The organism is Pedobacter arcticus A12, from assembly GCF_000302595.1.
GTDB lineage: Bacteria > Bacteroidota > Bacteroidia > Sphingobacteriales > Sphingobacteriaceae > Pseudopedobacter > Pseudopedobacter arcticus.
On record NZ_JH947125.1, the window covers coordinates 1 to 230,686 of the forward strand.

The 230,686-nt window shown below is 37.2% G+C and carries 182 protein-coding genes and 2 pseudogenes (1 of these 184 cut by a window edge); 115 read left to right on the forward strand and 69 right to left on the reverse strand.

The window, feature by feature from the left end; genetic code table 11:
• Positions 1–62: 62 nt before the first annotated feature.
• The 3 genes from B176_RS0101410 to rsfS form a co-directional block, all read right to left on the reverse strand.
• Entirely contained in the window at positions 63–707 is a 645-nt protein-coding gene (locus B176_RS0101410) for a LutC/YkgG family protein (RefSeq protein ID WP_017256980.1), read from the reverse strand.
• Between the two features lie 68 nt (positions 708–775).
• Entirely contained in the window at positions 776–2,863 is a 2,088-nt protein-coding gene (gene ftsH / locus B176_RS0101415) for an ATP-dependent zinc metalloprotease FtsH (protein WP_040539886.1), read from the reverse strand.
• 28 nt (positions 2,864–2,891) lie between these two features.
• Positions 2,892–3,266, reverse strand: coding sequence for a ribosome silencing factor (gene rsfS / locus B176_RS0101420; protein ID WP_017256982.1), 375 nt, complete (start codon positions 3,264–3,266; stop codon positions 2,892–2,894).
• Between the two features lie 47 nt (positions 3,267–3,313).
• Here rsfS and B176_RS0101425 point away from each other — a divergent pair, with 47 nt between their 5' ends.
• From B176_RS0101425 to B176_RS0101515, 19 genes are all read left to right on the forward strand, one after another.
• Positions 3,314–4,090, forward strand: a complete 777-nt coding sequence (locus B176_RS0101425) for a biotin--[acetyl-CoA-carboxylase] ligase (RefSeq protein ID WP_017256983.1) — start codon at positions 3,314–3,316, stop codon at positions 4,088–4,090.
• Between the two features lie 12 nt (positions 4,091–4,102).
• Positions 4,103–6,184 carry a protein-disulfide reductase DsbD family protein gene (locus B176_RS0101430; RefSeq protein ID WP_017256984.1) on the forward strand — a complete coding sequence of 694 codons (2,082 nt, stop codon included), beginning with the start codon at positions 4,103–4,105 and terminating at the stop codon, positions 6,182–6,184.
• Entirely contained in the window at positions 6,184–7,164 is a 981-nt protein-coding gene (gene pfkA, locus B176_RS0101435) for a 6-phosphofructokinase (protein ID WP_017256985.1), read from the forward strand. Before B176_RS0101430 ends, pfkA begins: the two co-directional genes overlap by 1 nt.
• A 423-nt stretch (positions 7,165–7,587) precedes the next feature.
• A complete protein-coding gene (locus tag B176_RS0101440) occupies positions 7,588–9,645 on the forward strand; it encodes a tetratricopeptide repeat-containing sensor histidine kinase (RefSeq protein WP_017256986.1) in 2,058 nt (685 codons plus the stop codon).
• A 39-nt stretch (positions 9,646–9,684) separates the two neighbouring features.
• Complete coding sequence (locus B176_RS0101445; protein WP_017256987.1) at positions 9,685–10,356, forward strand: response regulator transcription factor; 672 nt, start codon at positions 9,685–9,687, stop codon at positions 10,354–10,356.
• A gap of 126 nt (positions 10,357–10,482) precedes the next feature.
• Positions 10,483–11,856: a sensor histidine kinase gene (locus tag B176_RS0101450; RefSeq protein WP_083852669.1), complete on the forward strand. Its 1,374-nt coding sequence runs from the start codon at positions 10,483–10,485 to the stop codon at positions 11,854–11,856.
• 53 nt (positions 11,857–11,909) lie between these two features.
• Positions 11,910–12,563 carry a response regulator transcription factor gene (locus B176_RS0101455; RefSeq protein ID WP_169314444.1) on the forward strand — a complete coding sequence of 218 codons (654 nt, stop codon included), beginning with the start codon at positions 11,910–11,912 and terminating at the stop codon, positions 12,561–12,563.
• 243 nt (positions 12,564–12,806) lie between these two features.
• Complete coding sequence (locus B176_RS0101460) at positions 12,807–14,555, forward strand: hypothetical protein (protein ID WP_017256990.1); 1,749 nt, start codon at positions 12,807–12,809, stop codon at positions 14,553–14,555.
• A 184-nt stretch (positions 14,556–14,739) separates the two neighbouring features.
• Positions 14,740–15,720 (forward strand): hypothetical protein, encoded by a 981-nt coding sequence (locus tag B176_RS0101465; protein ID WP_017256991.1) that lies wholly within the window; start codon positions 14,740–14,742, stop codon positions 15,718–15,720.
• A gap of 429 nt (positions 15,721–16,149) precedes the next feature.
• The gene (locus tag B176_RS0101470) at positions 16,150–16,638 is read left to right on the forward strand and encodes an outer membrane beta-barrel protein (RefSeq protein ID WP_017256992.1); all 489 of its coding nucleotides are present in this window, start codon (positions 16,150–16,152) and stop codon (positions 16,636–16,638) included.
• Positions 16,639–16,936: 298 nt separating this feature from the next.
• Positions 16,937–18,061, forward strand: coding sequence for a helix-turn-helix domain-containing protein (locus tag B176_RS0101475; protein WP_017256993.1), 1,125 nt, complete (start codon positions 16,937–16,939; stop codon positions 18,059–18,061).
• A gap of 444 nt (positions 18,062–18,505) precedes the next feature.
• Positions 18,506–23,563 (forward strand): T9SS type A sorting domain-containing protein, encoded by a 5,058-nt coding sequence (locus B176_RS0101480; RefSeq protein WP_017256994.1) that lies wholly within the window; start codon positions 18,506–18,508, stop codon positions 23,561–23,563.
• Positions 23,564–24,002: 439 nt separating this feature from the next.
• Entirely contained in the window at positions 24,003–24,329 is a 327-nt protein-coding gene (locus B176_RS0101485) for a hypothetical protein (protein WP_017256995.1), read from the forward strand.
• 21 nt (positions 24,330–24,350) lie between these two features.
• A complete protein-coding gene (locus B176_RS0101490) occupies positions 24,351–24,878 on the forward strand; it encodes a DUF6252 family protein (RefSeq protein ID WP_017256996.1) in 528 nt (175 codons plus the stop codon).
• Positions 24,879–24,890: 12 nt separating this feature from the next.
• Positions 24,891–25,388 carry a DUF6252 family protein gene (locus B176_RS0101495; protein ID WP_017256997.1) on the forward strand — a complete coding sequence of 166 codons (498 nt, stop codon included), beginning with the start codon at positions 24,891–24,893 and terminating at the stop codon, positions 25,386–25,388.
• 11 nt (positions 25,389–25,399) lie between these two features.
• Positions 25,400–25,909 carry a DUF6252 family protein gene (locus B176_RS0101500; protein ID WP_017256998.1) on the forward strand — a complete coding sequence of 170 codons (510 nt, stop codon included), beginning with the start codon at positions 25,400–25,402 and terminating at the stop codon, positions 25,907–25,909.
• A gap of 11 nt (positions 25,910–25,920) precedes the next feature.
• Positions 25,921–26,418 carry a DUF6252 family protein gene (locus B176_RS0101505; protein WP_017256999.1) on the forward strand — a complete coding sequence of 166 codons (498 nt, stop codon included), beginning with the start codon at positions 25,921–25,923 and terminating at the stop codon, positions 26,416–26,418.
• Between the two features lie 9 nt (positions 26,419–26,427).
• A complete protein-coding gene (locus B176_RS0101510) occupies positions 26,428–30,198 on the forward strand; it encodes a T9SS type A sorting domain-containing protein (protein ID WP_017257000.1) in 3,771 nt (1,256 codons plus the stop codon).
• Between the two features lie 243 nt (positions 30,199–30,441).
• The gene (locus B176_RS0101515) at positions 30,442–31,653 is read left to right on the forward strand and encodes an MFS transporter (RefSeq protein ID WP_017257001.1); all 1,212 of its coding nucleotides are present in this window, start codon (positions 30,442–30,444) and stop codon (positions 31,651–31,653) included.
• Between the two features lie 75 nt (positions 31,654–31,728).
• Here B176_RS0101515 and B176_RS0101525 read toward each other — a convergent pair whose 3' ends face one another.
• Positions 31,729–32,502 (reverse strand): CDP-alcohol phosphatidyltransferase family protein, encoded by a 774-nt coding sequence (locus B176_RS0101525; protein WP_017257003.1) that lies wholly within the window; start codon positions 32,500–32,502, stop codon positions 31,729–31,731.
• Between the two features lie 287 nt (positions 32,503–32,789).
• Positions 32,790–34,556: a tetratricopeptide repeat-containing sensor histidine kinase gene (locus B176_RS0101530; protein WP_017257004.1), complete on the reverse strand. Its 1,767-nt coding sequence runs from the start codon at positions 34,554–34,556 to the stop codon at positions 32,790–32,792.
• Positions 34,557–34,840: 284 nt separating this feature from the next.
• On the opposite strand from B176_RS0101530, the gene B176_RS0101535 reads away from it, so the two are divergent.
• The 4 genes from B176_RS0101535 to pdeM all read left to right on the forward strand — a co-directional run bounded on the left by B176_RS0101535 (position 34,841) and on the right by pdeM (position 41,126).
• Positions 34,841–35,896 (forward strand): ligase-associated DNA damage response exonuclease, encoded by a 1,056-nt coding sequence (locus tag B176_RS0101535; RefSeq protein ID WP_017257005.1) that lies wholly within the window; start codon positions 34,841–34,843, stop codon positions 35,894–35,896.
• Complete coding sequence (locus B176_RS0101540; protein WP_017257006.1) at positions 35,893–37,482, forward strand: ATP-dependent DNA ligase; 1,590 nt, start codon at positions 35,893–35,895, stop codon at positions 37,480–37,482. Before B176_RS0101535 ends, B176_RS0101540 begins: the two co-directional genes overlap by 4 nt.
• Before the next feature lie 333 nt (positions 37,483–37,815).
• Positions 37,816–40,305, forward strand: a complete 2,490-nt coding sequence (locus B176_RS0101545) for a ligase-associated DNA damage response DEXH box helicase (RefSeq protein ID WP_017257007.1) — start codon at positions 37,816–37,818, stop codon at positions 40,303–40,305.
• Between the two features lie 182 nt (positions 40,306–40,487).
• A complete protein-coding gene (gene pdeM, locus B176_RS0101550; RefSeq protein ID WP_017257008.1) occupies positions 40,488–41,126 on the forward strand; it encodes a ligase-associated DNA damage response endonuclease PdeM in 639 nt (212 codons plus the stop codon).
• 132 nt (positions 41,127–41,258) lie between these two features.
• Here pdeM and B176_RS18810 read toward each other — a convergent pair.
• Both B176_RS18810 and B176_RS0101565 read right to left on the reverse strand, forming a co-directional pair.
• A pseudogene (locus B176_RS18810) lies at positions 41,259–41,492 on the reverse strand (nucleotidyltransferase family protein); the annotation flags it as partial.
• 140 nt (positions 41,493–41,632) lie between these two features.
• Positions 41,633–42,502 carry a UbiA family prenyltransferase gene (locus B176_RS0101565; protein WP_017257010.1) on the reverse strand — a complete coding sequence of 290 codons (870 nt, stop codon included), beginning with the start codon at positions 42,500–42,502 and terminating at the stop codon, positions 41,633–41,635.
• Positions 42,503–42,541: 39 nt separating this feature from the next.
• On the opposite strand from B176_RS0101565, the gene B176_RS0101570 reads away from it, so the two are divergent.
• From B176_RS0101570 to B176_RS0101595, 6 genes are all read left to right on the forward strand, one after another.
• Positions 42,542–43,648: a type III polyketide synthase gene (locus B176_RS0101570; RefSeq protein WP_017257011.1), complete on the forward strand. Its 1,107-nt coding sequence runs from the start codon at positions 42,542–42,544 to the stop codon at positions 43,646–43,648.
• The gene (locus tag B176_RS0101575) at positions 43,641–44,336 is read left to right on the forward strand and encodes a methyltransferase domain-containing protein (protein WP_017257012.1); all 696 of its coding nucleotides are present in this window, start codon (positions 43,641–43,643) and stop codon (positions 44,334–44,336) included. The genes B176_RS0101570 and B176_RS0101575 overlap by 8 nt, the downstream gene beginning before the upstream one ends.
• A gap of 51 nt (positions 44,337–44,387) precedes the next feature.
• Complete coding sequence (locus B176_RS0101580) at positions 44,388–45,518, forward strand: NAD(P)/FAD-dependent oxidoreductase (RefSeq protein ID WP_017257013.1); 1,131 nt, start codon at positions 44,388–44,390, stop codon at positions 45,516–45,518.
• A 21-nt stretch (positions 45,519–45,539) separates the two neighbouring features.
• Complete coding sequence (locus tag B176_RS0101585) at positions 45,540–46,604, forward strand: sensor histidine kinase (RefSeq protein ID WP_017257014.1); 1,065 nt, start codon at positions 45,540–45,542, stop codon at positions 46,602–46,604.
• 63 nt (positions 46,605–46,667) lie between these two features.
• Complete coding sequence (locus B176_RS0101590; protein ID WP_017257015.1) at positions 46,668–47,309, forward strand: DUF47 domain-containing protein; 642 nt, start codon at positions 46,668–46,670, stop codon at positions 47,307–47,309.
• Between the two features lie 23 nt (positions 47,310–47,332).
• Positions 47,333–48,343, forward strand: a complete 1,011-nt coding sequence (locus B176_RS0101595) for an inorganic phosphate transporter (protein ID WP_017257016.1) — start codon at positions 47,333–47,335, stop codon at positions 48,341–48,343.
• A 131-nt stretch (positions 48,344–48,474) separates the two neighbouring features.
• Here B176_RS0101595 and B176_RS0101600 read toward each other — a convergent pair whose 3' ends face one another.
• The 4 genes from B176_RS0101600 to B176_RS0101615 all read right to left on the reverse strand — a co-directional run bounded on the left by B176_RS0101600 (position 48,475) and on the right by B176_RS0101615 (position 51,823).
• Positions 48,475–49,005 (reverse strand): DinB family protein, encoded by a 531-nt coding sequence (locus tag B176_RS0101600; RefSeq protein ID WP_017257017.1) that lies wholly within the window; start codon positions 49,003–49,005, stop codon positions 48,475–48,477.
• Positions 49,002–49,697 carry a YjjG family noncanonical pyrimidine nucleotidase gene (locus B176_RS0101605; protein WP_017257018.1) on the reverse strand — a complete coding sequence of 232 codons (696 nt, stop codon included), beginning with the start codon at positions 49,695–49,697 and terminating at the stop codon, positions 49,002–49,004. Before B176_RS0101605 ends, B176_RS0101600 begins: the two co-directional genes overlap by 4 nt.
• Positions 49,698–49,871: 174 nt before the next feature.
• Positions 49,872–50,513 (reverse strand): uracil phosphoribosyltransferase, encoded by a 642-nt coding sequence (gene upp / locus B176_RS0101610; protein ID WP_017257019.1) that lies wholly within the window; start codon positions 50,511–50,513, stop codon positions 49,872–49,874.
• A 53-nt stretch (positions 50,514–50,566) separates the two neighbouring features.
• Positions 50,567–51,823, reverse strand: a complete 1,257-nt coding sequence (locus B176_RS0101615) for a polysaccharide deacetylase family protein (RefSeq protein WP_017257020.1) — start codon at positions 51,821–51,823, stop codon at positions 50,567–50,569.
• A gap of 161 nt (positions 51,824–51,984) precedes the next feature.
• Between B176_RS0101615 and uvrB the strand changes: the two genes are divergently transcribed.
• From uvrB to B176_RS0101630, 3 genes are all read left to right on the forward strand, one after another.
• On the forward strand, positions 51,985–54,018 hold the full coding sequence (gene uvrB / locus B176_RS0101620) for an excinuclease ABC subunit UvrB (RefSeq protein ID WP_017257021.1): 2,034 nt from the start codon (positions 51,985–51,987) through the stop codon (positions 54,016–54,018).
• Between the two features lie 53 nt (positions 54,019–54,071).
• A complete protein-coding gene (locus tag B176_RS0101625; protein ID WP_017257022.1) occupies positions 54,072–54,350 on the forward strand; it encodes a DUF4834 family protein in 279 nt (92 codons plus the stop codon).
• A 136-nt stretch (positions 54,351–54,486) separates the two neighbouring features.
• Positions 54,487–55,659 (forward strand): aminotransferase class V-fold PLP-dependent enzyme, encoded by a 1,173-nt coding sequence (locus B176_RS0101630; protein WP_017257023.1) that lies wholly within the window; start codon positions 54,487–54,489, stop codon positions 55,657–55,659.
• A 165-nt stretch (positions 55,660–55,824) separates the two neighbouring features.
• Here the strand turns inward: B176_RS0101630 and B176_RS0101635 are convergent, their stop codons facing one another.
• From B176_RS0101635 to B176_RS0101670, 7 genes are all read right to left on the reverse strand, one after another.
• Positions 55,825–59,226, reverse strand: coding sequence for a glycosyltransferase (locus tag B176_RS0101635; protein WP_017257024.1), 3,402 nt, complete (start codon positions 59,224–59,226; stop codon positions 55,825–55,827).
• 300 nt (positions 59,227–59,526) lie between these two features.
• Entirely contained in the window at positions 59,527–61,590 is a 2,064-nt protein-coding gene (locus B176_RS0101640) for a carboxy terminal-processing peptidase (RefSeq protein WP_017257025.1), read from the reverse strand.
• A 224-nt stretch (positions 61,591–61,814) separates the two neighbouring features.
• Entirely contained in the window at positions 61,815–62,630 is an 816-nt protein-coding gene (locus B176_RS0101645; protein WP_017257026.1) for an N-acetylmuramoyl-L-alanine amidase, read from the reverse strand.
• A 330-nt stretch (positions 62,631–62,960) separates the two neighbouring features.
• Positions 62,961–63,368, reverse strand: coding sequence for a hypothetical protein (locus B176_RS0101655; protein ID WP_017257028.1), 408 nt, complete (start codon positions 63,366–63,368; stop codon positions 62,961–62,963).
• A 63-nt stretch (positions 63,369–63,431) separates the two neighbouring features.
• On the reverse strand, positions 63,432–64,031 hold the full coding sequence (locus B176_RS0101660; protein ID WP_017257029.1) for a YceI family protein: 600 nt from the start codon (positions 64,029–64,031) through the stop codon (positions 63,432–63,434).
• 69 nt (positions 64,032–64,100) lie between these two features.
• Complete coding sequence (locus B176_RS0101665; protein ID WP_017257030.1) at positions 64,101–65,402, reverse strand: porin family protein; 1,302 nt, start codon at positions 65,400–65,402, stop codon at positions 64,101–64,103.
• A gap of 37 nt (positions 65,403–65,439) precedes the next feature.
• Positions 65,440–66,042 carry a YceI family protein gene (locus B176_RS0101670; RefSeq protein ID WP_083852689.1) on the reverse strand — a complete coding sequence of 201 codons (603 nt, stop codon included), beginning with the start codon at positions 66,040–66,042 and terminating at the stop codon, positions 65,440–65,442.
• Between the two features lie 358 nt (positions 66,043–66,400).
• Between B176_RS0101670 and B176_RS0101675 the strand changes: the two genes are divergently transcribed.
• Positions 66,401–67,720 carry a DEAD/DEAH box helicase gene (locus tag B176_RS0101675; protein WP_017257032.1) on the forward strand — a complete coding sequence of 440 codons (1,320 nt, stop codon included), beginning with the start codon at positions 66,401–66,403 and terminating at the stop codon, positions 67,718–67,720.
• A gap of 120 nt (positions 67,721–67,840) precedes the next feature.
• On the opposite strand, the gene B176_RS0101680 is transcribed toward B176_RS0101675, so the two are convergent.
• A complete protein-coding gene (locus tag B176_RS0101680; RefSeq protein WP_017257033.1) occupies positions 67,841–68,194 on the reverse strand; it encodes a septal ring lytic transglycosylase RlpA family protein in 354 nt (117 codons plus the stop codon).
• Between the two features lie 236 nt (positions 68,195–68,430).
• On the opposite strand from B176_RS0101680, the gene B176_RS0101685 reads away from it, so the two are divergent.
• The 32 genes from B176_RS0101685 to B176_RS0101840 all read left to right on the forward strand — a co-directional run bounded on the left by B176_RS0101685 (position 68,431) and on the right by B176_RS0101840 (position 102,067).
• On the forward strand, positions 68,431–68,883 hold the full coding sequence (locus B176_RS0101685) for a hypothetical protein (protein ID WP_017257034.1): 453 nt from the start codon (positions 68,431–68,433) through the stop codon (positions 68,881–68,883).
• A 248-nt stretch (positions 68,884–69,131) separates the two neighbouring features.
• Positions 69,132–71,630 carry an outer membrane beta-barrel family protein gene (locus B176_RS0101690; RefSeq protein ID WP_017257035.1) on the forward strand — a complete coding sequence of 833 codons (2,499 nt, stop codon included), beginning with the start codon at positions 69,132–69,134 and terminating at the stop codon, positions 71,628–71,630.
• A gap of 374 nt (positions 71,631–72,004) precedes the next feature.
• Entirely contained in the window at positions 72,005–73,336 is a 1,332-nt protein-coding gene (argH, locus tag B176_RS0101695) for an argininosuccinate lyase (RefSeq protein WP_017257036.1), read from the forward strand.
• A gap of 291 nt (positions 73,337–73,627) precedes the next feature.
• Complete coding sequence (locus tag B176_RS0101700) at positions 73,628–74,971, forward strand: cytochrome c3 family protein (protein WP_017257037.1); 1,344 nt, start codon at positions 73,628–73,630, stop codon at positions 74,969–74,971.
• A 38-nt stretch (positions 74,972–75,009) separates the two neighbouring features.
• Entirely contained in the window at positions 75,010–78,027 is a 3,018-nt protein-coding gene (locus B176_RS0101705; RefSeq protein ID WP_017257038.1) for a TAT-variant-translocated molybdopterin oxidoreductase, read from the forward strand.
• 23 nt (positions 78,028–78,050) lie between these two features.
• Entirely contained in the window at positions 78,051–79,523 is a 1,473-nt protein-coding gene (gene nrfD, locus B176_RS0101710; protein ID WP_017257039.1) for an NrfD/PsrC family molybdoenzyme membrane anchor subunit, read from the forward strand.
• 2 nt (positions 79,524–79,525) lie between these two features.
• On the forward strand, positions 79,526–80,062 hold the full coding sequence (locus B176_RS0101715) for a DUF3341 domain-containing protein (RefSeq protein ID WP_017257040.1): 537 nt from the start codon (positions 79,526–79,528) through the stop codon (positions 80,060–80,062).
• On the forward strand, positions 80,055–80,639 hold the full coding sequence (locus tag B176_RS0101720; RefSeq protein ID WP_017257041.1) for a c-type cytochrome: 585 nt from the start codon (positions 80,055–80,057) through the stop codon (positions 80,637–80,639). The genes B176_RS0101715 and B176_RS0101720 overlap by 8 nt, the downstream gene beginning before the upstream one ends.
• Positions 80,640–80,654: 15 nt before the next feature.
• Positions 80,655–81,863, forward strand: a complete 1,209-nt coding sequence (locus B176_RS0101725; protein ID WP_017257042.1) for a hypothetical protein — start codon at positions 80,655–80,657, stop codon at positions 81,861–81,863.
• A 22-nt stretch (positions 81,864–81,885) separates the two neighbouring features.
• A complete protein-coding gene (locus B176_RS0101730; protein ID WP_040539892.1) occupies positions 81,886–83,082 on the forward strand; it encodes a cytochrome c oxidase subunit II in 1,197 nt (398 codons plus the stop codon).
• 23 nt (positions 83,083–83,105) lie between these two features.
• Entirely contained in the window at positions 83,106–84,995 is a 1,890-nt protein-coding gene (locus B176_RS0101735) for a cytochrome c oxidase subunit I (protein WP_026063089.1), read from the forward strand.
• A 72-nt stretch (positions 84,996–85,067) separates the two neighbouring features.
• The gene (locus B176_RS0101740; RefSeq protein ID WP_017257045.1) at positions 85,068–86,129 is read left to right on the forward strand and encodes a COX15/CtaA family protein; all 1,062 of its coding nucleotides are present in this window, start codon (positions 85,068–85,070) and stop codon (positions 86,127–86,129) included.
• Positions 86,129–86,986 (forward strand): heme o synthase, encoded by an 858-nt coding sequence (gene cyoE, locus B176_RS0101745; protein ID WP_017257046.1) that lies wholly within the window; start codon positions 86,129–86,131, stop codon positions 86,984–86,986. The genes B176_RS0101740 and cyoE overlap by 1 nt, the downstream gene beginning before the upstream one ends.
• Before the next feature lie 5 nt (positions 86,987–86,991).
• Positions 86,992–87,567: a cytochrome c oxidase subunit 3 gene (locus tag B176_RS0101750; protein WP_017257047.1), complete on the forward strand. Its 576-nt coding sequence runs from the start codon at positions 86,992–86,994 to the stop codon at positions 87,565–87,567.
• Between the two features lie 33 nt (positions 87,568–87,600).
• Complete coding sequence (locus tag B176_RS0101755) at positions 87,601–88,299, forward strand: cytochrome c oxidase subunit 3 (protein WP_017257048.1); 699 nt, start codon at positions 87,601–87,603, stop codon at positions 88,297–88,299.
• Between the two features lie 18 nt (positions 88,300–88,317).
• On the forward strand, positions 88,318–88,659 hold the full coding sequence (locus B176_RS0101760; RefSeq protein ID WP_017257049.1) for a cytochrome C oxidase subunit IV family protein: 342 nt from the start codon (positions 88,318–88,320) through the stop codon (positions 88,657–88,659).
• Positions 88,656–89,357: an SCO family protein gene (locus tag B176_RS0101765; protein WP_017257050.1), complete on the forward strand. Its 702-nt coding sequence runs from the start codon at positions 88,656–88,658 to the stop codon at positions 89,355–89,357. The genes B176_RS0101760 and B176_RS0101765 overlap by 4 nt, the downstream gene beginning before the upstream one ends.
• 23 nt (positions 89,358–89,380) lie before the next feature.
• On the forward strand, positions 89,381–89,953 hold the full coding sequence (locus B176_RS0101770; RefSeq protein WP_017257051.1) for a DUF420 domain-containing protein: 573 nt from the start codon (positions 89,381–89,383) through the stop codon (positions 89,951–89,953).
• 10 nt (positions 89,954–89,963) lie between these two features.
• Complete coding sequence (locus B176_RS0101775; RefSeq protein ID WP_017257052.1) at positions 89,964–90,239, forward strand: hypothetical protein; 276 nt, start codon at positions 89,964–89,966, stop codon at positions 90,237–90,239.
• Positions 90,240–90,268: 29 nt separating this feature from the next.
• The gene (locus B176_RS0101780; protein WP_017257053.1) at positions 90,269–90,658 is read left to right on the forward strand and encodes a DUF983 domain-containing protein; all 390 of its coding nucleotides are present in this window, start codon (positions 90,269–90,271) and stop codon (positions 90,656–90,658) included.
• A complete protein-coding gene (locus tag B176_RS0101785) occupies positions 90,645–91,322 on the forward strand; it encodes a DUF2461 domain-containing protein (RefSeq protein WP_017257054.1) in 678 nt (225 codons plus the stop codon). The genes B176_RS0101780 and B176_RS0101785 overlap by 14 nt, the downstream gene beginning before the upstream one ends.
• 39 nt (positions 91,323–91,361) lie before the next feature.
• A complete protein-coding gene (locus B176_RS0101790) occupies positions 91,362–92,198 on the forward strand; it encodes an OmpA family protein (RefSeq protein ID WP_026063091.1) in 837 nt (278 codons plus the stop codon).
• Positions 92,199–92,389: 191 nt separating this feature from the next.
• A complete protein-coding gene (gene hemA, locus B176_RS0101795) occupies positions 92,390–93,619 on the forward strand; it encodes a glutamyl-tRNA reductase (RefSeq protein ID WP_017257056.1) in 1,230 nt (409 codons plus the stop codon).
• Between the two features lie 87 nt (positions 93,620–93,706).
• On the forward strand, positions 93,707–95,296 hold the full coding sequence (gene hemC, locus B176_RS0101800) for a hydroxymethylbilane synthase (protein ID WP_017257057.1): 1,590 nt from the start codon (positions 93,707–93,709) through the stop codon (positions 95,294–95,296).
• Between the two features lie 71 nt (positions 95,297–95,367).
• Positions 95,368–95,724, forward strand: a complete 357-nt coding sequence (locus B176_RS0101805; RefSeq protein WP_154647859.1) for a hypothetical protein — start codon at positions 95,368–95,370, stop codon at positions 95,722–95,724.
• Between the two features lie 132 nt (positions 95,725–95,856).
• Positions 95,857–96,828 (forward strand): porphobilinogen synthase, encoded by a 972-nt coding sequence (gene hemB / locus B176_RS0101810; RefSeq protein WP_017257059.1) that lies wholly within the window; start codon positions 95,857–95,859, stop codon positions 96,826–96,828.
• A 42-nt stretch (positions 96,829–96,870) separates the two neighbouring features.
• Complete coding sequence (gene hemL / locus B176_RS0101815) at positions 96,871–98,244, forward strand: glutamate-1-semialdehyde 2,1-aminomutase (protein WP_026063092.1); 1,374 nt, start codon at positions 96,871–96,873, stop codon at positions 98,242–98,244.
• A gap of 2 nt (positions 98,245–98,246) precedes the next feature.
• Positions 98,247–99,116, forward strand: a complete 870-nt coding sequence (locus B176_RS0101820; protein ID WP_017257061.1) for a sensor histidine kinase — start codon at positions 98,247–98,249, stop codon at positions 99,114–99,116.
• Positions 99,117–99,128: 12 nt separating this feature from the next.
• Positions 99,129–99,836 carry a response regulator transcription factor gene (locus B176_RS0101825; protein WP_017257062.1) on the forward strand — a complete coding sequence of 236 codons (708 nt, stop codon included), beginning with the start codon at positions 99,129–99,131 and terminating at the stop codon, positions 99,834–99,836.
• Positions 99,837–99,838: 2 nt separating this feature from the next.
• Entirely contained in the window at positions 99,839–100,354 is a 516-nt protein-coding gene (locus B176_RS0101830; RefSeq protein ID WP_017257063.1) for a hypothetical protein, read from the forward strand.
• Positions 100,351–101,376: a uroporphyrinogen decarboxylase gene (hemE, locus tag B176_RS0101835; protein ID WP_017257064.1), complete on the forward strand. Its 1,026-nt coding sequence runs from the start codon at positions 100,351–100,353 to the stop codon at positions 101,374–101,376. The genes B176_RS0101830 and hemE overlap by 4 nt, the downstream gene beginning before the upstream one ends.
• Before the next feature lie 151 nt (positions 101,377–101,527).
• Positions 101,528–102,067, forward strand: a complete 540-nt coding sequence (locus B176_RS0101840) for a CopD family protein (RefSeq protein WP_026063093.1) — start codon at positions 101,528–101,530, stop codon at positions 102,065–102,067.
• A 113-nt stretch (positions 102,068–102,180) separates the two neighbouring features.
• On the opposite strand, the gene B176_RS0101845 is transcribed toward B176_RS0101840, so the two are convergent.
• Genes B176_RS0101845 through pheS form a run of 3 tightly spaced genes read right to left on the reverse strand, consistent with a single transcriptional unit; the run spans position 102,181 to position 104,233 of the window.
• Positions 102,181–102,756, reverse strand: coding sequence for a TetR/AcrR family transcriptional regulator (locus B176_RS0101845; RefSeq protein WP_017257066.1), 576 nt, complete (start codon positions 102,754–102,756; stop codon positions 102,181–102,183).
• 3 nt (positions 102,757–102,759) lie between these two features.
• Positions 102,760–103,176, reverse strand: coding sequence for a Rieske (2Fe-2S) protein (locus B176_RS0101850; RefSeq protein ID WP_017257067.1), 417 nt, complete (start codon positions 103,174–103,176; stop codon positions 102,760–102,762).
• Position 103,177: 1 nt separating this feature from the next.
• Positions 103,178–104,233, reverse strand: a complete 1,056-nt coding sequence (gene pheS, locus B176_RS0101855; protein WP_017257068.1) for a phenylalanine--tRNA ligase subunit alpha — start codon at positions 104,231–104,233, stop codon at positions 103,178–103,180.
• A gap of 167 nt (positions 104,234–104,400) precedes the next feature.
• Between pheS and B176_RS0101860 the strand changes: the two genes are divergently transcribed.
• Positions 104,401–104,700: a nucleotidyltransferase family protein gene (locus B176_RS0101860; RefSeq protein ID WP_017257069.1), complete on the forward strand. Its 300-nt coding sequence runs from the start codon at positions 104,401–104,403 to the stop codon at positions 104,698–104,700.
• An 81-nt stretch (positions 104,701–104,781) separates the two neighbouring features.
• The gene (locus B176_RS0101870; protein WP_394330185.1) at positions 104,782–105,042 is read left to right on the forward strand and encodes a HepT-like ribonuclease domain-containing protein; all 261 of its coding nucleotides are present in this window, start codon (positions 104,782–104,784) and stop codon (positions 105,040–105,042) included.
• A gap of 4 nt (positions 105,043–105,046) precedes the next feature.
• Here B176_RS0101870 and B176_RS0101875 read toward each other — a convergent pair whose 3' ends face one another.
• The 5 genes from B176_RS0101875 to B176_RS0101895 all read right to left on the reverse strand — a co-directional run bounded on the left by B176_RS0101875 (position 105,047) and on the right by B176_RS0101895 (position 110,528).
• Positions 105,047–107,635 carry an MGH1-like glycoside hydrolase domain-containing protein gene (locus B176_RS0101875; RefSeq protein WP_017257072.1) on the reverse strand — a complete coding sequence of 863 codons (2,589 nt, stop codon included), beginning with the start codon at positions 107,633–107,635 and terminating at the stop codon, positions 105,047–105,049.
• Between the two features lie 105 nt (positions 107,636–107,740).
• Positions 107,741–108,349 (reverse strand): RDD family protein, encoded by a 609-nt coding sequence (locus B176_RS0101880; RefSeq protein WP_017257073.1) that lies wholly within the window; start codon positions 108,347–108,349, stop codon positions 107,741–107,743.
• 2 nt (positions 108,350–108,351) lie between these two features.
• Positions 108,352–109,299, reverse strand: a complete 948-nt coding sequence (locus B176_RS0101885) for a LiaF transmembrane domain-containing protein (protein ID WP_017257074.1) — start codon at positions 109,297–109,299, stop codon at positions 108,352–108,354.
• 3 nt (positions 109,300–109,302) lie between these two features.
• Positions 109,303–109,815 (reverse strand): PspC domain-containing protein, encoded by a 513-nt coding sequence (locus B176_RS18815; protein WP_017257075.1) that lies wholly within the window; start codon positions 109,813–109,815, stop codon positions 109,303–109,305.
• Positions 109,816–109,826: 11 nt separating this feature from the next.
• Complete coding sequence (locus B176_RS0101895) at positions 109,827–110,528, reverse strand: SDR family oxidoreductase (RefSeq protein ID WP_026063095.1); 702 nt, start codon at positions 110,526–110,528, stop codon at positions 109,827–109,829.
• Positions 110,529–110,606: 78 nt separating this feature from the next.
• Here B176_RS0101895 and B176_RS0101900 point away from each other — a divergent pair, with 78 nt between their 5' ends.
• The 4 genes from B176_RS0101900 to B176_RS0101915 all read left to right on the forward strand — a co-directional run bounded on the left by B176_RS0101900 (position 110,607) and on the right by B176_RS0101915 (position 114,316).
• Positions 110,607–111,341: an MlaE family ABC transporter permease gene (locus B176_RS0101900; protein ID WP_017257077.1), complete on the forward strand. Its 735-nt coding sequence runs from the start codon at positions 110,607–110,609 to the stop codon at positions 111,339–111,341.
• Entirely contained in the window at positions 111,338–112,090 is a 753-nt protein-coding gene (locus B176_RS0101905) for an ABC transporter ATP-binding protein (RefSeq protein WP_017257078.1), read from the forward strand. Before B176_RS0101900 ends, B176_RS0101905 begins: the two co-directional genes overlap by 4 nt.
• 215 nt (positions 112,091–112,305) lie before the next feature.
• Positions 112,306–113,202 carry a class I SAM-dependent methyltransferase gene (locus B176_RS0101910; protein ID WP_017257079.1) on the forward strand — a complete coding sequence of 299 codons (897 nt, stop codon included), beginning with the start codon at positions 112,306–112,308 and terminating at the stop codon, positions 113,200–113,202.
• Between the two features lie 58 nt (positions 113,203–113,260).
• Positions 113,261–114,316 carry a hypothetical protein gene (locus B176_RS0101915; RefSeq protein WP_017257080.1) on the forward strand — a complete coding sequence of 352 codons (1,056 nt, stop codon included), beginning with the start codon at positions 113,261–113,263 and terminating at the stop codon, positions 114,314–114,316.
• Positions 114,317–114,395: 79 nt separating this feature from the next.
• On the opposite strand, the gene aat is transcribed toward B176_RS0101915, so the two are convergent.
• The 3 genes from aat to murQ all read right to left on the reverse strand — a co-directional run bounded on the left by aat (position 114,396) and on the right by murQ (position 116,582).
• Positions 114,396–115,022 carry a leucyl/phenylalanyl-tRNA--protein transferase gene (aat, locus tag B176_RS0101920; RefSeq protein ID WP_017257081.1) on the reverse strand — a complete coding sequence of 209 codons (627 nt, stop codon included), beginning with the start codon at positions 115,020–115,022 and terminating at the stop codon, positions 114,396–114,398.
• 163 nt (positions 115,023–115,185) lie between these two features.
• Entirely contained in the window at positions 115,186–115,752 is a 567-nt protein-coding gene (locus B176_RS0101925; protein WP_017257082.1) for a hypothetical protein, read from the reverse strand.
• Positions 115,753–115,763: 11 nt separating this feature from the next.
• The gene (gene murQ / locus B176_RS0101930) at positions 115,764–116,582 is read right to left on the reverse strand and encodes an N-acetylmuramic acid 6-phosphate etherase (RefSeq protein ID WP_017257083.1); all 819 of its coding nucleotides are present in this window, start codon (positions 116,580–116,582) and stop codon (positions 115,764–115,766) included.
• Between the two features lie 339 nt (positions 116,583–116,921).
• Between murQ and B176_RS0101940 the strand changes: the two genes are divergently transcribed.
• Positions 116,922–118,541 (forward strand): S41 family peptidase, encoded by a 1,620-nt coding sequence (locus B176_RS0101940; protein WP_017257085.1) that lies wholly within the window; start codon positions 116,922–116,924, stop codon positions 118,539–118,541.
• A 46-nt stretch (positions 118,542–118,587) separates the two neighbouring features.
• On the opposite strand, the gene B176_RS0101945 is transcribed toward B176_RS0101940, so the two are convergent.
• The 3 genes from B176_RS0101945 to B176_RS0101955 all read right to left on the reverse strand — a co-directional run bounded on the left by B176_RS0101945 (position 118,588) and on the right by B176_RS0101955 (position 120,989).
• Complete coding sequence (locus B176_RS0101945) at positions 118,588–118,797, reverse strand: hypothetical protein (RefSeq protein WP_017257086.1); 210 nt, start codon at positions 118,795–118,797, stop codon at positions 118,588–118,590.
• 57 nt (positions 118,798–118,854) lie between these two features.
• Positions 118,855–120,156, reverse strand: coding sequence for a ribosome biogenesis GTPase Der (der, locus tag B176_RS0101950; RefSeq protein WP_017257087.1), 1,302 nt, complete (start codon positions 120,154–120,156; stop codon positions 118,855–118,857).
• Between the two features lie 407 nt (positions 120,157–120,563).
• Entirely contained in the window at positions 120,564–120,989 is a 426-nt protein-coding gene (locus B176_RS0101955; RefSeq protein WP_017257088.1) for an ORF6N domain-containing protein, read from the reverse strand.
• Between the two features lie 80 nt (positions 120,990–121,069).
• Between B176_RS0101955 and B176_RS0101960 the strand changes: the two genes are divergently transcribed.
• A complete protein-coding gene (locus B176_RS0101960) occupies positions 121,070–121,825 on the forward strand; it encodes a hypothetical protein (protein ID WP_017257089.1) in 756 nt (251 codons plus the stop codon).
• Positions 121,826–121,908: 83 nt separating this feature from the next.
• On the opposite strand, the gene pgi is transcribed toward B176_RS0101960, so the two are convergent.
• The 3 genes from pgi to mutY all read right to left on the reverse strand — a co-directional run bounded on the left by pgi (position 121,909) and on the right by mutY (position 125,267).
• A complete protein-coding gene (gene pgi, locus B176_RS0101965) occupies positions 121,909–123,549 on the reverse strand; it encodes a glucose-6-phosphate isomerase (RefSeq protein ID WP_017257090.1) in 1,641 nt (546 codons plus the stop codon).
• A gap of 190 nt (positions 123,550–123,739) precedes the next feature.
• Positions 123,740–124,198, reverse strand: a complete 459-nt coding sequence (locus B176_RS0101970) for a single-stranded DNA-binding protein (RefSeq protein WP_017257091.1) — start codon at positions 124,196–124,198, stop codon at positions 123,740–123,742.
• A 22-nt stretch (positions 124,199–124,220) separates the two neighbouring features.
• Positions 124,221–125,267, reverse strand: coding sequence for an A/G-specific adenine glycosylase (gene mutY / locus B176_RS0101975; protein ID WP_017257092.1), 1,047 nt, complete (start codon positions 125,265–125,267; stop codon positions 124,221–124,223).
• 167 nt (positions 125,268–125,434) lie between these two features.
• On the opposite strand from mutY, the gene B176_RS0101980 reads away from it, so the two are divergent.
• The 5 genes from B176_RS0101980 to B176_RS0102000 all read left to right on the forward strand — a co-directional run bounded on the left by B176_RS0101980 (position 125,435) and on the right by B176_RS0102000 (position 129,958).
• Positions 125,435–125,734, forward strand: coding sequence for an HU family DNA-binding protein (locus tag B176_RS0101980; protein WP_017257093.1), 300 nt, complete (start codon positions 125,435–125,437; stop codon positions 125,732–125,734).
• A 4-nt stretch (positions 125,735–125,738) separates the two neighbouring features.
• On the forward strand, positions 125,739–126,596 hold the full coding sequence (locus tag B176_RS0101985; protein WP_026063097.1) for a tetratricopeptide repeat protein: 858 nt from the start codon (positions 125,739–125,741) through the stop codon (positions 126,594–126,596).
• Positions 126,597–126,850: 254 nt separating this feature from the next.
• Positions 126,851–128,401, forward strand: a complete 1,551-nt coding sequence (locus tag B176_RS0101990) for an Rne/Rng family ribonuclease (protein ID WP_017257095.1) — start codon at positions 126,851–126,853, stop codon at positions 128,399–128,401.
• Positions 128,402–128,654: 253 nt separating this feature from the next.
• Positions 128,655–129,434, forward strand: a complete 780-nt coding sequence (locus tag B176_RS0101995) for a helix-hairpin-helix domain-containing protein (protein ID WP_017257096.1) — start codon at positions 128,655–128,657, stop codon at positions 129,432–129,434.
• Positions 129,431–129,958 (forward strand): adenine phosphoribosyltransferase, encoded by a 528-nt coding sequence (locus B176_RS0102000; protein ID WP_017257097.1) that lies wholly within the window; start codon positions 129,431–129,433, stop codon positions 129,956–129,958. Before B176_RS0101995 ends, B176_RS0102000 begins: the two co-directional genes overlap by 4 nt.
• 21 nt (positions 129,959–129,979) lie before the next feature.
• Here B176_RS0102000 and bshC read toward each other — a convergent pair whose 3' ends face one another.
• The 7 genes from bshC to rpmB form a co-directional block, all read right to left on the reverse strand.
• Complete coding sequence (gene bshC / locus B176_RS18820) at positions 129,980–131,599, reverse strand: bacillithiol biosynthesis cysteine-adding enzyme BshC (protein ID WP_040539760.1); 1,620 nt, start codon at positions 131,597–131,599, stop codon at positions 129,980–129,982.
• 50 nt (positions 131,600–131,649) lie between these two features.
• Positions 131,650–132,978: a 30S ribosomal protein S12 methylthiotransferase RimO gene (gene rimO, locus B176_RS0102010; RefSeq protein WP_017257099.1), complete on the reverse strand. Its 1,329-nt coding sequence runs from the start codon at positions 132,976–132,978 to the stop codon at positions 131,650–131,652.
• Positions 132,979–133,123: 145 nt separating this feature from the next.
• Positions 133,124–133,507, reverse strand: a complete 384-nt coding sequence (locus tag B176_RS0102015) for a GxxExxY protein (protein WP_017257100.1) — start codon at positions 133,505–133,507, stop codon at positions 133,124–133,126.
• A 138-nt stretch (positions 133,508–133,645) separates the two neighbouring features.
• On the reverse strand, positions 133,646–134,611 hold the full coding sequence (gene ftsY, locus B176_RS0102020) for a signal recognition particle-docking protein FtsY (RefSeq protein ID WP_017257101.1): 966 nt from the start codon (positions 134,609–134,611) through the stop codon (positions 133,646–133,648).
• Between the two features lie 74 nt (positions 134,612–134,685).
• Complete coding sequence (locus tag B176_RS20520; RefSeq protein WP_017257102.1) at positions 134,686–134,853, reverse strand: DUF4295 domain-containing protein; 168 nt, start codon at positions 134,851–134,853, stop codon at positions 134,686–134,688.
• A 34-nt stretch (positions 134,854–134,887) separates the two neighbouring features.
• Positions 134,888–135,070, reverse strand: coding sequence for a 50S ribosomal protein L33 (rpmG, locus tag B176_RS0102030; RefSeq protein ID WP_017257103.1), 183 nt, complete (start codon positions 135,068–135,070; stop codon positions 134,888–134,890).
• 26 nt (positions 135,071–135,096) lie between these two features.
• A complete protein-coding gene (gene rpmB / locus B176_RS0102035; protein WP_017257104.1) occupies positions 135,097–135,330 on the reverse strand; it encodes a 50S ribosomal protein L28 in 234 nt (77 codons plus the stop codon).
• Positions 135,331–135,720: 390 nt separating this feature from the next.
• Here rpmB and acs point away from each other — a divergent pair, with 390 nt between their 5' ends.
• The 3 genes from acs (at position 135,721) to tnpA (ending at position 138,754) form a co-directional block, all read left to right on the forward strand.
• Positions 135,721–137,628 carry an acetate--CoA ligase gene (gene acs / locus B176_RS0102045; RefSeq protein WP_017257106.1) on the forward strand — a complete coding sequence of 636 codons (1,908 nt, stop codon included), beginning with the start codon at positions 135,721–135,723 and terminating at the stop codon, positions 137,626–137,628.
• A 152-nt stretch (positions 137,629–137,780) separates the two neighbouring features.
• On the forward strand, positions 137,781–137,966 hold the full coding sequence (locus tag B176_RS0102050; protein ID WP_017257107.1) for a CsbD family protein: 186 nt from the start codon (positions 137,781–137,783) through the stop codon (positions 137,964–137,966).
• A 341-nt stretch (positions 137,967–138,307) separates the two neighbouring features.
• Positions 138,308–138,754, forward strand: coding sequence for an IS200/IS605 family transposase (gene tnpA, locus B176_RS0102055; protein WP_017258097.1), 447 nt, complete (start codon positions 138,308–138,310; stop codon positions 138,752–138,754).
• Positions 138,755–138,920: 166 nt separating this feature from the next.
• Here the strand turns inward: tnpA and B176_RS0102060 are convergent, their stop codons facing one another.
• Positions 138,921–140,711, reverse strand: coding sequence for a chloride channel protein (locus B176_RS0102060; protein ID WP_017257109.1), 1,791 nt, complete (start codon positions 140,709–140,711; stop codon positions 138,921–138,923).
• Between the two features lie 27 nt (positions 140,712–140,738).
• On the opposite strand from B176_RS0102060, the gene surE reads away from it, so the two are divergent.
• From surE to B176_RS0102080, 4 genes are all read left to right on the forward strand, one after another.
• Positions 140,739–141,512 (forward strand): 5'/3'-nucleotidase SurE, encoded by a 774-nt coding sequence (gene surE, locus B176_RS0102065; RefSeq protein ID WP_017257110.1) that lies wholly within the window; start codon positions 140,739–140,741, stop codon positions 141,510–141,512.
• The gene (locus B176_RS0102070; protein ID WP_017257111.1) at positions 141,505–141,765 is read left to right on the forward strand and encodes a hypothetical protein; all 261 of its coding nucleotides are present in this window, start codon (positions 141,505–141,507) and stop codon (positions 141,763–141,765) included. The genes surE and B176_RS0102070 overlap by 8 nt, the downstream gene beginning before the upstream one ends.
• A gap of 401 nt (positions 141,766–142,166) precedes the next feature.
• Complete coding sequence (gene lpxB, locus B176_RS0102075) at positions 142,167–143,279, forward strand: lipid-A-disaccharide synthase (protein WP_017257112.1); 1,113 nt, start codon at positions 142,167–142,169, stop codon at positions 143,277–143,279.
• 109 nt (positions 143,280–143,388) lie between these two features.
• The gene (locus B176_RS0102080) at positions 143,389–143,910 is read left to right on the forward strand and encodes a mechanosensitive ion channel domain-containing protein (protein WP_040539903.1); all 522 of its coding nucleotides are present in this window, start codon (positions 143,389–143,391) and stop codon (positions 143,908–143,910) included.
• Between the two features lie 104 nt (positions 143,911–144,014).
• Here B176_RS0102080 and B176_RS0102085 read toward each other — a convergent pair whose 3' ends face one another.
• Positions 144,015–145,673 carry an SUMF1/EgtB/PvdO family nonheme iron enzyme gene (locus B176_RS0102085; RefSeq protein WP_017257114.1) on the reverse strand — a complete coding sequence of 553 codons (1,659 nt, stop codon included), beginning with the start codon at positions 145,671–145,673 and terminating at the stop codon, positions 144,015–144,017.
• Between the two features lie 243 nt (positions 145,674–145,916).
• Between B176_RS0102085 and porU the strand changes: the two genes are divergently transcribed.
• From porU to ispF, 3 genes are read left to right on the forward strand one after another with little or no spacing between them, the layout of a single operon-like run.
• Positions 145,917–149,663, forward strand: a complete 3,747-nt coding sequence (porU, locus tag B176_RS0102090) for a type IX secretion system sortase PorU (protein ID WP_017257115.1) — start codon at positions 145,917–145,919, stop codon at positions 149,661–149,663.
• A 40-nt stretch (positions 149,664–149,703) separates the two neighbouring features.
• A complete protein-coding gene (porV, locus tag B176_RS0102095) occupies positions 149,704–150,849 on the forward strand; it encodes a type IX secretion system outer membrane channel protein PorV (RefSeq protein ID WP_017257116.1) in 1,146 nt (381 codons plus the stop codon).
• Positions 150,849–151,325, forward strand: coding sequence for a 2-C-methyl-D-erythritol 2,4-cyclodiphosphate synthase (ispF, locus tag B176_RS0102100; protein ID WP_017257117.1), 477 nt, complete (start codon positions 150,849–150,851; stop codon positions 151,323–151,325). The genes porV and ispF overlap by 1 nt, the downstream gene beginning before the upstream one ends.
• Before the next feature lie 96 nt (positions 151,326–151,421).
• On the opposite strand, the gene B176_RS0102105 is transcribed toward ispF, so the two are convergent.
• Positions 151,422–152,117: a metal-dependent hydrolase gene (locus B176_RS0102105; protein WP_237739787.1), complete on the reverse strand. Its 696-nt coding sequence runs from the start codon at positions 152,115–152,117 to the stop codon at positions 151,422–151,424.
• Positions 152,118–152,122: 5 nt separating this feature from the next.
• On the reverse strand, positions 152,123–152,440 hold the full coding sequence (locus B176_RS0102110) for a YbaB/EbfC family nucleoid-associated protein (RefSeq protein ID WP_017257119.1): 318 nt from the start codon (positions 152,438–152,440) through the stop codon (positions 152,123–152,125).
• Between the two features lie 167 nt (positions 152,441–152,607).
• Here B176_RS0102110 and B176_RS0102115 point away from each other — a divergent pair, with 167 nt between their 5' ends.
• Positions 152,608–153,135: a hypothetical protein gene (locus tag B176_RS0102115; protein ID WP_017257120.1), complete on the forward strand. Its 528-nt coding sequence runs from the start codon at positions 152,608–152,610 to the stop codon at positions 153,133–153,135.
• A gap of 55 nt (positions 153,136–153,190) precedes the next feature.
• Here B176_RS0102115 and B176_RS0102120 read toward each other — a convergent pair whose 3' ends face one another.
• Positions 153,191–153,532: a hypothetical protein gene (locus B176_RS0102120; protein ID WP_017257121.1), complete on the reverse strand. Its 342-nt coding sequence runs from the start codon at positions 153,530–153,532 to the stop codon at positions 153,191–153,193.
• 107 nt (positions 153,533–153,639) lie between these two features.
• On the opposite strand from B176_RS0102120, the gene B176_RS0102125 reads away from it, so the two are divergent.
• The 5 genes from B176_RS0102125 (at position 153,640) to pgl (ending at position 159,790) form a co-directional block, all read left to right on the forward strand.
• Positions 153,640–153,963: a hypothetical protein gene (locus B176_RS0102125; protein WP_154647860.1), complete on the forward strand. Its 324-nt coding sequence runs from the start codon at positions 153,640–153,642 to the stop codon at positions 153,961–153,963.
• Between the two features lie 114 nt (positions 153,964–154,077).
• Positions 154,078–156,393 carry a TonB-dependent receptor gene (locus tag B176_RS0102130; protein ID WP_017257123.1) on the forward strand — a complete coding sequence of 772 codons (2,316 nt, stop codon included), beginning with the start codon at positions 154,078–154,080 and terminating at the stop codon, positions 156,391–156,393.
• Positions 156,394–156,566: 173 nt separating this feature from the next.
• On the forward strand, positions 156,567–157,304 hold the full coding sequence (locus B176_RS0102135; protein WP_017257124.1) for an ROK family protein: 738 nt from the start codon (positions 156,567–156,569) through the stop codon (positions 157,302–157,304).
• A 243-nt stretch (positions 157,305–157,547) separates the two neighbouring features.
• On the forward strand, positions 157,548–159,071 hold the full coding sequence (zwf, locus tag B176_RS0102140) for a glucose-6-phosphate dehydrogenase (protein WP_017257125.1): 1,524 nt from the start codon (positions 157,548–157,550) through the stop codon (positions 159,069–159,071).
• Positions 159,068–159,790, forward strand: coding sequence for a 6-phosphogluconolactonase (pgl, locus tag B176_RS0102145; RefSeq protein WP_017257126.1), 723 nt, complete (start codon positions 159,068–159,070; stop codon positions 159,788–159,790). Before zwf ends, pgl begins: the two co-directional genes overlap by 4 nt.
• A gap of 118 nt (positions 159,791–159,908) precedes the next feature.
• On the opposite strand, the gene B176_RS0102150 is transcribed toward pgl, so the two are convergent.
• Positions 159,909–161,036, reverse strand: a complete 1,128-nt coding sequence (locus tag B176_RS0102150; RefSeq protein WP_017257127.1) for an acyltransferase family protein — start codon at positions 161,034–161,036, stop codon at positions 159,909–159,911.
• A 300-nt stretch (positions 161,037–161,336) separates the two neighbouring features.
• Between B176_RS0102150 and B176_RS0102155 the strand changes: the two genes are divergently transcribed.
• The 16 genes from B176_RS0102155 to B176_RS0102230 all read left to right on the forward strand — a co-directional run bounded on the left by B176_RS0102155 (position 161,337) and on the right by B176_RS0102230 (position 188,215).
• Entirely contained in the window at positions 161,337–164,165 is a 2,829-nt protein-coding gene (locus tag B176_RS0102155; RefSeq protein WP_017257128.1) for an FAD-binding and (Fe-S)-binding domain-containing protein, read from the forward strand.
• Between the two features lie 752 nt (positions 164,166–164,917).
• Positions 164,918–166,474: a sodium:solute symporter gene (locus tag B176_RS0102160; protein WP_017257129.1), complete on the forward strand. Its 1,557-nt coding sequence runs from the start codon at positions 164,918–164,920 to the stop codon at positions 166,472–166,474.
• A 53-nt stretch (positions 166,475–166,527) separates the two neighbouring features.
• Complete coding sequence (locus tag B176_RS0102165) at positions 166,528–167,457, forward strand: dihydrodipicolinate synthase family protein (protein WP_017257130.1); 930 nt, start codon at positions 166,528–166,530, stop codon at positions 167,455–167,457.
• A gap of 405 nt (positions 167,458–167,862) precedes the next feature.
• Positions 167,863–168,432 carry an RNA polymerase sigma factor gene (locus B176_RS0102170; protein WP_017257131.1) on the forward strand — a complete coding sequence of 190 codons (570 nt, stop codon included), beginning with the start codon at positions 167,863–167,865 and terminating at the stop codon, positions 168,430–168,432.
• 208 nt (positions 168,433–168,640) lie between these two features.
• Positions 168,641–169,834: a FecR family protein gene (locus B176_RS18825; RefSeq protein WP_017257132.1), complete on the forward strand. Its 1,194-nt coding sequence runs from the start codon at positions 168,641–168,643 to the stop codon at positions 169,832–169,834.
• A 184-nt stretch (positions 169,835–170,018) separates the two neighbouring features.
• The gene (locus B176_RS0102180; RefSeq protein ID WP_237739788.1) at positions 170,019–173,396 is read left to right on the forward strand and encodes a TonB-dependent receptor; all 3,378 of its coding nucleotides are present in this window, start codon (positions 170,019–170,021) and stop codon (positions 173,394–173,396) included.
• A gap of 4 nt (positions 173,397–173,400) precedes the next feature.
• A complete protein-coding gene (locus B176_RS0102185; RefSeq protein WP_083852672.1) occupies positions 173,401–174,987 on the forward strand; it encodes a RagB/SusD family nutrient uptake outer membrane protein in 1,587 nt (528 codons plus the stop codon).
• A 17-nt stretch (positions 174,988–175,004) separates the two neighbouring features.
• Complete coding sequence (locus B176_RS0102190) at positions 175,005–175,970, forward strand: DUF5017 domain-containing protein (RefSeq protein ID WP_017257135.1); 966 nt, start codon at positions 175,005–175,007, stop codon at positions 175,968–175,970.
• A 38-nt stretch (positions 175,971–176,008) separates the two neighbouring features.
• Positions 176,009–177,175, forward strand: a complete 1,167-nt coding sequence (locus B176_RS0102195) for a sialidase family protein (protein WP_017257136.1) — start codon at positions 176,009–176,011, stop codon at positions 177,173–177,175.
• A 9-nt stretch (positions 177,176–177,184) separates the two neighbouring features.
• Entirely contained in the window at positions 177,185–179,593 is a 2,409-nt protein-coding gene (locus B176_RS20070; RefSeq protein WP_154647861.1) for a T9SS type A sorting domain-containing protein, read from the forward strand.
• 7 nt (positions 179,594–179,600) lie between these two features.
• Positions 179,601–181,667 carry a beta-N-acetylhexosaminidase gene (locus tag B176_RS0102205; protein WP_154647862.1) on the forward strand — a complete coding sequence of 689 codons (2,067 nt, stop codon included), beginning with the start codon at positions 179,601–179,603 and terminating at the stop codon, positions 181,665–181,667.
• An 8-nt stretch (positions 181,668–181,675) separates the two neighbouring features.
• On the forward strand, positions 181,676–182,908 hold the full coding sequence (locus B176_RS0102210) for a sialidase family protein (RefSeq protein ID WP_017257139.1): 1,233 nt from the start codon (positions 181,676–181,678) through the stop codon (positions 182,906–182,908).
• 1 nt (position 182,909) lies between these two features.
• Entirely contained in the window at positions 182,910–183,710 is an 801-nt protein-coding gene (locus tag B176_RS0102215) for a fibrobacter succinogenes major paralogous domain-containing protein (protein ID WP_017257140.1), read from the forward strand.
• 92 nt (positions 183,711–183,802) lie between these two features.
• The gene (locus B176_RS0102220) at positions 183,803–185,200 is read left to right on the forward strand and encodes a sialate O-acetylesterase (protein ID WP_026063104.1); all 1,398 of its coding nucleotides are present in this window, start codon (positions 183,803–183,805) and stop codon (positions 185,198–185,200) included.
• Positions 185,201–185,262: 62 nt separating this feature from the next.
• Positions 185,263–186,567 carry a T9SS type A sorting domain-containing protein gene (locus tag B176_RS0102225; RefSeq protein ID WP_017257142.1) on the forward strand — a complete coding sequence of 435 codons (1,305 nt, stop codon included), beginning with the start codon at positions 185,263–185,265 and terminating at the stop codon, positions 186,565–186,567.
• A gap of 262 nt (positions 186,568–186,829) precedes the next feature.
• Positions 186,830–188,215, forward strand: a complete 1,386-nt coding sequence (locus B176_RS0102230) for a DUF3748 domain-containing protein (RefSeq protein ID WP_154647863.1) — start codon at positions 186,830–186,832, stop codon at positions 188,213–188,215.
• Between the two features lie 139 nt (positions 188,216–188,354).
• Here the strand turns inward: B176_RS0102230 and B176_RS0102235 are convergent, their stop codons facing one another.
• The 10 genes from B176_RS0102235 to B176_RS0102280 all read right to left on the reverse strand — a co-directional run bounded on the left by B176_RS0102235 (position 188,355) and on the right by B176_RS0102280 (position 203,343).
• Positions 188,355–189,530 carry a glycoside hydrolase family 27 protein gene (locus B176_RS0102235; protein WP_017257144.1) on the reverse strand — a complete coding sequence of 392 codons (1,176 nt, stop codon included), beginning with the start codon at positions 189,528–189,530 and terminating at the stop codon, positions 188,355–188,357.
• Between the two features lie 92 nt (positions 189,531–189,622).
• Positions 189,623–191,167: a sulfatase gene (locus B176_RS0102240; RefSeq protein ID WP_017257145.1), complete on the reverse strand. Its 1,545-nt coding sequence runs from the start codon at positions 191,165–191,167 to the stop codon at positions 189,623–189,625.
• The gene (locus B176_RS0102245) at positions 191,164–192,600 is read right to left on the reverse strand and encodes an alpha-L-fucosidase (RefSeq protein WP_017257146.1); all 1,437 of its coding nucleotides are present in this window, start codon (positions 192,598–192,600) and stop codon (positions 191,164–191,166) included. The genes B176_RS0102240 and B176_RS0102245 overlap by 4 nt, the downstream gene beginning before the upstream one ends.
• 167 nt (positions 192,601–192,767) lie before the next feature.
• On the reverse strand, positions 192,768–194,792 hold the full coding sequence (locus B176_RS0102250) for a glycoside hydrolase family 2 protein (RefSeq protein ID WP_154647864.1): 2,025 nt from the start codon (positions 194,790–194,792) through the stop codon (positions 192,768–192,770).
• A gap of 43 nt (positions 194,793–194,835) precedes the next feature.
• Positions 194,836–196,494 (reverse strand): beta-N-acetylhexosaminidase, encoded by a 1,659-nt coding sequence (locus tag B176_RS0102255; protein WP_154647865.1) that lies wholly within the window; start codon positions 196,492–196,494, stop codon positions 194,836–194,838.
• Positions 196,495–196,521: 27 nt separating this feature from the next.
• Positions 196,522–197,928 (reverse strand): arylsulfatase, encoded by a 1,407-nt coding sequence (locus B176_RS0102260; RefSeq protein ID WP_051129989.1) that lies wholly within the window; start codon positions 197,926–197,928, stop codon positions 196,522–196,524.
• A complete protein-coding gene (locus B176_RS0102265; RefSeq protein WP_017257150.1) occupies positions 197,925–199,472 on the reverse strand; it encodes a sulfatase family protein in 1,548 nt (515 codons plus the stop codon). The genes B176_RS0102260 and B176_RS0102265 overlap by 4 nt, the downstream gene beginning before the upstream one ends.
• Before the next feature lie 195 nt (positions 199,473–199,667).
• Complete coding sequence (locus tag B176_RS0102270; RefSeq protein ID WP_017257151.1) at positions 199,668–201,287, reverse strand: beta-N-acetylhexosaminidase; 1,620 nt, start codon at positions 201,285–201,287, stop codon at positions 199,668–199,670.
• An 18-nt stretch (positions 201,288–201,305) separates the two neighbouring features.
• Entirely contained in the window at positions 201,306–201,692 is a 387-nt protein-coding gene (locus B176_RS0102275; RefSeq protein WP_017257152.1) for a hypothetical protein, read from the reverse strand.
• Positions 201,693–201,810: 118 nt separating this feature from the next.
• Positions 201,811–203,343 carry a sulfatase gene (locus B176_RS0102280; RefSeq protein ID WP_017257153.1) on the reverse strand — a complete coding sequence of 511 codons (1,533 nt, stop codon included), beginning with the start codon at positions 203,341–203,343 and terminating at the stop codon, positions 201,811–201,813.
• A 459-nt stretch (positions 203,344–203,802) separates the two neighbouring features.
• Between B176_RS0102280 and B176_RS0102285 the strand changes: the two genes are divergently transcribed.
• A complete protein-coding gene (locus B176_RS0102285) occupies positions 203,803–207,837 on the forward strand; it encodes a hybrid sensor histidine kinase/response regulator transcription factor (protein WP_154647866.1) in 4,035 nt (1,344 codons plus the stop codon).
• Positions 207,838–207,919: 82 nt separating this feature from the next.
• On the opposite strand, the gene B176_RS18835 is transcribed toward B176_RS0102285, so the two are convergent.
• The 3 genes from B176_RS18835 to B176_RS0102300 all read right to left on the reverse strand — a co-directional run bounded on the left by B176_RS18835 (position 207,920) and on the right by B176_RS0102300 (position 210,405).
• A complete protein-coding gene (locus tag B176_RS18835) occupies positions 207,920–208,402 on the reverse strand; it encodes a CAP domain-containing protein (protein ID WP_017257155.1) in 483 nt (160 codons plus the stop codon).
• A 62-nt stretch (positions 208,403–208,464) separates the two neighbouring features.
• Positions 208,465–209,289, reverse strand: a complete 825-nt coding sequence (locus B176_RS0102295) for a LamG domain-containing protein (RefSeq protein ID WP_017257156.1) — start codon at positions 209,287–209,289, stop codon at positions 208,465–208,467.
• A 135-nt stretch (positions 209,290–209,424) separates the two neighbouring features.
• Positions 209,425–210,405 (reverse strand): glycoside hydrolase family 43 protein, encoded by a 981-nt coding sequence (locus B176_RS0102300; protein WP_026063108.1) that lies wholly within the window; start codon positions 210,403–210,405, stop codon positions 209,425–209,427.
• 196 nt (positions 210,406–210,601) lie between these two features.
• Here B176_RS0102300 and B176_RS0102305 point away from each other — a divergent pair, with 196 nt between their 5' ends.
• The 4 genes from B176_RS0102305 (at position 210,602) to B176_RS20075 (ending at position 220,555) form a co-directional block, all read left to right on the forward strand.
• Positions 210,602–214,624 (forward strand): hybrid sensor histidine kinase/response regulator transcription factor, encoded by a 4,023-nt coding sequence (locus tag B176_RS0102305; RefSeq protein ID WP_017257158.1) that lies wholly within the window; start codon positions 210,602–210,604, stop codon positions 214,622–214,624.
• 142 nt (positions 214,625–214,766) lie between these two features.
• Positions 214,767–217,745, forward strand: coding sequence for a SusC/RagA family TonB-linked outer membrane protein (locus B176_RS18840; RefSeq protein ID WP_161603006.1), 2,979 nt, complete (start codon positions 214,767–214,769; stop codon positions 217,743–217,745).
• A 24-nt stretch (positions 217,746–217,769) separates the two neighbouring features.
• Positions 217,770–219,263, forward strand: a complete 1,494-nt coding sequence (locus B176_RS0102315; protein ID WP_017257160.1) for a RagB/SusD family nutrient uptake outer membrane protein — start codon at positions 217,770–217,772, stop codon at positions 219,261–219,263.
• A 29-nt stretch (positions 219,264–219,292) separates the two neighbouring features.
• Positions 219,293–220,555, forward strand: coding sequence for a family 16 glycosylhydrolase (locus B176_RS20075; RefSeq protein WP_017257161.1), 1,263 nt, complete (start codon positions 219,293–219,295; stop codon positions 220,553–220,555).
• 174 nt (positions 220,556–220,729) lie between these two features.
• Here B176_RS20075 and B176_RS21520 read toward each other — a convergent pair whose 3' ends face one another.
• The 7 genes and pseudogenes from B176_RS21520 to B176_RS20080 form a co-directional block, all read right to left on the reverse strand.
• Entirely contained in the window at positions 220,730–220,792 is a 63-nt protein-coding gene (locus tag B176_RS21520) for a hypothetical protein (protein ID WP_316928463.1), read from the reverse strand.
• A 32-nt stretch (positions 220,793–220,824) separates the two neighbouring features.
• Positions 220,825–221,888, reverse strand: a pseudogene (locus B176_RS18850) (glycoside hydrolase family 27 protein).
• A gap of 112 nt (positions 221,889–222,000) precedes the next feature.
• Positions 222,001–223,743, reverse strand: coding sequence for a RagB/SusD family nutrient uptake outer membrane protein (locus B176_RS0102330; protein WP_017257162.1), 1,743 nt, complete (start codon positions 223,741–223,743; stop codon positions 222,001–222,003).
• Between the two features lie 10 nt (positions 223,744–223,753).
• Positions 223,754–227,140: a TonB-dependent receptor gene (locus tag B176_RS0102335; protein WP_154647867.1), complete on the reverse strand. Its 3,387-nt coding sequence runs from the start codon at positions 227,138–227,140 to the stop codon at positions 223,754–223,756.
• 190 nt (positions 227,141–227,330) lie between these two features.
• Positions 227,331–228,479 carry a FecR family protein gene (locus tag B176_RS0102340; RefSeq protein ID WP_017257164.1) on the reverse strand — a complete coding sequence of 383 codons (1,149 nt, stop codon included), beginning with the start codon at positions 228,477–228,479 and terminating at the stop codon, positions 227,331–227,333.
• A gap of 77 nt (positions 228,480–228,556) precedes the next feature.
• Entirely contained in the window at positions 228,557–229,153 is a 597-nt protein-coding gene (locus B176_RS0102345; RefSeq protein WP_017257165.1) for an RNA polymerase sigma-70 factor, read from the reverse strand.
• Positions 229,154–229,330: 177 nt separating this feature from the next.
• Positions 229,331–230,686, reverse strand: the end of a protein-coding gene (locus B176_RS20080; protein WP_017257166.1) for a LamG-like jellyroll fold domain-containing protein. 1,488 nt of this gene lie beyond the right edge of the window; 1,356 of the gene's 2,844 nt are visible here — the last part of the coding sequence; its start codon lies beyond the right edge, outside the window — the gene reads right to left on this strand; its stop codon occupies positions 229,331–229,333.

Consider the following 230,686-nt stretch of genomic DNA (forward strand, 5'->3'; position numbering starts at 1 on the left):
AATATGGACAATAAAAAAAGCCAGTATAGTGATTACTGGCTTTGAAATTTGACTTTATAGCTCTAATTCAAATCATCTAAAAGGAAGACAAATAGTTCTTTCGGTCCGTGAGCGCCGAGAACTAAAGTTTTTTCAATGTCTGCAGTTCGGCTAGGCCCTGTTGTTACAGAAAGCATGGTTGGAAGGTTATTCCCGTATTTTAATTTAATTAGTTTGAATGCATCTTTTATGTCTAACACCAATTGTGAAGCGTAGGCTACGACAATATGCTGGTGTGGGTAGATGCTTAATCTTCTTCCGGCTGCGTTTGCATTGCTGAGTAAAATAGAGCCGTTTCTTGCAATTAAAGCTTCACACAATGTTAGTCCTACTTCAGCTAATTCAAAGTCTTTATCTGTAGCGTAAAATGGGTATTCGTAGGTGTTTAATAATTCTTGCAACTTAGGTTCCCAGCAATAAATTTTCCTCCATTTTTTTTCTTCTGCCAGTTGCAGGATATTTTCGATAAAATGGATTTCATTTTCGCAGTAAACGAATGAGCCACTCACTTTGGTTAGCTCTTCGGCGAAGATAACCTCTAACATTTCATCTGTTGCGGGGTACAGTGGCAAATCTTCTAAATTTGGATAGGGATTATCGTGTTTCTCTAATAATGCCTTTCTGATTTTTTTAAGAAGTTGCTCTTTGGGAGTGGTGGTGTCCTTCATTATATTAAAGGATTTGTGTTAAAAAGCCAAGCGCCGACTTTGTGAAATCAGCGCTTGGTTTAAATAATTTATAATTCGGTTGATTCAACCTTTAGCGGTTCTGTAGAATCTCCTACCGGTTCTGGATGGATGTTTTCTGCGATGATTGTTTGATCGCCTCCTTCTTTACCGTTTACGAATTCGTCATAGGTTGTGCGGTTGTCGAATGGCCGCTTACCTAATATTTCTTCTAAATCACTTTGGAAAAGAATTTCTTTTTCTAAAAGTTTTACTGCTAGAGCTTCCAAACCATCTCGTTTCTCAATCAACAAATCTTTGGTTTTTTGATAAACACCACTGATTAGTTCTCTAACTTCAGAATCAATCAATTCAGCAGTTTTATCAGAGTATGGTTTGCTGAAATTATATTCACCACCTTGATCATTAAAAGACACGTTACCCACTTTTTCGCTCATCCCGTACAAGGTTACCATGGCGTAAGCTAATTTGGTGATACGTTCTAAATCGTTTTGTGCACCGGTTGATATTTTACCAAAGGTGATGTCTTCTGCAACTCGCCCTCCCATTGTCATACACATTCCGTCAGAAAGTTGTTCTGTAGTATATAAAAATTGCTCTTTAGGGAGATACTGTGCATATCCTAAGGCTGCAACACCACGTGGAACGATGGAAACTTTTACCAATGGATCTGCGTGTTCTAGGAACCAGCCTGCAATAGCGTGACCAGCTTCGTGATAAGCAACGATTTTCTTTTCTTCTGGAGAGATAATTTTGTTTTTCTTTTCTAAACCACCAATTACCCTGTCCACAGCGTCTTGGAAATCTTGCATATCAACTGCTTCTTTATTTCTACGGGCTGCAATTAAAGCTGCTTCGTTACAAACGTTAGCAATTTCTGCACCTGCAAAACCTGGTGTTTGAGCAGATAGTTTTTTAGGATCAACACCTTCTGCTAACTTTAGCGGTTGCAAATGAACTTTAAAAATCTGCTCACGACCAACTAAATCTGGTTTATCGATAGAAATTTGTCTATCAAAACGACCTGGTCTCAGTAATGCTGAATCTAATACATCTGGGCGGTTAGTTGCCGCCATAATGATGATCCCTGAATCGGTACCAAAGCCGTCCATTTCAACAAGCAGTTGGTTCAAGGTATTTTCACGCTCATCGTTTCCGCCAACCATGCTGTTTTTACCTCTGGCTCTACCAATAGCATCAATCTCATCAATAAAGATGATACATGGTGCTTTTTCTTTGGCTTGTTTAAACAAATCTCTTACACGAGAAGCTCCAACACCTACGAACATTTCCACAAAATCGGATCCTGATAAAGAGAAAAATGGTACTTGTGCTTCACCTGCAACAGCTTTTGCCATTAAAGTTTTACCTGTACCTGGCGAACCTACCAATAATGCACCCTTCGGGATTTTACCTCCTAGGTTGGTGTATTTCTTTGGATTTTTTAGGAAATCGACAATTTCCATTACTTCTTGTTTGGCTTCTTCTAAACCGGCAACGTCACTAAAAGTAATGCTAACTTGAGATTCTTTATCAAATAAAGTGGCTTTAGATTTACCGATATTGAAGATTTGACCTCCGCCACCTCCACCTGCACCACCGCCCATACGACGCATGATAAATATCCAAATCAAAGCAAAAATTACGATTGGAACAATGAAAGACCAAAACAGTGACGAAAAAGGATTTGACCTAGACTCATAACTTAAAGATACCCTAGACTGCTCGGGAGTTTCCTCTTGTGATTTGTTTAACCTCGCTTGTAAAGATTCGAAAGAACCATCAGTAAAATAATACTGTGGCGTAGTACCGGTCATTGAAAAGTTGTTACGGTCTTTTAAATCTTTGTATTTTGCTTCGTTAAGCTTGTCTTTTTTAATATAGATTTCGGCAATAACTAAATCCTCTTGCTTGTAAGCAACTACTTTGTCTACATCGCCAGGTTTTAACATTTCCGTTTCAAACTTTTGATAAGTTATCAAACGGGCGTTGTTACTGCTCATGAAAAACTGAACACCAAGTATGGCCAATATGATAACGCCATAAACCCACATAATGTTAAACTTGGGTGGTTTAGGCAACATTTTTTTTGTTGGAATCTTTTTTAAAGGCTTCTTATTATCTTTATTTTCTATCATCGCTGTTTTTGTAAAAATTATGCTTTGGTTAAGCACTTTTATAGGATTCCAATTCGGCATCACCCCACAAATCCTCTATTCTGTAAAACTCTCTTTTGTCTGTTTTGAATACGTGAACCACCACATCTAGGTAATCTAAAAGAACCCATTCGGCGTTCTGAAGCCCTTCTTTTCTAAAAGGATTTTGACCGGTGGAATTAAAAACTTCTTTTTCAACGCTATCTGCAATGGCTTTAACTTGTGTAGATGAATCTGCATGGCATACCACAAAAAAATCAGCAACGGAACTATGTATGTTTCTAAGATCTAGTCTTACTATTTCATTTCCTTTTTTTTCTTGTATTCCATGCACTATAGCTTCGGATAAGCTTGTAGATTGATTAGCAATTTTGTTTTTTACCATCAAAAAAAATTAGTTTTGGGTATTATTATAATGAAACATATTAAACATTGCAAAATAACACATTTTTAACACTATTTGTTGGACAAAGTTTGGTAAAATTATCTGAGATTGACTCTACCAACGATTATCTAAAGAAAGGGCTTTCAAATACTAAGCCATTGCCAGAAGGTACTGTTATTATGGCAGACCATCAGTTTGCTGGCAGAGGACAGCAAAGTAATGTTTGGAAATCCGAAAAAGGAAAAAACCTGACCATCAGTATTTTATTTAAGCCATCGTTTCTGAGCCTTGGTCAGCAGTTTTACCTTAATAAAGCTATTTCTTTGGGTATTAACGATTGCTTACGGGCAATTATTGGCGACGACTGTAAAATTAAATGGCCCAATGATATTTACCATAAAAGCCATAAACTTGGCGGGGTGCTAATTGAGAACACCAGCGCTGGACAGTATTTGAAAACGAGTGTTGTTGGTATAGGTCTTAATGTAAATCAACAGCATTTTGGAGAAGGCGTTGAGAGAGCTACCTCTTTATCGAAAATCTTACATGAGGATTATGAGCTTAACGATTTATTAGCGCAACTTTGTAAAAGTATTGAAAACAGGTATTTACAGTTAAAAGCAGGTCTGTATTTTTGTTTGGATGAAGATTATCTGGGTAGGGTGTATCGTTTAAACGAAGTTTTCCGTTACCAAATAGGAGACGAAAAAGTTAGTGGAATTATTAAGGGAGTTAGCGAAAAAGGCTACCTTATGTTGCAAATTGATGATGAGGTAAAACAGCTTGATTTAAAGCAAGTGACGTTTATTTTCGATTCGGAATAAAATAAAAATTTGATGAAGAGAATTATTGCCATTTCGGCACTTATGATTTTGAATATTTGTGCTTTTGCACAGATTTTAAAACCGGTAACCTGGAGCTATTCTTCGGAAGCAATTGGTGAAAAGGAAGCAAATATTGTGATTACCGCAAAAATTGATAAGGGCTGGCATGTTTACTCACAATATATTGAAGAAGGTGGACCAATTCCCACTTCTTTCACATTTGTAAAAAGTGCTGATTATGAGCTGTTAGGGAAGCCATTAGAAAGTCCTAAAGCAGTATCTGCTTACGATAGTAATTTTGCCATGCAAATCTCCTGGCATGAGCATATTGCTGTTTTTAAGCAAAAAATCAAACTCAAAAAGCCAGAGGTTACTGTTAAAGGAACACTGGAATTTATGGTTTGTAACGATAAACAGTGTTTACCTCCAGAAGAAGTGGAGTTTGATGTAAAAATAGTAGGCGGGAGTGTGGCGAAAGCTACTCAAAGTCATGCTCCAACAATAACAAACGTTAAGGAGCCAATAATATCGGAAAATAATGCTCATGCCGATTCCTCAGTTACGGATATCGCCGCAATAGCTTCTAACACAGTTCTTACGGCAAGTGGAGATTCTACAGATACTGTTTTGAGCACAGTTGATCATGATGCAAAACAACAATCTTTATGGGCGATTTTTATAGCAGGCTTTATTGGTGGAATTCTGGCGCTGTTGATGCCCTGTATTTTCCCGATGTTGCCACTTACCGTAAGTTTTTTTACTAAAAAGGCGACCAGTAGAGCCGTAGCTATCCGTAAAGCAAGTTTGTATGGCTTTTTTATCATTGTGATTTATGTGCTTTTAGGGATGGGTATTACCTTGCTTTTTGGGTCGGATGCGCTAAATGAAATGGCTAGTAATGGCTTTTTCAACTTTATATTTTTTGTGCTGTTGGTGGTTTTTGCAATATCATTCTTTGGTGCTTTTGAAATTACTTTGCCAAATTCATGGGCAAACAAAATAGACCAGAAGTCTGACAGTAAGGGAACTGTAGGGCTGTTTTTTATGGCATTTGCACTTGCTTTGGTGTCTTTCTCTTGCACAGGACCAATTATAGGCACTTTGTTAGTTCAGGCAGCAACCATGGGGCAATACATGGGGCCAGCAATAGGAATGTTTGGGTTCTCTTTAGCTTTGGCAATCCCTTTTGCATTATTTGCAGCGTTTCCGTCGCTACTTAAATCCTTGCCCAAATCTGGAGGCTGGTTAAATAGCGTGAAAGTTTCTTTAGGTTTTATAGAGCTGGCCTTAGCGCTCAAGTTTTTGTCGAACGTTGATTTGGCTTACCATTGGGAGCTGTTTGACCGTGAACTGTTTTTAGTGTTGTGGATTGTGATTTTTGCGATGCTAGGTTTTTACTTGATCGGGAAAATTAAATTTTCACATGATAGCGACCTCAAGTTTGTAAGTGTTCCACGCTTGTTTTTGGCGATTGTAACATTTTCTTTTACCATTTATATGGTTCCAGGCTTATGGGGAGCACCTTTGAAAGGGATAAGTGCCTGGTTGCCTCCGCAAACTACCCAAGATTTTGATTTATATTCTAATAGCTTATCTTCGCCAGTAATAGAGCAAAATGCTGTTGAAAAAAAATACGGGGGCTTATTTAAAGCACCTTATAATTTAAACGCTTTTTTTGATTATGAGCAAGGTTTAGCTTATGCAAAACAACAAAGCAAACCTGTGTTGGTTGATTTTACCGGGCATAGTTGCGTAAACTGTCGTAAAATGGAAGCTTCTGTATGGAGCGATAGGGAGGTTTTAAAAAGGCTACAAAACGATTACGTGTTGATCTCTTTGTATGTGGACGATAAAACAGAACTACCTTTTAACGAGCAGTATGTATCTTCTTTTTCTGGTAAAAACATCAAAACAATTGGCAACAAGTGGAGCGATTTGCAAGCATCAACTTTTAAAACTAATTCGCAACCTTATTATGTGTTGTTAAATAGTGATGAAAAGGTTTTGGTAGCGCCTGAGGCTTTTAATCTGGATGTTAAAAATTATATTGAATTTTTGGACAATGGGCTTGCTAGGTTTCAAAAAATGAAATAATGAGCGGAATAAAAAAAATTGGAGTCTTTACGTCCGGAGGTGACTCTCCCGGGATGAATGCAGCAATTAGAGCTGTGGTTAGATCAGCACTGTACTATAACTTAGAAGTTGTTGGGATAAAACGTGGCTACGAAGGAATGATATTGGGAGAATTTGAGGATATGGACAGAAAATCTGTAGCCAATATTATCCAACGAGGAGGAACCATATTACGGACTGCCAGAAGTGCAGACTTTAAAACCAAAGCAGGTAGGGAGCAGGCATATCAACAGCTTAAATCTAGAAATGTTGATGCATTGGTGGCTATTGGTGGCGATGGAACTTTTACAGGGGCCAAAGTTTTTGGTGAAGAATTCGATTTTCCGATTTTGGGTTTACCCGGAACAATTGATAACGACCTTTTCGGAACCGATTTTACCATAGGTTATGATACCGCAATAAATAATGTTGTGGACGCAGTTGATAGAATTAGAGATACCGCCGAATCGCACTCTCGTCTGTTTATTGTGGAGGTTATGGGGCGTGATTGTGGTTTAATTGCGTTAAGAAGTGGTATTGGTGTTGGTGCGGAATCTATTTTTATTCCAGAAACAAAAACCGATATGGAAGCGATGATGCATCGTTTGGAAATCAGTAGAAAAGACAAAATGTCGAAAATACTGATTGTTGCTGAAGGTGAAGGAGATTCTGGCGGGGCAGTTGAGTTAGCCGAAAGGGTTAAACAGCGCTTTCCTCAGTATGATACGCGAGTTTCGATACTTGGGCATATCCAAAGAGGTGGGAAACCAACTTGTATGGATCGGGTTTTAGCGAGTAGATTAGGCGTGGCGGCAGTTGAGAACTTGATAACGGGCAGACGCAACGAAATGGTGGGTTTGTTAAACGGAAAAATAGCTTTTACATCTTTTGATCATGCCATCAAACACAACGTAGAGATTAACAAAGATTTGTTTAAGATTGTTGATATACTTTCTTTGTAGAAAAAGAAATTTTCTGAATTCCGTTGCTTTAAACGGGTAATTTGTAAAAGAGCTCGATATTTTATCGGGCTCTTTTGTTTTAATGTTTTTTTATAAAGTTTTTTTTTGCGAAGAAGAATAATACCCTGATGGCAAAAACTTACAATGAGATTGGAAATGTTGTGGCAGATTTAGGTGAAAATGCAGAAGGTTTTGATTTAGCTTAGCAATTTGTGGACTATGGGTTAAAAAAATATGGCTTCGCGTATGAATAATATCAAAGGAACGCATCAATTGTTTTCTAAACCAAGAGAAGGCATACAAATAAAAATTCAAATCTCTATTTAGGATAATTTCTTAAAAATTAATATCTCTACTCAGAATTTACATTCTTCTTAAAAAAACCAGAAAATAGAATATCTTTAATGCGCTAAACCAAAATTTATGAGCTTAAAATTTTCTGGTTGCTTGTGGCTACTTTTTCTCTTAGCCACAGCAAATTTATATTCCCAAAATTTCAGAAAAGACAGTCTTTTAAAAGTTGTTAAGTCAAATCTGTTAGACTCGGGAACGGTTAGCGCTTATTTAAACTTGGGCAGTCTTTATAAGAGTGAAAGAGACTCGTCCCAATCCGCCGACAATTATTTTAAAGCCCTCAATCTATCTAAAAAAATAGATTTTAAAAGAGGCATTATAGTGAGTTTAACAGAAATAGGATATTTGGCGGAGGTTACTCAAGATCTTCCAAAAGCAAAATTTTTTTACCATCAAGCAGTACAATTTGGAAAGAAGAATAATTTAAGGAAACAGTTGGCTTTGGCATATTCATATATGTATTTTATTTATTCGGCCAAAAGTGAATTTTCTACCGCAATTACTTACGCAGATTCTGCTTATACCATATTTGTACAATTGAACCGCAAGGCAGACATGGCAAATCAGCTCAATAATATTGGAACTTGTTATTGGAAACTGAATAAAAATTTAGAGGCCATAAAATATTACCAAAAAACTTTATCAATTATTGATGAGTTGGGAGACGATGCAGAACCCAAAAAGCTAAATACATTTTTGAATATAGGTTTGGTGTTTGAGGATTTAAAAAGCCATGACCAAGCAACCAAGTATTTTAAAAAAGTTATTCCGTTAGCTAAAAAATACCAGTTAACAAAGAGTTTGCGAGATGCCTACAACAATTTAGGAAACGTTTATCTGAATACCAAGCAGTATCAAAAAGCGCTGTATTATTACAAACTGAGTTTGCCTTTAGCGCTAAAATCCGACGATGCAGAGGCAAAAGGTATTGCATACGGAAACATTGCAACTTCATTAATCAATCTAAAGCGTTACGAGGAAGCAGAGGAAAGTATTAAGCTGTCTGATAAGGAATACCAATCCATAGGTAATAAGGAAGGTATAGCGTCGAATTTGGTAAATTACGCACAGCTATTGGCTGAGACAAAAAAAATAAATGAAGCCGACATAGCTTTAAAAAAGGCGATGCAGATTGCCAATAAAAACAACTTTGTGGATATAAAACAAAGTGTTTTTGAATCAATGGCGGAGGTAAGTAAACTAAAAGGTGAGTTTACCGATGCTTACATAAAACAAGATTCTGCCTATCAGTTACAGAACAAGAATTATAATGTGGAGAGCAATAGGCAAATTGCGGATTTGGAAGTTAAATATCGAACTGCAGAAAAAGAGCGAGAAATCTTAAAAAACCGTACGCAATTATTGGTAGCAGATGCAAAGATCGAAAAGCGCAATTATTGGCTGATTATCGCTTCTGTAAGCGTTTTGCTATTAGCTTTTGGAGCCTTTTTAATCTATAGGAACTCAATTTTAAAGCAACAGAAATTAAAAGAGGAAGCTGTATATAAGGTTACTATCGCTCAGGAACAAACTAAAAATCAGATTCAAGAAGAAAAACTCCGTATCTCGAGAGAGCTACACGATAATATCGGTGCACAGCTCAGTTTTATCAACGGATCTATTCAAAGTTTAGCATCCGCAGATAGCGAAAATCAACAGTTGCAACAAACCCAACAGGTTACACGAAATACCATTAAAGAACTGCGGAGCACCGTTTGGTTAATTAACCAGCAAGAGTTTGATTTAGATACGTTTGTGGTTAAATTAAGGGAATATTTAAAGCCTTACTATGGTAGCAAACCTCTGATTGACATTCAGAACCAAAGCGATAAAGACTATATTCTTGAACCCATTATGGCAACTAATTTATTTAGAATTATGCAAGAATTGGTAAATAATGCCCTAAAGTATTCGGAAGCAAATGAGTTGCTGGTGAATGTTAATGCAGAACAAAATATGCTAAACGTTACTGTGCAGGATGACGGAATCGGTTATGATTCAAATGCCAAACCCACGGGTTACGGCTTAAAAAATATTGAAACAAGAGTAAAGGCTATAAGTGGGAATTATAAGGTAGACACTTCAATTGGCTCCGGAACAAAATTTCACTTAAGCATCCCGATTTAAAAATATACGCAGATTGTCGTATTTAAGACGAAAGAAAAAATGGAGAGGTTTGATGAAAAAATAAAATTGCCAATCACTATTGCCATAGCTGAGGACAATAGCTTTGCTTTAAAAGCTTGTACGGATAAACTTGCGCAACATCGGGAGTTTAAAGTAGTAATGAGTGCATTCAATGGGCATGAACTTATAGAGAATATAAACAAACACCAAGTGGATTTAGTGCTAATGGATATACAAATGCCAGGAATGAACGGGATTGAAGCCACAGAGCTGATCAAAAAGCAACATCCAGAATTGAAAGTACTGATGCTTACTACTTTTGATGATGATGAGAATATTTTTAGGGCTATTATGGCAGGAGCCAACGGTTATCTTTTAAAAGAAGAAAATTCGGAAAATCTACGTCAGTCTATTATAGAAACTTTATCTGGAGGTGCGCCCATGTCGGCAGGGGTAGCGTTGAGGGTTTTAAATTTGATAAGAAACCCTTTGCCCGTTAAAGCTGATGAAATGCAGGATTACGGACTAACAAAACGCGAGGTTGAGCTACTTACCCAATTGAAAAACGGCTTGAGTTATGAGCAGATTGCTACCAACCTTTTTATCAGTTATGGTACCGTACGTAAGCACATCGAAAATATTTACCGTAAACTACAAGTAAACAACAAGGTAAGTGCTGTTGATGTAGCCAATAAAAACAGAATTATATGAATTTAAAATAGCTGGAGTTATTGCTTATTCAATAAGGGAAGCATAAATCAGTTTTAAAAACGGCCTATTCCAATTTGAAATATAGAAAGATAATGTTATTCAATATGGTTAAAATTATACACTCCAATGCTTTATAAAGAATCCTTTGTTTTATACCTTAATGTATCTGTTTGCCTTATTCTGTTTCTTTTAGCGCTACCTACGCTACTGAATAAAAGAGAGAAATTGAAAGTTAGGCTAGCATATTTCACCATTTTCTTTGTTGTAATTCTTACCTGTATCATCAACCTTTTTGTTATCCACGCAGATAATTACAAACTGGTTTCCTGGCTTTTTATAATCTTTTTTATTCCGCTATTGTTTGGCCCTGCCATTTGGTATTACGTGAAAAGCCTTTTAGGTTATCCGGTAAAAAAGTCGATTGTTTTCAGCTTAATACCGGGTATTATATCATTTGGTTATGGTATATATCTCTTATTCGTGAGTGATTCGAAAGCACAAAAAGTTTTTGCTGAGGTATCAGCAGGTACTCACTTATTTTATGAAATCACTAACTTATTAACGGTTGTTTTAACAATTATTTACTGCATTAAAGCATGGCTTTTTGTAGGAAGTTTAAAAACAAATGAGTCGGACAGGTTACACGTTCAAACCCAACTTAAAAAAGCTTGGGCAAAGGAGTTTGTGTTCTACATTTTTGCCAACGTATTTGTTTTTATAGTTCTGATGTTGGTATTAATAAAGCTGTTCGACGTAGCACCAATGAATATGGATCTTATAGCAATGCCGATATTTATGCTTTTTGTATATCTGTTAATTGCAGTTAGAACAATGATGATGCACACAGAGTTTGAAGTTCAGTACGTGGTTGGCATCACAGAGAATGCAAAAAGAATACAAGAGCAACGGTTAGAGATATCCAGAGACGTACATGATAATATAGGTGCCCAGCTCACCTTCATCCGTTCTATTTTAGATGAGCTTACCACTTCCGTGGATCCTTTAGGGAAAACGGTAGATCATAAAATTGAAGATCTTTCTAATTGTTGTAATGATTCAATTTCGGAACTGCGAAATACTTTATGGGTGCTAAATTCAGAAGTGATTTACCTGGAAGACTTAAAAGTGAAAGTCCTAAATTTTATTAACAAAGCCGCGTCGGTTAAGAAGGATTTAATTTTTAATTCGGCTTTTGATATCAGTGATCCCATTATTTTAAGCTCTAAGCAAGCAGTCAATATATTTCGGATTGTGCAGGAAATACTTAACAATGCGATGAAATATGCATCAGCTTCAAAGATTATAATTGATGTTAAACAGCAGGGAAACGGTTTGTTTGTTTTTATAAGTGATGATGGTGTTGGCTTTAATTCAGATGCTCAGTCTGAAGGTTATGGATTAAAAAATATCAAAGCCAGGGTGGCCGATATTAATGGGAGTTTAGAGATCAACACAAAGATTGGCGAAGGTTCTCAGTTTGATCTCAAGTTCAGCTTATAAATACGTAAATATTCGTATTTCCGAATCAGTTAAATTTCTGGATGTTTGGTGAGATGCATAAAACACCAATTACTATCGCCATAGCTGAAGATAACCGCTTTGCACTAAAAGCCTGTTTGAGTAAGCTGTCTTTTTATAGTGATTTAGTGATCAGCATGACCGCTTTTAACGGACAAGAGTTATTGGCTCAAATCTCGAAAAAACAGATTGATTTAATTTTAATGGATATCCAAATGCCAGGAATGAACGGAATTGAAACAACGGTGCTCATTAAACGGCAACATCCACAGATCAAAGTGCTTATGCTGACCAATTTTGATGACGATGAGAATATTTTTAAGGCAATTATGGCGGGTGCAGACGGCTATTTGCTGAAAGAAGAGACTGCAGAAAACCTTAGGAATTCTATAGTAGAAACGCTTGCTGGCGGAGCATCTATGTCGGCGGGGATAGCGACAAGGGTTTTAGATTTATTAAGGAATCCTCTGCAACCTAAAGCCGATGACATGCAGAATTACGGATTAACCAAACGCGAGGTTGAACTGCTTGCACTAATGAAAAATGGCTTAAGTTATGATCAGATTGCAACGAGTTTGTTTATTAGCTACGGAACTGTTCGTAAGCACATAGAGAATATATACCGCAAACTAAAAGTGAACAGTAAAATGAGTGCTGTTGATATTGCCAGTAAAAATAAACTAATTTAAGAAGACGTATAAACGGTAATAATCGGTGGTTTTTTGCACAGGTTATAGTACCTAAGCCGGATAGTAGCGATATCCTTTTTTTGTAGCCTGCGTTTGGGGTCAAAAAAGATTTAGCGGATAGCCGGCACTGCTATTCTTAATTTGCACTTTCCTAAATTCTTCCAGCAAAATATACGCATTTCGTCGTATGTTTTTTAACATTCCATTTCTTTCAATTTGATACTTCAATCAAACAGAAAAAATATGAAAAAGAAAATTATTGTTTTGGCACTAGCTGTTATCGGCTTTAGCTTAAACTCATCTGCTCAATTTGGCAAATTGAAAGGAATGTTGCCTAAAAAAGATACCACAAAAACAGAATCTCCGAAAGAAAGTGGTGGCAAAACCAGCGGTGGTTTTATGAATAAAGTGGTAGGTAAAATGGCTAAGGTAGCCGGAGCCGTAGGTGGAGGAATGATGGGGATGATTAAGACCATCCCAGATTTTAATGGGATAGCGCTAACTGCCGGGTATCTAACGAATTTACACCCTGCAGAAGTTAATAGCATTGACCAGACTTTTTTTGAAGGCTACGAACCAGGCGGAAACGTTTTGTTTCTGATGTTCTCTTCAAAAGAGGATTTAAAATTCACTAAAGTTGGTGGTACGGTAACTGTTGATGGTAAACCGGCAAACTACGTTTCCATGGGGATTTATTCGGCGTATTTTAAAGACAATGATAAACCAAGGTTAGTGGAAGCTAAAACTTCGTCAGGCCAATACACGTCATTCACGGTTAATCCGCCAAAGCAAAAAGTGAAAGTTCTGGCAATTAACGGGCAAAAAGACAATATTTCGGTTGATCTTACAAAAGATATGACTATTGACTTAGGTGATTTGGATAAAAACGATAAATCGATGATATCGGTTCAACTTACGGGAAGTACACTTGGAATTAAAACCTTTTACACGGTGGGCTACTTTCAACCTTCATCCAAGATCACTATCCCAGCAGCATTTTTTAGAAATATGGATGGTTCAAATGCCAATTTCACAGACAACCCTTACATTCAAGTAAGCAGAATGGCTGAAGAGTCAGTTAGTGATTTAAAAGGCGATTTGTCCGAAGTCATTTATTCTCCAGGAACTACAGATGGCAGGTTTATTAAGGTGACCAATAAGCCTGTTTTTAATAAGGAGATAGAGATTGTTGGAAAGGGTAAAGGTGGTATTGAGCTTCCTTTTACTATTCAAAAACCGTTAGCATTAACAAGCCCGAATACTTCGAGGCTGAAAAAAGTTGCTATAACCTCGTTATCTATACAAGGAAAAACAACGTTCTATAATTCTAAAACTACGGATAATATGGACGGTAGCAGAACTATATCCACGGTATCAATAAAATTTCCGGTTTTTCCGGAAGAGGTTTGGGCTTCAGTGTTAAGCAACATGTACGAGGGTTTAACAAAAATTATTAAGGAAGAACTTAATGTAGAGATTGTACCAATAGACAAGGTTACTAGCTCTAATGGATATAAAATAATTGCCCCCTTCTCAAAAGAAGAGCAAAATTCAAAAACGGAGTATGTACAAACTTACAAAAACACCAAGTTACTTTCCGGCATAAGACCACTTACATTAATGATGGGAAAAAGAAGTGGCGAATACAAAATTATGGAAGAAACTGGTGCGAACGCCACCATGCGGTTAAACCTTGGCTTAACCATGGTTCCGGATGGCAAAATGAACGCTGTAATGGTGCCAAGCTTAAGTTTTGATTTAAGCGGAGAAATTTTGGCAGATATTGTTAATACAAAATATTTTGGTGGCGTTATTACGGGTAGTGGAACAGGGCTTAGCAATAAAAAAGGAGTTAATCAGCAAATTCTAGAAGACACTTACCTACAAAAAGCAGCCATGTTAAATTCGTTTAGGAAAGCGATTCAAGAACTACAGGCGAAAGAGGCGCAAACATCAGATTATGAAATTGAGTGGAAAGCGATGACCAAGTAGCTTGATAAAGCATACCATAAAGTTAATAGAGAAAAATAGGAAGGATGGCCAACACGGCTATCCTTTGCTTGCTTTAAACGGTGCCATAATAAAATTGAAGAGGGTGCAAAATACGCAGTTATACGTATGGTATGGCCTTATTCATTGCTGCAATTTTACAGCAACAATTTAAATTATAGATATTATGAAAAAAGCATTATTCTACTTGGCTATTGCCAGTCTCTCATTTTTAGCATGCTCTAAAAGTGATGATAACGGTCCATCATCATCAACAGATGTAAGTACTACCGTATTTTATACCGATACATTTAATATTTACAGCACCGATTTAAAAGGTGGAAATAGGAAGTTGGTTGTGAGCGAAGGTCCATATACTGGAAACAATTATTTTAGGGGAACAGCCTATGTAGCCAAGTCTAAAAAAATGGCTTACCTATACACCGAAGCTTATAACAAACCATTTTTTTTGCGTACCTGCAATTTAGACGGAACAGATAAAAAGACAATAAAAACATTTGCGGCTTATACAAATGTGGGTATCATAAAAGCCACCGCTGAAGGTAAAATCATTTATACTTTACCCGGCCAGGCTTATCCGAACCAAACGGCATCTAAAGTTTTTTCAATGAATGTTGATGGCACTGGAGAAACCGAGGTCATTGTACCGTTTTATGCCGGCATTTCCAATCCTGAGCTGATAAGTGCGGACGGAAAAGGTGTTTTAAGCGAACAAGGATATTTTGCATTAATGGTTAATGGTGTTTTTGATGAGCGAAACAGCTTTAACCTATTGCTTAATGAAGATAAAGACCAAACTAAAATAAGAAATTTAACCATGGCAAGAGACGCTAGCAAAGCGGCGTTTATTCAAACTACTGGTGTGGATAGAAAGTATGAGGTTAGGATTAAAGATGTTAAAAAGGACGCACCAGTGGCAACAGTTTTATATACGGTAAACATTAATACGGAAGCTAACGACGGAACGCCTGGGCTCACTTTCGTTAATGGCTCTAAAAATATTTTGGTGAGTTACGGAAAGTTTACCTCGCCTAAAGGCTCGGCAAATGATTATACGTATTGCGAGTTGATAGATACTAGCAATGGAAAGGTAGTACAGAGCTGGAAATTTATGGGCGATGATATTTATAGACCTTTTACAGACTAAATAACGCGGTTAAAAAACGTTTTACATTAAGCGGTGTAAATTATTAGTGTTAATAAATTTTTTAGTGAGGATAGCCATTGCGGGTATCCTCTTTTTTGTTTACCAGTGTTTTTTTTGATTCAAGACAAGTTTCAAAGCCAGTATTTCCTCTAGTTTTTCAGACGGTAAGTTAAAAAATACGTATTTATACGTATTTTTTTATTGTTTTTAAAGCCACAATTTTAACCCAGAAATTAAAAAAGCAATAATTATGAAACTGGAGTGTCTGTATTTTGATGTTTGTTTATTGAATAGATACGGTATTCAATTTGGCAGAAATGTCTGTAGTGCAAACTTTTTTTAGATTTCGTTGAATACAATATTGAATTAAGAACCTCAATCCTTTACAAATAAATTTCTTAAAAATTAATCAAACTAAAACAAAGACAAATGAAAAAATTTACACAAAAATTCTTTTTAGCGATGTTCGCCATTGCAACGCTGGGCTTAACCTCAGCTTCAGCGCAAGTTTACCAAAAAGGGGATAACCTTCTAAATGTAGGAATTGGACTAGGCGGTGGTTTTGGTACCCCAATCGGTGCATCTTTTGAACACGGTTTTACCGACAAAATTAGTGGTGGTGTTATGGCTACTTACTCTAGCCAAGATATTGGTGGTTATAAATTAAAGTACATCATTGCTGGAGTAAGAGCTTCGTATCATTTTGATTTTGGAGTTGAAAAATTAGACCCCTATTTAGGTGCAATGTTAGGGTACAATAAAGTGAGTTACGACAGCGGTTATACCGGATCTGCAAGTGGTGTTGCGTACAGCGGACACGCAGGTGCTCGCTACTACTTTACTGAAAAAATTGGAGGTTTTGCCGAGGTAGGTTACGGTGTAGCCAACTTAACAATTGGAGCAGCTTTTAAATTTTAAAAACTACTATAGATCTATAAATCCCTGTCATATAAATTGTTCCTTTTGAGGGTTAGGACGTTTTAAATTATATGATAAGGTTTGATTGAAAGTCGTGGGTGTAATGCTCACGGCTTTTTTTGTGCAGATTTAAATCGCAATTATTAGGTAAGAATAATTAACTAACCAAATTTAATCAGGAACAACTTCATAATATTGAAATTTGATTAAAAATCCTAATATTAGCTTTCGCAAATAATGGAACCGGAAGCTAACTGAAGACGTCTATTATATATAGACAATTTTATACTGAAGAAACATGGTTGAGTTAAATATTATCATTGCTATTAATTTAATCATATTCTTCAGTTTATTGTTTTTCAGGAAAAAAAATGTGCTGCCCAACAAAGTTTTAGCACTCATCCTATTAAATCCAGCCATTAATTTTATAAGTAATATAAGTACGCTTACCGGTCATCTTCCAGATTATCCGTATTTGTATTTTACAGCTCAGGCGATGGGCTTTGCGTTTTCTCCACTAGTTTATATTTATGTGTTATTAATGACAGGCCAGCGCCTACCACGCTGGCATCCTGCATATTTATTAACGGCTGCCTGTGTAATATTCGGATTGTATCTAGGGTATGATTTCTATAATCTCACCACTCAGCAACAAGCAATTTATCTTTCAGGCGTTTTAAATGGCCCCTATCCAGAAGGAATGTTAGTTTTAAGCGCCTTTTTTGTTGGAATGCAACAAATTTATTTTACCCTGGCTGCTATTCAAGTTTATCGCTATCGTAATAACATTACTGCAACTTTTTCTAATTTGGAACAAACCCGGTTCCGTTTTATCACTATACTCATCACACTGCTTTGGGCATTAAATTTGGCGGCGATAGTGATGTATGGTTTATTACCAACCACTGATGTGGAATATGTTTATTTGCCCTTAATTGTTACTATAATCTACTCTCTTATTCTATATTTTAGTTTCCATTATAATTCAGTTTTTACGACCGTATCTTACAGTGTTTTACAAGAGGTTAACACCAATGTTGAGCAAACAACCAAATTTAATAGCCCTAACGTTTTAGAAGTGCAAGATGCTTCTGGCTTACAAGAAGTTTTGGAATTACTTGAAGAAAGTTTAAAACAAAATGAACTGTTTTTGGATCCTAACTTAACGCTTTCATCGCTTGCGAGCAATCTAAAAATTCCTGTAAAGAAACTTTCACTAAGCATTAATAAACTTCTTGACAAAAACTTTTACGATTACATAAACGGAAAAAGGATAGATAAATCTATTCTACTATTAAAAGAGCGTAGCAATTACACCATCGAAGCTATAGCAATCGAATCTGGATTCAATAGTCGTTCAGCATTTTATCGAGCGTTTAAAAAAGTAACTGGCAAAACCCCCGCGGAATACCTAGAAAAGTAATAAAGAAGTCTACGAATTTCCCATGGTTGCTAAGTGGACCAGTCATATTGTCTTAAAAATCTCCCGTCACGTTGAGGTACGAAACGTCTCACTCGCAAAGTCAGCTCATAAATTTTAATAACTATTTGTGGGATGTTTCACTATCGTTCAACATCATGAACGTTTAACTTAACGACATTGCTTTTCGGGATAATCCCTACTGCGAAACCTTTATGACTCTAAAAATAAACGCTATCAATAGTAAAAACACTCATTAATAATCGAACTCAGATTATTTATTTTTTTAATGTCCTACTACCTTTCAACAGGACAACGTTTAATTGACTCCACTAAAATTTAATCCGATTTTCGCCCTCTAAGGGGTCATTTGTGTAAATACGCAGTTCGTCGTATGGTTTCAAATTAATCTTTAACCGAATTTCACCAATCATCTAAACAGAGATCATGAAAAAATTATTACTCTTTCTATTGTTGCTTATTGGTACGTTAGCAACACAAGCACAATACAATGCCGGCTGGGATAAAGCCATGAATTTTGGCGGTGCTGGTGCAGACATTGAAGAAATGCGTTATGTAAACGGCGATTTGTACTTCGTTGCCAGAATGATGGGCAAGTATCAGTTTGCTGGTGTTAATTATGATTCAGGTGCTTTGGGAAATTATCCAAGCTTAGACGTTTTATTTGGAAAAATAACAGCATCGGGTACTCAGGTCCTTATTCAAAGATTCAAATCTGTGGATTTATCTGCAGTGACTTTCTCCTCGAGAATTAGTATTGATGGAAGTCTATATATTTTCAGACTGGGGTTTGGTGCTGAAAAAACTTTTGGAAGTTTAACCGCTCCAGCCTACGGTTTACAACTGCTTAAAGTAAGCGCAAGCGGGCAATTTGAGTTCGTTAAAAAAGTAACGACTTTTTCCGACACCGAATTTGGGACAACAGGTGTAGCAAATCCTAATTTTTATGGCATGCAAGTAAAAGATAACGGTGATATCTACGCCATATTTAAATCCAATACGCTTAGAGGTTCAGTTTATCCAACACGGGTTATTAAATTGGATGCTACTGGAAATGAAATTTGGCATTATGAGATGACCAGTGCTTTTGCGGGTACTTCTTTGGCAGGTATCATTTCTAATAGTATGCCTCGTCAATTTGTTGATGATAATGGAAATGTAACGTTTAAAGCTTCATCTGGTAGCGATATTTTATTTAATGGCGAAACTTTGCCTTACGAGGTACCATATACCTATGGTGGGCAAAGTACGCTGAGAACTTGGGTAGTTTCGTTAGATAATACAGGGCAAAAAAAATGGAGTACTAGTACTTACGTAGATCCAACGTTTTTTGGAGTAAATCCAACAAATGGAGAAATTTATATTAATTATTCTTATGGTCGGCAAAACCCTGCGGTTGCAGCTTCTATAGCTCCATTTTCATCCTTACCAAATTTAGCTCCGCCACCACCTTTTGATTACATTCCAGCAATGTACTCTTGGAGTGGAATTATCACACTAAATACTTCGGGTGGTATTGTAAAAACGAAAAGTAATTATGCAAATGCGACGGCTGCTTTCCCTACGCAAATGCAAATGGCAGATAACGGTAGAATTTTGTTGTACACGGCTACTGCAAACGGGAATGTTTTTAAGGCTGGTAATAACTTTATCACCTTTGACGGAAGCGGATACGCTGCCATGGAAGTTGACGCCGATTTTAATCCCCTAACGGTTTTTAAATTGCCGGCAGGTTCAGCTGTAGCGCTTGACAATAATAAATTTGCTTTTGGAGGGTCTTTTAAAACTGCGGTAACTGTAGGCAATACAACGCTTACCCCATACTTTATTGATACCGATTTTAATACGCGTTTTCCCAATTGGGCGAGTATAAAAGCAGATGTATTAATTGCTGAAGGAAATCTCGACAATATCCCTACAGAGTTAGTGAGTACAAAATGGTTAGGAAGTTCCACAAATTGGAATGACGTAGCAAATTGGTCTAACGGTGTACCAACAGCAGAATCAAAAATAGTGTTTGATGCCAATGTTGCTAACATGCCAATTGTTGCTACAACGCCGAAAGCGGGAGTAGTTGTGATAAATGCTGGAGTTACGGCTAGTTTGCCAACTGCTTTGGTAATAACAGAGAAAATAATAAATAACGGAATTTTATCGGTAAACAACGCTTTAAGTTATTACAGTTTTACTGCGTACGGAGCGAAAGCAGTAGAGGGAGATGGAGATATTTTCTTTAATGGTACCGCTGCTGGTGCAATTACTTACGCCTCTTTAGCATTTCCAACTACAAACAATAGTATTTCTTTAAACCATAATATTCAGTTTGGTGGCAAAGTAAAAAATCTTAACTTTTTAGGAACGGCAGCACTGCTTACGGGGATTGTAGAAGTTACTAGTACTGATCCAAATGCAATAACTGGCTACGGACCAACTAAACATGTTCGAGGGAAAATCACACGGGCAGTTAGTCCGAATGGCGTGTATACTTTCCCAACGGATAACTATTCTCCTTATGAGCCAACAACTATAACGCTTAACAATTTAACAGGAACTAGTAAAATAACGGTAGGAAATGACTACAAATCGACGGCCCCTGATGTAAGTTTTGCCTCAGGTAAAACTACTGCACAATTAGGGGATTACAATTGGAGTATTACTCCAGACGTTGCACCAACTAGCGGTACTTACGATGTGAGTTTCCAAAAATCAGAATTTACAAACGGCGTAACCGATGCGGAAAGGTATGTGGTGTTAAAGCGAAAAGATAAGGATAGTCCGTGGAGTTTTGAAGGGACAAAGACGGCTTCCACACAAACTGGTGGTACAACTAGCGGACAAAACATAAGCGATGCAACAGTAACTGCGGGTTTAACAGGTTTAACTTCTTTTTCGGATTTTACAATTGGGGTAAACTCGACTGCGGTACCCAACAATACATCTTTAACAGCTTCAACATGGACTGGCAGTACCAATACCGAATGGAACAACGCAGCCAATTGGAACAACGGCGTTCCAACCGGAACTATTGATGCTACCATTCCCGCAGGATTAGCAAATTATCCAGCAATTTATACCGCAGAAAGTAATGCTCGATTGTTAACTATTAATACCGGAGTTACTGGATTAAAACTCCATGCTGGACTGAAGTTAACAAACGGATTAATCAACAATAGCAGTATAGAAATTGCGAGATTGATTGGCTCAGAAACTCAGTTCTCAGGTTATGGAGGCGGTATCAGCGGAAGCGGAAAAATAAGATTTGAAGCAAACAGTAGTCTTATAAAGGTTGTAGCAGGGGTGGTAAACAATGATGTTGAGGTTAATATCGGAAACGCCAACTCCATTAATATTTTAGGTAAACTAGGTGGAAACATTAATATAATTTCGGGCTTGGTAAATGCCTGGAAATTCGGTTCTAACTATTTAGAACAAACTAACCCTAATTCAACTATACAAATTACAGCACCTATTAACGCTATTGCTGCCGAAAAGCTATCAAAAAGTGTCGGTACAAGCGGTACTTATACTTTACCGTTAGGAGATTTTCAATATCATAGAATAGGCGTTAGAAAATATGGAGAAGTAAGTATCACAAATAATAGCATCGCTGCTCCGTCTGTTTACAATGTTAAATTTGATTCTCATGGTGTTGTTCCTGTATCTTTTACCAGTGGTTCTGATGTGTATACATCCTTTATCAATTCTGGGCAATGGTTTATTGAACCCACTGTTTTTTCTACAAAAGGAACAATCGATCTTACTTTAAAAACATCAAACTATACCAATGGAAGAGCAAGCACAAATGATTATGTATTGTTAAGAAGGGCATCAACAACTACTGGTGTCACTGAAGCTTGGGTTATTGTAAGTGGTGCAATAATTACAGAAACTACCGGGGTAATTACAGTTAATGCAACTTCTATTGCACCTTTCTCTATAAATACCATGTTTTGTATTGGTATAAAAGCCGGCACCACAACTTGGACCAGTGGAGCTGGAACAACAGATTGGAATACGGCTGGCAACTGGAGTAACGGCATACCAAGCGCAACAGTAAAAGCGGTAATTGGTAATGCGTTAAAATATCCCAATAATGCACCGACAAGTGGAAGCGCAGCGGCCGCGATAGAAATTGCTTCTGGATCTGTCTTAACTTTGCCGTCGTCTTTTTACACACCAAATGGTATTGTTAATAATGGAACAATTAACGTAACTGGAAGCGGAACATTTTTTGGATTTGGTACTGGTGAACCATTTAGCACTTTATCAGGAACTGGTAAATTAATTTTTGGAGATAGCGCTCCAGCAACTTTTGATTCGGGCTACATGTCTTCAACACTAAATAACAGTGTAGAATTTAATAGAACCGGCGGAGTTGCTTTGTACAGAACCACTGCTTTCACCGGCGATGTAAATTTGGTTAAAGGAAAGATTACTGTAGGTGCTGGTCAAACTTTTAACATGACCAATCCAAATGCAACCATTACCTCATCTACAACAAGTTATATCGATGGGAAATTACAACGTAGCGTAAACCCAACTGGCACTTACAATTTCCCGGTAGGTTTAGCAAGCGTTTATGCGCCAACCTCACTAGAGTTAAACGGCTTAACTGGCACAAGCTACATCACTGCAAATTTTTCAACAGCAGCAATTAGCGGTCAGCCAAATTTAACCATTGGTACACAAACAGTAACTAATGTGCTAGCGACTGGCAGCTGGTTTATCACACCAAACGCACAACCAACTGGCGGTACTTACTCGGCAACTTTATCTGCGCCAATAGGTTCATCAACAGCTACTAATTTTTATTTATTAAAGAGAGAAGATAATTATAGTTTTTATGACTGGACAAATGTTGGAACGAACGTAGGCTCTTCTATAACGGCAGGCATAGTTACAGCGTTCGCATCTGGCTTAACTAGCTTCTCGCAATTTGGAATTGGTGAAGGTGTTGGAGTTTTGCCAGTTAAAATGGTTAAATTTTTAGCTTCCGCGGATGCTAAATTTGCTAAACTGTATTGGGAAACAGTAAGTGAACTTAACAATGATAAGTTTGAAATTGAACGCAGCACCAACGGAATCGGTTTTATTAAAATTGGAGAAGTAAAAGGAAACGGAACGTCTCAAAAGCTGAACGTTTATAATTTTAAAGATTTAGCTCCTTCAAACGGGGTTAATTATTACAGATTGAAGCAAGTAGATTTAAACGGCAGTTTTGAATATAGTGAAACCAGAGCAGTGAAATTTGATTTAAAAGAGGTCGTTTTTAGTATTTATCCGAACCCTGCTACGGAAGTAATCAACTTTAGCGAAGCGATTAAATCGGTAGAGATTTACAGCATAAGCGGAGCAAAGGTTTACGAGCAAAAAACTACGGTTTCTACTCTTAAAATCCCGTCAAAGATTAAGCAGGGAATTTATATTATAAACGCGATTCTTTTGGACGGATCGTTAGTTTCCAAACAAGTTATCATTAATTGATGAGTCGGCGTTTGATTGAGAAGTCGTGGGTGTAATGCTCACGGCTTTTTTTGGTTAAGGAGGATTTTTTTAATAGAAATTCCATTCTATGTTCTTCATATATCCGCGATTGTGTTTTTAACCAATCTGCACCAGAATATAGCCTTAATATATCGCTGATATGGTAAATTTTAAGCAAAAGTTGAAATGTTTACTTACAATCTATTGTAATATCCATCTCCTTAAAAAAATAGGATCTTTATAGATAAAAAATTTCTGAATCACTACATTTAGTGAAATATTTGAACATTATTTAACTTAAAGTTTTTTATTTGAAATATGAATGTACTAATAAGATATTTAATTGTATAAATAGAGATGAAAAATTTATTTTTTATAAATAATTAGATAACTGTAAATCAAGTGCTTAAATTTAATAAATAGACCTAAACCCAGAAAAATGAAAAAGATTTTAATCACTACATTAACAATTATGCTAACCGGCTTATTTGCCAAAGCGCAAACTGAAGGCCCCAAGCAATCTCAAAAACTCGAGCTAAGCAAACAGCTCAATATTACTAATGCGGTTGCCATACAGGTAGAAGCCATTATGGCGGATTATAAGACCAACGCTAGCAAAGTAGCGGAAAGTAAAAAGTTGGCTCCTCAAGAAATGAGAACAAAAATTGATGTGCTGATAGAGGAAAAAAACAACAAACTGAAAAAATTGCTAACTCAAGAGCAATTAAATAAGCTATTGCCAACCACAGAAAGAACAAAGCAGTAATTTTTACTAATCCTAAAAACTATGAAAACATTAAAAAAAATAATCCTGGCTTCAATTATTCTATTACTAGCTACCTCCTGTAAAAAAGATGATTTACCAAAAGCCACCCAAACTGGCTCTAATAATATGGCGGCGAAAATTAATGGAAAGGTTTGGCAGAGAAAAGGCTGTTTTGGTTGTATAGGTGGGGGTAGCGGTATTAGCATTAATTATGACGACCGAACTTTTTTTGGAATTTCAGCACAAAATAGAGACTTAAAGTACACACTAACGTTAATAATAGAAAATTTAAAAAATAAAACCACATATACTCTAGGCAATGGAAGCGGAAATAATAAGGCTCCAAATTACGCTAAAGTTTCTTCAGATCTCTCTAATCATATTAACTATTACACTACGGAGAATCTTAAAGGAAAAATCACAATCACAAAATTGGACACCACTAATAAGATAATTGCAGGAACTTTTGAATTTAAAGCAGAAAACGAAAATAATCCCTCTGATATCATAACTGTAACTAATGGATGGTTCGATATTAAATATAATTAAACTTAAATTAATATGGAAACATTAACAAAAATAATATATGGAGCAGTTATTCTGCTTACGGTTTCTTGTAAAAAAGATGATTTACCAAAAGCCACGCAAGAAGGGAAAAATATCATGGCGGCGAAGGTTAATGGTAAAACATGGGTAAAAACTGCTTGTTGGAGCTGTATTGAAGGAGGTAGTGGATTAAGAGCAAATTATGCTAACAATATTTTAAATATTGTTGCACAGCAAGAAAAAGATAGTGCAAAAAGCTCCATTGAGTTTCTGTTTTCAGTCGATAGCCCAGGTAGATATTTATCTACAAGCGGCTTTAATGAAATAAATTATTTGTCAAAAGCGGGGTACTATGAGACAACTGCTAACACAATCGGTGAGATCAATATAACCAAAATAGATAAAACTAATAAAATAATAAGTGGAACATTCAGTTTCACAGCAGAAAACAAAGACAACCCTAATGATATAATTACGGTAACCGATGGTAGGTTTGATGTAACCTATAACTAAAACTTAAAATCATGAAAACATTCAAAAAAATAATCCTCGCTTCAATTATTCTTTTACTAACTACCTCTTGCAAAAAAGACGATTTACCCAAAGCCACGCAAGAAGGGAAAAATATCATGGCGGCTATGGTTAATGGAAAGGTTTGGGTAAAGACGGCATGTTGGAGTTGTATAGGTGGTGGAGGCGGGATTAATGCATTGTATGAAAACGGTCTTTTCAGAGTGAGTGGTCAGCAATTCAATAATAAATCTGACAATACTGTAATTGTAATATTAATAAAAAACCTAAAATTGGGAGAGAATTCAATAAACGGGATAACAATATCGCCAGAATTTAATGATTACGGTAATAATAATTATTTCAAAACTAATTCTAGCTCTACTGGAATGGTAAACATAACTAAAATTGATACAGTCAGAAAAATAATTAGTGGAACATTTAGCTTTAAAGCAGAGAACGAAGACGACCCAAATGATATAATTACCGTAACCGATGGAAGATTTGATATAACCTATAAATAACCTATAAAATCATGAAAACATTCAAAAAAATAATCCTTGCTTCAATTATTTTATTACTAACTGCCTCCTGTAAAAAAGATGATTTGCCAAAAGCCACACAGGAGGGCAAAAATATTATGGCAGCCAAAGTAAATGGCAAAACTTGGATACAAACGGCTTGCTGGAGTTGTATTAACGGTGGTAGCGGGTTAAGAGCAAATTATTCAAACAATATTTTAAATATTGTGGGGCAGGGAAGTTCAAATAGTACTATTGAATTACTTCTTTTTGTTGACAGGCCTTCCCAATATCAATCGAATAGTGGGTTTAACTCTTTCGAGTTTAGAGACTACAATACCGACGAATACTACAAAACTACTCCGAAGACGAACGGCATCGTTAATATTACTAAAATAGACAGAAGTAAAAAAATAATAAGTGGCACATTCAGCTTTAAAGCAGAGAATGAAGACGACCCAAATGATATAATTACCGTAGCCGATGGAAGATTTGATGTAATATATAACTAAAAAAACAGTATGAAAACTAAAAAAAGTTTGAGGATTTACGTAATCCTCTTGTTACTGCTATGCCTTAAATTTAAAAGCTATGCACAGCCGGTTGGTTCAAATATGTATAATCCTGTCAACGTTGGGGTACTCAATGTAGGTAACACTTATACCAATACCAAAAACAATTCAACTGCCAATGGTTTCGGCAATGATATAGGGCAAGCATCTGACGATATTTTTTATAAATTCACTATTCCTGTAGCCTCAAAAGTAAATTTGTCACTTTGTGCTTCCAGCTTTGATACCTATATGCACCTGTTGGATGTTAACGGAAATACCATAGTATCTAATGATGATAACGGCCCGCTATGTAGCGGACTAAAATCTTCCATATCCATTTCCCTTGCTGCCGGGACCTATTTTGTGGTATCAGAAGGATATGGTACAAATTCAGGTAATATTACTACCGCTATCAATGTGCTGCTGGCCGGTACAGATATCAACAATCCAATCAACATTGGTGTTTTGAGTAGTAGCAATAGTACTTTTAACGATACTAAAAATAATGGGACTTCTTATGGTTTTGGTAATAATTATGGGCAACCGAGTGATGATATTTTTTATAAATTTTCGGTCACCACCCCTACTCAGATTAACATTTCACATTGTTCTTCCAGTATTGATACCTATGTACATTTACTGGATGCTAATGGAAATTTGATAACTTCTAACGATGACAATGGCCCCTTATGTGCCGGGCTACAGTCTTCGATTTCCATATCATTGCAAGCCGGAACTTATTATGTGGTTTCAGAAGGCTATGGCTATAACTCGGGGAATATTACCACTAGCATAGCAATACCTATACAAAACAATTCTAATTTAAGTTACACAGAAATGGCAGATAGTCTTTTTCAACATTTGGACAAAACCGAAGCTGGTACTGGGGTACTTTATGATCGAGTCTTTCCAATTGCGAGCCTGCAAGATTTCAATTTTTCTACTCCTGATACCAGTTCTCATTGGCATTTTATACAATCTTACAGCGAAATCATCAGAGCAGCTTATACGCCATCCAGCACATGGCTAACAGTTAATGATTTAAAAGATTTAGCACTATCTGCAAAAATTGAAGGAAAAATTCCGGTTGGTTTAGGTAATTATCAATTTAATGTGATAGATTCAAATGCAATCTCAAATGGATTAATCCAAATGGTTGACAGTATGTATTATGATGTGCCGGGAAGACCCACTCATCCGTTTCTCACTATCCATTCTTTTGTTGCAAGTCCATTGGTAGACAGTGTTACAACACTAAGTGTCAAGTATGATTTTTCTTCTATTTATGCTATTAATATAGGAAATATCACTCTAACTTCTCTACAGGTAGATTTTGGCGATGGAAATGGAGCAGTGAATGTTGGATTAAATGATAGTGTTTCCGTCAATTATACTTCATCTGGATACAAATATTTGAAATTTACTGCAGGTTTTAGTGATAATTCTTCTATAGTAACTTATGGGAGAGTTAAAATAATAGGAGAAACGTCTGAATATCTTAAATCCAATAGCGTACCTACAACCTTATGTAGTAGCCCAAATACTCAGCTAAAATTTTGGAGCGATTTAACTTTTCAAGGATACGATGAAACTACGCCAACAAAAGGATATGGTGAAGCTACCATCTTTTATGCAAAAAATGGTAGCTGCGATAGTGTCATTAGAAAACCAATTATTGTGGTTGATGGCTTTGATCCAGGTGATAAACAAAGTGCTGAAGTTTTGTATGACGATTATTTAAATAATGCAAATAGAGGAACACTAGGAGAGAATTTAAGAAGTCAAGGTTATGACATCATAGTATTAAATTTTCCAGGATATAAGATTGGAACAAGGAATTTTTTTGGTGCGCAATTACCCATTATGCGTGATGGCGGTGCAGATTATATTGAAAGAAATGCAAGAGTATTGATGACATTAATTGATAAAATTAATACTTTGAAGGAGGGGGACGAAAAGTTGGTTATTATTGGTCCAAGTATGGGAGGCTTAATTAGTAGATATGCTTTAACGTATATGGAACAGCATAATATGCCTCATAAAACCCGTCTTTGGGTTTCTTTTGATTCTCCTCATAATGGGGCAAATATTCCAATTGGAGATCAATGGTTTTTAGATTATTATGCAAGAAAAACGGACAGCGAGAAATTAATAGCAAATCGTGACAATAAAATTAGTTCTATCGCTGCAAAGCAAATGTTGGTTCATCACTTTCTTTCGAATTCAGAAATACCCAGTGGTGCTCCAAATTTTAGGGACAACTTTTTAACTGTTTTAAATAATTTAGGGTTTCCTCAAGGTGACCCCGGCTCTCCCTTTAGAAAAATAGCTTTGATAGATGGAAGTTTAGGTGGAACAGAAACAAATTCGCCAGAACAAAAGGCCTTTACTTTTGATATACGAAGGCGGAAATCAATAGGCTTCTTAGGTATAAGATGGAGAACTTGGACTGCGGGTTCTGCCAAGATGTATTTTACTCCAAGTTATGGGAATACGAGTAAAACTGTTTTGGAATCATCATTTATGGGTTCATCTAGTAATTACAAAGCTTCTAATCCTATTAATTCATCAGGTTATGATGTAGCTCCCGGTGGTACTTATGATACTCAAGGCATTTTGTATGATGAGGGCAATAGGTCTGTTTCCAGTCTTGCTTTGAATTTTATACTCGATTTTGAAGCAAGATTTTACTCGGTTGTAAGAGATCATAGCTTTATCAATACCAAAAGTGCATTGGCTTTTTCAGGTACCAATCAAAATCTATCAGAAAATGTAAGCACAAGAAACTTAGTTTGTTCCGGTGAAACGCCTTTTGATAGTTACTTTGGTTCATTCAGCAAAAATAGTGAGCATGTGGAGCTATGGTCAGGAGCTGTAGATTGGATAACGGCAGAAATCAATGGGAATCCTCAGCCACCATCTGTTAATTATCTGGCAGCTTATGTTATTGATGGTTCCTCTTCTGTATGTAATCAAGAAAGTTATAGTTTAATTGGCTTGCCAACTAATGCAAGCATAAACTGGAGTATAAGCCCCACAAGTGGTATTGCCACTATTACTTCTAATAACAATATAGTAACACTAACTCGAGTAGGTGATGGCGAAGTGACGCTAACAGCAACCATAAATAATCCTTCCTGCCCAATACCTACACCTATATCTAAGGTCATTAGTATTGGTTTGCCACAATGGGATGCTGTTATATCAGGAGATGACATCGTTGCGCAAGGCGAAACTTTCTATGCCTTCCTCACGCTAGAAAATCAATATCGGGATGCATCTATTTATGCATGGCATATTAGTACACCTAATGCAACTATTTTTTATGATAATGTACCAAATACATCTGGAGAAATTTTTGATCAACCGGGTGATTATACCCTTTGGGTAGATGCTATTAGTAATTGTGGTACCAGAACATTATATAAGACCATTACCGTATACGCATATCCCAATTATCGTATTACAGTTTATCCCAATCCTTCCAATACTGAAACAACAGTTGAATATGTGTTAAATGATGATGTACAAGCTAAAGGAATTAAAACTGACGCCTTTAATAAGAAGTTTAATGTGAAGTTTTTTAACCACAAAGGAGAAGTTTTAATGGAGAGGAATAACCAAAATAAGGAAAAAAAGCTAACTATTAATACCACACGCTTCCCTAATGGCATTTATTACCTTCATATTACTGAAGGTAAAGAAACCATCAAAAAACAAATAGTAATAAAACATTAATACGATTGAGTCATTTGTTTAACCCCTAATATCTTAGCAAGATATAGGGGTTTTTTATTTCATGAAAAAAATGCTCACGGCTTTTTTTGTTTAAAATTAAGCTTTCCAAATAACCCCAGCTCACTTTATCCCATCCTCGTTAAGCATAGCACACTTTATTTTCAGCTAAAAGTTGGTAGCTATAGAAAGTCGTTTTAAATTTGCCACTCACTTAATCAATATCGCTAAACACGGCAATTATAAATGGCAACAACAGAAGCGGCAACAACTAAACAAGTAAATAATACTGTTTATTCTATTTTATTTGCAATCAGCATCACACATTTATTAAATGATATGATGCAGTCGGTAATTCCTTCGATTTACCCGATGATAAAAACCAACTTCGATTTATCTTTTACCCAAATTGGATTAATAACATTTACTTTTCAACTAACCGCATCATTGCTTCAACCTTTTATTGGTTTATATACCGATAAAAATCCACGTCCGTATTCCTTAGCAATAGGGATGATGTTTACGCTGTGCGGACTGGTTATGCTTTCTTTTGCAACAAGTTTTGTTTGGTTATTGGTTTCTGTAAGTTTAATTGGAATGGGTTCTTCTATTTTTCATCCAGAATCTTCACGTGTTGCCCATATGGCCTCGGGCGGAAAAAAAGGCTTGGCACAATCTATATTTCAAGTAGGCGGAAACGCCGGTAGTGCTATTGGTCCCTTACTTGCGGCGTTAATTATAGTTCCTTATGGGCAGCTCTATATTATCTGCTTTGCTTTGGCAGCGGTAATAGGTGCTGTTATTTTGATAGGAATTGGGAAATGGTACAAAAACCACCTTTACTTAAAACAAGCAAAACCGGTAAACGTTGCCGTGAGAGAAATTCCAGCTTTATCACGGAAAAGAATTATGATATCCTTAGGTATTTTGTTGGTACTTATCTTCTCCAAATACTTTTACATGGCCAGTATGACCAGTTATTTCACTTTCTTTATGATTGATAAGTTTCAGGTAACGGTACAGCAATCGCAATTATACCTGTTTGCGTTTTTGGCCGCTGTTGCCGCAGGAACAATTATTGGTGGGCCATTAGGTGATCGATTTGGACGAAAGTATATTATTTGGATATCCATTTTAGGGGTAGCGCCTTTTACTTTAATGTTGCCTTATGCAAACCTATTTTGGACAGGTGCGCTCGCTGTAATTATTGGCTTAATTTTGTCCTCGGCCTTTTCGGCGATTTTGGTTTACGCTACTGACTTAGTTCCAGGAAAGGTTGGAATGATTGCAGGCCTGTTTTTTGGTTTCGCATTTGGGATGGGGGGCATCGGCTCTGCATTTTTAGGTTGGCTGGCCGATCGTACTACTATTGAATATGTGTTTAAAATCTGCGCTTTTTTACCATTGATTGGTGTGATCACAAGCTTTTTGCCAAATATTGAACACAAAAAACAGTAAAGCTAAGGTGATTTCTTGGGTAGATAATTTTTTGGCTGATGTAGCTTTTAAGGCACAACAGGTGATTGTTTAAGCTCACTTGTTTCCCAAATAATATTTCCTTATTCCGATGAAAACAAAAATAAACACCGAGTAAAAGATGAAAAATGGGATGATGTACACCTGTAATCCGAAAACCAACATCGCTGCCATAATAAGCAACTGAAAGCCCAAGCCGTACATAGAAAGCATAGTCATAAACCACTTTGGGAAAGGTTTGCTGTGTACGGCGTCTTTATCCAATAGATACACAACCTTGTCAAAGGTGCCGTATAAAAAATAATAAATCTTGTAAAATAGGTTTACCGTAGTTTGTTTTTCTCCTTTTAAAGCTATGGGTGCCTCAATTTCAAAGATACGACTGGTGGAATCGCCCTCTACACTATGTCTCAAAATAACATAATAGTAGTTGTAAATTGTACCCTGTAGTTGAATGCCAACAAATGCCAAAAATGTATATAAAAACGATGCGTTTGTGAGATACATAAATGTAAGCAGAAATAAAAAATTCAAAATGATATCTGCAATAGAATCGTAATACCTACCGGTATAAGAAGGCGTATTTTTTAAACGAGAAAGTTCTCCGTCAGCCGCATCAATGGTTGATTTTAAAATCAATAAAAACGCTGCTAATGCTAGATAACCAAACATTATCGCAACGATTGCCAACAGACCAGTAATGATAAATAGTGTGGTAACGCCAACAGGTGTAAAACTTGTGTTTTTTAAAGATATAGCAAGCCATCGTCCAGGTATACGACCATAATCTGATAAATCGATAAATTGATACTGCTTTGGTAATTTTGACATTCCTTTTTTTTCCGAACTTTTTATTTATTCTGCCTTGCCGTTTACACTGATAAGCTAAAGACGAATTAACTCAAAATGTTTGGATACAAACCTAAGAAAAACAATAGAATCAGTTTCTTATTCTTAATAAATGACTACTGGTCCTCTGCCGTAATTAACCGAAAAAAAAAATAGTCTCATCATCAAAAGTGGTCAACATCAAACCTCGTAATTGGTTATTAGTAATTTTATTTTCTGATAAGACCGCTCAATTTTTTTGCTTTAAGTACTATAATCCGAGTAGATTTTTAAATCGGGATATTTAGAACAAATCTTGTTCCGTCGCCAAGTGAAGTAGTTACTTTATGATTTCCGCCTATCGTCTTTATCCTTTCCTCAATATTTCTTAACCCATAACCCGAAGATTTAGTGCTTGAATCATAACCAATTCCATCATCCACAACCGTTACTTTTAGGCTCCCTTCTACCGCATTAAAATTTACCACTAGCTCGTTTGCTTCAGAATACTTAAGGGCATTATTTACCAATTCTTGTATAATCCTAAACAGATTAGTAGCGATAATCGGCTCAAGAACATAATCTTTATCGCTTTGATTGTCAATTTTAATTTCAGGTTTGCTACCGTAATAAGGTTTTAAATATTCCCTGAGTTTAACAACAAACGCATCTAAATCAAACTCTTGCTGGTTAATTAACCAAACGGTGCTCCGCAATTCTTTGATGGTGTTTTGCGTAACTTGTTGGGTTTGTTGCAGTTGTTGATTTCCAATATCCGCGGATGCTAAACTTTGGATAGAACCGTTGATAAAACTAAGCTGTGCGCCAATATTATCATGCAATTCTCTGGAGATACGAAGTTTTTCCTCTTGAACTTGACTCTTTGCATCAGCGGTTGCTAATTTAATTTTACTCTCATGTCGTAGTTTATACCTGCTAAATGCAAGAAAACTTATAAAACCTATTGCTAAAAAGGCACCGCTGATCAACAAAATTGTAGTGTTTTTCTTACTCAACGTAAGCTGGTGGATTTTGCTCTCTTTACTTAACAACTCTATTTTCTTTTGGCGATTGACCGCGTCAAATTCTTCCTGTAACTGTGTCAATTCTTTGGTGTTTTCTAAGTTGATAAACTTGCTTTTCTCTGCCGCAGTGAGTTTCATGTATTCAAAAGCTTTTTTGAAATTTCCGCGACGTTTCTCGTTATCAGCGATGTTCTCTAAAGTTTCGGGAATCAATTCGCCTGCTTTGATCTCATTTTCAAGTTTCAATGCATTGTTTAGCTCAATGTCGGCTCGTTCGTATTCCCCCGTTTCGCTTAGTAAATTCCCTAAGTTATTACCAATTGCCGCGGTTAGCCATTTGTTATCCGCTTTAGTTGCAAAAGTAACGGCGAGCACATAGTAATCAGTCGCAAGTTTAAACTGTTTCTGAACCTTTGCTAGAATTGCGAGGTTATTGTAAGTGAGGCAGATCCTATCATTTATTTTCTCTTTTAAATAGAATCGTAAAGCTTTTTGATAGTTGTTCTGCGCTTTATCAAACTGCTGTTTTTGCTCATAAACAGCACCTTTATTATTAGCTAAATCGGCTACTGTGCGCTCGTCTTTTCCTTTAATCGCAAAGTATTCGGCTATATTGTCATATTTTAAAGCGTCATCGAGCTTTTTCCAGCTCAAGTATAGTGCTCCTATATTTTTGTTAATGTCAGCCTTTAACGAAAAATCATTTTCTGATGTAAATTTTAATCCGCTTTGGTAAGCTTTTAAAGCCTCGGCGTTTCTACCTAAATCTGCCTCAACACTTCCAATCCCATTATAAGTTTTTGCTAGTAAAGCCCTATTTCTTTTTGCCAAAAAAACAACTTTGCCATACGCTTCAATTGCCTCTTTACCTCTTCCTTGTTGCGCATAAACGGTTGCCAGTTTATTTAAAAGCGTAATTTTTGCTGTATCAGTAGTTACTTGTTGTATTTGCTTTTTTAAGCTGTCAGCATTTTGCGCAAAGCCGCTTACGTATAAAATCAACAACAGACAAAATAATAACTTAAATTTCATTCGGCTTTACGTGGTTTGTTATTGACTCCAATTTTTAAACTCCTTTTATTAACCGCAACATAACGACATAGAGTTTCTTAGATGTAAGAGTTTGCGCCAGCTAAAATAGTAACAAAAATGTTATATAAAATAAGAAAGACAAGAAAGCAGATTCTACTTTTTGCTTTTGATGGTTTGCTTTCAGCGAGTTTATCAGTAGTTTCATCGAGATTGGTTGCTATAACTGAACATCCTCGGCATAGTTTTTATTCAACAAAATACAGTTTCATCTGTTATTCAAAAACATGGCGCTCATCACATTTACCAAAAGAGGAATTTATTGCAAGCAAGGCGACTTTTACGTTGATCCATGGTGGCCCGTGGATTATGCGGTAACTACTCACGGCCATGCCGACCATGTTCGTTTCGGGAATAAACATTACTTGTGTCATACCTTAACAAGTCCCATTATCAAAAGGAGAATTAGTCCGGATTTGGATGTGCAGACTTTGGGCTACGGAGAAAGTTTGGTTAGAAACGGTGTGAATATTTCCTTTTTTCCTGCTGGCCATATCATTGGTTCTGCTCAGGTTCGGTTGGAGTATAAAGGAGAAATTTGCGTAATTTCTGGAGATTATAAAATTGAGGATGATGGTATTAGTACGCCTTTTGAACCTGTAAGATGCCATTCTTTCGTGTCTGAAAGTACATTTGGTTTGCCGATTTACAAATGGCAGAAACAACAGGCAGTTTTTGATGGGATTAAAAGCTGGATCAATAACAACATCGAATATCAAAAAACAAGTATTTTAATTGCATACAGCCTAGGCAAAGCGCAAAGGCTAATAAAAAACCTTGCTGGCGATGTGCCAATTTACGTTCATAGCAGCATCGCTAATTTAAATGAAGTCATTATTGAAGCCGGCGTTCCACTTCCAGAAACTACCAGAATAACGCAGGAAATCACAAAAGACCAATTGCAAAAAGGAATTGTAATTGTTCCGCCCGCCATGCGGGATAGCAAGTGGATGAAAAGTTTGAATCATCCCGTTACAGGAATTTGTTCTGGCTGGATGCAAGTTCGTTCACATCGAAGATGGCAAAGTGCTGATGCAGGTTTTGCCTTGAGCGACCATGCCGATTTCACAGGTTTAATGGAAGCCATTAAAGCAACGGAGGCCGAAAAAGTTTATGTCACGCATGGATTTACTTCGGCTTTTTCTAGGTATTTAAATGAAAACGGCATTTCTTCTGATGTGGTAACTACGCATTTCGGACAAGAAGACGATGAGGAAAACAAAGCTGATTTAGCCGAAACCGTTGAGAAAAAAACTGAAGCTAAAACGGAGGTTGTCAAATGAAACGTTTCGCCCAACTCATCCAACAGCTGGAACTTAGCAATAAAACCAACGATAAAATTAGCGCTTTAGTCGACTACTTTAACGAAGCCGATGACAAAGATAAAATTTGGGTAATCGCTTTGTTTACTGGTAAAAAGCCAAAGCGCCCTATTAAATCTTCCTTGTTAAAATATTGGGCTATTGATATTGCAGATATACCTGAGTGGCTTTTTACAGAAAGCTATTCGAACGTTGGCGATTTAAGCGAAACCATCGCTCTGCTTTTACCTCCAGCGGAACATCAATCTGATTTGCATTTGTACGAGTGGATTGAAAATCTCCAAAATTTAGAAGGCAAAGATGATGAAACTAAAAAAGATTTTATTTTAACGGCGTGGAACAGTTTAGAAACCAACGAGCGGTTCATTTTTAATAAGCTTATTTCTGGCAATTTTAGAATCGGAATCTCCTCGAAAAATCTGGTTAATGCGTTGGCGAAGCAGAGTGGTTTGGAAAGCGTTCAAATTACCCACAGCATTATGGGGAAATGGGATCCATATGTCATGACTTTCTCCGATTTAATCAACGGCGAACATGTGAATACCGATAATTCCTGGCCTTATCCCTTTTGCTTGGCTTATGCTTTAGACACGGAACCAGAAAATTTGGGAGAAATCTCTAATTGGCAGGCAGAATGGAAATGGGATGGTATCCGCGGACAAATTGTGAAACGCAACGGCGAGTTGTTTATTTGGAGCAGGGGCGAAGAATTAGTGACCGAACAGTTTCCGGAACTTCATTTTTTAGTGGATGTTTTGCCAGATGGTGTAGTCATCGATGGAGAGATTTTGGCAGTTAAAGACAAAGCGGTATTGTCTTTCAGTACTTTGCAACAGCGGTTAAACCGTAAAAATATAACAAAGAAAGAGTTGGAAAGCGCACCCATTGGTTTCTTCGTTTACGATTTGTTGGAGTTTGAAGGCATTGATTTCCGCGAACATCCTTTAAGCGAACGGAGGAAAATTTTAGAAAACATCATCGGGAAATTAGATGCAGATAATGTACTACTATCCGAGGTGGTAGAATGTGATTCTTGGGAACAACTGGCGACAGAAAGACAAAAATCACGGGAGTTAAACAGCGAAGGCATCATGCTGAAAAAGCGTGATTCGCATTACCACGCTGGTCGTAAACGTGGCGACTGGTGGAAGTGGAAAGTGAATCCGTACACTGTTGATGCCGTGATGATTTATGCGCAAAAAGGAAGCGGTCGGCGGGCAAATTTTTTCACGGATTATACTTTTGCCGTTCGTGATGGAGAAAATTTAGTAACGATTGCTAAGGCTTATTCTGGTTTAACCGATAAAGAAATTAAGGAAGTCAACTCATTTGTCAACAAAAACGCAATCGAAAAATTTGGTCCTGTGCGTACCGTAAAACCCGAATTAGTTTTCGAAATCGCTTTTGAAGGCATCGCGGAAAGCAAGCGACATAAAGCTGGCTTAGCTTTACGATTTCCTCGTATTTTACGTTGGCGTAAAGACAAAAACGCTTCGGAAATTAATACGTTGCAAGATTTACAACAGCTTTTACAATCAACGTTATAGTAAAGAGATTCTTTAACCACATAGGTTTTTATGGACGAGATGCAAAGCTTTTTTAATATGAAACGGGAAGAAAATAGATTTATTTAGTCCCAGCAGGGTTTCTCGATAGAGAACCCTGCGTTAAAAATAAAGCAGAGTCCCTGAAAAAGGAGACTCTGCTTGGACAAAGGCGTTCGTCATTTCGACGCTAGGAGAAATCTCACAAGTTGAGTCTGCATACAGCATGTAATACCTATTTGTGAGATGTTTCACTATCGTTCAACATGACGAAATGTAAATGAAATCTCCTAACTTAATGACATTGCCCTATTTAATTCAAGTTTTAAATAATCTATGGAGCTAACAAAAACCAAAGGCTATAAAAAAGTGAAGGCTTGGCTTAAAGCCGATAAAAAAAAGCCATTCAAGTTTCAAGAAGATGCCTGGCAACATTATGCAGATGGATACAGCGGTTTGGTTAATGCGCCAACAGGATTCGGTAAAACCTATTCGCTGTTTTTGGCGGTGGTTATTGATGCTTTAAATCAGCCCAAAGCGAAAGGAAAAAAAGAAAAAGACCGATTGCAGTTGATTTGGATTACACCGCTTCGTTCTTTAGCTAAGGATTTGGCTAGGGCCATGCGACAAACCTTGCTGGAATTAGAGTTGGATTGGATGGTGGGCGTTAGAAACGGCGATACATCGCAGGCAGAAAAGCTCCAGCAAAAAAAATCAATGCCCGAAATTTTGCTGATTACTCCAGAAAGTATTCATTTATTGTTGGCGCAAAAAAACTCTTCCACACTTTTTAAAAATCTGAAATGCATAGTTGCCGATGAATGGCATGAGCTTTTGGGCAGCAAACGTGGCGTTTTGGTTGAGCTCGCTTTATCGCGGATTAAAGGTTTACAAAAGCAGGCAAATAATGAGGTTTTGCGGGTCTGGGGAATTTCAGCAACTATCGGGAATATTGAAGAAGCCATGCAGGTTTTAACTCCAAATGCAGAAAGTAAACGCATCATCATTAAAGCAGATTTAGAAAAGAAAATTGAGATTAAATCTATCCTTCCGGATGATATTGAAACTTTGCCTTGGTCGGGGCACCTCGGCTTAAAGCTGGCTTACAAACTCTTGCCCATTATCGAAAAAAGTAAAACCACTTTAATTTTTATCAATACCCGTGGGCAAACGGAAATGTGGTATCAGCATTTACTGAATCTGGAACCAGAATTGGCAGGTCAACTCGCTATTCATCATGGCTCTATCGATTTTGAGTTGAGGAACTGGATTGAAGACGCTTTGCACACTGGTCAGCTGAAAGCGGTAATCGCCACTTCCTCTTTGGATTTGGGGGTGGATTTTAAACCCGTAGACACGGTGGTGCAAGTCGGTTCGCCAAAAGGCGTTGCCCGATTTTTACAACGAGCGGGTCGGTCCGGACATTCGCCATACGAAACCTCCAAAATCTATTTTTTACCTACTCACGCTTTAGAATTAGTGGAAGCTGCGGCGATAAAAGAAGCGGCGAAAAACCTGGATATTGAAAGTAGAGAACCAGTAATTATGGTTTTTGATACGTTGATTCAATACTTGGTTACTTTGGCCATAGGCGATGGTTTCGACGATAAAATCATTTACGAAGAAATCAAAAACACCCACGCTTTCAACATGATTTTACCCGAAGAGTGGGATTGGGTTATGCGATTTATTACTTACGGCGGAGAAAGTTTGACTGCATACCCCGAGTTTAAAAAAGTAGAAAAAGACGAAGAAGATGGTTTGTGGAAAGTTAAAAGCCGGCAACTGGCCATGCGTCACCGTTTGCATATTGGAACTATTGTGAGCGATGCCATGTTAAAGGTCAAATTTTTATCTGGCGGATACATTGGCATGGTTGAAGAATATTTTTTAAGTCGGTTAAAACCCGGAGATAATTTCCGTTTGGCGGGAAGGGTTTTGGAGTTTGTGCAGGTAAAAGACATGACCGTAATTGTTCGATTGAGCAAAAAGAAGAATGCCATTTCGCCAAGTTGGTTAGGCGGGCGTTTGCCGTTATCATCAAACCTTGGAGCGGTTTTACGTAAAAAATATAACGAAGCGTTAGACGAAAATCAGCAAGATGAAGAATTAAAAATCATGCGTCCATTGTTTCAATTGCAAGAAAAACGTTCTCACGTCCCAAAAAACGACGAACTTTTGATTGAGCTCATCAATAACCGAGAAGGATTTCATTTGTTCGCTTATCCATTTGAAGGGCGTTTGGTTCACGAGGTTCTGGCGGCGTTGGTCGCTTACCGCTTAAGTAAATTATTACCGATTACTTTTTCCATTGCGATGAATGATTATGGTTTTGAGCTTTTGAGTGATATCGAAATCCCGATGGATGATTCGATTGCTTACGACGTTTTTTCTCCAAAAAATTTAACGCAGGATATCACTTTAAGTATAAATTCTACGGAAATGGCGAGGCGTAAATTTAGAGATATCGCTTGCATTTCGGGATTGGTTTTTCAAGGCTACCCCGGGAAATACGTCGCGAATAAACATTTGCAGTCATCTGCAGGTTTGTTTTTCAATGTTTTTAGCGATTTCGACAAACATAATTTACTTTTACGGCAGGCTTATGACGAGGTGTTTTACCAACAATTGGAAGAACCTAGACTGGTTGCGGCATTAGAGCGAATTCAGAAATCAAACATCATCATTACACATCCAAACAGTTTTACACCGCTATCTTTTCCGATTAAAGTGGATAGTTTAAGAGAAAGCATGAGCTCCGAAGCTTTGGAAGAGCGCATCGCTAGGATGAAAGCAGATTCGGATAGGAAGTTAGAGGGGAGTTAAAAGTGTAAAGTTAAGCGTTAAAAGTCCTGAACGGCTGATTGAAGTGCCAAATTACGAAGTGACACTTTAAACATCGGCACAACCTAATGAAATCCTACATAATTTTAGCGCACTAATAAAACTCATAAGTAAACCAGAAAAGCAATTTAAACTTTCTACTTTAAACTTTCCACTTTTTAAGAATGACCATCAACAGCCACGGAGAAGAATTGATTTTAGATCAGGAACGAGCAATCTATTTACCAAAAAACAAGCTCTTGGCGATCTCTGATTTGCATTTAGGAAAGTCGGCACATTTTAGGCAGGCGGGTGTTCCCGTTCCTGCAACGGTTGCTCAACAAGATTTAAGCAGGTTGGATGCAATTCTACAAAAATATAAACCCAACACTTTGCTAATTAACGGCGATATGTTCCATCATGGCTTAAACACGGATATCGATGAATTTCATCAGTGGCGAAGGAAGTATCAACAAACTAATTTTTTATTGGTTAAGGGAAATCACGACAGATTAGCAAACGCAGATTATGCTTCCATGGATATTGAAATTCACGAACCCAGCTTTTGTGTAGGTCCGTTCTGTTTTATCCACGATGCACCAAAATGCACCGAAGAAGAACTGTATCCCATCAGCGGACATATTCATCCTGGCGTAACGATTGTTGGCAGGGCCAAGCAACGGTTAAAATTCCCTTGTTTTTATTTCGGAAAAGATTATGCAGTAATGCCGGCATTTAGCGTTTTCACAGGCTTGTATAACATCAAACCTAAAAAAGAAGAGCAGGCTTATGCGGTTACAAAGGAAAGTGTGGTGAAGATATAGGTGATACGGAGATTAAACACCTATAGCATATTTAATCTTTTAAAAGCTCTTGAATCTCAGCTTTTAAAGAAACTTTCTACTTCTAAAATAGCATCTAGGATATCGAAAAGCCAAATCTGTATATTATTATTATTATCCATATACCAATTGCTTCTGCTGATTTACTGATTTTTTAAAATATGGGTTTTTAATAGCTTTCTCTTCCAATAAATCGATTGGCTTTTTAAGTAGTTCTTGAAGAGAAAATTTGAAGTCAAAATAATTGTCAGCATAATCTTCAACTGGAATGTTGGCAAAATCAACAATCAAATCAATATCGCTTTCCGAATTGTAGTTTTCGGTTAACACAGAACCAAATGCATGTAATGTCTTAACTTGTGTAACTTACAAAGTTTATAAATATCAGGAATAAATACCTTTAGCCTTTCCATTTGTGCTTTATTTATCAGCTACTTTACAATTTTTTGAGGATAGTAACTCGATAACTAATAACGAGTATTATAAATCTAGGTCCCCAAAAACACCAACCATCCAAAATAAACCAACATCATCACGCCACTAATCAACGTCATCCGCATTGCGTTGACAAAATTTGCATTTTTCGTATCCTTCAAAACTTGTAAAAACCACCAAATAAAGTAAGCCAGAATAGGCAAGGAACAAATTGCAAAAACGTAAAAATTCAATAATTTACCGGCTAACATCCAATAATAAAACATCAAGCTTAAGCCGATGAAAAATACCGTGGCAGAAAAAATAAAAGAGCCTTTATAACCCAACAATAAACTCAAAGTATGGTCGCCTCTTTTGCCGTCCTCCTCATGCTGATAAATTTGTGTTAGCGGATACGATGCACCAATTAAGCAGGAAGAAATCAAACAGGCTATAAAATCTTCCGAATAAAAACCTACAATTGGCGAGGTGATTGCGGTAAAACACATATAATAAACAAAGCCCCCCTGGAAAATAAATACCACTAAAAAGCTAACAATAGGATATTTTTTCAACCGCACAGACGGATGACTGTAAGCTTTTGATAGAAGATTATAAATCAAAATACAAACACAGAATTTTATATTTACCAGCAAAGCAAGCAACACCGCAATCCATTCCAAGCAAATTGACGTAATATATAATGTACGGTTTACTTTTGGAGGTGTTTTTATAAGAGCTATACTTCCTTCGTCTTTATCAAAATAGCTATTATAACCATTACTTGCTGGGTAAACTAAAAAATGAAGAATAAAAAAAACCAGTACGGCATTAGTATTGTTAACAATGGGTACGGTAGCCAATGCAAACAAAAAAACGGGGAGTAATAGTAAAGAAAAGGGTAAGCGTAGGTGTAATAAAACGCTCCTAAAATTTTTATTCATCAAAAATTAATATTTAATAAAATTAGAAAAATAGATTAGATGAGGAGCATTATTTCGGCAATTGGCACCAGTAACCCTTCCAATAAATTTTCTCAAGAACAGATTTTTGAGTTCATGAAAGAAGCGCATCAACTGGACGGCGAAAATGCTCGCAGACTGCATAAACTGTATCAGGTTTCTGGAATTGAGCATCGTTATTCTGTTTTAAATGATTTTGGCGCTGGTAAAGGGAATTACGAATTTTTTGGAAACGAAGCTGGTCTGGAGCCTTTCCCAACCACAGCCCAACGTGGTGATATTTTCCAAAAAACAGCATTAAATTTATGCCTTTCGGCGATTGATCATTGCTTTGCCAAAATAAAAAGCTTTGATGTTAAACAAATTACCCACCTTATCACGGTAAGTTGTACTGGAATGTACGCCCCGGGTTTAGATATTGAAATAGTAGAAAATTTAGGCTTAAAGCCGAATGTTGAACGTACCTGCATTAACTTTATGGGATGTTATGGCGCTTTTAATGCGCTGAAAGTTGCAGATTATATTTGCAAAGCAGAACCGAAAGCGAAGGTTTTAATTGTAGATGTGGAGCTTTGTACTTTGCATTTCCAAAAAGAAAACACTTTGGATAATTGGTTGGCAAATTCGCTTTTTGCCGATGGCGCATCTGCTATGTTAGTACAAAATGAAACCTATGCTGAGGAAAAATTGTTTGAAATCGATACCTTTTATACCGAAGTAGTCACTGAAGCCAGAAACGAAATGGCCTGGAAAATTGGGAACCATGGTTACCAAATGCAACTGACTAATAAGGTTTCTAAACAGATAAAATCGGGCATTAAAGGTGTTGCCGAAAAATTGCTAGAAAAAGCGCAATTGACATTTGATGATATTGAGGCCTACGCCATTCACCCTGGCGGGAGAAAAATTTTGGAAGTTTGTGATGAAGTTTTTGATTTGGATGCAAATCAAAGTGAAGCGAGTTATGAGGTGCTCAAAAACTACGGCAACATGTCGTCCACCACCATTATATTCGTATTGGAGGAGCTGAGCAGAAAGGCATCGCCACAAGAATCCGGTAAAAATATTTTAAGTTTTGCATTTGGTCCGGGATTAACGTTTGAAAGTATGATTTTAAAATATGCCTGATTTTAGCCACAGAAGTACCGAGGAAGAAATAATGGACAATTTCGCACTGCCATCAGCGGAGATTGACCCTGTTTTGGCAGAGTTAGAGACCATCAATAAACTGTTAGGCGGTTTTTCTGTTTTTTACGATGCTTTTAAAAAGCTCAATATCAGAAACGGAGACGTGATTTGTGACTGGGGCTGTGGTGGTGGCGATAGCCTTAAAGTATTGGATAAATATTTTAGAGAACAAAATATAAAACTCAATTTTGTAGGCGTAGATGCAACCGAATCCGCAGTACAATATGCAGTTCGAGCAAGTAAAAATTACCCGGGTTTAAGTTTTCGTTTGGCTGATGTTTTAAAAGAACCATTTAAAGAAAATGAGTTTGATGTAGTCATCAGCTCTCTTTTTACACATCATTTTGACGATGAAGCATGGGTAGCTCTGGTTAAAAAAATGCTACATGCTTCAAAAAAAGCAGTGATTATTAATGATTTGCACCGCCATCCGCTGGCTTATCATTCTATTGGCTGGTTAACGCAATTGTTTTCCAAATCGCCAATGGTAAAGCATGACAGTAAGTTATCTGTTTTACGAAGTTTTAAAAGACAGGAATTAAAAACGCTTTTACAAAAAGTTGGCGCAAAAGATTACAGCATTAAATGGATGTGGGCTTTTAGGTGGCAGGTTGTTATCCATAAATAGGATTTTTAGGGCTTAAAGCTTAAAGCTGATGTGACGAATTAATAAATACAGATGACTTTAAAAAAACCAACAGTTATTGTTATCGGCGGTGGATTGGCGGGTTTAACCAGTTCCATTCTACTCGCAAAAAATGGCTTTGAAGTTACGCTCATCGAAAGAAAAAAATATCCTTTTAACCGAGTTTGTGGAGAATATGTAAGCAATGAAGTTTTACCGTTTTTGCAAAGCATCGGCTTTAAGCCTGATGATTATGGTGCCTCCCGAATCGGTAAATTAATCGTGACCTCGCCGAAAGGAAATGCACTAAAAGCTGATCTAGATTTGGGGGCTTTTGGAATTAGCCGTTTTACCTTGGATAATGCTTTGTTTGAAATCGCTAAAAAAGCAGGAGTTGATTTTTTATTGCAAACCAAAGTAAACGACGTTCAATTTGCCGACGAAAAGTTTACTGTACAAACAGGTGGAAAAACGCTAACAGCAGACTTGGTCATTGGTGCTTTTGGTAAACGCTCCAACCTCGACCAAAAGCTAAATCGTAGTTCTTTTTACCACCGCAGTCCGTACATTGGTGTTAAATATCACATCAAAACAGATTTTGCGAAAGACACCATTCAGCTGGATAATTTTAAAGGTGGATATTGTGGTATCAGCAAAATAGAAAGTGATTTATACTGTCTATGCTATTTGGTAGAAAACAGATACCTCAAAAAATTTGGTGGTATCGCAGAAATGGAGGAAAACATCCTACACCAAAATCCACATTTAAAAAACCTTTTTGGCAATTCTGAATTTGTCTGGCAACAGCCGGAAACCATTAACGAGATTTCTTTCCGTAAAAAATCATTGGTAGAAAACCACATTTTAATGTGTGGCGATACCGCCGGAATGATTGCGCCACTTTGCGGAAACGGAATGGCTATTGCCATACACTCCGGAAAAATATTGGCTGAACAAATTGTGGTTAAATGCTCAACGGGGCTAAATTCAAAAAAGCGACTTCAACTTGAATGGTCATATTTGGACACTTGGAACAACAAATTTGCCTTACGATTAAAAATCGGCAGAGGGATTCAACGGCTTTTCGGGAATAATTTACTGACAGAATTGGCTGTGTCCGCTCTAAAAAATTCTCCTTCGCTTACCAAAAAAATAGTGGGACAAACGCATGGTAAATCGTTCTGAAATATTAGCTATATTAGTTTTATGAAGTTACGGACGCTTGTTTTCTTAAATGCCTTTGCAGTGGGCATTTCTATTGCTGCAGTAAACCTTTATTTCCAACATAAATGGTTTTATTTCGCTATCTCTTTAGTTATTGCCACCATTGTGAGCTATTTTGTTTTTTACTATCTAATAGAGAAATACGTTTACTCAAAAATTAAGGTTATTTATAAAATGATCCATAGCCTTAAACTGGGTAAAGATTTAAAGGATGCTTTGGGTGAGTACGTAAGTCCAGACCCGATTAACGATGTAGAACAAGAAGTGAAAGAATGGGCCAGGGATAAAAAGCTTGAAATTGACGATTTAAAAAAGCAGGAACAGTTCCGTCGCGAGTTTCTTTCTAACATCTCCCACGAATTTAAAACCCCGATTTTTGCAATAGAGGGATATGTTGAGGCTTTGCAGGACGGTGCCATAAACGAGCCTGAATTGGCTCAAAGCTTTTTAAACAAAGTTTCTTCTAACGTTGATCGTTTAAGTGTGCTTATTAAAGATTTAAATGAAATATCAAGGTTGGAAACAGGCGAAATCCCTATTAATTACCAAAAATTTGAGATTACTGCTTTAATCAAAGAGGTAATGGAATCTTTAGAGCTAAAAGCCGAGAAGTATAAAATAAAGCTGATTTTTAAAGAAAAGTACGATATACCAACTTGGGTAAAAGCCGATAAAGAGAAAATAAGGCAGGTTCTAGTAAATCTGATTGATAATTCCTTTAAATATGGTAAAGAGAACGGTTCTACTTTTGTAACAATTTTCCCCCTACATGACCAATATCTTATCGAAATTACCGATGATGGAATGGGTGTAAATGAAGAGCACCTGCCTCGTTTATTCGAGCGTTTTTACCGTACAGATAGCAGCAGATCCAGACAGATTGGTGGCTCGGGCTTAGGATTGGCCATTGTAAAGCATATTGTAGAGGCTCATCACCAAACTATTAATGTAAGAAGCACACAAAAGTTAGGCTCTACTTTTGGCTTTACAATAGAGAAGTTCAAAGATAATGTGATCAATATCCCTATGATTAATACAGATGAATAGTAAAGCTTAACATTATCTTAACATTGAGATGGTAAATTTGTAGCCTAAATATAAAGCTTAACAATGAATAATATTTTTTCTTATTTCATTCCAAAAGACAAAAAGTTTTTTCCGCTTTTCGAAAGTGCAAGTGCAAACTTAGTGAACATGTCTGTACTGATTAAAAAATTAGTAAACACAGATGATCTAAAGGTAAGAGAACCTCTTCATAAAGAGATTGAGGAGCTTGAACACTTAGGTGATAGCATTACGCATCAGATTTACCTAGAGTTAAGCAAAACCTTTATTACTCCTTTTGATAGGGAAGATATCCATACTTTAGCGACTGCTTTAGATGATGTAGCTGATTATATCCACGGAAGTTCTAACCGGATTTTACTATATAACGTACATGAGTCAACCGAGCCTATTAAAAAATTGGCAGAGCTAGTCGGCCAAGCTTGTGTAGATGTCGATAAGGCCATTAAGGAGTTGAAAAATCTGAAAAATATAAGGCTGATTGCTGATTCATGCATAAGAATCAATAGCATAGAAAACCAGGCAGATTACGTTTTTGATAAGGCAGTTGGTGATTTGTTTGATTTTGAAGATGATGCCAAGGTAATTATGAAATATAAAGAAGTTCTTAACGGATTAGAAACCGCAACAGACAGATGTGAAGATGTTGCTAATGTATTGGAAACCATTTTGGTTAAAAATGCTTAATTCTAAATCCTAAAAAAACAAAAATGATTACTACCCTTCTTGTTATTGTTATCATTCTAGCTATCGTTTTTGACTTTATCAATGGTTTTCATGATGCGGCAAATTCTATAGCAACCATTGTTTCTACAAAAGTTTTAACGCCTTTCCAAGCAGTGTTATGGGCTGCCACTTTTAACTTTGCTGCGTACTTTTATTTTACAGATCATAAAGTTGCAGATACTGTTGCCAAAACTGTGTTTGCACAATATGTTACTTTAGAAGTTGTGCTTTCTGGTTTGGTTGCGGCTATTCTTTGGAACTTACTAACTTGGTATTATGGCATTCCATCTAGTTCATCACATACCTTAATTGGTGGTTTTGCCGGTGCAGGTATGGCAAAAGCCCTGTCTTTAGGCGAAAATGCTTTGGTTGCTGTAAACTTTGATCCAATTATAAAAGTAGTTGCCTTCATTGTGCTAGCACCAATCATAGGTATGGTGATCGCAATTATAATCAACCTCATCATTATAAATATTTCCAAAAATGCTCGGCCATCAACTGCAGAAAAGTGGTTTAAAAGATTACAATTAGTTTCTTCTGCCGCTTTAAGTTTTACCCACGGAGGTAATGATGCACAGAAGGTAATGGGAATTATTTTTGCAGCTTTATTGGCTAATAATTTAGTAGAGCCCGGGCAGCCTATGCCAGAGTGGATTCCGCTGAGCTGTTATGCAGCAATTGCACTAGGTACCATGAGTGGCGGCTGGAAAATTGTTAAAACGATGGGCACAAAAATCACCAAAGTAACTTCTTTGGAAGGTGTAAGTGCGGAAGCAGCCGGTGCGGTAACTTTAGGAATTACCGAACATTTTGGTATCCCAGTTTCCACTACGCATACCATTACTGGTTCCATTATCGGAGTTGGCTTAACAAAAAGAATTTCTGCAGTAAAGTGGGGAGTTACCTACAGCTTAATATGGGCTTGGGTATTAACCATCCCGGTTTCTGCTACTTTAGCTGCCATAGCGTTTTTTATAACGCACTACGTTTTTTAGTAAAATTTAAATAATTTACAGCTCAATGGAGAAATTCATTGGGCTTTTTTTTGTTTTTTTCTTAGTTAAATAGGCGGACAAAGTCTTTTTTTTGTTCTTTACCTTATGACAAAAGGGCTGTTACTACAGTATTAGTTTATGGAATTACTCAGCATCTCCCCAATCCTTTTGATTTGCTTTTGATGGTGTTTACTATGTACATAGATAAAGCGCAACCAAGATTTGGCATCTAAATAACCTAACCGTGGGTGTTTGACTTTGTAATTAGGATTGAATTTAGAAAAACCTTTTTCTAGCTCTGTAATCTTCTTTACTAAGCGTATAAGTTCATTTGATGCTTCCTCTTTGCTTATTTTCTTAACACTCGCTTCTAAAACCTGCGGAACTTTAAATTTTCCAGGCGGAAAACGGCCAAAGAATAAAATTAGTCCGGCTCGCCAGTCTGGTTTACGAGTTTTTATTTCAGCACTTCTATTTAAACACTTTTCAATAGCAATCACCGATAACAAATTGGCGCTTAAAATATGCGCATAAACTTCAGAGAAAGACCAACCACCTTGTTGAGGAGTAGTTAGAAAGATATCGTTGTTTAAAGTTTTTAAAAATTCCCCGTAGAACTTCAGGCTTTCTAAAACTTTTGCACTTTCCGATTTTACACTCATAATAAATCAATAAGTTCTTTTAAATGGTTGATTTGCCAATTGATGTCATGCGGTTTTTCTGCGTGGTGCGGATTAAAATAGATTGCATCCATTCCGAAATTCAAAGCGCCCCGTATATCTGCTTCCAAACTGTCTCCAATCATTAAACTGGTTAAAGTTTCGGCATTTGCAGTATCAATAGCATGTTGGAAAATAGCTTTATCGGGCTTGTTGATGCCGATAACTTCGGATATAAAAACGTTTTTGAAATAAGGCGTTAAACCCGTGTTTTTTACTTTGTGTTGGGTGGCTTCTTTAAATCCGTTAGAAATCAAATGTAAATGATACTTTTCTTGTAGGTAGCTCAAAGTTTCATGCGTATGCGGAAAAAGATTCATTTTGGTGGGGCAGATATTGATATAATCGTCCTCAAACTGAGCTGGAATTACTTCCTCACTTAAGCCTAAATCTATAAAAGTCTTTTTAAATCGGGTTTCCCGTAAAACAGTTTTACTGATTTTTCCTAAATGATAATCTGCCCAAAGTTGGTGGTTGTTTGCGGTATAAGTTTCAATAAAAATATCGCAGGAATTTAAACCTAAATTACAAAGTTTATAGCGGTGGTATAACTCGTTTAACGTTTCCTCTGCGTTCTTGTCGAAATCCCAAAGTGTATGGTCTAAATCAAAAAAAATGTGTTGGTATTGTTTCAATTTTATTCAGTTGTTAAAAAATGCTGTTGGGTAAATTTATCAATAAATGTTTTGATATAAATAGTAAGATTTCTATTCCGTAATGACCGTAATATTAGGAGAGAACTATCGCTCGATATGAAGAATGAGGTCTTGCTTTTTGATATAGCTCTGTGATCTCCGTGTTCTCTGTGGTTAAACCTTTTGTCCAAAAGCTAAATCGCCAGCATCACCTAAACCCGGAACAATATAAGCTTTGGTCGTCATCTCCTCGTCTATAGCGCCTAACCAGAATCTCGCGTTTGGAACGTTTGCTTTAACGTGTGCAATCCCTTCTTGGCTGGCAATTACCGAAACAATATGTAATTCCTTGATTTTGTAGTTCGCTAAAATCTCTTTACAGCACAAAACCATACTTCTGCCTGTAGCCAACATCGGGTCACAGATAATTACCGTTTTACCGTTTAGGTCTGGTGTAGAGACATATTCCATTTGAATTATAAAGTCTCCCGACTTTTTGTGTTTTCGATAGGCGGAAATAAAGGCCGAGTCCGCATGATCAAAAATATTTAACATACCTTGGTGTAGTGGTAAACCAGCTCTTAAAATAGTAACCAAAACAGGTAGCTCTTTAATCATTTTTACATTAGACAAGCCCAATGGCGTTTGTACCTCAAATTCCTCGTAAGGCAGTACTTTGCTAATTTCGTAAGCAAAAACTTCACCCAGTCGCTCCATATTTCTACGGAAACGCATCGAATCTTTTTGTACATCCGCATCACGGATTTCTGCCATAAAATGGTTGGCAATCGTATTATGGTTGCTGAGTATAAACATGGTACTTAAAGATAGGGCTTTTTAACTAAGAAATTTATTTGTTGCACAAAGATTTACCGCTCCCTGCTCAAAGCCAACATTTGTTCATAAACGGTTTTCCAGCCTTTCCAAACTCCAAAATCGTTTACAGATTCATTATGCCATAAACTTATAAAGGTGCCGTTTACAGTTTTTACATTTCGCACCAACTCTGTAATAAACGCCAAAGCATCATCGGGTGTTAAGTTCATATACCTACGTAGGGTTTGGTCCATCACCGCAGTTGGGTAAAGTGTTAATGTTGTGCATTGTTCTGCCTTTAAATCATACCAAAAAAATGGCGTACAGGTGCTTGCTCTAAATCCTGCAACATCGGCGAAAGCCAAAGTATAATCTGCTTTTATTCCAGCATCAACTAAAGCTCGGTAGGTTTCGGGAAAGCGTAACATGAGGTAATGCTGCCTGCTGATTGTGATTTCCGAATCTGAAGCTTTTTCCAGCTGTCGTTTTTCTTCTTTTACCTCATCGGGATTTAAAGCTGCGAAATAAGATGGATGAATTCCGATTTGATGTGTTTTTACTGCTTGCTGAATTACGGATTGGTATAACTTATTTGCCGAACCCGGTGAACCATCATTCGCGTGTTTTGTACCGACTAAGAAAAAGTAAATGGTATTTAGGTTAAAACGTTTATCCCAATTAGCTACCTGTTGGTAAACATCAAAAGGGTCTTTTTTAAATCTGCCTAAAGTAAATTTTGCTAATCGTTTAACAAATCCATCGTTTTTAAAATAGAATGGACGGTCAATATCTAAGGTTGGGATGTATTTAAATTCTCGTTTCTTAACTTCAAATTTAGGAAAAGCTTTTGTAATGATATTCGCAATTTCATAAGCCCATTCATCTATTAATGGTCGTTTTAAAAAGCCGTTTTTATAAGCTACGGAAGCTTTTCCTTCGAATCGTTGGTGTTCATCTTTTTCTAAAAATGTGTACTCCTCATATCTGGATAAAAGAAAAAAAGTAGCTGCAAATACATCAAAGCCAAATGCAGAATTGTTTACAGCAAAAGGTATTTTTAATCCGTTATAATCGGCGAAAGCTAAATTTTGTTCTGTTATTGCTGTTTCGTCAGTAAATGAATTTTTTTTAAAATTTAAACAACCTGTAATTAGCCTTTTGCTGTAGATAATTTTCGGACCGTTGTAACTTTTGAAGTAGTTCAAATCGTGACAAAAAGAAAAATCTACACCTAATATATTTCCAAAAATATGCTGAAAAACATAGCTAATCCTTGGGTTTATTTTCTCAGTACAAATGAGTAAAGCCATAAGAAAGTAAAAATGCGATTATAAACTGAACAACTGCAAACCAAAACGCATAAAAATTAGTTTATATACATGAACAGTCGATGTTCTTATAAGGTTTGATGATGAGGGATTTATCTGAAAAGGTAAATCCCTTTTTACGTGTTAATATTTATCTTTGAAAAATGGATTTTAAAATCAACTCCCACTATAAGCCAGCCGGCGATCAACCTACAGCTATTAAACAGTTAGTTTCTGGGGTTGACTCTGGGGAAAATTATCAGACTTTATTGGGTGTTACGGGTTCGGGCAAAACCTTTACCGTTGCTAACGTAATTCAGCAAACGCAAAAGCCCACCCTTATTTTAAGCCATAACAAAACCTTGGCTGCACAGCTTTACGGGGAGTTTAAACAGTTTTTTCCCGATAATGCGGTCAACTATTTTGTTTCTTATTACGACTATTACCAGCCAGAGGCATTTTTGCCAACCACCAACACTTACATAGAAAAAGATCTTCAGATTAACGAAGAGATAGAAAAATTACGTTTGCGCACAACGTCGTCCTTGATGAGTGGCAGGCGAGATGTGATTGTTGTTTCGTCCATTTCCTGTATTTATGGTATGGGGAATCCCGAAGACTTTTCTGCTTCGGTTTTTAGGTTTGGTGTGGGAACCCGTATCAGCAGAAATGCTTTTTTGCACCGTTTAGTCGAGATTTTATATTCGCGTACCACTGCAGATTTTAAACGCGGAACGTTTAGGGTAAAAGGCGATACGGTTGATATTTACCCAGCATATCTGGACTTGGCTTACCGTATTTCTTTTTTTGGTGATGATATTGAAGAGATGACGGTAATTGATCCAGGCAGTGGAAAGACCATTGAAAAAATGGATCAGGTGGCGATATTTCCGGCCAATCTTTTTGTTACACCACGCGATAGATTTACCAGTGTTTTACATCAAATTGGTGAAGATATGGTAGACCGAAAGGCTCAACTGGAAAGAGACGGACGTTTTTTAGAAGCTAAACGTTTGGAAGAGCGTACCAATTACGATATGGAAATGATGCGGGAATTGGGTTATTGTTCTGGAATTGAAAACTATTCGCGTTATTTTGATAACCGCCAACCGGGTGCAAGGCCTTTCTGTTTGTTAGATTATTTTCCGGATGATTATCTTATGGTGATTGACGAAAGCCATGTGACGGTTCCGCAGATTAGAGCGATGTACGGCGGAGACAGATCTCGTAAACTTTCCTTGGTTGAATATGGTTTCCGTTTACCTGCCGCTTTGGACAATCGGCCTTTAAACTTTCAGGAGTTTGAAAATTTAGCGCCACAAACTATTTATGTAAGTGCCACACCTGGAGATTATGAGTTAGAGAAAACCGAAGGTGTTTTTATTGAGCAGGTAATTCGCCCAACTGGTTTGTTGGATCCATTAATTGAAATTAGGCCAGTGGGCAACCAAGTGGATGATTTGTTGGATGAGATTGACAAAACCATAAAAATGGGCGACCGTATTTTGGTTACTACGCTTACCAAAAGGATGGCGGAAGAGTTGGCAAAATACATGGACAGGCTCAACATCAAAGCCCGGTACATCCACTCTGAGGTTAAAACCTTAGAACGTGTAGAGATTTTACGTGGGTTACGTTTGGGCGAGTTTGATGTGTTGATTGGGATTAACCTTTTACGTGAAGGGTTGGATTTACCAGAGGTTTCTTTGGTGGCTATTTTAGATGCTGATAAAGAAGGTTTTTTACGCTCAGAGCGATCATTGATTCAAACCATTGGTAGAGCAGCAAGGAATGATCGAGGTCGGGTAATTATGTATGCGGATAAAATTACAGATTCCATGCGGGTAACAATGGAGGAGACAGACCGCCGCAGAGAAAAACAGATTCTTTATAATGAGAAACATGGTATTGTACCAAAAACTGTGGGCAAATCCAGAGAAGCTATTATTGAGCAAACTTCTGTAATGGATTTTAAAGGTGGCGTACAGCAAATTTACACTGAAGACAATGCTGAGGTTACCTTGGCAGCAGATCCAATTGTGCAATACATGACTAAACCTCAGTTAAAGAAATCTCTGGAGAATACTAAAAAAGATATGCAGACTGCAGCAAAAGAACTCAACTTTTTATTGGCGGCAAAGCTACGTGATGAGATGTATGCGTTAGAAAAAATGATGTTAGAGAAATTTGGAGCGTAACATTACGCAAGAATTGTAGTCAAATTGCGTTAAAGAATTATATTTGCAAAACCATGGGCTTACTAAAGTTTTTATTCATAGCAATCTGTGTACTTTATCTGATTAGGATTCTGGCTCGTATATTTTTACCGTTTTTATTTAAAAAGGTAGTGAATAATATGCACCAGAAGATGAATAACCAGCAAGAAGCATATCAAAAATATCAAGGGACTTATCAAAAGCCAGAAGGCACTGTTTCTGTAGATTACGTTCCGCCTGTAAAACCTCACAAACAAGTTAAACTGGATGATGCTGGTGAGTTTGTGGATTATGAAGAGGTAAAAGAAAAATAAAGTTTCTTGTTTTTCGAGTTCACCTTTTGTATGTTTTAAATCGCTGTTTTACTGGGGTTTAATTATAGTGATTGATTGCGCACAAAAGTACTCAAACAGCCGGTATTGAGATTAACCATCCAAACGTTTAAAATTTATGAATGACCAGGAAAAGCTGAAAGAACTGTTTTTATTGGATAAAAACATCTGCTTTTTAAATTTCGGATCTTTTGGCGCTTGCCCTAAACCTATTTTCGAAGAATATTTGCGATGGGCTTACGAGCTGGAAAAAGAACCTGTACAGTTTCTGGTGAACAATGCTCCAAAGCTTATTGAAACCGCTCGAATAGCTTTATCTGAGTATGTTAACTGTCATCATGATGATTTGGTCATTGTTACCAATCCTAGTTATGCAATTAACATGGTTGTTAAAAGTTTAGCTTTAAAAGCTGGCGATGAAATTTTAGCTACAAATTTAGAATACGGCGCCTGTGACCGGGTTTGGGAGTATTATACCCAAAAAGTGGGTGCAAAATACGTTAGGCAACAAATTACCTTACCTTTTTACAGCAAAGCAGATTTTGTAGAAAACTTTTTTGAGGGTCTCACGGATAAAACCAAGTTTGTTTACCTTTCTCATATCACCAGCGCCACTGCTTTAATACTACCAATAAAAGAAATTTGTGCCATTGCAAGAAGCAAAGGGTTAATAACCATTATTGATGGCGCCCACGCACCGGGGCATATTCCTTTAGATCTTATAGATTTACAAGCGGATATTTATACTGGAGCCTGCCATAAATGGATGATGACCGCAAAAGGGAGCTCTTTTTTGTATGTAAGAAAGGATTTACAGCATTTATTTGATCCCTTGGTGATTAGCTGGGGCTATAAAAGTACGACGCCTTCTCATTCTCAGTTTATTGATTATCATCAGTTACAGGGTACAAGAGATTTTTCCGCATTTCTCACCATTCCAAAAGCGATTGAATTTATGCAAGAAAATAAATGGACTCAGGTGGCAAAAAACTGTCGCGAGATTACACATGCCAATGCCAGTCGTTTTTGCGAATTGTTTGATACAAAACCACTAGCGCCTATAAATGATGAATTTATGGGGCAAATGTTCAGTACCAAAATAAAGTGTAGCCAGCCAGATGTTTTGCAACAACATTTATTTCAAAAATATAATATCGAAGTTCTTATTTCAAAAAATGAAAGCGACCTATTTGTTCGTTATTCGATAAATGCTTTTAACTCGCAGGCTGATTTAGATAAGCTATTTGTTGCGTTGAGCGAGATTAAAGAAAAGGGAGTATTGCTGAGTTAAGCATGATGGAAATTCTTTTCTGTGGAAAGTGTTTTGGTTAAACATGTATAAATTTAGGCTGTTCGGGATGTTAACGCAGCGCATCTCGAACTTCGAATAATGCGGATTTGCAATCCGCTTCTTTACAGAATAACTAGCAATCATAAAGAAACACGCTAACTGCGATTAACCACTTGTTTTTACATTTCCAGTCCTTGTTAAAACGCCCCATCCACTCATTTCACCTTTTAGCGCTTTCCTAATTGCTTTAAACAATACATAGTACATCAATTGTCGCCATACAAAACGTTGGGGTATAATATAAAGCAGTTTCTTAAGTGGTTCTTTTTCTATTTTAAACGCAAAGCAGGCAAAAATCAGGTCAACTACCACAAAAATTGCATAGTAAAACACCATCAGTCCAAAGCTGGTTTTTAAAGAGAAAGTACTTTCTATCGCCGCAAGGTTAAACGCACCTAAATCAATTAAATTCCAAATTCCGCTGATTAAAGCGCCAAACATAAATAAATCGGCAAGCGGTGCAAACAAGGGCAATATAATCTGGAAAATGAGGATATTAGGCATACCGATCATCCCGAAATAACGGTATTTTTTATTAAATAAAGCATCCCTGTTTTTCCAAAAGCTTTGCATTACGCCATAACTCCACCTAAAACGTTGTTTTAAAAACATATCAAATGTTTCTGGGGCTTCGGTATAAGCTATTGCATTGGTGCAGTTTTTAACAATGTAACCGGCTTTTAAAATACGCATGGTTAAGTCGCAATCTTCTGCCAAAGTATCGCTGGTAAAGCCTCCAACACTTTTAACCACGTCTTTTCTAAAAGCACCAATTGCACCCGGAATTACGGTAATGCTATTCAATACCTCAAAAGCTCTGCGGTCCATGTTTTGGCTGGTGATGTATTCTATAGACTGCCATTTGGTTAAAAAATTGTTTTCATTCCCTACTTTAACAGTTCCGGCTATTGCTGCAATATCTTTATGCTCGAAACCCTGCATTAGGTTTTTAATGGCGTCTTTATTCAGTTGCGTATCTGCATCAATACAAACAATAAACTCGTAATTACTTAAAGAAATACCATAATTTAATGCAGAGGCTTTTCCGCCGTTAGGTTTGGTGATAATTTTTACCTTATCGTTGCCTTTAAAGGCTTCGGTTACTAATGCTAAAGTATTGTCTTTTGATCCATCATCTATAAAAAGCAGTTCTAAGGTTGAGTAATCTAATGCGAGTAAGCTTTCTATTGTTTTTACTACCGTAATTTCTTCATTGTAAGCAGGTATTAAAATGCTTACCGGCGGATAGTGCAATTGTATGGAACAGACTATTTTCTTCTCTATGTGCCGTTTTTTTAACGCTAATACGGTAATGATAAACAGCCGGACTAATGCTAAAACTATGGATAAAATAAATACATAATAAAGAAATTTATTGGTGTAGAAGAACGAGCTTACAAATAGCTTGTCGGCTTGCCCAATTAAGCCACTATCTGCATCATCTGCTATGAGCGGCATTACCTCGGCTTTTGTTTTACCTAAAATATCGGCAACCGTAGTAAATTTGTAACCCAGCTTACGGTAGTAATCTATAATGCGAGGCAATGCATTTATGGTTTGGGTACGGTCGCCGCCTGCATCGTGTAATAAAATCACACTGCCTTTATCGTGTTGCGCAATTACGCCTTTAACAATTTCATCGGCGGTAACCCCCGGTTTCCAATCTTGTGGATCAATAGATTCGCCAACGTTGATATAGTTTTCTGCCCGGCTTTGCGCAACTGGTAAAACTTCTGCTCTTACCTGCGGTTCTGCATCGGCATTGTAAGGGGCTCTAAATAAAATGGTGCTTCTGCCGGTAATGCATTCAATTAATTTGCGGGTGGCGTTTAATTCAAAAACCACCCTTGCTTGGCTAACTTTTGAAAGATCGGGATGAAAAAAAGTATGGTTCCCAATTTCGTAACCAGCGTCATAAACATCTTTAACCAGAGGGATATTGTTTTCGGCCATTATGCCCACCATAAAAAAGGTGGCAGGCACTTTCTCTCTTTTTAAAATTGCTAATATCTGTGGAGTGTAAGTTGGATCTGGACCATCGTCAAATGTTAAAATCACCTTTTTATCAGCTTTCCCAAATTTGTTAATTACGTATTTTGTGGGTAAAGAAACGTACTGCTGATCAATAATGGTTTTGCTTGCCGAGTCTACTTTTAGCGTAAGCTTTCCTTCTTTTGGTGTGGTAACTAAATCTAATATTTCCCCGTCTCCCGTATAATTTATACGATCGTTAAGTTCAACTTTTGTAAGTTCCTTACCTTTATAGTTCTGTTTATTTAATGCCTCAATGGTTAAATCTCGCCTAAAAAATTTCCAAAGGCGAGGGTCTTCAGAACCTAAGCGCCACAGCGCAATACCACCAATACCCCAATCGTCGGCTTTGCGCATGATGTTGAAATTTGTAGCTGCATCGGTAAAATAAACTTGGTGTTTTACCTTACGGTTATCGGTATAGTTATAATGGAGGTTTCCCGATTTTGGATCGAATAAAACTTTTGCATTGTATTGCTGTGCGTTGGAAATAGCGGTTTGGTAGGTCATGTTTATGCCTACACTGTTCTCTGGCCAGTCAAATCCGTAGCCTGCAATTGCCAAAATTACTTTAGCGCTTGGAATTTCATTGCATATTTTGTCTAACTTTTCCTCTACCCAATCTTGGTGAGATATGTCTCCAGGATTGCTCAGTTCGGTATGCTGATCATAAGCCATTAAAAAGATATAATCGTTGTACTTTACCAGCTCTTTTACGTTATAATCGTCGTTATCCGGAGAAATATCTTGCGTAACCAATAGCCCGTTTTTATGCATGGTTTCATAAAGTTGCTTTTGGAAAGCAATTAGGTATTCATCAGTAGATTCGTTCAACTCTTCAAAATCGATGTTTATACCGTCTAATCTGTATTTCTTTAACTGATAGACCAGATTATTGATGAAATGTGTAGTGTGCGTAGAGGAGTGGATTATTCTACGGACTGCGGCACCGTCCCAATCGCCATCGATGAAGTTTTTGACAGAGGCAACCACCTTTTTATGATGCTTTTTTACAATTTTAATAACATCATAATCAATTTTAGTAGTGAGTTGGTCGGAGTCTTTTTTTACGAAGAAAAATTCGGGGATAACCCAATCGATTTTATTGATATGGTCATTTAGCGAGGTGTAAGACTGCGCATCCCAGTCAACAAAAAAGCCAACATTTATCCTGTTGGCGTTGTTTGGATGTAGTTTTTTGTAAAGTTCGCGGTCTTTTTTGAGTTGGATAAGTTTGCTTTTGGCAATGCTAAACTCTTTGTATTTTGTTGATTTTTTTAGCTGTGCTACATTTTTTATACTGTAAGAATTGTAGGCTTTGCTTAAATCGGGGAGGGCGGGATATTTTTTAGAGGCTATGGTGATGATTACACATATTATGGAGATGAAGATGCTAAAGAACAACAACCTGCTTATCCATTTAAACCGCTTCCATCTGTTACTTGATGGGGTTTGAAAAATCTGTTTCGAGTGCATTTTCTTTGTATAAAAGAACTAAGCAAATGACGTTAAATGATTGGAAAAATGGTTGTTAATTAATGTTAATATTTTCGGTTGAGATTTTGCTTTTTCCGATGCCGAATTGGGTTTATAAAAAGATGTTATGAGGAAAGGCTGCCGTTTTTGATGTGTTGTAATTGTATTTTACCAAACATCTTATAGTCAATACAACTCACCGAATCGCTAGTATGCTCCATTGTTTTAATGGAGTTGTTTAAAACAAAAAATGGCTTACAGTTTTTATCCGTAAGCCATTTTTAAACCTTTTTGAGGCTATTATCTTTTGTCCGATTTGGTATCTAAGATATAATCGGTAGTGATTTTAAGCGTTTCGTCTTGTACAAAATCAAAGTTATCTTCTTTTACTTTTTCACTTTTGTTGGTGATTGGTGCTAAACCACGGCTTACCCTGCGTTCGTTTTCGCGTTTTAAGTTTTTGGCCTCTAAGTCGTCGCGTTGTTTTTTAAGTGCCACTTCGTTCAACGGTAAAGAAACGTCTTTATCTCTCTTTTTAAACTCAGAAATATCCTGTAAAAGGTAAGCGTATTCTTTGCTGGTTTTCATACGAGCATCGTGTTGTGCCTTTAACTCGCTAATGGTTTTTCCTAATTCAGCTACTTTTACATATTTACTGCTCGGAATCTCATCCCACGGAAGTGCAGATTTTTTAGCGCTTTCCCCATAAACATCTGCAGGGAAAACCGTTGGAAACTCAACGTCGGGCGTAACACCTTTATGTTGCGTAGAGCTACCGGTAATACGGTAAAACTTGGCCATAGTTAGGTTAATTTGGTCTTCCTTGTCTGCAAAAGAAGAGTCAATCCGTTTCATCGCAATAGCGGATTGTACGGTTCCTTTTCCGTAAGTGGTGTTCCCCACAATTACGCCTCTGCCATAATCTTGGATGGCTCCAGCAAAAATCTCTGAGGCTGATGCACTAAAACGATCAATCATTACTGTTAAAGGACCATCCCAGAAAATAGTCGGGTCTTCATCTTTGTCTATATCAACTTTTCCTCTGTAATTTTTAGTTTGTACAACAGGCCCAGTTTTAATAAACAAGCCAGTTAAATCAATAGCCTCGCTTAAAGAACCGCCACCGTTTCCGCGTAAATCAATTATTATTCCATCAACTTTTTCTTGTTTTAAAGAGTCCAATACTATTTTAACATCTCTGGTGGTTGATTTATAATTTGGATTCCCTTTTTGCATTTCTGCCCAATCAGCATAAAATGCTGGGATTTCTATGATACCGTATTTATAGGTTTTGCCGTTTTTTATGTAGGTTTTTACTTTCTTTTGTACCGACTGATCTTCTAAAATAATTTTTTCACGCACCAAGCTTATGATCTTTGGTTGTGCAGATAAATCCTGGTCTTTAGAAAGTATTTTTAAACGTACTGTTGTGCCTTTCTTCCCTCTAATTAACTCAATTGCATTGTCTAAGCGCCAGCCAACAACATCTACAAATTCTTCGTTTCCTTGTGCTACACCTATAATTTTGTCGTCTATTTTAAACTGCTTGCTTTTGTCTGCGGGACCACCTGTAACTACGCTTTTAATCGTCACAAATTCATTTTCTGAAGACAATGTGGCACCAATACCTTCTAAAGACCTTGCCATATCAATATTGAAATTGGCGGCATTTGCAGGGTTAAAATAGCTGGTATGTGGGTCTACGGCATCGGTAAACGCAGTCATAAATACCTGAAAAGCATCCTGATTGTTGATTTTGTTGGATTGTGATAATAAGTTATCATATCTTTTCTTTAAAGATGCTTTAATTGCGGAGTCTTTTTGGGCCGTAAGCTTTAGGTTCAGATAATCATACTTTACCTTGTTGCTCCAAGATTCGTCACTTTCTTTTTGGTTTGTAAACCATGGTAATTTCTCCCTGTCATAAACGTAAGCGTCGTTTTTTGTGAAATCGAATTTGTTATCTAGCTGTTTGATAGAGAAGGTGATTTTTTCGTTATAGCGCTTTTGGTAAGTATTAAACATAAAAAAAGCGGCACTTAAGTCTCCGTTTTTTAAATCGTTATCAAAAGTGTATCGGTATTGCTCAAAATTTTTAATGTCTGAGGTTAAAAAGTAACTACGGTTGCCGTCCATCTCTTTTAGATAATTCTCAAAAATCACACTGCTTATAGAATCATTAAGTACAATTTTTTTATAGCTGAGCGTAGTTACCAGTTCGGCAATTTCTTTGGCAACTTTTTGTTGACGGGGATCTGGTTTTAAGTTGTTTGAACCTGGAACATCAATGTCAATAATTCGTGGTGCTGCAGTACAAGCAACGGTGGCGGCAATAAATAAACCTAAAAAAACTCTTTTCAACATGCGTTTTACTTTTTCGAACTCTATATTCACAGGTAATATTAACGTAATTGTGTGGACAATGTGTATTTAATCTATAAAAAAAAGACAGAATCTATCTGTCTTTACGAAAGCAAGTTTACGTATAAATTTTTTTAAATAGATAGCTGTTTGAATTTTAGAGATTTATGTCTGGAAATTTGTTGTTTTATGACGATTCGCTAACGAAGCTTAGATACGATATAGCTTTAGTACTTCCAGTAAAGGTTATAGAGTACGCATTTATCCCAATCGTTCATCACTGGGTTTAAATCTAATTGTACAAAATGCCTTTTAAAAGCAACAATGGCTGCGGGTAAATCGCGGGTATCATAACCAATTCTGCGTAAAGCATTTTCTATATCGAAATTTGCTGGAGGCATTAAGTTGGGCACATTGTACCATAAGCCAAAACCGGCATCTGCTAGTTTTTTCCATGGGAAAAGAATGCTGGGATCTACTTTTCTTTTTGGCGCAACATCCCCATGTCCAATAAAGTTTGCATTGGGGATATTGTAGGTTGTTTTTAGTTTTTGCAACAAAATCAATAAGCTGTTGATCTGACTTTCGCTAAAAGGTTCTACTCCGTTATTGTCTAATTCGATACCAATAGAGCAGGAATTCATGTCATAATTATTTCCCCATTTACTGGCTCCAGCATGCCATGCCCGCAAATCGTCGCTTAGCATTTGTACCACCTCCCCGTTTCTGCCCACAATATAATGTGCACTCGCTTGGGTGTGTTCTAGGGTAAAGGTTTTGATTGTTTGTTGGATAGAATCTTGTGCGGTATGGTGAATGATTACGAAATCGGGTTTTCTGCTTCCGAAATTTACCGTAGGTATAAATGATGTTTTTAGCGCAGTTCCTGAGGTGTCAAATAGCTCAGGAGCTTGGTGCATGTCAATTTTTGTGATGACCTCTTTAACTTTCTCTTCCTGAATTTTTCGGGCTTTGTCATAAGGTTTAGGCGAGCAGCTTGCCAAAAAGGCGATAACTACAAGAAAGAGAGAGCGTAATAACATTTGATCGTTGTGATTTGATTCTCTACAAAGTAATGGAAAATCATAATCATAGGCGAATATTTTAATCAGAATTACCCTAAAAAGGATTAAAAATTTAACAAAAGTTCGATGAGTTTTAAATCTTGTCTCGATTATGAATAACGAATGGTATAGAAACGAGTTTTTTAGTTAAGAAAGCTTTTGCGGTTAGGGATTGTAGTGAAAATCCTTTTTGGGCTTCTGAGCGGAGTCGAAGAACAAGCCAAAAAGATTGCAACAAAAAGCCCGCTCGAACGCCCAGGTAGTAGTGTTGATAAGCAATTTTTCAAAACAGAAAAGAGTTTCCTGTAATTAAGGATTAATCTTTGCAAAAATAAGTCCAGCAAGAATAGCCTGCATCAAGCCGTAAAAGAACCAGCTTAATACGATGGTGATGGTGATGTCCAAAGAGCTAAAAGTGATCCACATTACGGGTAATAAAGCTACCAGGGCGTACACAAAGCCAAACTCTAAACCTCTAAACAGCATGTGCCCTTTAAATACACTTTTACAGCGGGCCCAAAACCAGGATAGCGCAAAGCTGATGATGAATGGGTGCATGTAAAACATGAGGTCTCTGCTGCCATCAGAATTAAACAGCGGGCTGTTGTATTCTATAAACAAGTTTGGGAAAAACCTTACCGCAAGGTAAAGGCCACCGTAGCTGATTGCAAAGAGGATAAGACCAGCGATTAGTCCGGAGATTGCTATTTTTTTCATCTTTTTATTATTTGGCGGTTTGTGTGTGCGCTAATTTTTGTTGGCTTGGTATAGTTTAAAATGCTAATTCATCATTTTTAAATTGAGATTGAACTCAATATCCAGCTCATCATTGGTTTCAATCATTCCACCTAATTTCCTTGGTGGGATGATTTTAAAATCGGAGAAATTAACGCGTCTTGTGCCTACCAAAATTAATGTATTTGTGCCGTTTACGATAAACTTATAGTTTACATCAAAAGTTTTTGTTACGCCGGCCAGTTCTATATTCACCTTTCCTTTTACTTCGCCATTTTTCTCCTTAAAATCCGGATACTTATCTAAATTTATAAAGTTAATGGTGAGCTTGGGATATGCTTTGGCTTTTAAGGTTTTTCTTAAATCGGCGGTCATTACTGGGTTGTGGCAATCGAAATTGTTGACATCCAATTCCATTTTTCCAGTTATTTTTACGTTTTCGTTATGTGTGTTTTTATAAAAAGTTAAGGTATCGGGCTTGTAATAGTTCGCAATGGCACAATTAAACTTGTTGATATTGGTGCTGCCAGCAACTTTTAACGAACAGCTTTTGCTGATTACCCATTTTGTGGGTTTAGGCGGTTGAAAGCTATAACCAAAATAGGCAACAAAGCAAAGTAATAAAAGAGTTGATCTCGCACTCATGCTTATTTTTGATTAAATAAAAAATCGGGATGAGGGTTTATACTCATCCCGATTTTAAGGTTTTTTTATTTAGAATCCTACTACTGCTTGAATTACGTAGCCTTTAAATTCACCTCCAGCTCTGTAATCTGCGTTAGGGAAATCTTTGTATTGTTGATTAACGTACTCACCTTTTAGCAAGATGCTTTTAGTTAAAAACCAACCTGCACCAACTGCTACTCTGTTTACTTCTACTTCGTTAGCAATGCCAGCTAATTCTGCTTTTACAACGTTGTAACGAGCGCCAATGAATACCTTTTCTGCTTTTCCTATTCTGTATACACCATCAATTGCGTATTGGTTAACATCTCTTTCTGTAGTTTCAGCTTTACTTCTACCGCTAGCTGTTTCGTAAGTTCCAAAGAACTCTAAGCCTTGGTATTTTGCGAAAGCATTCAATTGGATTGCTTCAACTTTTTTACTGAAACCTGGGTTTAAACGTCCAGAGAATGCATTAGCCGCATAAGTAACTCCGGCTCCTGCTTTTTCCATTGCCATAAAGTAATTAGATCCTGTACGGTCACCTCCGTAAAGTGTTTGTCCACCAGAGCTGTTGTTCATATAGTAAGATGCAGCTACTCTCAATCTCAAATCTGTATTCACTTGTTTATCTACACCTGCTTTAAAGTAAATAGAAGGACTTTTGTGGATGTTGTCATCCTGGGGAGTTGGGACTAATTCGTCAATGTTACCTTTGATCATACCATTAGATGCACCAATTACACCAAAGAACATGTCTTTTCTAAGTAACAGCTCTCCACCAATTTCTGTGCTAAAGGCATCTAAAATATAGTTTTCTGCAAATGGATTGTATATGGTATTTCCACCATCTGATCTTCTAAAGTGTTGATCACCGTAGTTGATTTCCATGTGTCCTACTTTTAAAGTAGCATACTTCATAATATTGTCCCAAACTTCACCTTTGAACGGTAGTTTGTCAAATTGGATGTAACCACCTTTTACCCAAGTTTCGTTATGGTGACGAGAAGAAAGGTAGCTGGTTAAGTTTAACAAAATACCATCAGCCAATTGTACGTCCATAAAAAGGTTGGCGTTGGCTGTGTTAAAACCAGGAGTCATTTTATAAAGCGGGCTAGCTGGGTTACTTGTATTTGAATGCTTTAACCCTTGGAAAGACTGGGTAAAGCCAGCACCAAACTTAACTTTGATTTTATCAAACGGTTTATCTGACTCTTTTGGAGCTTCAAAAACGTTTATACCGTCTTGATCGTATGGTCTAACATTTGCAACTTCTGTTTGTGCGTTTGCTAGCTGTGCACCGAATCCTATCATCAGGAATGCTACTGTGCTTAGAATGTGTTTAGTTTTCATGTTCTTGTGTATTATGTGATTATATAAGGTTTCTTAATTATTTTTTTAGTTTTAGCACAATGTTGATGGTTAAATCATCACCAGTTTTAAGTGCGCCCATCATAAAAGAAGGAGCTTTGATGTTAAAATCACTCATTTTAATTGCTCTTGAGCCTTTAAAACTTACGCTTTCGTCGGCATTAACCACGTAGTTTGATTGTATCGTTATGGTTTTGGTAACACCAGAAATGGTAAGGTTTCCGGTTACTTTTACTAACTTTTGTGCTTCTACAACGGTTGCATCTGTTAGCTTAAAAGTCATTTTGTCATGAGAGTCTGCATTTAATGCCTTGTAAGCTCTGGTATCCATTAGGCTTTCTTTGCTTTTTAAGTTTTTTACAGGTAAAGTAAAAACTAAAGAAGTGATGTCTTTTAATTGTCCGCTGGTAACAACCATTTTAGCGTCACAAGAAAACTTGCTGGCATCCATTGTCCAATCGTGTAGGTTTGATGTTCCAGCTACCATAATTTGAGAACCAGCTGCAAGCGTATATTGCGCTTTAACTTGCTGGGCACTTAAGCCTACCATAATAAAAAGTACAATGGCACTGATGCGAGTGAATGCTGTTTTGAATGTGCTGATCTTATTTAAAGTTTTCATAACTTTTCTTTTTAATGTTTTACTGACTGTTTGTACTGTCAAAGGTATATCGCCGTATTGCACTAAAGAGTGATGATACGACCTTATAAAAGTGACATTCGATACTATTTTGTTCTAATGTTAGTTTCTTAATAGTTGGCGAGCGGGGTTCGGCACCATTTAAACCAAAAGGAATAGTTAAAACAGATTATAGTGATTGATTTTTTTATTAATAAGGTTCTGAACGCTATTGGAGAGAACTTGAAATAGCCCAGCTATAGCGTTTAACATATTTTCCGATTATTAGCCGTAACTTCGCAAAAAAATAAGGTTTGCCTTTTCAAAATGTTGATATGTGCTTTTCCTTAAAAAAAGATATATGACATTTTCAGAATTAGAATTAATTGAGCCTATTCAAAAAGCGCTCGCAACACAGGGATACACTAATCCTACACCAATCCAAGCACAAGCAATCCCATTACTTTTACAAGAGAGAGATTTACTAGGTTGCGCACAAACAGGTACTGGTAAAACAGCAGCTTTTGCTATTCCTATTTTACAGTTATTGCATAAACAAGGACCACAACAGAAAGGTTCAAGAAAGATAAAAGCTTTAATTGTTACGCCTACGCGTGAATTGGCTATACAAATTGGCGAAAGCTTTGCCGATTATGGTAAAAACCTACACCTTAACCAAACTGTAGTTTTTGGTGGCGTTGGTCAAAAAGCACAAACTGATATATTACAGCGAGGCGTTGATATTTTAATAGCAACTCCGGGACGTTTATTGGATCTAATCAACCAACGTTTCATCAGCTTACGCGATATTAACTTTTTTGTGTTAGACGAAGCCGATAGGATGCTAGACATGGGTTTTATCCATGATGTAAAAAAACTGATTGCATTATTACCGGCTAAAAGACAATCATTGTTTTTCTCGGCAACAATGCCACCTGCGATTACCAAATTAGCCAATACCATTTTAAATAATCCGGTAAGGGTAGAGGTTACACCAGTTTCTTCAACTGCTGATACCATCAATCAGTTTTTATATTATGTAGATAAAGGAAATAAGAATGCGCTTTTACTACATATTTTAGAGGATAAGAACATAAAAACGGCTTTAGTTTTTACGCGTACCAAGCATGGTGCAGATAAGGTTGTTAAAGTATTGAATGCAAAAGGTATTAAAGCAGCGGCAATTCACGGAAACAAATCCCAAAATGCTAGGCAAAATGCATTGTCGCAGTTTAAAGATCAAACTTTACGTGTTTTAGTTGCTACTGATATTGCTGCCCGCGGAATTGATATTGATGAGCTTGCTTATGTAATCAATTACGAGATTCCTAATATTGCAGAAACCTATGTACACCGAATTGGCCGTACAGGTAGGGCAGGTGCAAATGGAACAGCACTTTCATTTTGCGAGGCCGAAGAAAAAGCATACTTAAAAGACATCCACAAGCTGATCAATAAAAACATTCCAGTTATTGAGGATCATCCTTTCCCATTTACTGGAGCTAGACCAGAAAAATCGGATGATGATCGTCCGCGTGGTGGAAGAGGTTTTTCGCAAGGAGGAAACAGATCTGGCGCCAACAAACCGTCGTCAGGAAATTCAAGAAGAGCAGATTCGAAAGAGAAGCCAGCCGGCGGGAGCGGAAAATCGCACACTTACTTTAAACCAAAAGCAAAGTAAATATATATGAAACCGGCCAAGCGCCGGTTTTTTTATGGAATTGTGTTTAGGCTGTTTTTCTTGCTATTTAATTAATTTGAAAAATCAGTTTATGGTATCGCTTGAACTGATTTTTCGAAACTACTTCGCTTTTTTATAACGGATTTCTACATTTCCTACGCCTTCATCTTTGATCCCAATTCGTCTAGCGGCTTTTTTGCTAAGGTCAATGATTCTGCCTGCAACAAAAGGTCCGCGGTCATTAATCCGGACTTTAACCGATTCTCCAGTTCGTAAATTGGTAACTTTTACTTTAGTGCCAAAAGGCAAAGTTTTGTGTGCGGCGGTTAATTTAGAGTTTCTAAATCTTTCGCCCGAAGCTGTTTTTCGTCCGTTGAATTTATCGGCATAGTAAGAAGCTTTTCCCTTCTGGGTGATTTTTGGTGCGCAAGAGACAAAAGCAAGGGATAAAAAAAGGATTAGCGCTTTGTACATCTCCAAATTTGTAAAATTTGAAGGTGAAAAACAAGTTGAGCGTGGGATTTAGTGGTTTATGATTTTTATTAGAGCTTTATAGCGAATAATATTTTTATCCAAATTCTAGAATTCGTCACAGAATACTTAATTTCAACATGTTATAACTACTTATTGATTTTTTAGAGGAAATGAAAAGCTACTTTACATTAATACTACTGGTTGTTTTTTGCAAAACGAATAGTGCCCAAACCTTGATGGACAAATATAATGTAGACGGGTTTACAGTCAGTTTGCCCTTTTATATGAGTAAAACTGGAGGTTTAAATAACGATGCCGCAATACAGTTCAGAAACATGGTGAAGGATGTTTCTGGTTATGTAATTAAAGAGGAAAAGAGTGTGAAAGCAATGGACGATTCTACAAACCCAGATATCAATCAGGTTTATTACCAGTGTCTTAAAAACTTTTTAACTGATAAAAAGGAAAGGAAAATAGCTTCTCCAAACCAGAGCACTAACGGAACTGCGAAGTTTATGAACGTAGATTTTACCTATCTAGACGATGAAACAATGATTTATTACTATTATTTTATAGGGATTGTAGAAACTAAGAATTGCTTTTACAAAGTAATTTGTTCTAGTTCTTTGGACGATAAAAAGCTGTTCAAAAGCGATTTTCAGAAAATATTTCTAAGTATCAAAGATTAGGTTGATAACCGAAAGCCCTCTGGCCGAAAGCTTACCGATAATTAGTTTTTTAATTGCTTTCTCTGTAATAGTAAATACCGCTAAAATAAACTAAGAGTTTGTCTTTTCAGAAGCTGTGCCCCACAAAATGAATCCCCTCCAACCTAATTTCAGCTAAATTGAACTACAACAGTTAACAAAAACCAAATAAAAAACTAGCGTTTTACGTAACATTGTACCCAATTACCCGTCAGAATAAAAAATAACACATGAAATACCTATACATTTTTATCATTAGCCTTATTTTCAATGCTAATCTTTTTGCACAGTTTCCGGGAGCCAACTCGCAGAATACACTTGTCGGAAAAATCACGGCAACGGTAATTGATTCGGTAACCAAAAAACCAGTAGAATATGCTACGATAGCTTTGGGAAAAACTGGCCAAACAAAATCCACAAATGGATCTTTAGCCGATGGAAAAGGATTTTTTAAAATCGAAAATGTTAAAGCTGGGAAATATCGTTTAACGGTTTCCTTTATTGGTTATAATACTAAAATTATTGATCCAGTAGAAACAACGTTATCTAAGCCAGATTTAAATTTAGGAGAGATTATTTTATCACCAAGCAACAAAATGCTGAACGAAGTTACGGTAACTGGACAGGCGAATCTCATCGAAAACAAGATTGACAAAATAGTTTATAATGCCGAAAAAGACGTGGCAATAGCCGGAGGGAACTCTACAGACGTGTTGCGCAAAGTTCCTTTGCTTTCGGTTGATTATGATGGTAACCTTTCATTAAGAGGAAGCAATAATGTAAAGGTTTTAATCAACGGAAAACCATCAGGTACCATGGCTGGCAACATGGCAGATGCTTTAAAAGCTATTCCTGCAGATCAGATTAAAAGTGTAGAAGTTATCACTTCTCCCTCTGCCAAGTATGACGCTGAAGGAACATCAGGAATTGTTAACATCATCACAAAAAAAACAAATTTAGAAGGGATCAGTGGGTCTGTAAACGCCGGAGTGGGCACCAGACAGAACAGTGGAAACGCCAATCTGAATGTTAAAAAGGGACGTTTAACCTTGTCGGGGAATGCAGGTGGGTACTATTCTTGGCCACAAACATCAAAACTCGATTTTAATAAAACCAGCACAGATCAGTCTGTTATTTTAACACAAAAAGGTGAAAGCACTACAGAACGGCTTGCTACAAATGGTTCTTTAGGTGCCGATTATGACATTAACAACTATAACTCTATCAGCTCTAGCTTAAAGCTGAATTGGTTCGAGTTTTCTATAGACGGGACTAATTTTAACAGTAATAAATTTGCAAACATCCTTTCTCAGTTTAATAGAAATACGGATAATAAAACTAAAGTTATTGGTTATGACTGGAATAACGATTATACCCACAAGTTTAAAAAGGAGGGTCAAGAAATTTCTTTTGCCTTTCAGTTTACCAACAGTAACCTAGATAATAATTATAATTCTGATTTTCTTTTTCCAAGCGGTAGCGGTGTACGGGATTCTACGGAATTAGGCGTCAGCGACGCGGTAAACAAAGAGAAAACGTTTCAGATTGATTATACCCATCCATTTAAAAAGGTTATTTGGGAAGTGGGTGTGAAATCTATATTAAGAGATATCACCAATGATTCTGGCGTAGATGTTTACTACCCGTCAACCAATACCACCACCAGTAATCCCAACAGGAATTATATTTATAACTATAATCAGGATGTATATGCCGGTTACTCCACTTTTGGATTCACGTTGGCGAAAAAGTATGGCGTTAAGGCTGGTGTAAGGTTTGAAGGTACAAGTATCAACGGAAGTGCAAACAGCGCAAGTGTTATTCAGCCAATTGATAATGATTACCATAATGTTACGCCAAGTTTTGTGGTTTCCAGAAGTTTTAAAAACTTTCAAACTGTAAAGTTTAGCTATAACCAACGTATTCAAAGACCAAGTTTGTTCTATTTGAATCCTTTTAGAAATAGCTCTGACCCATTAAACGCAACCGAAGGTAACCCACAATTGTCGCCAGAAATTTCTGATAATTTTGAACTGAATTATTCTACGTTTATTAAAACTACCATTATTAATGCTTCGGTTTACTACCGTAAAACTAACGATGTTATTGAGAGTGTGGTGAGTAACTATACCACAGAAAGCGGAAAACCAGGCTCATTAACTACTTACCAAAACGTGGGTGCAAATAACTCATTTGGTTTTAACTTTTTTGGTTCCGTTAATCCGGTAAAACCACTTACTTTAAGAGCCAATTTAAATGTTAACTCGTATGATATTAAGTTGAATAGTCAGAATGCAGGTATTGCCGGGCAGAGCGATAAAACTTATTTCATGTACAACGCTTTCGCTAGCGCCACGTATTTATTCCCCAAAGGATTTACCTTAGAAACCTTTTTGATTACCAATTCACCACGCCGTACTTTTCAGGGGAAAAACCCGTCATTCAATATGTGGAGTTTAGGCGTTAAAAAAGAACTATTCAACAAAAAAGGCAGCGTGGGTATCAGTATCATCGATCCATTTAATGAACGTAAAAACTTTAAAACAGAGATTAACACAGCAGATTTTACCCAACGTAGCAACTTCTCTATTCCCTTCCGTTCTGTAGGGGTTAATTTTAGCTGGAGGTTTGGATCATTGAAAGTAAGCAATAAGCCAAAAAGAGGTGTTAAAAATGATGACTTAAAGCAAGGCGAAAGTGGTGGGCAAGGTGGCAATATGGGTAATTAAAAGCTTTTGCTAATTACCATTCCAAATTATTGAGCGACAGGTTTTCTTTACATGGAGAGCCTGTTGTTTTGTTTTTAGGTAGTTTAAGAATAATAACTTGGGCGTTCGAGCGGGCTTTTCGTTGCAATCTTTTTGTGAAAAACAAAAAGGATTTTCACTGCAATCCCTAACCGCAAAATCTTTGTAGATTCAAAAGCACTGGCGCAGTAACGATTTTTTAGTTTCAATAAAACTTAGTTTTAAACTTCAAATTCTCCTTGAAAAAGAAGCCGCAAGCAGAAAATCTTTGGTGACACCACAAATCAATAATTCAATTATACCAAGCTTTATAAAAAGTTATATTTGCAGGCAAATCTTAAAAAGCAAATAGCAATATGAAACTTTGGCAAAAAGAAACATCCACAAATCAACAAGTAGATACTTTTACGGTAGGACAAGATAGAGAGATGGACTTGTTTTTAGCAGGCTTTGATGTTTTGGGCTCTTTGGCACATACGCAAATGTTAGAAAGTATAGGTTTAATGAGTGCCGATGATTTAAAGGAAATTCAAAAGGAACTAAAGAATATCTACAAACAGATTCAGGACGGTGACTTTAAGATTGAGGATGGTGTAGAAGATGTGCACTCGCAAGTGGAAATGCTGCTTACTCAAAAACTTGGAGAAGCTGGTAAAAAAATTCACAGTGGCCGTTCCCGTAACGATCAGGTTTTAGTAGATCTAAAGCTGTTTTTCCGTAGTCAGATTCAAGAAATGGTGGTTTCTGTACAAGAACTTTTTAGCCTCTTAAAGGAACTAGCAGAACAACATAAAGAGAAATTGATGCCTGGTTATACGCATTTGCAAATCGCCATGCCTTCATCTTTTGGGTTATGGTTTGGTGCTTACGCCGAAAGTTTGGTAGATGATTTAGAACTGATGCTTGCAACCTATAAAATCTGCAATAAAAACCCATTGGGTTCGGCTGCGGGTTACGGTTCGTCCTTCCCTTTAAACCGCACCATGACTACCGAATTATTAGGTTTTAAAACCTTAAACTATAATGTAGTATACGCACAAATGGGACGCGGGAAAACAGAGCGGATTCTATCGCAGGCCATGTCTTCTATAGCAGCAACGCTTAACAAAATGGCTATGGATGCTTGCTTATTCATGAATCAAAACTTCGGTTTTATCTCCTTTCCGGATGAGCTAACTACAGGCAGTAGCATTATGCCACATAAAAAGAACCCAGATGTTTGGGAGCTAATCCGCGGGCGTACCAATCAATTGCAAGCCTTGCCAAATCAGATTATGTTGCTAACTACCAATTTGCCATCGGGCTATCACCGCGATATGCAATTGCAAAAAGAGACATTGTTTCCTGCTTTTCAAAGCTTAATGGCATGTTTAGATATGACTAAGCTGATGCTGAGAAACATTCGTATTAAAGACAATATTCTTGACGATCCTAAATATCAATACCTGTTTTCTGTAGAAGAAGTTAATAAACTGGTTTTGGCGGGATCTCCGTTTAGAGAGGCTTACAAAAAGGTAGGTATGGATATAGAAGCCGGTAATTTTGGAGGGCATTACGAGATCAACCATACCCATGAAGGAAGTATTGGTAGCTTAAATTTAGAAGAAGTTAGCCAAATGATGGAAAAAGTGATCAGCGAGTTTGGTTTTAACGAGGTAGAAAAGGCAATAAAAGACCTATTGGCATAAGATATTTTGGAGCTATAGTCAATAAAATTATTTTACACAATGATGAATAGCCTCGGTTTTATATGACTGATTTCATGTAACTCATTTGTACACTGCAAATATGGTCTTAAACATACTGAGGCAGTACATCGTCAATTATTTAGAATATTTCTAAATTAGTAAAAACAGTCATCAAATTGTCAGCCACACGGTAAATAATTATACTTTTGTGATTCCAAAATGGGACGGTTGTGTTTAATCGTCAACATTTGAACAGTATTAATAATTTAATTTTTGTATAACAAACTCAATATGAGAAACTTCTCATCTCATTTTAGAAGCTTTTTAAAGCCTTTAGCCCTGGCGACTGTCATCGCAATAAGTGCTATTAATTTAACTTTTGCTCAGGAAGCTCCTGCAGATTCTGCTGCAACTGCTGCTCCGGCTGGTGCAGCTGGTGGAGGTCCGTCGGGAGATGCCACTGCGGGTGAAGCATTGTTTAAGTCAAATTGTGGTGCTTGTCACGCAATAGACAAACGTGTTTTAGGTCCAGCTTTAGCAGGAATTAACGAAAAGCAAAGTAACGAATGGTTGCACAAGTGGATTAAAAACTCTTCAGATCTAATCGCTTCTGGTGATAAGGACGCTGTTGCGATTTTTGAAGAGTACAACAAGGTAGCGATGCCAGGTTTTCCTCAGCTTAGCGATACAGACGTTGACGATATTTTAACCTACATCAAAGATGCTGGTGCTAAAAAAGCGGCGCCTGTTGCAGGTGTGGCAGAAGGAGCAGCTCCAGCAGATACCGGCGTAAGTAGTTTCATGATTATCGGGCTGATTGCCGTTGTTTTAATCGCATTCTTAGTGATTGTGGTTTTAAACAGAGTGATTGGTACGTTAGAGCGTCTGTTGGTTAAAAAAGAAGACGAAATTGATGCAAATGACGATGAAGAAGGTGAAGGGAAAGACAGATTAGCCGTTGTTAAGAAACTCGCTAAAAACAAGAAATTTGTTTTCTTCGTTGTACTAGCATTGCTGATTACCTTAGGTTCTTTTGGTTACATGGATTTATGGAATACCGGTGTTCAAACAGGTTACCAGCCAGTACAGCCAATTAAATTCTCTCACCAGTTACACGCAGGTACAAATCAGATTGAATGTCAGTACTGCCACTCGGGTGCTTGGAAGTCTAAAAACGCAACAATTCCGTCTTTAAACGTTTGTATGAACTGTCATAAGTATGTACAGGCAACAGATAAATATAACGGTGAAATTTCTCCAGAAATCCAAAAGATTTATACTGCTTTAGATTACAATCCAGAGACTCAGAAATACGGAACAAATACGCGTCCTATTGAATGGGTTAGAATTCATAACCTTCCAGATTTGGCTTATTTCAACCACTCGCAACACGTAAAAGTTGCAGGTATTGACTGTCAAAAATGTCACGGCCCTATTCAGGAAATGGCAGAAGTTTATCAATATTCTCCTTTAACCATGAAGTGGTGTATCAACTGCCATAAAGAAACAGAGGTTAATTCAAAAGGTAACGCTTATTACGATAAAGTAATTGCGGCACACGATCAGATCAAAAAAGGAGAAAAAGTGACAGCAGCGGTGTTGGGTGGTTTAGAGTGCGGAAAGTGTCATTATTAATAATTAGCAATAAACAATTACAGTCTTATATAGCTTAAATGGAAAGCACAAAGAAATATTGGAAAGGTTTAGAGGAAGTAAATAATACTCCTGAATTCGCTGAACACAGTAAAAACGAATTTGCCGAGCCGATTCCTGTAGAAGAACTATTAGAAGGTAGCGGATTAAATTCTGTGGCTCCTCGTAGAGATTTTTTAAAGGCCATGGGTTTTGGATTAGGAGCGGTAAGTTTAGCAGCGTGTAATGTTGCACCAGTTCAAAAATCTATCCCTTACTTAATTAAGCCAGAAGAAGTAACTCCAGGTATTCCTAACTACTATTCTTCGAGTTATAAAGGTGGTAGCATCTTGGTAAAGACCAGAGAAGGTCGCCCAATCAAAATAGAAGGAAACCCATCTTGCTTAATTAATCAAGGTGGTTTAAATGGCCAGGCGCAAGCGGCGGTTTTAGACCTTTATGATATATCTAAATTAAAAGGACCTTTAAAAGGCGGTGCGGAATATTCTTGGGATGATGTTGATACATATGTAAAACGTCAGCTTTCAAAAGTACAGGCTTCTGGTAAAGTAATCGCTCTGGTTTCTTCAACAGTTAACAGCCCGTCAACTAAAGCAGTAATTGCCGAATTCTCTTCACAATATCCAGCTACTAAGCAGGTAACAGTTGATGCGGTATCTTACTCAGGTATCATCAAAGCAAACGAAGCAAATTTTGGTAAAGCAGTTTTGCCACAATATCGTTTTGATAAAGCAAGTGTAATTGTAAGTTTCGGTGCAGATTTCTTAGGAACTTGGATTTCTCCAACACAGTTCACTAAACAATACGTAAGTAACCGTAGCATGGCATCTCTTAACCAAAAGAAAATGTCCAGACATATCCAGTTTGAAACTGGATTAAGCATGACGGGAACAAATGCAGATTCAAGAATTGCTATTAAGCCATCAGAAGAGGGCGCTGCAATTTTAAGTTTATATGCAGAATTAACTGGAACAGCGGTAAATGGTGCAAGTTTAAGCAACAATAATCCTGCTTCAGCAGCCATCAAATTAACAGCAAAGGAATTACTAGCAGCAAAAGGTTCGGCTTTAGTAATCTCTGGTTCAAACAGTATAGCTACACAAAGTGTAGTAAATGCAATCAACAGTTTCTTAGGAAGCTACGGAACAACAATCGATTTAGATAACCCATCTTATCAGTTTGCTGGTAAAGACGAAGACCTAACGATGCTTTTAGCAGATATGAAAGCTGGAAGAGTAGGAGCGGTTCTATTTTTAGATGCAAACCCAGTTTACAATCATCCGTCAGCTAAAGATTTTGCAGAGGCACTTAAGAAAGTTGATTTAACTGTTTCTTTCGCTGATAGGGCAGATGAAACAGCTTCTTTATGTAACGTAATTGCACCAAACCATAATTTCTTAGAAGCTTGGGGCGATGAAAACGCAATAGAAGGTTACTACACTTTAGTACAGCCAACTATTAACCCAATTTACAATACCCGCCAGGCGGAGTTAAGCTTATTAGTTTGGGCTAACTATCCAAACCAAGATTACTACGCTTTTGTTAGAAGCAACTGGGAAAAGTCAGTTTTAGGATTGACAGGTAAAAAGTGGGATGATGTTTTACAGGCTGGCTTTGTAGCTTTACCCGCTAAAGCAGCCGGAACTTATTCTTTCAACGGCGCAATTGATGCTAACGAAGTATTAAAACAAGGTAAAGCATTAGCTAAAGATATTGAATTACATATTTATGAGTCGGTTGCAGTAGGTTCTGGAGCGCAAGCTAATAACCCATTGTTACAAGAAATGCCAGATCCGGTATCTAAAGTAACTTGGGACAATTACGCAGCCATTAACCCAAAATTTGCTGAGTCTTTAGGAATTAGACAATTTGATATTGTAACTGTAAAAACAGATAAATACAGTGTTGACTTACCAGTAATTCACCAACCAGGACAAGCGCAAGGAACAGTTTCTGTTGCGGTTGGTTATGGTAGAACAAAAGCCGGTAAAGTAGGTGATGGTGTTGGACAAAACGTTTATCCATTTATTACTTATAACCAAGGTACTGCGAATTTTGTAAGTACAGTAACGGTTAGTAACACCGGTAGAAGAGATGAGTTAGCTTTAACGCAAACCCACCAAACAATCGAAGGTAGAAACATCATCCGCGAAGCAACTTTTGCAGAATACAAAAAGGATCCTGCACACGGAAGCGGTAATAACGACGAGAAACATCCAACTTACGATCTTTGGGGTAAATACGATCAGCCAGGACACAACTGGGTAATGGCGATTGACCTTAACGCTTGTACAGGTTGTGGTGCCTGTATCGTTGCTTGTAACACAGAGAATAATGTTCCTGTTGTAGGTAAAGATGAAGTTCGCCGTCGTAGAGAGATGCATTGGATCCGTATCGATAGGTATTATACTTTCCAAGAAGACGGAAAGAATTTGACCGAAGAACACGAGATTGTTGATATGCAGGGAAGCATGGAAAATGTTTCTGTTGTTCACCAACCAATGATGTGCCAGCACTGTGAGCATGCACCTTGCGAAACAGTTTGTCCGGTTTTAGCAACTGTACACTCAAACGAAGGCTTAAACCACATGGCTTATAACCGTTGTGTAGGTACAAGATATTGTGCAAATAACTGTCCATACAAAGTACGTCGTTTCAACTGGTTCAATTACTGGAATGATTCACGTTTCGATAATTACTTAAATAATGAGTTTACACAGTTGGTATTAAATCCAGACGTTACTACACGTTCTCGTGGTGTAATGGAGAAGTGCTCAATGTGTATACAACGTATTCAAGCAGGTAAGTTAGAAGCTAAGATGGATAAGCGAGTATTAGCAGACGGAGATGTAAAAGTTGCCTGTCAGCAAACTTGTCCAGCTAATGCAATCGTATTCGGAGATGCAAATGATCCTAATTCTGAGGTGTCAAAAGCGTTAAAGAACGAAAGAACTTACTACGTATTAGAAGAATTAAACGTACAGCCAGGAGTTGGTTATATGACTAAAATTACTAATACAGGATCTCAAGAAGCTTAATATTTAAAAATATAATTTAAGATATGTCATCTCATAACGAATCAATATTAAGAGAACCCTTAATTACCGGTAAAGACATTACGTATAGAAGAATTACGGATGAAGTTTTAAGACCAGTAGAAAACAAAGCCAATAAGGCTTGGTGGATAGGGTTTATCGTTTCCGCTCTTGGCGCCTGCCTTTGGGTATTTGCGGTTAGTTATACATTCTGGAACGGAATTGGAGCTTGGGGATTAAACAAGACCGTTGGTTGGGCTTGGGATATCACCGGTTTCGTTTGGTGGGTAGGTATTGGTCACGCCGGAACGTTGATTTCTGCGGTATTATTGCTCTTCCGTCAAAACTGGAGAAACTCCATTAACAGATCAGCCGAGGCGATGACAATTTTCGCGGTAATCTGTGCGGCAACTTATGTGGTTTCTCACATGGGCCGTCCTTGGTTAGCTTATTGGCCATTACCATTACCAAATCAATTCGGTTCTTTATGGGTTAACTTTAACTCTCCATTGGTTTGGGACGTTTTTGCAATCTCTACATACTTTACCGTTTCATTGGTGTTCTGGTACGTAGGTCTATTGCCAGATATTGCCTCTATTAGAGATAGAGCAACGGGAACAACCAGAAGAATTTACTCTATCCTTTCTTTCGGGTGGACAGGTTCTGTTAAGAGCTGGCAACGTTTTGAAACTGTATGTTTAATCTTAGCAGGTATTGCAACGCCATTAGTACTTTCTGTACATACAATTGTATCCATGGACTTTGCAACATCCTTGATTCCAGGATGGCACACTACTATTTTTCCTCCATACTTCGTTGCAGGAGCAATTTTCTCTGGATTTGCAATGGTACAAACCTTATTGTTGGTAACCAGAAAAGTATTGGGTTTAGAGAATTACATAACCATGTTCCACATTGAGTCAATGAATAAAATCATTGTACTTACAGGCTCTATTGTAGGTGTAGCTTATTTATCAGAATTCTTCATCGCTTGGTACTCTGGCGTTGAGTACGAACAATACACTTTCATCAGTCGTTTTATTGGTCCATATTGGTGGGCAGGTTGTATGATGTACGGGTGTAACGTATTGATGCCTCAGTTGCTTTGGTTCAAAAAAATCAGAACTAACATTGCAATTTCTTGGTGTTTATCAATTGTGGTAAACATCGGTATGTGGTTTGAGCGTTTTGTAATTATTGTAAACTCATTACACAGAGATTATTTACCATCAAGTTGGGCAATGTTTTATCCAACATGGATTGATATTTCAGTATTCATTGGTTCTATCGGACTGTTTTTTACATTATTCTTATTGTTCATCAGGGTATTACCTTCGGTAGCCATGGCAGAAGTAAGGTTATTGGTTAAAACCTCTTCTGAACAAGCGAAGAAGAAATTAATTGAAGAAGGTAAAGTGAAGAAAGAAGAAGCAGATTACTACGTTGATTCTTTAAGCGCATACGATAGTGTTGAACAAGCTGACTACGTAAAACTTTAAACATGAGCAAAATAAAATATATTTTAGGTTTATTTGACGATCCCGATCAGATGATGCATGGGATTGATAAGCTGCAGGAAAATAAAATTGGCATATACGATGTTTACACACCGATGCCAATACACGGAATCGACGATAAATTAGGCATTAAAAGAAGTAGACTTGGGTTTGTAGCATTCTGTTGCGGAATTACCGGTACAGCTACCGCTTTAGGTTTAATGTATTTCACGATGTCTTATGACTGGCCAATGAATATTGGAGGAAAGCCAAATTTTGCAGTGGCTAACTTTATTCCAATTACTTTTGAGTTAACAGTACTTTTTTGTGCACTTGGGATGGTTGCAGCATTTTTTTATGCAACTCATTTATTTCCAGGAAGAGCACCAAGAGTAATGGAATTAAGAGCATCTGATGATCGATTTGTTATCGCAATTGATGCGAGCACAGTTACTGATAGCACACAAGTAGATAGTTTATTAAAAGAAGCTGGTGCGGTAGAAATTAAGCACAACGATAGAAAATATATAAGTTATGAATAAGACAAGTATTTTTGGATTAGCACTTATAGCAATCTCCGTTGCTACGATATTCAGCTCATGCCATGATAAAAGGAGTAGAGGCTTGGAGTATGCACCAAACATGTATTACCCAATAGCTTATAACCCAGATCAAAAGAATAAAAACTTTGAAAACGGCATTACAGCTCAGGTACCACCGGCGGGTACAACGCCAATAGGCTTCACTAGGTTTGATGAATTCCCAAATACAACTGAAGGTTATGAAGCAGCAAGTGCATCGGTAATAAATCCACTTCCGGTTAATAAAGAAAACCTTGCAGAAGGTAAGCAACTTTATGTTGCGATGTGCGGACCTTGCCATGGACCAAATGGTGCAGGCGATGGACACATCGTTGAATTAGGTAAGTACCCAGCGCCACCAGCTTATGCTACTGGTAACTCTTCAAGAGGTGGAACCATGAAAGATTTGACCGATGGGAAAATTTATCATACCATCCAATACGGCTTAAACTTAATGGGATCTTATGCATCACAGCTTTCTCCAGAAGAGAGATGGAAAGTTGTAATGTATGTTCACGAATTACAAAAAGGACAATAATCGATTAATAAAAATATGGGAGCTCATCATCATTCATATAATTTTTCAGAGCAATTTAGTTTTGGTGGCAAAGCCAAAACAATTAGCTTAATAGGCATCGTTTTAGGCGTATTGGCCATAGCTTATGGCTTTTTAACAGGGCATGCAGAGCGTACTTTCCTTAACTTGTTATTAATGAGTTATTATTTTACGTGTGTATGTGCAGCTGGTTTGTTCTTTTGTGCTATTCAATTTGTAGCACAAGCAGGTTGGTCGGCAAGTTTACTAAGAGTACCGCAGGCGTTTTCAAAAGTTTTACCTTTTGCAAGCGTAGTGTTGGTAATTGTGGTAGCTGCTGGTTTGTTTTCACACAATTTATACGGTAGTTGGAACCATGCGCCGGGCGAAGGTGCAGGACATCACTTTAGCGATAGTAAAGCATTTTATTTAAGCCCTTTATTCTTCATCGGAAGATTGATCCTTTTCTTAGGCGCTTATAGTATTTTCGGATTGTTGTTGTCAAAGCTTTCTGTAAACGAGGATGTACATGGCGGCTTGAAAAGCTACGAAAAAAGTATTAAATATTCGACCATCTTCTTAGTGATTTTTGGTTTTACAACGCCACTTTGGGCTTTTGATACCATTATGTCTTTAGAAGCTCATTGGTTCTCTACCATGTTTGGCTGGTATAACTTCGCAGCAATGTGGGTTTCTGGAATGGCAGCGATCAGTATTGTGGTAATTTTGCTTACAAAAGCAGGTCATATGCCATGGATAAAAGATAGTCATATCCATAACCTAGGTTTGTTTGTTTTTGCATTCTCTATTTTCTGGACTTATATCTGGTTTGCGCAGTTTTTATTAATCTATTACGCAAACATCCCAGAAGAAACAGTGTATTTCTTTAAAAGATGGGAAGGCTTTTATTTACCATTATTTTGGATAAACTTGATCATCAATTTCCTTTCTCCAGTATTAATCTTAATGTCTAGAGACGCTAAAAGGAAAACTAACATCTTATTGTCGGTTTGTATTTTATTGTTATTCGGACACTGGTTAGATTATTACATGATGATTATGCCAGGAACAATTGGTGACGCGGCAGGTTTTGGTATTGTAGAGATAGGGACAATATTAGGTTTTGCAGGTTTGTTTACATTTGCTGTACTAAGCTCATTAAGCAAAGCGCCATTGGCACCTAAAAATCACCCTTTCTTGGAAGAAAGCTTGAATCATCAGATATAAAATAGGACTCAATTAAATGATAATGAATATTAAGAGATTTTTTAATTTGAAGAGTTTATTTGCAATTGGAGCGCTTTTATCGCTTACATTTTCGCAAGTGATGGCACAAGATGCAGTTGCAACAGCAACTGAGACAGTGTCTAAACACGAAGGACTAGGAAAAACGGTTGGCTATTACATCCTTTTGTTTTTATTGGTTTGTATCTTCATTGGTATAATTGGTAAAATACTAAGCGTTTACGATTTAACCCGTAAAATTCAAGGTAGAAGAAACGGTATCAAATGGGATAAAATCAACGGGATACTTTTTGGGATAACGCTGATTGTGGGTATGTACGGTGTTTATTGGAGCTACAGCGTTCAAGGAGCACAGATTTTACCTGCAGCCGGTTCAGAACATGGTGCTAAGATTGATTCGATGTTCAGCATCACCATGATTCTTACCACCATCGTGTTAGTTTTAACACATATTGCGTTGTTTTCTTTTGCTTACTTATATAACAGCAGCAAAAAGAGAAAAGCTTACTACTATCCTCACAATAATACCTTAGAAAAATACTGGACAGTTATTCCAGCAATTGTATTAACAATTTTGGTATTGATGGGCTTTTTTACCTGGAGAGGAATTACCAATATCCCAGAAAAGGAAATGAAAGCAGCTATTCAAATTGACGTTACTGCGCACCAGTTTGCTTGGGATGTTAGATATGCAGGAAAAGATAATGTAAACGGGAGAAAAAACTATAAGCTAATCGGTGGTCTTGGTGGTTTAAACAATTTGGGTTTAGATTTGTCCGATAAAGCAAACTTTGATGATTTAAAAGTAACTGAGATTGTATTGCCCGTTAATAAGTCAGTACGTTTTACTTTAAGTTCTCAGGATGTGATCCATAGTTTTTACATGCCTCACTTTAGAGTGCAAATGAACTGTGTTCCAGGTATGTCAACCTACTTCCAGTTTACACCAACTAAAACTACGCAGGAAATGCGTCAGGATACGGATAATCCGAAATTTGATTACAACTTACTTTGCGCTAAAATTTGTGGTGGTTCTCACTACAACATGCAGTTTAAAGTTCGTGTGGTATCAAACAGAGAATATCAAGAATGGATTAAACAACAGAAGCTGATTGTTACTGATGATATGAAAAAAGCATATCAATTGGCAATGAAAGACAGTGCAACTGAATCTAATAACAAAATTGCGTTAAACAACTAAGATTAAAAACACAGAAGGATATTATGTCGACAATTGCAATTAATAACCCATCAGCAATTCACCATGATGATCATGCACATCATCAGGAAACATTTTTGACTAAATATGTTTTTAGTCAAGATCACAAGATGATCGCAAAGCAATTCCTCATTACGGGTATCATAATGGGTGTAATTGCAATGATATTGTCTATTCTTTTTAGAATTCAGTTAGCTTATCCAGACCATAGCTTCCCATTATTGGAAGTTTTATTGGGAAGATTTGCACCTGAAGGACGATTAGATCCCAATTTCTACCTTTCTTTGGTAACCATACACGGAACCATTATGGTATTCTTTGTATTAACAGCCGGATTAAGTGGAACATTCTCAAACTTATTAATACCGTTACAGATTGGAGCCCGTGATATGGCATCTCCTTTCATGAACATGCTATCTTACTGGTTGTTCTTTACTGCATCGGTAATTATGCTTTCAACTTTCTTTGTAGAGTCAGGACCTGCCGGTGGTGGTTGGACAATTTATCCTCCTTTGTCTGCTGTACCTAAAGCAATGCCAGGTTCTGGTTTCGGTATGACTTTATGGTTGATTTCTATGATTTTGTTTATCGCATCTTCTTTAATGGGCGGTATCAACTATGTATCAACAATTTTAAACATGCGTACCAAAGGTATGGATCTTTGGAAAATGCCTTTAACAATATGGTCGTTCTTATTAACAGCTATGTTGGGTATTTTATCTTTCCCGGTATTGGTAGCAGGTGTGGTTTTATTGATTTTCGATAGAAGCTTTGGTACATCATTCTACTTGTCTGATATCTTTATTGGAGGACAAGCTTTAGCACACGAAGGTGGTAGCCCAATTTTATGGCAGCACTTATTCTGGTTCTTAGGTCACCCAGAGGTTTATATAGTAATTATGCCTGCAATGGGTATCGCTTCTGAAGTGATGTCTGTAAATTCGAGAAAGCCTATTTTTGGTTACCATGCCATGGTTTATTCATTAATCGGTATTACAACATTGTCTTTCATAGTTTGGGGACACCATATGTTTGTTACCGGTATGAACCCTTTCTTAGGCGGTGTGTTTATGATCACAACCTTGATTATTGCGGTACCATCAGCAGTAAAAACATTCAACTGGTTAGCTACTTTGTGGAGAGGCAACATTAGGTTTACACCTGCCATGTTATTTGCTATCGGTTTAGTTTCTTTCTTTATTTCTGGAGGTTTAACCGGAATCTGGTTAGGTAACGCTGCTTTAGATATCAACTTACACGATACTTATTTTGTAGTAGCGCATTTTCACTTGGTAATGGGTTCTGCGGCAATATTTGGAATGATAGCCGGTGTTTATCATTGGTTTCCCAAAATGTTTGGTCGTTTAATGAACGTTAAATTAGGATATCTACATTTCTGGTTAACATTTGCAGCTGCATATTTAGTGTTTTTCCCAATGCACTTTATGGGATTAGACGGTGTTCCACGTAGATATTATGCTTTTACAGAGTTTGAATCTATGGACAAGTGGTTGTCTGTTAACGTATTTATTACTTGGTCGGCAATATTAGGCGCAGTAGCGCAGATCGCTTTCTTATTTAATTTTGTTTACTCAATTTTCTTTGGCGAGAAATCAACAGAGAATCCTTGGGAGGCGAACACGTTAGAGTGGACTACACCGGTAGAGCGTATACATGGAAACTGGCCTGGAGAAATCCCTACAGTTTACCGTTGGTCTTATGATTATAGTAAGCCAGGGCATGATACTGATTTTATTATGCAAACCACCCCACACTCCCAAACTATGAGCTCAAACTTACTTCACGATTTTGAAGGAAATGAGGCTGCTGAGAAAATTCAGGAGAAATGGAATTTAGAACATAACAGAATAGATAGTTCTGAAGAAGTCAAATAATATTGTTATTTGAGAAAATGATAATTGGGGTATTCAGTAACTTTACGGATACCCCAATTTTATAAAATTGAAATGTATTCAAAGGCTGAAAGTCGTTTTTTATCTGCGAATTTTATTTCGCTGATAGCTCTTTTCTTATTGATACTAGCTGGTGGCATTGTACGTAGTTCTGGCTCTGGAATGGGCTGTCCCGATTGGCCAAAATGTTTCGATCAGTATATCCCGCCAACGGAATTGTCTCAGTTACCTGCCAACTATAAAGAGAAGTATGTACTAAAGAGGATAGAGAAGAACGAACGATTTGCAAAGCTTTTAGATAAAATGGGTTACGGAGATTTGGCAATAAAAATCCGCCATGACGAAAGCATAAAAGTACCAGAAGAATTTAATCCCGGTAAAACCTATACAGAATACATCAACAGGTTAATTGGGGCAACCACGGGTTTGCTGTTGTTGATCTGTTTTGCACTGGCAATTCCATTAATTAAAACCAAAGCAGTTGTTTTTTGGCTGAGCGCTTTAAATCTGTTTTTGGTTGGTTTTCAAGGTTGGTTAGGTTCCATCGTTGTATCTACTAACCTTTTAGCTTGGATGATTACAGTGCACATGTTAGTAGCTGTTTTAATTTTTGCAATTTCAATTTACACTTACTTTTTAATTAGGCAACCTAAACAAGTGTTAAGTATAAACAACAAGCAACTTGTTTACCTGCGCCTTGCTTCTTTGCTTACAATTGTAGTGTCGGTTTGGCAAATTACTATTGGAACGGAAGTACGGGAAGAGGTAGATGCGGTAAAAAGTTACTTTCCGGAGTTGGTACGTAGCGAATGGCTCGCTGAAACCGGAAGAATATTTACGGAGCACAAGCAACTGGTATGGTTGTATTTGGTGGTTAGCATAGTTTTATATGCACTTATGTTCAAATTTAAAATTAGCGGATTTGTAAATAAACTAGCTATTGCAATGTTAGTTGTTTTTGGGCTTCAGGTTATAACGGGTATTGCATTAGCCTATTTTGCGATGGCACCATGGGCACAAGCCGCACATGTACTTTTGGCAACAGTTTTATTTGGAGTTCAAGCTTATATTTTATTCATTTTTTACACCAAGAAATCAGAATTAATTAGCGTATAGTGAGGGAGTTTATACAGGATTTTAAGAAGTTGGTAAAATTACGGTTAACACTTTTGGTGGTGTTTTCGGCCTCTATCTGCTTTTTAATAGGGGAGCATTACGAAGGCTCAATCCATTGGGTAAATTGGATTAAGCTAATTATTGGAGGTTTTTTGGTGACTTCTGCTGCAAATGGTTTTAATGAGATCATAGAGAAAGATTTAGACAAGTTAATGACCCGCACAGCCGATAGGCCTTTGCCATCAGAAAAGATGACTACCGGTCAGGCATTGGTTTTAAGTTTAATCATGGGGATAGCAGGTACGTATTTGCTGGGAAGTTTAAATTTATTGACAGGTGTACTCTCTGTTTTTTCTATATTCCTTTACGCTTTTGTTTATACACCAATGAAACGTAAATCGCCAATAGCGGTTTTTGTTGGTGCAATTCCAGGAGCTTTGCCACCTTTAATTGGCTATGTGGCTTCACATGGGCAAATTGATACCATTGCATTGGTGCTGTTTGGGATTCAGTTTATGTGGCAGTTTCCGCACTTTTGGGCAATTGCTTGGGTGTTAGATGATGATTATAAAAAAGCAGGGTTTCGTTTATTGCCAACAACCCGAAGAGATAGAACAAGTGCTATCGTTACTTTAGCCTCAACCGTGATTTTAATTCCCGTAAGTTTGTTGCCTACCTTTTTTGGCTTCGGTGGCTATTTGATTGCCATCGTTTCGTTAATAATGGGGTTAATATTTACTTATCAAGCTTTTATGCTTGCTAAGAATTTGGATGTTAAATCTGCCAGAAAATTAATGTTTGGCAGTTTTATTTATTTGCCAGTAGTACAACTGGTACTTTTGTTTAATTTAACTTAAAGAATATGGTGCTTAATAACGATTTTGACAGGCATAACCTACAACCAAAGAAGTTTGTGTTGTGGCTTTTTATAGTTTCGTCTATTATCTTTTTTGCTGGTTTAACTAGTGGATTTATTGTTTACGCTGGTGATGGTGCAGGAAAATCATTGAATGTTGATTTACCAAAAGCATTTATTTACAGCACTGTAGTAATTGTATTGAGCAGTTTAACCATGCATAAAGCATTTTTAAGTTCAAAAAAACTACAGTTTGCACAACAAAAACTATGGCTGTGGCTTACGCTATTTTTAGGCGTAGTATTTATCAGCTTACAAGTTTACGGGTGGACAGTTTGGACTAACTTGGGTATATTCTTCGTTAACTCAAACGCTACAATCAGCTTTGTATATGCATTTACATTATTCCACGTGTTGCATATTGTAGCTGGTTTAGTAATGATTTTGACCGCTATAAAAAGCAGTTACGGTACAGTACCTAATGTTACGAATACCTTTAGAATGGAAATCACTTCTATTTTTTGGCATTTTGTAGATATTGTATGGATTTATTTATACCTTTTCTTACTTTTGAATCAATAAAATTTTTACTCAGAAATTGCAAATTAATACTTGATGGATACAACAGCACAATTAGACGAAGTTAAAACCACCCCTTGGAGTGGAGGAAGATCACCCTTCTCGGTAGAGTATGGTAAACTGATGATGTGGTTTTTTCTTTTATCAGATGCATTTACTTTCTCTGCGTTTCTAGTTTATTACGGAGCGCAACGCTTTAGTAAAATGACTTGGCCAGACCCTGATATCGTTTTCCAATCTATTCCAGGAATAACAGATTCTGGAGCGCCATTGGTTTTCGTAGGTATCATGACCTTTATTTTGATCATGAGTTCTGTTACTATGGTTTTAGCTGTAGAAGCAGGTCATCGTAATAGCAAAAAAGAAGTAACCTGGTGGATGATTGCTACCGTTATTGGTGGTTTGATGTTTTTAGGCTGTCAAGCTTTAGAATGGACGCATTTACACCACGAAGGTTTCTGGTGGGGAAGAGTGCCAAGTGCAGAAGTTATAAAAGGACTGGGGTCCGATGCCTTGAGTACGCAACAATTTGCCAATCTGTTTTTTACCATCACTGGATTTCACGGTTTTCACGTACTTACTGGAGTTGTAATCAATATTATTATTTTGGTGATGACAATGACCGGCGTTTTTGAACGCAGAGGACATTATTTAATGGTAGAAAAAGTTGGTTTATACTGGCACTTTGTTGATTTGGTGTGGGTGTTTGTATTTACTTTCTTTTATTTGGTATAATTTTAAAAAAACAAGAAGATGTCTTTAGAAAATACGAGTGTAGCGCATGACGAAGAGCATGTATCAATGACAAAGAGTAAAATCTGGAAAGTATTCTTTATACTTTTAGGAATTACTGTTGTAGAGTTTATTATAGCTTTAGGAGTTCCACATACAGTACTTCCAAACGGAATAAGAAACGCCATCTACGTAATTTTAACGCTTTATAAAGGATATTATATCGTAGCCTATTTCATGCACTTAAAGTTTGAGAAGTATGCACTTAAAGCAGGGCTTATACTTTCATTTATTTTTATTGTGTACTTTATTGTACTAATGTTAATTGAAGGGGACTATTTGCATAGTCACTTGTCGGTATGACGGGTAAGAAATTTCCTTTAGGTAAAATATTAATCCTGGTAACCATATTAGCGTTACCAGGATTTTTGTATTATTTACTACAGGCAAAAGGGAAAAACAGGTATAAACCTCTGCCAGTTTTTGGTCCTAAAGTAGTTGCATCAACTTTCCGTACCAAACGTGGAGTTAAGATTCCTGATACTGTTTATCACAAAATCACTTTTCCGCAACTTTACAATAGTGGAGGCAATACTGTTAAGTTAGATACTGAAGGACAGCACCTAACAGTTGTGAATTTTTTTTACATCAATAATAAGAATGTTGTGCCCGCACTTAATAAAGGAATCACAACTTTGCAAGAACAGTTTAAGGATAATAAGCGCATTAGGTTTATTTCTATCGATGTAGATCCAAAAAACGACACAATAGATCAACTTAAACAGTATGCTGGTAAAATAGGTGCTATCCCACAAAAGTGGACTATTTTAACTGCAGATACGGCAATCACTTATCCATTAGCTCGGGATCAGTTTTTTGTAAATGCTTTTCAACCTAAAGAAGGTGAATTTGTGTTTAGCGACAAGTTAATTCTGTTAGATGCAGAGAATAGAATTAGAGGGTATTATACGGGTACTTCTGATGATGAGATTAGACGGATAAGCGACGAGCTTAAAGTTTTGATTACAGAGGAACTCCGTAAAGTAAAAGCAGAGTTTTAACAAAGAGCATTGAAATTTATATCATGAGTGATAAAGTAATATTGAGAATAATCACGGCTGTTTCTATTACAGTTTTTGTGTTGGTGCTTATTTTAAACCGCAAGATTATTCCGGTAACCATACCAACACCTTCGTATATTTATTTTTTCCCAAAACTGAATGCAATTATTAATGGTACTTGTACCGTATTGTTGTTGCTGTCTTTGTATTTTATCAAGCAAAAGAACATTCAGATGCACAAGCGGATTAATATTTTAACCTTTGGATTATCTGCAGTTTTTTTGATCTCTTATGTAGTGTTCCACTATTTCGCACCAGAAACTAAGTTTGGAGATTTAAATGGAGACAGCACTGTAAGTGAGCAAGAAAAATTGCTTGCGGGCAATCTTCGCTATGTTTATTACGTTGTTCTAGCAACACATATTGTACTTGCCGCTGCCGTATTACCTTTAATCCTCATTAGCTTTCTTCGAGGGCTAAAAATGCAGGTAGAAAGGCATAGGAAATTGGTGAGATGGAGCTACCCGATATGGCTTTATGTAACCACTTCTGGCGTAGTTGTATATTTAATGATAGCTCCTTATTATAATTTTTAAATTTGTATTTATGAAGCATTCAAAAACTCTTTTAGCGCTTTTATTTGTAGTTGCTTTCATTTTAGTAGCCAATACCACTTTTGCACAATGCTCAATGTGCCAGGCCACAATCGAATCTAATTTGAAGGCCGGTGGCAAAACAGGTAGCGGATTAAACAGCGGTATTATGTATTTATTGGCCGCACCTTATTTGGTGGTGGCAGGAGTTGGGCTTTTATGGTATAAAAAATATCGTAAAAAGAACATTGCCATAGATATGAAAGCCGAAAAAATCAACTTGAATTAACCAATTTTAGCTTTTAGCAAACCCTCATTATGGCAGAAACACCAAGATTACAAGCAATAGTAAACGCAAAGTGTCCTCGGTGTAGAAGAGGAGATTTGTTTATGAATACTATGTATGGTTTATCATCGCAAAAAATGCATGTTAACTGTCCAAAATGCAATCTAAAATACGAACTAGAACCAGGTTACTTTTATGCTGCAATGTATATCAGCTATAGTATCAATGTGGCAGTTGCGGTAATAGTAGGCGTTTTAACCTACATAATTAGTGGCGAAACGGAATCTCCTTGGATTTATGTAGGTACAATATTTTTATTTAGTTTAGTGTTAGCGCCATTCAATTTTAGGTATTCTAGGGTTATTTTGCTGCATTTGATGTCTTCAAGAATTAAATACCTGTCACATTATGACCACGATTAGTGCAAAAACATTCGAGTTTCTTCATCAGTTACAACTTAACAATGATAGGGTGTGGTTTCAGGAAAATAAATCACTTTATCTCGCTGCAAAAGAAGAAGTTGAAAATTTTTCCGAAGCTATTATAGTTGAATTTAGAAAGCTTAATCCCCAGGTTTCACCAGAGCTGACGGGCAAAAAAAGCGTGATGCGAATTTACCGTGATGTACGGTTCAGCAAAAATAAATCGCCTTATAAATCAAATTTCGGTATCAGTATTTCAACCAGTCCTAAAGGTATACACGGTCCGGGATACTTTATACAATTACAGCCAAATCAAAGTTTTATAGCAGGCGGAATGTGGATGCCAGATGCTCCAAACCTTAAGTTAATAAGACAAGAGATTGATTACAACGGCAATCAGCTTTTGGATATTTTAGAGGCTAAAAATTTCAAATCTTTTTTTAGCGACGGCCTACAGCAGACCGATAAATTGAAAACTTCTCCGAAAAACTACGACGCAGATCATCCAAATATTGAACTGTTGAAACTTAAAAGTTTTACAGTAAGTAGCAGTTTTACCGATAAGCAACTGCAAACCGAAGGCGTAGTAAATAAAATAGTGAATGGTTTGCAGGAAATTATGCCCCTAAATAATTTTCTACAGGAAGCCATTACAAACCAATAAAGATTTATATATTAAAGTTGTAAACTAAACGATTATATAATGAATAAGCAATATATCCTATCCGCAATTTGTGTACTACTATTTTTAAGTTCATGTGTGGTGCTTTCAAAAAAGAAATACGAGGCATTACTTGCTCAAAAAGATTCTTTAAACGTTGGTTGGGACAATGCAGTTGTGAAGATTCAGTCATTGGAAGAAGTAATTGCCAATCTAAAAAAAGATACCGCAACCTTGAATGCGAAAATAAGCGATTTACACAGCCAGCTAGAGGGTTTAAATACAAATTACACTGCGCTAAGTTCTAAAAGTTCCTCAGAAATCAATAAGCTTTCTACCGATTTACAAAAGCGTGAAGCAAGATTGAAAGAGGTTGAAGAAATTTTGAGAAAACGAGACGAAGCAACCAATTCTTTGAAAGAAAAGCTACAGAAAGCATTGTTAGGTTTTCAGGAAAACGGTTTAACCGTAGAGATTAAAAACGGTAAAGTTTATGTTTCTTTAACTGATAAATTGCTTTTTAACACTGGCTCAATTGTTATCGACGATAAAGGAAAGCAAGCCTTACAAGAATTAGCTAAAGTATTAAATACCCAGCCCGAAATTAACATCGCTGTTGAAGGACATACTGACAATCAGAAAGTTGGAAACCTTGGACAGATTAAAGATAATTGGGATTTAAGCGTGTTAAGAGCAACTTCTGTGGTGAGGTATCTAACAGAATTACAGGCTATTTCGCCAGAACGGTTAACTGCTACGGGTAAAGGGCAATACCAACCGATTGAGTTGGGGAATACTGGCGAGGCTAGAAGCAAAAACCGTAGAATTGAGATTGTACTTTCTCCAAAGCTGGACGAACTCTATAACCTCATCAAGTAAGTTTTGTTTTTGGATAATTTCTAGCTTAAAAACGAGTTTTTTTTGTGCAGATTAGTTAATTATTGGCTTTAAAAATGATTTAAAGCATAAAAAGGCTATTTATACTACTTCTAAATTGCTTCTATTGACAAATGATTGACATATTGTATGGCTTGCTAGGTTACTTTTGTAGCTGTCTAAAAACAACGTAATTGAAGGATTTAAAGGTTATAGCTTTTACACACAAACAAATTGATTTGAAAGAGTTGGGCTGTTTGGTTTTGTGTAACGAGGCCAGCGAAGAAAGGCTTCAATTTGTGAAATCTAAATTTGATATTCCAGAGATTTTCTATTTGGCAACCTGTAACAGGGTAGAGTTTGTTTTTACTGCTAGTCAAGATTTAAACAGAGACTTTGTGCGCTCTTTTTTGCAGGCACTACACAACGACAAATTACTTACGCCCCAATTAGATTTAATAGTGGATAATGCTTTGCTTTTTGAGCGAGAAAGCGCACTTAATCATTTAATGCGTGTTTCTAGTTCTTTGGAAAGCCTAGTGGTTGGCGAAAAAGAAATTTTAGCACAAGTAAGAAAAAGTTACGAAGACTGTAGGGTAAAAGGGTTCACGGGCGATTACCTTCGATTAATTATGAGCCGTGTGGTGAAAACTGCAAAAGAGGTTTACACTTTTACAAATATCTCTAAAAATCCAATCTCGGTAGTTTCTTTGGCTTACCGACGATTAAGAGAACTAAATGTTTGCTCTAAATCAAGGATTTTAATTATTGGTGCCGGCGAAACCAACCAAAATATAGCTAAATATCTAAAAAAACATACCTACACCAATTTCTCGGTTTTTAATAGAACTTTCAGTAAAGCGCAAGACTTAGCAAAACAGTTAGGTGGCCAGGGTTTTGATTTGAGTGCGCTTTGTGATTTTGATAAAGGTTTTGATGTGATTATTACCTGCACATCTTCTAAAGAGCCTATCATCACTTCAGAGCTATACGCCAAGCTTTTAAATGGTGATACAGGGATTAAAGTTGTTGTGGATTTGGCTGTTCCTAATGATGTTGATCCACAGGTTTTGTTAGATCATAATGTGCAATATATTGCGGTTGAATCGTTAAAAGAAATTGCGGAAAAAAACTTACAAGAGCGTTACCATGAATTGATCAATGGTGAAGCTATTATTGAGCAGAATATTAAAGAATTTAAGCCACTTTTAAAGCAACGCCGAGTAGAACTTGCAATGCGTGAAGTGCCTGTTAAAATAAAAGAGATTAAAGAAAGAGCGTTAAATGCTGTGTTTGCCGATGAAGTGAACAGTTTAGACGAAAATTCAAGGTTGGTATTGGAAAAAGTAATGAGCTATATGGAAAAAAAATACATTAGCGTTCCAATGGTTATGGCTAAAAATATTTTAGTTAATAACGATTAAGTCATAATCAACACAAATCATTAATTTTCTGGTAATCAGTGTGCAATGCTAGTTGTTAATTCTATTTTTGCAATATAATCATACATTTTGGACAGAATAATCACTATAGGAACTCGTGGTAGCGACCTTGCGCTATGGCAAGCAAACTATATAAAAGATAGACTCGCGGCAATCAATATCCAAGCCGAGTTGAAAATTATTAAAACTCAAGGCGATAACATCCTAAACTTAAGATTAGATAAGTTAGAGGGTAAAGGCTTTTTTACCAAAGAGCTGGAAGAACACCTCATTGAAAAATCTGTAGACTTAGCTGTACATTCGCATAAAGACTTACCTACTGTAAATCCTCCAGGTTTAATCATCGCCGCAGTTTCAGAAAGAGAAGATCCATCAGAAGTGATTTTAATTTTGAAAGATTGTGTAGATTCTTCCAAAAAATTATCTGTAAAACATAACGGAACGGTAGGTACATCATCTAACCGCAGGCAATCACAATTATTAGCTGTTCGCCCTGATTTAGAGTTCGAAAACCTTAGGGGAAACGTAAATACGCGTATCCAAAAACTAAGAGACGAAAAATACGATGCCATTATTATGGCAAAAGCTGGCATAAGTCGTTTGAAATTAGACTTATCTGAGTTTTATATGGAAGTGATTGAGCCAACCGCAGAATTAGTTCCAGCACCATCGCAAGGTGTTTTGGCTGTTCAAATTAGAGAAGAGGATAAAGAACTTTTTGATATTCTACAGCAGATTAATGATAAAGATGTTGCCGAAAGAATTGGTGTAGAACGTAAAGTATTAAACCTTTTTGACGGCGGTTGCCATATGCCATTAGGTTGTTATTGCGAAAAAGATGAAGATGGCTTGTTCCATGTTTGGACAACAAAATCAATAGATCAGGATGAGTTTCCAGACCGACTTTACATTACATCAAACAGTACCGAAGGTTTAGCAGAAACTATATTAAAGAAGTTCGATATTCTAAATCGCAAACTGCCTAAAAAAGTATTTATATCAAGAGAGCTAAGCGAGCAGAGTTATTTTGGTAAATCTTTACGCAAGCACAATATCGAAATTGAGGCTAAGTCGTTAATTAGAACTGTACCAACTATACATAAATTAGACTCGTACGTTTTTAAACAGATAGACTGGATATTCTTTAGCAGCAAAAACGGAATTGAGTACTTTTTTTCATTAGATCCTTTGTTACCAAAAGATATAAAGTTCGGCGTTGTTGGTCGTGGGTCCGAAGATGCTTTAAGAGCATTAGGCAAAACAGTTTCCTTTATCGGGGAAAGCAGCGATACCGCAGAAATTTCAAAAGAATTTGCAGCAGTTGCAAACGGCACTACGGTTTTGTTTCCATTGGCAAAAGATTCATTGCGGAGCATTAAACAAAGCCTTTCGGCAGATACCAAGATTGTAGAAATGGTGATTTACGAAACCATTTTAGAAGAAGAGGTTGAGCCAACTTATGCGGATGTATTGGTTTTTACCAGTCCTTCAAACGTGGATGCTTACTTTGCTGATAATTTATTGCAACCTGGTCAGCAAGTTGTTTCCATTGGTAAATCAACAGGGTTAAAGTTTGATGAAATGGGTGTAAAATATATTTTGCCGGCTTCGCCCGATGAGATTGGTTTGGCCGAAGTGGTTTTTGGGATTGATGTTTAAATAAATTTAGATTTTAGTTGTAAATTATTGAAACAGAGAAGATGAAAAAGGCATGTTTAATAACTACGGTAATGATTCTAGTCGCAAATTTTTGTTTTGCACAAAGTCAAGATATTCAGAATGCTCCCGATAGCACATATTCATATGCGTATATTTCAGTAGCTGGAAAAGTGTTTTCTAAAAAACTTAAAGTAGAAGTGGATTTTGGCGACACACCTGAACAGATAATTGCTAGCCAAGACTTTTCAGAATACCTAACAGACAAAAAATCATACGCTGCAGTATTAAACTATATGGTTGGAAAGCAGTTTGAACTTGTAAATACCCTTGGATTGAATCGGTTATCCGAGGGTTCTGGCGGAACTTCTGGTGTTGTTTTTATTATGAAAAGGAAAAAAGAATTGAGCAAGGATAAGAGAGGTTTATAAGAACTAGATTTCGCGTTAACGATAGGAGTGACATCCTTTTTTGTCGGTCTGAGCGGAGTCGAAGCCTAGGCAAAAAAGATATAACGGATAGCGTGTTAAAACGCCCTAATATTTAGAATAAAAATAACAAAGATGTTAAACAGACCAAGAAGAAATAGGAAATCGCAGGTGATTAGAGATATGGTGCAAGAAAACCACCTTCAGGCGTCGAATTTTATTTTTCCATTGTTTATTGTTGAGGGAAATCAACAAAAAACAGAAGTAGCTTCCATGCCTGGGATTTTTAGGTATTCTATTGATAATTTACTTCATGAAGTAGAAAGTTGCATGGAATTGGGTTTAAAAGCTTTTGATTTATTTCCTAATATTGAGGAAGCATTAAAAGATAAAACAGCCAGCGAAAGTGTAAACGAAAAAGGTTTATATCTGCGGACAATTAGAGAAGTTAAAGCTCGTTTTCCAGAAGCCTGCGTAGTTACAGATGTGGCTATGGATCCATACAGTAGTGATGGGCATGATGGTTTGGTAGAGAACGGAGAAGTTGTTAACGATAAAACGTTAAAAATTTTAGCGGATATGTCGGTTGCTCATGCAAGAGCGGGTGCTGATATTGTGGCACCATCTGATATGATGGATGGTAGGGTGCAATATATCCGCGAAGCCTTAGACGCAGAAGGTTTTAGCAATGTATCAATCATGTCTTATACGGCAAAATATGCAAGCGCATTTTACGGACCTTTTAGGGATGCTTTAGAATCTGCACCAAAATTCGGAGATAAAAAATCTTACCAAATGAATCCGGCAAACCAGCGAGAAGCATTGATAGAAGGGGCATTGGATACACAAGAAGGTGCCGATTTTTTAATGGTAAAGCCAGCTTTAGCTTATTTAGATGTTATTAAGTTGCTAAAAGATAATTTTGATTTACCAATTGCAGCGTATAATGTAAGTGGTGAGTATGCCATGATTAAAGCTGCATCGCAACGCGGTTGGTTAAATGAAGAAAAAGCAACGGTAGAAACGTTAATGGGAATTAAAAGGGCCGGTGCCGATGTGATTTTAACCTATCACGCTAAAGAAGTTTTAAAAAATAAGTGGATTTAAATGGGCTTAGGCTTTAAGCCTTTGGTTTTATGCTTTCAAAATATGTTCGATTCAATAAAAAATATTTTCAATAACAATAACGAGGAAACGCCGCTTTTGTACGGAGAAAAGCCTGATATTATTAGAGAAAAATCTGCGGAGCTTTACGAAAAAGCAAAGCAATATTTCCCTGGTGGTGTTAATTCGCCGGTAAGGGCTTTTAAATCTGTTTATGGAACGCCACTTTTTATAGAAAAAGGGGATGGATGCCGTTTGTGGGATGCCGATGGGAATGAATTTATTGATTTCTGCTGTTCTTGGGGACCACTTATTTTAGGTCATAATCACCCAAAAGTTAGGGAAAAAGTAATTGAGGTAATGCAGAACGGAATGTCTTTTGGTGCGCCAACGGCATTGGAAACAGAACTTGCAGAACTTATTATCAAAAATAATAAATTCATTGAAAAAATAAGATTTACCAGTTCTGGAACAGAAGCGGTAATGTCTGCCATTCGTTTGGCAAGAGGAGCAACCAAACGCGATAAGATTATCAAATTTGAGGGCTGCTACCACGGTCATAGCGATTCTTTACTGGTAAAAGCAGGATCTGGTTTGGTTACTTTTGGGGAAACTTCTTCAGCAGGAATTCCAAAAGCTTTCGCTGATGAAACCGTTGTAGTTTCATTAAATGATAAAGAAGCGGTGAAAACGGCTTTTGAACAATTTAAAGACCAAATTGCCTGTGTAATTATTGAACCTGTTCCAGCCAATAACGGTTTGCTTTTGCAGGATGCTGAATATTTGCAGTTTCTTAGAGATATTTGTACAGCCAATGGTGCTTTATTAATTTTTGACGAAGTAATTTCTGGTTTTAGAGTAGGGTTTGAAGGTGCGGCAGGTTATTATAACATTCAGCCAGATATAATCACTTACGGAAAAATTATTGGTGGTGGTTTGCCAGTTGGCGCTTACGGTGCTTCTGCAACGTTGATGAGCAATATTTCGCCAGATGGCGCAGTTTACCAAGCAGGTACACTTTCTGGTAATCCGGTTGCTATGGCGGCGGGTATTGCGCAATTAAGCGAATTGGCGAAATCTAATTTCTATAAGGAGCTGAATTCCAAAACAGAAGAGTTTACCAACGCTATACAACGTTATGCAAGCTCAAAAAGCTACCAATTTAAAGTTTTCCGAATTGGATCCATTTTCTGGTTTGCTTTTACCGATGCAGAAAAGGTGCAGACCTCAGAAGCAATTGATCCAGCGAGTATGGAAAAATTTAAAATGATGCATCGCGAATTGTTAAACCGTGGTATGTATTTTGGACCTTCGGGTTACGAGGTTGGTTTTGTATCTGCAGCGCATAACAAAATAGATCTGGAAAAAGCTAAAAGAGCAATTTTTGAATGTTTAGATATTGTATTTAAAAACAAATAGGTATGCGCTTAAAACCCATCACCATATTTTACGCACTGGTTTTTTATGTAATCTCACAGCTTTTCTGGTGGGCGGCATTACTGGTTGAACTGGAACCCGCTCGTAGAGGTATGGTAATAGGAGAGGGTTTTGTTTTTATTACTTTAATGACCTTTGGTATCTACAAACTTCACCAAGCAATTAACCGCGAAAAACGGACGACTGATCAACAGAAAAACTTCTTGCTTTCGGTTACTCATGAGCTTAAATCACCCTTGGCATCTATCAAACTTTACCTCCAGACAATCAATAAACGCGAACTTGATAAAGAGCAGCAACGCAGTTTTATCTCTAAATGTTTACTGGATATCGAACGCTTGGATGATTTGGTAGAGAACATGCTATTGGCGACTAAAATCGAAAATAAATCGTACAGCTTCCCAAAAGAGGAGTTGAACCTGTCAGAACTGGTAGAAAAAATAGTTTCCCGTTTGCAAATTCATGTTTGTAGCAAGGAGTCGATCATCACTTCTATAGATCCAAATGTATTTATTACGGGCGATCAGTTTGCAATGTCATCTGTAGTGACTAACTTGATTGAAAATGCAGTGAAATATTCGCCAAGCTGTGTGCCTGTGCATATCGATTTACACCGCAAAGCTAACGGAACGGTGTGTTTTAAGGTTGCTGATTTAGGGATTGGTATCCCTGATGATGAAAAGCCAAAAGTATTTGACAAGTTTTACCGAGTAGGAAGCGAAGATACGCGTAAAACAAAAGGAACTGGTTTAGGTTTGTTTATTGTGAAACAAGTTTTAGATCATCACCAAGCACAAATAAAAGTTAAGAATAATCAACCAAAGGGAACGGTTTTTGAAGTTTCTTTTAATTAAATAGAAAAGAACATGTCTGTAAAACAAAGAATTTTATTGATGGAAGATGAAGAACATCTTTTAGAGGCCATCAAACTGAATTTAGAAATGGAAGGCTTTTTTGTAAGAGCCGTTACCGATGGTAAAAAAGCACTTAAAGTGTATAAGGAGGAGAAATTCAACCTTATTATTTTAGATGTGATGGTTCCAGAAATTGATGGTTTCCAAGTTGCGGAAACAATTCGTTTAGAAAACAGCGAAGTACCCATCATGTTTTTGACTGCCAAAAATACATCAGAAGACAGAATTACAGGTTTAAAAAAAGGAGCCGACGATTATTTAACCAAACCTTTTAATTTAGAAGAACTGATTTTAAGAGTCAATAATCTGATTAAAAGAAGCATGAAAGGTGATGATTTAAAAGAAATCAACTCCTATAAAATTGGCGACAAAACCATTTATTTCAATTCTTTTGAACTTAAGAATGACGATGGAACCGTTACTGCTTTAACCAAAAAGGAAACCATGTTGTTGAAGCTTTTAATTGAGCGTAAAGACGAGGCGGTGTCGCGTGAGCAGATTTTGGAAACAGTATGGAATTACGATGTTTACCCATCAACCCGTACCATTGATAATTTTATCTTAACGTTCAGAAAGTATTTTGAACCCGATCAAAAAAATCCAATTTATTTCCATTCTATCCGTGGTGTAGGCTATAAATTTACCGACGGACATTCGTAAAAATGTTTAGCAACCAGGCGAGGATTTTAGTTTGCGTTTTGCTGGCAATGGTTGCTGGCCTGGCTGCTTGGCTAAAAGTTTACGAGATTTCCGCTTTAAGTGGGATGTTTATTGCGCTAGTAATGTGGGGCTATTTTAAGGAAGGCCCAATAATTTTAGCGGCAAAACAGTTTAAAGTCAAGAATTATAGCAATGCAAAAGTTCTATTGCATAGCGTAAAAAACCCAGAACTTTTAAATAAGCGCAGAAAGCCATATTACCACTTTATGTTGGGTAGTATTGCAGTTGCTGATGCAGATTATGATACTGCAGAACTGTATTTAGGCAAATCTGCAGTGTTGGGCTTGCGGGCCAGTGATTTAGGCGTAGCTTTAATGCATTTGGCAAATATCAGCCTGCGGAATAAGGATAAGGAAAAGGGAATGGTGTGGATTAAGCAAGCAGAGAATTTGCCTTTAACGGCAAAATATAAGAGCATATTAAGTAATATCGAAAAAGAAATACAGAAGATTAGATGAAGAATTCCTTGTTTATAGATTCGGCGTTTTCTAGAAAAACAGAGCGCCCACCGGTTTGGATGATGCGTCAGGCAGGTCGTTTTATGCCCGAGTATTGGGAGATTAAAAACAAATACTCGTTTTTAGAAATGTGTAAAACGCCAGAAATTGCTGCAGATGTAACCATGTTGCCTGTTGATTTATTGGGAATTGATGCCGCTATTTTATTTTGCGATATTTTGGTAACCGGCGAAGCAATGGGAGGGGATTTAAGCTTTACCCAAGGCATAGGTCCACGGTTTGCTAATCCTATCAAAAATGAAAAAGACATCGACAATTTACGTGTTGATGTAATGGATAACCTGCAATACGTTGCTGATGCCATTAAAGTGATTCAACAACGGTTAAGTGGTTCTATTCCGTTAATTGGTTTTGCAGGTGCACCTTTTACCGTGATGAGCTATTTGATAGAAGGCGGTTCGTCTAAAGATTTTAAGCTTACCAAGCTTTTTATCCATAACCATCCAGCATTGGCGCACAAGTTATTGAGCAAGATTGCTACAGTTACTATTGATTATTTAAACCTACAGATTGCAGCGGGTGTAAATGCGGTGCAGTTGTTTGATAGCTGGGCACTTTCTTTATCTTGGGATGATTATAAGGAGTTTTCGCATCAATATAATGTGGATATCATCTCTAAACTAAACAGAAAAGATGTTCCGGTAATTTCTTTCTGTAAAGGAAGTTCTGTTTTTGCACCATTGATGGTTGAAGCAAAACCAGATGTTGTTTCTATTGACTGGAACGCAGATTTAAGAAATATAAAAGATATTATCCCCGCAAACATCGCTGTTCAAGGGAATTTGGATCCACATATTTTGTATGCCGATAAACATGTGATCAAAGACCGCATACATCGTTTATTTGAACGTATGCGTGGTGTAGATGGATTTGTTTTTAACTTAGGTCATGGTATTATGCCAGACATCCCTTTCGACCATGTGAAATACGCAGTTGAAGTGGTGAAAGAATTTAGATACTAGAGAGCCTCATCCTAAATCCTTCTCCAAAGGAGAAGGACTTTGACTTGCTAGCTTTAGACGTTTGATTGTGCATTTTTAGCTCTCGGCTTCGCACTTTTGAATTATAAGCTATTTGTTACTTTTGACTTTTAACTTTGCACTTTTAACTTAGATGTACAGATACATACTTTCCATTCATATTATTTTTGTAGTGAGCTGGATGGCAGGCTTGTTTTACATTGTGCGGTTATTTATTTACCATACCGAGGCCAATGATAGGCCAGAACAGGAGCGTTTGATTTTGCAAAAGCAATTTCAGATAATGGAAAGTAAGTTGTGGAATATCATCACCACGCCGGCAATGGTTTTATCGGTTGTGGCTGGCTTAACCATGCTTTACCTTAACTCTGGTCTTTTGCATACCAATTGGATGTGGGTTAAGTTAGCTTTTGTGGTAGGTTTGCTGATTTATCATTTTATGTGTGCGGGAATTATCAAGCAGTTGAGGAACGGCAGGTTTTGGATGACAAGTACGCAACTCCGCTTGTGGAATGAATTAGCCACCATCTTTTTAGTAGCAATTGTATTTACCGTGATTTTGAAAAGTGCGGTGGACTGGGTGTACGGATTGGTCGGTTTAGTGATTTTTGCAGCTGTAATTATGATGGCCGTGAAGCTTTATAAAAAATCTAGAGAGAAGAATAAGTTGTAAGTCTTTAACACCACCTCGAGGAACGAGAAGTCTCGCATGTATGTTGTCCCTTTATAAGTTTGGAAATTTGCTTGTGAGATGCCTCCTATCGTCGACATGACTAACCGTAGAGCCTACAAAGCCGCTTTTACCAAATAAGGTAAAATCTCTTTCTGAAAAGAAATAAAGTTCTTACGAACGTCGGCATCACTCACAGAGGTAAAAGCGAAAGAGAAGATGATGCTCTTGCTCGCTTTAATCAAAAACCTTAATCGTTCTGGGTAAGTTTCATCGCTGTTTAATTCCTCAATTGCTAAAAACTCCTGATAAAGTAAACGTTCCAACTCGTCGGAAAGGTTCTTTAAAAATTCTTGCGCATTAGCAGATTCTCTGATGAAATCCCATCCGATAAACTCGTTACAAACGGTATAAGATAGCTTGCTTACCCTTAAAATCAATAAGGTTAGGTGTTCTTCTTTATTGATGTTCTTACTGTCTTGATGAACTAAATCGTTGATACTCACCCTTAGGTAATCCATTAAAATGGCATGTAGAACCAGTTCTTTACTTTCGAAATATTTGTAAATAGTGGCTTTGGCAATCTTAGCTCGCTTAGCAATTTCGTTAACGCTGGTTTTATGGTAACCGTATTTACGGAAGAGATCCTGAGCGGATTTTTTTATACTTTCTTTGATTTTATCTACTTCCATAAACTAGTTAAAAATTGTAATCTGGGAGCTGGTTACAGTAACGTAATATTGCTTTAGCGGTCTGGTTGCAGGTGCTTTTATGGAGTAACCATCTTCCAGCGTAAATATGGAACCCGAACAAGGATCTGTAGCTGTAATGCTTGGATCGTTTACATTTACTGCACATTTGCTTTCGGGATTGAAAGTGCTGCACCTATCATATGCAACAACCTGACCGTTGGTTTTTTTGTATAAAATAATTCCGGACACACCACCTCTAATCAATACATAGCCACCAACCGCAGTAAGTTGCGAAAAATTGGGGTCATTAACAGAGATGCGTATATCTACAGGAACATCTGCAATGTAATCCTTTTCTTTACCACAAGATTGTATCAGTAAAATTGTAAATAAAGAAAGGTAGAGTGTTAGCTTTTTCATTTTAGATGACTTCGGTTTGGAATTGTTTTAAGAAACGGACATCGTTCTCGGAAAACAAACGCAAATCTTTAATCTGATATTTTAAATTGGTGATTCTTTCGATACCCATTCCAAAAGCAAAACCGGTATATTTTTTAGAATCGATGTTTACATTGTCTAATACGTTCGGGTCAATCATACCGCAACCTAAAATTTCTACCCAACCACTTTGTTTACACATTTGGCAACCTGCCCCTTTGCAAATGGTACAAGAAATATCCATTTCTGCAGATGGCTCTGTGAATGGGAAATAAGACGGACGGAAACGAACTTTTGTACCTTCGCCGTATAGCTCTTGAACAAAGTAGTATAAAGTTTGTTTTAAATCGGCAAAAGAAACGTTTTCATCAACGTACAAACCTTCCACTTGGTGGAAAAAACAGTGTGCTCTTGCAGAGATAGCTTCATTTCGGTAAACCCGACCAGGCATTAAAGCTCTAAAAGGTGGTTTCCCAGCTTCCATTAAACGAACTTGCACTGATGAGGTATGTGTGCGGAGCGCATAAGCCCCTTTTTCTTCTGCTGTGTTTTCAGAGTTATTTGTTGGTTTTTGCACAAAGAAAGTATCCTGCATGTCTCTTGCAGGGTGTTCCTCGGGGAAGTTTAACGCCGAGAAATTATGCCAATCGTCTTCAATCTCTGGCCCTTCGGCTAAAACAAAACCTAAACGTTTGAAAATTTCTACAATTTCTTTACGTACTAAATTTAAGGGATGACGACCGCCAATTTCAAATCCTTCGCCCGGTAAAGTGAGGTCTTCTTTCTTGCTTTGCGCATCTCCGGTTGTAAAGTTATCCTTATGGTCGTTAAATTTAGCTTCCGCTAATTGTTTAAACTGATTCAGTACTTTTCCCAATACGCGTTTTTCTTCGGGCGATACCGCTTTAAACTCGTCGAATAAATCTTTGATAATACCTTTTGTTCCCAGAAATTTGATGCGGAAAGTCTCTAATTCTTCTGCCGTTTTGGGTTCAAAAGCATTGATTTCGGTAGTGTATTGACTGATTTTAGACTGCATAGGGTACAAATTTAAGAAAAAAAGTGTCTTTAATTTTAGAATTAATTTTGTGTGGTAATTGGAGTGTAAGTTTTAGTGTTTGTTTCTTCGGGAATTTTGGCTAGGTGATTTTTATGAAGTTAAAATCACAAACGATTGTAATGGCAAATTTTTAATATATTCGTGTTATGACGGTTGTTGAGCAACATAAGGATTCACTAACAAAGCTTTGCCGAACTTTTCAGGTTGAGAAAATGTATTTGTTTGGTTCGGCGTTGAATTCTAAATTCAATGAGCAAAGCGACTTAGATTTTCTGGTTAAATTTAAACCTATTGAGCTTTCTGAGTATTTTGATAATTATATTGGATTTAAAGAGAATTTAGAATCACTTTTTAAAAGGAAAGTTGATTTATTAGAAGAACAGACAGTAAAAAATCCTATTCTGATCAATTCTATCAATAACTCAAAGAAGATCGTTTATGGATGAGCGAGTTCTAAAATGGATTTTTGATGTTAAAATAGCAATAGATGAAATAGATCTATTTATAGAAAGTGACGCAAAGGATTTTTGAAGTATAAGGGAAATTTGATGTTGAAAAGAGCTGTTGAAAGAAACCTTGAGATTATAGGAGAAGCTCTCAACCGAATACTAAAGCAAAACCCTGAAATTGCAGATCAGATTACCAAATCAAAAGCAATAATTAGTTTGAGAAATCAAGTTATCCATGCTTATGATAACATATCGGATGAAAATATTTGGGCAATACTAACAAAACATCTTCCCTTGTTAAAACAAGAAATCAATAGTCTGATTAGCCAGTCAAACTAATTTCTCAAATCAACATCGCAACTAACCCAGTCCATCCGGTTTGATGGCTTGCGCCCAAACCTTTGCCGTTGTCTCCGTTGAAATACTCATGAAAAAGAATATAATCCTTAAAATGTGGGTCTTCTTGGAGCTTTTTGTTGTCTCCGAACACGGCTCTACGGCCATTATGGTCTTTTAAAAATATCGAGGTTAATCGATGAGAAACAGTATTGGCAGCCTCTTTTAAAGTACTGTAATTTCCGGAGCCGGTTGGCATCTCTATTTTAAAATCCCCACCATAATAATCATGGAATCGATACATAGATTCTATCAGCATATAGTTTACAGGCATCCAAATTGGCCCACGCCAATTGCTGTTTCCGCCAAACATCCCGGTATCGCTTTCTGCCGGAGTATATTTTACTTCAAAAATCTCACCGCCAAGCTCAAATATAAATGGGTTTTTCTCATACACTTTAGAAACAGAACGTACACCAAAGTCAGAAAGGAATTCGTTTTCGTCTAACATTCTGCGTAACAAGCACTTCATTCGGTGACCTCTGAGCAAACTCAATAGTTGTGATTTTCCGTTTTTGCCATCCCAATTACTCACTAATAAAGCTAGATCTGGTCTTTGGCTGGTAAACCATTTGATGTGCGAAACCAAACGTGGCAGTTTATCCCAATTGTTTTCTTCGATAACTTCTACGGCAATTAAGGGAAGTAAGCCGACTAAAGTTCTTAAGCGTAACCGTTTCCAATCGCCATCATCGCTGTGTAGCATGTCATAATAAAAACCATCTTCTTCGTCCCAAAGTCCAGCACCTTCTACATTGTTCATGTTGGCCATGGCGCCTGCTATGTAGAAAAAATGCTCGGAAAACTTAACCGCCATATCTTCATAGACGTGGTTATGGTATGAAAGCTCCATGGCAATGCGCATCATATTTAGGGCATACATGGCCATCCAGCTCGTACCATCAGATTGTTCTAAAATACCTCCGCCTGGCAAAGGTTTGCTTCGGTCAAAAACACCGATATTATCCAAACCTAAAAAACCACCTTCAAAAATGTTGTTGCCTTCTGTATCTTTTCTGTTGACCCACCAGTTAAAGTTGAGCATCATTTTATGGAACATTTTTTCCAGAAAAACCAAGTCGCCTTTGCCAGTGCTTTCTTTTTCCATTTGGTAAATTTTCCAAGCTGCCCAAGAATGTACCGGAGGATTTACATCGCCAAAATTCCATTCGTAGGCGGGGAATTGCCCATTTGGGTGCATATAGCGCTCCATAATGAGTAAGAGAATTTGATCTTTCGCAAACTGAATATCAATGCTTGCCAGCGGAATGCAGTGAAAAGCTAAATCCCAAGCAGCAAACCAAGGGTATTCCCAATTGTCGGGCATGGATATGATATCCGCAGCCATCAAATGACCCCAATCTTCGTTTCTTCCTAATTGGTGGCTAAGCGGTGGTTCGGGTTCGTTTTTATCGCCCTTTAGCCAGTCTTTTACATAGTAGTAATAAAATTGTTTGCTCCATAACATTCCGGCCCAAGCCTGCCTTTGTACCAGTTTTTGATCTTCGGATTTGCCCTTTTGTTTATCCGCATAAAAATCATCAGCTAATGAAAGCTGAGTTTTAAAAATCTGATCAAAATCTTTAAAAGGAGCGTTATTTTTTTTATCCGTTAAGCGCAGTTTAATGGTAATACTGCTTTTAGCAGGGATATTTTTTTGATAATGGATAGCGACTTTAGTACCGTTTTGCTGTGTATTAATTGCGTTCTGTTTACCAGAAACTACGTAATCGTTTATGCCATCTTTTACATGCGGTACTGTATTGGCAACGTTATAAAGTTTTTGGTTGTTGGTCTCATTTTCGGTGAATAGAAAAGGCGCTTTTTCTTCTAAGTGACAGTAGTAATTGCCCATTTTTTTTGTTTGCAGCATTAAAGTATTACAATCTAATGGAGAGATAACCGGTCGGTTGTTTTCTGTCCATTCTAACGGATTTCTGAACCATAATGTTGGTAAAAAGTGTAACGGCGCATCTTGGTTTCCACGATTATGGATGGTATATTGAATTAGGATGTCGTTTTCTGTGTTTTTTGCATACTCGGTGAAAACATCAAAATATTGATCATTATCAAATAAACCACTGTCAATCAATTCAAATTCGGGATCTTGTTTGCCTCTTTTTCTGTTTTCAGCCAAAAGCTGCTGGTAAGGGAACTCGCCTTGCGGATATTTATACAGAAACTTCATGTAACTGTGCGAAGGAACGTTGTCTAAATAATAGTAAAGTTCCTTAACGTCTTCGCCATGGTTGCCTTCGGGGTTGGTTAAGCCAAAAAGCCGTTCTTTTAAAATAGGATCTTTTCCATTCCAGTAGGAAGTAGCAAGGCATAAAATCTGTTGATCATCGCTCAATCCCCCAATTCCTTCTTCGCCCCAGCGGTAAGCTTTACTACGAGCCATATCATGCGAAATGTAATCCCAAGCATCTCCATTTGCGCTGTAGTCTTCCCTAACTGTTCCCCATTGTCTTTCGGATAGGTATGGACCCCATTTTCTCCAGCTCTGCGGTTTTTTTAGTTTGCTAGTTTCTTTCATATTTGATTGTACACAAGAAGCCTGTTGCATAATCGCAATCGTTCTAAGAATTTAGCTCAATAATTATTCCCCTTTAAGTGGACTTTGTTATGGAGTTGAAGATTTTTAAATCAACCTATCCTTTACCACCAAGGTATTCGCCAGTTTATCATGCAAAGTTTGTTGCTGTTTATTCAGAAACAAATAAAAATACCCGGCAAAGAGCGGTAATGTGCTTATTATTTTAGAAATATTTCTATTGATGTTTTGCTTGAGCGATGGGTTTAAACCCTGCATATTAACCACTTTAATAGAAAGCAGTTTTTTACCGATTGTTGCTTGCTGGTAATTTTCCATGTAGATGTTATAGAACAGTTTTAGAAAAGGTAAAAGCAATAATCCGCTGGCAATATTTTGCTGGGTAACAGTTTGGTCGTCAATGTACAGCGCAACTAAAAGTTCAAAAAAAGCGAAAATTCCGAATACGATAAACCAGTCTATAGCCGTGGCTAATAAGCGCAAATCAAAACCAGCGTAATATTGTGGTGCAGTAAATTCTTTGGCAAAACCTAAAGCGCTTCTTAGCTCTTCAATTTCATGCGCTTCTTTGTAATCGTCCATTTCTGCGGTTTTCAGAAATGAATCTGGCTTAACCGGTTTGCTTTTTAATTCATCAGTTGTAAACGGTCCTGTTGGTTTTCCTTCGACAACCAAATAGTATAAATTTTCGCCCATTATTAATAGCGTTTCACTTCAAAATCGCTTAAACCGCCTTTTAACCTAATCATGATTTTGTTGGTTGCGGATGCGTAATTAGGGGAAGTAAAGCTTCCGTCGTCAGCTTTCTCGAAACCAGGGAAATCTTTAGCAGATAAACCTGTTTTAATATTTATTTTACAACCTGATGCGGTAGGAATAAGGATACTGACTTTTGCAATTCCAGTTTCAGCTGATAAATTGACGTCGTTATAAAGCTCTCCAATCTTTACTTTGAAATCTGCAGCGCCACCTTTAATATTAATCTGCTTAACGCGGTTATTACTAAAATCGAAATTCGCTGTGCCTGCACCCATATTTAGATTTACATCCCACAAAGGTGCAATATGAATTTTCATAGCTACGGTGCTCAAATCGGTATCATCAAAATCAAAATTATTGTTTTTGCTTTTGGAGTTAAAGTTTAAGACTACAGTGCTATCAGTATCTGTTTTTCTTAAATAATAGCGTTCGTTGTTCTTCTGTGTAGATGACTCGAACAGATTTTTATTTCCTTTAACAATGGTAAAACTACTTGCACCTCCATTAATGTTTAAGGTTGCGGTTTTAAACCGAGCATCATAATCTTCTTGGTAAAAAGACTTTCTTTCAGATAGCGCTGTGTCTGTTTCTTCATCAATATCCTCATCAAAATTATATGACCAATGTTTGTTTAAAGTTTTAGGAGTATTTACGTTTGCGTAAACCAATAATCCCAAAGCAAAAACCGTGGTTAAAATCACTAACCATTTGGCGGCGCTAGAATTTGATTTAGAGAAAATGATGTTTATACCAGTTACAATTAATATGAATGGCCAAAACCGCCAGATATAGCTCCAGCTAAAAACTATGATATCGTAATTCTCTAATAAGAAAACAACCCCGATAAAAATAAAAACAATACCCCAGGAAATTTTACTTGCTCTCATGTTCTATTGTTGGTTAGGTTGCTCTGTATCGGTGTTTGTGGCCTCGTCTTCAATTGGTTTTTCATCCACTGGCTGACGGTCCACAGGTTCGTTGTTTTTTTTTGCTTTCGCTAAAATCATCAAACCGAATACGATGAAAATTAAAGGCCATAACTTTCTTAATTTAAACCAATAAGGTAAAAGGTCAAACTCGCCCATTAAAAAGTAAGCGCCCATTACAATCAGCAAAAAGCCTAAAAGCAGACTCAGTTTACTGCTGTTTTTCTCATTGGGGATAGGTTTGATAGGTCCTTCAGATTCGGTTCGGTAATCGGTATATGAAAAAGGAGATTTAAAATCTTCGGGTACAACTATCCATAAAATAATATAAATCCATAAGCCACTGCCACCAAAAAACGTTGCTAAAGCAAAGGCAATTCTAACCCAAGTAACATCTAACTGAAAGTATTTGGCAATCCCTGCAGCCACACCGGCTATCATTTTTTCTTGAGGGTCACGCGTTAATTTCTTTTCCATCTCTTTAAATTCTAAACCTGCCCACCTTGTGGTGTAATTACTAGCTGATCAACATTTGCACCTTTGCTCAATTGCATAATCTGATGAATTGATTTTGCCACATCCTCTGGCAGTACAAATTTATCAGGAGAAACATCGGAACCATCCCAAGATGACGTAAGTGTTGAACCGGGTATAACAGCGGTTACTTTTACGCCAAAAGGTTTAGTTTCTTCTCTCATGATATTGTTGAGACTAAGCAAAGCCGCTTTTGTTACACAGTAAGAACCTGCGGTTACAATTGTTTGTAAACTGGCTACAGAACAGATGTTGAAAATATGCCCTTTCCCTTTCTTTTGCATTAATGGCGCTATTTTTTTATAGAGGATATAAGGAGCCAGAACGTTTGTATTAAAATGTGAAACTAACATTTTATCCTCCTCTTCGAGGATTTTCGAAGGCGAAAACAGGCCCGCATTATTAATCAAAACATCTATCGTTTTAAAATGTGCAATGGTTTGATCAGCAAAAGCCTCAACCTCTGTTTTAACGCTACAGTCGGTTTTTACTAGTAATAAGTCTATTTTTGGGTTTATAGCTAATAGTTCTTTTTTTAATGAATCAAGCTCCTTTTCGTTTCTTGCGCATAAAGCAAGCGAGTAGTTGTTAGCGGCCATCTCTAAAGCTATTGCTTTTCCCATGCCTTTTGTTGCGCCTGTAATTAAAATATTCATGATTTCTTGATTTTTAAGCAATTTAGGTTTAATAATTGCAATTGATAAAAAAGCTTATTTTTACACAAATTTAATTATATGGTGTTTTATCATTTTGGGAAATATATTTTAATGCTCAAGGCTGTTTTTAGACGGCCAGAAAAAATGAGCATTTATAAGAATGAGGTTTTTAGAGAAATGGTAGATATTGGATTAGGTTCTTTAGGCATTATCAGCATCATCTCCATTTTTATTGGAGCAGTTACCACGGTACAAACTGCTTTTCAACTTACCAGTGATTTAATTCCAAAGTCCATTATCGGGGGAATTACCCGAGATTCAACCATATTAGAGCTAAGTCCAACCATTTGTTCTTTGGTTTTGGCCGGCAAGGTTGGTAGCAGTATTGCATCACAAATTGGAACTATGCGTGTTACCGAACAGATTGATGCCTTGGAAATTATGGGAATAAACGCTCCCGGTTATTTAATTTTGCCCAAATTATTAGGGGGCGTAATTATGATCCCGCTTTTGGTAATTGTAGCTATTGCTTTAAGCATTACCGGTGGTTACTTGGCGGGCGTAGCTTCTGGCGCAGTAACGGCAGCTGAATTTGTTCAAGGTTTAACAACAGACTTTATCCCTTTTACTTTAGTTGTTGCCATGGTTAAAGCATTGATTTTTGCTTTTATAATTACAACGGTTTCCGCTTATCAAGGTTTTTTTACCAATGGTGGCGCTATTGAAGTTGGTCGTTCTAGTACAAAAGCGGTAGTAATTAGTTGTATCGCTATTTTAATTTCTGATTACGTTATTGCACAGCTTTTATTATGATTGAGGTTAAAGATATTTTTAAAAGTTTTGGAGATAATGAGGTGCTTAAGGGCATTACCGCAGATTTTAAACCAGGCGTAACCTCGTTGATTATCGGAAGCTCGGGTTCGGGAAAAACAACCTTAATGAAAAACATGGTTGGTTTACACGAACCAAATAGTGGTAAAGTAATGTATGATGGGAGAGATTTTACTCAGATGAACACCCAAGAGCGTATAGAAATCCGTAAAGAAATAGGTATGCTTTTTCAAGGATCTGCCCTGTTTGATTCTATGACTGTAGAAAAAAACATACGCTTTCCGTTAGATATGTTTACAGATCAATCTAGAGCAGAAAAATTAGAGCGGGTTAACTTTGTACTAGAACGTGTTAATCTTGCCGGTAAAAACAACCTGTATCCATCAGAGCTTTCTGGGGGAATGATGAAAAGAGTAGGGATAGCAAGAGCAATTGCCATGCGCCCAAAATATCTATTTTGCGATGAACCCAACTCCGGACTTGATCCAAAGAGTTCAATTATGATTGATGAACTTTTACAGGAAATTACGGAAGAATATGATATTACTACTGTAATTGTAACTCACGATATGAATTCGGTTATGGGAATAGGAGAACATATTCTATTTTTGCACCAAGGAGAAAAGTGGTGGGAAGGTTCAAAAGACGAAATAACCTCGACAGACAATAAAGAACTCAACGAATTTGTTTTTGCCACTAAACTGATGGAAACTTTGTTGAAGAAGAAGTAGGTTGTTAGGTATTAGTTTGTTAAGTGATTAGGGAAAAGCTGGGTGCTTAATTAGTAAAAAGTTCATTAGTCATTAGTTGAATTAGTTCATAGAAATTGACACTATCATAAGTTATTATCAAAAGTTTCATCACCAATTGGTGCCGTTAGCAGGTAGCTCCCTCTCCTTCGGAGAGGGCTGGGGTGAGGCTTTTAAACATTCAAAATTAAATAAGCATGGAGCCAAACATACAAGCACTTACACCACAGCATTGGAAAGATTATGAATTGATAGATTGTGGGGATTTTGAAAAGCTGGAGCGATTTGGTGATGTTATCTTAATAAGACCAGAGCCACAAGCCGTTTGGGATAAGTTGTTGCCGGAAAGTGAGTGGCAAAAAATACATCATATTAAATTTAAAGGAAGATCTGCAACTAGTGGCGAGTGGGTCAAAAAAAATCCAAAAATGCCAGACCGTTGGCATATCGAATATAAAAACGACGATGTTGCTATTAAATTCCGTTTGGCATTAACATCTTTCAAACATGTCGGCATTTTTCCAGAGCAATCTGTAAACTGGGATTTTATTTCCTCGTCTATCAAAAAATTTAAAACGCCAGAACCAAAAATATTAAACCTATTTGCTTACACCGGTGGAGCATCATTAATTGCAAAAGCAGCTGGTGCAGATACAACCCACGTTGATTCTATTAAACAGGTGGTAAGTTGGGCAAACGAAAACCAAGAAGTTTCTAATTTAAAAGATATCCGTTGGGTTGTGGAAGATGCGCTGAAATTTGTACAACGCGAATTAAAAAGAGGTAAAAAATATAACGGAATTATTTTAGATCCCCCAGCGTATGGTCATGGGCCAAAAGGCGAAAAATGGAAACTGGAAGATTTGATTAGAGAAATGATGCGGGATGTGGTGCAACTGCTAGATCCACAAGAGCATTTCTTGATTTTAAATACGTATTCATTAGGTTTTTCTTCGATTATAGTAGAAAATTTAATCAGAGGCGCTTACCCACAAGCCAAAAACTTAGACATTGGTGAACTCTATCTAAAAGCCCGGAGCGGAATCAACTTACCCTTAGGCGTTTTCGGTAAATTTAGTTTGTTTAATTGTTAGTATCTTTTTTGTAAAAGTCCAAAGCTTAGCCTTAATTTTCGCTTTAATTTTAATTAGAATGTCAGCTCAAAAAAATAAGTTCCTTTTGCCTCAATTAGTGTTTGCGGCCGCATTGTTTTGCTCTTGCTCTGGTAGTACAGACGGTAAAGCTTCTCAAACAGATGCTAAAGTAAAAGACTCAACTCAGGTAGAGAACCCTGCAGAAGTAGTAAGGGAAAACACCAATACACCTGTTGATTCTGCAAAGTATTACAGCATACAAAAATATTTAGCCAATGGAGACACCACAGGTAAATGGCCAGTTAAGGTTGATCCTTTGCCAATCAATGGTGCAATCTTACCTTTCAATAGGATTATTGTTTATTACGGAAACCTGTATTCTAAAAAAATGGGCGCTTTAGGTGAGTATGCTCCCAAAGAAATGTGGAGAATGCTACATGCAGAAGTTGACAAGTGGAACAAAGCAGATACGGTTGTTAAATCTATTGCTGCTATACATTACATTGCAACAGTGGCTAGTGGAACTCCTGGTAAGGATAATATGTATATCAACCGCATGCCAGATAGCCAGATAGATTCTGCTTTGGCAATTGCCAAAATGCATAATGCAATCATTTTTTTAGATGTACAAGTAGCCTTAAGTACTTTACAGAAAGAACTACCTCGTTTAGAAAAGTATTTAAAAATGCCTAATGTGCATTTAGGTATTGATCCTGAATTTTCTATGAAAACTGGAGATAAACCAGGTAAAAGAATAGGTTACTATGATGCTGCTGACATCAATTATGCTTCGGCCTATTTAACTAAATTGGTAAAAGAAAACAATTTGCCTGCAAAAATACTAGTTGTACACCGTTTTACACAAGGAATGGTGAAGAACTACCAGGATATCAAAAAGCAGAAAGAAGTTCAAATGGTGATGCACATGGATGGTTGGGGAGAGCCTGAATTGAAAAAAGGTACTTACCGCCATTATTTATACAGAGAGCCAGTTCAGTTTGTAGGATTCAAACTTTTTTATAAGAATGATTTGAAGAAAGCTCCAAATCGTTTGATGACACCGCAGGAATTATTGAAACTGACACCAAAACCTATTTATATCCAATATCAATAGTTTTAAAACAATGAAATTTTAATCCTCGGTTTCTAACCGGGGATTTTTTGTTTAATACCTTTTTTACCGAAAGAAATAGCTAGCGCAGTAAAGCTAAAAAGTTTGCTCTGTTTACCATTTTTGCGCCCATACTTTCTAAATGTTCGGTATAAACCTGGCAGTCAATCAGCTTGATATTGGCATTTTCACAAAGCCATATTAACGCCGTTTTAGAAGCATTACTTTTTTTAGAGAACATAGACTCTCCACAGAATACCTCGTTGATTAAAACGCCGTATAACCCACCTACGAGTTCTTTATCTTCCCAAACCTCAATAGAGTGTACATAACCTTTTTGATGTAGGCGAGCGTAAGCATCAAGCATTAAGGAATTTATCCAAGTGCCATCTTGCCCTGCTCGGTTGCATTCCGCACAGTTTTTAATAACAGCATCGAAATGCTGATTATATGTTACCTTAAATTTTTTGGAATTTAAAATCTGACGCATACTTTTACTGATCTTCACTTCCCTGGGAAACAGCACAAACCTTTCTGGCGGACTGTACCATAAAATTGGGTCATCCTCATTAAACCACGGAAATATTCCGTTTTGATAGGCCAAAAGCAATCGTTCTAAAGATAAATCTCCACCAACGGCTAGCAAACCATCAGCCTCAGCCAGTTCTGGGTCTGGAAAAATAAGCTCATCACTAAGTTGAAATATCATTTTTTTAAATGGAGATTAAACCTTTTTTTAACTATTTTGTCATAAACACATAACAGGGCTTTAAGGTCTGTTTTGGTTATAAAGATTTAGTTTTTTGATGGAGAAGCCACCTATGCGAGGTGGCTTTTTTTATGAAGTTTGTTTTTTACAAGCGAAATACTGTTTAATTCAGTCGTTTGGTCATCAGCTCTTCCACCTTTTTAAAAAACTGTAGAGGTTTTAATTGGCGCCAATTTAATTCATCCAGCTCACCACCAAAATTGATGTAGTAATCTATATTGTTGGATTTAAATTCGTCAATTACGTGGTCTCTGAAATTCACACCCGCAATCCAACCGTCCTCTACTTCTTGAAACCATTCTTCGTAGTAACAATCATCAGATGAATGGAAATTTAAAACATTTTCGCCGATGAGGATGAATTTATTGATCGCCTGCCCCATAATTGACTCTAAGATCTCTCGCTTTAACGACATGATATCGTTGTCGATTGCATCATTCCACTCGCCAATAAATTCTATAATAGCATATTGACGGTCGTAATCCACAAAAAGTACTTTTAAATAAAGGGTATTAGACCCGAAATAGTCCCACTGTGGATGTAGCAGATAGTTGTAAATTTGTTTGTCATATTCAAATTCACTGTATTCGGTTTCATAAAATGGAGAACGCTCATCTTCTGCAGCTATATAATCATCTCTCCATCTGTAATAAGGCTCTATTTCATGCATAAACTTGTTGTTTAGTGTATACTAACCAAATAAGCGTCAACTGCCTTTCTAACGCTCCCGTAGGTATTTAATAACTGCGTGGCAATTTCTTTATTTACGCCAGTTTCGGCAATAATCATGTTTACGCCACGGTTTACCAGTTTGTTATTGGTTAACTGCATATCCACCATTTTATTACCTTTCACTTTCCCTAACTTGATCATTAGGGTAGTAGTTAGCATGTTCAATACCAGTTTTTGCGCAGTTCCAGCTTTCATTCTGGTTGAGCCGGTTAGGTATTCTGGTCCTACAACAACTTCAATAGGATATTTCGCGTTAGCAGCTACAGGGCCACCCGCATTACAAACAACACAGCCAGTTACTAAGCCCAATTCGTTGGCCTTTTTTAAGCCACCAATAACGTAGGGCGTTTTTCCCGATGCGGCAATTCCTACTAAAACATCATTTTTGTTGATGTTGAACTCTTCCAAATCTCTCCAGGCTTGTTCAGCGTCATCCTCAGCATTTTCTACCGCTCTTCTAATTGCGGTGTCGCCACCGGCAATAATGCCAATCACCAAATCAAAGGGAACGCCAAAAGTGGGAGGGCATTCAGAAGCGTCAAGTACACCTAATCGTCCGCTAGTTCCGGCGCCAATGTAAAACAATCGTCCGCCAACTTTCATTTTTTCTAAAGCAGCACTAACAAGCGCTTCAATTTTTGGGATCACTTTTTCAACGGCAGTTGCTACACTTTTATCTTCTTGATTGATGTTGGTTAAAATTTCTGAAGTAGATTTTAGCTCTAAGTTATTATAAGGAGAATCCTGTTCGGTTACTTCTATCGACATTTGATTTTTTTTTACGAAAGTCGGAAAAAAATAGGTGAAAAGAAATTCTTAGTCTTTAACAAATCGGAAAATTTTGTTTATTCTGCTCTGTTTTTTTTGGTTATTTTGTACTAAAGATGGTTTTGAAACTGTTTCTGCAAAATGGTGGAATTTCTCCCAGTGCTTTCTGAAAAAGCTTTTTGTTGTTTTTGATAAAAAAATGCGGTTCAATGGCATTTAAGCCAGTTATATTCCTGGTTCGCCTATTTGATAGCTTTATTTTTTAGATGAGATTATTATTATCAAAAAACACTGAAATAATTGTAATTGCCACATTAATGGTTTTATTTTGCAGTACAGATGAGTTCCACGCCAAAAAGCAATTTTACGTATTTTATCATTGCCTTAATCGCTGCATTTTTTGGGGTTATTTTGGGAGCAACTTATGAGCAAAATAGGTCTATCAACAGTAATTCTGCATTCCCTTCTTTTGCATTCAACAGCAGTCAGAAATTAGATAAAATTTTAAAGGTAATTAAAACCAACTACGTTGATTCTGTAAATACCGATTCTTTACAATCGCTTGCGATAGAAGAGATTTTAAGTGGCCTGGATCCTCATACAATATACTTGCCACCTGTACAGGCCAAGTCTCAGAACGAAAATTTAGAAGGTAATTTTGAAGGCATAGGAATAGAGTATTATGTGTTGAATGATACGCTATTGGTAACATCCGTTCGTGAAAATGGTCCCTCAGAAAAAGCGGGACTACTTAAAGGCGACAGAATTATTGCCGTAAATGGCGAGAATATGGTTGTTAAGAGTGATAGAGATTTCATCGTAAACAAATTACGTGGCAAAAAAGGAAGTAAGTTAAATGTTTCTGTGTTACGATTTGGATTCAACAAACCGATTTCTTTGGACATTGAGCGAGGAAGAATTGTAGTGAGCAGTGTGGACGTTGCTTACTTAATTAAACCCGAAATTGGTTTTATTAAGATCACAAGGTTTGGTGCAAATACCGCCGAGGATTTTAGTAACGAGCTAAATGCACTTCAGAAAAAAGGAATGAAAAGCCTTATTTTGGATTTGCGAGGTAATGGAGGCGGCTATTTAAGTGCTGCAACTGCTTTGGCAGATCAGTTTTTAGGCGATAATCAATTAATTGTTTACACACAGGGCTTACACGAGCCACGTACCGACTACAAATCTACATCCGACGGGATGTTTGAAAAAGGAAGGCTGATTATTTTAATTGATGAAGGAACAGCTTCTGCAAGTGAAATATTAGCCGGTGCGATACAAGATTTAGATAGAGGTTTGGTTATTGGCCGGCGCTCCTTTGGTAAAGGCTTGGTGCAAGAACAATTTGGCTTTGGTGATGGCTCTGCAATGAATTTAACAATTGCCAGGTATTATACCCCAAGTGGGCGGTCTATCCAAAAGTCATACAGTAAGGGGATTAAAGCGTATAAAGACGAGCTTAATCAACGTTATGAACATGGTGATTACTCATCCTTAGATAGCGCATTAAAGGACAGTATTTTTTTAAGTCAGCAAAAAAAGTTTAAAACCTTAAAAGGACGTACCGTTTATGGCGGAGGTGGGATTATGCCCGATATTTTCGTGGCTTTAGACACTTCTAAGTTTACAGACACCTATCAACAAATCAATGCGAGCGGATTGGTTTCTCAATACGTTTATGGTAAATTAACCAACAGCGTAAACACCAGTCGGTTTAAAACAATAGATGGATTTAAAAATGGTTATCGTTTTACTGATGCAGATTATAATGGTTTTTTAAACTATTGTTCAGTTAAAAAAGTTAAAGTAGACAAAGCGCAGGCCCTGGTTTCTAAACCTTTAATTGTTAGCCAGATCAAATCTATACTCGCTAGGTATTATTTTGGTGAAGAAGGTTTTTATAGTATTTACACGCAGAACGATGATTTTGTAAATACAGCCCTCACAAAACTATAAAACCCAGCCTAGGCCAGGTTTTATACTAAAATCTTGATTATATATTCTAATGAACGTGAGTATGTGTAGTATCTGCCATTAAACTATCTGCTACGCCATTACTTTTAACCGTAGTATCAGTCAATGCTTCATTTAATAACGAATCTGCAGCAGATTGATTTGCAGCATCAATTTGTTCCTCTGTTTTTGTCTGGTTGTTACAAGCTGCAAAAGCTAATGAGCCAGCAATTGCAAAAAGTGCGATAAATTTTCTCATGTTGTTTTTATTGTTTGATGGTTAAAAATCCATCGGCCATAGACAATGGATAGAATTCTATTTCTGTCTAAAAAATATCTGAATAGGTACACCTTCAAAATCAAAATGCTCTCTCAATTTGTTCTCTATAAAACGTTTGTACGGATCCTTAATGTACTGTGGTAAATTACAGAAGAATGCAAACATTGGTGATGTGGCATTGATTTGAGTAATATATTTGATTTTAATGTGCTTTCCTTTGATTGAAGGTGGTGGCGTTTTCTCAATAATCGGCAACAAAATATCGTTCAGTTTTGAAGTCTGAATTTTCTTAATCTTATTGGCATAAACTTTTGCAGCGGCTTCAATGGTTTTAAATATTCTTTGCTTCTCGATTACAGATGTAAAAACAATTGGCACATCAGTAAAAGGGGCTAATTTCTGTTTTATTTTATCTGTAAACTCTAAAATGGTTTTGTGGTCTTTTTCTACCAGATCCCATTTATTTACCACAATTACAACGCCTTTTTTATTCTTTTCTGCAAGGTGGAAAATATTAACGTCTTGCGACTCAATGCCATCAACTGCATCAATCATGATAATTACCACATCACACTCTTCAAGCGCTTTAATGGTACGCATAACGCTATAAAACTCTAAGTTCTCATGAACCTTGGTTTTCTTACGTAAACCAGCGGTATCAATCAGCATAAACTCGTGACCAAACTGGTTGTAGTGGATATGGATAGAATCTCTGGTAGTGCCCGCAATTTCCGTAACGATATTTCGATCCTTACCAATTAAAGCATTAATCATTGATGATTTACCAACATTCGGACGACCAACAATTGCGTAAACTGGCAATTTGTTCTCTTCCTCTTTTTCCTCATCAAAATTAGTGATTACCGCATCTAAAAGCTCTCCCGTACCAGAACCGCTCATAGAAGAAATACAGTAGATCTCACCTAATCCTAAACTATAAAATTCAGAAGCATCAGACTGTAATTGATAATTATCTACTTTGTTTACCGCAACGTAAACTGGTTTTTTGCTTTTTCTTAAAATTTGTGCAATGTCTGCATCTAAATCTGTGATGCCTGTAGTTACATCAACCAAAAACACAACAACGTTAGCCTCTTCAATGGCAATGTGTACTTGCTCCCTAATGGCAGCTTCAAAAACATCTTCAGAATTTGCTACGTATCCGCCAGTGTCAATCACAGTAAAATTTTTGTGTGTCCATTCGGCAATACCGTAATGTCTGTCGCGGGTTACACCGCTTTGATCATCAACAATGGCTTTTCTGGTTTCTGTTAAACGGTTGTATAGGGTAGATTTCCCTACGTTCGGTCTCCCGACGATCGCTAATATGTTACTCATAATGTGGGTTTTCCCGGTCTTATCTTACCGGCATAATTTTTTTGCAAAGGTAGGTTAAATAATCCGGTTCTGTGCAGATGCTTTAAAAATCAGTAAATTAGCTTCTCGTTAATAATCAGGGCGTTCCCTTTTTGACCAAGCACAAAACCCATTGTAAAAAAGGTCAGGCTGTACGTTCATACGCCACGAGGCATTATGCGCAGGCGGGTATCCACTTCCATCCTTAACGCGGGAATTTCGAGTATTTTGAAATTTTAACTTTTATTATGTAGAAAGAAAACCTCATACAATTAAGAGAATCGATACGCAAAATGTAATAACGAGTCAGAGACTCTTGGCTATTCTCAAATCCTTAGAGGCGCTACGCTAAACTCTAAGGACAGAAAGGGAGTGTAAGTTGTGTGGTTTTAAAAAGAAACCCCGTGTTCTGTAAATACATTAGGCAATTTTCTCCTTCCTCCCCAACTTGATGTCACAAACTGTGACTTCAAGATTGACCATTCTTCATCAATTAGCTGAAACATAAAGTCCTTTGGAAATCTATCTCCATTCCTCTGTACTGCTTGGTTTAAGACTCTTGTTTCAACACCATAAAGCTCTGCTAAATCGCTATCTAACATTGCTTTTAATCCTCTTATTTCGTAAATTTTATTGATGACGATGTCATCAGAAATAATGGATAAGATTTGTTGGGCAGGCATAAGTTTAAGGTTATTAGTCAAATATATAGATATGCTTTTAAATTTGAGGTCACAAATTGTGACCTCAAATTTGTAGTTTAATTTTAAATAATCTGAATGCGAGATATTCCAGAAAGTATCTTTAATCGTCATGAAATACCTGATAAATCTCTTACAAATTAATTAAGTTTGTCACTCAGACCAATTGACCAGACTTCTTATTTAAAACGCTAATGCTAACGAAGCTTGATTTTGTTGCGCCGTCAACTTATAATATCCCGCCTACATCCAAAAGAGATTTTGTTCCAGAGCCTATTGCATCCGAGTATTTGGCGCCGAGTTTCGATTTTGCTTTTAACATGAGCTTTGGCAATGCGGGTCACCATCGTAACCACAGAACCGGCGGAAGTGCAAAAAGGAAAAACGGGGAGATCTTTGTTAATGCTTTTCAAGGGAAAGTTGCTGAATTTGTTTTTTACGATTGGCTAAAGAAACACGGCATAACCACTAGTTTGCCAGATGTTACTTTAATGGGAAAAGGGCTGTGGGATGATTCGGATTTTACAGTAAACGGTAAAAAAATCAGTATTAAATCTGCCGCGTATTTTTCCAACCTAATGCTTTTAGAAACTCAGGATTGGAACCATAATGGAGATTATATCCCAAATATGGAAATGGGAAATGCAAGCTATAATTATTTTGTATTGATAAGGGTAAAGCCCGATGGTAAGAAATTGATGAAAGACAGTAAGCTTTATTATGCAGATAAAGCTGAACGAATTACCTTAAAAAGGATTTTTGCCAGCGAAAAATGGTCTGCAGATCTGGTTGGTTTCGCTACTAAAGATGATTTACAGATGATTATTGCGAACAAACACATTATTCCACAGGGTGGTTTATTGAATGGAAGAATACCGATGGATGCCAGTAATTATTATTTCCAGAGTAACGATTTAAGAGGTATAGGAGGTTTAATAAATTTACTGTAATGGCAATTCGATCATTCTCTAAAGAAAAAAAATGGCCTGTGAAAACACAAGCCATTCTAAATTATTTAAGCGGAGAAGTTAAACTATCTCCAAGTTTTATACAGATTGATTAACCCGTTGGTGGAGCTATCATGAGAACTAATCGATGCATCATCTTTCAATTCTGGTAAAATTTTGCCAGCTAATTGCTTGCCTAATTCAACTCCCCACTGGTCAAAACTAAAGATGTTCCAGATAACGCCTTGTACAAAAATCTTATGCTCGTACATTACAATTAAAGAACCCAATACTTTTGGAGTGATTTTTTTAACTAAGATAGAATTTGTTGGTCGGTTACCTTCAAACACTTTGAAAGGTGCAATTGTATCAATTTCCTCTTGGCTTTTGCCTTTTAATTCTGCAATTACCTCTTCTTCTGTTTTACCGTTCATTAAAGCCTCGGTTTGTGCAAAAAAGTTTGATAAAAGCATGTTGTGGTGCTCGCCCAACGGATTGTGAGATTGTGCTGGTGCAATAAAATCACAAGGAATTAACTTTGTGCCTTGGTGGATCAGTTGGTAAAAAGCGTGTTGTCCGTTAGTACCTGGCTCGCCCCAAATTACCGGACCGGTTTGGTAGTTAACTTCGTTGCCGGCTCTATCTACATGTTTACCGTTGCTTTCCATATCTCCTTGTTGGAAATAGGCGGCAAAACGGTGCATATATTGATCGTAAGGTAAAATAGCCTGAGTTTCAGCTTCAAAAAAGTTGTTGTACCAAACGCCTAACAAAGCTAAAATTACCGGAATATTTTGTTCAAAAGGGGTTTCTCTAAAATGATTGTCCATTTCATGAGCGCCCGTTAATAACTCTTCAAACTTATCAAAACCTATTGAAAGTGCAATTGGCATTCCGATGGCGCTCCATAAAGAATAACGTCCACCAACCCAATCCCAAAAACCAAACATGTTTTTAGTGTCTATCCCAAATTTGCCAACACCATCTGCATTGGTAGAAAGTGCTGCGAAATGTTTAGCAACATCTGCTTCAGATGCTCCACTTTCTAAAAACCAATCGCGGGCGCTGTGTCCGTTGGTCATGGTTTCTTGGGTAGTAAAAGTTTTTGATGCGATTAAGAATAAGGTGGTTTCTGGATCAACTTTTTTTAGAGTTTCGGCAATATGTGTACCGTCAACATTAGAAACAAAATGTAGGTTTAAATGGTTTTTATAAGCTTTTAGCGCTTCAGTAACCATAACCGGACCTAAATCAGACCCGCCAATGCCAATGTTTACTACATCAGTAATGGTTTTTCCTGTATAACCTTTCCACGCACCTGAAATAATAGCTTCCGAAAACTTTTTCATTTTAGCTAAAACCTCATTCACATCAGTCATAATATCTTTGCCATCTACTAAAACCGGTGTATTACTGCGGTTACGTAAAGCGGTATGCAAAACAGCTCTGTCTTCAGTTTCGTTAATTGCCTCGCCGTTGAACATAGCATTAATGGCGTTCTCCAAATCACATTCTTTAGCCAGTTGTAATAACAGTGCAATGGTTTTATCGTCGATTCTGTTTTTAGAATAATCAACAAAAATATCGTTGAATTGAAGAGAAAACTTCTTGAAACGTTCCGGGTCTTTTGCAAAAAGGTCTTTCATGTGAGTATCTGCCATATCAACTAAGTGATTTGAAAGATATTCGTAAGCTTGTGTCTGCGTGAAATTGATTTTAGAAAGCATAGTTGAATCTGTTTTTTTGTCAAAGATAAAACTTTAGTATTTAAACGGGTTTTTAAATACTAAAGATTGTAAATCGCTGACGAAAACGGATTAGACCCTTTAATAGCTTAGCGTCGTGGCAAAGTTTTTATTTTATATCCCGCTATCGTGATAATAAAGGTGGAATGTTGATATTTCGGCGGGTCAATTGTTAAAATGGCAAATCCCGTTCATCATCGTCTTTCACAAACTCGCCTGTTCCAAGGTTTTTGGGTGTTTCTGGCTCAGCTTCGGCTGTTGTGTTATTTGTTGTAGCGGAGCTGCTATTACTCTCGAAATCGGTTTTTCTGCCTAATAATGTAAAGTTTTCGGCAACTATTTCGGTGCTATACTTTTTATGCCCCTCTTTATCTTCAAAAGAGCGAGTTCTTAGTTTTCCTTCGATATAAACTAATTTTCCTTTTTGTAGGTATTTAGCTGCAACATCTGCTAATCCTCTCCACATCACAATGTTGTGCCATTCGGTTTGTTCAATTCTCTTCCCGTCTTTATTATATGATTCAGACGTGGCTAAGGGAAAACTTGCAACAGAAACGTTTCCATCCAAATGCCTCACTTCAGGGTCTTTACCTAAGTGACCTACTAAAATAACTTTGTTAATTCCTGACATTTTCTTACCGATAAATTTTGATTCAATTTATGATTTTTTTAAGGAAGTCAAAAATTAATTTAGGCATTCCGTAATTTTTTAGTTCATTAAAATCAACCCAAATCCAACCTTCTTGCATTATTACATCATGGGCATTTATGTCAATTTCTATTGTGTTTGCGAATATTCTTTGATGGGTTAAAATGTGTTTGACTTGATCAGAAACTGCCGAAATTATAGGTGTCTGTTTAAACCAATTGGTAAAATTGTCTGGTTTTGGTATTGATAATTCTGCGTTTTCAAACTCTATACTCGGCAAATCATATAAACCTGCCCAAATATCAGCATTGTTTCTACGTTTTATAATCAGTTGGTTTTTTTTGTTACTGATGATGTAAAATTGAAAATAGCGCTCCTTAATTTTTAACGTTTTTAATTTTACAGGCAATACGTTTATCTGCATATGTTTATATGCAAAGCAAGAGCTGATGAAAGGGCAAACTTCGCAGTTAGGGTTTTTAGGTTTGCACTGTAAAGCACCAAACTCAATCATTGCTTGGTTGTGTTCCCCGGCATTTTTTTTGTTTAGTAGCTCATCGGCCAAAGCCTGAAACTCTTTTTTACCCTGTGTAGAGTTTATTGGTGTGCTGATGCCAAAATATCTTGCCAGCAATCGGTAAACATTTCCGTCAACCACCGCCTTTGCTTCGTTATTGGAGAAAGATGCTATCGCTGAGGCCGTGTATTCGCCAACTCCGGTAAGTGTAATTAAATCGGCGTAAGCTGTAGGGAAAGTGCCGTCAAAATCAGTCATCACTTTTCTAGCAGTTTTTAGCATATTTCTGCCTCTTGAGTAGTAACCCAACCCTTGCCACAATCTTAAAATTTCATCTTCACTCGCTGTTGCGAAATCTTTTACGGTGGGATAGGCCTCGGAAAAACGCAAAAAATAAGGCATTCCTTGCTCAACCCTGGTTTGTTGCAGAATAATTTCTGATAACCAGATTAAATAAGCATCAGTACTGTTGCGCCAAGGCAGATCTCTTTTATGGTTTCTGTACCAGCTTATTAGCTCGTTTTTAAATCCCATTTGTTCGGTTTTTGTAAAAATTATGCAGTGCAAAATGCTTAATTGTTGTGTAATAAGACGTTGAAATAAAATATTAAGTTATTTATTTCCCAAATTCAACTAAAAGCAATACTTTTGCAACCCCAAATCTTTGCACAACATAATAATTTTAAAAGAATATATATCAAATGACAAAGGCAGAAATTATAGCAGAAATTGCTAACAAAACCGGAATAGAGAAGGTTGATGTCCAAGAGACTGTTGAGGCGTTTTTTAAAGTCGTAAAAAACGCTATGGTAGGTGGAGAAAATGTGTATGTAAGAGGTTTTGGTAGTTTTGTAGTTAAGAAAAGAGCCGAGAAAACTGCAAGAAATATCTCGAAAAATACTGCAATAATTATTCCTGAACATTTTGTTCCAAGTTTTAAACCAGCAAAAGTATTTGTTGATAAAGTTAAAACTGGAAATAAAGCTTCTATAACTGCATAAAGACATGATGAAATCTAAACAATATATAGTGATAGGATTGGTAGCGATACTAATGGTTGGCTTGTACAGTTTAGATATCAAAGGTTTAGTGAAACAGGAAGGTGAAGGAGAGGATGCCGAAATGCAATCGGCTACTACTGCAAACACACAAGGTGATGCAACTATAAATGAGGCTACTGTTACGGCTGTTTCAAAACAGATGATCAGTGCTAATTTAGCTGCAGACATTGAAAAGCTGGAGAAGGAAGTGAAATCTGCTGATGGAGCTAAAAAAGTTGAGCTTCAAAAGCAACTTGCAAAAAAATGGGATGATGTAAATCAGCCCGCTGCTGCTGCGTTTTCTTATGAAGAGGTTGCTAAAGCAGAAGCTAATTATGCAAATTGGCTAATTGCTGGAAACCGATTTACAGAGGGCTATCAGAACAACACCGACAGTACAGTTACAGCTGGTTTAGTAAATAGAGCAATTAACGCTTACAATAAAGCGTTAGCATTTGATGCAGACGGTCTAGATGCAAAAACGGGCTTAGGTGTAGCTTACGTAAGTGGTACTCAAAATCCAATGCAGGGAATTCAACTGCTGTTAGGTGTAGTTAAAGAAGATCCTAAAAATGAAAAAGCTAATATGAACCTTGGAATGTTTTCTATGAAATCAGGTCAGTTTCAGAAAGCTATCGACAGGTTTAAAACTGTGATTGATGTTAAGCCAACGCCAGAAGCTTGGTTTTACCTAGCAACAAGCTACGAAAACTTAGGGCAAAAGCCCGAAGCGATTTTGGCCTATCAAAAAAGCAAAGAACTTGCGGCAGATCCAAGCTTAACAGGATTTGTAGATCGTAAGATCAAAGAATTAAGTAATTAAAATAATTAAATAAAACATTAAATTTCAAAGTTATGCCAAGCGGTAAAAAAAGAAAGAGACATAAAATGGCTACTCACAAGCGTAAAAAACGCTTAAGAAAAAACAGACATAAGAATAAGAAATAAGCGCTAAGCTTTGAACTTTTTAGCAGAACATTAGCGTTTAAAATTTTAAACGTAAATGTTCTGTTTGTGTTTTTTTTTCTTTGTTGATAAAAGATTGTATTTTAACAATCTTTTCTAAAAAAGTAGCTGTTGGTAAAGGAGTTAATTATCAATCTAACCTCTAGTGGGGTTACGATTGCATTAATGCAAGACAAGCAACTCGTAGAACTTAACAAAGAACAACTTGACAACAGTTATGCTGTTGGCGATATTTATATGGGCCGAATCAAAAAGATTATGCCCGGTTTAAATGCCGCATTTGTTGATGTTGGTTACGAGAAAGATGCTTTTCTGCATTATTTAGACCTCGGACCGCAAGTACAATCTTTACTAAAACTTAACAAGCAAGTTAGAGGTAATTCTTATAAAGATCGTTTATTAGATAATTTTAAGAAAGAGGCTGACATTGATAAGGGTGGAAAAATTTCTTCTATTCTTACAAAGAATCAGTTATTACCGGTACAAATTGCTAAGGAACCTATTTCTACAAAAGGTCCACGTTTAAGTTCAGATTTATCTATTGCGGGCAGATTTGTGGTATTAGTGCCGTTTTCTGATGTGATTTCAATCTCTAAAAAGATTAGAAGTAACACAGAAAGAACACGTTTAAAGAAAATTGTTGAGGGTATTAAACCTGCAAACTTTGGCGTAATTATTAGAACCGTATCTGAGCATAAAGGCGTAGCAGAAATCCAGAAAGATTTATTAGACCTAATCTCTAAGTGGGAAACTTTAATGAAAAAGTTACCAACTACAGACCCTTCTAAACGAATTTTAGGTGAAATGGGGAGAGCTTCAACCATTCTAAGAGATCTCTTGAATGATGAGTTTTCCAATGTTTATGTAAACGACCCTGCCATTTACGAAGAAGTTAAATCCTACGTACACGAGATTTCTCCCGAATTGGAGAAAATTGTAAAACTGTACAAAGGTAAAGAACCGATTTTTGAGCATTTCGGAATAGAGAAGCAGATCAAAGGCTCTTTTGGTAGAACTGTAAATCTTGCAGGTGGTGCTTATTTGGTGGTAGAACATACCGAAGCATTGCATGTAATAGATGTAAACAGTGGTAACCGTACGGCAAGCCCCGAGAACCAGGAAGAAAATGCTTTCATGGTGAATAAGGAAGCTGCTAAAGAAATTGCTCGTCAATTAAGATTAAGAGATATGGGTGGTATTGTGGTTGTCGATTTTATCGATATGCACAAAGCGCCAAATCGTAAGGATCTGTTTGATTATCTAAAATCGGAAATGCTTTTAGATAGAGCAAAGCATACCATTTTGCCACCAAGTAAATTTGGATTGGTACAGATTACACGTCAACGGGTTCGCCCAGAGATGAATATTGTAACCAATGAAAAATGTCCGAGTTGTGATGGAACGGGTGAAATTAAGGCAAGTATTGTTCTTTTAGATGATATTGTAGCCAATTTAGATTACGTTTTAAATGAACAGGCAGAAAAAGGAATTACACTTTGTGTGCATCCTTACATTGCTGCCTTTATTACAAAAGGATTGGTTTCCTTACAAATGAAGTGGTTCTTTAAATATAGCCAGTGGATTAAGGTACGTTCCGTATCATCTTATCATTTAACGGAGTTCCATTTCTTAAGCGCAAAAGAAGAAGAAATTAAACTATAGGTTTTAATATCAAATTTCCGGAAGCCTGTGATATTTTTCACAGGCTTTTCTTTTTAGTATAAATTTACGGGGAATATATTTCTATATAAGATATTATGTAGTATATTTTTTATATTTGGTTAAAACATTCTACCAGATGTACCGTAAGTTAAAAAAGTATGTAGAGATCTCTCCGCGTGAATTTCGTGGGATGGTTGTACTAATTTGTGTTCTCCTTTTCGTTTTTGTCTCTCCATATATTTACGAAAAGATTATGGGGGATCCACTCAAAATCACGGTTGAGACCTTAGCTCCCAAGATAGCGGAGATCGAATCTTTTGACCAGAAAAGCGAAAAGTTTTATGATAAGGATCCGAGAGTTGTAAAAGGGGAACTTTTTGAGTTTGATCCGAATAACCTTTCTGTTGAGAATTGGGTTAAACTAGGATTAACGAATAAACAAGCGGCTAGCATTAAAAAGTATGAGGCAAAAGGAGGGGAGTTTAGAACTTTGGCAGACGTGAAAAAAATGTATGCTATTACAGATGCAATGTACCAACGGATTGAACCTTACATCCGAATACCGGAAACTGAAAGCAGTTTTAAATCAACATTTAATAAACCCTTTGAAAAAAAGTATGGAGGTAAAACTTCAATTAACGTAGAGGTGAACGGTGCTGACTCTGTTACACTTGTTGCCGTTAGAGGTATAGGTCCATCTTTTGCATCCCGGATTATAAAATATAGAAGTAGATTGGGCGGGTTTGTTACTTTGGAACAGTTAAGAGAAGTATATGGGGTTGATTCGGCAAAGTTTGACGAGCTACAGCCTCAATTAAATATCAACAGCCAAAGGATTCAAAAAATTTCGATAAATAGATGTAGTATGGATGATTTGAAAACTTTCCCATATTTAAAGTACAAACAAGCTAATGCAATTATTGCTTATAGAAATCAGCATGGTAACTTTTTGAACATTGGAGATTTGAATAAAATTGCGATATTGAGCCCCGAACTTATCCAGAAAATAGCGCCTTATCTAAAATTTGAATGATTGAAACATCAATTAAGAATTCCATCAGAGACATTCCTGATTTTCCGAAACCGGGGATTATATTTAAAGACATTACACCTATTTTAAAAGATCAGCAATTGTGTACGGAAATTGTAGATGCTTTTGTGCTGTTGCTTAAAGATTTAGAATTTGACGCCCTAGCAGGGATTGAAAGCAGAGGTTTTTTATTTGGATTGATGCTTGCCAGCCGATTAAATAAGCCGTTTATTCCCATTAGAAAAGCCGGAAAACTCCCTTTTAGGACCATCCAGCAGTCGTACGATTTAGAATATGGGTCTGCAGTTCTAGAAATCCATGAAGATGCTTTTGAACCAGGCGCAAGGGTTTTAATCCACGATGATTTATTAGCAACAGGAGGTACCGTTGATGCAACTTCTCGGCTTATTGAAAAAATGAACGGCGTAATTGCTGGTTTCTCTTTTATTGTTAGTCTTGATTTTTTGGGAGGTGAAGAAAAGTTGAAAAATTTTTCTAGCAACGTTTATACCTTGGCGAGATATTGACTTGAACCTAATGCAGAGATTTTAGCTTTCCGCATTTAGCTTTCCCACCATAGTTTGAAAAAGAATACTAAACTTAAAATCTAGAGGTTTGAAGTTTTCGATCAACGCTTTAATAAAAGTATCGCCATATTTAACATAAAATAGAGCAAAGTTTTCGTTTCGTTCTTGTAAACCACCGCCAGGGAAAAGTGTGTTTTTTACTTTTTCGATATCAGTCATCGCCTCAGAATAGTTGCGTTTATCGGCTCTAATCAACTTCTTTTCCAAACTTTCCATTGCGTTTTTGAGCCTTACTTCAACGGCTTCTGTGCTTGGCTTTAACGTAGGGTCAATTTTTGCTACACGGGTTTTTAAAACTTCAAAAACGGTGTGTAGTTGTTTCCATTCCTCCGAGATCGTTAAGTCATGAGTAGTATGGTTTTCAACGTAATTCTTCTTCAGCTGTTCTGTAGAAGTAAATGTGTCCGTAAGGTTTAATCCTAATTTATCCAGCTTATGGATCACCTTTTCATCGGCTACCATTGCAGAATTTCTGAGAACCAATAAAGGAAAATCTATTTTATAGAAATCGAAATTTGATTTTAACTGTAACCAATAAGCCAATTCTCCACCACCTCCTATATAAGCAAGGTTAGGTAAAATTACTTCCTGATACAAGGGACGCATCACCACATTAGGACTAAACCGCTCTGGATGATTAGTAATTTCAGTTTTTAATTCAGCTAACGTAAATGAGATTTCAGTGTTTAATACTTGATACTTTTCGTTTTCAAAAACAATGCGCTCCCGCAAATCATCCATCAGGTAAAAGAAATTAATCTCCCTTGGATTTACTTGCGCATGAATATCAATTTTGGCTAAAGCTTCACTTGCTTGCAGTATATTTTTAAAGCTGTTTTGTTCGATGATATCCTGAGTGATGATCTCGGAAAATTCCTGTTTTAGTGAATGATCATCTGCATCTATTATCACTAAACCATAATCTGCAAAAAGCTCATTTGCTAAAAAACGAGTAGCTTCTGCTAAACTTTTACCCTCAGCGTAAGCTTGAGAAACCATTTTACCCAGTTTTTCTGCATTTGCAGAGAGACCTATGATTCCCTTATATTCGTTCAGCGTTTTGATGAAGCTTTTGGTGCTCAGCCTTCCGGTTGCACCGCTGGCGTTAGTATTCCAGCTAATTTTTTTACCATCTACGTAAGTATGGTTAATTTCCTCAAAATCATGATCCTCTGTAGCCATCCAATAAACGGGTACAAAGTTTTTATCAGGAAAAGCCTGTTTAAGCTCCTTAGCTAAATTTATAGCGCTAACTATTTTGAAAAGAAAATATAAAGGACCGGTAAAAATATTGAGCTGGTGACCAGTAGTGATGGTATAAGTGTTTTCCGCTTTAAGCAATTGAATATTCGCTTTTGCTAAAGCGCTTTGGTTTGGGATAGACTGGTACTGATTTTCCAGGACTGAAACTAATGTTTCTCTATTTCCTTTGAAATTTCTTTCGTCGATAATTTTCTCGAAGCTTTTTAAATCTGGAAATCGATTAATGAAAGGTTTGAACTGCTCATCGTGGCTCAACAGTCGGGTAACCGTGGACGAAAAACATCGGGTTTGAGCGTATTCGATCGTTTGTACTTTCATGCTATAAAGCGAAAATAGCCAAAATTCAAGATTTTGGCTATTAGCAATATTTATTTGACAATAGTCCCATAAAGATCAAAGTCTTCCGCTCTGTCTATTTTTGCATTTACAAAACTCCCGGGAGTTACGTAATTACTTTTTGCATCTATAAGTACTTCATTATCAACTTCTGGAGAATCAAATTCTGTACGGCCTACAAAATAATCACCTTCTAATTTATCAATCAGTACCTTGTAGGTATTACCCACTTTCTGCTGATTTAAGTCATACGAAATTGCTTGCTGAATTTCCATAACATCTTCTACACGTTGTTCCTTAACTTCTTGGGACACATCATCAACCAAGTCGTGAGCGTGAGTTTTTTCTTCGTGAGAATAAGTAAAACAGCCTAACCTATCAAAACGAGTTCCTTCAACCCAGTCTCTCATCTGGTTAAAATCATCTTCCGTTTCGCCAGGGTAACCACAAATTAAAGTAGTTCGCATAGCGATATTTGGAACTTTATCTCTGATTTTGTTCACCAAATCAATGGTTTTTTGTTTAGTAGTTCCACGACGCATAGATTGCAACATTGGATCGGAGATGTGTTGCAAAGGCATATCCAAATACTTACAAATGTTAGAACGTTCGTTCATTACATCTAAAATTTCCATCGGGAACCCGGATGGATAAGCATACTGCAAACGGATCCATTCAATGCCGTCAACATCAGAAAGGTGGCGCATTAAATCTGCTAGCTTGCGTTCGTTGTATAAATCTAAGCCGTAATAGGTTAAATCCTGCGCAATTAAAATCAGTTCTTTGGTCCCGTTTTTAGCTAGAAATTTTGCTTCTTTTACTAAATCTTCAATAGGTTTTGAAAGGTGTTTGCCACGCATTAACGGAATGGCACAAAAAGAACAGGGACGGTTACAGCCTTCTGCAATTTTAAAATAAGCAAAGTGAGACGGTGTAGTCAACATCCGCTCTCCTAAAAGTTCATATTTATAATCTGCGCCTACAGCACTCAATAAATTTGGTAAATCGTTAGTGCCAAACCAAGCATCAATATTTGTAATTTCCGATGAGAGTTCAGGAGTATATCTTTCTGACAAACAACCGGTGACAATTACTTTTCCTATTTTTCCTTGATCTTTTAACTCGCTGTATTGGAGAATGGTATCAATAGATTCTTGCTTTGCATTATCAATGAAACCGCAAGTGTTAATCACCACAATATCGTTTGATCGTACATTATTAGCCTCATGCACTACCTCCATTTTATTGCCGTTCAATTGACCCATCAAAACTTCAGAATCGTAGGTGTTTTTTGAGCAACCTAGTGTGATAACGTTTACTCTTGGTGGGGTAATTATAGATTTGGATGGTTTAACTTTCATGCTTGTTGTTTTTTTGTTGTGATTCCGTTGATGTTGTATGTTTTTTTAAGATGATTTCACAGATTTAAGGATTTCACAGATTTTTTTGAGATGATTTAGGAGCTGACTTGAATGTTTTGCTGATTATTATTATGTTTTTATTGAGTTAGTTTGACAGACGTTTGACTTCACAGCTGGCATTCCCGAAGTTTACCAATAGACCGGTTTTGCTTTTACTTGCTTTTAAATAGGAGAGTAGTTGGGTTTGAAATAGCTTTGGTTGGATACCCGTTACTGCTTTTATTTCTAGAATAACTTTCCCTTCAATGTAGAAATCACACCTGAACTTTCCAATAAATTGTCCTTTGAAGTAAACGTTGAATTCTCGTTCGCATTCATAACTCAACCCTTCACTTTTTAGCTGAATCATTAAGGCTCTAGAATAAATCTTTTCTAAATATCGTGGGCCTAATTCTTTATGAACCTCATAACAACAACTGATGACTTTGTAGGTTAATGGATCGCTAACAGAAACTACTTCGTCTTCCATTGATTAAAATTAGAATTATATCTTTTTAAAATTAAAATAGCACTTCAATCAACAAATCCGCTCCATAAAAATCTATAAAACCAAACTCAACACCCAGATCTGTGTAATCCTGAAATCTGTGAAATTGAAAAAAAAATCTTACCCACCAAATAGGCTATCCACAAACTCCTTCTTATTAAACAATTGCAAGTCTGTCATTTTTTCTCCTACGCCAATATACTTAACGGGGATTTTGAATTGATCTGAAATCCCAATCACTACGCCTCCTTTCGCAGTCCCATCTAGTTTGGTAAGTGCCAAAGCATTAACATCCGTAGCCTGTGTAAACTGTTTGCATTGTTCAATAGCATTTTGCCCCGTGGAAGCATCTAAAACTAAAAGAATTTCATGTGGTGCACCAGGAACAACCTTTTGCATCACGTTTTTAATTTTAGTCAACTCGTTCATCAAACCAATTTTATTATGCAAACGACCAGCGGTATCGATAATTGCAACGTCTTCGTTATTTGCTACCGCCGATTTTAAAGTGTCGAAAGCTACCGAAGCAGGGTCGGCATTCATTCCTTGGGAAACCACACGAACATCGGCTCTTTTTCCCCAAAGTTGAATTTGTTCCACAGCAGCGGCTCTAAAAGTATCGGCAGCGCCAATAACTACCTTTTGGCCAGCTTGCTTTAATTGATGTGCTAACTTGCCAATTGTTGTGGTTTTTCCAACTCCATTTACGCCAACTACCATAATCACATAAGGTTTATGGCTGCTATAGTTGAAGTTTTCAAAGTCGGTACTGTTGTTCTCTTCCAGTAAAGCTTGTACTTCCTCTCTTAAAATATTATTGAGTTCAGATGTGTTTACGTATTTATCACGGGCAACACGTTCTTCAACACGTTTTACAATTTTAAGCGTGGTGGTAACGCCAACGTCAGAAGTAACCAGAATTTCTTCCAGCTCATCTAAAACATCATCGTCAACGGTTGATTTACCAACAACTGCTTTACTTATCTTAGCGAAAAAAGTATCTTTTGTTTTTTCCAAGCCTTTATCTAAGGCTTGTTGCTCCTCAACTGTTTTTTCTTTTTTCTTAAAGAAATCGAATAATCCCATTTGATAAAATTAAACAAAAAAAGCCATCCCATTAAATTAGGACGGCTCAAATATTTTCAAAATATGATGCTCAGTTAAACGCTCTCTTTTAAATCGATAATAGCGTCCTTAACGTGATCGTTATGTGCAATCATTGATTTAAATGAGTAAGCACCAGTTTTTGGAGATCTTACTGAAGTGATAACTTTTGAGTATTCTTTACCGGTTCCGGTTTTTAGTGTTGCAACTACTTTCTTTGCCATGTTAAATGTTTTTTATGCTACAGAATAGCGTAGATTACTTGATTTCTTTGTGAACCGTAACTTTTCTAAGTACTGCGTTAAATTTCTTAACTTCCAGTCTCTCAGGAGTGTTTTTACGATTTTTTGTAGTGATATATCTAGAAGTTCCAGGCATTCCACTTTCCTTATGTTCGGTACATTCTAAAATTACCTGAACCCTATTTCCTTTTTTAGCCATTATAAAGCGGTATTGAATTCTTTAAATTAAATAGATCCTTTTAATATGAATCTGCTGATAGCCTCGGTTATCCCGATTTTATTTATTGTTTTGATTGCAGATGTTGAAACTTTTAAAGTTATCCAACGATCTTCTTCTGGAAGGTAAAAGCGCTTCATCTGCAAGTTTGGATAAAACTTACGTTTTGTTTTTGAATTAGAGTGTGATACTCTATTCCCCACCATTGTTGCTTTTCCTGTTAAATCACAAATTCTTGACATGACTGTATATGTTGTTTCCTATTTTAAACCTCAGTTTTACAAAGAGTTTGCAAATATCACAAAATTCTTTTGTAATCACAACAGTACGGTAAAAAAAGATATTAATTATTGTGGGTACTTAAAAATTTTGGCGTTTCCTTAGTCTGAGGCGTATATTTCAAGAACAGGTTGTGTTTTTTCATGTGCCTTTTTTACCGTTCGTATCGCCGATTTAAGGAAAAAAGAGATGTGGCTCTAATTCCTAACGTAAAATTAAAAAGATTTAAGGAATGTTTTTGTGGCTTTTTTTTAGCGATTTTGCTAATCCGATATTCATCAAAGCTTGTGATAATTAGATTTTTTAAGATATAATCTCTAAATTTCGTCCTTCAAACCAATTATTACAAATTCATGAGTTTTAAAATTTCGTCTTTCGACGAGTATAAAGAGGCATATCAAAGAAGTGTTGAGCAGCCAGAGGCTTTTTGGGCAGACATTGCCGATAATTTTCAATGGAAAAAAAAATGGGATAAAGTTTTAGACTGGAATTTTAAAGAACCCAAAATTGAGTGGTTTAAAGGTGCCAAGTTAAATATCACCGAAAACTGTATCGACAGGCATCTTGCTGATAAAGGCGATCAACCTGCAATTATTTGGGAGGCTAATGATCCTAATGAGCACCATCGGGTTTTAACTTACAAACAATTGCATGAAAAGGTTTGTCTTTTTGCCAATGTTTTAAAAAATAATGATGTAAAAAAAGGAGATAGGGTATGTATTTATATGCCAATGATTCCCGAGCTAGCTATCGCCGTTCTGGCCTGCGCTCGTATTGGCGCAATCCACTCTGTGGTATTTGGAGGTTTTTCTGCACAGTCTATCGCTGATAGGATTAACGATGCACAATGCGAAATGGTAATTACTGCAGATGGCGGATTTAGAGGACCTAAAGATATCCCGCTAAAGAATGTTATTGATGATGCTTTGGTACAGTGTCCATCCGTGAAAACGGTAATTGTTTTAACACGTACAAGAACTCCAATATCAATGATAAAGGGGAGAGATAAATGGTGGCAAGATGAAATACACAAGGTTGAGACTTTGGGTATGATTGATTGCCCTGCGGAGGAAATGGATGCGGAAGATCCTTTGTTTATACTTTACACCTCGGGTTCAACCGGAAAACCTAAAGGGGTAGTACATACTACCGCCGGTTACATGATTTATACCGCGTATACCTTCCAAAACGTATTTCAATATCAGCCACAAGACGTTTATTTCTGTACGGCAGATATCGGTTGGATTACCGGTCACTCATACATTATCTATGGTCCCTTAGCGCAAGGGGCTACAACTTTAATGTTTGAAGGTGTGCCAACTTACCCAGATGCGGGTCGGTTTTGGGATATTGTAGATAAGTTTAAGGTAAATACTTTATACACTGCACCAACAGCAATCCGTTCTTTAATGCAATCTGGGTTAGATTATGTGAAAGATAAAGATTTGTCGTCTTTAAAAGTGCTTGGTTCTGTAGGTGAGCCCATCAACGAAGAAGCATGGCATTGGTACAATGATAATATTGGTAAAGGAAAATGCCCAATTGTTGATACCTGGTGGCAAACAGAAAATGGCGGAATTTTAATTTCGCCGATTGCGAACGTAACGCCTACTAAACCATGTTATGCAACATTACCTTTGCCGGGCGTTCAGCCTGTTTTGGTAGATGAGAACGGTGCGGTGATTGAAGGAAATGGAGTTTCTGGTAACCTTTGTATTAAATTTCCATGGCCTGGAATGCTACGGACCACTTACGGAGATCATGAGCGTTGCAAGCTAACTTATTTCTCTACTTATGAAGATATGTATTTTACTGGCGACGGCTGTTTGAGAGATGAAGATGGTTATTACCGGATTACCGGTAGGGTGGATGACGTAATCAACGTATCTGGACATAGAATTGGAACAGCTGAGGTTGAGAATGCGATTAATATGTTTACAGACGTGGTTGAATCTGCGGTGGTAGGTTACCCACATGAGATTAAAGGGCAAGGGATTTATGCTTATGTGATCTTAGATAAAGAATCTGAAGATGTAGAGTTGACCAAAAAAGATATCGCAATGACTGTTAGTCGGATTATTGGCGCCATTGCCAGACCTGATAAAATTCAGTTTGTAACAGGTTTGCCCAAAACAAGATCGGGTAAAATTATGAGAAGGATTTTGAGGAAGATAGCAGAGGGTGACATGAAAAATGTTGGCGATGTTTCAACTTTATTAGATCCTGCTGTGGTTGAAGAGATCATTAAAGGAAAAGTATAGAGAAAAGATGCAAGAGGTAAGAATCAAGAAGCAAGACTGAAACGACTCTTGTTTCTTGATTCTACTTTTCCTGCGTTTCTTTTTAGACTGGCATGAAGGTTGGTTTATTATAAATAGTTAATCTATTTATTAAAAAACTAAAAAACACGATCATGGATAAGTTAGAATTTAAAGGAACATGGAATGAAGTCAAAGGGAAAGCGAAACAAGCTTATGCTGATTTAACCGACGATGATTTGACATACGAAGAGGGACAAGCGGATGAAACGGTTGGAAAGCTACAGCAGAAACTTGGTAAAACAAGAGACGAAGTAGTTGACTGGATTAAAAGTTTATAAAGAATCCTCTTTCCATTAAAAATGCCTCGCGACTTAACTGTTACGAGGCATTTTTTTTGTGTATTTATTTTTGGAATCGGTGTTCTTTTTTGTGTTTAAATCCGTTTTTGTAATTTTAATGTACTACGAGACTGTTGCCCTATATCGGGTTTTAGGCCTGTTTTTAGATTTTTTTTATTTTGGCATTTAGTTTGATATTACTTAATTGTCTTTGACGAAGAGACAATTTCATACGTTTAGGTTTAGGTTTAGTAAAAAGGAGACGCCCATCGTCTCCTTTTTCAATCTCTTTTGGTTTGATTCCTCGAAGCTCTGCTTCGATTTTTTTGTAATTTCGGTATGTGAGCGAATATATTCATAAGAAGCATAATGTATCAGTTTTATTATATCATTTTGTATGTCCGGCAAAATATAGGCGAGTGGTATTCAGTGAAGCGGTTGATATCAGTCTAAAAGAAATTTGTGTTGAGATTTCTAAACGGTATGATATAATTTTCATTGAAATTGGGACAGATAAAGACCATGTTCATTTTCTGATTCAGAGTGTACCTATTGAAAGTCCAACAAAAATAATTAGAACTGTAAAAAGTATCACAGCAAAAGAGATTTTCAAAAGACATCCTGAGGTTAAGCTGAAATTGTGGGGCGGAGAATTTTGGTCTAAAGGGTTTTATGTTAACACAGTTGGGAAACATGGAGATGAGAGTACAATTCAGAATTATGTAAAGTCTCAAGGAAAAGCAGAAGAATATAAAAAAATACACAGTCAACAGTTAGAAATGTTCTAATACCTCTGGGGCTCTGCCCCGAGGTAGTTTATTTTAAGGAAAAATAAACTTAAAGTTCTCAAAAAATCATTGCGCATTTACAATATTTAGGCCTAACGGGTTTTACGGATCGCTGAATATAGATACTGAAGCTTAGCTCAGCCCCCAGTTATTGAAAATCAAACCCTTATTTACTAAATAACAAATCCGGATTGCTCAAATACTGGTTGTAAATCATCAGCAACTTATACCTCGATACATAAGCTACAACCTGTCCGTTTTTCCGTACTAAAATATGTTCTTCTTTGATAAGAGACGGTTGGTTGGATAGTTTTTTCCGCAAGGCTGTAAAATCTACAATCTCAAAATCAGTATCCATAATTTCTTTTGCGGTTCGTACATCGTAGGTTTCAAAATCTTTCAAAAGCGTACGTAAAGCCTTAACCTCAATAATTCCCACAATCTTATTTTCGGAATTGATCACCGGTGCTAGCGCAAACTCCGCAATCGAGAAATGTTCGATGATATTTCTCAGTTTATCGTTCTCGTTCACAAAATCTTTTACGGGTTCAATAGCGTCGTTCAGGTTAATCTGGTTAATGATAAATTTCTCCATCTGGATGGTACCATGCCCTGAAGAAACCAATGGATTTATCTTTTCAAAATAATTTTTAACGGTATAAGCAACCGCGGTCACAATCATCAAAGGAACAATAATGGCGTAGCTTTCCGTAGTGTCAGCGATTAAGAAAATGGCGGTCACGGGGGCTCGCATTACACAGGCAAAAGTGGCAGCCATGCCTAAAAAAACAAAAGTGTTTGGCGCTAATCCGGCCAAATCTCCCGAGATTACGAAAACGGTTTTGAAAACCAGGTATCCCATCAAGCCGCCGGCAACCAAAGAGGGCGCAAAATAACCGCCTTCGCCGCCAGATGCTAAGCTTAAACCTGTAGTAATTGGTCTCAACAGTAACAAAACAAAAATGAGTATTAAGCCATTAAAAGGTTGGAAGATAGGGTTTGCAAGTAATGAATTCTCCCATAACATGGGTTCCTGCCCGTGTAGTAATTTATTGATGGAAACGTAACCTTCGCCGTACAACGCTGGAAAAAAATAAATCAGCGCTCCTAAAATAGAGCCTCCTGCCAAAGCAATTGTCCAAGGGTTACCCAAGCGGGCTAGTTTGCGGTAGCAAAAACTATAGGCCTTCACCATGTAATTAGCTGTCAACATGCCTACAATGCCGATAACAATTACGTAAGGCATGCTTTGGTAAGAAAACTCGTTAATATGAGCATCAAACCGTAGGTTCTCGCCCATAATCAGCTCAAACAAAATTTTCCCGGTGGCAGATGAGATCAGTAAAGGAATCAATAAAGCAGGGCTGAAACTGGGTAAAACTACTTCTAAGGCAAATAAAAAACCTCCGATGGGTGCATTGTACATTGCCGAAATTCCGGATGCTGTTCCACAGCCAATCAGCAACGTTCTCATTTTATAGCTCAAACCTAATTTTCTGCCCAAGTTTGAGCCTATGGAAGCGCCAGAAGTTATAATTGCCGATTCCATTCCAGAGCTTCCGCCAAAGCCAATGGTTATAGCTGCAGTGATTACTTTGGTATAAACGAGCTTAAGTTTGATGAACGATTGGTGGTTTTCTACCGCGTCAATCACGTTTCGCATTCCCTTAAAGTAGGTTGTGGTTTTAAAAGCAGTTTGGTTAAGCAGGTTTACCAGTAATAAGCCCACCAAAGGCACTAAAAACAAAACGTAACCGGGGAAAAAGCTAACCGCATAATTCTCTACAGCGTAGGTGGTTTTTTTAATTAAAATGGCAGCCAAGCCTACCGTTAAGCCAACAATTACGCTCAGTATAATAATTGTAAAATTTTGGTCTTTTTGTTGGTCAACAATACGCCCCAATTTTATCCGTAGCTTTTTTAACTTTGTAGAATAGCGGTTGCTGATTTTAGGCATAACGTAATTTATACAAAATAGATACCAATGAGCAAAAAACCAAAGATATTAGTGGTAAATGATGATGGCATTACCGCCCCCGGCATAAAAGCATTGATAGAAGTAGCAATGGAAATTGGCGAAGTTACGGTTGTAGCGCCAGATAGCCCACAATCTGGGATGGGCCACGCCATTACAATAGGCAAACCCTTACGTTTAGATAAGGTTAATCTATATGAAGGTGTGGAGATGTATAAATGCTCTGGAACGCCAGTTGACTGTGTGAAATTGGCGGTCAATAAAATTTTTAAGGGTCAAAAACCAGACCTTTGTATTTCTGGCATCAACCACGGACTTAACAATTCCATCAATGTAATTTACTCGGGTACCATGTCTGCCGCGGTTGAAGGCGCTATTGAAAGTATTCCCTCTATCGGTTTTTCGTTAGATGATTTTAGCTGGGAAGCAAACTTCGAGTCTTGTAAAAAATATATCAAACAAATTTGTTTAGAGACGCTTAAAAATGGGTTGCAACAAGGTGTTTTGTTAAATGTAAACTTCCCAAATGATTCGGCGCCAATTAAAGGCATTAAAATATGCCGACAAGCAAACGCTAAATGGGCAGAAGAGTTTGACGAAAGAACAGACCCGCATAAACGTAGCTATTATTGGTTAACCGGAGTTTTCCAAAACAATGATAAAGGCGAGGATTCCGACGTTTGGGCGTTAAATAACCATTATGTGTCTGTGGTTCCCGTTCAGTTTGATATGACGGCACACCACGCAATTTCAAATATAAGTAGCTGGAATTTTGATGTTTAAGAAAGATACTGTTTGGCTGGGTTTAGGCCTTGGTTTGGTGTTCCCAGGAATCGCATTTGTGGTGGTAGAAGTAATCAAAAAAAACTTCGTTTTTATGCAAAAAGACGATTTGCTTTATATTGGCTGCGTGGCTTTAAACATGCTGCTGTTAAAATATTTTTATAAAAAAGATATGGAAGCAACCGCTAAAGGCGTTATTTCGGCAACGTTTGTTTGCGCCTTTATATTTTTCTTTTATAAATTTAATAAGTAGAATTGGGTTTTAGCCATTTGCATATTTTGTTGTTATACGATTTCAGTTAGGGCGTTTAAACACGCTATCCGCTTTATCTTTTTTTGGTCATCCTGAGCGGAGTCGAAGGACAAAAAAAGGATGCCACTGCTATCGTTAACGCAGTTTTTCGTTTATAATAGAAATTAGAATGAAACCGTTCGTCTTGTCGAACGATAGAGAGACATTTCACATGTAAGTTTCCGTTCAGTATGGCAACAATGTAAGTGAGATGTCTGGTATCTTTGACATGACGCGATGGAGAGGGCAAGCTGTTAAATAGCGATGTTGACGACGATTATACAAACAATAAAATTTACTTATTCTAGTGTCTCACTACTTAATACCCAGTACTCATTACCCAAACTCAATACTAAGCTAACATGAAATACTACATTATAGCCGGCGAGGCATCCGGAGATTTACACGGATCCAACCTGATGAAAACCTTAAAAAAAGTAGATCCAGCACCAAAGTTTAGATTTTACGGTGGCGATTTAATGCAGGCACAAGGCGGTAACCTGGTGAAACATTATGCGGATATGGCTTTCATGGGGTTTTTAGAAGTTGCGTTGAATTTGCGCACCATCTTAAAGAATCTTAAAAAATGTAAAGAAGATATTCTATCACACCGTCCGGATGTTTTGGTGCTGATTGATTTCCCGGGTTTTAATTTGAAAATCGCCAAGTTTGCTAAGGAGCAGGGCATTAAGGTTTACTATTACATTTCACCAAAAGTTTGGGCATGGAACCAAAAGCGGGTGCTCAAAATTAAAAGAGATGTAGATCAAATGTTCTGTATTTTACCATTCGAAGTCGATTTTTATCACAAATGGGGAATGGAAGTTGATTATGTAGGTAATCCGCTGTTGGATGCTAAAGAAGCATTTAAACCAAATCCTAACTTCAGAGCCGAAAATAATTTATCAGACAAGCCTATTATTGCCTTATTGCCAGGAAGCAGAAAACAAGAGCTGAATTATATTTTGCCAGATATGCTTTCCGTTATTTCATCTTTCCCAAACCACCAGTTCGTAATAGCAGGTGCGCCTTCATTTAACGCAGATTTTTATAAACAGTACACGCAAGATTTGGCTGTTCCAATCGTTTTTAACGCTACTTACGATTTACTGAACATAGCAGAAGCTGCATTGGTTGCGTCGGGTACAGCTACGTTAGAAACCGCTTTGTTTAAAGTACCACAAGTAGTGCTGTATAAAGGAAGTGCAATATCCATCGGTATTGCCCGTATGCTGGTAAAAATCCGATTTATTTCTTTGGTAAATTTAATTATGGATAGCAAAACGGTAACAGAGCTTATCCAGGAAGACTGCAACATCACCATGATTTCTAAAGAATTGGACGATATCTTAAACACACCAAAAAGAACTGTAATGTTAGATAAATACGAAATATTGGCGAAAGAAATGGGCTCGGCAGGTGCGTCTGAAAAGACTGCCGAATTGATTTACAAGTATTTAAAGAAAGCATCTTAGCTTGAGAAATTTGGTTAATATTTTTGTTTAAAAATCCGGTCATAGATTATGGTTATTGCATAACTTAAGCGGTCAAATCTTTACCAAACAAATAAAAAAATACGTTAAAATGGAAATATACAAAATACAACTTATTGAAACCGTACTTGTTATAATAGGTTACCTGATAATTTATTATATCAACAAAGGTTTCGTAAACAATTCGTTAAAGCAAACGCATGTAAATCGCGGTCGACGAAAGATGATTATAAGGGCAGTTCATTTGCTTTCGCTAATTACTGCAATCGTTTTATTGGCGGCAATTTGGGGAGTACAACAGAATGATATTGCTGTTTTTTTAGGTACAATATTAACTGTATTGGGTATCGCATTTTTTGCGCAGTGGTCTTTACTGTCAAATGTTACATCAAGTGTTTTATTGTTTTTTAATCATCCTATGAAAATAGGAGATACCATTAAAATATTAGATAAGGAGTTTCCGTATGAAGGAGAGGTATCTGATCTAACGTATTTTTTTGTTCATATCAGAACAATAGACAAAGAGGTTATCACCATTCCAAATTCGCTTATGTTACAAAAGGCAATATTAATAGTTGAGCAGGATCATACCTCAAAACCGAATCAGCTATAAGGAATTTTTAAGCAATTTTCGACTATCGCATTCTCCTATTTTCTCTGAAATAAAAAAGGCTAAACCTCGTGGTTTAGCCTTTTACAATTTTATAAAGTGATATTTTATTTGCCTTTAAAACCAACTCTTGATTTTGGTTGCTTAAACTGTGGCGTACTTTTTTTGCTCAATTGAGGATCTCCCACACTACTCATCGCACATCTAAATCCAATCTCGGCACTAGCAGAACCTTGGTCAGCATATCTTCTTGTGCCTGGATTTAACCAATAAGCTCTATCATTCCATGAACCGCCTTTGTAAACTTTAGAACGGTCATTCACCAAAGTGATTTTTCCGTATAGGTCTAAGTTCTGTTCATCTAAATAGCCACGTTGGTCAGCCTCAAATGTTGGCTTTAAAGCCGGCATTTTAGTCGTGTCAATTGGATCTGGCGTACTTGGGCTAAGCGTAGTAACATTGCCGTACTTGTTGGCATGTGCTGCATAAGGATCTTTTTTGCCAGATTCCGCATTTATTTTAACCGGAACGTTACTTTTTCCCAAAGTTTCTATTTTTCCGTTACTGTCATATTTATTATTCTCGAAATCGTTACCTCTAAACGGACTAAAATCCTCAATTTTGTCAAATGAACTCTGGCGGTAAGTATCTAAAACCCATTCGCTTACGTTGCCTGCCATGTTGTATAGGCCAAAATCGTTTGGTACATAAGCCCTAACCTGTGCGGTAATATCTGCACCGTCATTTAAGTAGCCAGCTACACCCATGTTGTCACCTGCGCCTCTTTTAAAGTTGGCGTAAATTAAACCACGGGTGCTCTTTTTGGCAGATCTAATTCCTAAACCATACCAAGGATAAATTTTACTATTATTTACAATGTTATTGTTTGCAGTTCCAATCAATGAAAGTGCTGCATATTCCCATTCTGCTTCTGTAGGTAATCTGTATCGGCCTGGAGTAAGTACACCATCTTCAATTTTAGCAAAACGTAGCGGAACTGCACTTTTACCTTTTGCGCCAGGTTGTGCTGCGGTTGGGTTTAAAACTTTTGGTGCTTTTTTGCCTTTATCATCGTACTGGCCATTTAAATATAAATCTAAATCGAAAGGTTCTGTGCTTACTGTATTTGCAGTTGCGCCTTTAGCAGAGCCACCTTTTTTTGCAGTTCCGTTTTTAGCGTCTGCATAAGTTTTCCAATCGTTTAAAATTCCGTCTTTTCTTAAAAGATTTTCGTTAACAACGTTTGTTCTCCAATCGCAATAAGCAACAGCTTGTTCCCAAGTTACACCAACTACAGGGTAATCCTGATAAGCTGGGTGTCTTAAATAATTATTAACGTAAGGTTCGTTGTAAGCTAAAGGACTTCTCCAAACCAAAGTATCTGGTAAAGCTTCATAATACCACCTTGGGTCTTGTGGTACTTCGCGAATCCAATTTAAGTATTCTAACCAGTCAACGTTTGCAACTTCCGTTTCATCCATGTAAAAGGTTGGAACAGTCACACGTCTTTTTGGTGCAGCATAATCATATCCAATATCATCAATACTAGAGCCTCCCATAACAAATGTACCACCTTCAATATGTACCAAGCCTGGTCCAGGAGAAGGTTTTACTTTTTTTGATACTTGGAGCGAACCCGGTCTTTTTGCATTATATGCAGCGCCAGTCTTTTTAGAAGAACCAGCCTTACCAGAGTTTTTGCAAGAAGATATTGCCATAACCACGGCAATACATGTAGCAAGTACAGGTAAAATATTTTTTCTCATTGTGCTTTATTGTGTTTCCAAAGCTAAAAATAAAAATTATGATTAATCAAATGCGATTAATATAAATTAAGATGCTTATCGATAATTTTATATATTGAAACGGCTAAACGTAATAATAGTTACAATAAAGGTAATAAAAATTTGATTTCGAAAATTACTGTATATAAGCAAATTACGATTGTTTTTCTATTCGGTATCTGCTTTTCAAAAAGTTTTGCGCAAAATCAATCGGAAATTTATCGGTTGAACTGGCCTTCTGATACCGTGATTTTCAATTCGGCTAGCATAAAAATTAGCGAAAATTATTTTCCAAGGTTTCGCCCAGATTTTTTTGGAGACCTACCGTCTGTGTTTTTAAAAATACCCGTTAATACGGTTAACAACGCTGTTAAAGTATTGATTGAGGAAAGTTCAAAAGCGGTAATCGGCAACAATAAGGCATCGGCAAAAAGTATTGCCAGCGATTTGCAATTGAACTATTACAGCGCCACAGAAAATAGGCAAACTTACATGTTAGTTAGTTTTTTGCCTGTGTATAAAGAAGCAGACGGAAGCTTGCGGAAAGTAAACAGCTTTAAGCTACAGGTAAATCCTGTGAAAGCCAATGCAACAGCTCCAATTTATTCGGCAAGAACTTATGGAGGTAATTCGGTGTTGGCTAGCGGAAATTGGTATAAAATAGCTGTTAAAGATGAAGGTGTCTACAAACTAGATTATAGCTTTTTAAAGAAATTAGGGATTGATGTAGATCAGATTAATCCGAAAAACATCAGGCTTTACGGTAACGGCGGTTTTATGTTGCCTCAACAGAATGCTTTGGCAAGGCTGGATGATTTAAAAGAAAATGCAATAGAAGTTGTTGGAGAAGCCGATGCGAAATTTGATGCTGGTGATTATGTGGTGTTTTACAGTCCGGGAAATACCCGCTGGACATTAAACGCCCAACAAACCTTTGAGCATCAACAAAACGTGTACGCAGATAGTTCGTACTATTTTATAAACGTTGATAAAGGGGCTGGTAAGCGTGTTACTCAGTCAACAAACCCAGTGCAGCCCACTAATTACACTAGCAGTAGTTTTGATGATTACCAGCTTTACGAAAAAGACTTGTATGGCTTAATCACCGCTAAAATGAAGTCGGGAAGGGAGTGGTTTGGTGAAGATTTTGAATTCGAGAACAGTCGTGATTTTAATTTCGATGTAGCAGGATTAATTCCGTCTGCACCGCTATCGGTAAAAACAAAAATGGCGATCAGGTCTAATGCAAATTCCAGCGCCAAGGTGACCGCTAATAATCAAACGCTTTACAACTTAACAGCAACGGCTTTACCGCTTAATTTTGAAACGGACTTTGCAAAACCCGCTGAGGCAATTAATAGCGTTACCGGTATAAGTGGAAATGTTGCAAAAATAAATATCAACTATGGCAAAGTTAACTCCACTTCAAACGCCTGGTTAGATTATATCGAGCTAAACTACAAAAGAAACTACAGTGCTTACAACGGCTATTTGCGTTTCCGCGATAAAAGTAGTGTGGCTAATGGCAATGTAGCCCAGTTTAATTTAAACAACCTTTCGGCTGATGCCCGAGTGTGGGATGTAACCAATTTTACGGAAGCGAAATCGCAAAAACTAAATGCTGCGGGTGCTAATTATAATTTTATTACGGGCACAACAGACTTAAAAGAGTTTGTTGCTTTCGAACCATCGGTTTTGAAAATCCCTGAAGCTATCGGAAAAATTCCTAACCAAAATTTACATGGTTTGTCCCAAGCAGATTTTTTGGTTGTTACCGCTCCGCCGTTTTTTAACGAAGCAAAAAGATTAGCAGAGTTTAGAAAAACCACCCAAGGTTTAAGCTATCAGGTGGTTACCACAGACCAAGTCTTTAACGAATTTTCATCGGGCAAAAGAGATGCTAGTGCCATTCGGGATTTTGTTAAAATGTTTTACGACAGGGCAGGAGCTAATCCAGCGTTACAGCCCAAATACTTGTTGCTTTTTGGCAAAGGTTCTTTTGATAACCGAATGCTGAAGTTTAAAGACAATAGCTTTGTAGTCACTTATCAATCAGAAAATTCGTTATCGCCTACCGCCAGCTATACTTCTGATGATTATTTTGGTTTATTGGACGATAACGAAGGAGCGTTTACAGAAGACTATACCACCAATCCGGGTTTGTTGGATATTGCCATTGGGCGCATTCCGGTTAAAACTTTAGCAGAAGCCAAAAACGTAGTTGACAAGTTGATTACTTATGATGGTTCACTGAGTTTTGGAGATTGGCGTAATCAAATTACCATTGTTGCAGATGATGAGGATAATAATTTGCACCTCAATCAGGCAGAAGCCAATGCGGCATTGATAACACAGAACAACCAGAATTTCAATATCGATAAAATATATTTTGATGCTTTTCAGCAAGAAAGTGCAGCCGGAGGAACAGCGTATCCGAAAGCAAAAGAAGCCATCAACCAAAAAATCAATGCCGGCACTGTGCTCATCAACTATACGGGGCATGGTGGCGAAAGTGGATGGGCGCAGGAAAGGGTTTTAACCTTGGCCGATATCAACTCGTGGGAAAACAAGGATAATTTAGCGGTGATATTTACTGCGACCTGCTCTTTTAGCCGTTGGGATGATCCCGAAACGGTTTCTGGTGGAGAGCTTTCGTTGATTAGAAAGGATAATGGAGTTGCGTCGATTTTTAGTACTACGCGAATAGTTTTTTCATCCTACAATTTCGACTTAAATCAAAGCTTTTTAAAAGCGCTTTTTAATCCTACAAACCAAAATAAGCGTATAAGTTTTGGACAGGTTTTTAAAGAAGCAAAAAACAACAATGTTGGGGGTTTAAATATCAATTCAAGGAATTTTACACTTTTGGGCGATCCAACTGCGTTATTCCCTATTCCAATTAATGGAATCACAACAACTTCATTACCCGATACTTTAAAAGCTGGCGGAAAGGCAACCATCAAAGGTTTTGTAAACAATGCGAATGGGCAAATTCTTAATCAGTTTAACGGAGTAATTTATCCAACTATTTATGATAAGCCCACCACCATTAGTACCCTTGGGCAAGATATGGGTTTGAATGGCAGTTATGTACAAAACTTTGACATCCAAAAAAACATAATTTACAAAGGTAAAGCAACGGTTACTAACGGCGCTTTTAGCTTTGATTTTATTGTGCCTAGGGATATTAATTTACAGGTAGGGAAGGGCAAAATCAGCTATTATGCAAACAACCAAAACTTAGATGCAACTGGTTTTAGTACGGACGTAAAAGTGGGGACAGTTGCTTCAAATACGCAAAATGATAAAATTGGGCCGTCTGTGAGGGTTTATTTAAATGATGAAAAATTTGTTTCTGGCGGAATTACAAATACCAATCCTATTTTGTTGGTTAACCTGAACGATGAAAGCGGAATAAATACTACGGGAATTGGTATAGGCCATGATATCGTAGCCACGTTAAGTTCGGCAACGATGAACGATAAAAGTATTATCCTCAATCAATATTACCAGTCAAGTTTAGATTCGTACCAGGCCGGAACGGTAAAATATCCATTAAACGGTTTAGTGCCGGGTTTGTACACTATAAAAGTTAAAGCTTGGGATGTTTTTAACAATTCTGCAGAACAATTGATCGATTTCGAGGTTAAGGCATCAGAAAAACTTGCGCTGTCACACGTTTTAAATTACCCAAACCCTTTTAGTAACCGCACAAGTTTTCAGTTTGAGCATAACTATCCTAACGAGAGTTTAGAGGTACAAGTGAATATAAGAACCATTACCGGGCGACTAATTAAAACGATAAATCAGAGTATTTATACGACGGGAAACCGTGTAGATAATATATTTTGGGATGCAAAAGACGATTTTGGCGAAAAAGTTGCTAGAGGCATATACGTTTATGAGCTAAAAGTACGTTCTACCACTGGCGGTTTTGTAGCTCGAAAGACAGAAAAATTGTTAATACTTTAACCGAAACACCTATATTACGCATTAATTACTTTTTTACGAGATGAAGATAAAGCTTTACGCATATATTGCTGCGGTTACCTGCAGTGCAACTTTATTTAATAATGCCCTTGCACAATCAACCGAAGGAAGAGAAACCACTACCATTACTACTGCGGTTCCTTTTTTGTTAATCAACCCTGATGCTCGTTCAGGAGCGATGGGAGATGTGGGTGTGGCCATTTCGCCAGATGTAAATGCTACTCATTCAAATCCGGCTAAGTTGGCTTTTTTAAAAGACCCCTACGGTTTTGGATTATCATACAGTCCGTGGTTGCAAAAGCTGGTGCCAGATATTAATTTGGCTTATCTAAACGGTTATTACAGACTGGATGATAGAAATACGTTAGGTGCATCTTTACGTTATTTTTCTTTGGGAAATATTCAGTTTGTTGATGTTAACCAAATTCAGCAAGGAGAGGCAAGCCCCAATGAACTTGCTTTCGACGTTTCTTATGCCCGTAGCTTTGGCGAAAATTTTTCATTAGGTACCGCTTTACGTTATATCTCGTCTAATTTAGGTGCTGGTCAATTAGGTAACGAGGAAACCCAGCCTGGAACAGCAGTTGCTGCAGATATCTCTGCTTTTTACACTACCGAATCTACATTATTCAGTAAAAATACTACCATTTCAGCAGGTTTAGATATCTCAAACATTGGTACTAAAATGAGCTACTCGGACGGAGGACCAAAATACTTTTTGCCAACCAATATGAAATTAGGTGGCTCGGCAACGGTACATGCAGATGATTATAATGATTTTTCATTTTCATTAGATTTGAACAAGTTATTGGTTCCATCTAACTCTACCGCTGATGCGAGTAAATCAGTTCCTGCTGGAATTTTCGGTTCGTTTACCGATGCACCAGGCGGAGGTAAAGAAGAACTACAGGAAGTAAGCGTAGGTGCTGGAGCAGAATATTGGTATAATCGCCAGTTTGCAATTAGGGCTGGTTACTTCTACGAAAATCCAAGTAAAGGGAACAGACAGTATTTGACCTTAGGATTGGGTTTGCGTTATAATATTGTTGACTTGGATTTTTCTTATCTATTAGCAAATCAGCAAACATCGCCTTTGGCAAACACATTAAGGTTTTCGCTATTGTTTAATTTTGCTGCACCAACAGCTTCGAAAGTTCCAGGAAGATAATGAAGATTAAGGTTGGATTTGGTTTTGATGTTCACCAGTTAAAAGAAGGACATCCATTTGTTTTAGGTGGTGTACATTTAGAACATCATAAAGGTGCTTTTGGGCATTCAGATGCTGATGTTTTGGCCCATGCAATTTCCGATGCGCTTTTAGGTGCTGCCAATTTAGGAGATATAGGCTACCATTTTAAAAACACAGATGATCGTTGGAAAGGCATTAACAGCTTAATACTTTTAAAAGAATGTGTTAAAATGCTTAAAGAAGCAGGCTATAGTATCAATAATATTGATGCGATGCTGTGTATTGAAGCGCCAAAAATTAGCCCTTACATCCCAGAAATGAAAAAGCACCTTGCTTTAGCTATGTCAATAGCTGTGGAAGATATTTCTATTAAAGCCACCACCAATGAAACGATGGGGTTTATAGGAAGAGAAGAGGGTGTAGTAGCCTATGCGGTTTGTCTGATACAGAAGTAGGTTTATTAGTTAGTTAGGTTTTAGTTTGTTAGTTGATTAGTTAGATTTTGTGTGCAAGCAGAGTCTCTTTTTTCAGAAACTCTGAGTTGTTTTATCTCACAGCACTTTCGCATCAACTTCTTTATCTGAAATCTTTAACATACTTAACTCTATACCCGCATCAGCAAAAGCTTTTTTAGCTTGCTCATGGTCAACTTTGATATAGCCGAAAGTATCATAGTGCATAGCGATGATATTTTTACACTTGATAAAGTCGGCAGCGATAATAGCGTCTGTAATGCCCATTGTGAAATTATCGCCGATAGGTAAAAAGGCATAATCAATAGCAAACAGTTCACCCGTAAGCTTCATGTCCTGATTCAGCGCAGTATCTCCAGCGTAGTACAGTGTTTTTTTGCCGGTTTGGATTATAAAACCAGCCGCTGTTCCTCCGTAAGAACCATCCGGTAGAGAATTGGAATGCGCTGCATACATCATTTTTACCTTTCCAAAATCGAAATTCCAGTTGCCACCTAAATTCATAGGATGACCGTTATCTATCCCTTGCTTCTTCAGCCATTCAATAATTTCAAATGAACTTATGATTTTTGCCTTGGTTCGTTTTGCAATCGAAACTAAATCAGCTACATGGTCTTCATGCCCATGGCTTACTAAAATATAATCGCAATCAATTTGTTCAACGTCAATATCTTTTGCTAGTTCATTAGGTGTAATAAATGGGTCAAACAAAATTTTTGTTCCATTAACCTCTAATAAAAAGCAAGACTGACCAAAGTAATTTAACTTCATCATGGTGTTTATTTTTTTCCGAAAAGATTCGCCAAACCACCCATGCCGCCTAGCATTTGATTGGTCATTGCGCTCATTTCTGCTTGTGATACATTTTCTGCCTGTGCCAAAACTTTGTTAATAACTACTACCAAAACATCTTCCAAAGCTTCAACGCCATTTTCCTTCAAAAAATTTTCGTCTATACTGATGCTTTTAACAGTTTTGCCAGCAGTAGCGGTTACTTTTATAGCGCCACCTTCAGCTTGTTCGCTCAGGGTAATAGTTTCCAATCTTTTTTTAACTTCTTCAGCTTTTTGCTGCGCTTCGAATATTTTATCAAACATATTTTTCGGTTTTTTAGTGATAGCAAAACTCGTTTATGTTTTTGGTAATAAAAAATCATTTCGAGATTGCCTGTAAAACAATGATTTCTGCAATAACTAGTCAAAATTTACACCAAAAATCAAATATTGGCATAGCTCTTGGTATTCCCTCCGTAAATAATTAGAAAATGAAAAAAATTACTTTCAAAGGGATTGTTGCAGTAGCTGCAATAGCTCTAATAAGCACAACAGGTGCATTTGCACAAAATGTTGAAAACGGACATGCCACTAGGTTAAGCGTTGGCTTAGGTGTTGGTGTGCCAACAAAGTCTAACGTTGCAGACGTAGTTATTGCACCGGATTTAAGATTACAACATGATTTAGGCGAGCGTACTTCTTTAACTTTAACAACAGGTTACTACGGTTTTGTTGGAAAGCCTGAAGTTGCGGGAACCAAAATAGGATCAGATTTAATTCCGTTGAAAGCGGGTGCTAAATTCTTTTTTGGACAAACTTTTTATGCACAGCCAGAAGTGGGTGTAGGTTTTTCAACTAAGAAAGATTATGGAACACCTTTTATATGGGCGCCTAGTTTAGGTTATGCAAACAATAAATGGGATATCGCTTTACGTTACGAAGGTTTTGAATACGATGCTGGAAGTAATGGTATGGTAGCCGTAAGGTTAGCTTACGCTTTCAAAAGACCAGCTAAATAATTTTTCATCTACCTATGAAAAATACAAAAGCCGCTTCTAAAGCGGCTTTTGTGGTTTAAAAAACTTCTTGAAAATAATTTACAATTAAGGTTTTCATCAGCATTTCCTGCTCTAATAAATTATATGCTGGTATAGCTTTTACCTTTTTCCAATGTGGCCAGCCGTCCTGGTCCATGCCTTCTAATTCATAAAATCCAAGCTCCGAGAATAAACGACAGTTTGCAATGTGCATTAATTCTTCTTTTTGGCGCTTGCTGAATTTTTTTGGGCCTTTCCCTAATTCCTGTACACCTATCAAAAATAAAATTACTTTGATGTCTGGAGCCTCATTGTCAAAATCATCAGCTAATTTCTGTTGAAGTTCTTTAAACTTTTTGTTGACTTCTGATGGTTTCATAATGGGCAAAGATAGCTTTACCCACAAAAGTTTTACTATACGGTGTTGTAAAGACTCTCATAATAGTGTTAATTTTTAAGTTGGAAAGGTTAGCTTTGCAAATAACTGTGAAGAACTATCTTAAGATATCTTTATTTTACCTTTTAGCATTTTCCATGCTGAGCGCTGCTGTGCCTTTGCATAGCATTATCCACGAACATTATTTTGTACATCAGGATAATTGTGGAGCCAGCTGCGAAAAGCATTTGAAAAACTACACAAAACCTTGTTGTACTACTTCAGATGCAGTTTTTGTTAGTGATTTGCCGGTAGAGCCATTTTCTTTTGCAGTAAACCTAACTTCGGTAACTATAGAAAGGGTTTATCATACTGATAACTACTTTCAGTTTTTTCACCGCACTCGTAATAAAGCGCCACCACTGCTTTCCTAAATTTTTTAGGTGATTTTTTTACCTAAAAACCATGTAATTAATAGGGCTTTTAGCGATAAGCTTTTGCCCGTACATTATTTAGGTTGCTCAGCAACATTAATTTAAAATTTTACGATGAACCGTATTTTATACAGTCTTGCGCTATTTTTATGCGTAAGCAATACCTATGCAGCTGATATCACTTTCAGCGGAAAAATTATTGATGCCCAAACAAAAGAAGTTTTGCCCGGCGCAAACATTACCATACAAGATTTAAGAGTAAGTACCATTTCCGATATGAACGGGAAATTTTCGTTGAATCGGATTCCTGAGAACGGAAAGTTTTTGGTACAGGTTTCTTATTTGGGCTATAAATACCTCAATAAAACAATTGATTTTGCCACTACACAATCTTTTGTTTTTGAATTACAACAAAGCAGAATTGAGGCAAACGAAGTGGTATTAACAGGAACGGTAACCGGTGCCGATAATAAAAAGAATAGCACTTCTGTAGGCGTATTGTCGCATGATGAGATGCTAAACAGACCAGCAACCAACTTAATTGATGCTGTTTCAAAAGTTGCCGGAGTTACCCAAATCTCAACCGGACAGGCCATATCAAAACCCGTAATTAGAGGGCTTTCATTTAATAGAATTGTAACTATTAGTGACGGTGTAAAACAGCAGGGCCAACAGTGGGGAGATGAACACGGAATAGAGATTGACCAGTTTTCTGCGGACAGGGTAGAAGTTTTACGCGGTGCTGCCAGTTTACTTTATGGTGCTGATGCTTTGGGAGGTGTAATTAATATTTTAGAACCCTTAACTGTTAATGATGGTGTTATCAAAGGAGAGCTTTTAAGTAACTACTCAACAAACGGCGGGTTAAGCAGTAATTCTGCCATGCTTACCGGAAATACAAATGGTTTTGTTTGGCGGGGAAGAGCAACCTATAAAAATGCTTACTCTTTTAAAACACCAGATTATTATTTGCCAAATTCTGGATTCAATGAAACATCGTTAAGTGCTATGTTAGGTCTTAATAAATCTTGGGGGTATAGCCACGTCAATATCTCATCGTTTAAGAACAACATTGGTTTTTACGACCCAGAGCTAGATGGAAATGGTAATTTTATTGATGAAGGTGGAAATCCGTTTACCAATAGCGATTTAAAATCGAGAACATTAGCCTTGCCCAACCAGCAGATCAGTCATTTTAAAGTGGCATCAAACAGTAATATCTTATTAGGTAAAGGGAGTTTAAAATTAGATTTAGGCTACCAGAACAATATCCGTAAAGAGTTTGAAGATGTAGATCCAGCTTTGTTTTTTGATTTAAATAGCTATAGTGTAGATGCGAAATACATTCAGAATTCTTCTGCAAATGGTTGGCAACCTGTTGTTGGTTTAAGTGCAGATTATCAGAATAGTTTGAACAAAGGAGAAGAATTTTTGGTTCCCGATTATAACAATGTAGGCCTAGGTGTATTCTATTATATGAAGAAGGATTTTGCAAAATCGAGCTTTAATTTTGGTTTGCGTTATGACTACCGCAAGAATACAGGAAAACAATTATTTGATGAGGGCGTAGAGAAGTTCTCGGCTTTTAAAACAGATTTTTCTAACCTAAGCGGTGCGGTGGGTTATACACATCAAATCAGCGATAAGCTAAATTTTAAAGCCAATTTGAGTTCGGGATTTAGAGCGCCAAACCCTGCCGAACAAGCTTCTAACGGGGTACATGAAGGCACATTTAGGTATGAAGTAGGCGATAACAATTTAAAATCCGAAAAAAGCTATCAGGCCGATTTAAGCTTACAATACAGTGTTTCAAACTTCGATTTTAGCTTGAGCATCTACAATAATTATATGAAAGATTATATTTATCTGGGGCAAAATAACGGTGAAACCATTACTGTTGATCATAACGGAATCATGGATGTTTATCCATTATTTAGGTACCAGCAAGATGATGCTAATTTCTACGGTTCAGATGCGAGTTTGATTTTCCATCCTTTTGAATTTCTGCATTTCGAAAACACTTTTAGTTATGTGTACGCTCAAAATCTTGGATTAAAAGAAGCCGTTCCTTTTATTCCGGCGGCAAGTTTGAAAAACGAAATCCAGATTGAGCCTAATATCAAAGGTTTGAAACGTAGTTATTTCTCTGTTGGGCTCGAAAGTAATTTTGCGCAGGATAGAATAGCAAACTTTGAGAGCAGAACAGCCGCTTATACGCTTTTGCAAGCAGGTATTGGGACGCAAATAGCCATTGGTAAACAAAACGTACGATTCAATATTTCGGCTAACAATTTGTTAGATAAGCGTTATTATAACCATTTAAGTAGGTACAAACCGGGTAGGTTGGACGAAACTAATCCCAACTTTGGAATATATAATCCGGGCAGAAATATCACTTTTGGTTTATATGTACCTTTAAATATCAAGTAAAATTAGTGATAAACTGAGTTTGGTTTCAATTGTCATTCAACTATCGTTTTTACGGTTTTTGCTCAAAATGAGGGTTTGACCTAAATTATTTTGATATTTTTAGACAGATAATATAACTTACCATTTCATAGATAGCTCAACTTAGGTTGGGCTATTTTTTTCAATAACGTAACATGAAAGAAAGCAGCAACAACATTTTAGTAATTGATATTGGCGGTTCTCATGTAAAAGCCACAATTTTAACCAATAAAGGCAAAGTAGTGCAAGATTACCAAAAGGTAGAAACTCCTGCTAAAGCCAACCCGAAAAGCCTGATGACAGCTATTAAAACGCTGGTTAAAAAGTTTCCGGCTTTTGATAAAATTGCGGTTGGTTTTCCTGGCTTTATCAAACAGGGCGTTGTGTTTACTGCGCCAAATTTAGATAGCAAAGCGTTTAAGAAATTTAACCTCAGTAAAGCAATTGCTAAGGAACTAAAGAAACCGGTACGTTTAGTTAACGATGCTGATTTACAAGGTTTTGCTTTAATTAAAGGCAAAGGTTTAGAAATGGTAATTACTTTAGGTACTGGCTTTGGAACGGCTTTGTTTATGGATGGTAACTTGTTGCCACATTTAGAATTAGCGCATTTACCTGTTGTAAAAGGCCAGGATTATGATGATTTTATTGGCGATGCTGCCTTAAAAAAAGATGGTGAGAAAAAGTGGAACAAGAAGCTACAGGAGGTTTTAAATACGTTTGATACAGTTGTAAATTACGATCACCTTTATTTAAGTGGCGGAAATACGAGGTATATTAATTTTAAGCTTGGCACAAATGTGAGCGTGGAAAATAACCGTGAGGGCATTAAAGGAGGTGTTAAATTATGGAAGATAAAAGAGAGTTACAGCGTTAAAACTGTAAATCCCTAAACCGATTGCGTAGATTTTTCAATTAAAATACATAATCAACTAAAACAATTGATACTTTTGAAACCACAACAGCAGATAAAATGTATATGAGGTCTAAAAATCATATAAAAAAAACACTTATTGTAGATTGCTTAAAGGTCGAAATCAATTGATAGCCTTTTGGCATTTGTATTTTATTTTGCTATAAATTATAATCCAACCATTTTAACTGCATACTTACAAATCGTTAAAACAAAAATCTAAATGAAATCTAACATTAAATCCAAACCAACAATTTACATGATTTTTGGTGGTACTGGAGACCTTGCAGAAAGAAAACTGATTCCTGCATTATACAACCTGTTTTTAGAAGGGTACATGCCAAAGGAGTTTGCAATTATTGGCTTAGGGCGTACCGATTACAATAATGAGAGCTTCATCAAAAATTTATTGGGAGGCGTAAATAAGTTTTCTAGAAGTGGGAAAGCAGAGAAGGAGAAATGGGCTGAGTTTTCAAGCAGAATTAGCTACCTAAGAACCGACGTAAACAAAGAAGCTGATTACATGAAGATGGATGAAATTATCCAGAAGTATGAAAGCGAATGGTCTGAACTGCCTGTTATTATCCATTATTTGGCGGTTGCGCCTAACTTTTTCCCAATTATTGCTAGCAATTTAGCCAAGCTAAAATCTGCTGGAGATGAGGAAAGAACAAGAATTGTTATCGAGAAGCCATTTGGTAGAGATTTAGAAACTGCTAAGGAACTTAACATCCTGCTGAAAAATATTTTTGCTGAAAGCCAGATTTATAGAATTGACCATTATTTAGGTAAAGAAACTGTTCAAAACATGTTGGCTTTTAGATTTGCCAACGCATTGTTTGAACCGATCTGGAACCGTAACTATATTGAACACGTACAGATTTCTGTAACAGAAGATATTGGTGTTGAAGACCGTGGCGGTTATTACGACGGTTCTGGCGCTTTACGAGATATGGTACAGAACCATATTTTGCAGGTACTTTGCTTGGTTGCAATGGAACCACCGGTTAATTTTGATGCGGAAGAAATCCGTAACAGAAAGGTTGATGTATTAAGAGCAATGCGCCAGTTTGGACCTGATGAAATTAGGTTTAACACGGTTCGTGGCCAGTATGGCGAAGGTTGGGTTAAAGGAGAAAAAGTAGAGGGTTACCGCCAAGAGGAAGGTGTGAACAAAGACTCGAACACAGAAACTTTTGCAGCCTTAAAGTTCTTTATCGATAACTGGAGATGGCAGAATGTCCCTTTTTATGTGAGAACAGGGAAAAGAATGCACCAAAAATCTTCAATCATCAGTATCCAGTTTAAGGATGTGCCACATTTGATTTTCCCCAATCAGTCGTCAGAAAGCTGGCAACAAAACAGGTTGATCATTAGTATCCAGCCAGAAATGAGTATCCGTTTGCAGGTGCAAGCTAAAAGACCAGGTTTAGATATGACTTTAAACCCGGTTGATATGGTTTTTAATTACGATGGCACTTACGAGAACGACTCGCCAGAAGCTTACGAAACTTTGTTGCTAGATGCAATGAAAGGTGATCAAACTTTATTTATGCGTGGTGACCAGGTTGAAACAGCTTGGGATTTAATTATGCCTGTTTTAGAAAGTTGGGAAACTAAAAAGAGCATCAGTTTCCCTAATTATTCATCAGATAGTTGGGGGCCAGAAACTGCGGAGGCTTTAATAGCTAAAGATGGTTTCCATTGGTTTACGTTACCTATGAAAAAAGGAGAAAAGAAGAAATGAGTTTAAACGTTTTTAAAGAAAGTAATGACGCTATAGAAGCTTTAGCATCATTATTTATCAAGGATGCAAAGCTGGCAATTGCACAAAACGATAAGTTTTCTGTAGCGTTATCTGGTGGTAGTTCTCCAAAGAAGCTTTACGAATTGTTAGCTTCAAAATATAAGAATGAAATTGACTGGACCAAGGTTTATTTCTTTTTTGGAGATGAGCGATATGTAGCAAGCGACCACCCAGATAGCAACTATTTGATGGCTAAAACCGCTATGTTAGATAGTTTGGAGATTGCCGATAAGCAAGTTTTTAAAGTAGATACAACATTAGATCCAGCTAGTGCAGCTTTGGCTTACCAACGTTGGATCTGTGGCTTTTTTGATGACGAACCTATTTTCGATTTGGTGCTTTTAGGTTTGGGTGATGATGCACATACCGCCTCCATTTTCCCTGGAACTGATTTGGTTTGGATTGATGAGGAACAAGTAAAGGAAGTTTACCTAAAAGACAAAGAGGTTTACAGAATTAGCTTTACCGCACCTTTAATTAATGATGCAAAGCAAATTGCATTTTTAACTTTTGGAGCTAACAAGGCAGATGCCATAAAAGCTGTTTTGGAAGGTGAGCATGATGTTGCAAAATATCCAGCTCAATTGATTAAGCCTACAAACGGTAAGTTAGATTGGTTCGTTGACGAAGCTGCAGTTAGTAAATTGACGCAGAAATAACCTAGGTTTTATATAATATCAAAAGAGCTTCATTGAAAAATGAAGCTCTTTTTGTTTAAAGAAATAGTATTTGATTTTATCTATTGGTAAAAGGTTGCTGTTTTTTAGAACGCAATCTTTATACTTTAATAATTATGTTCCTTTTGTACATGAACCAAAGAATAAAGAACCAGATTAAAACGAAAGTAGCAGCATAACCAAGAGACGCGTTATAAGGAGACATATACGGAGTATAAAACATCTCATAGATGTAGTTCTTGGCAGAAACTTCCGTTCCGCTTGCAATACTGATTTTTATAAGGTTTAGTGTTTTTGCAATAACGCTTGAAGCGAAATATACCGTAATTGCGTTTACTCCATAAATTACAAAAGGCTTGGTAAACTTAGTGAAACCCTGTACATCAATAAGCCAATAGCATAGCGCTAAAGTCATACTTGCAATACCACCAGTATAAAGTACAAAAGAACTAGTCCACAGTGCTTTATTGATTGGGAAAAATAAATCCCAGAATAAACCTAAGACTACTGCTAAAAAGCCGTAGGTAAATAACCATATTACTTTATTTTCTTGTGTTCTATATTTTGATTTTAGGATAATACCCATTAAAACACCAAATAAGCCAGTACTAAAGGAAGGGAAAGTACTTAAGAAGCCTTCTGGGTCCCAAGTTTTGGTTACACTCCACATGTGGTTTTTGAAAACAATTCCATCAATATATGCAGCCAAATTAGTGCCTTTATTAAAATTAGCAGCACCAACTCCCGGAACCGGGATAAACGCCATCAATAACCAATAAACCAGAATAAACCCTAAGAAAAGTCTAAATAAAGTGCGATGGTTTACTTTTACAAATAAGATGGAACAAACAAGGTACACAACAGCGATGCGTTGTAAGACGCCCGGAATCCGAACTTCGGCAAAGTTGAACACAGGATACAACGCAAGAATCATCCCTAACAAAAAAAGCGTAATAGACCTTCTGAAAATAGATTTCAACAGTTTTCCGTGGTTTTCGCTGTCCTGTTTTGCACTGTCTAAAGCAAAAACAATGGATACGCCCACAATAAATAAAAAGAATGGAAAGATTAAATCGGTTGGTGTACAGCCCTCCCAACTTGCGTGTTCAAAAGGTGCGTAAATGTGCGACCAATCTCCAGAGTTGTTGACCAATATCATGGCTGCTACGGTTAATCCTCTGAAAAAATCTAATGAAAGTAATCTTTGTTTAGGTATGGTTTGTTGCATCCATAAATATAATAGAATATTGGGTGATATTAAGTTCGGTATTAAAATTATTTTAATTGATAAGCATCTTTTTAAAAAACATCAAAAAGTGTAATTTTGCGTTTGGTTTGAAATCGAGTATAAATAATTATTTATACAGTTGTTGGCTAGCTATCCGCGATTATTTTTGAAGAAAGAAACTGAGAGATATCTCCGTATATTTCTACTACCGTTTTTCTGCTAAAGAAATATCTTTCATAGATTGATCATTACGGATGTTCACAAGAAATTGTAGGTTTGTACGTGAAAGCCATAATCGAAATGAAAGAACACAGTATCGAAATCGGATTACAATCAATTTTTGATAAAAAAAGAGTAAAAACCAAGCTGATAGATCTGGTAGCCTACGCATCTGATGCTGGATTTTACTACCTACGCCCAAAAGCGGTGGTACTGCCAGTTTCCGAAGAAGAGATTGTGCAGCTTTTTGCGTTTTCACAACAGCATAACATACCCTTAGTATTCAGAACCGCAGGTACAAGCTTATCCGGGCAGTCGATTACCGATGGGATATTGGTGGATTTAAGCCAGCACTGGAACAAAGTAGTTATAGAGAAAGAGGGAGCTAACGTAAGGGTTAAACCCGGAGCCATAGGTTCCAACGTAAATGCCTATCTGGCAAAATACCGTAAAAAAATAGGTCCCGATCCGGCAAGTATCAACTCCGCAATGATGGGTGGGATTATCTCCAACAATGCCAGTGGAATGTGCTGTGGCGTGAGCAATAACTCCTACCATACCGTAAAATACATTCGCTTTATATTGCCGAACGGCAGAACATACAGCACCGAAAACGCGGCAGATTATACACGGTTTAAAGAAGAGTGCCCCGCTATTTACAACGAATTGGAAAATCTGCAGAAGCAGGTCAAGGGTAATCCAACAATCTATGATAGAATCAGGAAAAAATACCTGACAAAGAATACTGTTGGCTATTCGGCAAATGCTTTTATTGATTTTACAGCACCTTTGGATATCCTTGCACACCTATTGATCGGTGCAGAAGGTACTTTGGGGTTTATTTCCGAAGCCGTATTGGATACCATCCCGGATTTTCAGAAAAAGTCCACAGCCCTACTTTATTTTAAGGATATATATTCGGCCTGCCAAGCCATTGTTCCGTTAAAAAATTCTGGAGCAGCAGCCGTGGAACTGATGGATAGGGCATCGCTACGGTCTGTTGAGAACATGGTAGGCGTTCCAGCAGTTATAAAAACACTTCCCGCTGCAGCGGCTGCACTTTTAATAGAATATCAGGGAGACACAGAAGAAGAGATCAACGAGCAGATTGCAAGTTTTTTACAGGTAAGCGCACAGCTTTCTTTGATAGGAGATATTCAATTTACCTCAAAAAGCTACGAACAGGCACTTTTATGGAAAATACGGAAAGGGATGTTCCCTGCTGTTGGAGCGGTAAGAGCGAGTGGAAGTACGGTGATTTTAGAAGATGTGGCTTTTCCTGTAGAAAGGCTCGGAGACGCTATTATAGATCTGCACCAGCTTTTTGAAAAACACGGTTACAGCAATGCTATTATTTTTGGGCATGCAAAAGATGGCAATATCCATTTTGTAGTTACGCAGGCTTTTGATAGCCAAACAGAGATTGAAAGGTACGACCGTTTCTTAGGTGAAGTGGTTGAACTTGTAATCAAAAAATACGATGGCGCATTAAAAGCGGAACATGGTACGGGACGTAATATGGCACCGTTCGTAGAAACCGAATGGGGTGCAGAGATTTACCAGGTCATGAAATCGGTAAAGGAGATCATCGATCCCAAAAACCTGTTGAATCCGGGTGTAATCATCAACGCAGATAAAGCCGCCCACATCGCAAACCTTAAAGAACTTACAAAAGTAGAAGAAGAAGTTGACCGCTGTACCGAATGCGGTTTCTGCGAACCCAAATGCCCAAGCCGCGACCTTACACTAACACCACGAAAACGGATTGTGGTACGTCGCGAACTTCTGAAATTAAAGAATAAAGGAGATAAAAAGCAATACCAAACTTTACTGGACCAGTATCAGTACGATGGTTTGGACACCTGTGCGGTAGATGGACTTTGCGCCACAGCATGTCCTGTAGATATCAACACTGGAGATCTGGTGAAGCGCTTACGCAGAGAGAGCCATTCTGAAATAGCAAATAAGATAGCGCTTTCAACAGCTAAAAACTTTAGAACTGTTGTAAATACTGTCAAGTTTGCAATGGGAACTGGTGCGCTCATCAACAAACTATTAGGCAAAAACACCATGTATCGAATCACCAGCTCGCTTAAAACGGTGATTCCTGCTTTCCCGTTATGGTCAAACCAATTGGCGTTGGCAAAACCGATCCCAAAAGAAAACCGACAGAACCAAACGGACTTTAAGGTTGTGTATTTTCCGGCTTGTATCTCCAGGGTAATGGGCGATGCGGATGCTAACGAAAAAGGAGTGATGCAAACGTTTTTTGATGTTTCTAAGAAAGCGGGCGTTCAGGTAATTATACCACACAATATTGAAAAGCAGTGCTGTGGCCAGATTTATTCGTCCAAAGGTTTTAAAGATGCCTACACTTACACCGTTAACTCAACGGTAGAAAAACTTTGGGAAACCACAGCTGGTGGCGTACATCCTGTAGTGTTAGATATCAGTTCCTGTACGCAAACCTTAACGGGCTGCCGACCGGCTTTAACCCAAGAAAATAGAGGGAAATTTGATAAGCTCAATATCATCGATAGCATAGATTATTTGCATGATTATGTAATGCCTAAAGTGGAGGTGACAAAAAGAAAAGGCAATATCGTTCTGCATCCGGTTTGTTCGTTGAAGAAAATGGACGGAGTGGAAGCAAAGTTCAACGCATTGGCTAGCCATTTTGCAGCGCAGGCCACTCAGCCGTTGTTTGCAGGCTGTTGCGGAATGGCGGGCGACCGTGGTTTTCTGCATCCAGAATTGACACATTCGGCTACACGCAACGAGAGCTTGGAGGTTAAAGCCGGCGATTATGATGGCTATTACTCGTCTTCCAAAACCTGCGAAATCGCACTTTCTGATGCTATCGGGAAAGATTATTTCTCTATACTGAAACTAGTGGATGAATGTACTTAGGATTTATATCAGTACTATTTTAAAGCTGGTTTGCCTATAGGAGAAGCTGGGATTATTGATTGCCGATTTACCAGATGGTTCTATATGTCCCATTTTCGATTTTTTTTAGCAAATTGGTATTGGAACTGCTATGGGTAATTGATTTTTTTGAGTTCAAAACCTTTCGAGTTAAAAATAGTTTCAGAGAAATCCTTTCGGAATAACAGAAATTCCGTTCGGCCTGCTCCAGATTAAGCTTACAATTTATTTTATTCTTTTCATTTCCTCAAAAAAAACAATTCTCGAGAACACCTATTGAACGGTTTACAACTTGTCTCATACCTTCATTTTAATCAGATTAAATTTATAGCCTGTTTAAAATTTATCTAATAATTTGATTATGCTCTTTTTGACTACAAAATTTGCCTTGTTTCGCTCAAAAATAACCTATAAACATTTTTACAATACAAATTTAAACCGGCTCTTAAAAGATTCCACGGTATAAAGTTTTGCTGAAAATATTACGTACTGCAATAGGTTAGGTATTGTGGTATTTCCAAGTGTTTATAGCACCTATCTGTTTACTGTATTTTAACATACGGTACTAATTAATTAAGTGAATATTTGATTTAATAAGCAGTTTGTGATAAAATAATACATAAGCTGGAGAAAATTTGTCAGTTTATTGGTGGTTTATCTATCTAGATTTGTAGTAGTTAAAACTGTTAATATTTGTTTTTGCTACCAAACCTGAAACGTAATACTTTAGTTATATGAAGAATCTTCCAGTATTAGACTTGTCTATCATTGCGCTTTATCTTTTAGCCATGATACTTGTTGGCGTTTATTTCTCGAGAAAAAATAAGAGTGCGGATCAATACACAAAAGCCTCTGGTAAAATACCAGGTTGGGCAATAGGTATTTCGCTCTATGCTACGTTTTTGAGTAGCAACACCTTTTTAGGTGTGCCGGGTAAAACTTTTGGCAGTAATTGGAATGTTTTTGTTTTCAGTATTTCCATGCCTTTTGCAGCATGGGTGGCAGCTAAATACTTTGTGCCGTTTTACCGTAGTACGGGCGAAGTTTCTGCATACACAAATTTAGAAAAGCGTTTTGGTACTTGGGCCAGAACTTATGCAGTGACGTGTTTTCTTCTTACCCAACTGGTTCGTATGGGCTCAATATTCTTCGGTATATCTTTAACGTTACAGGCCCTTACCGGTTATAGTATGGAAATGATTATGCTGGTAACCGGTGTATGTATTGTAGTTTATACAGTAATGGGAGGTATGGAGGCCGTAATATGGACAGAAGTTTTCCAAGGTATATTAATTACAGTAGGTGCACTGATTATTGTTTATTTATTAGTGTCGAATATGCCAGGTGGCGTTTCGAAAATCGTTGAGATTGGTAATAACGATAATAAGTTTAGTTTAGGTAGTCTCTCCTTAGATTTTACCACATCCACGTTCTGGGTCATACTGCTTTATGGGTTTTTTATTAACCTCAATAATTTTGGTATGGATCAAAATTATGTACAGCGTTACCACACAGCAGCATCTGCAAAAGAAGCTTCAAAATCTGTTTGGCTTTGCGTTTGGATTTATGCGCCTGCGTCTCTTATCTTCTTTATTATTGGTACCTGTTTGTACGCCTACTATCAAGTACACCCAGAGTTGATAGAGCCTGTAAAATTGCAGGCTGCAGCAGAACGTCTTGGTGCCGGAGCTTCTTCATTTGATATTTCAAGTTTGGCGGCTATACTTAAACCAAGCGACTATGGTGACAAAGTAATGCCTTATTTTATGGTAACCATGATACCAGCAGGTATTGTTGGTTTAATACTGTCGGGTATTCTGTCTGCTGCTATGAGCACCATAAGTTCAGGAATGAATGCCTCTGCAACGGTTTTCTCCGAAGATATTTATAAGCGTTTTTACAAGTCAGATATTAATGAGAAGCAGAATATGCGCTTATTACACCTGGCAACTATTGTTTTTGGATTGTTAGGGATGGGTTGTGGAATTGCGATGATTGGCGTTAAAAGCATATTGGATATTTGGTGGGAGCTGTCAGGCATATTTGCCGGAGGTATGTTAGGCCTTTTCTTATTGGGTATTATCAGCAGAAAAACAGGAAACCTAGAGGCATTTGCTGCCACCGTAATCGGGATTTTGGTGGTGGTATGGGCATCCTTGTCCTATATGATTCCAGATGACTATGCTTACCTAAGAAATCCTCTTCATGCCAATATGGTCATCGTAATTGGTACGCTAGCTATCTTTTTAACAGGTACAATTCTCACAAAAATCAAAAGCCTAGCAAAGTAGGTTAATACCTGCTTGACTTTCAGTCTCTTAAAAATAACATAAAAACGATACAGATGAATAATTCAGAAAAAGGATTCATTCCGGTGATGCTTACGCCGTTTAATGAAGATGGAGCAATAGATTATAATGGTTTAACCCAATTGGTAGAGTTATACCTATCCGCTGGTGTATCCGGTTTGTTCGCAAACTGCCTGTCAAGTGAAATGTACGAACTGTCTGAGAAAGAAAGACTGGAGCTTGTAAAACATGTAGTTAAAGTAGTGAATGGGAAAGTTCCGGTGGTTGCAACCGGTAGTTTTGGAGAATCCATCCCACAGAAAGCCGAGTTTGTAAACAAGATTTATGACACTGGAGTACAAGCAGTTATTGCCATAACGGGTTTGTTGGCAAAAGAAGAAGACAGTGCACAGGTTTTTGATCAAAATGTGGCGCAGTTGTTAGATTTAACAGGAAATGTTCCATTGGGTTTTTACGAGTGCCCAGTGCCTTACAAAAGAATAATTAGTCCAGAGCAGTTGGGCCGCTTTGTAAATACAGGTAGGATAACTTACCACAAGGATACTTGCTTAGATATTGAGCAGATAAGAGCAAAAATTGCAGTTACGCAGGGACATAATTTTGGACTTTATGATGCCTATATGGCTCATGCGGTGGAGTCTTTAAAGGCAGGTTCAGCAGGGCTTTCCTGTATCCAAGGAAATTTCTTTCCAGAGCTAGTGGTTTGGTTATGTGACAATTACAACAATGATGATGAGCAGGTAGCAAAAGTTCAACAGTTTTTTATTGATCATATGGATGTAATGCATGCTGGTTACCCTGTTATTGCTAAATATTGTTTACAGCAACGAGGATTACCGATATCTATGTTTACCCGTACAAAAACTACAACGTTAACACAAGAAGTAAAAACTAAGATTGATGCCTTAATCAATAACTATGATGTTTTAAAAGGCGAATTGGAAATTAAGTTTGAAGTAGTTTAACATACAATATTTTTTCGGCAACATTAATAGGTTGCTTTTAACAGGGTTTGGTGTGGACCCTGTTTTTTTGTGCGATTTTGTCAGTGTATTTTGTAGGAAAGAAATAGTATATGATAATATATCATATACTTTGGGTAAGAAGAGGTAGTAGCATTAATTTCGAAAACCTTAATTTTAGATTAACCAATTATAGCCAGAAAAGACTTATAACCTGTTTTTTAGATTTTTTGAAATATTAAAATTTTGTTGTTTTACGATATTAATTTCGATAGCTAATCAAGAATAATGGTGATTAGTGCCTTTAAGGAGCGAATTTTTAAATAGGCTCTTCTTGAATTTTAAATCGGTATTTTATTGAAAAAACAGCAGCTTAACTGAGTATTCGAAATATAGTATTTTCCGTTGATGATAGATGATATTTTACATGAACAAACCTTACTTGCTGACCTGAAATTAGGTTGCCAGGATGCCTTTACCCAAATTTACCGTAAATACTGGCAGGTGCTTTACAATGCCGCTTATAAAAGACTTGGAAACAAGGCGCATAGCCAGGATGCTGTACAGCTTGTTTTTACCTCTTTATGGGATAGGCGTCAAAAGTTAGAAATTCAAAATATTTCTGCGTATTTACATACCGCAGTTAAATTTCAAGTTTTTAAGCAGGTAGCCAGGGCTCCTAAAACTTCCGAGTTTTTATCGGCCTTTGAAAATATCATTACATCACCTGTAGCAACTGATGATTTAGTACTTGAAAAAGAGGTGTTAAATCTGGTTAAAATGTGGATCGAGGCTTTGCCTAAGAAGCGAAAAGAAATATTTCTACTCCATTATAATGAAGGTTTACCAACAGACCAGATAGCCAATAAACTAAACATTTCCAGAAAAACGGTGCAAAATCAACTCAATACAGCCAATTTGGCCTTGAGATTAAGGTTAACACAATTTCTTTCCCTATTAATCCTTTTTGCACAATAAGAAAGGATTGATTTCTTCTTCAAAAAAATATTTATTTTTTTGGGTTTTCTCTAAACTTCCGGTACATACTTTAAGAAAGCCAATATTAATTTGCTTTTTAATGGACCAGTGCGTATATCATCTCCGTTTATAGCCAATAAAATAAATAATTTTTTTGGGACTTTTTAGAAGTTCTGGTACATGATTATAAAGACGAACAAATTATTGAATGGGAAAATATAGTACAAAATCAGATTTAGTAGCCCTCATCCGTAAGTATAATGAAGGAAAAGCATCTGTGGAGGAAAAAGAATTCCTGGATTCTTACTACAATTATTTCGAAAAGAAAGGAGAGACGCTGGAATCTTTTTCTGAAGCTGAGAAAAAAGATATGGGGAGTGAGTTAGAGGCAAATATTCTTCGAAGCATTAATTCTCGCAAAAAGCAAAGTTCGATTATATACACACTCTATAGGCCTTTAGTGGCCGCATCGCTTTTATTGGCTATGAGTGCTGCTACGTATTTTTATTATCAAGCCAATAGTTCTAAAAAAACTAGTCAGGAAGTAGTTTTTAAAAAAACTAGCCTAGCTCCAGAAAAAGAAAAAAGTGCCGTTCTTACATTGGCCAACGGCAAAAAATTATTACTCGAAGATGTTGCTAATGGATATGTAGCTGATGATGTGGGTGTAACAATTAATAAAGATTCAAACGGTTCGCTCATATATTCTGTTAAAAACAACAGTACACCAGGCCAATATGGGTCTGCAAGCTATAATACGATATCTACTCCAAAAGGTGGGCAGTATCAAGTCAACTTGCCAGATGGTACTAAAGTGTGGTTAAATACAGAATCAGCTTTAAAATATCCTGTTCCTTTTGATAAAACCAGTCGTTTAGTGGAGCTAACTGGAGAAGCATTCTTTGAAGTGGCAAAGTCTAAGCACAGACCATTTATTGTAAAAACAGCAGATGCGGAGGTAAAAGTACTTGGAACACATTTTAACATTAGTGCTTACACCAATGATGCGTTTATGAAAACTACACTGGTAGAGGGTTCAGTTGCTATAAAGAGCGGAGAAAATAATAAAATATTAAAACCAGGTTATCAAGCGGTTGTTTCCAATAACCTTCCAAATATCAATATAAAGCCAGTGGATGTTGAAGAGGCATTAGCTTGGAAAAACGGATACTTTGTTTTCAACAATGAAGATATTAAAACGGTTATGAAAATTATTGCCCGTTGGTACAATATAGAGGTGGTGTATGAGGGCAATATAAAAAACGAAGTGTTTGTAGGGACAGTCTCTAGATTCGATAGCATAGAGAAGTTACTAAAAACGATAGAATTGACTGGAGGGGTTCATTTTAACATAGAAAACAATAGTAAAACAAACGTAAAACAGGTGATTGTAGCACCTTAATTATAATAAGATAACAGCAATTTGAAATAATCAGGAACGCTCGCGACGTCCCTGATTGCGTTGATTTATTTAAACCAGTTCCGAAAAAAAACAAAATTTAAAACCTAACACTCAAATGTACAAAAAATTTAAAGAAAGTCTCTGCAGGTACTGCGGTGCATTAATGTTCAAGTTTTTTTTAATTATGAAGTTAATCTTTATGCTTTTATTGGCAAGTTTCATGCATGTGAATGCGACTAGTTTTGCCCAAAAAATATCTATGGACAAAAAGAATGTTTTGTTAATAGATGTACTGAAAGAAATTAGAAAGCAAAGTGGATATAACATTTTATTCACAGCCAAAGCAATAAAAGACCAGCAAATCTCAGCAATCAATTTGTCTAATGTCTCCATAGACGAAGCTATGGCTAAATGCTTGAACGGATATAATTTAACCTATAAGGTAGTTGATAAAAATATTGTTATCTCCGAAAAGAAAATAGAAAATAATAAACCTGTAGCACAAAAGGCAATTTCAATCATAGGAAAAATAACCGATGATAAGGGCGAATCTTTACCAGGAGTAAGTATTCGTGTAAAAGGTAGCTCTATTGGTGCTATTTCTAACTTTGAAGGAAACTATATGATAACCGTTCCTTCAAAGACTTCAATTTTAATTTTTTCGTATTTAGGCTTTGAAACTTTAGAAAAAAGTGTGGGCGACAACACAATTATAAATGTCTCTTTAAAAGAGCAAGCAAGGAGTTTAAGCCAAGTAGTAGTAATAGGTTATGGGGAAGTTAAAAGAGGTGATTTAACAGGTGCCGTTGGAGAACTTAAACTCCAGGATGTTGATAAAGCACCTGTACTGTCAGTAGACCAAGCTTTAGCGGGTAGAATTGCCGGAGTTAGTGTAAGTAGTAATGACGGGCAGCCAGGTTCAGAAATGAATATCGTGATTAGGGGAGGAAATTCTTTAACACAAAGCAATGCGCCTTTATATGTTATAGATGGTTTCCCACAAGAAGACCCTAGTCTTTTAAATATAAACCCCGAAGACATTAAATCTTTAACCGTTTTAAAGGATGCATCTGCAACAGCAATATATGGATCTAGAGGTGCAAACGGTGTTATTGTTATAGAAACAAAACAAAGCGAGGGAGACAATAAAACCAATGTTTCTTATTCCTCCAGTTTTGGAGCTCAACAGGTTGCCAATCGGTTGGAATTAATGGATCCCTATGAGTTTGTAAAATACCAAGCAGAAGCGAACTCTCAGGTTGCAGATATTTTTTATCTGGCCAGCAAAGGGAAAACTATTGATGATTACAAAAATGTTAGTGGAGTAAACTGGCAAGATTATCTTTTTAGAAACGGATTTTACCAGAACCAAACTGCAAGCGTATCTGGAGGAGGAAAAACGCGTTTCCATAGTTCATTTAACTATGCCAACCAGCAAGGGCCGATTATAAAAACCGGATACGACCGTATTTTAGGCAGGTTGAACTTAAATCATGATTTAAAAAACGCCAAACTATATTTAGGGATAAGCTACGCACAAGATAAAAACTTTGGCGACGTTGCTGGTTCGCCAGAAAGTGCGACATACAGTAGTTACACTTTGTTTAGAACGTGGGCATACAGGCCAACAATGGGCGGAGATGACAATCTCCTTATTGAGGATTTGGTTGACCCCGAATCGGCTTTAATAACAACCAATCCGATAGTTGATCTAAATAATATTCAACGAGAAACACGTAAAGAGAGTCTCTATTTGAATGGTTCTGCAACCTTTAATCTATCTAAAAATTTGGAGTTTAAGGTTAGGGGAGGAGCATCGAAAAGAACGTATAGAGAGTCTGGTTTCTATAATTCATTGACCTCACGCGGTACATCAGTATTGGTTGGTAACACCAAAGGAGTAAACGGTTTAGTGAATTTTACACAAATGACGAGCTGGTTAAATGAAAACACTTTAACCTATAAAAAGAAAGTTAGAGATCATTCATTTACAGGTTTAATTGGTTTTACTACGCAACAGTACGATTATAGCAGATTTGGTTTAACAGGAGAGTTGTTGCCAAATGAAGAACTTGGTTTAAGCGGTCTAGATCAAGGAATTCCCGGATCTAACTCGGCGCTCATTAACCGTAATTTCCTGCTTTCTTATTTAGCAAGGGCTGATTATAACTACAAAAGTAAGTATCTGGTAACGCTTACTTTTAGGTCTGATGCCTCTAGTAAATTTGCCAAAGAAAATAGAAGCGCCTATTTCCCTTCTGCTGCCTTCGCTTGGAAAATTAAGAACGAAAACTTTTTAAACGGGGTTAAAACAATTACCGATGCCAAACTAAGAACAAGCTTTGGTTATACAGGTAATAATAGAATCGGAGATTTTTCAAGGTTTTCTCAGATGACGCTTCCATATTCCTCTTACTATTCTTTCGGAAATGCCACGCCGTCTAAAGGTGTTACGTTGAGCACTTTTGGTAACGAAGATTTGAAATGGGAAACCACCCGCCAGTTTGACCTAGGGCTTGATTTAGCTTTATTGAAAAATAGAGTCCGTTTAACAGTTGATTTTTATGATAAAGTAACCAAAGATTTGCTTTTAAGTGCTCCAGTACCTTATACCACCGGTTATTCTTCCATGTATAAGAATATCGGTAGCATTAATAATAGAGGTTTAGAGTTTAGCTTATCTACAGATAATGTTAGAAGTAAAAGTTTTCAATGGAGTACAGATTTCAACATAAGTTTCAATAAAAACAAAATCCTTTCCTTAACAGATGAATCCAATAGGTTGTTAACACCAATAGGTTGGTCTTCCAACTTTAACACAGTTAATCTTTACATGGCAGAAGTTGGCGGACCTTCGTCGCAGTTTTATGGCTTAACTTGGGATGGAGTGTATGGATATGATGATTTCGAATTGATAGGAAATACCTATAGTCTTAAATTAAATGTACCTACAAACGGTTTGTCTCGTACGGCAATTCAGCCAGGAGATGTGAAATACAAAGACATTAACGGCGATGGTATTATCAATATCAACGATAATTCAATTATCGGTAGAGGGCTGCCAATACATTCAGGTGGTTTTAACAACAACTTCAAGTACAAAAGTTTCGGCTTAAATGTCTTCTTCCAATGGTCTTACGGAAACGACATTATGAATGCAAATAGGATGTACTTGGAAGGAAATGTGAATAATAGCTTAGGGATGAACCAGCTGGCTACTTATGCAAACAGATGGACACCTACAAATTCGGATAGCGATTTATACCGCGTTGGTGGCCAAGGGCCAGCAGGCTATTACAGTAACAGAATCCTTGAAGATGGATCCTTTCTTAGGTTAAAAACCGTTAACCTTTCTTACACCTTGCCCAGATTATTAACTAAACGATTAAAGTTGACCAATTTGGAGGTAAACCTTGCTGCCCAAAATCTTGTTACATGGACAAATTACACCGGTCTGGATCCAGAAGTTTCTTTACGGAATAGCACATTAACACCAGGGTTCGATTTCTCAGTATATCCAACTGCAAAGACAATAGTTCTTGGTATAAAAACAAATTTTTAAAACTATGAAAAAGCTTATTACACTTATCATACTCGTTAGCATAATTTCAGGTTCATGTAAAAAGTCACTAGAGCTTACGCCCTATGATTTTCTCTCACCTAGCGAGTATTACAACAACAAAACCCAAATGAATGATGCACTTACGGGCATATATTCTATATTGAAACAGCATCCGCTGTATGCGAACAATATGCTTGGAAGGATGGGCTTAGATGCTGATCAAGCGTATAATAGAAATTCTAATGACGCAAATTCTGTTGGTGATTATGCCGTGTCAACAGCGGATGTTAAGGTTCTTACGTTTTGGAGAACGCTTTATCAAGGTATTGATCGGGCAAATGTGTTATTAGAGAATATCGATAAACCAAAAGACTTAACCGATCAAGAAAGAGCAGTAATTGAAGGGGAAGCGTTGTTTTTGCGGAGCTACTTTTACTTTTTATTGGTAAGTAACTTTGGGGATGTGCCACTGGTTCTATCTTCAATTAAATCATCCGCTTCTCAGGCTCATCAAGTAGTGAGAACACCAAAAGTACAAGTTTATGCTAAGATTGTGGAGGATCTGGAAAAAGCAGCTGATCAAGTAAAGCCTATTGATGAAGTAGGAATAGGCGGAAGAGTGAGTAAATCGGCTGCATGGGCTATGCTGGCAAGGGTCAACCTCTACTGGGCAGGTAAGCCAATCGAGGATCGTACTAAATATCAGGCCGCCAGAGATTGGGCCGAAAAGGTTATAGATTTACCCGTTCACAAGCTAAATACAAGCTTTAAAGATGTTTTTGTAAAACTAGCAACCGACCCGTATGATATAGGCGAAAGTATTTTTGAAGTGGAGTTTTATGGAAATGGGATTGGGATTTATGCCACTTTAGGAGGGTATGTAGGTGTAAATAATGGTATCTACAACCAAACAGACATTAACAAAGGGTTTGGCTATTCTTACATTGCCACCACCATTTATACTTATGATGTATATGAGCCAACAGATTTAAGAAGAGATTGGACCGTAGCACCATTCTATTACGCTTTTACTAACGGTGTTGCTTCGGAAGTACTTAGGCCTGCCAATCAAATCATGGTTAGAAACTGTGGTAAATTTAGAAGAGATTCCGAAACTCTTTTACCTAAGAACAGAAGTATAACACCACAAAATTTCCCATTGATTAGACTTTCTGACGTTATGCTCATGTTCGCTGAAGCAGAGAATGAATTGGGCGCAACTGAAAAGGGTTACAAACAACTTAATAAAGTAAGAAGAAGAGGTTACGGGTTAGATTATAACGTTGACAACCCTACTGTAGATTATGCCCCATTCTCGTTATCACACGATAAATTTTTAGAAAAAATTAAGGATGAAAGAACCAGAGAATTAGCTTTTGAGTGTTTAAGAAAAGGTGATTTGGTACGTTGGGGTGATTTCTTGACCAATATGAAACAAAGACTTCAGGAAGCAAATAGTCATGTTGAGTTTTACGATTTGCGGTTTGCGAAAGCCATGTTTACAAACGTAAGTGCGAGAGATGTTGTGTGGCCAATTCCTAGCTATGAGTTGGGCGTAAACTTTTCGTTAACACAAAATCCAGGATGGTAATATAAAATTTAAAGGAGATGAATAAATTCTTAAAACTACTAATTGCAGTTACCATTGTACTGCAAGCATGTGAAAAAATAGAAAGCGTAAAAACACCAGATTTTAGCGCTGAACTTGCAAAGCAAACCTATTTCGTAGGCGATACTGTGGAAATATTATTTAAAGGCGATCCTAACTTTATTACTTTTTACTCTGGCGAGATAGGAAATGATTATGGTTTTAAAGAAAGCCGACAGTTAGACATATCATACCTAATGAATTTTGATACCCAAGTTTTAGACGGCTGGCAAAAAGATCAGCTCTCTATTTTGGTGTCGAGCAATTTTGACGAAGATTATTCAATAGATGGTGCTCATAGAGCAACTTGGACAGATGTGACTTCAAAGTTCAGAATGTTATTGCCACAAGAAAACCGAGTATATACCACAAGCGGTTTCGGCGATATAACATCGGCTATCTTTAATAACCTACAGCAAGATTCTGCAAAAGTTTACTTTGCTGTTAAACAACAAGTCAAAAACCAAACTATACCCGCAACAATAGACCCAACAAAGAAAAATATAGGTAGCTTAAACAGGGTAAGAGGAGTGGCTATACAATCAAAAAGTGCGGTAAATCAAAGTCTATTGTTTAATCATGGTTCATTCGAATGGAAGCTTTTTTCAACACCTAATAAAGAGGCCAACAGAGCAGAATTACAGCCAACTGTTATTCAATTAAGGGCAAATGCGGTTGTCGCAAACCTTTCTCAAGAAACCGAAGATTGGGTAATTAGTAAAAAAATGGTATTTGCCAAGTCTTTAGACGCTGGTCCGGATTGGGGTAAATCGATTAAAAGTTTAAATGATAAAAGATTGGATAGCTATAAATTAAGCTACTCACAACCCGGAGACTACACCATTACGCTTATTGCCTTTAATAGCAATGTTGAAAGCAGAAGTGAAGTTTTAAAACAGATCAATATTAAAATTCAAGCTAAGTAACTATCATGTTAAAAACCTCTTTTATATTATTTTTATCGATGACCTGTTTTTCTGTGTTTGCACAACAGGTAAAATATAATGGTGTACCCGGTGTAGTAATCAATTATCAAGATGTAGAAACGCAACAATACATTGGTTCTCCTGGTATCTGTATTTTACCAAACGGAGATTATATAGCAACCCATGATTTGTTCGGGAAGGGTTCTACAGAATTTTCTTCGGCAGTTTCAAAAGTTTTTCTTTCTAAGAATAAAGGAAAGAGTTGGAAACAGATAGCAGTACTAGATGGCCAGTTCTGGTCTAAACCGTTTGTTCATGGGAACAATTTGTATATTATGGGTACAGATAAACACCATGGAAATGTGGTGATCAAGAAGTCTACAGATGGAGGCTATACTTGGACAAAGCCGGTAGATGGTAAATCCGGTTTATTAATGGAAGGGGAATTTCATTGTGCCCCTATGCCGGTGATTTCTAGCAATGGTTATCTGTGGCGAGCTATGGAAAGAGCTGATGGCGAAATTAAAAAGTGGGGTTTTAGATATGGCACTTTTATGATGTCCATTAAAGACGATGCAGACTTGCTGAATGCTACCAACTGGAGACATACAAATACACTTCCGTACGACTCAACTTATCTAAATGGTGATTTTGGAGCTTGGATAGAAGGAAACGCAGTGCTTACAAATGATAACAATATTGTCAATATTTTAAGAGTTCATAATCCTAAAGACAAAAATAATGAATGGGCAGCTGTTGTAAACATCTCTCCTGACGGGCTAAAATCATCATTCAACAAAGAAAATGGCTTTATTAAGTTCCCCGGAGGAGGCAAAAAGTTTTCCATAAGGTTTGATGAAAAAACACAACGATACCTAGCCATAGTTAACTATGTACCTAAAGAATTTAGAGGAACGGTGCAGTTAGATAGGGTTAGAAATACGCAAGCATTTGTTTCATCTAAAGATTTGAAAACTTGGTACGTACATGAAATTTTGTTACAACACCCTGATATCAAAAAGCATGGTTTTAATTATGTGGATTGGGAGTTTAATGGTGAAAACATCATATACGTTTCTCGTACCGCTTATGATTTTAAAGATAGGAGTGCTAAAAATTACCACGACGCCAATTTTTTAACCTTTCATAAAATCAAGAATTATAAAAAGTTGTTCAAAAAATCAATTGACGTAATTACACAATAGCGACTAATCATGCTGAGAAAATTTATTCTATTTCTTTTAAGCAACTTTATGTTGGTGCAGTTTGTAAGCTCGCAAACACAACCATGGGTTAGTCAGGTTAATTTTCAATCTCCAACTGCTGGTGCTATATATTTAGGTAGCCCCAGTTTGGTTAAACTTACTGATGGGTCAATTTTAGCCTCCAATGATTATTTTGGAAGTGGAACAGCATCAGATGAAACTGCAATTTTTAAATCAACAGATAATGGACAAACTTGGGTTTTAAAGAAAAAGATTAATGGAGTTTATTGGGGTACATTATTTCTGCATAAAGGAGATGCTTACGTTTTAGGTACCTCTGCAGGTGTAACCTACCGTAGTATTGTTATCATTAAATCAACTGACGGGGGAACAAATTGGACCAGTCCAGAAAACGGTGTTCTGTTTGATAAAATAGGAGCAAGTAATCCTACCTATCACTGTGCTCCAACGCCTGTTGCCGTTTATAATGGTCGTTTATATAAAGGTTTCGAAAGATTAGTAAACGCTAGTCAGAGTTTTAGAGGTTATTCTGCTTTCGCTATTTCTATAGATGAGAATGAAACCGACCTGTTAAATCCCGCAAACTGGAGAAAAAGTACTGAAGTTTCATATGATACATCTTCAGATCAGCCAAATTCTGTTTGGAACACTGGCTGGATTGAAGGAAATATTGTAGAAGGTCCAGACGGAAAACTATGGGATGTAATGAGGGTGAATTCAAACCCTTATGTGGATAAAGGTGCAATGATAGAAATTAAAGATGATGGCAGTACTGCGTCTTTTTCGGCAGCAAACTTTATAAACCTGCCGGGTGGGATGAGCAAATTTGCAATTCGCAGAGACCCCGTTTCTAAACTGTACGTTCTATTTACCAATAATAATACTAACCCTGCTTTCCCCGAACAACGTAACGTATTATCCATGTACATCTCTTCTGATTTGCGCAAGTGGCATTTTGCAAAAACATTAATGGAGGATAATTTAGGCTTAACTGAGGAGCAATCTATCGCTAAAACCGGGTTCCAATATCCAGATTTTCAGTTTGATGGAGACGATATTATTTATTTGGTAAGAACAGCCTATGATGGAGCTAATAACTTTCACAATTCTAACAGAATAACATTTGGGAGAGTAATCAATTTTAGACAATACCTTGCAGAAGTACAGCCTGTACAAACTATAGGCTCCATTGGTAGGGTAACGCTTACTTATAATAACCGTCCCGAGATTTATACAACGGTAAGGGCTACCGATGGTAACGTATGGTTGCAACAAAATTTAGGAGCCGGAAAACTTGCCGAATCACGTACCGAAACCGACGCTTATGGAGATTTATTTGCTTGGGGCCGGTGGGATGATGGGCATCAATCAAGAGCGAACGAATTACTGTCAAATACTGTATTAAGTCCCAATAACCCAATAGCACTCAATAAAATGAGTACTAACCCTTTTTATTATTCAACGCCTGCGTCAAATTATTTTTGGTCTGCCGGCTTGCAAACCGATAAACTAACGGGTGACTTAAGCCAAGTAAACGCATCAACGGGTTGCGATCCTTGTGCCAAATTATTAGGAGAAAATTGGAGTTTACCACAATCAAGTGAGTGGGAAAACATCGTCATCAAAGAAGGTATAACTAATTATACAACAGCGTACAGCTCAAATTTGAAAATACCATCAGCGGGTTTAAGAAACGTAAGCAATGGTTTAATAGGCAGTGCGGGTACACTTGCAAGGTTTTGGACTAGGGATGCATTTAGTGGCGGGCAAGCATATATCGCAAGTTTTACCAATACAGCAGCACTTACTTTGCCGGTAAGTAGAGGCGGGGGGCTATCTGTAAGGTGCATAAGATTACAGAGAACACTGCCAGTAGAATTGGTTGATTTTGGAGCGAAGTCTCGGGATAATTTTGTTGAGTTATCGTGGTTTGTAGCAAGTCAAAAAAATAATGATTATTACTTACTGTCTAGATCCTCTGGTGATGGTGATTTTTCAGAAATCGCAAAAGTTAAAAACATCGACAGTAATCAGCAATATTACTATAAAGATTATAAGCCCTTTAGCGGGCAAAATTACTACAAGCTTTCACAGACAGATACTGATGGAGCATTCAAAGATTTAAAAACAATAGCTGTATCCGCTGGGATAAAAGACATGAGTGTATATGTCTCCAAAAAGGGCACAATAATAACATTCAGTTTAAGTCATTCAACCAGTAAAACGGCTCAACTTAAATTTTCAAATATAGATGGAAAATTAGTAAACACGCAAACGGTAAATCTTGATCAAAGCGTAGCTAATATAAATATTGACGCAGCATCATTTAAGGGCGTTTATTTAGCTACAATTTATTTTGATAACGGAGAAGTGGTTAGTAAGAAAATTATACTATAAAAATTCAATGAGAAAGATCAATTACTTTTTAGGAGTGTTTGTATTGGCGGTGCAATTCAGCTTTGCGCAATCGTCGCAAACACTTAATTTAATGCCGGTACCTAGTAACATAACCGTTAACCAGGGTAAATTACGTATTGATAGTAATTTTAATTTAGCCATTACTGGAAACGTAGATGAAAGATTATATAAAGCCACAACTAGATTTTTGCGTAGGCTAGATGAACAAACTATTTTATGGTTTGTACAAGATCAAATATCTAAGGCAGACAACAGCCCAAAAGCCGTTTTGCAAATCCATGTACAAAGACCGGGTTTGGTTAAGTTAAAAGAAGACGAATCTTACCAGTTAAATATTGATAAAGACCATATTAAAATTTCTGCAACAACAGACATTGGAGCCATGTATGCTTTGGAAACCTTACTACAGCTTCTAGAGGCCGATGAGAATGGTTTTTATTTCCCACAAGTTTCAATAAAAGACAATCCAAGGTTTGCTTGGAGAGGCTTAATGATTGACGTCGTTAGACATTGGATTCCTTACGAAGTTATTATCAGAAACATTGATGCAATGCTGGGGGTAAAAATGAATGTACTGCATTTGCACTTAACAGACGATCAAGGATTTAGAGTTGAAAGCAAGGTTCATCCGTTGTTACACGAGAAAGGTTCAAACGGGAAATACTTAACGCAAGCCCAACTAAAGGATATTGTAAAATACGCTGCAGATAGAGGAATTAGAGTTGTGCCCGAGTTTGATATGCCAGGGCATGCGTCTACTTGGTTTCCTGGTTACCCAGAATATGCAAGTGCACCAGGTCCTTATCAAATTGAAACAAAGTATAGCCATTTTGAGCCCGCACCAACAATGGATCCAACCAATGAAAAATTGTACCCATTTATTGATGCCTTTATTGCAGAAATGGCGAGTACTTTTCCGGATGAGTATATCCATATCGGTGGCGATGAAAATAGAGGAGCGCAATGGGATGCAAACCCTAAAATCCAAGAGTTTAAGAAAACGCATAATTTGACCGATAACATGGCATTGCAAACCTATTTTAATGGCCGTTTGCAGAAAATATTGGCAAAGTATAACAGAAAAATGATGGGTTGGGATGAGATTTTGGAACCCGGTATTTCTAAAGACATCATGATTCATTCTTGGAGAGGTAAAAACTCACTCAATGAGGCTGCAAAAAAAGGATATCCGGTAATTATTTCTTCTGGTTTTTATGTGGATTTATTACGCACAGCCGAAGATTACTATTTGAATGAACCGTTGGCAGAAAGCGATGACTTAACGCCGAGTCAACTTGCAAACGTTTATGGTGGAGAATCTGCAATGTGGGCCGAAATTGTTTCTGCCGAAACTATAGATTCTAGAACCTGGCCTTTTACAGCCGCCATTGCAGAAAGATTATGGTCTCCCCGCGAAGTAAGAGATGTAAAAGATATGTACAGAAGGCTTGATGTAGTAAGCACTAAATTAGAATATCTGGGCTTAACCCATAATAAAAATTATGAGGTGATGCTGAAGAGGTTGACCAACGGTGCGGATATTCCCGCTCTCAAAACTTTTGTTGATGCGGTAGAGCCAATGAAAGAACTTTCTAGGAGAAAACAAGGAATTACTTATTACACCCGTACACCCTTAACTATGGTTGTTGATGCTGCAAGACCAGACAGTAAGGTTGCTAGGGAATTTTCATGGATGGTAGACGATTTTGTACAGAACCCGAATAAAGAATTAGCAAATAAGATTAAATCGCAGTATAAGATTTGGATTGCTAATCATGCTAAATTAAAAGAAACTATGAAGGTTGCACCAGCTATCAGAGAAATAGAACCAGTATCTGAAAATCTGGCTAAACTATCGGCTACGGGTGTTAAGTTGGTAGATTATATCATGCTTAAATCATCAAATAAATTAACTGCAAAATCTAAAATGACTTTTGATGAACACGATAAAAGAGAAGATGAAATGCGGTTTATGGTAAAACCCAAAGGGAACGTAGAAATTGTTATGCTTATTAATGCGACTAAAAAACTGTTAGCAAACACTATTGATTAATTAGAACGATGAGCAAGAAAATTAAGCATCTATTATTTACCCTTCTACTTTGTACTGCTGTACTTAGCGCAACAATTACGTTTGCGCAGGTGGATGCCGAAAAGGTAGAAACAAATTTGTGGAAGAGCCAGGTTGCATGGACGGACCCAGGAAGCAATACATATTTAGGGAGCCCAAGTTTAGTAAAGCTGACAGATGGTAACTTGCTTGCTTCTCATGATTATTTTGGAAAGTATGTTAATTCTGATGATACTTTTATTCATCTGTCTAAAGATGATGGGAAAAGTTGGACCCGTTTGGCAGAACTAAAGGGAATGTTCTGGGGTAATCTTTTTTTGCATAATGGAGCGGTTTATCTTTTAGGCACTTCAGCTGGTGTTGGTGTAAGAAATATTGTGATTATGAAGTCAATGGATGGAGGTAAAACATGGTCTACACCTACCACGTCAAAAAATGGAATATTATTTTCAGAAGGTGTTAACGGAGGAACTGCAAAGTACCATTGTGCACCCATGCCTATAGTTAATCATAATGGGAGAATATACCGGGCCTTTGAGAATCTTACAGAGTTTTTGCCTGGCATGCGTGGCTATAAAGCCTTTGCAATATCTGCTAATGAAAATGCTGATTTGTTAAATGCGGCAAATTGGACAAAAAGTACCGAAGTAGCCTACGACACTTCTAAAGACCCCGAAGGATCAAGAAATACCACGGGGTGGATAGAAGGCAATATGGTGGTAGGTCCAGATGGTAGGTTGTGGGATATCCTTAGGGTAAACTCGACTCCGTTTTTTGATAGAGCAGCCATGGTTGAGATAAAAGATAACGGGAAAGTAGCTGATTTTGATCCACAGAACTTTATTACACTGCCAGGCGGTATTAGCAAATTTGTGATTAGGAAAGATCCAACACAGGCTATTTATTGGATGTTATCTAATACCAATACAGACACAAATTTCCCATCGCAAAGAAGTGTACTTTCATTATATGCATCTAAAGACCTACGCAACTGGTACCACGCCAAAACTTTAATGGAAGATGATCAAGGTTTATCTCCAATAGAATCGATTAAGAAAACTGGTTTCCAATATCCCGACTGGATTTTTAACGGTAATGATCTTATCTATTTAAGTAGAACAGCTTATGCTGGAGCAAGAAACTACCATGATTCAAACAGAATAACCTTTGGAAACATAGCCGATTTTAGAAACTATTTACCCGAAAATTTAAAAATAAAATAAGATGAAACATTCCAGTATTTATGTATTAGCTAGTGCTTTATTATTTAACGTAGCATGTAGTACTAAAAAAACAGCTACCAATGCAGTAAGCAATATTGAAAGCCTTCCAACAAAAGAAGTGGGTTCTGCTGGTACCGTAGAAGCGGTACTTAACAATGAGAAAGTTACCTATAAAACCGTAAGAGCTGCAGATGGTGAAATTTGGTTACAACAAAACTTAGGTTCGTTAAGAGTAGCTGCGAACATTAGTGATAAAAATGCTTATGGCAATTATTTTCAATGGGGAAGAGGAATTGATGGGCATGAAAAAGCAGAAGGAGCTGTAGAAGTTGGAGTGGCAAAACCAAATAACCCTCGAGGATTATCAAAAACAGAAAAGAATCCATTTTATGCATCGGAGAAAGCTACCGGTTTTTGGTGGAAAGGTGGTGACCAATATGATACTTGGGAAGCCAATGAAAATGCAAGAATTAATGAAATAAACGGTTGCGACCCATGTAAACAATTACTTGGCCGCCAGTGGAGAATGCCAACGTTACAAGAGTGGAAAAGTGTTTTAGTAGCCGAAAAAGCAACTAGTTTTTTAACAGCTTACTCTTCAAACTTAAAACTAGTTCCTGCCGGTATGAAAAACGCCAATAATGGTAAAGTAGGTAGCCAAACTAGCATGTTAAGGTATTGGGCCGGCACAGCTGCTGCATCTGGTAACGCTTTTTTAGTTTATTTAAGTAACAAAGGCTTAGAATACCCGGCCTTTAGCAGAGCTGGCGGATTGCCAGTAAGATGCATCAGGGCTAAGTAATTATAATGTATTTATAGTTCAATTGCCGAATGTTGATTTGCAACATTTTAATAATTTAAAAAATCGGCAACAATTATAATTTAAAAAAAAAGATGAAGAAACTATTAACCATATTAATTCTACTGATATCTGGGCATTCTTTTGCTCAAATCAATCTTCCTTCCTTCTTTTCAGATAACATGATTTTGCAGCGAAATGCAGAGGTGAGTTTCTGGGGCTGGGGGAATAAAGGAGCTGAGGTGACAGTTACCCCGTCGTGGTCTAACGAAATGATTAAAGTACCAACAACTGGGCATGCTCGTTTTGATGTAAAGTTGAAAACACCAGAGGCAGGAGGTCCATATGAAATAACTGTAACAACAGGAATTTACAAAAAAGTAATCAAAAATATTTTAATTGGTGAGGTTTGGTTGTGTTCTGGTCAGTCCAATATGCAATGGAATTCTTATAACCGATTAAAAGAAATGTTAGATGAATTACCAAACGCCACTAACCCTAAAATTAGGCTATTAAATGTGAGCAACATCGCTTCTCTAACTTCACAAGATAATACTTTTGATTCTTGGCAAGAGTCTAATCCTGAAACTGTAGCAGGTTTTAGCGCCATCGGTTATTTTATAGCAAAGCACATGAGCGAAGAGTTAAATGTACCAGTAGGGATAATTAATTCGAGTTGGGGCGGTACAGCTGCAGAGTTTTGGACACCAGCTAGGGTGATTGATGCAGATGAGGAATTAGCAGCGAATGCAAAAAAGCAAAGACCCGCTCCTTCAAAGCCATATGAAGCAGGCTCGCTTTGGAATTCTATGATCAACCCATTTGTGGGCTACAATATTTCTGGCGTGTTTTGGTATCAAGGCGAATCAAACATCGTATCGTACTCTGGTTATAATAAACTTTTTTCTGCCATGATTAACAGTTGGAGAACTGCGTGGAAAAGTGATTTCCCATTTTATTATGTACAAATAGCACCTTATGACTACAAATCAAAACCTGAAGAGCAAAGAGGGGCACTGCTAAGAGAACAGCAAGTCCAAACTTTAAGTCTTCCAAAAACTGGGATGGCAGTAGTTACTGATTTGGTTCCAGACGTGGCAAACATCCATCCTACAAGAAAAGTTGAGGTAGCAAAAAGACTCGCCGATTTAGCATTGGTAGAAGTTTACGGAAAAAAGAAAATCGATTATAAATCACCAGTGTACAAAAGGCACAAAATTGAAGGTGATAAAATTATCATTGAATTTAATGACCTAAAAGGGAGGCTAAAAGTAGATGGTGCATTTATCACTGATTTATTAATTGCGGATGATTCAAAAAAGTTTATTCCAGCAGATTACAAAATTGTAAACAATCAACTAATTGTATTTAGCAAATCGATAAAGAAACCTGTTGCAGTTAGGTTTGGTTTCTCTGATGTAAGCAGACCTAATTTGTTTAACAGCAATGGTTTGCCAGTTTCTCCATTTAGAACGGATAATTGGAATCTATAGAATTAACCAAGCTCTGGCGAAAGTCGCCAGAGCTTTATTTATAAACAATAAAAATTAAAATTATGAAAAAACTGTACATTTTAACACTAGTCTATATCCTTTTTACAATAAAAGGGTACTCTCAAAATCTTTTTAATCAGGATTTTACTTCGTCATCTACATTGACGGATTACTTTAAAGACCCTAGTCCTGCACAAAATCAATTAAATTTTATTTCTAGTTATGGCACTATAGCAACAAAGATTGCTTCTAATACTGTTGTTTTCGGTAAAACGACATCTTCTATTATTATAAATAGAAAAACGCCAATTACTACAAATCCATTAACTTTTCTAAAATTTCAGTTTAAATTGAAGATGGACTACCGAGACAATTCAGTTGTTACCACCGGAAACCCAACGTTTTTTCTTGGAAACGGCACAAGTACGGGATGGTCCAACTTAAGTTCAACGCTTGCGCCGGACGATGCCGAGTTGTTTGCTAAGTTTGATATAGTAGTGGCAACGGATGATGTCGCTCAAGCCGTTCAGTACCGTTTGGGGGGGTCATCAGTACTTAACGCTAGTAACTCCTACGGAATAGTTACCGTTTTTTGTAACACAGGAGTGGCAGCTGTCGACTATACAGGAATGGACGGGAATACGTACACTTTAGCATCGAAAAAATTTGATATTTGGCTAAATAATGGGCGTGTTAGGGCCACCGTTAACGCAACAACTAGTACTGTTGCTCCAACTATGTTTAAAATGGTATATCCATCTCAAATGCAAAGTGTGGATATTTCTATAGACTACATTAAAATCTGGGATCAAACAACAGTATTACCAATCTCTTTATCTAGATTTAATGGTCAATTGGCAAATAATGGGATTAAGTTAGACTGGAAAACAGCATCAGAACAAAACAACAGTCATTTTGAAGTTTTAAGATCTCAAGACGGAAAAGAGTTTACGGCAATTGCTACCATCTCTGGAAATGGTAATTCAAATGCACCAATTGCATATCAATATGTAGATAACAATCCATTAAAGGGTACTAATTATTATAAATTAAAGCAGTATGATCTAAACGGAAACGCAGAAGAGTTTGCAAAAGTTGTAGCTGTGCAAAGTGGTCTTGGAACAGCAAATCAATTCACAGCGTTTTATAACGATGGACTAATAAACCTAAATTACCTTTCATCAAGTGCGCAAAAAAGTATGTTAGTTACGGTGCATGATATCAATGGGAAATCTATTTTATCAAAAAATATTGCAATTAGTTCTATTAACTCAAACTACGCACTTCCAATTCAATTAACAAATGGAATATATGTGGTGAGTGTTATTGATGGAAAAGATAGTTTTGCAACAAAAATCATCAACTAAATATAATTTTAAACGAGCTACCCTAAAGCGTGATATTCAAGTACAGGGTGGCTCGTTTAAATGTCGAATTTAAAATAATTACCACTAAAGTGCCTTTCATAGTCTTTTAAATCAGAATAGTTAGTGCCCTCTTTTTTAATAAACGTTTGTACCAACATTGTGGACTAGTAAATATCAACAAGCATACTGATACATTCTTTTAATTAATCGGTCTTAAAAGCCAGCAAAATACGTGTCTACACCTTAAACCTAAATTATATTAATGAGAGATTTTAAACTAATTAACGGAAAAATAAATGTGCTATATGCCATAATACTGTGCGTGATTCCGTGTTTAAACAACTCTTGCAATGCACAAAACATGAGCTACAAAGAAAGAAAGCTAACAAGCGAGGCTAAAGGACATTTACTCAACACCACTCAATGTTTTTCGCCAGATGGGGATTGGTTAGTTTATGATACTCGCAATGACGATAGCAAAATAGGGAGTACCAAAACCATCGAAATGATAAATATCAACACAGGTATTATCAAAGAACTTTACCACACTAACAACCAAACCGAATACGGCCCAGGCGTTGGTGCGGCAACATTTTCGCCTACCGAAAACAAAGTGATTTTTATTCATGGAATAAGAAACTCCAACAAAACCAACCCCTACGATTTTACCAGAAGAACTGGTGTTGCCATAGCTGTAAGCAAGCCACTACAACCCATTTTTATGGATGCCAGAGATGTTAATCCTCCGTTTACGATTGGAGCCTTAAGAGGAGGGACTCATGCACACACCTGGAGTGGAGACGGACAAGCGATAAGTTATACTTATAATGACGATGTTATTGCGAAAAGCGGTAAAATCAAAGATTTAAGAACCGTAGGTATTATGTTTCCTGGAAAGGTTAATGTAGCAGATGATGGTTCTTTAGAAAATAACAGCGGCGAAATGTTTTCCGTTATTATTGCAAACGTAACAGAAAACCCAAATCCTAATAGCGACGAAGTAGATAAAGCATTTGACGAATGTTGGATTGGGAATGATGGTTACCTAAAAAATGATGGTAATCGTCAGCACCGGGCAATAGCTTTTCAAGGCAATGTTAGAAATGAATTAGGGGAAACTGTTACAGATATATTTGTGGTAGATCTTCCTGCGGATTTGAATACATTGAAAGCAGAAACTACGCAAGGACTAGCTTCTGCTAGACTTGCAGTGCCAGTAAGCTTGGCGCAGCGGAGAATAACAAAACTTAAAGAAGGAGTAAAAGGTCCGCGTCATTGGCTTCGCACCAGTGCTGATGGTCGTATTATTGCCTTTCTCTCCAAAGACAAAGCAGGTTATATAAATGCATTCGGTGTTTCTCCAAACGGAGGTGCTGTAAAACAGCTGAGCTTTCATAAGTTTGATATCGAAAGCGGCTTTAACTTTAGCCCAGACGGGAAGCAACTAGCATATATCGCTGATAGAGATGTTTATATTACTGATATTGAAACAGGCGAGTCTACAAAAATAGCAGACAACCAACCCGATACCAAGTTTACTGGTACAGTAGTATGGTCTCCAGACGGAAAAAAACTTGTTTACAACAAGTATGTAAATCGTTCTGGAGGAGCATTTTTGCAGATTTTTGTTTTAGAAAAGGAAGATTGATTTGAATATAGAGAGGGTGTAGAACAAACTGTATCTAAAGCTATTCGTTTTAGCTCCTGACACAGTTTGTTTTACCTAATTCTTTACAAAGCCAGAACATCTTTAAAAATAAGAATTATTGGCAAGCTTTAAATCTGCGTTATTTAACCTTCATCACCACAACTCCATGTTTAGGGATATCAAAAGAACGACTTTGTTTTAACTTCCCTAATTCTTTATGTAGCCATAAATCTCTTAAACGAACTCTTCCCTTTTTACCAATAAGTTCTGGTGTAAGTACAAATTTTTCGGTTCTGTTTCCACGATTAAGAATTGCTATTGCATTTTCTTTTCCATCAATACCTAACTTTTTAAGCCAGATCTCTATTTCGCCTTTATGGTAAATTCTCTGCGCTTGATGAAAGCCCTTATCTTGGTTTAAAGCAATCAACTCTTTGTTTGTTAGTATCTCTAGGGTCTCTTTAGACATTTTTGTTAAATCGTTGCCGGCAAGTAAAGGAGAGTTGAGTATACACCACATAGAAAAGTGCGATTTATCCTCATCGTACGTCATTCCACGGCCCACTTGCAACATATCCATATCATTATAATGCCCTGCAGAAGCATATTTGTATAATTCTCTGTTAAGGTCAATAATGGTTAAAATAGAGGAAAACGTTGAACTGATATCTCCAGATATACGCCACGAATCTGCTTTATTAATTACCCATGTTCCGGGGAACTTCCATCTACAAACGTTGACCAAGTAGTTGTTATCTAAAGATTTAATATGATTAATGATTTTTGTGTATTCAGTTTCCTCATCAAGTTTCATCTTCTCTCCGCCACACCAATCAACCTTTAGAAAATCATAGCCCCACTCTTTAAAATATAGCTTACAATCCTCCTCAATATGGCCGTATATCCCTACGTTGATGCCGTTTTTATCATGATCGTAGATTGAACCACAAGTGTTTTTCCCTGCATCGGTATATATGCCTGCTTTTAAGTTTTTGTTATGGATATAGTCCGCTAAATATTTCATTCCGGAAGGGAATTTAGTGGAGTCAGCAAATATTTTTCCTGTTGAATCACGTCCGCCAAAAAAGCCGTCGTCAATATTAACAAAGCGATAACCTGCTTTGTACATCCCAGAACTAATCATAGCGTCTGCCTGGCGTTTGATAATGTCTTCATTGATATGGATGCGATAGTTATTCCAGCTGCTCCAGCCCATAATGGGAGCTTTCGCTGTTTGAGCCTGGAGCTGTAAAACAGGCAACAGCCCGCTTAACAGAATTAAAGCAAATGTTCTTATAAGCCTGATTTTAGTCATGATTTTTGCATGGATTTTGAGATAATATTTAGGTGTAAAATTTTTGTAAAAGCAGACGGTTTTATAAATAACAAAAAGCAAGTTATATTTAATCAGCGAAAGCGTATTTCATCGGGCCATGGAACTTGCTTTCCATCTGCTTTGAATGTTGGCATCTGTGCTTGCCGATTTTTTAATTTTCGGGTTAGTAAACGGGCTAAGGCTTTTGTTTTATTGGGAAACTGTTTTGATGTATTGTGTTCTTCTTTAATATCTTTATTTAGGTTGTACAATTCTAATGTTCCATATTTTTCAAAGTAGATCAACTTCCAGTCTCCTTGCCTAATGGCAACCATAAACGAATTATCTCGACTGCTGTTTCCTCCTCCCCAATTATTTGGGAAGTTCCAAATCAAAGGCCGTTTTTTATCCATACGTTTTGGGTTGGTTATAAAAGGAACAATGCTTTTACCATCTAATTTTTGTACCGTGGTATAATTTTTTACTCCTGCCATTTGTAAAATGGTAGGATAAAAATCTTCGATAATAACGTTCTGTTTGGATGTAGTGCCGGGCTTACTAAAGCCATTCCAAAACACCATCATCGGTTCGCGGATACCGCCTTCATACAATGAGCCTTTTCCGCCTCGCAATGGATAGTTTTGAGTGTTAGGTTTTCCTACTCGGGGCGAATGCGAAAAACCTCCGTTATCCGACATAAAAATAATGATGGTGTTTTTTGCCAGGTCCTTTTGTTCTAGGTAGTCCATCAATTTGCCCAAACTATGGTCCATCCCTTCTATCAAAGCGCAATAAGAGGCTTCTGACGGGGAGTAGCCTTTATCCAGATACGGCTTAACAAATCTGCTATCAGCATCAAAGGGTAAATGGACCGCATAATGGGACATATACAGAAAAAATGGTTTTTTCTGAATTTGGGCGGTATCCATCGCCAGCATTGCTTCGGTGGTCAAGTCTTCTGTAAGGAAAGTAGAAGTGCCCCAATATTTTTTAAGATTGGGTAGATCTGCCTTTACATTATAATGATTTGGGCGGTAACCAAAACTATCCTTAGCAAAATAAGAAGCAGGATTACCTGCTGCGCCACCGCCGATGTTTTTCTGGAATCCTAAGTTGAGTGGATTTGCTCCTGTGGTTTGCGTAGCTCCAAAGTGGGCTTTTCCGCAATGAATGGTATAATAGCCGTTGTCTGTTAGCAGTTGGGGCAAAGCAGTTGCATACACACTTTTTGATTGCCCGGCAAATGGTGATAATCCGTTTACGTTCCAATTTGGTGTTTGCAATAGCTCATCTTTTGGGTCTACCTGTATGTCTTTCTCAGATACCCAGTTGGTAACTCTGTGAGCGGCGGAATTTATGCCTGACATTAAACTTACCCTTGAAGGTGTGCATATCGAATTTGCATAAGCGTTGGTAAATTTTACCGATTGCCTAGCCAACCTCTCCATATTGGGCGTATGAAACTTTTTATTTGCATTTGTGGTGCTGTCCCAAAATGGAACCGATGTGTCTTGCCAACCCATATCATCTACCAAAAAGAAAATGACGTTAGGCTTTTGTTTCTGGGCAAACAAAGTAACAGGAAAGTAGCACAATGTTAAAAAACAGAAGCAACTCACTTTTATGATTTCTTTCATTTTTTGATATAATAGGCAGAAAATAATTTAAAATCGGGTTCGTTAAAGCTTTCATCAACTACAACACGAATTTTATTGCTCTCTAAAGGTTTTTCAAATAGATGAATGTATTTATGACCGATAGAAGTTCCGGCATGCACTGTTTTCCATTGTTTATTTTCGTTTATTTCGATATGGAACTTTTTTACCGAGTGTCCTTTTTTAATGTTTTCTTGTAATACAATTTGGTTCAAGAGCTGCTTCTTTTTGAGCTTAAGCTCAAGAACAGGTACTTTGCCCGAGGTTGACGCGATCGGACTTTCAAAACGCTTTTTTATTTCGTCGCCAAACTCTTTCAATCGAACCACATCTGAATTGGGCATTAAACCTCTATTATCTGGTGTTAAACCCAAAATTAGTGTCGAATTTCTGCCTACAGATTTATAATACATATCTATCAGGTTTTTTAACGGGAAAATATGCTGCTCATCATTAGGTTCCCAAAACCATTCGTGACGTCCATTATAGCCTCGAAGAGGAGAATCTGCCATGGTAGGGACCCAATATTTACCCATCATGTCACCATGTTTAAGTAATGCGAAATTATCCTTTGCAATCATTGGAGGGGCAGATTCGCCAGAACCTGTAAAATTAAAAGGAAATGTAGACCAGTTTGGATACCCAACTGTACCGCTTTCTGAACCCGCCCAACGCATTTCTGCCAATTGATCATTATGGTAAAACAGCGCATTAGGTTGATATTTCTGAACTATAGGCAATACATCTGGCGTACCATTCTTCGGGTTGCCTGCTCCGCCATCAAACCAGAGCATAAATAAAGGACCATAATTTGTACAGATCTCTGTCAACATCCCTTCCACCATTTTATTATAATACTTTTGTCGTCTCTTCTGCATTTCTCCAGTACCATCAACCACAAAATCATGTACACCAAAAAACGAATTCCATCGTATCCCCAAATAAATCCCTGGTTTTAAACCATGCTTTCGGCAGGCATCAACAAAATCCCGTACCAAATCTCCTTTACCTTCTTCCCATTTTAATGCCTTTAAACTATAAGGGTTGAAATCAGACTGAAATAAAGCAAAGCCTGTTTCGTGGGTAGCCGTTAAAATCGCAAACTTTACACCTGCTTGTTTTGCAGTTATCACCCATTGTTCAACATCAAGTTGGGTAGGGTTAAAAATATTATAATCTACTACAGGAGTTAGACGATTAACACCCTGACTATATTTAGTGGTATCAAAAACATGCAGATCATAGTGAAATACTACACCCAGCTCTGCCTGTTGATAGTCGAGCTGTTTCTGGTTAGGTAAAGCAACCTCCCTATCCTGCGCCTGTAAATTAAGTGCACTTAAGAGTAAATAAACCCAAAGTAGTAACTTCATTTTATCATTTTGCACCGCTTGTTTTATTAGAATAACCTTCATTTACCTCTTTAAGATGCGTACTTGGTTTTAATAAATCTTAGTTTTATGTACTGTGTAATTGGGATTGTTTTTGGATGTCCAGTTACAACATTCTCTATACCTTAACAAATAGAATGGTTATCCCGAAAATAATCAGGATAACCATTATGTGTACTTTCTTTTTAATCTTACTCGTAAAAATCTTTTTGTGTAGCGATGTAACCCGTTGGTTTTACTACCGTGATGATCCCTTTTCCGTCGAACAGATCATCTACCGGAAAAAATAATTGCTCGCCAGGTTTAATGGTTGGCAGATCATAAGCTTTATAATTTTTAAAGTTATCTTCTTTATCAGAGATGTATAGTTTATAGCCAGAAACGCTGTGTTGGGGTAATCCTAAACTGCCAAACATCATTACACTCATTTTGCCTTTGGCACCTTCCAGTCTTTGAACTTCGATAGGAGAGGATAGTTCTCTAAGTATTTTTGCAGACGGTTTTGCAACACCGTACATATCAAAAACACCGTGAACTCTTCTTCTAAATTTATCCTTGTCAAAAGTACCGGGATAGTGCGTACGGTAATCGGTTAAATCAAAATAAATAGCACCTTCTACATAGGATTTACTTTCGTAAACCGCCATGTGGTAGATCATATCACGTACGCGTCTTTCATCGCCACCTTTAAAATTTGGCCCGCATAAACCAAACTCAGATATAAATAAAGGTTTATTTGGGTAAGAGGTATGGATACTGTCTAAATAATTAGAAAGCTTAGCTTCGGGAATCCCCCACCAACTGGCAGAATATTCGTTCATCATCAGATAATCACCTAAACTACCTGCATCTGGTACAAAGTTAGGGTTGTTGTTGAATCCGTCTTTTAAAGTATTACTCACATAAGAAACCATTCTCTTTGGGTCTAGATCGCGAGCTTTTTGCAACAGACCTTCAATCATCTGTTTCATGTTTTTATCTCTGCCTCTTAACTCGTTACCAACGCCCCAAGCATAAATAGATGGGTGGTTGTAACGTTGCTGAACCATTTTTGTGAGTTGACTGGTAGCAATGGTTTTTATGGTATCGTTTGATGGTGTTTCCCAGCCCCAAAGCGGAACCTCGGCCTGCAAAATAATCCCTTTTCTATCGCAGAAATCGTAAAATAAATCATCTTGCTGAAAGTGAATCCTACTGAAAATAGCATTCACTTCTTTCATCAATCGGCCGTGTTTCAAAATTTCATCGTCTGGTTCGGCAAAACCAAAATTTGGGTTTGAACCAGCAGTCCACTCAATGCCCATCAGCTTTACATGTTCGCCGTTTAAATAGGTTTTACCATCCTTAAAACGGAAATCTCTGAAGCCAACACTGGTAGAGATATGATCAACAGCTTTGTTGTTTTTTAAAACCTGTACATCAATACGGTATAAATTTGGGTGGTCAAAATGCCAAGGGTTAACTTTTGTCAAGTCGTAATCAATCACGGCAACACCATTGTTTACCGTAGCCTTGCTGATTTTACTTAAAACCACTTTGTTGGTCGCTTGGTTGTCCTCGGTAATGGTGACTTTGAATTTTAAATCCGTTTTAGCTAAATCGTCAAAGCCTAATTTGATTTTTACTTTGGCAGAACTGTCTTTTAGTTCTAAAATTGGGTCAACATTTACGTAGCTAGCTGCCGGTTTCCCGGATACAATTAGCTTTACTTTTCTAATTAATCCACCATCATTTGGCCAATCAAAAGAATTACCGAAAGGAACTTTGTTACGGCCGTAGTCGTTGTTTACCGCTACGGTTAATACGTTTTTTTGACCGTATTTTAGTTTCCCGTTAAGGTTTACATAAATTTTATCGAAACCGTCGCCAATGTTTTCCTGAATTTTTTCTCCGTTAAGGTAGATGTAGGCGGTATGGTTAATCGCACCAAACTCAATCACTACATTTTTGTTTTTCCAATCTTCAGGAGCAGAGATTTCATTCTGGTACCAGCCCCAGCCGTAGAAATTCTGGTTCTCTTTTTCTACGTTCCAAGTATGTGGAGCGGTTACGGTTTTGGTATTTTTTAGGCTGGTTTTAAACCATTGTTGGTTTAAGCCTTCGGCTTTTTTATCAGTGGTAAATTTCCAGCTTTTGTTAAGTGCAATGGTGTCTCTTTGTGCAAAGGCTAAAAAGCTAAAGCAAACAAGGCAAAGCATCAATGTAATTCGTCTCATCTTAAATTAATTAGGGATTTTCTGTAAATATGAAATTGGTGTTTTAATATTTTTTTTTGTAAAGTCCTTGATAAAAGCTGATTCCACGCTCGGCCCATGAATTAAAATGCCATTGGTTCAAACGTTTTACAAAATCATCGTAATTTTTTTCTGATACTGGGGTCCATAAAGCTTCTGCAATAGCGGGCAATCTTGGCAATAGCATATATTCCAGATATTCAGGAGTGGCAATGTTTTCTGTCCAGATGGCAAACTGACCACCTTTGATGAATTTATGTTGCTCAGCTGTTAATGCTTTTGAGTATGGATCGTATCCGTAAACTTTATCTAAACTATTTACCGAAAACCCTGCTGCAAAAGGTTCTGTTTTTGGATCTGCTTGATAGCGGTTAAAATATAAAGGATTGCTTGGCGACATCACTACGTCGTGACCTTGTTTTGCCGCTTCAATTCCGCCTTTTTCGCCTCTCCAGCTCATTACTGTTGCAGACGGAGCTAATCCACCTTCTAAAATCTCATCCCAACCTAAAAGTTTTTTATGGTTTGCTATTAAAAAGTTTTCCATCCTTTTGATGAAATAGGATTGCAGATCAGGGGTGTCTTTTAAGTGCTCGGCTTTCATCCTGGCCTGGCATTTCGGGCATTCTTCCCAACGGAATTTCTCTACTTCATCGCCACCCACATGAATGTATTCTGAAGGAAAAATCTGCATTACTTCTTTCATTACATCCTGTAAAAACAGGAAAGTGCTGTCGTTTCCTGCACAATATTCGAAGTTTATGCCACGGTGCCCCTTAAAACCACCAACCACGCTAGAGTTTGGAACTGCTTGCGGAATTCCAGTACAAGAAAACTGTGGATAAGCCGCTAATGCTGCGCCAGAATGTCCTGGCATTTCAATTTCTGGAATTACCGTAATGTTTCTCGCTTTTGCATAAGCAACCACATCTTTAGCTTGCTCTTGGGTGTAATAACCACCATATTTGTAGGTATCGTTAAAGTTTAGCGTAGAATCTTTTGAATACCAACGACTGCCGTAAACCTCATCTCGCCAAGCGCCAACGCTGGTCAATTTTGGATATTTTTTAATTTCTAATCGCCAGCCTTCGTTATCTACCAAATGCCAGTGGAAAACGTTCATTTTATAACTCGCCAATAAATCAATGGTTTCTTTAATAGTTTCTACCGAGAAAAAATGACGGCTTACATCCAGCATCATTCCACGCCAGCTAAAACGCGGATAATCTGTAACTTCCATAAACGGAACTTTTAAAGCTTCATTGGTTCTGATAGCCGGCAAACATTGCATTAAAGATTGAACGCCGTAAAAAAGTCCTTCTTTGGCATTTGCTTCTAAAAGAATCAAGTCTTTAGAAACGTTTAAGCGATAGCCTTCTCTACCTAAAGCAGCGATATCAACCAGTTTAAATTCGATTTTTTGAGCAGATTTTTGGTTGCTAGCCAAACTCATTCCTGATATTTTTTGGATATGATTGCTGAAGTAATCTGCCAAAGTTTTTAGCGACTCGTTTTTTTTAGGATAGCTAAACGATGTTTGCTTATTGATGATAAATGAACCATTGCCAAGCGCAATGTTTGCTGGTTTTGGGATAATGTTTGTTTGTGCTTTCGCGATGCCGAGCTGCAATAAAAGTATCGCCGTAAGGGCTAGTAAAAAGTAGGATTTCGTTTTAAATAACATTTGGAGTTCTTTATTGAATTTATTATTCTATTGCGCTGTGATAAAAGGAAAGTTTGAATTTTCTGTGTGCTGTTCAATCATGATTTTAGTCATGCGTTCTACTATCTTAGGATATTTTTTAGCTACATCATTTTGCTCTGCTGCGTCTTTTTCAAGGTTGAATAATTTAATAGGGTTTTCGGGATGTTGGATTACATTGAGCTTTACGGCTTTCCATTTCCCCGAACGGACTGCCTGCCTTCCACCATCCTCATGAAATTCCCAGTATAAGAATGGATGTTGCGCTTGCTTACCATTATTTGTTAAAAGTGGTAGCAACGATAAACCATCTGTGTCAGACGGGGTAGGAGCACTGATTACATCGGCAAAGGTTGGCATGAAATCCCAAAATGCACCCATAAAACCTGTTGATGTGTTCGCTTGAATTTTATTTGGCCAGCTCACGATCAAGGGCACCCTAATCCCCCCTTCGTATAAATCTCTTTTTTGACCTTTAAATCCAGCGCTGCTGTTAAATTTAGCAGGATCATTTCCACCTTCAGAATGTGGACCATTGTCGCTGGTGAAAATAATGATGGTATTTTCGGCAAGATTTAAGGCTTTAACCTTGGCTACCACTTCGCCTACGTAAGAGTCTAGTTTGCTAACCATTGTGGCGTAAGCTGCTTTTGGATAAGCCTGTGGCTGATAGTTTTCACCGTTCCAGCTGTTTTTGATAGCTACCGGAGCTTCTTTAAACTTGTTTTTGTAATAAGTAAAAGTAGTATCACCAGCAGGGATTTGTAAAGCTGCGTGAGGCAGCGTATAAGGTAAATACAAGAAAAACGGAGCTTCCTTGTTTCTTTCTAAAAATTCGATTGATTTCTGTTGGATTAATTCTGGTGCATAAACTTCTAAATTTTGAAGCGTATTTGGCAGTTTAATCTCGGTTTGGTTATCCCATAAGTGATCGGGGAAATAGTTATGTGATTGGCGCTGACAATTGTATCCAAAAAAACTATCAAAACCTTGGTTGTTTGGTTCTCCTTCTGAACCTGGAAAACCTAAGCCCCATTTGCCAAATCCGCCGGTAACGTAGCCTTCATTTTTAAAAAGTTCTGCAAGGGTAAATTCCTTGTCTTTTATAGGTAATTGGCCCTCTGGCTTTATTTCGAAATTCCCTTGAACGCTGGTGTGCCCGGTATGTTTTCCGGTCATTAAAGATGCCCGCGAAGGTGCACAAACAGAAGTACCTGCATAAAACTGGGTAAAACTGATTCCATTTTTTGCTAAGGCATCAATATTTGGGGTTTCTATCAATTTTTGACCGTAGCAGCCTATATCGCCATAACCCAAATCATCAGCTACAATTAAAATTACGTTGGGTTTTGTTTGGCTAAAGCCCACACAGAATGTGAACACCATAAATAGGATTAAAAAGAGCTTTTTCATCATTTATTTTGGTCTAATATTTTTCTTGCGTCTGTATCTTTATACTGTTCAATGAGTTGATCTAATCTGGTTTTAAGTTTTGGTATCAGCGCTTGATAAGTTTTATCGTCATAAACATTGTGCAGTTCGCGAGGGTCTTTCTCTAAATCGTATAATTCCCAACCTTCTACTCTTTTGTAAAAACGAATGAGTTTATATTTTTTGGTACGTATACCGAAATGTGGAGAAACAGCATGTTCGCCATTTTCGTAATAATGGTAAAAAATAGCGTCTCTGCCTTTTTTTGCTTTCCCATTTATTAACGGAAGAAAAGATTCTCCCTGCATAGCTTTTGGAATTGCTAGACCTGCAATATCCAACATGGTAGGAGCGATATCTAAGTTTAAAACCATGTTCTCATTTATCGATTTAGGTTTTACTACGCCAGGATAACGCATCACCATTGGCGTACGGAAAGACTCTTCGTACATCCAACGTTTATCAAACCAACCATGTTCGCCCATGTAAAACCCCTGATCAGATAGGTAAATAACTACTGTATTTTTATTTAGGTTATGTTTGTCTAAGTAGTTTAGGGTTCTGCCAATGTTTCTGTCTAACGAGGCTACTGTACTGGCATAATCACGCATATAGCGTTCGTATTTCCATTCTGCCAATGCTTTTCCGCTTAAGTTTCTGGCTTTTAAATCGGCTTCGATAGGTTGATAATGTGCATCGAATTTTGCTCTTTGGGCAGGATTCATTCTGTTAATCATAGATTCGCCTTTAGGGCTATAAGAAAGCATTTTTAAATCATAGCCCATGATAAGATCTCTGCCAACTTCCATTTCTTGAAGGCCTGCTGCTTTACGTGATTGGTAATCATCATAAAAAGTAGGGGGCAAAGGAAACTTTACGTTATCATATAAAGCAAAATCAGCAGTGTCTGGAATCCAAGTGCGGTGGGTTGCTTTGTGCCCAATTACTAAACAAAAAGGCTTACTTTGGTCGCGTTGGTCTAACCAATCTTCGGCTTTATCTTCGATGATATTGGTTACGTAGCCTTCCGTTTTCTCTTTGGTTCCGTCCATTTTAATAAACTCCGGATTGTAATAATCTCCCTGTTCTGGTAAAATGGTATAATAGGTAAAACCTTCGGTTCTGTTGCCCAAATGCTGTTTTCCAATCCATGCGGTTTGGTAACCGTCGGCCTTTAGGTGTTTTACAAACATATCCTGACTGTGGTCAAAATGAGAGGTTTCGTTATCTTTAAAGCCATTGATATGGCTGTACTTTCCTGTTAAAATTACGGCTCTGCTCGGTCCGCAAATAGAATTGGTAACATATGCCTTTTTAAATGTTACGCCTTCGTTGGCAATTCTATCAATATTAGGGGTTTTTACCAGTTTACTTCCGTAAGCACCAATGGTTTGGTAAGAATGATCATCGGAAATGATGATGACAATATTGGGTTGTTTTTTTTGTGAATAGCCGTTTTTTATTCCTAGCGATAATAAAAAAGCGATACCAATAAGTTTAAAGTTAATGCAGTTGTCAAACATTTTCATGTTTTAAAATTTAAAGGTTCAAGAAGTAATTGGACTGCGGTTTTAATGACAGTATACAAAGGACGATTAATTAAATGAAAAGTAGTACTCGCGAATTAAATAATCAATATAAATTTTGTCAATGTTCATGTAAATGTAGAGAACCTATTTTTAATAGAGGCTGTTTTTGAAAACAGCCTCCTTAAATTCTATTTATTAATCAATTGAATGTTTCGCATAATTTAGGTCCATATTATCAAATCGCTTAACAAGTACCTGTAATCGAGTTCTAAAATTATCCCAGTTTCTGGTTTCTTTTGGAGACCATAATACTTCAGCCAAAGCGCTCATCCTAGGTAAAACCATGTACTCCACATAATCAGTAGTTTTCATGTACTCCGTCCAAACGTTTCCTTGTGCTCCTAATATAAATTTGCTTTCTTCTTTAGTTAAAGCAGTGGGAGTAGGTTCATAAGAATATACTTTTTCAACCGAGGTAAAACCGCCTATAGCCAATGGTTCCTTATCCACATTTTTTGATTGATAATGGTCAAAATAGCAAAACTCGCCGGGGGTCATTATAACATCGTGATGTTGCTTTGCTGCTTCTATACCTCCTTGAATACCTCTCCAGCTCATTACCGTGGCGTTAGGAGCTAAACCGCCTTCTAAAATTTCATCCCAACCAATAATGTCTTTTCCTTTGCTGTTCAAAAATTTCTCTATTCTATGTATAAAATAGCTTTGCAAACCATGTTCATCTTTTAATCCTTCTTTTTGAATAATGGACTGTGCTAACTCGCTTTTTTTCCATTCTGTTTTGGGTGCTTCGTCGCCACCGATATGGATGTATTTACCAGGGAATAATGCAATTACCTCAGTTAATACATCTTCTAAAAATTTAAAGGTTTCTTCTTTAGGTGAATAAATTTGATCAAATACACCCCACTTGGTTCCTACTTCATAAGGCCCGGTGCCACTACCAAGTTCTGGGTAAGCAGCTAAAGCGGCTAGCGAGTGCCCTGGTAACTCTATTTCCGGAATAATAGTTACGTGTTTAGTAGCCGCATAAGCCACAACATCTTTAATCTGTTCTTGCGTGTAAAACCCTTCCACCGGAATGCCATCACCTACGTAGGGATCGAAATTCTTTTCTAACATAGTTTCTTTACGCTTAGAACCAATCTCTGTTAATCGAGGATATTTTTTAATCTCAATTCTCCATCCTTGATCTTCTGTTAAATGCCAGTGGAAAGTATTCATTCGGTGCATGGCAATTAAATCGATGTATTTTTTAATAAAGTCAACTGGAAAAAAATGTCTTCCAACATCTAGGTGCATCCCGCGATAAGCATACCTTGGGCTATCTACAATTTCTACTGCAGGTATTAAAACGGTTTTAAGACTGGTGTTTGCTTCTTTAGACGCAACGGGCAGTAATTGTGCTAAGGTTTGCAGGCCGTAAAACACACCCGTTGAGGTTTTACCTTTGATGGTGATTTTTTTAGAATCTACACTAAGTTCATAACCTTCTGTTGCTTTTACAGATGGATCAAGCAAAAGCTCAATTGTGCTTTTTTTTGATTTTGCGTTTACAGGGAAATCAACAGTAGGGAGATAATTTTGTAACACACTTTTTAGAAAAGTGCCTTCGTTTTGCAAATCATCGCTAAAAATAAGACTCGTCTTTTCTGATACTACAAACATCCCATTTTTGGGAGTGAGTTGGGCGGGCATAGGGATAATAGCATAAACCGGCTTATCGGCAGCAACCGCTTCCGCCTTTTTGCCAATCAAAAGAATAGCTACGCATAGAATTAATAATAGATTTTTCATCTCTTTCTCTGTTTTTATTTAGTTACTGTTTTTTATAATCCTCAAAAAGCTTTTCGGTAGAAACCCATACCCTTCTAATTCCCAATTGGCCGGAACTTTTATATTTCCCCAGCTACTTACATCGAAATTGTTTTTGTAAAAATCAGTTGGACGTTCAGCTGGAGCTGGCACCCATTTAAACTTCCATAGTCCGTCTAGCGAAATGAAATTCTCAGGCGAAAGTCCTGCTTGTTTTGCCATCTTTTCAGAAGAATAGGACATAAAGCCAGCGTGAGTATTCTCCTTATTTTCTGAAATTACATTTGGGTTTTCGATGTAATGATAAATATCTTGTTTAAGCGCTTGAGAAAATCCCAGTTGGGAACTTAAAGCATAAAATAATGTAAAAAGAATAAGGTTTTTCATGAATTTTAAAAAAATAGCTGTATTTAAATTAGATGGCTTGACGATTAATCTAAGTCCGTCTTTTTAAATTTTGGAGCGCTTTATGGCGCTTTATTGTCTTATATGTTGTTAAAAAAGTCTAATGTTCAATGGTTATCTCATCTGGCCATGGAACCTGTTTTCCGCTAGCTTTAAAAGTTGGCATTTGTGCTTTTTGCGCCTTTAATTGTTTGGTTAATAAGCGGGCTAAGGCCTTTGTTTTCTTTGGTAGTTGTTTGGATAAGTCATGTTCTTCTTTGATGTCGTTTTTTAGATTGTATAATTCCAGCTGAGCATATTTTTCGAAGTAAATCAGCTTCCAGTCTCCCTGCCTTATGGCGGTCATAAACGAGTTATCCTTAGCCCCATTCCCTCCGCCCCAATTATTAGGGAAATTCCAGATTAAAGATCGCTTATTGCTGATTTTTTGCGGATTCTTAATAAACGGAACCATACTTTTGCCATCTAGTTTTTGCTGGATTACATAGTTTTTAATACCTGCCATTTCTAAAAGAGTAGGATAAAAATCTTCCATAATCACTGGCTGGCTAGCAACGCTTCCAGCTTTGCTCACGCCATTCCAAAAAACCATCATTGGCTCGCGGATACCTCCTTCGTATAAAGAGCCCTTTCCGCCACGCAAGGGATAATTTTGGGTGTTTGAGCGTCCTTCTCTCGGGGGATGAGAATAACCTCCATTATCAGACATAAACACAATAATGGTGTTTTTGTCTAGCTTGTTCTGCTGTAGATAATCCATCAGATCGCCTAAACTTTGGTCCATACCTTCTACCAAAGCACAATAGGCCGCTTCGGGTGCGGTGTAACCTTTATCCAAGTATTTTTTAATAAATTTTTGATCAGCGTTGTAAGGCAAGTGGACAGCATAATGCGCCATATAAAGAAAAAATGGTTGTTTCTTCATTTGTGCGGTATCCATTGCCAATATGGCTTCTTTGGTTAAATCTTCTGTAAGAAAGGTCGAAGTTCCCCAATACTTTTTAAGATGAGGGAGGTCTGCTTTTACATTATAATGGTTTGGGTTATGGCCAAAATCATCTTCAGCTAAATAGGAAGCTGGATTTCCGGCAGCACCTCCGCCAATGTTTTTTACAAAACCTAATTTTAGTGGGTCAGCGCCGATGGATTGGTATGCACCGAAATGCGCTTTTCCGCATTGAACGGTATAATAGCCGTTATCTTTTAATACCTGTGCAAGAGGCGTTGCGTAAACACTTTTTGATTGACCTGAAATCGGCGACAAGCCATTAACGTTCCAGTCGGGTATTTGTAATACATCGTCCTTTGGGTCAACCATCCTATCTTTCATAGATACCCAATTGGTTACATTGTGTGTTGCCGAATTTAAGCCCGACATTAAACTTACCCTTGAAGGTGTACATATGGAGGTGGCATATGCATTGGTAAACTTTACCGATTGTTGGGCTAATCTTTCCATGTTCGGAGTATGGAATTTTAGGTTTGCGGTGGTTATGCTATCCCAAAAGGGAACGGAGGTATCTTGCCAGCCCATATCATCTACTAAAAAGAAAATAATATTAGGTTTTTGTTGTGCGGATAATCTCAGCGTTAGTAATAATGTAAAAATTAGTAAAAAAATACTTTTTATCATTTCTTTGATTATTAGGAGTCTTTTAAAGGTTGTTGTGTTACGCTGATGGGTACAACTAGCTAAAAAAGAGCTGTTTTGTTTAATATATTCTAATCGATTTAAATTTTAATTACCTCAGTAAACAGAGCAGTTGGAAGTTGTTGCAAATTAATGAGCTACATACGCATCAATGGTGGTGGTTCTCGTAAAAAAAGGGGGTATAATCCGTAAGATGCATTTTTTAATCTTTATATCTGAAAGGCAAAGTCAAACTCAAATTTTTCGTCTTTTTTGGATTCGAAGTTTTTCAGCAAATATTTAGTGCTCCTTAAATGACAAGGATAAGATGCTTAAAATCTAAATCGTAAAAAACTATTTGCCTCAGATTCTAAGGTTCATCAATTTTTTGGAAATTATTATATATGTATTTGATTTAGCAATCGATATTTATAACTTCGGGCAAGTTATTTTAAACCAATATTGACCCGCTTCCTAACTTTACAAGTAATCCTGCTATTGTTTGGTGTCTGTTCATATGCCAGTATTCAGCATTTGGATACCAGCAACGGACTATCAAACAACGAGGTAACCAGTATATATCAAGATCATAAAGGTTTTGTATGGATAGGAACCTACGATGGGCTTAACCGATTTGATGGGTACAAATTCATTACTTTCCGGCACAGTTTATCCAACTCAAACTCTCTGATCAATAATACAGTACTCTGCATCGAACAAGATAGCAGCCGTAATTTATGGATAGGGACAGAAGGAGGCGTGAGCAGGTATGATATACTGAATGCAAAATTCGATCAGCTGAGATTTTTTGATCAAAAGAGCCGTAAGGTAGAGGGTGTCAAAGGAAGGGTGAATATGATTAAAGAGAGCTCTCCGGGAACTATAGTAATTGCTTCTGAAACAGCTGGTCTTTTAATCTATAAATCAAACTCCAACTTTGCTAAAAACATTCCCATTTGGATAAATAATAAAGCGGTATATAACTATAACGCGGGGGCAGTTACTGTTGGCCCCGATAAAAAGATTTGGGTGCTGGTAAATGGTTTAGGACTTTATACTTATGAGGAAAAATCAAAAAGGTTGGTGCGTAGAGAAGGCGCCTTAAAAGCTGGTAACTTTATATTAGCAGACGATTTCAAAAATATATGGATTGGAACCGACAAGGGATTATATAAATATGCCAGTACCGGAGAATTATCCATTTCAAAGAAGAATATAAAAATAACACATCTTAGTATAGATCAAGAAAAGAAGTTGTGGATATCTTCAGATGGCGAAGGCGTACTTATACTGGACATTCCAAAAAATAATTTTTATAACTATAAACCGAAAAATCAGAACCGCTTTTTAGAAAATCCGGTAGTTTATACCACTTTTGAAGATAAAGAAGATAGAAAATGGATAGCAAGTTTAAGAAGCGGGATCGTACTGATTGATGAAAATAAATTGTTTTTTCAAACCTACTCTCATGTACTGGATAACAAAACTAATTTAAATGCTGATTTTGTTTTGGCTATATGTAAGGATAGTGAGGGAAGTTTGTGGGTGGGAACAGATGGGAACGGGATAAAAAAATGGGATGAAGAAATGAAAAGCTTTATCAGCTATCAACACCAACCCGACAATAGCCAGTCCATCAGTAACAACAAAGTAACGGACATTATCGAAGATAAGAAAGGCGATATTTGGATCAACACCTGGTCTGGCGGTGTAAATAGGCACATTAAGAAGCAGAATGGGTTTAAAAACTATAAGCTATACAATACAAAAACTAAATCTTTTGACAGATTTGGATGGCGAGTATTTGAGGACACAAACGGTACGATATGGGCAAGTTGTTTTAACGGCGGATTGTATTGCTATAACCCTTCTACCGATAACTTTGACTTATTTGACGATGGGTTAAAAAGCGTATTGTGCTTCGCTGAAGATAAAAACGGTGATTTGTGGGTAGGAAACCGGACATCTGTAATTAAAGTTGATAGAATAAAAAAGAAACATATCTCATTTTTCATAGGTTATCAAATAAGGGCGATTCACCAAGATGCAAAAAGTCAAATCTGGGTAGGTACAGAAGGAGGGGGGCTACTTAAATTTAATCCGCAAACCAAAACTTATCAACGATTTACCGTAGAAAATGGACTTTCTAATAATTCTATACTTAATATCCTTGAGGACAAAAATGGCTTTTTGTGGATGAGTACCTATAATGGAATCAGTAGTTTCAACATCAGTACGCAAAAAATTAACACCTACACTAAATCTGATGGATTACAGAATAATCAGTTTAATTACAACGCGGCCTTTGCAATTTCTGATCATGAATTTGTATTTGGTGGAATTAAAGGGTTTAATGTTTTCAATCCTTTAGATGCAGACCGGAGTCATTTTAATATTAAACCTTTCAACATAAGCCTTGATGGTATTAGAATCAACAACGTAGATATCAAAGAAAACGCCCGTTATGTCACTAAAGTTAATTCTGATCGAATTACTGTTTTGACTATTCCTTATTCGCAGGCGAATGTTTCTTTTGACTTTGTGATGCCAGAATTCTCTTCAGCGGATAAGATTCAGTACGCGTTTTTGTTAGGCGGATTGGAGAAGAATTGGAATTACAGCCAAAATATAAGAGCTGCGAATTATGGTAGACTCCCGATAGGTAACTATAAGCTATATGCAAAGTCGACAGATAGAATGGGAAATTGGCTGTCGCCAATACACCTGCTTGATATTAGGGTTTTAGCACCTTGGTATCTGACCTGGTGGGCTTATGCAGTATATGTAGGTCTGGTAGTTGGCGTATTTGTGTTATATTATAGGTACAAGGCAGAAAAGCGTGAAACAGAATATAGAATTTTAGAATCTATACGAGAAAAGGAACGCGAAAAAGAACTGAATGAAAAGAGACTTGCTTTTTTTACAAATATCTCGCATGAGTTTAGAACACCGTTAACGCTTATTTTAAATCCTTTACAAGAGCTAATAGTGCAAAACAATCCGACGGCAGAACTGGATATCGCTTACAGAAGTACAAAAAGATTGATGAACTTAGTTGATCAGCTACTACTTTTTAGAAAGGTAGAGAATGAGTTTGGGGAGCCGAGTTATTCAAAAGTGGATTTCGTTTCCTTTTGTAAAGAAATTTATTCTTATTTCACACAACAAGCCGAAAGTAAACATATTGAATACAGCTTTTTATGTGCCTATGAGAAGCTAGACTTGCAAATAGATCGCGGAAAAACAGAGATAGCCTTGTTTAATATATTAGGAAATGCGATGAAATTCACGGGTGATGGCGGAAAAATTAGTGTAGAAATAAGTACAAATGAGCAACAAGTGTTCGTAGAGATTAAAGATAATGGAATAGGAATAGCCAAAGAAGTGGGCGAGAAGCTGTTTGATAATTTTTATCAGATAAAACCTGATAAAAAAGTAAAATCTAGAGGATTTGGGATTGGCCTTTATCTAGCTAAAAAAATCATTGAGCAACAAAATGGTACAATATCCTATAAAAGCGAATTAGGCAAAGGAACCGTTTTTTATATCAGCCTTCCGCTAGTTAATGAATTGTCGATATCCACGATGGATAACTTGGAAAATACTTTTAGTTTGACCAGTCTTGGAGAAATAATAAATCCGGAAACATTAGATCCTGCGATAAGAGAAGAAGATAAGAAGACACGTCCCAACGTAGCCATTTCTGAAAAGAAATCTCTTCTCATCATTGATGACAACACCGAGATCAGACAGTACATCAAAGATATTTTTAGCCAGAACAACATCATTTACGAAGCAGATAACGGCTTAACTGGATTAGAAATGGCTCAGAAACTGTTACCAGATTTGATTATTTCTGATTTAGCAATGCCAGGATTAACCGGGGTTGAACTCTGTCAAAAAGTAAAGAATGATATCAATATCAGCCATATTCCTATTGTATTGCTGACAGGGAACAATACAAAAGAGGCAAAACTTGACGGGATCGAGAGCGGTGCTGTAGATTATATCGTAAAGCCTTTTGATAAAGCTCTATTGGTCGCTAAAATCACAAGCTTATTAGATAATAATAATAGGCTTCAACAGTACTTTTTGGAAGCGATTACCTTACAAAACAGTAGTTCAAAAGTGCCTTCAGAATTCAAGTACTTTTTGGATAGGTGCATCACTATTATTGAGTCAAACATAGATAATAATGATTTTAACGTCCAAAAATTAGCCACGGAAATGGGGATGAGCCATTCGAATCTTTATAAAAAGGTTAAAGCAATTTCAGGCTTAACGGTTAACGCGTTTATCAGGTCCATCAGACTGCGTAGAGCAGCTGTTTTGATGCTGAAAAGCAATTATAACATCAACCAAGCTTCATTTGAGGTAGGTATCGCCGATGTTAAATATTTCCGTCTGCATTTCTTTAAACTCTTTGGGCTGAAGCCTTCAGAATACATCAGAAAATACAGGAATAATTTTAATCAGGATAGCACTATTGTTCGATAATTTGCTTGTCTCAGGGATTTACAATTCCTAATTATCTATGACATTTATTAGTTTTAAAACTGTTAAATGTAACGAAAGAGCGTTAATTACCAAATTCTGCTACGTAATAACCTTGGTCTTCGGCCGCACCTATTTCTTTAGCATCAGGGTTCATCATCGATTTACAGTGACTTACGCTCTGTTGCCAAGCATTTACTGCTTTTTCAGCGTTAAAATATCCCTGCGCTAAAATCTCTCCAATGAAAACTCCATCATAACCGGCATCATAAACTCTGTCACTTGGTGTTTTTCCTGAAAGCGACACATGATCAAAATATTTTGATATGAACATGTCTGTAGCATGTTTTTTAGCAGCAGTTTCCAGTTGTGTGTTAATTAAAAGGGGCGAAACGGCTGGCATAAATTCATCTCCACATTTACACCCCGAAACTCTCAATATGTTTATTTGTTGCATCACTAATTTCGATCGCTTTTCGCCAGCTGGTAGCTCCTCTTTTTTACAACCTGTAACGGTGGTATAAAAAAGGATAAATAAAATTTTAATCAGGTTTTTACTATTCAACATATAATTTTGAAACGTATAAAAAAGGGGGTTTAGTTACAACCCCCTTAAATTTAAATATTTAATTACCAATTTCGCTCACGTCCAATGGAAATGTTTTTTCCGCTAAACGTAGTGTTGCCAGAAGGACCCGGAGATCCGCTAGCTCCTTCCATCTGCATATTGATAATAAGCCACATCGGCTTATTTACAGCATTGCTCATGACATGACCGGCAACCCACACATTATCGATATAATAGTGACACTCTACATCTGTTGCATTTATCTTGTGATACCAGGCTTTATAATTGTGATAATTTCCAGCGTTTGAAACAGCAGTTAACTTTTCTTCCCAGGAGCCATCATAAGTGTTTTGCCAAACAATTGATTTTCCTTTGAACTCCATAATGTCACTTTCTGGAGGCCATGAGCTCACACCCGTAATCCAAAATGCTGGCCATGTACCTTTTACTGTTGGAACCTTGAAATCTCCTTGAACAGTGTAAGCAGAAAACTGGTCGTTGATTGTTATTTGTTGTTTTGCATGGCAGGCTCCCGAGTAATACCAGATGGGTACATTGGTAAAGCCATTAGCCGTACTGTTTCCCGGAGAGGAAGAAAGGCGGGTTGCTTTAATAGTTAGCACACCTCCCGAAAGAGAAAGCTGACTATGGTTAGATGAACTGCCAACCATCCTTGCGGTCCCATTATGATCCGTTCCCCATGGATAATTATAGTTCCATTTTGAGTCAAAAGCAGTGTAATTGGCAAAGGAGCTTCCGTCTAAAATGATTTCCCATGCTTTTACACCTTCTTTTACAGTGTTTTCCGCTTTCTCTTTTTTACAAGATAAAACGGCGAGGCAGATAAATCCGCCGGTGATGATTGATTTTAAATTCTGATTTTTCATTTTACTTAATTATTGGTTTTATTTTTATGTAAATAAATACTCCATATTAATAGGAAAATGACCGATTTGGTGGGCAGAAATCACATACTATCAAGCTTTCTTAACCGGATCTGATTTGTTAAAAGGGCATTTATTTTATTTAGTATTACTAATAATCGGCACACCGTTGGCATTTAGATGTAATGGTAACCAGAGATATTTCGAGCTTTTTAAATCCAGCTTATTCCACATGTCAGCAATGAAAAAGAATTTTCCGGGCTTCCCAATTACTGGCAACACGAATGTACTTTGAGCGTAGAATGTTTTATCTGCATCTTTTCCTACACAGGGATTCGTTTGTGTTGTCCAGTTGCCTAAAATGCTATCCGCGGTTGCGTAGCTTGCTTCGTTGGGTGACCAGCCAGTGCATCCCGAGCTAACCAAATAGTATTTAGAATTGTACTTAAAAACTGCGGGTGCTTCGCGTTTATCACCTATTAGTATTCTTATGTCTGTTTTGGTGTGGCTTAAATAATCATCGGTTAATAAACTGATGTGCATCGTTGCGTTTTCTTCTGAAGAGTAGAAATGGTAAGCTTTTCCATCGTCATCTACAAACAAAGTCATATCTCTAGCCATATTGCCGTTTGGTCTAACACTTCCTTTGTAAATAAAGGGCCCCACAGGCGAATCGCTTATTGCAACACCAGATCGGGCGTAAGAATAATCTTCAGAGTCAATGTGCATCCACATTACAAATTTCTTAGTCTTTTTATTATAGATAACTTTTGGGCGCTCAATCACTTTTGAGGTATGTAGGTCATGCTTTTTATCTACCTTGTTGGAAGGAAGTACGACACCTTCAAATTTCCAATTCTTAAGGTCTTTAGACGAGTAACAGGAAACCCCACCTGCCTTCACTCTGTAGTTTTCCCAGTCAGAGTCCGGGACTTTATAGGTGGGGCCGGATTTTAGTTCTCCATACCAATAGTAAGTTCCTCCATAATACAAGATACCTCCGCCATGAGCATTTATAGCGTTGCCATCCGTGTCGGTCATCATTTTAACTTTAGTAGATTGGCTAAGAGCAACAAATGTGTTTAGCATTAAACAGAAAGAAATAATTAGTGTTCGCATATTTTTTAAAAAAGGTTAAGGGTAAGGTTAGCTTGATACAAGGTTAAGGCTAAAGTGTTGGACAGAAAGTGGTGGAAATCGTTTTGTTTAGGGGCAAATTCGGAAAAGAAGCAACAACAAGCCGAAATCGTTTCCACGCTCTTGCATATATTTTTATTTTATGTAAATTCAGCCAACCAAGCCTAATAGCCAACACATGTTTCGCTACATTTTAATCTTATCTATTTTATTCTCAAGTCCTCTTGTAGCTCAAACCTCTTTGTCTGAGAGGCGAATAAATGTAGACCAAGGTTTATCAAACAGCTCGATAAATACGGTGTTTCAAGATAAAAGGGGATTTATATGGATAGGAACACATGACGGTTTAAATAGGTATAACGGAAAGGATTTTAAGGTTTATCGTCACCAATTCAATCAAACAAATTCCATCGACGGCAACTGGGTGGCTTGTATTGCTGAGGATAAGAAAGGCAAAATATGGGTAGGTACAAGTCGTGGATTAAACATCTATGATCCTGTATCCGATTCTTTCAGCCATCCTTATTTAATTAGAAATGGGCTGAAAGAACTGTTACAATCTAACATTACTGCTGTGAAGGTAGACGCTCAAGGTAATATATTTGCGACCACCACAAATGGGGGCTTGTTAACGTGTAAAAATGGAGAAAACGTATTAAGACAAGTGACCATTGAAGGTTTATCTTCTGATGAACAAAGCAGCTTCCCTGCCTCTGCAATGGTAATTGCGAAAGAAGGAATTTGGGTTACTGGACGTAACGTGGGCTTATTGGCTTATAGCTATAAGACCAAGTCGCTTCATTTCGTTGATAAACAAATCACTAACAACAATGCTTTGGCTTTGGACGATGCAGGGAGGTTATGGTTAGCTAACGATGATGGTTTATATCAGTACAATAGAGGTAAACTTAATCAGGTTTACACCAGTAGAAATAGATTAGTTAATCTTGCAGTAAAAAATAGAACTTTATGGATTTCTTCAGATGGTGACGGTGTACTTATAAAGCAGACTACAAATTTAGATGCACCAAAAAATTATGATTTCCAAATCCCAATAGATGATGTTGGGAAGTCAATATTTTGTATCTATCCGGATAGAGAGGGGAGAGTTTGGGTTGGAACCTTAAGACATGGCGGTATTTTAATAGATTCCGTAGCCAACGGTATATGGGACCTCAAGAATATAACGGGTATTAATAGCAGGAGTTTATTAGATAAAGAGATTCTCTCTTTAGGAGAAGACAAAAATAAAAATATTTGGATTGGGACAGATGGTTACGGCTTAGGTCAGCTGAATTTAAAGACTAAAACGCTTATATCTTATTCTACAAAAACACAACCATCGTTATCTAGCAATTACATTACGTCTATCCTTACCGACAAGGAAAACAGAATTTGGATAAGTACTTGGGGAGGAGGTGTACTGCGTTATGAAGAACAAAGCAACACCTTCAAACATTACGACTGCATAAATCCCAAAAGCAAAAAAATAGATAAAAATACTTGGAAACTTTTTCAAGATCGTAGCGGAAAGATATGGTTGGGAACCTGTTTAGATGGCGCACTCTACACTTTCGATAATAAGCAAGACGCCTTTGTAAGCTATGATACCAAATTAGTGAATATTTTGAGCTTTTTTGAAGATGATCGCAAGCAGCTATGGGCAGGAACGTATGAAGCTTTGATTAAAATTGACAAGGTCAATATGAAGCATAGTTTTTATCACATTGGTTCGGCGGTACGTGATATTAAAAAGGCAAAAGACAACAAACTTTGGCTTGCCACAGAAGGCGGGGGACTTCAACAATTTGATACCAAAACCCATAGAATAATTCGCTTATCAGAAGCTAATGGTTTGGCCAACAATTCTGTACTCAAAATTATTAGTGATAGACAGGGTAATCTTTGGCTAAATACGCTGGACGGAATATCCATATTCAATCTCAAAAGTAAAAACTTTAATACCATAGATACAGGATCAGGTTTACTTAGCAATGAACTTTCTTATAATGCCTCATTAAATCTAAGTAACGGATATATGTTGTTTGGTGGCATTAAGGGACTTAATATCATAAACCCAGAGAGCTTTAAAAACTATTACAAAAAGCACAAGATTTTTTTAACAGGACTGTTAATTGACCATAAACCTATCGCAAATAAGCTAAAGTATATTACCAAGCAGAACGACCAGAAAATCTTAAAACTAGAAATTCCTTTTAGTGAAGCAACAATTTTACTCAATTTTAGCTCACCAATATATTCAAATAAAACATGTAAAAATTATGCTTATTATTTAGAAGGATGGGATAAAACGTGGAGCGTAGAAGGTAAGAATCAAGAGGTTATTTATAATCGGCTGGCGGAAGGTACTTATCATTTTAAAGTGAAATTGAGCGAGCAAGGTAATCTCGCGAAAAACGAAGAGACTTTATTGACAATAGTTGTGTTGCCTCCTATTTACCGCACTTGGTGGGCTTATTTGATTTATGTGTTAGCTGTTGCGTTATTGATTTACACATTTATCAGGTACAGGTCACGCCAGATTAGACTCGCTTATGAGGTTGATTTCGCTAGGTTACAGGTTGTAAAGGAAAAGGACCTCAACGAAAAGAAAATGACGTTCTTCACCAACATCTCTCATGAATTTAGAACACCCTTAACGCTGATTTTGAATCCTTTGCAGGAGCTGATGGGACAAAACCACCCAACCGCAGACCTAGACATTGCCTACCGAAGCACCAAGCGGCTGATGAACTTGGTGGATCAACTATTGCTATTTAGAAAGGTGGAGAACGAATTTGCAGATCCTGTATATTCAAAACTGGATTTTGTTTCATTCTGCAAAGAAATCTATTCTTATTTCACACAGCAGACCAAGAGCAAAAATATCGAATATACCTTTCTGTGCGACTTTGAGAAGCTGGATATGCAAATAGATCGCGAAAAAACAGAGATAGCTTTGTTTAATATTTTAGGAAATGCGGTGAAATTTACCAGTGACGGAGGGAAAATCAGTTTAAAGGTACGTACCGATGAGAAGCAGGTGCTTATAGAGGTGAAAGATAATGGTATAGGTATAGGCAAAGAAGTAGAAGAGAAACTATTTGATAACTTTTATCAGATAAAACGGGACAAAAAAGTAAAATCCAAAGGGTTTGGTATCGGTCTTTATCTGGCAAAGAAAATCATAGAGCAACAAAATGGTACAATATCCTACCAGAGCGAACTGGGAAAGGGTACGGTTTTTTATATCAGTCTACCCTTATTCAATAAATTATCAGGCGAACCCACTGATGTGGCGGACACTACTTTTAGTCTAGCCAGTCTCGGAGAAATAATAAGTCCGGAGGAAATAGAGCCATCTATAAGGAAAGAGGAAAAGAAAATCCGTCCAAACGTTGCAGTTTCCGAAAAAAAATCTCTTCTCATTATAGACGACAACACCGAGATCAGGCAGTACATCAAAAATATTTTTAGCGCAAACAATATCATTTACGAGGCAGATAATGGGATAAGCGGACTGGACATGGCGCAAGAGTTGGTACCTGATCTGATTATCTCTGACTTGGCGATGCCGGGACTAACAGGTGCTGAACTCTGTAGGAAAGTGAAAGAAGATATCAATATCAGTCATATTCCTATTGTGCTACTGACAGGGGACAACACCAAAGAGGCAAAACTTGACGGGATAGAAAGCGGTGCTGTAGATTATATCGTAAAACCTTTCGATAAGGCATTGCTGGTAGCCAAAATCACCAGTCTGCTGGAAAACAGCAATAGGCTCCAGCAGTATTTTCTGGAGACCGTTACTTTGCAGAACAATAACTCAAAGGTACCTTCGGAGTTCAAGTACTTTTTAGACAGGTGCATCACTATCATTGAGTCAAACATAGATAACAGTGATTTCAACGTTCAAAAATTGGCTACGGAAATGGGGATGAGTCATTCCAATCTGTACAAAAAGGTGAAGACCATTTCAGGCTTAACGGTAAATGGGTTTATCCGGTCCATCAGACTTCGCAAAGCGGCAGTGTTGATGCTGAAAAGCAACTATAACATCAATCAGGCTTCGTTTGAGGTAGGTATTGCCGATGTGAAACATTTTCGTCTACACTTCTTTAATCTATTTGGGATGAAACCTTCAGAGTACATCCGCAAATACCGGAATAATTTTAATCAGGATGGTACCATTGTCCGCTAGTGGCTTCTAGTTTTTTTTATAACCCTCCCAAAATCTCAATGTAACAATCTTACGGATTTTACCCCCATTTTAAATGATTTATCCCCCTGTAATTATTTTACATGGTCTTTACATTCGTTTAAACCAATTAATTTATTTCGTTATGAATTTAAAAAAACTTACTTTTTTCTTTATTATTTATTCCATTTGGAGTATTAATGCATTCGCTCAGCGAGTCGTAAACGGAACCGTAAAAGATCAGAATGGAGCGCCACTTATGGGCGTTGCTGTGAGCGATAAAAATGGTGCCGCTACACAGACTAATGGTAACGGTGAATTTAAAATTTCGGTTGCAGACAATGCAACCTTGTACTTTAGCTATTTAGGTTTTAAAGTGCAAACAATGTCTGTGAAAGGCAATTCAAAAATTGAAGTTACCTTATTAGAGGATACAAAGCTTTTAGAAAGTGTAGTGGTAATAGGCTACGGTGTACAAAAGAAATCTGATCTAACGGGTGCAGTTTCTACACTTAATTCAAAAGCTTACAAAGATCAGCCGGTTTTAAATGTTTCTGCAGCTTTACAAGGGCGTGTAGCTGGTGTATCAGTAACAAACAATTCTGGAGCGCCAGGCGGTCAAACAAAAATCAGAATTAGAGGAGCTAATTCTGTAAACAATAATAACTCTCCTTTATATGTGGTTGATGGGGTTGCCCTAACTAGTCTCGACTTACAAGATATCAACGTTAATGATATAGAGTCTATGGAGTTATTGAAAGATGCTTCTGCCACTGCTGTGTATGGGTCTCGTGGAGCAAACGGAGTAATTATCGTGACTACTAAAAAAGGTGTAGCGGGTAAAAATAAAATATCATATAATGCTTTTGTGAGTTCAAACAAAGCAATGGAAAAGTACGATCTGATGGATGCTGTTACTTATGCTGAACAAGCTAACTTAAGAACGGGGCTTTCAGTTTTTCCAAATCCGGCACAGTTTGCTGGTAAAAGTACTGATTGGCAAAATCTTTTGTTTGATAATGCGACTACCCAAAGTCACCAGTTATCATTATCTGGAGGCGCCGAAAAAGCAAAGTATTTTGTCTCGGCTAATTATATTGACCAAAATGGTTTGCTAATTAACACCAACCAAGAAAAATATGGACTTAGAAGTAATCTTGATTTTAAAATTAACGAAAAACTTTCTTTTGGATTAAATGTAGTAGCACAGCGTACCAATTCTAAAAACAATGGCGATTTGGGATATAAAGGTAATCCTGTAATGGCCGGTATTACCTGGGCACCAACAGAAAAGGTGTATGATGATGAAGCCACCGGAGCTTATAACAGAAACGCTATTTCGCCAATTTGGTTAAACCCATATATGACGTTAAAAGAATCTGAAGGAAGAAATTTCAGTAATGCAGGTATTTTTAACGGGAGAATTAAGTATGATTTTACAGATTGGTTGAGTTTATCTGTGAATGCTGGCTTAGATGCATTAATTAGCAAATCGGCCTCGTTAAGAAATAAATGGATGAATCCCACCAACATGGGCTCCAGCCAAGGGTTATCAGAAGCCTATACTTTCCAAAATAGTAATGTGTTAACTTTCCATAAAAACTTTAATCAAAAGCATGATTTAACAGCAACTGCGTTGGCTGAAAACACATCCTCAACGTTTACAAATTTTGCAGCAAACGGTTCTAACCTATCAAGCACAAGTAACGGATATTACAATTTAGGTTTGAATGGCTCACAAAGTATTTCGTCTGGATATTCGAAAAATACGTTGTTGTCTTTCATGGGAAGAGTCGCTTATAGTTTCAATAATAAATATTTGGCAACAGCTTCTTTAAGACGCGATGGTTCCTCCAAATTTCAGGGATCAAATAAGTGGGGAAATTTCCCGTCGTTTAGTTTAGGTTGGAAATTGTCTGAAGAGCAGTTCATCAAGGATATAAAATTTATATCAGAATTAAAACTTAGAGGTGGTTGGGGAGAGATAGGTAACCAAGGTATCAATGCCTATAGTACTTTGGGATTGCTTAATCCGGTACTATACTCTTTTGGTACGCTAAGTCATACGCAAGGGTACACCGCAGGAAGCCCGGCAACGCCAGATGTGAAGTGGGAAACTACTAAACAAATAGATTTAGGTATTGATTTAGGATTGTTTGGCAACCGGATAACCATTGTTGCCGATTATTATAATAAAAACACCGACAACTTATTGTTATTTACCAAAATAGACAACTATGACGGCGGTGGATCATTGCTAAAAAACATCGGTAAGGTTAATAACAAAGGATTTGAATTTGCGATTGATGCAAAAGCCATAACTGCTGACAACTTTAGCTGGAATACAGGATTTAATATAGCCTTCAACAAGAATAAAGTAGTGAGTTTAGGAAAAGATAATATGGTTTTCAGAGCTAAAACAGGAAGTGGCTTAATTAACACTGAAATTCAAACTGTAAAAGTAGGTGAGCCTTTAGGTGCTTTTTATTTAATACCATGGCAAGGAATCTACAGCCAGGATGATGCAACTTTAGGCTACAAAGCAGGAGACAATCGCTATACTGATGTAAGTGGAAACAATAGCATTGGTTATGAGGATAGAGTGATTTCAGGATCTGCAACACCTAAAGTACAACTAGGTTTTAATAACAACTTTACGTACAAAGCTTTTGAGCTAAATGTTTTCTTCCAAGGTTCATTTGGAAACAAAATATTTAACGCCACATATGCTTCCACAGCAGTGCCAACTAGTGACGTGGCTTATCCGACCCTACAAGAAACTGTGAATTACTGGACGCCACAAAATAGAGGTGCTGTATGGGCAAACCCTGCAAGTAAAACCAACAGAAACTACGTAGAATCTACTCAGTTTTTACAAGATGGTAGTTACGTGAGATTAAAAAATGTGAGTTTATCTTATAGTGTACCACAAACTCTTATCAAAAAACTATCGTCGATTAAGATTACTGCAAGCGCTCAGAACTACCTTACTTTTACCAAATACAAAGGATTTGATCCTGAGGCTACGTCTACACCAGCAGCAAGTGATGCAGATGCAGGAATCGATTTAGGAGCGTACCCGTCTCCAAAAACATTAACACTTGGACTTGGGGTTAATTTTTAATCATAAAATATAAAAAAATACAAAATGAAAAAATATATCTTAATACTAATTGTAGCGTTAACAGCTGCCACTTCGTGTAAGAAAAGCTTCCTTGAAGAGGACCCTAAGGGTAGCATACTTCCTAAAACGTTTTACAAAAACGGCAACGACCTTAACCAAGCAATGACAGGAATCGCTTTCACCTTTAATGGTGCCTGGAACCAAACCGGTGGAATGAGTATTACGTTTGGAGCTGACGATATCACGACGTTCCGTGGTGGAAATAAAATTAGTTTTTCTGACTTTGATACTTTCCAAGCGAACTCATCAAATGACAGAATGGCCGTATGGTGGAATAATTTTTATAAGACCATTAAATCGTCAAATGCTTTAATCATCAACTATCCAAACGCTACTGACGCTACTGCAGCTGAAAGAGATAACGCGGCGGGTTTGGCTTTGTTTTACAGAGCAACTTGTTACTTCTTTTTAACCAGATCTTGGGGATCGGTTCCTCTAATCACAGAGCCTGTTATCGTAGCGGACCGCCCAAATTCAACGCCTGACAAGGTGTATGAATTGATCGTAGCCGATTTAAAAAAGGCAGAAACCATGTTGCCAGATAGTTGGACGGGAGTAAAAATACAGAACGGTGTAAATATCTTCCCAACTGCAGGATCTGCAAAGGCAATGCTTGCCAGTGTTTATTTAACCATGGCTGGATGGCCATTAAAGCAGGCGGATAAGTACGCTCTAGCTGCAACTAAGGCCAAAGAGGTAATCGACAACAAGGCGAAATATAAAATAGACTTGATGGGCAGTTTTGCCGACATTTTTGCCAAGGAAGGCAAATTTAACAAAGAGGCAGTTTTTGGCTGTTACTACAACAATAACGCTCCAGGCGGTGTTTGGGAGAATGGAAGCCAGATGGGTCCCCCTAACTTTATGCCAGGCGAAGAAGGTGGTTGGGATGAAGCTTTTGGAGAGATCTCTTTTTACAACAACTTCCCTGCCGGTCCGAGAAAAGACGCCACCTACAGAAAAACCTATTATTTAGGTAACGATGTAAGCAAACCCGTTGATTATACTGGCTTATTGCGCAAGCATCCTTATTTCACTAAATACAATGATGATATTTCGTATAACCAAACAAACCACTCCATGAGCGATTGGTGGGGAAGTCATACGGTTTTCATCTTACGTTATGCTGATGTTTTGTTGACTTATGCCGAAGCAAAAGCAATGTCTACAGGAGCTGATATAACAGCATACGATGCGGTTAATGCCGTGAGAGGAAGAGCAGGTTTAGGTCCTTTAACGCCAGCGCTATCTCCAACAGCATTCAGAGATGCCGTTATAGAAGAAAGAGGATGGGAATTTGCAGGTTGTGAGCCCGCTGCAAGATGGTTTGATTTAATCCGTACAGAAACCGTTGGTAAAGCAACATTAAACCGTCATGCTTCTGAAGAACCTCTGAAAGCAGTACCTAATGATGCTACGCATACTTCTTATTGGGCACCACTTCCAATAGTTAGATAACCAAAGAAATAAATTAAACACCACTTGATATGAAAAGAAGATTTTTAACACCAAAAGTAGGAATGAAGCTTTTATTTATCTGCACTTTATTTACTGCATGTAATAAAGAAAGTTTAACCACTGAAACTCAAGTAACCGAACAAAAGACAGAAATGAAACGATCTGTTATGGGATCAAGTTCGGGAGATTATCAGCTCATTTGGTCTGATGAGTTTAACTCAACTGGGAGCTTTAATTCTAGTAAATGGCAGCATTGCACTAGACAAACATCTGCATGGAATAAGTATATCACTCAGCTTCCAGCCTATGCTTCTCAAAACGGGACTGATCTGGTTTTAAAGATGGATAATGCGACGATCTCTGGTGATCCAGTACCTTACCATTCTGGTGGTGTGGAATCAAGTGGAAAGTTTAATTTGACTTATGGGAAAATTGAAGTAAGAGCTAAATTTACAGGCGGAAGAGGTTCTTGGCCAGCCATCTGGATGATGCCAGAATCAGCTACACAACATGCTGCCTGGCCTGGTTGCGGAGAGATTGATATTATGGAACATGTTAATAATGAAATCTTCATCCATCAAACCATTCATAATAACAAGGTAACCAATGCAAATGGTGGTAGTACAGCTACACACATATCTACGTTTAGCCAGAACAATTACAATACTTACGCAATTGAATGGGATCCAAATTCTATTAAGTTTTTTGTAAATGGTTCTGCGCAATACACCTATAATAGAGCTAATGGAGGTGGGTGGCAACAGTGGCCTTTTGATGTTCCATTTTACATCATACTTAACCAAGCCGGCGGTGCAGGCTGGCCAGGACCGATTACGAATGCCGATCTTCCGTTCAGTATGCAGGTGGATTATGTGCGTGTTTACAAAGTTTCGGCACCATCAAACCCTGGTTTTGAGAGCGGTTCATTGGGCGCATGGGGCGCTTGGCAACCTTCTGGTACTGCATCCGTTGTATCAACCGATGTAAGGAGCGGAACTAAAGCTATAAAAGAGACTGGCGGTCAAACCTCCATTGAACAAGTGATCACAGGGTTATCGCCTAACACTACCTACACGTTCTCTGGATATGCGAAAGTAGCAGCATCAGGGCAGTCTGTTATAATGGGTGTTAAAGCCTACGGAGGTAGCGCAATAGATCAAATCATGAGTAGTACTAGTTATACCCAAGGTTCAGTAACTTTTACAACCGGATCTACCAATACGTCGGCTACCGTGTATTTTTACAAACCAAATACAGGTACCGCTTATGGCGATGATTTTTCTCTTCAATAACCTTAACGTTTAAAAGGTAATGTAGAAATAAAAGGCTGTCTCTTTATGGAGACAGCCTTTGTGTTTATAAGATTAAATGTAACTGCGTTTGGCACAAAAAGAATCAGAGTTTATCATTACGCCTGATTTTTAAACAACTCGAGTTAAGTATTATTATCTAGATACAGGTAAAACCTAGGTTACTTTTAACACTATTATTCCATGAGCAGGTATATCGAATGCTTTTCCCTTTTTAATTTCGCCTAAGTTTTTATGTAGCCAAAGATCTCTTACCTAGATTTTTTGTTTAGCTGAAGCTGTTCTGTATTCAAGTTAAAATTAACTTCCTTGTCGCCACGATTCACGATAGCAACTGCTTTTGCCTTATTACCGTCTGTATTATATTTTACCCAAACTTCCACTTTGCCTTCTCTCAGCACTCGCTGTGCTTGTTTATATGTAGGGTTTTGGTTTAAAGCGATCACCTCTTTATTGGTCAAAATATCGATGGTTTGTTTAGACATGTTTCTGAGATCGTTGCCGGCAAGGAGAGGAGAGTTCATCATACCCCCCATTGAAAAATGGGTTTTATCCTCATCAAAACTCATCCCTCTTCCAACTTGTAACATATCCATATCGTTATAATGCCCTACGGATGAATATTTGTATAAGTCGGCGTTTAAATCGATTATTGATAGGATAGAAGAAAATCCGGCGCTAATGTCTCCAGATATTCTCCAGGAGTCCTCTTTTTTAATCGCCCATTCGTCAGGGAATTTCCAACGGCAGATGTTAAAGACGTTGCCAGCATTAATGGCTTTTACCGTATTTATAATTTTAAGGTATTCTGTTTGTTCATCTAGTTTCTGTTTTTCGCCACCGCACCCGTCAACTTTTAAAAAATTGTAGCCCCAATCTTTAAAAAACAAATTGCAATCCTGTTCGATATATCCGTAAATGCCCACTCCAAATCCTTTTGGATCTTTGTCCCAGATGGATCCGCAGGTGTTTGTTCCAGCATCGGTGTAAATGCCCGCTTTCAAGTTTTTACTATGGATGTAATCGGCAAGCGCTTTCATTCCCGAAGGAGATTTTCTGCATCAGCAAAAAGCTTTCCGTTATTGTCTCTGCCTTCAAAATAGCCATCATCGATATTGACATAGCGATAGCCAGCATCATATAAACCAGAAGAAATCATGGCATCTGCTTGTTCGCGGATTAATTTTTCATCAATGTGTATTCTAAAATTATTCCAACTGCTCCAACCCATCATCGGCGATTTAAGGGCTTTGGGCTTTGCAGGATAATAACAATACGATATTACTGATCGTCTTAAAAAAATGGTTTTAATCATCGGGTTTTGTTGTTGGTAATGCGTAATAATTAAAAATACTTAATCTTAATTTAAAAACGGCAAACACCTTCTTCAGATGTTTGCCGTTTTAGCTATTAAAAAATATTAGAAATTAGTAACCAAAGTTCTGGTCGCTTTCACCAATCTCATCATTGGTGTTTATCTCATCTGTTGGTATAGGTAATAATAAGTTTTTCTTTAATAAATCGGCAGTTGCTGGCAACAAGCGGTCTCTAAAGTTGGTGACATTACCGTTTGCTGTGGCAAAATCAATAAAAGCATTGGTAATGTTATGGCTATTATGAACGCCTACCACTATTTTACTGAAGTAATCAACACCTCTACGTCTGGTGTCAAAAAATGTCTCTACTTCACCGCCTAGTTCAAACAACCTTTCAAAAAACACCTTGTCTCGTAAGTCGTCTTTAGAAATTGTGACAAGTACATTTTTTGGGTTGATACTGGCTGGGGTTGCAGATGTGCGGGCTCTGGTTAATACTTTATTGATGTATTCCACAGCTTTGTCTTTGTTGTTTAGCTCGTTCTCCACATCGGCCATTAGCAGAAGAAAATCTGCATAACGGAAAAGGATGATATTCCTGTTACTAAACTGAGCGGTGGCGGTAACATCCATCGCCTTTTTAAAGTATGGCCAACCTTGATGGTCACCCACTTTTTTAATAAAATTAGTAGCGAAAAGAGCACTTACTTCAGAAACCTTTGGATTTGTTGGGTTGCTTAAAGTTTCATACTTAATAGAGTCAATTGCCTTAAAAATAGGAGCTGATGCGGTTCCTAAATTACCAGATCTTACATAAGGGTAAGAAAACTGTTGCTGATTGTTATTTAAAGATTTCCAAGTGGTAGCAAAAGTTACGTTAATTCGTGGATCGTCGATGTATGTTCCTTTAAATAAATCGTAAAATGCTTTTGAAGATCTTTCTCTTCCGAAACTAATTCCAGTAGTTGAGTTTGCTGGAGAAACTACCCAACTTGTTCTATTGCCCGTTGATGCAGAAGTGGTGGAGAAATTTAGCTGAAATATTGATTCTGGCGAGTTGCTGATGTAATTAGTGAAAAGTTTTGAAAACAGGGGTTCCAGATCATACTTTCCATCTAAAATCACTTTGTCTCCCATAACTTTAGCTTTTGCCCAGTATGGAGAAGAAGAAACGTTATCATGGCTTGCTAAAGTAAAGTAGAACTTAGCTAAATAAGCGTATGCGGCATATTTAGTTGCCTTTCCTACGCCGCCAATGCCTAATTGCTCTTTTGTTTTAAGATCTTCTGCTGCTTCTAGCCAATCTTTTTCTACTTGAGCGTAAATTGTTGCTCTAGCTGTTCTACCCGCTGCAATAGTAGTTGTAGATGTTGGGTCAAGTCTTAAAGGAACATCGCCAAACATATTTGCCAAATTGAAGTAAGCGAAACCTCTTAAAAATTTAGCTTGAGCAATAGACTGTTTCTTATAATCGTCGCTTAGGTTACTAGCTGTTACACTACTGATAAAGAAGTTACATTGTCCAATTACTTTATAGTAAGATCCCCAAGCAACTTTTATAAATCCAGTTGTTGCAGGTGTAGTTAATGATGCCATTAAATCATTTTCGCTTTTATTGGTTTGTGACCACGCTAATCCAGACGTTGCAATTAATACTTCGGTAATTTGCTGTCCGTAGGCCGCGGTTGTTGTTAAATAACCATAGCAACCATTTAAAGCAATATTGGCGGTAGACTCTGTTTCAAAAGCGGTTTTACTGTTGATAGAGAATTTTGGATCTTCTTGCAATAGTTTTTCACAAGAGGAGGTGAGGATTGCAAGTGCTAATAATCCTACATATTTTAATTTTGTCATTTTTTTTTAATTAAAATGTAACATTAAGACCAAAAATAAACTGACGCGGGTTTGAGTAAGAATTTAAATCAATCCCAGGTCTTAACCCGTCAAAAGCAAAAGTTCTCATTTCTGGGTCGTAACCACTATAATCAGTAATTATAAAAGCGTTTTTTACCGAAGCAAATACGCCTACGTTCTGTATAGTTTTATTGAATACTTTTTTAGGAAGGGTATAACTTAAAGTGATGTCACTCAATCTCAAGAAACTTCCATCTTCCACATATCTGTCATAAATCTCATTCTGTAAATTACTGGCCACAGAAGGGAAAAGGTTAGAAGGGTTTGTTGTGGTCCAACGGTTTTCAAAAGCTTTGCTTGTTAAATTTGCCGTATTACCAGAAGGCGTTTGCTCGTATCTAACGTTTCCGTTAACAATATCGTTACCTTCCACACCATAAAAAGTGGCAGAAAACTTCAATTGCTTATAGCTAAATGCAGTTTGAAAACCATAGCTGTAATCTGGATTTGGGTTACCAATTATGGTTTTGTCATTTGCATCTATTATCCCATTGCCAGTTTTGTCAACTACTTTAATGTTTCCAGGAGTTTGCGTAAATATGGTAGAGGTAGGTAAACCAGTTTCTCCTGTTTGTATAATTCCATTGGTTTGGTAACCCCAAAATAAACCTGGTGCTTTGCCTACAATAAAGATATTTGCTACACCAAAGTGGTCGCCAATTGAATTACCTAAATAAGCTCTGTACGTTTCCTTGCCATATTGTGCTTCAGCATAACCTAAATCACTAATTTTTGAACGGTTAAAACCAATGTTTCCGGATAAGGACCATTTAAAGTTTTCGGTTTTATAAATATCGCCGTTTAAAGCCAGCTCTAAGCCTCTGTTGCTCATTGAACCTTGATTTAACGTAATGGAATTAAATGAGGTAGAGGTTGGTAAGGCTTTTTGGATTAGCAAATCGTCAGTTTCTTTATAATAAACGTCTACACTTCCGCCTAATCTTCCTTTAAACAAAGAGAAATCTATACCTCCGTTGTAAGCAGAAGTGGTTTCCCATTTTAAGTCACTGTTTTGTAGGTTTGCCACTGCAATTGCTAATTGTTTATCGCCAATAGAATTAGCGTAATCAATTACTTGGTCATAATTGTAGAAACTGTTGTAAGGTGATATGGACTGGCTACCAGTTTTACCATAACCTACTCTTAATTTCAATTGGTCAATCCAAGTGGTGTTTTTCAAGAATTCCTCTTGCTCCACTCTCCAGGCTAATGCTGCAGAAGGGAAAAACTCGGTTCTGTTGCCTTTTTTGAACTTACTTGAGCCATCAGATCTACCGGTAAAAGTAGCTATATATTTACCATTTAGAAACGAGAAATTAACCCTTCCTAAGAAAGCGAGTAATTGGTAATCTGCTTGTTCTGGTTGTTGTTGGTTGATGGTAGAAGCTAAATGCAACCCATCTGTTCTTAGGTCTCTAAATTGAAAATTTGAAGCTGTAGTTGAAGTATTTATCCAATTATAATCATCATAAGTAACACCAGCAGTTGCAGTAATGTCAACAATGTTTTTAATGGAATGGTTATAGTTAATTAAGTTTTCTACCGTATAGTTATTGCTGTTTAAAGAGCTTAAGCCTAAATAGCCGTTGTTGTTTGCACCTAAAAATAATTCTAAGCCATACCAACGAGCTCGGTCTTGTAGTCTTAAGTTACCGCCAGAACGTATATTGTAGGAAAAACTATCAGATATTTTCCAAGTTAACTCTCCCGCCACACGAGCAGATTTTTCTGAGGTAAGATCGTCGTAATCATTTAACCAAGAGAGGGTAGTTGTTCTTGCTTCTTCACTACTACTTAACAATGGGTCATTTTTCGGAAATTCGAAAGGTGCAGAGTCAATAGCAGTACGAGCGATAGAACCAGTTGCACCACCTTTACTGTTGCCACCACTCATCATGTCGTTCTTTTTTAAGTTACCGCTCATCAAAACTGTAAATTTCAATTTCTTAGAGATATTTCCGTCAAGGTTTAAACGAATCCCTTGCTGGTTTAAGCCAGTACCTTTAATCATACCGTTGATATTTTTAACGTCAGTAGATAAATAGTATTTAACTGCATCTGTACCACCGCTAAGAGTTAGGTCGTAATTTTGACTTAAAGCCGATTGGTAGATTTCCTTTTGCCAATTTTTTTCTTCGAGCACAAAGTATGATGTAGGGTCGTTTGCGTTATAGGTACTGCCAGAAAAAATATAGCGTGTTTCATCTCCCACTTGGAAATATTGAGATCCTGCCACGCCTGTTCTTTCGTTTCTGTAAGTTGCAAACTGTGAAATATTCATCATATCACGTAGATTGGTTGCCTGCACTACAGAATAATTTGCGTTTGCGCTTACTTTTGCTTTACCTGCAATTCCTTTTTTGGTGGTAATGATAATTACGCCGTTAGCTCCACGAGAACCGTATATAGCCGTTGCCGAAGCATCTTTTAAGATTTGAATATCAGCAATATCGGAAGGATTTAAGCTGGTTAACGGATTTTGTGCAATCTGATAGTCACCACCGCCAAAAGCACTCGAAGGGATTTCTCCTGTAGAAGCTTGTGGGATATTATCAATCACATATAAAGGCTGGTTGTCTCCACGTAAAGAGTTCGCCCCTCTAATAGTTACCGACGATGCAGCACCTGGGCTGGCGTTAGATGTATTTACAGTTACGCCTGCTATCTTTCCCTGTAAAATATTTTCTACAGAAACAGATTGGGAAGCTTCTATCTCGTCAGGTTTTAATGAAGAAATTGCGCCAGTTACATCGCCTCTACGTACGGTGCCGTAGCCAACAACTACAATTTCATCTAACTTGGCGCTGTTTACTTTTAAAGTAATGGTGCCTAATTGTGCTTTTGCTGATACTTCAGTGGTTTCAAAGCCGATAAAAGAAAACTGGATAATGGCATTATCTTTCACATTCTTTAGCATGAAATTACCATTAATGTCTGTGGAAGTAGCCTGATTCTCTCCTTTTACCTTAACACTTACTCCAGGTAATGGTTCTCCTTTTTCATCAACAATGTTCCCCTTTATGTCGATGGCAAAACTAATTAATGGAGCAGAGGTAACAATTACCGTTTTTGCTTCAATGGTGAAACCTAATGGTTGGTTTCTAAAAATGATATTCAGCGCATCGCTAATGCTTGCGTCTTTAATATCTACGCTAACTGGTTTTGCGTTTTTTATCAGACTTGAATTATAGAAAAAATCATAGCCACTTTGTACTCTGATTTTTTTAAGAATGGAGGCTATAGAACTGTTTTTTTCTGATATACTGATATTTTGTGCATAAGTACGGGCTTTAACCTGTAAAAGCGATACCAGTAATATGATGAACGTTAACTTCATGATCATCAACATTTTGAATTTTGCGACGGACAGGCCGAAAAAATTAAAATAATAAAATTTCATACATTTGAAATGTTGGGTTTATAATCTGTTTGTAATTGGTTTTGAAATTTGAATGGGTTAAACTCAATTTGTCCCTAAAATGTTCGTAGCATTTTGGGGATTTTTGTTTTAAACCAGTAGAGTAGCGTTAAAACATTACGATAATCCTCCTTTCATCTAATTTGAAGTTTACATTTCCGCTCACTTCCAAAACTTTTAGAACCTGTGAAAGTGATTTGGAGCGGGATATAGTGCCGCTGAATTTTTGGTTAGTTTTTTTACGTCTTAAGTAGGTAACATCAACATCATACCATCTTGAAATTTCTTCCATAATATCGCTAAGGTCTTCATCAGCAAATAAAAAATATCCATTTTTCCAAGCAACTGCTTTTTCTGGGTCTACTTTTAATATCTGTATTGCCGCACCTGTATTGTCACAAATTGATTGCTGTCCGGGGCTTAAAATAGTGGCATTTTGCTTGTTTCCAGAAGAAACCTTTATAGAACCTTCTAATAAGGTGGTTTTTATATAGTTTGTATGGTGGGCATCAATGTTAAAATGTGTACCTAATACTTCCACTAGCTGGTTTGCAGTATTTACTTGGAACGGCATTTCTTTGTTTTTGGCAACCTCAAAATAAACCTCTCCGGTGATGTTTACCGTACGGGTATCACCTTCAAAATGCGTCGGAAATTTAATGGACGACGAAGCGTTTAACCACACTAAAGAGCCATCAGACAGCTCTACCTGATATTCGGCACCACGTGGTGTGCTAATGGTGTTGTATTGTACTGCTTTTGTTTGGTTAGCATGTTCTAGTACTTTATACTTTAATTTTCCATCAGAAGTTTTACTTACTGATATGCCAGTTTGATTTGCTATTTCGCCTATAGAAGAGTCATCTAAAACTATTTTTTCATTATTGGCAAGAGTAAGTACCGCTTTATTTTGTGCAGGTGTAATCGATTGATCTACTTTTGCAATGGTGTTTGTTTTTTCAGATGGTTGTTGAATATAAAAGAAAGTACCTATGGAGATGATTATAAGTACAGCGGCGGCAGCTAATAATTTAAATGTTAAACCATTATTGCTGATGCGTTTTATTTTAGAATCAGCAAAAGGGATTCTTTCTGAGAGTTTTAAAATATCTTCTTCAATTTCTTTGGCTGATAAATCTGCATCACGTTGGCCAACTGCATAAGTATTATACCAGCTTTCTAATATTGCTCTTTCACTATCGTTTATGGTTCCTAAACGGTATTTATTTAAAAGATTCTCTGCGTTTGGTTTTTTCATTATAAATATTGATGTGTCATCAATTATAGTTAAGACGACTGTGTTTTTAAGAAGTAGTACTTTCCTTTAAGAAAAAGTTACCGCACTAAATATTTGATTATGATGGTGCTTAATAATATCAACAATTGAAGTTTTGAGCGTAACCTTTTCAAGGCTTTTGTGATGTGTTTTCGAACTGTATTTTCAGAAATGTTTAATTGATCGGCAATTTGAAGGTAGGAAAGGTGCGCCTTTCTGCTTAATTCAAATACCTCTCTCATTTTTGGAGGAAGTGTTGCTATTTCTGATTCTATGATTAGAGCCAGTTCTTTTTCTCTGATGTAATTATCAATTTGATACTCTCCCTGTTTAATAAAGATCTGTAAAGACTGTTGGTGAATAGCGACTACTTTTTCATGCGAGAAGATATCAAGAATGCGGTTTCTAACGGCAGTATATAAGTAAGCGGAAAGCGTTGTGTTTATGCTTATGGTTTCTCGTTTATTCCAAAGTTTAGTAAATAGCTCTTGGACAACATCTTGTGCCTCGTCTCTATCTTTTATCATTTTTACAGCGTGGATATAAAGAACACCTTTATAGCGTTCGTAAATTTGACTAAAAGCTTGTTCATTACCCTGTTGAAGTAGAGTAAGTAAGCTTGAATCGTCTAGGTTGTTATATTGGTTTACATTCACAAATCAAAAAAGTTGCCAAATTGAAACGTGTTTACGAACACACGGTTTATGGTTTTATTGAGATATTTTAAATCGTATAGCAATTTATGAAATTAATTTGGAGCCACATTTTTTTAAATAAAAAAGGTTGGTGAAAATTTATTTTCACCAACCTTTTATTTAGGGTTGATTTTGGTTTTAGTTTAGAATAACTTTCTTGCTTTGTGTAGAACCGTTTAAATTTTTTAAAACTAAAATATACGTTCCGGGAGCAATTTTGCTGGTATTTAAAGAAATAGTAGTTTGGTTTTCTAGATCTTTTTCTAAGAATAGGGTACCCGTTGCATTCAATAATTTTGCGGTTTTAAATTTGTTTTCAGGGAACTGCAGATTGATGCTTTCTTTTGCTGGATTAGGATAAACTGTAAATTCGGCCAGTTTTAAGTTGGCAGTCACAAAACATATTTCAGAGTATTTTGCCTGACCGTCAAAATCTAATTGCTTTAAGCGGTAATAATTGGTGCCTCTGGGTACAGCATTATCCTGAAAAGTGTAAAATAATTTTTGGGTACTATTTCCAGAAGCAACTTTAGAATTAACAAAGCCTAGTTTTTCAAACGATTTACCATCTAAAGATTTCTGAACTTCGAAACCTTTATTGTTTTGTTCTGATGCCGTTACCCATCTTAATTCTGTTATCCCTTTGTAAATAGAAGATTTAAAAGATTCTAAAGAAACAGGTAAAGGGGTTTCTGTAGCATCCGTTACTAAGCCAAGGTTTGCATTTAATATGCTGTTTAAGCTTTTTAAAAGCGATAGGTTATTACTCACATCAACATCGGTTGCTAAATCCCAGTACATTACCCCTAACAAATCTTGGTCTCTTATATATTTTGCTTTGTTCACAATTGTTTCCTGGCCATTATAAGTCATCGAAACAGGGACACTGTTAATAGAAACGTCTATTATATCCAACGCCGGACTTAAGCTTGGGTATTGGCTCACTATGGTTTTGTAAGTGGTGGTTACCTTTGAATTATCACTTGCTGCTGCATAAAAGGGTAAGCCCATAACTACTTTGTTTTTAGGGTATCCATAATTTAATATGGTACTTACATTACTTACAAATTCGTTATACGGGTATCTATCTGGACTTGGACCATATGATTGGATAGACGCAAAATCTATTGCTGCTATTGCGGCAGCACTTATTTTGTAGTAGAGCGGGTGTAATGTTACAGAGAAAATACTATTGGTAGGTAATTGAGGTTTAAGTTCAAGAATAGTATTGCTATAATCTGTCCATTCTTGTGTGGAGTAACACCATTCAAAATCTAAATCTACGCCATCAAAATTATAAGTGCTTAATACGCTATTTACGTTATTGGCAAAAGCGGTTCTGGCAGTTGGAGATGCTGCCATTGTTTTCCAATCTCCACCAATAATTCCTAACCTAAGTTTTGCACCTGTTTTTCCGTTCAAGGTATTTTTTAAACCATTTAAAACGCCTACCCACGTTCTTGAGTCTTTTCCAGGATTTGCGGAATCATCATA

Excerpts from the sequence above, each read along its gene's own strand:
- B176_RS0101905 (WP_017257078.1), top strand. The coding sequence starts at position 111,338 with ATGATTGAGGTTAAAGATATTTTTAAAAGTTTTGGAGATAATGAGGTG.
- B176_RS0101740 (WP_017257045.1), top strand. The coding sequence starts at position 85,068 with ATGTATTCAAAGGCTGAAAGTCGTTTTTTATCTGCGAATTTTATTTCG.
- B176_RS0102245 (WP_017257146.1), bottom strand. The coding sequence starts at position 192,600 with ATGAAGGTTATTCTAATAAAACAAGCGGTGCAAAATGATAAAATGAAG.
- B176_RS0102180 (WP_237739788.1), top strand. The coding sequence starts at position 170,019 with ATGAAGTTAATCTTTATGCTTTTATTGGCAAGTTTCATGCATGTGAAT.
- hemB (WP_017257059.1), top strand. The coding sequence starts at position 95,857 with ATGTTAAACAGACCAAGAAGAAATAGGAAATCGCAGGTGATTAGAGAT.
- upp (WP_017257019.1), bottom strand. The coding sequence starts at position 50,513 with ATGTTTATACTCAGCAACCATAATACGATTGCCAACCATTTTATGGCA.
- B176_RS18815 (WP_017257075.1), bottom strand. The coding sequence starts at position 109,815 with ATGGAAAAGAAATTAACGCGTGACCCTCAAGAAAAAATGATAGCCGGT.
- B176_RS0101755 (WP_017257048.1), top strand. The coding sequence starts at position 87,601 with ATGGATACAACAGCACAATTAGACGAAGTTAAAACCACCCCTTGGAGT.
- B176_RS0101915 (WP_017257080.1), top strand. The coding sequence starts at position 113,261 with ATGTCAGCTCAAAAAAATAAGTTCCTTTTGCCTCAATTAGTGTTTGCG.
- B176_RS0101535 (WP_017257005.1), top strand. The coding sequence starts at position 34,841 with ATGGCGCTCATCACATTTACCAAAAGAGGAATTTATTGCAAGCAAGGC.
- B176_RS0101955 (WP_017257088.1), bottom strand. The coding sequence starts at position 120,989 with ATGACGATTAAAGATACTTTCTGGAATATCTCGCATTCAGATTATTTA.
- B176_RS0101475 (WP_017256993.1), top strand. The coding sequence starts at position 16,937 with ATGGTTGAGTTAAATATTATCATTGCTATTAATTTAATCATATTCTTC.
- B176_RS0102155 (WP_017257128.1), top strand. The coding sequence starts at position 161,337 with ATGAAAGAACACAGTATCGAAATCGGATTACAATCAATTTTTGATAAA.
- zwf (WP_017257125.1), top strand. The coding sequence starts at position 157,548 with ATGAAATCTAACATTAAATCCAAACCAACAATTTACATGATTTTTGGT.
- B176_RS0102225 (WP_017257142.1), top strand. The coding sequence starts at position 185,263 with ATGAAAAAACTGTACATTTTAACACTAGTCTATATCCTTTTTACAATA.
- B176_RS0101450 (WP_083852669.1), top strand. The coding sequence starts at position 10,483 with ATGCTTTATAAAGAATCCTTTGTTTTATACCTTAATGTATCTGTTTGC.
- B176_RS0102130 (WP_017257123.1), top strand. The coding sequence starts at position 154,078 with ATGAACCGTATTTTATACAGTCTTGCGCTATTTTTATGCGTAAGCAAT.
- B176_RS18840 (WP_161603006.1), top strand. The coding sequence starts at position 214,767 with ATGAATTTAAAAAAACTTACTTTTTTCTTTATTATTTATTCCATTTGG.
- B176_RS0102250 (WP_154647864.1), bottom strand. The coding sequence starts at position 194,792 with ATGAGACGAATTACATTGATGCTTTGCCTTGTTTGCTTTAGCTTTTTA.
- B176_RS0102170 (WP_017257131.1), top strand. The coding sequence starts at position 167,863 with ATGATAGATGATATTTTACATGAACAAACCTTACTTGCTGACCTGAAA.
- B176_RS0101565 (WP_017257010.1), bottom strand. The coding sequence starts at position 42,502 with ATGAATAAAAATTTTAGGAGCGTTTTATTACACCTACGCTTACCCTTT.
- B176_RS0102305 (WP_017257158.1), top strand. The coding sequence starts at position 210,602 with ATGTTTCGCTACATTTTAATCTTATCTATTTTATTCTCAAGTCCTCTT.
- ispF (WP_017257117.1), top strand. The coding sequence starts at position 150,849 with ATGAAGATTAAGGTTGGATTTGGTTTTGATGTTCACCAGTTAAAAGAA.
- B176_RS0101630 (WP_017257023.1), top strand. The coding sequence starts at position 54,487 with ATGAATGACCAGGAAAAGCTGAAAGAACTGTTTTTATTGGATAAAAAC.
- B176_RS0101640 (WP_017257025.1), bottom strand. The coding sequence starts at position 61,590 with ATGTTGAAAAGAGTTTTTTTAGGTTTATTTATTGCCGCCACCGTTGCT.
- B176_RS0101460 (WP_017256990.1), top strand. The coding sequence starts at position 12,807 with ATGAAAAAGAAAATTATTGTTTTGGCACTAGCTGTTATCGGCTTTAGC.
- B176_RS0101480 (WP_017256994.1), top strand. The coding sequence starts at position 18,506 with ATGAAAAAATTATTACTCTTTCTATTGTTGCTTATTGGTACGTTAGCA.
- B176_RS0101775 (WP_017257052.1), top strand. The coding sequence starts at position 89,964 with ATGAAGCATTCAAAAACTCTTTTAGCGCTTTTATTTGTAGTTGCTTTC.
- B176_RS0101615 (WP_017257020.1), bottom strand. The coding sequence starts at position 51,823 with ATGGCTTTACTCATTTGTACTGAGAAAATAAACCCAAGGATTAGCTAT.
- B176_RS0101945 (WP_017257086.1), bottom strand. The coding sequence starts at position 118,797 with ATGAGAAAATTTATCGCACTTTTTGCAATTGCTGGCTCATTAGCTTTT.
- B176_RS0101510 (WP_017257000.1), top strand. The coding sequence starts at position 26,428 with ATGAAAACTAAAAAAAGTTTGAGGATTTACGTAATCCTCTTGTTACTG.
- B176_RS0101410 (WP_017256980.1), bottom strand. The coding sequence starts at position 707 with ATGAAGGACACCACCACTCCCAAAGAGCAACTTCTTAAAAAAATCAGA.
- uvrB (WP_017257021.1), top strand. The coding sequence starts at position 51,985 with ATGGATTTTAAAATCAACTCCCACTATAAGCCAGCCGGCGATCAACCT.
- B176_RS0101690 (WP_017257035.1), top strand. The coding sequence starts at position 69,132 with ATGAAATACCTATACATTTTTATCATTAGCCTTATTTTCAATGCTAAT.
- B176_RS0101635 (WP_017257024.1), bottom strand. The coding sequence starts at position 59,226 with ATGCACTCGAAACAGATTTTTCAAACCCCATCAAGTAACAGATGGAAG.
- B176_RS0101445 (WP_017256987.1), top strand. The coding sequence starts at position 9,685 with ATGGAGAGGTTTGATGAAAAAATAAAATTGCCAATCACTATTGCCATA.
- B176_RS0101845 (WP_017257066.1), bottom strand. The coding sequence starts at position 102,756 with ATGGAAGTAGATAAAATCAAAGAAAGTATAAAAAAATCCGCTCAGGAT.
- B176_RS0101820 (WP_017257061.1), top strand. The coding sequence starts at position 98,247 with ATGCGCTTAAAACCCATCACCATATTTTACGCACTGGTTTTTTATGTA.
- B176_RS0101785 (WP_017257054.1), top strand. The coding sequence starts at position 90,645 with ATGACCACGATTAGTGCAAAAACATTCGAGTTTCTTCATCAGTTACAA.
- B176_RS0102050 (WP_017257107.1), top strand. The coding sequence starts at position 137,781 with ATGGATAAGTTAGAATTTAAAGGAACATGGAATGAAGTCAAAGGGAAA.
- B176_RS0102280 (WP_017257153.1), bottom strand. The coding sequence starts at position 203,343 with ATGATAAAAAGTATTTTTTTACTAATTTTTACATTATTACTAACGCTG.
- B176_RS0101665 (WP_017257030.1), bottom strand. The coding sequence starts at position 65,402 with ATGAAAACTAAACACATTCTAAGCACAGTAGCATTCCTGATGATAGGA.
- pgl (WP_017257126.1), top strand. The coding sequence starts at position 159,068 with ATGAGTTTAAACGTTTTTAAAGAAAGTAATGACGCTATAGAAGCTTTA.
- B176_RS0101580 (WP_017257013.1), top strand. The coding sequence starts at position 44,388 with ATGACTTTAAAAAAACCAACAGTTATTGTTATCGGCGGTGGATTGGCG.
- B176_RS0101590 (WP_017257015.1), top strand. The coding sequence starts at position 46,668 with ATGAATAATATTTTTTCTTATTTCATTCCAAAAGACAAAAAGTTTTTT.
- B176_RS0102315 (WP_017257160.1), top strand. The coding sequence starts at position 217,770 with ATGAAAAAATATATCTTAATACTAATTGTAGCGTTAACAGCTGCCACT.
- argH (WP_017257036.1), top strand. The coding sequence starts at position 72,005 with ATGAAACTTTGGCAAAAAGAAACATCCACAAATCAACAAGTAGATACT.
- B176_RS0101925 (WP_017257082.1), bottom strand. The coding sequence starts at position 115,752 with ATGCATGAAATAGAGCCTTATTACAGATGGAGAGATGATTATATAGCT.
- B176_RS0101600 (WP_017257017.1), bottom strand. The coding sequence starts at position 49,005 with ATGAGTGTAAAATCGGAAAGTGCAAAAGTTTTAGAAAGCCTGAAGTTC.
- B176_RS0101895 (WP_026063095.1), bottom strand. The coding sequence starts at position 110,528 with ATGAATATTTTAATTACAGGCGCAACAAAAGGCATGGGAAAAGCAATA.
- B176_RS0101850 (WP_017257067.1), bottom strand. The coding sequence starts at position 103,176 with ATGAAAAAGCTAACACTCTACCTTTCTTTATTTACAATTTTACTGATA.
- B176_RS0101900 (WP_017257077.1), top strand. The coding sequence starts at position 110,607 with ATGGTGTTTTATCATTTTGGGAAATATATTTTAATGCTCAAGGCTGTT.
- bshC (WP_040539760.1), bottom strand. The coding sequence starts at position 131,599 with ATGAAAGTACAAACGATCGAATACGCTCAAACCCGATGTTTTTCGTCC.
- acs (WP_017257106.1), top strand. The coding sequence starts at position 135,721 with ATGAGTTTTAAAATTTCGTCTTTCGACGAGTATAAAGAGGCATATCAA.
- rsfS (WP_017256982.1), bottom strand. The coding sequence starts at position 3,266 with ATGGTAAAAAACAAAATTGCTAATCAATCTACAAGCTTATCCGAAGCT.
- B176_RS0101875 (WP_017257072.1), bottom strand. The coding sequence starts at position 107,635 with ATGAAAGAAACTAGCAAACTAAAAAAACCGCAGAGCTGGAGAAAATGG.
- B176_RS0102275 (WP_017257152.1), bottom strand. The coding sequence starts at position 201,692 with ATGAAAAACCTTATTCTTTTTACATTATTTTATGCTTTAAGTTCCCAA.
- B176_RS0101780 (WP_017257053.1), top strand. The coding sequence starts at position 90,269 with ATGGCAGAAACACCAAGATTACAAGCAATAGTAAACGCAAAGTGTCCT.
- B176_RS0101470 (WP_017256992.1), top strand. The coding sequence starts at position 16,150 with ATGAAAAAATTTACACAAAAATTCTTTTTAGCGATGTTCGCCATTGCA.
- mutY (WP_017257092.1), bottom strand. The coding sequence starts at position 125,267 with ATGGGATTTAAAAACGAGCTAATAAGCTGGTACAGAAACCATAAAAGA.
- B176_RS0101675 (WP_017257032.1), top strand. The coding sequence starts at position 66,401 with ATGACATTTTCAGAATTAGAATTAATTGAGCCTATTCAAAAAGCGCTC.
- aat (WP_017257081.1), bottom strand. The coding sequence starts at position 115,022 with ATGATATTTCAACTTAGTGATGAGCTTATTTTTCCAGACCCAGAACTG.
- B176_RS0101770 (WP_017257051.1), top strand. The coding sequence starts at position 89,381 with ATGAGTGATAAAGTAATATTGAGAATAATCACGGCTGTTTCTATTACA.
- B176_RS0101515 (WP_017257001.1), top strand. The coding sequence starts at position 30,442 with ATGGCAACAACAGAAGCGGCAACAACTAAACAAGTAAATAATACTGTT.
- B176_RS0102330 (WP_017257162.1), bottom strand. The coding sequence starts at position 223,743 with ATGACAAAATTAAAATATGTAGGATTATTAGCACTTGCAATCCTCACC.
- B176_RS0101645 (WP_017257026.1), bottom strand. The coding sequence starts at position 62,630 with ATGTTATTACGCTCTCTCTTTCTTGTAGTTATCGCCTTTTTGGCAAGC.
- B176_RS0101760 (WP_017257049.1), top strand. The coding sequence starts at position 88,318 with ATGTCTTTAGAAAATACGAGTGTAGCGCATGACGAAGAGCATGTATCA.
- B176_RS0101860 (WP_017257069.1), top strand. The coding sequence starts at position 104,401 with ATGACGGTTGTTGAGCAACATAAGGATTCACTAACAAAGCTTTGCCGA.
- porV (WP_017257116.1), top strand. The coding sequence starts at position 149,704 with ATGAAGATAAAGCTTTACGCATATATTGCTGCGGTTACCTGCAGTGCA.
- hemE (WP_017257064.1), top strand. The coding sequence starts at position 100,351 with ATGAAGAATTCCTTGTTTATAGATTCGGCGTTTTCTAGAAAAACAGAG.
- B176_RS20075 (WP_017257161.1), top strand. The coding sequence starts at position 219,293 with ATGAAAAGAAGATTTTTAACACCAAAAGTAGGAATGAAGCTTTTATTT.
- B176_RS0101655 (WP_017257028.1), bottom strand. The coding sequence starts at position 63,368 with ATGAAAAAAATAGCAATCTCCGGACTAATCGCTGGTCTTATCCTCTTT.
- B176_RS0101700 (WP_017257037.1), top strand. The coding sequence starts at position 73,628 with ATGAGAAACTTCTCATCTCATTTTAGAAGCTTTTTAAAGCCTTTAGCC.
- rpmG (WP_017257103.1), bottom strand. The coding sequence starts at position 135,070 with ATGGCTAAAAAAGGAAATAGGGTTCAGGTAATTTTAGAATGTACCGAA.
- B176_RS0102260 (WP_051129989.1), bottom strand. The coding sequence starts at position 197,928 with ATGATGAAAAAGCTCTTTTTAATCCTATTTATGGTGTTCACATTCTGT.
- B176_RS0101985 (WP_026063097.1), top strand. The coding sequence starts at position 125,739 with ATGATGAAATCTAAACAATATATAGTGATAGGATTGGTAGCGATACTA.
- B176_RS0102335 (WP_154647867.1), bottom strand. The coding sequence starts at position 227,140 with ATGAAGTTAACGTTCATCATATTACTGGTATCGCTTTTACAGGTTAAA.
- B176_RS0102085 (WP_017257114.1), bottom strand. The coding sequence starts at position 145,673 with ATGAGAAAAAATATTTTACCTGTACTTGCTACATGTATTGCCGTGGTT.
- B176_RS0102150 (WP_017257127.1), bottom strand. The coding sequence starts at position 161,036 with ATGCAACAAACCATACCTAAACAAAGATTACTTTCATTAGATTTTTTC.
- B176_RS0102080 (WP_040539903.1), top strand. The coding sequence starts at position 143,389 with ATGGAAATATACAAAATACAACTTATTGAAACCGTACTTGTTATAATA.
- B176_RS0101455 (WP_169314444.1), top strand. The coding sequence starts at position 11,910 with ATGCATAAAACACCAATTACTATCGCCATAGCTGAAGATAACCGCTTT.
- B176_RS0102295 (WP_017257156.1), bottom strand. The coding sequence starts at position 209,289 with ATGAAAAATCAGAATTTAAAATCAATCATCACCGGCGGATTTATCTGC.
- B176_RS0102120 (WP_017257121.1), bottom strand. The coding sequence starts at position 153,532 with ATGAAACCATCAGAAGTCAACAAAAAGTTTAAAGAACTTCAACAGAAA.
- B176_RS0102210 (WP_017257139.1), top strand. The coding sequence starts at position 181,676 with ATGAGCAAGAAAATTAAGCATCTATTATTTACCCTTCTACTTTGTACT.
- B176_RS0101880 (WP_017257073.1), bottom strand. The coding sequence starts at position 108,349 with ATGGGCGAAAATTTATACTATTTGGTTGTCGAAGGAAAACCAACAGGA.
- lpxB (WP_017257112.1), top strand. The coding sequence starts at position 142,167 with ATGAAATACTACATTATAGCCGGCGAGGCATCCGGAGATTTACACGGA.
- B176_RS18825 (WP_017257132.1), top strand. The coding sequence starts at position 168,641 with ATGGGAAAATATAGTACAAAATCAGATTTAGTAGCCCTCATCCGTAAG.
- B176_RS0101490 (WP_017256996.1), top strand. The coding sequence starts at position 24,351 with ATGAAAACATTAAAAAAAATAATCCTGGCTTCAATTATTCTATTACTA.
- B176_RS0101970 (WP_017257091.1), bottom strand. The coding sequence starts at position 124,198 with ATGTCAGGAATTAACAAAGTTATTTTAGTAGGTCACTTAGGTAAAGAC.
- B176_RS0102215 (WP_017257140.1), top strand. The coding sequence starts at position 182,910 with ATGAAACATTCCAGTATTTATGTATTAGCTAGTGCTTTATTATTTAAC.
- murQ (WP_017257083.1), bottom strand. The coding sequence starts at position 116,582 with ATGTCGATAGAAGTAACCGAACAGGATTCTCCTTATAATAACTTAGAG.
- B176_RS0101830 (WP_017257063.1), top strand. The coding sequence starts at position 99,839 with ATGTTTAGCAACCAGGCGAGGATTTTAGTTTGCGTTTTGCTGGCAATG.
- B176_RS0102160 (WP_017257129.1), top strand. The coding sequence starts at position 164,918 with ATGAAGAATCTTCCAGTATTAGACTTGTCTATCATTGCGCTTTATCTT.
- B176_RS20520 (WP_017257102.1), bottom strand. The coding sequence starts at position 134,853 with ATGGCAAAGAAAGTAGTTGCAACACTAAAAACCGGAACCGGTAAAGAA.
- B176_RS0101685 (WP_017257034.1), top strand. The coding sequence starts at position 68,431 with ATGGACAAATATAATGTAGACGGGTTTACAGTCAGTTTGCCCTTTTAT.
- B176_RS0101440 (WP_017256986.1), top strand. The coding sequence starts at position 7,588 with ATGAGCTTAAAATTTTCTGGTTGCTTGTGGCTACTTTTTCTCTTAGCC.
- der (WP_017257087.1), bottom strand. The coding sequence starts at position 120,156 with ATGAGTAACATATTAGCGATCGTCGGGAGACCGAACGTAGGGAAATCT.
- B176_RS0102165 (WP_017257130.1), top strand. The coding sequence starts at position 166,528 with ATGAATAATTCAGAAAAAGGATTCATTCCGGTGATGCTTACGCCGTTT.
- B176_RS0102205 (WP_154647862.1), top strand. The coding sequence starts at position 179,601 with ATGAGAAAGATCAATTACTTTTTAGGAGTGTTTGTATTGGCGGTGCAA.
- B176_RS0101575 (WP_017257012.1), top strand. The coding sequence starts at position 43,641 with ATGCCTGATTTTAGCCACAGAAGTACCGAGGAAGAAATAATGGACAAT.
- B176_RS0101595 (WP_017257016.1), top strand. The coding sequence starts at position 47,333 with ATGATTACTACCCTTCTTGTTATTGTTATCATTCTAGCTATCGTTTTT.
- B176_RS0102340 (WP_017257164.1), bottom strand. The coding sequence starts at position 228,479 with ATGAAAAAACCAAACGCAGAGAATCTTTTAAATAAATACCGTTTAGGA.
- B176_RS0101525 (WP_017257003.1), bottom strand. The coding sequence starts at position 32,502 with ATGTCAAAATTACCAAAGCAGTATCAATTTATCGATTTATCAGATTAT.
- B176_RS0102070 (WP_017257111.1), top strand. The coding sequence starts at position 141,505 with ATGTTTAAGAAAGATACTGTTTGGCTGGGTTTAGGCCTTGGTTTGGTG.
- B176_RS18835 (WP_017257155.1), bottom strand. The coding sequence starts at position 208,402 with ATGTTGAATAGTAAAAACCTGATTAAAATTTTATTTATCCTTTTTTAT.
- B176_RS0101825 (WP_017257062.1), top strand. The coding sequence starts at position 99,129 with ATGTCTGTAAAACAAAGAATTTTATTGATGGAAGATGAAGAACATCTT.
- B176_RS0102230 (WP_154647863.1), top strand. The coding sequence starts at position 186,830 with ATGAGAGATTTTAAACTAATTAACGGAAAAATAAATGTGCTATATGCC.
- B176_RS0101940 (WP_017257085.1), top strand. The coding sequence starts at position 116,922 with ATGAGTTCCACGCCAAAAAGCAATTTTACGTATTTTATCATTGCCTTA.
- B176_RS0102105 (WP_237739787.1), bottom strand. The coding sequence starts at position 152,117 with ATGATGAAGTTAAATTACTTTGGTCAGTCTTGCTTTTTATTAGAGGTT.
- B176_RS0101715 (WP_017257040.1), top strand. The coding sequence starts at position 79,526 with ATGAGCAAAATAAAATATATTTTAGGTTTATTTGACGATCCCGATCAG.
- B176_RS0102015 (WP_017257100.1), bottom strand. The coding sequence starts at position 133,507 with ATGGAAGACGAAGTAGTTTCTGTTAGCGATCCATTAACCTACAAAGTC.
- B176_RS0101680 (WP_017257033.1), bottom strand. The coding sequence starts at position 68,194 with ATGTACAAAGCGCTAATCCTTTTTTTATCCCTTGCTTTTGTCTCTTGC.
- B176_RS0101790 (WP_026063091.1), top strand. The coding sequence starts at position 91,362 with ATGAATAAGCAATATATCCTATCCGCAATTTGTGTACTACTATTTTTA.
- B176_RS0101910 (WP_017257079.1), top strand. The coding sequence starts at position 112,306 with ATGGAGCCAAACATACAAGCACTTACACCACAGCATTGGAAAGATTAT.
- ftsH (WP_040539886.1), bottom strand. The coding sequence starts at position 2,863 with ATGATAGAAAATAAAGATAATAAGAAGCCTTTAAAAAAGATTCCAACA.
- B176_RS0101720 (WP_017257041.1), top strand. The coding sequence starts at position 80,055 with ATGAATAAGACAAGTATTTTTGGATTAGCACTTATAGCAATCTCCGTT.
- B176_RS0102270 (WP_017257151.1), bottom strand. The coding sequence starts at position 201,287 with ATGAAAAATCTATTATTAATTCTATGCGTAGCTATTCTTTTGATTGGC.
- B176_RS0101885 (WP_017257074.1), bottom strand. The coding sequence starts at position 109,299 with ATGAGAGCAAGTAAAATTTCCTGGGGTATTGTTTTTATTTTTATCGGG.
- pfkA (WP_017256985.1), top strand. The coding sequence starts at position 6,184 with ATGAGCGGAATAAAAAAAATTGGAGTCTTTACGTCCGGAGGTGACTCT.
- B176_RS0102255 (WP_154647865.1), bottom strand. The coding sequence starts at position 196,494 with ATGTTATTTAAAACGAAATCCTACTTTTTACTAGCCCTTACGGCGATA.
- B176_RS0101530 (WP_017257004.1), bottom strand. The coding sequence starts at position 34,556 with ATGAAATTTAAGTTATTATTTTGTCTGTTGTTGATTTTATACGTAAGC.
- B176_RS0102265 (WP_017257150.1), bottom strand. The coding sequence starts at position 199,472 with ATGAAAATGTTTGACAACTGCATTAACTTTAAACTTATTGGTATCGCT.
- B176_RS0102220 (WP_026063104.1), top strand. The coding sequence starts at position 183,803 with ATGAAGAAACTATTAACCATATTAATTCTACTGATATCTGGGCATTCT.
- B176_RS0101545 (WP_017257007.1), top strand. The coding sequence starts at position 37,816 with ATGGAGCTAACAAAAACCAAAGGCTATAAAAAAGTGAAGGCTTGGCTT.
- B176_RS0102235 (WP_017257144.1), bottom strand. The coding sequence starts at position 189,530 with ATGACTAAAATCAGGCTTATAAGAACATTTGCTTTAATTCTGTTAAGC.
- pheS (WP_017257068.1), bottom strand. The coding sequence starts at position 104,233 with ATGCAGTCTAAAATCAGTCAATACACTACCGAAATCAATGCTTTTGAA.
- B176_RS0101735 (WP_026063089.1), top strand. The coding sequence starts at position 83,106 with ATGTCGACAATTGCAATTAATAACCCATCAGCAATTCACCATGATGAT.
- B176_RS0101570 (WP_017257011.1), top strand. The coding sequence starts at position 42,542 with ATGAGGAGCATTATTTCGGCAATTGGCACCAGTAACCCTTCCAATAAA.
- B176_RS0101485 (WP_017256995.1), top strand. The coding sequence starts at position 24,003 with ATGAAAAAGATTTTAATCACTACATTAACAATTATGCTAACCGGCTTA.
- B176_RS0102240 (WP_017257145.1), bottom strand. The coding sequence starts at position 191,167 with ATGAAAGAAATCATAAAAGTGAGTTGCTTCTGTTTTTTAACATTGTGC.
- rimO (WP_017257099.1), bottom strand. The coding sequence starts at position 132,978 with ATGAAAGTTAAACCATCCAAATCTATAATTACCCCACCAAGAGTAAAC.
- B176_RS0102195 (WP_017257136.1), top strand. The coding sequence starts at position 176,009 with ATGACCTGTTTTTCTGTGTTTGCACAACAGGTAAAATATAATGGTGTA.
- B176_RS0101750 (WP_017257047.1), top strand. The coding sequence starts at position 86,992 with ATGGTGCTTAATAACGATTTTGACAGGCATAACCTACAACCAAAGAAG.
- hemL (WP_026063092.1), top strand. The coding sequence starts at position 96,871 with ATGTTCGATTCAATAAAAAATATTTTCAATAACAATAACGAGGAAACG.
- surE (WP_017257110.1), top strand. The coding sequence starts at position 140,739 with ATGAGCAAAAAACCAAAGATATTAGTGGTAAATGATGATGGCATTACC.
- B176_RS0102135 (WP_017257124.1), top strand. The coding sequence starts at position 156,567 with ATGAAAGAAAGCAGCAACAACATTTTAGTAATTGATATTGGCGGTTCT.
- B176_RS0101980 (WP_017257093.1), top strand. The coding sequence starts at position 125,435 with ATGACAAAGGCAGAAATTATAGCAGAAATTGCTAACAAAACCGGAATA.
- rpmB (WP_017257104.1), bottom strand. The coding sequence starts at position 135,330 with ATGTCAAGAATTTGTGATTTAACAGGAAAAGCAACAATGGTGGGGAAT.
- B176_RS0101505 (WP_017256999.1), top strand. The coding sequence starts at position 25,921 with ATGAAAACATTCAAAAAAATAATCCTTGCTTCAATTATTTTATTACTA.
- B176_RS0101625 (WP_017257022.1), top strand. The coding sequence starts at position 54,072 with ATGGGCTTACTAAAGTTTTTATTCATAGCAATCTGTGTACTTTATCTG.
- B176_RS0101805 (WP_154647859.1), top strand. The coding sequence starts at position 95,368 with ATGATTCTAGTCGCAAATTTTTGTTTTGCACAAAGTCAAGATATTCAG.
- B176_RS0101430 (WP_017256984.1), top strand. The coding sequence starts at position 4,103 with ATGAAGAGAATTATTGCCATTTCGGCACTTATGATTTTGAATATTTGT.
- B176_RS0102110 (WP_017257119.1), bottom strand. The coding sequence starts at position 152,440 with ATGTTTGATAAAATATTCGAAGCGCAGCAAAAAGCTGAAGAAGTTAAA.
- B176_RS20070 (WP_154647861.1), top strand. The coding sequence starts at position 177,185 with ATGCTGAGAAAATTTATTCTATTTCTTTTAAGCAACTTTATGTTGGTG.
- pgi (WP_017257090.1), bottom strand. The coding sequence starts at position 123,549 with ATGCTTTCTAAAATCAATTTCACGCAGACACAAGCTTACGAATATCTT.
- B176_RS0102190 (WP_017257135.1), top strand. The coding sequence starts at position 175,005 with ATGAATAAATTCTTAAAACTACTAATTGCAGTTACCATTGTACTGCAA.
- nrfD (WP_017257039.1), top strand. The coding sequence starts at position 78,051 with ATGTCATCTCATAACGAATCAATATTAAGAGAACCCTTAATTACCGGT.
- pdeM (WP_017257008.1), top strand. The coding sequence starts at position 40,488 with ATGACCATCAACAGCCACGGAGAAGAATTGATTTTAGATCAGGAACGA.
- B176_RS0101495 (WP_017256997.1), top strand. The coding sequence starts at position 24,891 with ATGGAAACATTAACAAAAATAATATATGGAGCAGTTATTCTGCTTACG.
- B176_RS0101995 (WP_017257096.1), top strand. The coding sequence starts at position 128,655 with ATGGGGGATCCACTCAAAATCACGGTTGAGACCTTAGCTCCCAAGATA.
- B176_RS0102060 (WP_017257109.1), bottom strand. The coding sequence starts at position 140,711 with ATGCCTAAAATCAGCAACCGCTATTCTACAAAGTTAAAAAAGCTACGG.
- B176_RS0102000 (WP_017257097.1), top strand. The coding sequence starts at position 129,431 with ATGATTGAAACATCAATTAAGAATTCCATCAGAGACATTCCTGATTTT.
- B176_RS0102115 (WP_017257120.1), top strand. The coding sequence starts at position 152,608 with ATGAAAAAAATTACTTTCAAAGGGATTGTTGCAGTAGCTGCAATAGCT.
- B176_RS0101730 (WP_040539892.1), top strand. The coding sequence starts at position 81,886 with ATGAATATTAAGAGATTTTTTAATTTGAAGAGTTTATTTGCAATTGGA.
- B176_RS0101500 (WP_017256998.1), top strand. The coding sequence starts at position 25,400 with ATGAAAACATTCAAAAAAATAATCCTCGCTTCAATTATTCTTTTACTA.
- B176_RS0101670 (WP_083852689.1), bottom strand. The coding sequence starts at position 66,042 with ATGAAAACTTTAAATAAGATCAGCACATTCAAAACAGCATTCACTCGC.
- B176_RS0102185 (WP_083852672.1), top strand. The coding sequence starts at position 173,401 with ATGAAAAAGCTTATTACACTTATCATACTCGTTAGCATAATTTCAGGT.
- B176_RS0101585 (WP_017257014.1), top strand. The coding sequence starts at position 45,540 with ATGAAGTTACGGACGCTTGTTTTCTTAAATGCCTTTGCAGTGGGCATT.
- B176_RS0101765 (WP_017257050.1), top strand. The coding sequence starts at position 88,656 with ATGACGGGTAAGAAATTTCCTTTAGGTAAAATATTAATCCTGGTAACC.
- B176_RS0101660 (WP_017257029.1), bottom strand. The coding sequence starts at position 64,031 with ATGAGTGCGAGATCAACTCTTTTATTACTTTGCTTTGTTGCCTATTTT.
- B176_RS0101540 (WP_017257006.1), top strand. The coding sequence starts at position 35,893 with ATGAAACGTTTCGCCCAACTCATCCAACAGCTGGAACTTAGCAATAAA.
- ftsY (WP_017257101.1), bottom strand. The coding sequence starts at position 134,611 with ATGGGATTATTCGATTTCTTTAAGAAAAAAGAAAAAACAGTTGAGGAG.
- B176_RS0101960 (WP_017257089.1), top strand. The coding sequence starts at position 121,070 with ATGCTAACGAAGCTTGATTTTGTTGCGCCGTCAACTTATAATATCCCG.
- B176_RS0102300 (WP_026063108.1), bottom strand. The coding sequence starts at position 210,405 with ATGCGAACACTAATTATTTCTTTCTGTTTAATGCTAAACACATTTGTT.
- B176_RS0101840 (WP_026063093.1), top strand. The coding sequence starts at position 101,528 with ATGTACAGATACATACTTTCCATTCATATTATTTTTGTAGTGAGCTGG.
- B176_RS0101705 (WP_017257038.1), top strand. The coding sequence starts at position 75,010 with ATGGAAAGCACAAAGAAATATTGGAAAGGTTTAGAGGAAGTAAATAAT.
- B176_RS0101465 (WP_017256991.1), top strand. The coding sequence starts at position 14,740 with ATGAAAAAAGCATTATTCTACTTGGCTATTGCCAGTCTCTCATTTTTA.
- B176_RS0101725 (WP_017257042.1), top strand. The coding sequence starts at position 80,655 with ATGGGAGCTCATCATCATTCATATAATTTTTCAGAGCAATTTAGTTTT.